Genomic DNA, 198,026 nt, shown 5'->3' with positions numbered 1-198,026 from the left:
GAATTCAGAAATAGCTACTGAGTAGTTACCAGTAACGCCTGCTAATGCCGCTGCTACTTGCTCTTCTACTACTAGTTTTGCTGTAGAATCTGTAGTTACTGTGTCAGCTAACTCTGTTAAAGTGAATCCAACTAATGCTTCTTGTTGCTTCTCTGTAGCTGTTTTTTCTTCTTCTCCTGCTTCGTATGCTTTCGCTGCGATTGATCCTGTTACTACTACTGTTGTCGTATTGTCATCTAAAGTAATTGTTACTTTAAATGATCCCTTTGTACCCGCTGGAGTAGTTTCAGTACCATCTACTGCTGCTTCGAATTCAGAAATAGCTACTGAGTAGTTACCAGTAACGCCTGCTAATGCCGCTGCTACTTGCTCTTCTACTACTAGTTTTGCTGTAGAATCTGTAGTTACTGTGTCAGCTAACTCTGTTAAAGTAAATCCAGCTAATGCTTCTTGTTGCTTCTCTGTAGCTGTTGGCGTAGTTTGGTTACCTGAAAGTACAGTCACGAAAGAAGAAACATTTGATTTACCATCAACTGTAACTTTTACTTGATATGTTCCAGCTGGTAATTCTTTAGTCCAGAAATCAACTTTACCGTCTTTAATATCTGCCTGACGAGTGTATTCAGTTAACGGAGTACTAGCTACTACATTATTTTCTACTTGATAAAATTCAATTGTTGCTTTTGTTGCTTTTGAATTTTTTACTTTAGCAGTTACTGTGATTGTCTTACCGTCAGAACCAATAATTGCAGTTACGTCAGAAACTGTTACTGGAGTCTCTACTCCTGAGCCACCACTTCCTGAACCTGAACCACCATTACTTGATCCTGCACCACCGCTTCCTGGTGTTGAAGGTGTATCACCAATCACTACATTACCAATATTTCCTTTAATTGATTCATAGTTTTTAATAATACCTGCAGCTGTAGAATTCGCTGGTAAAATTACATCACCAATTTTAATAGATGCTGCTATTTCTACTCTTGCATCTGCATTGTTAACTACCAATTTAGCAATATTTCCAATAATATTTAAAGCTACTTCTACTGCATTTTGTAATGTTACTTCATCAAATGATCCTGCACCTGAAATTGCAATATTTACTGTCACGTCAACTTTTAACTTTGCCACATCTGCATCTATTTGGATTGCAGATACTTTTGCAGACACTGTTACCTCAGGAAGTTTAACATTTGAAGCTAAGGCTACATTGTCACGTTTTACATGTACGCTATTCAAATCACTATTTTTAAAGTCAATTTTCAGACCATTAGTTGTGTTTGCAAAAATTGGTGTAATAGATGCAACTGGACCATTAGCATCTTCAACAAGGAATTCACCAGTGTTAATTAATGCATCTGCTGAAAACTCGCTCATAACACTATTAGTAAGTGATACATTACCTTGAACTGTAACATTTTTCACTTCTACAAAATCCGCATTAACAACTAAATCTCCTGCAATTGTCGAATTACCGCCATCTAATGTAACAAGCGCACCTTCTGTACCTGCCGCATTTAATTGTAGTGAGTTAATTCCTACAATTTCATCCCCTACTAATTTTGCATTTACAACTGCCCCTTCTAGAGCAGCATTATTCGCTTCAGTTAATAAGCCTTTAAGTGTAGTAGAAATTGTATAACCATTAACTTTATCACCATCTACTTTAGAGATTGTGAATGTTACGTCTTTTGCCACAGCATCAGTTGCTTTTTCTGCACGAACTACAAATGAAGCTAACTGCCCACGTGTTACGTTTGAAGACCCTTCATATGTAGTAGCTGTTTTACCAGTTGTTACGCCAGCCGAATAAAGCGCTGTTACATATGGCGCATAGTCTGCACGAACATCTGTTAGTGGTGTTTTAAAATCAGCTGGTGCATTCAAGTTAAATGCGCCCGCAATAATTTTTGCCATATGGTTACGTTGTACAGCAGTACCTGGGCGGAATGTGCCGTCTTCATAGCCATTAATTATTCCAGCGTTCGCTAGCGCAGCGATTGCTCCGTAATATTGGTGTGATGTTGGAACATCTTTAAAACCAGGGTTCGAAACATTTGTTGTGTCTAATCCTAAAACCCCTGCGATAATTTTTGCTGCTTGTCCACGTGTCACGTCTTGTTTAGGTTTGAATGTACCATCGCTAAAGCCGCTAACGACACCACGTTCTGCTAATTGTAATACGTCCTCATAGTAATAATCAGTTACCTTTACATCTGAGAATTGAGTACTTGCTTGAGTGGCCATTGGTGCTACAGCCACGATACTACCTACAGCTATAGCGGCTGCCATAGTAGTTTGGGCATGTTTTTTCGTTTTTTTCTTCACGTTTCTTTCCCCCTTTTAAAAAATAAAAAAAATAATACATTTTGTATTATTCAAACAATAAAAATATACACTATTTAACCATACTATTCCACATTTTTTCCATTTTAATAGATTTTATTGAAATTATATAGATAAATTGCACTTATTGACTGTTGACAAAATAGACTATGTACTTATTTCAGATATGTGCGATTTGCACTAAAACTATAATTCGTCTAACAGCTATAACAATTTCAGGGATATTTCATTATTTAACCGACATTAGCCACCGTTAAAAATTAAAAGATCCCTTACTCTTAAATTCAGAAGTAAAGGATCTTACATTACTTTATATATTAAAGCTTATATTTTTTGCGCCTTTGGTTTCCTTATGGTAATAATGGAAATCTAACGTCCTACATAATTTTAAATCTATTTACTATTAGCTTGTAAAATACTTCATTAATATATTAATTGCTTCTTTCGCTTGCTCTGCTGATTCCTTCACAACTCCGAAATAAAACTTGCATTTCGGCTCTGTGCCAGAAGGACGAATAGCAATCCATGAACAGTCTTCTAATACAAGCTTTAGCACATTTTCTTTCGGTAACAAAATAGATTCTGTACTGCCGTCTTGAAGTGTTACTACGCCTGTTAAGTAATCTTCCACGTGTGTAACGGCAATACCCGCAATTTTTGTTGGGATATTTTCATGGTAGTGGTTTAAAATAGCTTTCATTTGCTCTTGACCGTCTTTACCTTCAAACGTTTTCGAAATCAATGCTTCCTCATAATAGCCAAACTGTTCATTTAGTTCATTTAATGCATGCAATAAAGTTTTTCCTTCTGTTGCATAGTGCGCAGCCATTTCAGCTACCTTTAATGCAACTTGTACCGCGTCTTTATCTCGTGCAAATGTTTCGATTAAATAACCGTAGCTTTCCTCATAGCCAAAAACATATGAATGTGATTTCGTCGCCTCAAATTCGGCAATTTTCTCAGCAATGTATTTAAATCCTGTTAACGTATTGATAGTTGTTACACCGAACTGCTCGGCAATCGCTGCCCCTAGCTCTGATGTGACAATCGTTTTTATCATCACACCATTATCAGGCAATGTACCGTTCGCTTGTTTTGTTTGTAAAATATAGTGCAAAAGCAATGCACCAAGTTCGTTGCCTGTTAATAACTCATATCCATTCCCGCTACGCACTGCTACCCCTAACCGGTCAGCATCTGGGTCAGTCGCTAATAAGAGGTCGGCCCCTACTTGCTGTCCTAACTCAATCGCTAGAGAAAATGCCGCAGCTTCTTCTGGATTAGGATAAGTTACAGTTGGAAACGCTCCGTCCTGTACCACTTGCTGCTCCACTAAATGTACATGCTTAAATCCAAATTGCTTTAGCCCGTCAGTTACTGGTACTAGTCCTGCACCATGTAGCGGCGTATAGACAATTTTCATATTTAGATCAATATTAGTATTCTCTTTTAGCGTTAATAGATTTTTCATATACTTCTCATCTAAATCAATTGATAGCCAGTTTAATAAACCTTGTTGTTCAAGAATGTCCGTATTTATCGTCGCTATTGCAAAAATATCTTCAATTTCATCCATATGTTGAATGATCGCATTAGCTCCAGTAGGAACAAGCTGTGCCCCGTCCTCACCGTACACTTTAAAACCGTTGTATTGCTTTGGATTGTGGCTAGCTGTAATGACAACTCCGGCAAATGTATTAAGCTCGCGAATTGTAAAGGATAGCTGTGGTGTTGGGCGAGATTCTTTATAAACATACGAAGTGATTCCGTGTGCGCCTAAAACACGCGCTGTCTCAACCGCAAACTCGAACGAAAAATGTCGTGTATCATACGCAATTGCTACCCCGCGTTTTTTTGCATCTTCGCCATTTGATGTGATGAAGCGTGCTAGTCCCTCGGCTCCCCTACGAATAGTAAATACGTTCATGCGGTTTGTACCAGCACCAAGTAAACCGCGCATGCCCCCTGTACCGAATGAGACATATTGGTAGAAACGATCTTCGATGGCTTTTTCATCTGTGCCGATTGCCGTTAACTCCTTTTCTAAGAGTGGAGGTAAGTCTTGTTGGAGCCATTTATTATATAAATCTATTAATGTACTCATAGACAGTTATATCTCCTTTTTACGCTTTAATTATGTTACATGTATTATGGCATAAGAGGGTAATAAAACCAAATTGCAGAGGTAGTGGGAGTGTTACAAATGAAATTTACTGTATATTGCGGTGTGTATCACTATTACCCCAAGGATCTTACTACTATATTCGAAAAAGGCTATATTTTAATTAGAGTTAGAGTAATCACTCCGCAACATAGAATTCCACTGCTCCGAAAGTCCTTGTTCGCTCGTGGGAACATGTTTTTCGCCCGTGGCAGCACCTTTTTTCGAAAAATAAACTTACAATGTTTCCTAAAGTTAATTAGTAAAATAAAATAGCGCCTTACGAAGGCGCTATTTTAATATGCATAATTATTTCCAAAACAATAATTCATCTCAAACTAATCTACATTAGCAAACTTCTATTTCCATTACATTATTCAAATATTAAAGTTAATTCAACGTCACCCATTGCATTCCCGAGTTCATCATAAAATGAATCACCATTAAATGTAATAGTATATACACCTGTTAATGTGTGTTCACTAAAATCAAACGATAAAGTTGTTCGATCTTCACTTAATGCAACATTAACATTCGTTAATGAATATGGATTACCATTGCTATCTGTCATTTTCATTAAATCACTTGCTATACTCAATTCTGTGTCAGGCAAAATAAAACGGTCGCCATCTATCACATGTAACGATTCCGTGAATGTAAATGAAACTGTATCGCCAGAAGTTGCCACTTTTACAACATCATCACTTTGTAATTTTGGACCGACTACATCTTTAAAATAGCTATTGTCCACAAGTATTGTTTTCATATCATTGCCTAAAGATATAGAGATTTCTACTAACCCGTCTGAATTAATCTTAGCACTATAATTATAACCTTGTAGTACACCTAATTCTAAATTTCTTAAGAAATCTTGAATAGATGCTATCTTTTGGTCTTCTGTAATAGCTGAAACAGGAATTGGTTTAATTTGATCTAACCAATGTTGAACATTATTTTTAACGTATTCAACTGTAGATACTTTTTCAACTTTATTAATCGCTAATTCTCCAGATACATCTTTTAAAGAAAACTTATACGAAGCATTGCCTAAATTTACATAGTAAGTGAAGATTGGTAAATTCCCTTCTCCAGAAGCAAAACTATAAGTTACTGTGTCACCTGTCGTTACCCTCAAATGCATTTTTCCATAAGAGCCGTCTTTACGAACAATATCAACACCATTTAAATTAGGTTGTTCCTCTTCAAATACTAAATTTACTTGTTTTGCAGGCATATTTCCAAATGCATATGCATCAAAATACATTGTGAAATTAGCTCCAGCTTCAGCAAGCTTTAGATTTCCTACTTTTTCAAGGAACGCTAGTAACAATTTCTTTTGTGCCGCCACTTCCTGCAGTTGTTCTTCTGTAAATGAATCTAAAACTGAAAATGCACCTTCAATATCACTTTCATCAGCAAGGGAAATTTCATTTACACTTTTTGATAACAATTCATCGTAGTACTTCAGGAACTTCTCTATAGGTGTTTCAGGATTTTGTTGTGACGAATTCGATATGATAATTAAATTCGATGCATTGCCAACTTTTTTACCGTTTGCTGTCACACCTACTAAGCTAATGGATAGAGATCCTAAATCTTCTGCAGAAAAATTTGCAAATGCCTGAATTAAATATGGATAAGAGTTAATCGGTATGACTAGCTTCTTGTTATATAACGCGCTTTGCGCTAGTGGAATAGAAGCGAGCTCTGATTGACCTTTCTTGATAATCAATTTTGCATCATTCGCTATGACAAAACCAGGTTTAGTGAATATTAATTCAATAGTTTCCTTTCCAGCTACCATTGAGTTTTTAATGAATTTGACTAATTTCACTTGTTCAGATACATCATTATCGGGTGAAGATCCACCTGAAGACGATCCGCCCGATGAACTATCACCAGATGAGGATCCTCCACCTACAGCTCCATTACTAGAATCATTGTTTGGTCCTTTAATTATAATCCCTACTACATTTTTGATGATTTGAATATTATCTTTTATAAGTGAAAAGTTTTTTATAATCTTAATTACTTCTACACCATCGGGTAAAGTAATTAGTTCAATTTTAATCGTTTTGCTTATTTCAATTTGGGCATTGCTATTTTTTACTTGAAGCTCATTTATTTTACCTTCTATATTTAGAGCTAGTTGCACTGATTCTTCAATAACAACTGTTTTGATTACACTAGTACCACTGATTTCGAGTGTGTTAGTTGATTCGACTGACAATGTATCGACATTTGCATTTATTTGTATATTTTTCACGTTAGCAGCAATAGTTACTGTAGAAATATTCGTATCTGCGTGAAGTTTAACATCATCACGATTCGCTACTACTCTATTCAATACGGATTTTACTATCGAAACTTTTGAACCATTTGTAGTACTCGCCAAAATTGGTGTTAATGATGCAACTTTCGTATCTGTAGCACCTATCACAAATTCTCCAACAACCGATACTTCTTCAACAGTAAATTCTGTAGTAGCATTATTTGTTAGTTGTAAATCGCCTGTCACATATGTATTGATCACTTTTACATAATCGGCATCCACAATGAAATCACCGCTTACTTGTGCACTTGCTCCATCAAATACGATTGGCTGCTGTTCAGTACCAGAAGTTTTTAACTTTAAAGACTTCACTTCAGTAATTACGCCAGCTTGTACCGTAACTAGTATCTCTGCACTTTTTAACGCTTCGTTATTTGTTTCAGCAAATAATCCTTTTAAGCTTTCTTCAACTGTAAATTCACCAGTAGTTGTTTTCACCGTATCTGCAACAGATTCAATTGTAAGCTCTTTTGTCTCACTCACATTTTGTTGAATATTTTCCGCACGATAAATAAATGAGGCTAGTTGACCTCGTTTAACAATCGTATTTCCGGCGAAAGTAGTTGCTGATGTACCAGTAGTTATACCATTTTCATACAATGCCGCAACATATTTTTCATAAGATGCTGCTACATCAGTAAATGGCGTTTTGTCTGCAGTTGCTTCCAAACCAAAAGCTAGTGCAATAACCTTTGCCATTTGATGCCGTGTCATCGGTTCGTTAGGATTGTAGTTTTTTGTAGAAGCGTCCCCATTAATAATGCCATGATTCGCTAAAGCTGCTATCGCTCCATAATACTGATGTGTTGTCGGTACATCAATAAAATTAGGATTCATAACATTTGTCGTATCATAACCAAGAGCTCCTGCAATCATCTTTGCTGCTTGTCCTCTTGTTACCTCATTATTGGGACGGAATGTTTGGTCTGATGTATATCCTTTAATAATTCCACGCTCCGTTAATGATTGAATCGCTTCATAATGCGAATTGTCTACACTCACATCTTTAAAACTAGTGCTTGCAGACGCAACCGGTGCAACAACCGTAGTTATTAATGCTGATGCCACCAAAATTTTATAACCTTTATTCATAGTTAAAACCTCCTATAAAATCGTTTGCTATACCATTATATAGGAGGTTTATATATTACTGTTGGATAATCGTTGAGAAAACTTGTAAAAATTTAATAACTGTATTTCTCACAACAATTTTGAACTACTTGATTTGCTTTAAAAGGGTAATCTCTACATTTCTAATAGTCTCAAAACTTTTTCATTTATCATTTACTTCTTGTATTTACCAAAAATGCGTTCTAAATACTCAACAATGTGTAACGATTATTTATTATAAATTCAAGGACACTCTTAGATCTCTTAATAAAATAGACAATTTTTCTCTAATACTAGAATCAGAATAATTTGTAGTTAATCCATACAGATCAAAGAATTTGTCTGTAACATTTGATACTACCCCTATAATATATGATGGGTCATTGACCTCAAATTCCGGGAAGACCTTAACAGCTTCTTCATTTGCTATTTCTATAATTCTCAACTTAGACATAATCTCCCTCTTTCCCATAAATAGTTCATAATTAATATATTCAAATTAAGATTTTTTATACCGAATATTAATTTCTGCATTGATTAAGATATAAAAAGAATGTAGATTCTTTGTGTAAGTGTTCAATACGTCCCCTGTAACGCAGTCACAAGTAATATAATTGCTAAATAGTCCATGAATATGGATTGTTAGCCACTTTTTCTGCTATACCTGCCCCTGTTACTACTGCTAAAACCTATGCCCTCACCTCTGCCTATTAAAATAGCACTGCTCGGTACAGTGCGTTACTGATGATTTGATGTAATATAAAAAGCACATCTAAGAAGATGTGCTCATGCCAAAATTCATTAACCTCATTTACCTTTAGTAAAACCAATTACAGCGTCTAAGAATAAAGTGAACTCCGCCAAATTGATTGTATTACCATTAGGACTTGTAACAACAACGTTTTCAAGATGTAATACAAGCTCTTTATCCATAATATAAAATCATGTCACTTTAAGATTATTACTTTCTAAAGCTTCCTTTTTGCCATTCATACTTTTAATTTTTTTGTAACCGTAAACTATTACTGAACAAATTATTACTATATTTATTGCATTAAAAATAAAGAACGAAATTAAACCAAAGTTACCGAAATATCTTTCTAGGGGCAAATATGAATAAGTTACAATTACTAGCGAATGAATCCCAAACAACTCTAAGCTGTTTCTTCCCAACCAAACTAGAATATTCTTTTCTGAAATACTTTTAACACAATGATAATAAACCATAATACTTAATAAAGCTGATGTAAAATAGTTAATTGGATTTTTTATATTCGCAATATGTGCTCCTAGATTATTATACATAATTAAAATAGAGGATACTAAAGCTGTTACAACAAATATTAAAGGAACGTTTATTTTAGAATATTTTTTAAATAAATACCCAATCCCCATAAAAACTAAAGCTGCTGGTATTACATTAAAATGAAACGGTGGTCTACCTAAAAAATACATTTGGAATGGTAAGGTGATTGCGGCAATTAAAAGAATCGTGCCTAAGAAAAACATATCTCTTTTAATTTTACTTAGCATCCAAAATAAAATTTCTACCAAGAATAGACAAGGTAAAAACCATAGAGGAAAATTATACAAATTAATAGTAGTTAATTCTCCACCCGAAAAAATAAAAGCCTTAATTATTTGTAAGATATCTATTTCTGGAATTGCACTTCGATCTAGTAAAAGAGGCTTTATTAAATAGCCGAATAACAATGATATGACAAATAAAACGGTATACGGAATTAGTATAGATTTAGCTTTTTTTGATATAAATTTATCAAAGCCCGCATTTGTTCTTTTAAATAAGTAACCTGATACAAAGAAAAATAATGGCATATGAAAACTATAAATATAAGACCACATTGAATAATCAATTTTAGAAATTTGCAAGTGCCCTATAATGACATATACTATGCCAATCCCTTTCAAAGCATCTATCTGATTATCTCTCATATAAAAACCTACTCCTTTAGGAATTTAGCCCTTCCAATTCTAACATTAATACCCATTGAGTACAATTGATATTTCGATATTATTGTTTAGTTAATAACGCTGTAAATTCTTGATACTGGTCTGTTGTGATACGCTCACCAATAGCTAAAACATCTAACATTTCTTGCATACCCTCTTTTGAAGTGTACTGCTTTTTATCAACTTTGCTTTTGAATAATTTGTATGCCATAAAGTTATACCTCCAATTCTTTCATAATCATTCGAAATTCCATTTCTAGAATATTATCACGTAAAATTTCTAATTCACTCTCTTCTTGTGGGATTGGTGCTGGGTCACGTGCGTTGATAATCCACTGCTCTATACCTATATCCGTTCCGTCTACAAAAGTAAATACATCACCATCTACATCCTCAATTGCACTTATAACATTGTTATTTGCATCTAAAAGATCTTGAAATAATTTGTCACTATTACAATTTTTGATAAGCACTAGATCTCACCAACTTTCGTGATTTGCACATTTGTACTAACCGATAATGCCGCCCCACTTGTCTGAAATGCTAGTAAAAATAAATCAGTCGCTGTCGTTAGAGTCAATTTTGCAGCGGCTTGAACACGAGTTGTTGTGTCTGTCGCTGATATCGATTGTGTATTGACTGTGTGAGCAGTGATATGTGGCGTAATTGCTCTACTACCGACTACATTGAATGCAAAAACAGATGTCATAAGTAAATCGTATTTCCCCGCCTCCAAGCGCACTTTACCCTTATTTAAGGTAGCCCATTTTGCTCCTGTAACAGAAACAAAGGTTAAATCTGTATTTACCGCATTTGGAATACTATGATTATTTGCAATTACTGCCGCAATATTAGTTGTTTCAGCCAAATGTTGAGTAATAACTTTTATTTAATTGGAAAATATATCAAATAACTTAGTTAAAAGTTAATATAAAATAAGAGGAAATCATGAGTACAGGTATCATGATTTCCTCTCTTTTTTGAGAACTATTAATCTCATATAAAAAATTATTAAACTCTTATATAAAAATCACTAATTTTTATAACCGAAATGGAGTATTTTTAAATTTACAAATCCATCCATACATTCCTATTTAATACTCATTTCAACTTCACTCCATCAGCATTAATCACACTGAAAAATGTCATCCGAATTATTTTCATGTCAAATAATAGTGTCATATTTTCTAGATAATATTTGTCATAATCTACTTTTTTCTCATCTGATATAAGGTCTCTTCCCATTACTTGTGCATAACCAGTTAATCCTGGTCGCACATTATTTACACCCAATTTATCGCGCATTTCTATTAATTCATATTGATTATATAAAGCCGGTCTAGGTCCAACAATTGACATGTCACCTTTTAATATATTAATAAGCTGTGGCAACTCATCTAAACTCGTCTTTCTAATAAATTTACCCACAGGAGTAATATAGCTTGTTGGGTCACCTAAAGCTTCTGTTGATACATTTGGTGTTTCTACATACATTGATCGAAATTTATATATTTCAAAATGTACCCCGTCTTTACCAATTCGCTGTTGTTTAAATAATATCGGACCTTTAGAATTCAATTTAATGGCAGTACTAATAACAAGCATCGGTACGGAAAAAATAATAATAGCTATAAAACTTAAAATAATATCAAATAATCGTTTCATACTATAATGTTTCCTTTTCTGAAATTAAAATCGCTTCTTCCAATCTATACTTCTGATAAGAGTTATTATTGTAAGATGATAAACTAGGACTATAATATAGATCCCCAAATAACTTATTATAAATAGTTGTTCGGTCAAAAAACATTTTTAACAAAAGCGCACCTAACTTTGTATGATAAACTTTTTTATTATGTACTTTTGCAATTTCAGTTACCATATTTGTAGTATTAATAAATTGCGGATCTTGTGGATGAAAAATCCCACAATCCTCATTATCAATAATTTCCCTAATTAAAGAAATTAAGTTTCCTATATAAATCATACTTCTTTTGTTTTCTACCTTGGGGAAAACTAGTGTAGACTTACTAAATTTACTCAACAAAGCATAATTTCCCGGACTGTTTGGTCCATAAACCATCGGCGGTCTAATAATCACTACTTTAAATTGATCATCAATCAGTTGTAATAATGCTATCTCAGCTGCAAGTTTACTTTTTCCATAAAACGTATTTGGCGTTAAATTTGATTGTTCCGTAATTTCACCAGTTAATTTCCCATACACTGCCATTGTACTAAAAAAGATAAACTGTTTAACACCCAATTCTTTTGCTTTTTGAGCAAGTTGAATTGTAAGTTCAGTATTTACTTTAGCATACTGTTGTTCACTATTTGGTGTTTCTTTCTTATGAACAAGTGCAGCTGTATGAATCACGACATCAACATTATGCAAAAACGAAAAATTATCAAGATTTTTCACACTTACAGTATCTGCTTGTGGAAGGATATTTTTTAGTGCATTTGCAATGTAACCATTTTTTCCAGTTATCATTATTTTCATACTCACACCATCATTCTAATAACTTTTCATAAATAGTTATATATTCTGGTAATACATTTTTTAATATATACGGTTCAACAAGTTGCTTGGATTTAGCACCCATTTGTATTCTTAATGACTTTGAACTGATTAAACGTACAAATGTATTCACCAATTCCAAATCATCTTCAAAAGGAATAATAAAGCCATTTTCTCCTTGAATAATTAAATCTCTCAATCCACGGGTATTCGTTACGATACAGGGCACCCCCATATACATAGATTCCATCGTACTTTTTGGCAGCCCTTCACGATAAGAAAGAAGTGAACTAATATCCGAAATGTGTAACAATTCATCAATATCTTTACAGTAGCCTAAAAACTGAACATCTTGTAAATGATTGTCCTTCACGTAATTTTTCAAATGGAATTCTAAATCACCTGTTCCAATTATCAACAATACAACCTCTGGGCATTGCTCTTTAATTGCTAACCAATTTTCTAACAAATATTGCTGATTCTTATTTTTATTTAGTTCTGCAATAATTGAAATGACAACAGCATTTTCTGCTATATTTAAACTTTTCCTTAAATCAGATATTTCGTTAGACTGTTGAGAAAATTCGACACCAACTCCATGAACTAATGATACTCTCTCATTCGAAAGAAACTTGCGGGCATTATTATAATCTTCATCATTAATTGTAATCAGGTGGTCTGTCCAACGTGCAGCTATTTTTTCTAATGGATAATAAATAACCCAATTTATAGCTGGTGCACCATTATAAAAATGAAAGCCATGTGCTGTATAAACGATAGGACCTGTTTTAAATTTTCTAAAAGCAAATCTTGTTAAAAATGCTGCAACCGGTGTATGGACATGAACTAAGTTAAAATGATGTTGTTTAAACAAAGTTTTCAACTGTTTATATGCATGTAGATTATTAGAACTAAACGGGTTTCTAGAAAATGGGATATCTATACATTTAATACCCATGGCACTTAAAATTTGTTTATCTTCATCACCATTACCAACTGCATAAACTGTATAGCCTTTATTCTGAAAGTATTGCATATATGGTAAATGGAACGATACTAAATGACGATAAACCGATGCTACAAATAACACTTTCACTTACTAGCCTCACTCACTTTCCAATTCCACGCATCTCTACACATATCTTCTAGAGTAAACTTAGCTGTCCACCCTAATCTTTCCTTTGCTTTATCAATACAAGCATAGCTTTTTGCAATATCCCCTTGCCTTGATTCTACAATAATATACGGTATATCAACTTTAGTGATTTCCATAAACGTATGTACTAAATCTAAAACCGATACCCCTTGTCCTGTCCCCAAGTTTATAACATCGAATCCACAGCCCTGTTCAATATATTGTAATGCCTTAACATGTCCTTCTGCCAAATCCATAATATGAATATAATCTCTAATACAAGTCCCATCATGAGTATCATAATTATCCCCAAATATAGACAAACAATCTTGTTCCCTTGCCGCAACCCTCATAATATGAGGCATTAAATTGCTACTGTCCTTTGTTATTTTCTCACCTATTAAGCCACTTGAATGGGCACCAGTTGGATTAAAATAACGTAACGCTAAAATACTCCATTCAGGATCGGAAATAGAAATATCTGTTAACATTTGCTCAACCATTAACTTAGTTTGAGCATAAGGGTTATTTACTGAAAGCGGTTCATTTTCTGTTAACGGTACATTTGAATTATTACCATAAACAATTGCTGAGGAACTAAAAACTAATTTTTTCACATTGGACATTTGCATTACTTCTAATAGATTTAATGTTCCGGTTATATTATTTGTGTAATATTCTAGCGGGAATTTATAAGATTGCGACAATGACTTTAACGCAGCAAAATGAATGACCATTGAAATATTATGTGTTTGGAAGACATTTTGAACAGACATTTTATCCAATAAATCAACTTGCTTAAAAGGGATTTTTCTATTGCACAAAATCTCTAATTTAGATAGTAGACTTGGATTACTGTGCCGATCAATAATTAATATATCATCATACTGTTTTAAAACACTTACTACAGTATGACTTCCTATAAAACCAAGACCACCTGTGACTAAAATTGTCATTCGTGTTGTTCACTCCTTTTGCTACGCGTCACATTATACCATTGTATTGCAGTAATAATTTTAATAGTTAAACTAATCTCATTTCCACTTATCTATTGTTCCTTTTTGTATTTCATTTTAATTTTGTTATATAATTCAACATTCTCCACACATATTTTTGTTGTACTAGATCCTAAAGAAAATGGGTTCTCACAAGATAATTTTTTTCTTTCAGTGTACCTTACTCCATTAGACTCTAGACGGACACGATTTGATCTAAAAGTATCAAAAGTAACATACACTTCATTATTTTGACTATACTCACTTAAGGTTTTTAATTGTTCCTTCAGCTCTACATTTCTATGTACCGTGTTTTCAATATATGATTTTTCGATAGCAATGATATTGCCCATTATAAGCAACGCAAGAATGCTAGCAAATATCACTCTTCCTTTGCTTTGATAACCCTTGATTAATATAATCATTATCAAAATAGGAATTAGCCATAGTTGCGGAACATATCTAGCCCACCAAGGCTCTGGATTAATAACAATAGATAAAATAATTATTGATAAAATTATTAATTCTACCCTATTCGTTCTTTCTTTAATAGCCTTATTCCAAATTAACGCACCAGCCAAAGCTAAAATAAGGATGGCACCAAATAATGGTCCTAATCCTCCTACCCTTGTGTCGACTTGCCATATATATTTCATTTCTTCTTCAGTTATTTTGAATGGAAATTTTATTTGTGCTTCTTCTTGTCTGTTATTACTTGATTCAGAAAAAATAGATATATAAAATCGCTCAATTGTAGTTTTATCTTGAAGGCTAATTGGGGTATTATAACTCATAATATCAACTTTTCCTTCGCCCGATAAAGGATAAAATGGATGTCCATGATCTAACGTATTACTGACATAAGAGCTGGCACCTACAATAATAACACCCATGAAAACCCCTAAAATACATATAGAGAATTCTTTCTTTTTAATAAGCATAACAATTATTTTTTTTATGTTATACTCTCTTTGATCAAATATATATTTATTCAGTTTAATTACGAATGGCAACATACAGATAATTATTGCGTAGCCCAATGCTGTAAATTTAATGTTAATCATTAAAATTAATGTTAGCACTATCGCAAAATCTATTGTATAAGAATTCTTAATATAGCTCTTAATAAACAACACAATTAAAATTAGTATTAAAGAGGCTAATTGCCCATCAATATAAAAACTAAGCATTTGATTTGTTGCCACAGGATTAAGGGCTGCCAAAAGTGCTATTAGAAAAGACCAAAACTTAGTTATTTTAATTTCCTGTAACAATGCAAATGATAATAAAAACGAAGCCATCAAAAGCAGTAAATTACTTACTTTTCCATACTCTATATCACCAAATAAATCATACACACTTGCACCAAAAAACCATGTGCCCTTAGCATAATGATTTATCCAAAAATTGGATTTGAAAGACTCATCTAAATCTTCATCGTAAATCGGATTCCATCCTTGTTGAAGATTGATAATCGCTTCTTGATGGTAGGATTGTCCATCCCAGGAAATATCATAATATTTTCCACTGACAAAAGTAGCAGCACTAACAACTGAAATAAATATTATATTTAATAATAAGGCATAAATTAGCTTATTGTTCCCCTCTGTTTTATACGTCCTATAAAAGCCAAGAGCTAAGCTAACTATTAACCCGAATAAAAAATACACTCCCATAATTTTGATATTAAATAATAATGATACAGCACTCACAAAGACTGTTATACCTACTAAAAATAGTAATTGTAAACCCAAAGTTTCAGCATGTTTTACTAGTTTCATAATTGCTCCTTAAAAGAATATTCTAATGAAATTATTTAAACGTAAAAATCTTAAGTATAAGAAATGTAACTGGAACACCTATAATAGCTGAAATTCCATAAACAATCACTTGGTGCACACCTATATAATGTAATAGAAAGATAACCATCACGAACTGAACTAAAAAGTTAGGGATATAAGATACAATAAATTTTAGCAACTTAAATATACTAAAAGTATTTTTAAACACATAAATTGTATTTAAAGTATAAGAAATCAATAAACTAATGCTATATCCTAATATAAAAGCTAGTGTATTATCTAAAACTATTGAAAAAAGAAAAGAAAAAAGCACGCCATTGATTGTATTTATAATACCGACAAAAATGAATAAAATGAATTCCTTATTAAAAAACAAGCTTTTCCTTTTTAACTGTTCATAATCTTTCCACTCAACAATTTGATCTTTATGCACAAAAAAACTGTTATTTGCAAGAATTGCCATAGGTGTATCTGTTAAAGAATCTGAAAAAAATTCTTGTATTTTAGCATCGGGATATTCTTTGTAAAATCTATTCACTTTTTCTTCCCCATAACAATTTTCACTTAAACAGTGGCCAGTATTAATATCCACAATGGAGGCTATTAAATTGTTAATATTTAATTGATCGCAAATAGGTTTTAATAAAAACTCTGGAGATGCTGATATAATCAAATCATTTGTTTGTTGCCTTATTAAATACCACGGTTTAATTTTCTTTTTATTTATCTCCCAAAACAAACAAACTTTTTCTTCTCTATCTTTCACCAGTTTAAGAAAGCCATAAAAATCTTGTTTAAATTCTATTTTCTTTTTCTTTTTTAATAGGTATAAAAAGAAAGAAAATATTTGAATAGGCATGTAAAAAATTAAAATTGGCTGTTTCTTTAGACAAAATATGTAGAAATCTAGTGTACTATCTCCATCATAGATTGTTTTATCAAAATCATATATATTCATAAACTCTCCTTAATCTATAAGTAGATAATTCCAAAAGTTATACCTAAAAATAATAAAATTAAACTCAAAAGAATCTTATCGTTTAAAATTACCTCTACTGGATCACCATCAGATTCTTTTTCTACATTTAGACTATATTTCATACAAATTAAAATAACTAAAGGCACTGTCCATACTAAATAAGGATTTGATAAACGTTCACTAGTAACTGGATCTACCGTCCATAATGAATAAAAAGTTATAGTTAATGCTAAACTGATATACATATTCTTATCTAAGAAGCTATGATTATAATGTTTTAAAACTTTCCTAGAAGTATCTTTTTGCTTAGCAAGTTCGTTTCTCCTTTTTCCTAAGCCTAAATAAAATGACATGGAGATTACGGTTAAATAGAGCCAATCGGATATGTAAATTCCTGTAACAGCCGAGCCATATAGTACACGTAAAACAAATCCTGAAACTAAAATGGCTATATCAATAATAGGGAAATTTTTCAATCCATTACTGTATGCAATATTCAGTATTAAATATGCACCTAGCCAAATCCAAGATACTAAGTTTTCTCCACTTGCATAAAAATTTAAAAGGGTTGATATAAAAACTAAAACTAATACTAAAATCCTTGCACTGCCTAATGAAATTAAATTTGCTGCTAATGGACGTTTACATTTAGTTGGATGTAAGCGATCTAACTCTACATCTTGAATATCATTAATGATATATATAGCTGATGCCATAAAACTAAATGCTAGGAAGCCTAATAAAGAAGCAAACAATAAATCTTTCTCAAAAAGATTAGCACTAAATACCAAAGGCGCAAATATTAATCCATTTTTTATATAATGATGAACTCTCATTAATTTTATATATTTCAACATGATTTACTCCTAATTATCGATTCAAATTTTTGCAGCTTATTTTCAATATGTATGTTAAGTGTCCCTCTAAATCAGCATTTTAAAATAAGAATTTTTCATAATTAATATAAATTACAAAAACCATTAAAGTTCGTTTTTTACTTAATTAAGTTGGTGCCTTCTTTTTAAACAAAACGTATGTGATGTGTAGAACTCCTCTGCCTGGATACGGATACCTTTTAAATAAGAATATAGAATACAATTTGTATTCAATGCACCATCGTAGGTAAGTAGTGTTATTATAATGATCCAGTTTTATCAGTACCAACTATCACAAAGTAAGCAAAAGTAAGTTTACGAATTGGTCAAAGGTTAGCACTGCAAATGATAGTATCTAAGTTTGTTTGAAACCCTATCTCAATTTGATGCTGATGTGATAGGCTAGTCATCAGACAGATACGCTCAACCTTGATTATTTTTTACATTCTTTATATAAGTTTAAATGCTTAGTAACTGTATCTTTAATATCATATCGTGAAATATTCGGGTTATGTTTGACGGTGTTAATAGACGTTTCTATTTTTTTAGTCAGGTCATATACATTAGATGGTTCAAAAAGTTGTCCACCTACCGATTTTACAACATCACGTAAACCTGAAACATTAGAAGTAACAATAGGTACTCCTGCAACGGCTGCTTCTACTACAACTAACCCAAAACCTTCCCATTTAGAAGATAATACAAATACATCAGCTGCTTTCATGAGCGAGGGAATGTCTTGTCGTTTTCCTAAAAAATCAACATTACTGATATTTTGAGAATGAGCAAATCTTTTTGCCTCATGTAACAATTCCCCATCACCTGCAAAAACAACTCGATATTCCGTTCCTAAAACTTTAGCTGCTTTAATTAACGTAAACGGATCTTTTTGATGACGCAAACTAGCTACCATTAGAACAATCTTTTCTCCATCATAATGTTCCAACTCATTTTCCCAATCAACTGGACATGCATTTACAAACGGTTCTATTTCAATTCCATTTTCAATTGTTAATGTTTTAGAAGACAATGTAGGTATATATTTTTCAAGCTCTAGTTGTACAGCATTACTAATACAAATAATTTTATCGTAATTATTGTACATTTTTCGATCTAACATTTTAAAAGGTAGAATATTTCTTCTTCTATTACTAGTACTGTGTTCAGTGGTTACAAGCAATGGTCGATGTCTACAAAACTTAAGTGCAATAGGTGTGAATAATTGCGCTGCATATAAGTGACAGTGAATCACATCATATTGTTTATTTTGGATCACTTTTTTGATAAAAAGAATATTCCTCAAATGATATACCGAATTTTCGGTCGAGATAAACAACGCATTACCTTGTTGTCTTATATTTTCTTCAAAAATATTATCATGATTTGATAAAACAGCTACATCACAAATCACCCCACTTTGTCTATAATACTTTAAACTATCCACTAATAGCTTTTCAGCTCCACCCACCCCTAAGGTTGGGATTATATGTAAAATGTTCATTATTCATTTCCCCTATGTTTATAATTTTCATTAAAACTTATAAACCTTGGATTATGTGTTTTTCGTTCATTTACTGGAGGAAGTTCCATATATTCCTCTCCATAAATCTCTGATAAAAACAATTCAATTTCTTCTGGAACACTACATTTCACATTTTCGAATTCCAATATTTTTCCTTCTCCAAAAATCTTTGCGTGAATACATTCTTTCTCGTAAATATATGCACCTACAACGTTTCCGATATGTGTAGTCTTTTTATATTGAGAGATTTGCATAAAATACGAATATAGAGTAGGTAAATATTTATATGGAAATAAATATTTCAGAAAAAATAGTATAGTATTTTTTAATGTAGAAGGGCTTTTTAAATTAAGCTTTGCCATTCGAATTGCATTACATAATTTCAATCCGTTTTTTTGAAAAAACTTACCGAATTTGCTGTTAGGAATATTATCTAAGGGGAATATGTCGATGTATATACCGTGATGCATATCAATATGAGCCAAATCATTATCTACATACGCAGTATTATTTAATCTTATTTTCGCAAAAGGAAATATAAATTGTTCATTTACATAATAATCCTGCAAATAAAATTGTTGTCCCAAATTATTTAGACAAGCTTCTAAAAACATTTGATATTGAGATCTCGGAATGGCAATATCAATATCATCATCCCACGGTATAAATCCTTGATGTCTATAAGCACCTAATGCCGAACCACCTACTAAATAATATTGAATATTTTTTAATTCACAAATTCTAATAACCTCTTTTAAAATTAGTAAACAATGTTTTTGTACGTTTCGAACTTGATTATCCATATGTTCACTTCTCTTTTCTATACTCACCTATTTGCCATTATTTAATTTATCCTTTAAATCAAATATTCTCCAAAACAAAAAAACGGAATAAGCTTTTTTATATTTCATAAAACTTATTAGTATTTTTTGGTTCTTAGATAACAACAACTCACTATGAATAAAATTATTTAAATAGGTATCTTTAAAAATACTCCGCAGCTGATTTATTTTTAACTTCACTGAAATATTTTGACTTACTATTTGCCTAGTAGTATATATCAAAACTTTTGCTGCGTATGTATTTTGATGTACCTTTAAATGAGAATAATTGTCAAATTGTTCTAATAGATAACTCAACTTTTGATAAACAATTTTTCTTGCTTTCCAAAATTTCATACTAAAATTACTACTTAAAGAATTTTCATTACGATATTTATTATATATATATGAGTTTATATTACTAACCCAAATTCGCTTCACGCATTTTAAATAATCTAAATTAAATACCAAATCTTCTGCAAAGCTAAGGCTTTCATCAAATATCAAATTATTATCATCTATAATTGATTTTAAAAATACTTTATTTACAGGATAGCTAATTAAATTCACTTTTAAATTCTCAAAAAATATACTAGCAAAATCATTTATATTATAAAAACCTTTTCCTATGGCTTCTATTTCTTTAATAGAATTATTTTTATAATTTTTCTCTATGTAGCCAGTAATATAATAATCTGCCTCATTTTTCATAACTTCCTCAATTAGTAATTTAAAACGTTCGATATCTATTTCATCATCCGCATCACAGAAAACTATATATTTCCCATTTGAGTAACTTATGCCTGTATTTCTTGCATTCGATACACCTTGATTTTCTTGATATACATATATTAAATTATTGTGCGAAGAAAACATCTTACAAACTTCTTTAGTCCCATCTATAGAACCATCATCTACAATTATTATCTCATAAATTGACTCGGGCAATATTAGGAGTTTGTTTAATAAACTTTCTATATATGTTGCACCATTGTATACTGGAATAATTATACTAATCCTTCTTTTCATAGCCTACCTTTCTAAATTCAAAAATAGTTCTAAGGTTAAACCTTAGAACTATTTTATCATTTAACTAGACGATTATTTAATAATTCTTGTCTATATGTTTCTTTTTGCTGTTCAGACCAAGTTTTATATTCTTTAATGAATGCTTCATATTGATTTAATATTTCATTTACTTCCCCAAATGCCTTTAGCTGCCCACCTTCAATCCATGCAGCTTTCGTACAAAAGTTTCGAACTTGTCCTAAATTATGACTTACGAAAAAAATTGTTTTTCCTTGCTCTTTAAACTCTTCCATTTTCCGTAGTGATTTATTGGTAAATGTTTGATCTCCAACTGATAATGCTTCATCAATTACAATGATATCTGGATTTATCGTTACACTTATTGCAAAACCTAGTTTTGACTTCATACCACTAGAATATTTTTTTACTGGTTGATATATAAAATCACCTAGTTCTGAAAATTTCACAATATCGGGTGTAATCTCTTTAATTTTCTTTTTAGAGTAACCCATTAACAAACATTTAAATTCTATATTTTCTAAGCCAGTTAATTCATTGTTTAATCCTGCATTAATTGCAATTACGCTCACTTCACCATTACGAATAATTTCACCTGAAGATGGTTTTGTAATGTTTCCAATTAAATTACTCAAAGTTGATTTACCAGAGCCATTTATACCTACTAGCGCAACTATATCACCCTCAAAAACAGTCATACTAATAGTATTTAAAGCTTTAAAAGTAGGGACCTTTGGTTTTAAATAAAGCAACTCAAGTAATTGCTCCTTCTTGGAAGAGAACATTTTATAGTTTTTAGAAACATTTTTAATAATAACAGATTCTTTCATTTTGTTGCTCCTTATACATAATCTGCAAACCGATCACGCATTTTAAAATGAATTGATGAGCCGATTATTAATAATACTAATACTAATGCTATATTATATAATGTTAACTGCCAATGTGTCACTATATACCAATCATTATAAAGTAAAGAAGCTCGATAGCCACTTGCTATATAGTAGAATGGATTTAGTTGTATAAGTTTTTGTATTGATTCAGGTAATAAATTAGGCAACCATAAAATCGGTGAAACAAAGAAAAGTACACGTAATGCAGATTGCACTAATAAATGAACATCTCGAACAATCGCAGCTAATGTTGATGCCAGAAGAGCTACAGCAAAAGAAAATAAATACGTAAAAGCAATGAAATAAACTAATTGAATATAGTATATTGATGGCAAATATCCACCAAACCAAAAAATAATTAAAATTACACTTAACATAACAATATGAATATAAAGTTTACTCATGACAATATATCCAGGTAACACACTTAAAGGAAAATTCATTTTTGAAACGGTATGATATCTTTGATAAATGGACCGAGTACCTTCTAAAATGGCTGCATTAACAAAAAACCACATGACTATTCCAGCTAACATCCAATAAACAAAAGGAACACCTTCTATACTTGCATTCCCTCTCACACCTAATCCAAATACAAACCAATACATCATAATTTGGATTAAGGGATTTAGGAATTCCCATACTACACCTAAAAGATTATTTTTATTGTCACTTTTTATTTGGAATAATGCTAATTTAAGTAGCAAGTATTTGTTTTTATATTGCTCTTTTACCAATCCGTAAATATACATTGTAGTCCTTTCCAAAATTAAAAGTTTAGTTACTTAACTTCAATTAACTTTTTATATAACGCTTCTTTTGGATTTTCAATTTTATTAAAAAAATTATTATAATTGTTTTTATATTTGTCAGCTATAGAAAACTCACTGTAAGACAAACTTTTCAGCGCATTTACTAACTCTGTCTGTTCCATTATAACAGGTCCGAATGTTTCATTTAAATCTAATTCTAACCTATTATAAATATGATTTCCTGATAAGAATTCTTTATAATCAGGAATAAAAAATAATACAGGTATATTTAACTTTACAAAATCGAAAACAAAAGATGAGAAATCAGTTATAAATGCCCTATATTTCGATATTTCTTCTGTATCTTTAACCATCTTAACCCTAGTTGAATTAATCTGAAAGCAATGACTATAACCTTTAAATATTGGGTGCAAATTAAAATCAAGAATTAAATTATTTTCTTCTAAATAATTCACCAATTCTTTACTGTTAATAAAATTATTTATTTCTTTAAAGTATTTCGATTGCATGAATTTTTCTTCGTCTAGTTGCCATGCTAAATTCTTTATCCCATTTGTTAATGAAATCCGCCATGATGGTGCAAATAAAATTTTATTTTCTTTTGTTGTAGCACTTATATTATCAAAGCGTGGCATTAAAAGGTTTATTATATTTTCCGATAAATAATTATAATTATTTATTAGCATTTCTTTTTCATAATTACTAGATGTTAAAAAATAGTCTATTTTAGTTTTATCTTTTGAATATATCCATGGTGTATGAGCATGTAATATACCATGTTGTAAGTACACAACTTTATAATTCATTTTTTCATATAATAAATTTATAGCAATATTACTAAATGGACAATATTCATATACATTTTGGAAAGATGTCAAGATCATAGACGCTTTATAAACTAAAGCTTTGTGTTTTAACGAATTATATTTTACTAAATATTTTTTTTCTTCATTTGTAAATTTGTCTTCAAAATCTTCATTTTCGTAAGTTATGTAATATCTATCAATACCATCTTTTTTATAAAAATCATGTTTAAATTGTAAGTACGCATTATCGAATACATTTATTCTATCATTATAAAGCCAAATTTCTTTTTCGGGCAAAAGTTCCATTATTGTTTTAAATAAAGCAATACTTTTAAACCCTTTGTATATTAGATTTTTTTGACTCATTAAATAGTTTTTGGCATATGAAAGTTTAGAAATTGGAACAATATTTATACAAAAAGAATTTGAATAATAAGATATATATTTATTATTAATAACTATATATTGTTGATTCAAATACTTCTTAAATATTACAGAATCCATAAAGTAATGATTTGTTAAATATTCTAAACCATTATATGCAATTGCAAATTTATATTGTCCTTCATCATCTATAGGAATAGAAACATTAAAACTATAGAAAATATTTGTTATTTGTTTTGATTTGTAACGACTATCAGCTGCAAGTGAAAATTCGGTAATTTTTATAAATTCTTTGTCATTCTTATAAATTATTAATGCTAGGTTTTTTAAATAATTTAATAACGGCGCTTTTATATATCCAAATATTTCTATTCCGTTTTTTCCAATATCCATTCTTTCGAAAACTAGCGTAAATTTATCATATCTTATTATTTCTATATCATTATTTTTAATATAAATATTTTTCGAATCATTATTTACACTCAAACTATCTTTATATTTTTGCTCAATAAAATATATTTTATGATAATAATCCATAAAATTTTGTTTTAAAATTACTTCATCAGAAATCTTTCCTAATATATAATTAAACCGTTTTTCCCATTCTTTCCACCCTTTTTGATTTAAATGAAAAGGATATAGACTATTAGCTTTAAATCTCCAGTTTATTTCGTATAGTATTGAACTTTGTATATATGGAAACAACACTCCATTTTCCATAAAATTATCGCAATATTTTTCGAAAAGCTCCAACAGTTTATCCCCGATTGCTACAGGATTTGTATACTTTTGAACTGTTGAATATCTATTTGTTCTATATAAGTAAGCACCCTTGTTACAAATAATCAATTTCTTAGTTCGAAAAATCATATTCGCATTAAAATATGCATCTTCTGATTGGAATAGTGTCTCATCAAAATACACTTTCTCTTCCAAATTTTTAATTACTATATTCATTGTTACTTGATTTAAAAAGGCAAATCCATCAACATCGTAAAGTGCTTCTGATTTATAATTGTTTGTTCTAGGATGTTCAAGTATCTCACCATCTATCAAGGAATAAATAGGATACGCCAATACATCTGAATATTCGTAGTATTTCTCGAATGTTTCATAAACACTACTCAATGTATCTTCTGCAATTAAATCATCTGCATCTAAGAATAGTATATATTTACCTGTAGCTAAATCTAATCCCCTGTTTCTTGTGTAAGATACACCTTTATTCTCATGTTCAAAATATTTAATTTTATTTCCGTCTTCATATTGTTTACAAATTACATCAGTATTATCTACTGAACCATCATTTAACAATAATATTTCGAATGTTATACCATTAAAATTCTGTGAGAGTACACTTTCTATCGTTTCTTTTATTGTGTTTTCTGCATTATACAATGGCACTATTATAGAAAAATTATAATTATATTTCATAAATCTATCAAACCCTTTCAAGATATTACTTTATATTCCCCATTTCATAACTGTCTTCCCCCATGAACTTGATAAATCTAAATCAAAAGCTGCTGTCACTTCTTCAATTGATTTTACTTTCAATACATTACCTACTAAAATACTTAAATAATCAATTACTTCAGGATACTGCTTATAAATTTCAACAGTTTTTTCAAAATCAGCAACACCACTTCTGCTACTTCCGATTATTATTAATCCCTTTTCTAATACCATTCTCGTATTTATCTCAACAGGAAATTCACTAACACCCAAAATACTCATTGATCCTTCAGGTTTAATATGATCTATCATTTGATTGATTGCCATTGAACTACCTCGACCCCCAACACACTCAAAACCATGATCGATTTGAACATTCGCTTGTACGTCATAAATATCATACACTTCATCTACAAATGAAAAATTCGACATTTTATAATCCGTTTTGCCAAATAATAGAACTTTACATTTTGGATATATTTTTTTTAATAGTAATGATGTAATAAAGCCTAAATTACCGTCACCCCATACACCAAATGTTCCTCTACGCTTAATAGATATGTGCTCAAATCTTGAAATCGCATGTGTAGCAATCGTTACTAGCTCTGTAAATGCAGCAATATTCATATCTATGTTATCTGGTAAAACTACAAGTCTGTTTCTATTTAATAAAACATAGTCTTGCATAAAACCATCATATCCACTAGATGCAAATTGACTTGATCTCAAATAATTTTCTGCAACAAATTTATCTTCTTCAATCGGATTATTAGGTACCATAACCACTTTTGTTCCTGAAAGTAATTCACCTGAAGGATCATACGCTACAACACCAACACCTTCATGAATTAATGCCATTGGAAGCTTCTTTTTCATAGCTTCTTCGCCACGAGTTCCCGTATAATACCTCTGATCAGCAGCACAAATCGATAAGTGTGTAGGTCTTACTACAACTAAATTACTCGTAATATTTACATCTTTATATGTAACTTCAAATTGTCTAGGAGAAACTAAACGATAGATTTGATTAATCATTTATCCAAACTTCCTTTTAAAATGGAATTAGCTACATTTAAATCGAAAGGTGTTGTAACTTTTATATTAAAATTTTCTCCCCGAACAATCTTCACTTTATCGCCTTTTAACATAAATATTTTACACGCATCTGTTAAAATTTCTTTCTCATTTTCTGTCAGTGAGTTGTAATAGCCCTTTAGTTGAATAATATTAAAGGTTTGTGGAGTTTGTCCCTGATACATTTCACTGCGAACAGGGATGTTTGATAAATAATTTCCATCCTGGGATACGACAATTGTATCTACCGCTTCAATAACTGTATCAACTGCGCCATTCTTTAAACCGTATTGTATATTTTCATCAATTATACGATGTGTTAAAAAAGGACGAACTGCATCATGTGTGACAATAATATCATCTCCACTTAGCCCTACTGTTTGCTCAATATATGAAATAATATTCATTATTGAACCGTTTCGGTCCGTTCCACCCTCTGTAATAACAATTCTTTCACTTTCTAATTGATATTTCTTAACTAAGTCCTTTGTATGTTGAATCCATTCTTTTGGACTTGCAATAATAATTTTATGGAACTTACTATTTAAAATAAACTTTTCAAGAGTATGAATAATTATTGGTTTTTCATTTAATAATAAAAATTGCTTTGGCATCGGTACATTTCCCATACGAGTACCTTTGCCACCTGCTAAAATACCTGCATATATCAATTTGCTACCTCCATTATTCTACTAGCACTTTATTATTTGCTATATTTATTAATTCTTCTTTAAAAGATTCATCATCATAAATTCCCAATAAATCCCTAAGGCTACTTTCAAAATCCTCCACAATAAAACTATTCTTCACTAATGTAATTTTATCAAAAACTTTTTCCCCTGATTCTGTTGCACTATATATTTCTTCATGCATTTTCTCTCCAGGTCGTAATCCTATAAACTCGATAGCAATTTCATCATTTTTATAGCCTGAAAGCTGGATTAAGTTTTTGGCCAAGTCTACAATCTTCACTGGCTCCCCCATATCTAAAGCAAATATGTCACCAGAATTTCCAAGAGCACCTGCTTGTATGACTAATCTTGAAGCCTCAGGAATTGTCATGAAATATCGTGTTACTTCTGGGTGGGTTACTTTTACTGGTCCACCTTCTTCTATTTGCTTTTTGAATAGTGGAACGACGGATCCTCTTGAGCCTAAAACGTTACCAAATCGTACAGCTACAAATTTTGTCGTACTTTGTTTCGCTAAGTTTTGAATACACATTTCAGCTAAACGTTTTGTCGCCCCCATTATATTAGGGGGATTAACAGCTTTATCTGTTGAAACAAGTACAAAATGCTTTATTCCGTATACATGTGCTTGGTAAGCCACATTACGAGTACCTAGTACATTGTTATCAACTGCTTCCCTAAAATTGAGTTCCATTAAAGGAACATGTTTATGCGCAGCTGCATGGTATACAACATGTGGACGATATTTCTGCATAACTTTAGCTATTTTTTCTGCATCTTTAACATCCGCAATGATTGGAATACAATCTACCTTTAAATCTTTGATTGATAGCAATTCCATATAAATATTGTAAATAGAATTTTCACCATGTCCAAGCAATAGAAGTTTCTTAGGCCCAAATCGACATAATTGGCGGCAAATTTCTGAACCGATAGAACCCCCTGCCCCAGTTACTAATATTACTTGATCTGTAATTTTACTTGAAATAGATATCATATCTAACGTTACTTCATCTCGACCTAATAAATCTTCGAAGCTGATTTCTTTCATTTCTTTTACTGAAATCGTTCCCGTCATGACATCTTCAATGCGTGGCATTACACGTACTTTTAAATTAGTAGACAGGCATAAATGATGAATATCCTTCATTTCACTTTTAGACAAAGATGGTAAAGCTATGATGATCTCTTCAATGCCGAAATTTTTCACTACTTTATGAATGTCTTTTATTTTCCCTGCTACTTTTACATTCATTATCGTTAAGTTTAATTTATTTGGATCATCATCAATAAAAGCAACCGGATTTAGCTTTTGTTGCTTATCTTGTTGCAAATTTTTTGTCAACATTGTTCCCGCTTTTCCAGCTCCGACTATTAATATCCGCTTTAAATTATCCGTATTTTTAAATGATTCTTCGTCATTAAATAAACGAATAATAAAGCGTGATCCACCGATAAAAATAATATGTAACATCCAAGTTACTGTCATAATTCTTTCGTATACGTCATGCTTAATTAAATATTGCAGTAAGCATGCCACTAAAACGGAAGCAGTAACTGAGTAAAAAATAGCTAATAACTCTCTTACAGAGGCTACACTCCAAATACGGCTATACATTTTAAAGAAATACGCTACTATATGATGACTCAATAGTAGCGTAAACGCACTAATATAAATTGTAGACTCCATCTTCAACTCTAGTGAAGGCTGAAACAACCAAAAACTAAAGAAAATAGCGGAAATGACGATTAAAGAGTCTAATATAAAAAACGCTATATACCTCATCTTATAATTCATTCCGCATACCTACTTTCAAATACTTTCCTGCATTTTTTTATTTTCTATTAAGCTAATTAATATGCCCATGAAGACAAATACAATCGGTGTTACACCTGGAAGTGAATCATTAAATAACGCTTGTACACCAAATGCAAATACCCCTATGAACAATACTGTCATCTGTAGCTTTTTCTTATCAACAAAAGCCTTTGCACCTGTAAATGCTGTACTTAAAAGTATTAATAATAATGCAAGTGCACCGATAACTCCTGTACCATATAATATCCCTATATATAAGTTGTGGGGCTTGTCTACAATAGTATTTTCTGAATTGTTACCAGATCTCGCATCAATATTGTAGTGCGGGAAATTGTAAACAATAGAATCTAAGCCATAACCTAATATAGGTCGGTCAGCCACTAAATCCAAGGTCTTGTCCCAAATATACATACGCCCAGAACCAAGTGACCATCCTTTTTCAGGTAGAACCGGTAATTCAAATGTTTGATCTGCTGCATAAGCCTGCTTTAGACCAAAATTTCCAAAGTGATTCAACGTAGTTTGTGATGATGTTTCCTCATATGGATTACTATCGAACATAAAGCCAAATGATTCTTTCCAAACAAGGTCGTTTTTTGAAGCTAAAATATGGAATATCGGCACAGTAGTTACTAAAAATAACATAATAGCAACAAATGCATTTTTCTTCATAGGTGCTTTTATAAAAATAATTAGTACTACGATTAATGATATAACGACTGTTAAAAAACCACTCGTCGAAATCGACATAAACATAATAGCAACAGATGCACTTGCCGTTATCGCACCAACAATGGTTTCACCCCAGTTTTTCGATATAATTGCCCACGCCAAATACATCACAGTCATAATGGCAAACATTCCACTCATATAGTTCCATTGGTTCAATGTACCAACTAAGTGTGATCCTTGAGAAATACTTGCTCCTTCTGGTAATAGCATTGAAACAAATTTTTGCACCGCTGCATTTTGAAGCAAATCTTTTCCATAAAAGTTCATCGTAATTATGTATAAATTTATAAATACAAACGGCATCATCGCATACATAATGTAACGTATAGTATTTTTAGGGTAGCTTATATTCATTGCGATAAACATTAAAGCAACATAACATAACCAACTGATTGCGCCATCAGCACGATTATATTGACCACTTAATGCAATAGAAATATTCGGCGAAAAAATAGTGGATAATACAATTGCAATGACAAACAGTCCTAAAAAATAATTTAGAGCAGTTTTACGAATTGTTCCACCCATAAAAAATACTTTTGCCAACAGCATACCACCAGTAATAACGGTAATCCCCAAAACAAACAGTGCCTTAAAATGAGTGAATAGGTCCCCTTTTGTACCTGATGATAGTGCATCTATATTAGAAATGAGAGGGCTAACTACTTGCTCTACATTCGCTACTACAATGAGTGGCATAAAACCAATTAATATTAACAGTAAACGGAATATCCATTTATCTATACTTGCACGTGACTGAGCATTTTCTTTTTCATCACTAAATGCATCAGATTTATGAAGTTCTTCGTAAAATGAAGCCATTATGTATACCTTCCTTTATTACTTATTTTCAATTTGAGTTAACAATTCAGTAACGCGATTCTGGTAATCGGGATATTCTTCTGGCGCCCAAACTGATTCTTGACAACGTGTGAGCACAGTTTTAGCATTCTCAAATAGCTCTGCCATAACTAAAACCTCTGCAAATTGAAGCATAAACATTGGATCTTCAACTTTATATGGGTTAATATCTAATGTTTTTTGTAAAAGAATAGCAGATCGTGCAGCTTCATCATTATTTGCAGCTATTAATCCACCTAAATAATTTACAACTTCTGAATTCGGCTGTGATTTTATTAATTCGTTAATGTAAATAGCCGCTTCTGTATAATTCCCTTCATTATACATTTGTGCAGCTTGTTGATATAGCACATCTTCAGTAGTAAATTTATTATCCTGATTGCTAGCCATTACTTTAGCTGCAATTAAGCCTATAACAATAAAAGCTATCATGCTTAATAAGATATATTTTTTTTTCGTATCAGTAAATGTCATTCAACTCTACCTTTCTAATTATCCTTCTTTTTACACATAAAGCAATTATACTATAAAACAGACGGTCTATGTTATTTGAGTTGTAGATTGTGTGCGAAAACATACATAATTTTCTTTTTCTACCTGGCTAATGATTCTTTGTAACTTACTGTACAGCTATAAAATTACATATAAAAAAGCTTTGCGATAAAATCGCAAAGCTTTTTATAATCACTTCAATATCTGTTTAAAACAAATATTTATTAGAAGTTATTTGTAATAGTAATTACATCTGCGCCAGTAGGTACTTTAATATCGTTGTTAGTACCAATTACTAAAGCAGTTACTGTAGTACCTGAAGTAACAGTTACTCCTGAGTTAAGCTCAATAACAATTGTTGAACCACTTACAGAAGCTACAGTACCATTTACAGCTACACCATTGAATTTAACATCGTCACCCGCAGTTGCATTTAAGCTACTTGAGAATGTTAAAGTAATTTGTTGTCCATTTCCTACTACTCCTGGTACACCATTAATAGTTGTAACTGCAGTACGAGCATTTACTTTATAAGTAAATTGAGAACCATCCGCTTTACCAGTTAAAACAACATTCGCACCAACTACTGTAGCTGTTACATCTTTATTAGCTGCAGTAATTTTTGTAGCTAAATCTACAGCTGATTGGTAATATAGTTCTTCTGTTGCCGCAGCTCCTGGAGCATATTGGTAAACCAGACCATTAACTTCAATCTTGCTACCAACAGTAGCTATGTCAACAAATGCAACATCTGCAGACGCAACAGTAATTGGAGTTCCAGCAGCTGGTTGTTTAGTAATTGCTGCAGTTTTTAATGTAGACGATTTTTCGTCAAATTTCACAACTGGTGTACCAGAATGTGTACGTACAATTTTAACTGTTACTTTACCTTCAGAATCTTTTAGGTAAGTAGCGATAACACCTTCACTAGCCAGAGCAGCTGCTTTTAACTCATTAACAAAAGCATTGAAATCAGCAAGTTCTGCCCCATTGCTACCAAAGAATTTAGCGTCTTTAATTGAAACAGCTTTTTTGTTTGCAAATTTTAATGTTTGGCTTGAAGTGTTGATTGCTTCAATAACACCTGTATAGTTGTTTGGTACTTCTGTAGTTGAAGTGAATGTAGCAGTTGCTTCTTTAGAAGTAAATGCATAGTCTTTGCCATCTGTATTAATTGCAATACCAGTTGCAATTACTTTAACATCTGTAGTTTTCCCATCAACTGAAGTAACTTCTAAGTTTTTAGCAGGTACAACAACAGTTCCTGTAGAAGATAAAGTTGCTTCATAAGTTACTGTATAGCTACGATTTGGTGAAATAACTTGATTTTCTACTACAATATCATTAGCACCAGTATTGTAAATTGTATAAGTTGCTTTCTTAACGTCAGTATTAGCCATTTTCTTTCCGCTTTGGTTTACTAATTCTGCTTTGAATACTGCCGTATCAGTACCATCAAACTTAGTTACAGCTTTTGAAAGATCAGTTGATTTGTACGATTTAATTGCAGAACCATCAAGGTATGCAGCTTGGAAGTAAGAAATTGGTGCAACAGCTTTTGGTTCACCTTCATCAAGTGTTCCTTGTTTAGCGTTTGCAGTGTTAATATCGATCCATGCAACTGGTGTAGCGTAGTCATTTAATTTATCTGAACCGATAACAAATGTTGCTTCACCTTTATCATTTGTTTTTACAGAAATTTGTTTATCTGACATTCCATTTACTGGAGTAGTTGAATAGAATACTTCATCATCTTCATTTACAAATTTCGATTGAGTATTAGTTGAAATCACGCGGTCTAAATCTTCGTTAAACGCTACGTTTACGATTTCATTTTTAGCTACTTTACCGTCTTTATCTTTTACGATAACTTTGTATTCGCGACCATTAGTTGCGCCAGTAGCAGCAACTTCGCCACCTTCACGAGTTAACTCGATTTTGTACTCAGCTTGAACAGCACCAAATGTCACTTTAGAAGCTGATGTTTGTAAGGCACTAGCTTTATAAGTTTTATTAGATTCACCAGTAACGTTGTTTAATGCATAAACTACTGGAGTTACAGCAGCATTAGTTCCTGAAACTGTAAATGTTGCTTCACCTTTAGAATCTGTAGTAATTGTAGCTGCTTCTAAAGAAGTACCATTGCTTAATTGTAATGCTTGAACACCGTTTACTGTAGCGTTCGCAACTTTATCAGAAGTTACATTCATGTTTTCAACAAAACCAACGTTGAATGTTTGGTTCGATACTGGAAGACCAGTTTCTGGGTGTTTGTAAGTTACTTTATAAGTTTTGTTAGCACCGTTGTTGATTGTAGCGCCTTCTGTTACTTCTTTAATATCAAGGATTGTATCAACACCCCAGAATACGTAACCGATAGCAAATTTAGAGCGATCCCCAGTTGCATAAGCAGTTACTGTATCAGGGCCTGCACCGTAACGAGTATAAGTGAATGTTGCGATACCTTCATCATTTGTTAAAGCTTCACCAGTAACTGTTGGGCGAACACCATCATTGTTGTTACCTGGGATTGAGAAAGTAACAGGGATGCCAGCTTTAGATTGACCTTCAGCTACAGTTACTTTTGCTTGTACCGCTACTTGTTGACCTAGTTTACCTTGTACTGATGATGAAACTAATTCAACTTTAGTTGGTAATACAGCAGATACACCTTTAAACTTGCCAATTTCTTTACCGTTTAAAGATACAACGTATTCTTTGTCGCCTGTTTGTGCAGCAGTAGTTAATACTACAGTTTTGCTGCTAGCTTGTTTTTTCGCAACGTTTGTAACGTCAAGACCTTCAATTTTAAATTTGTAGTCTTCGATGTTGCCGATTTCTTCATCTAAAGTTACTTCAACAGTTGTGTTATTAATTACTTTAATAGAACCTGTAGTAGCAGCAGCACCTGTGAAGTCAGCGTTGATTGTATTATTTAAAAATGTTGCGAATTGACCGCGAGTTGTTGAACCTTTAGGGTTGAACACTTTAGCACTTGTAATATCGAAGAAGTCTAATACATCGATAGCAGTACGAGCTTCAGCTTTTGCAGCGTTTAAGTCAGTTACTTCACGAGAGAAGCTTTGAGAAGCTACATACTCTTCAAGACTAGTGCCGTGTAAAGTGTTAACCATACGTACAAGTACTACAGCCATGTTTTCACGAGTGATGTTATCACCAGCTAATAATTTGCCGTTAGATCCAGAGAATACTCCGTTGTCAGCAACTACTGCAGCGTATTTTAATAATTCTTCGTTTGAAGAAGAAGATAAATCGCTGAAGCGTGGGTTTGTTTTGTAGTCTGTTGGTACTTCATAACCTTCAGAAACTAAGTACTTACCTAATAATTTAACTACGTCAGAACGAGTTAAAGTTTTGTTAGGTTTGAATGTGCCGTCAGCATATCCATTGATTACGCCAGCATCAACTAATGCGTTGATTGCTGCTTCATGTGTGTTGCCTGCAACGTCTGATAAAGATGCTGCTGAAGCAACTGGTACGATAGCAGATGCTACTAATGTAGCTGTCGCAGCTGTTGCTACGAATTTTTTGTATTTCTTTGGTTGGTTAGCCATTGAAAAATTTCCTCCTCATAAGTCAAAATAATATTTTAGTTATCCACTACGAAAATAGCGTAGAAAAACTAACTACACATAAATTCTAGTAGTATACAATTACAATGTCAATCATTTTTTAGCAATTAATCCATAATTAACCTGAATTATCGCATTTAAACTATGAACATATTGTATTTTCGGATAACTTAAAATTTCTTCCATTATGACACAGTATCACTCTATAAAACAACATTTTCTTTAAGGTTATTACGCGGTTAGTATATCAATATATTTACTAACGATGGAATATCGTGGGTTTTAGGTTTTTAGTTGGGTATAGAATACCTAAATAAAGGTTATTATACCAACGTTTTCTTCGGTTTTTTTAACTATTTTAAATTACTATATATTTACTTTTAAAATATAATGATTTTAAATTATATTTTTTCATTTTGATAGTTTTTGACGTCAAAGTTAGTCTATTTCATTACTTTTCTTTTTATGCATAGAAAAATTTGTCTATGATCGACTTTTTCATATCCCTTTCAGATATTTGAAAAATTCATAGCTTTTTAACCTCCTATACAAAAAAGCAGGATATGGCCAGTTCCCATATCCTGCTTCATTAAAGGCAGCTTAAATATTCTATTCTTGTTATGTGTTCAATCGTGAAGTACACACTACGCGGTGATCTTAGCTTGCTTTCCTTTACTTGATCAATATCGTCTTTATTGCGTACAATGACTATCCGTAGTAAACGCAACATCAAGTGGATTTAATAATCCTTTATAGTTCTTTGTCAGAAACCATCTAATACATCACCAATCTTTTTCAAAGGTTGCATTGTGGTATCTTTCCTGTTTGAATTTTGCATACTGGTGATAACCGGATAAAAAGAAGAAGACTTAAGCATATGCTGCTTAAGTCTTCTTCTCGGGCTACCAACCGTTTTTCCTTGCAGGGAAAAATTTTAAAGTCTCTGTATAATCATAGAGGAAATCTTACTTCTGAATTCAGTGTAACACTTACATTACAATTTAACAATCAAATATTACAAAAATTACATAAGATTTTTTTTGATTTCAAGTTACTTCTGCTTCGAACTCCGCGCCACTTCTAATAGGAAGAGTGGTAGCGCAATTTGTCGTTTTATGCGGTGAGGTTCTTTCATTAAACGATAAAACCATTCCATCCCTACTTTTTGGAATGCTTCTGGTGCACGCTTCACAGTGCCCGCAAGTACATCAAATGATCCTCCTACCCCTTGATAAATTGTTGGGTGTAATTGATCACGATTAGCGTTAATCCAGTTCTCCTGCTTTGGCGAACCCATTGCAACAAATAGTACATCCGGTTTTGCCTCATTAATTTTTTCAATGACTTTATCGTTATCCTTTTCATAGCCATCTTGTGTACCAGCAATTTGGATGCTTGGGTATAATTGTCGAAGTTTGTCGGCAGCTTTATCCGCTACCCCTGGCTTCCCGCCGTATAGAAAAATCGGTTTCTGACGTTTTGCTGCTTCCTCACAAAGACGCATCATCATATCGACACCTGTAACACGCGATGTAATTTGCCCCTTTTGAATTTTAGACGCAAGGATGACACCAATCCCATCTGGAATTTGAAACTCCGCATTATTGAGTAGTGTTTTAAGTGACGGATCTTCCTTCGCTTTAATAATCTTCTCAGGATTAATGGCAACAATTAGTGATTTTTGTTTTGTTTCGATACGTTCAAACACTTTAGGCAATAACTCATCGTAGTTTTCCGTATTTACTTTAATACCGAGTACAGTTTCTTTCATATATTGTCCGCCTTTCTTATTAGTTATGGGTGGTGGATGATTTGTTTACTTTACTTGTTCTTGCGTTTAGTTTTATTAAGTATGTGCGCATCCCGCAAAATAAACTCTCTATGTACATTAAAAACAGATGGCAGTGCGCTAAGCACGCACTGCCTTCATTTCATAACTATACGTTTTTCGCGTCGCCTAGTAAGTGGAACTGGAAGCCTGCTTGTTCCCAAATATCACGATTTAGGCAGTTCTTCGTATCAAAGACGATTTTGTTTTTCGTTACGATTTTTTGCGGATCTAATGCTTTAAATTCATTGTGGTCCGTTAAGAATAATAAAATATCTGCCGCAGCTGTCACTTCTTCAAAGTTCTGAGTTTGCGTTGCATGTTTATTTTCTTTAATATGCGGATCGTATGACATAACATTTAAACCTAATTTTTGCAGCTCATCTATAACAATTGTAGACGGGCTTTCACGCATATCGTCAACATTCCCTTTGAAAGCTAGACCAAATACACCAACTGTTGCGCCCGCAATACCATTTTTATTAAGGATTGCCTGTGTTTTTTGTGCTGTATAGCTTGGCATTGAATCATTCGTATTACGAGATAGGTGAATAATTTGCGCCTGATCGCCACCAAGTTCAACTAAAAACCACGGATCGACTGCGATACAGTGTCCACCAACACCTGGTCCTGGGAAGTGAACGTTGACACGTGGGTGATAGTTCGCAAATTTAATTGCCTCCCAAATGTTCACATGTAGCTTTTCTGCCATTTTCGCTAATTCATTCGCAAATGCAATATTAACATCACGATATGTGTTTTCCATAACTTTTACTAACTCAGCAGTAGTTGCATCTGTTAAATGGATTTCCCCTTCAACAAATGTTTTGTATAGTTCTTTTGTTAGCTCAGAAGATTTTTGATTAATGCCGCCAACAATACGGTCATTATTTGTTAATTCCTCAAAAATGCGCCCCGGAATTACACGTTCTGGTGAGTGTGCTACATAAAGCTGCGTACCAATTTCTAACCCAGACTTCACTAATTCAGGTAGCATAATATTTTCTACTGTTTTCGGAGGTACAGTTGATTCTAAAATTACTAAATCGCCCTCTTTAATGAATGGTACGATTGAAGCAGTTGCTTCCCGTACGTATTCTAAGTTTGCTGTATTATCTGGATTGATCGGTGACGGCACCGCTATAATAAACACATCTGCTTGCTGCGGTGTCGTTGAGGCTGTTAAAAATCCTTCATCGACCGCTTTATTTAAACGTTCTTGTAACCCGTTTTCTTCAATGTGTAGTTGCTTTTCTTGAATACTTTTCACAGCAGCTGGATTTAAGTCAACACCGTGTACCTTTACACCGTTATTTGCAAACATTACTGCCGTTGGTAAACCAATATATCCTAAGCCTACGACACAAATTGATTTTTTCATTTTCGTTACTTCCTTTCACGCTTGAGAACTAATGTGTATAGTAGTTAAAATAATTATTTATAATTCGCTTCTAACCTGGCGTCCACGAAATTGAGGTCGAGCTCGGGTGTATCACCGTGTTCAGTGTCGAATTCGAGTTCAGCAAGTTGCTCCACATTTTTATTAACGTTTCTTATATGTAAGTTGTTCCATTTAATAAGAAAGTATGCAAAAAGCGAAATTATCCTGCTTTACAGTATACAACTTTCCGCGCGCCGTGTGAATTGATTTTGTAGATTTCGGGTGATTGGTTGTGAATTTGTTCTAAGGTCACCAAAATATTGGGCGCCATCCTTTAACTGTGCGGTTTGTAGCTGGTTGAGTTCGCTTTCGGCCAGGCCGTGTGCGCTTTTTATCAGGTTATGTGCGCTTTCCCTAGGCTTGCGTTCACTTTTCACTTGGTTGTGTTCACTTTCCACTTGCTTGCGTTCGCTTTCTATCTGGTTGTGTGCACTTTCCCCAGACTTGCGTGCACTTTCTACTCGGCTGCGTTCACTTTCCACTTGGTTGTGTTCGCTTTTCAAACAGTACAATAATTTAAACTTTCCTAATCCTCACTAACAAAAACTAACTTATTTTATTCAACATTAGCTGGTTCCTCAACAATGAACGTTTTATAATTTTAGTTTGTATTTTGTACTGCGATTCATACCTATCTTTTCAAGAGAATGTTTATTTAACATTCGAATTGCTTCATATCGGTTTCGTAACCCTAAATATTCCTTCGCTTCCCTAACAGTAATCGTTTCACTAATTAACATACGATAATCGATTAGCGCTTGAATATGCGCAGATTGATTCGTTATGCCACACTGATTACACTTCCATGTATAGCGCACACGTTTCATTGGAATCGTGTGGCAGCTTGGACATTCCGGACCGCACAATATATCTCGTACATCGATTTTATAATAATCACAAAGTGGAAAACGATGCCACGGGTTGGAATCACGACGCAGTAAATTTCCTACTAACGTTACATTAATTTGCGCAGGATATGTCCCTATATTCCGTACAAAATTCAAAACTTCGCGGCCGATTACGATTGGTGTCTTACCAACTTCTATAAAACTAACATTATGAAAGGGAAATGCTATTGCATAAAAAATGGGGATTGGTATATGGTGTTGCTCGAAAAAAGTTTGTACTGCGGCAATATTTTGCTCTAATTGACTTTCTGGGCTTTGAAATATATCCTCACTACCGTCATTATTTGTACGAATGAGCTGACGAGGATTTTGCATAAATCGAAGCTTTCCTTTTATATTTTTAACTTCAAACACGACACAAAAGCTTGGCAAAAGTAGAAGTAGATCAATTTGCTGACCGTTAACATAAACATTTTGCAAAATCGTAGTTTCTTTTTGTAAATTTTTCAGGATTGAATAAACATGTAGTTCTCCATGCTCCCCGCTTAGAGAGCGATTGAGTTCTTCTTGGATTTGCTTACATTTATCGTGCTGAACATGTAAGCGTTTAGTAAGTGCAGATAAACCTTGGATAAATAACGAGGGGTACAAAAAAATCCTCCTTCAAAAAACGCAAAGAAAGGATAAGCAATGCTGATAAAATAAGTTACAAAATATTACAAAGTACTGACACATAGCATTCAACTTAAGTGCAATTTTAGTGAAAAGGATATACTCCTGGTTTGCGTTCACTTTCCTTGGGCCTGCGTTCACTTTCCGGCTGACTGTGCGCTTTTCACCCGCTTGTGTTCGCTTTCCTTGGGCTTGCGTTCGCTTTCCGACTGACTGTGCGCTTTTCATCTGCTTGCGTGCGCTTTCCTCGGGCTTGCGTTCGCTTCCCCCTGCTTGCGTTCGCTTTCTACCCGACTGCGTGCGCTTTCCACGGGTTTAAGTTCACTTTCCACTCCATTAAACAAAAAAATCCTCCTTTACAAGACGCAAAGTGAGGAACAATCAAGAAGAATGACATCAGTTATTTCTATTTAAATATACGCGCGCTAAACAAAGAAATCCTACCTTTTCCGTCCCGTATCAAGCAACATCAACACAGACTGGGCTTGCTGCATGTGGAGGCGTAAGACGTATTGACTCGCTTGTAGTAAAATATTCGCCTTGACATAGTTCATCATTTCCTCTGCAATATCGGCATCGCGAATTCGTGATTCGGCCGCTGTTAAGTTTTCTGCTGTATTCATCACATTATTATACGCGTGCTCCATTCGATTTTGATATGCACCGAGGCGAGAACGTTCTTTCGAGACTTGATGAAGGGCATCATCTAATCCAGCGATTGCTTTATCTGCGTTTTCTCTTGTGGAAATGTCTAGGTCGTCAATACCGAGCTGTGCAGAATTGACACCACCGATGTAAATGTCAATCGATTGCCCCGCATTCGCACCTGCTGGAATTTTTATTGGGTTATTTTCGTATTCGCCCGTTAATAACCCTTTCGTATTAAATTCCGTTTGTTGTGCAGAGCGTGTAATCTCCTCTTTCAACTGCTGGAATTCGATGTTGATCAACTCGCGGTCGCGATCGGTTAATGTATCATTCGCAGCTTGAATAGCGAGTTCACGCATACGCTGAATCATTGCATGTGTCTCGTTTAGTGCGCCTTCAGCAGTTTGCACAAGCGAAATACCGTCTTGAATATTTTTACCCGCCATATTGAGACCACGAATTTGTGCGCGCATTTTTTCAGAAATCGCCAAACCTGCTGGATCATCCGCAGCACTATTAATGCGGTAGCCTGTTGAAATACGCAGCAGTGCCTTACTTGCAGCACCATAGTGACGATTCATACTATTTAATATCGAATAACCTGTTGCACTCCACTTTCCTAGCATCAATACTCCCCTCCTCCCATTTTATAGTAATATCGGATTATTTCCTGAATGTTTAAACAAAAAAAGCACCCCTCAAATGAATCATAAGGTGCTTTGTTAAATGCTATTTAGTTTCAAGTTGCGTAACCTCCGTGAAATTTGGCCCTTTCTATCATTAAGTCATGGAATAACGCTTCATTGCGATCCGCAAGTGCTTCATCAATAAGACGTGCCAAATTTTGTTCTTCCATCAAAAAAATCAATTCAGCAGTTTCACTATCTATTTCATGTGCTACATCTTCAACTGGCTGTGCTTGCTGCGTTGCATTTTCCAATATTGGCATTAAATGCTCATGTACGTTTGATACGAGTAATAGCTGATAAAGTGGTAAACGAATAAAACGATTGCCACGCTGGAATACAAATACTTCCGATAAATTTTCAACTTGCATCGTATTTAAATTCACAACCATTTCCTTCCCTTCAATTGGAATGAAGTGGAATGTTTCATCGTCTTTCGTAATTGAGAAATATTGATATGCAAAAACGAGGCGTATTGTTGTACCTGACAATTTCGTATAAAATGGCTTCAAATACTGTACATGAATCATAAATGCTCCCTCCTCACTTTATAATATTCTGATTTTTCCAATAATAACACATATTAACTGATGGGTAAATAGTTACAATAAACAACAAGGCTATAGTGGAAATTAAGTAAACACCGTACTTTTATAGGTAATAAAGCTTAATCTAAGGATAATTATCCAATATTTCTTGTGTAAACAGTATCGAAATTGCTTATTACTACTTTCCCCACCAATAAGTCATTTCAATCATCTCCATTTAAAAAAATTCTTAAAAAAGCTCTTCCATTTACGTGAATTCCATTTTCACAGTATAATGAAAGGAACGACTTTTTTAGGAGAGATACTATGGCTTTATCTATTTCAGATGTTGCAAGGCGTCATTCGGCGTTTATTCAAGCGCAATTAGATATTATGGAACGTACTCTACAGCCAGCATCACAAGAAGATGAAGAGCTTGTGCGCCGCGCTGTTTTTTCAGTACGCAATAAATCCGTCATATTTGAACGCTTTATCCCTTATAAGGAGATATTATTTGCAGCTGTACAAGATGTGCGCCCCGCTGAAGTAACAATTGACTTTGATAAAGGGAATATAACGTGTACATGCTCACAAACACAACAATGCCGCCATCAACTCGGTGTGCTACTCGGCCTTTATCAATATATTGGCTCCGTTCAAGATTGGGCAAGTAAATGGCGAGCGAAGAAAAATGTCCAGCTAGATTTATTAGCAACCGAAAGAAGTCCGGAAAGCTGGCAGTATATGGTCGATGAAGTGTTGGCTCATATTTTACATGGTAATGAACGGATTGAAAGCTATTTATTCTCATCCACAATAGAAACTGCTCATGCTAAGCTACGTCGCTATATGCCTTTCGAACGGGAATGGCAGCCGCTCTTTAAATTATTTATGGAGCTCGCTGTTTTAAATAAAATATGGGCACATTTAAATAAAACAAACTCACCTGTACAAAACGATTATTTTGAATATGCGATTGATAAACGATTCGATATTATTTGCGGACTCGTAGAAGAGCTCGGTGCAAAATCGCGATTATTTGCGACCGATCCATTTTACGATGCTATCCAAGAAAGCGTTCGAGAGCTATTATGTCAGCAGAAAGGTATTCCGACTAAGCGCCTTAATTTTTATCTTCTTTTATGGGATAAAGTGTTTACAGAAAAAAATCGCTATAAGCAAGAGCTCGCCATTATAGAAAACATTCGTGTGGAAACTGATTTCCCACTTCAAGCTGCACCGACGATTTTTTACATCTTATTAAAAAATGATGACATGCTACAATTACACCTTAAAGACATCCAACCTGAACAACTGAGCAGTTATTTGTCGATTGTACAATTTTCAGTAAATCAACATCGTGAGGCAACACCGATTTTGTTAAAAGCTATTTTGCCTCATTTAGCACCATTCATACACGAAATTCTCGCACCACAACAACGCCAGCTATTTGTTAAAGGAATAAATAAATTTTATGCCGAAATTGACTTAAATGAACAGGAAGAGCTAATGCTTTATGCTGCATTTGGTCGATATGGCATTCAACCCTATTCTGATTATTTACTAAAAAAAGAACGATTTGAAGAATGGGCTGCACTGCATCAGCTATATCCTTCTTCAATTCCTTATTTAGAGGCATGTGGATTAAAAACCGTAGTAACTGCCGCGCCTAGTGTGACGCTCCCGCTCTATCATTACTATGCGCTTGAAGAAGTCCGTCAAAAATCGCGTATGAACTATAAGCAAGCGGTTCGGATTTGGAAAGCGATGAAATCTGCAGCGAAAAAAGCTGGTAAAACAACTTACTGGACGAACTATATTGAAACGGTACGCATGCAATATAAACGACTACGCGCATTGCAAGAAGAGCTAGATAAAGGCAATCTCACATAAGGAGGATTTTTTATAATGGATTTACAGTTAACGCCCCCTTTTGTGAAATCACTTCGTTTGAAAATTGAGCCGCTACAAAATGGCTTTTATTCAGTGATGGCATTGCATGAGGATGGGCTTATTTCACCACCTGAAAGCTGGGTGCAACAACTTTTTTATAAATACGAAGCAAATTATTTCGGTCTTACCATTCCTTTAGCTGAGCGAGATATTACATTATCAGCAATGGAGTTACTCGATGTGTTATCGCCTGTTTATAAGCACCCCTTTTTAGCCATTACAGGAGCAGATGCACAATCCGAAAAGCTCATTGCATCTTTTGAATTATTAATTCCGCAATGGACAAGTGAACATCTTTGGCAAACAGCAAGTATAGTAGATGGCACTCTTAGCTTTTCGGGACACGAAAACAATATTTTATCGACCGCCGTTACACAGAAGCTAACTAGTGCAGGTCTTGAAATGGGCCAAATCGAAGTACTGCTCCCGTTCTTTGAAAACGGAGGCTGGCCATTACAAACAGAACGTCAAACAGGAGGCGTTAAAGTTGCACTGCGTTTAAGCGAGCCTGAGGAAATGAGCGAGCTTTGGTTATTAGAAACGATTTTAATACCGCTTACTGGCAAGCACTGGACACCAGCAGTACGAAAACGTGCCCTACAAGTGGAGCATGCATTACCGGAAAAATGGGTAACACTTGCAGATGATATTGTACAAATGCAGCAGCAAATGAGCGAATTGCTCACTGTAGAAGATGTATATGTAGATCCTGCGTATTTTATTTATTTGCCGTTAACAGACCCACAAGTGAAGCTATTTTTGCGAGATGATTTGGCAAAATTACAGGCGCTCGGCTTTGAAATTATTTTGCCTGCTTGGTTGAAGGAATTAAAACAATCGAAAATGCGTGTTCGTGTTAGTGCAGGTAACACATCTACACGAAAAGTAGCAGGTCTTGATGATATTTTAACGTTTAAATGGCAATTCTCGATGAATGGCGAGGAAATATCAGCAGAGCAATTTAGGAAGCTAGTGGAAGAAAAACGTGAATTTGTGCGCATTGGTACAGAATGGTTCCGCATTGATGCTAACTGGATGACGGAAATGCGTGAATTAATGGCGCAAGCAGATGAAGAAAACTGGACGGTACGTGAATTATTATTCCGCGAGTTACCGGAATCATTCTCTGCCCCACTAGAGGATGATGAGGATGATGCCGAACGAGACGATCCTTTCTTTGCTTTTGAAATGCAAAAATCGCTACAAAATTATTTACAGCAGCTTCAGGAAAAACAAGGCTTACCTGCTGTAGAAACGCCAAATCACTTACAAGCAACATTGCGTCCGTATCAGCAACAAGGATTTGAATGGCTTGTTTTTATGCGCGAGCAAAAATTTGGTGCTTGCCTAGCAGATGATATGGGTCTCGGGAAAACGGTCCAAACGATTAGTTATTTATTATATACATTCTACGAGCTAAACGTGACAAATCCTGCGATTATTATTTGCCCTACTTCTGTTTTAGGCAACTGGCAAAAAGAGCTTGCCCGCTTTGCCCCGTCACTTAAAGTGCATACGCATTACAGTGCCAATCGCTTAAAAGAAGAGGCGTTCACACAGTTTGTTCAAGCGGAGCAACCACATATTATTTTATCGACGTACGGGACAATATCGCAAGATGCAGACTTTTTGCAACACGTAAATTGGTCAACTGTTATTTTAGATGAAGCACAGAATATAAAAAATATGCAAACATTGCAATCACGCTCTATTCGCAAACTGCATGGTGAACACCATATCGCACTAACAGGTACACCAGTAGAAAATCGCTTATCTGAGCTATGGGCAATTTTTGATTTCATTCATAAAGGCTATTTAGGTAGCTTTGGTAAATTCCAAGAGCAGTTTATTTTGCCTATTGAACGTGATGATTCTGAACAACATAAAACTGAATTACGTGCAAAAATTCGTCCGTTTTTACTGCGTCGTACGAAACGTGATCCTGATTTAATGCTAAATTTACCTGATAAACAGGAAACGAAGGAATTTTGTCCATTAACGAGTGAGCAAGCCGCGCTCTATGAGGGGTATATTGAAGATACAACCGCTCAACTTGAAAATTTAACAGGCTTTGAGAAAAAAGGCCGTATTTTAAAAATGCTGAATAAATTAAAGCAGCTATGTAATCATCCCGCGCTCTATTTAAAAGAGCCTTATGATGACGCCGAAACAATGTTAAAGCGTTCTGTTAAAGTCAAACGGATTGTTGAGTTATCCGCAGAAATTGTAGCAAATGGCGAACAATGTCTGATCTTTACACAGTATATCGGAATGGGCAAAATACTGCAGCATTGCTTCTCGGAATTATATAATATTGATGTGCCATTTTTAACAGGTAGTATGCCAAAGCAGCAACGTGATAATTTAGTTGAAGCATTCCAAGCAGGCGAATTCCCGATATTCTTGCTGTCATTAAAAGCAGGTGGTACAGGTCTAAATTTAACTGCAGCGAATCATGTTTTACACGCAGATCGCTGGTGGAACCCAGCTGTCGAAAATCAAGCGACGGACCGTGCATATCGTATTGGTCAAACACAATTTGTGCAAGTGCATAAGTTTATGACAATAGGGACCATCGAGGAAAAAATTGATAAAATGCTGACAATGAAATCTGCACTTTCCGAGGAGTTAATTCAATCAAGCCAATGGTTAACTGAATTGCAAGACGAGGAATTACTCGAACTTATGACACTTGACTAAGAAAAGCGTTTTCACGAATGCCTAGACGGTGTTTCAGCTCAAAAAAATTTTTACTCTTTACTAATAAAGAAGCGTCCTATCTTCGCGCCTAAAGATGGGACGCTTTTTCGGTTCTCTACAATATTTAGTTGTTAGATAGCAAATTTTAAGTAATAGGAGAATAAGATATTCTGCTGTGCGGTCTCAGCAGCTTGTTGAACCACCCCTTTACACATTTTTTGATAGCAAAACTGGTTCTTAATAATTTTTTTCTTACGTCGTAATTGGTAAAGCTTCTTCTGTTTCCGGTAAAATAAAATGTTCTTCTCCGTGTGGCTCCTCCCCCGCGGACTCCATTGGCGGGATAAGACTCTCATCACGAGATTTTAATGCGTAAAATCGGACATCCTCAGCAACAACTTCCATCGTAAATATACGAATATTGTCTTTGTTCAAATAAGAACGAGACTGTAAACGTCCATTAATACCGATTAATGAGCCTTTGCCGCAATATTTTGCTATGCGTTGTGCTAATTTTCCCCATGCCACACACAATACATAATCTGCATCAACACTGCCTTGGCTATTTCGAAAGTTCCGATTAATCGCTAATACAAAGCTTGTCTGTATTCTCGTTTCAGATAGTTGCCTGAGAAGAGGATCTTTTGTTAAGCGTCCAACAAGCCCGATCTGATTCATTTATTCACCTCCGTTTCTTTGCACTAGCATACTTGATGTAACGCATTTTTGGCAAAGGCGCAAACGTCATATTTGGTGAATTATCTGCTGTCTAAAATCGAAATTTCGACATGAAATAATAAATTATTCAACTTTTTATGTACCTCATTCCCTTGTCCTGATGACACTTTTGTGAATTATACTAATTAAGAAGTTTCGCATTTTTCGTATGTTATAATGAAATATATGCTACAAAAGGGAGGGAACTGCTTGAAAACGTTTAAAATGATGTCTTTTGATCTATTATCTGAAGATGGCGAACAAACGATTCCGATTACTGACGGATTAATTATTAATCAGGAAAATAGTCATCAATCGTGGGTGCTGGAGCTATTTATTCCTTCACAACATCGCACCATTTTTGAAAAGCTACAAGCAACTGGAGATGTTTTTGATGCACGCGCAGTTATTTCTTTTCCTGATAATGAACCAGCGCCATTTTCACTCGTAGTTTCCTCAATGAAAAACATTGGCGATCATGTTTCGGTGTTACTAAAGGGTAAAATTAAAGCACGCCGAAATCGATATGCTGAGCTTTTACTACAGCAGTTACTTGCTGAAGGATTATCGAATAAGGAACTTCTCATTCGCTTTGAGCAAGGTATGCTAAAACGTCCGAAAATTATTTCACCCAATTAAAAAACCAGAAACGTCCCCTAGACGCTTCTGGTTTTTTTATGTAGAAATTACGCCGAGTGGAATTTATTCGATATAGAAAAAATAAAAACAGCTGCAATTTACTTCAGCATTTCTTGATTTTTCAAAAATGATATAGGGCTTATTTTTAAATAAGTGTCACTGGCGCTTATTTAAAAATATATTGTATCTCAATTCCGCCAAATGGTCTTTTTAGCTTTTATTTTATTTTCTTTATAAAAAATTAGTTTTAGTGTTTTTTCGTTAAGGTGTGATGGCAGGCAGCCCCGTAGAGAATTGTTGTACACCTCATGCACTTACCGTAATCATTAATGTTCATAAAATTAGGAAGATCCACTCGTAAATCCGCATAAAAACTGTCCCAAAAGGAGTATATTGCTCACTTTCGGAACAGCTTCTTTTTTCGATTACTTATTATTTACATTATTACGCTCATGAACGTCAACTTCAACGCCGTTGCCATTTTTTTCTATAACTCGTTCTTCTACTGTGCCATTTGGCGCAACATATTTATCAGTCGTAGTTCCGTTGACGCCATTGTTAATCGTGCCGTTATTTACCCCATTACCTGTTCCAGGCACTGTAGGGTTAACAGGATTGGTGGTATTTGGATTTACCGTTTCATTTCTGGGCGCGGTATTATAATCCCTAACATTGTTATGATCAATGACATCATTCACCCCATTACGAACATCTTGCATAGGTGTTTCGTGATTTAGCGCTTCATTATTTGTATTACACCCCGCTAATAACACTGTACCTAGCATAGACGCGATGAACAAACCTTTCCACATAAAAAATTCCCTCCTTTCATTGGACTCATGTGATCAATACTTGATCGTTCATTAGAGTACCCGAGAAGGGAAGGAACTATCCGAAAATTTTATCGTACTAATTTAATTTTTCTTTTAATAATTGCTCAACATAAGCTGCTTCTGCTTTGCAACCATATGTGTAATTTGTACCAAGCTGCTTTTGCATTTCTTCGATTGACTCGATCTGCTTTTCAGTTGGTTCTTCGTTCAATATTTTTGCAATCACTTCATCAATTTTTTTAGCAATTTCTTCATGAAATTCTGTGCTTTCTAAAACTTCTTGAGGCACTTTATCGAACCAAGCAGCACTCTCTGTAAAATATTTTTGCCAGCTTGCGACGAAATCTTCTATTGAAAATTGCTCTTCATCCCAACCAATGCTCGCTAAATATGATTCAAATGACGTTGAAATCGATCTAGTAATGCTTATTTTGACGCCTGAAGACAGTTGTTTATACATCTAATATTAAACCTCCTACGTTTAAAGCCAACCTTTCGTACATACATGTATGAAACATTTTAACCTTTATATTCTATAACCATTAGCGGATAAAAGCAAATTAGTTGTTATTTTGGTTGAACTGGACCTAGGGCGAATAAAATATCTGCTTCACAAACTAATTCGCCATCTACAGTAGCAACACCGTGACCTTTACCCATTTGTCCACGAAGCTTCACAAATTCTACTTCTAATTTTAATTGGTCACCTGGTACAACTTGACGTTTGAAACGGCAATTGTCAATTCCGGTTAAAAAGGCTAGCCTACCTTTGTTTTGTTCTGCATTAAGCAGTGCGACACCACCAACTTGCGCCAGTGCCTCTACAATTAATACTCCCGGCATTACTGGATAGCCAGGAAAATGTCCATTGAAAAAATCTTCATTAATTGAGACATTTTTAATTCCTACTGCGCGTTTTCCATCTTCTACTTCAATGATTCGATCAACAAATAAAAATGGATAGCGATGTGGTAAAATTGCTTGGATTTGTTCTGCGTTTAACATAGATTTCCCCCATTAGTCCCCGATTATGTATAATTTTATCTTTGCCGAATTTTATAAATAAAAAACAGCGAATTAAAAGTAAGAAAAGAATTTGGCAAGCGTGGAAATACGCGTTGCCTTACTCTTTACCTTCAATAATATCAAGTATATGCTGCCATGTACTCCATTTTAAAGCATCTGCTGGCTCCCCACTGCCAATATAGCCATAGCCAATTATGACACCAGCTATAGCTGCGACGATTATTAAAATGAGCACAAGAAGAATACGGATCCAAATCGGAATTAATCGAATCTGCACCCAGCGCGTTCCTTTTGTTTCCACCAGTTGCTCTGCTGCGTTTTGTTTTTTGCTTCTTCTTTTTTTCGGCTCTACTTCTCTCTGCTCTTTTAATTCGTTAGTCATTATTTGTTCTCCCTTGTGCTTATCGAATGCCGTTTATTAGACCTAACATTTGATCTGCAATTGTTACTGCACGTGTATTGAACTGATATGAACGCTGCGTAGCAATTAAGTCTGTCATTTCTTTTGAAAGATCGACATTTGACATTTCAAGTGTTCTTATTTGTAATCCGATTTCAGAACGAGCAGTTCCTTGTAAATCTGTTAAAATATCTGCCTGTGTAAGCCCTAGCTCAACTAAATTAGCAGGTAGCCCTATATATGTACCAGATACATGCTCCATTGCTTGAGGCTTTTGAAGCTCTGACACCGCTAAATTGAATGGTAATACTTGTCCGTTAGCATAGTGTACGCTTAATTGCCCTTCTGGCGAAAGAGTAAAGTCTGTAGCAAAGTCAGGGAAGTAAATTTCATTACCATTACTATCCGCTACAGGATAACCGTCACCATTGACAAGCATTACTTGTCCATTGGCAATTGGCGACACATAGAAATCACCTTGACGTGTATAAACTGTACGTTGCCCTTCTCCCTCAGGCATTAAAATATTGAAGTATTGATTTTCTTTTGTAAATGCAAAATCTAAGTCACGATCTGTCGTTTGCAATGAGCCTTGCTTTTGATTTGCTTGAATTTGAGAGATGTGTGCACCGACTCCATAACGAATACCAACAGGTGATTGACGTAAAGTCTTGTCCAACTTATCGTTATTAAACTGTTGATATAAAAGCTCTGAGAATTGCGCTTCTTTTGCTTTATAACCATGCGTGCTGCTGTTTGCTATGTTATTACTAATATTGTCTAACTGCGATTGTAGTTGTGTTAATGTATTTGTTGCTGTGAGCATTGTGCGTAGCATGCATTATTCCTCCGTTACTATTATACTTTACCGATTTCATTTGCTGCTTTTTCCATACTTCTGTCGTAAGCTTGCAGTACTTTTTGATTGGCTTCAAATGCGCGGTATGCTGTCATTAATTCTGTCATAGAACGTGATGCATCTACGTTTGAGCTTTCTAAGAAATTTTGCTTCGTCGCAAATACGACACCATCTTGACCGTAAGCGGATGGCAATACACCATTATCTAACATGCGGAACAGACCATTATCTTGTTTCATTAATATGTCTGGATTTGCTGCAAAGGAAACTCCTAAAGTCGCTACTTGTACACCATTTTCATCTAGGATAGCCCCTGTTTCCGTTATTGAAATATTATCATTTGCTAACTGGATGCGTTGCCCAGTATTTGATAATACGTATAAGCCTTGTCCGTTTACTAAGTTGCCTTGTCCATCTAATGTGAAGTTTCCGTTACGAGTGTATGCTTCACCGCCTGATGGATGCTCTAATCGAAAATAAATGGCACCTTTATTGCCTGATGCCTCATCTACTGGTAACTGACCGTCAACTAATGCCACGTCTGTTTTCAAATCTGACGCACGCAAAGAGCCTTGCGTATAGTCTGCAATAGTTTCTTGTAAATATACACCAGTATTTAAAGCACCGATTGGATTTGCCGTTTTAATGCCTAAACCTTTTTCAGTTGGAATATTTGTAGATTTAATAGCTGACATCATCATATCTGGAAACGAGCGAATCGTTGACTGATCTGCTTTAAAGCCAGGTGTATTGGCGTTTGCCATGTTATTTGTTAGTATTTCTGTGCGACGTTGCTGTGCTAACATTCCTGATGCAACTGTATAAAATCCTTTAAACAAAAAGCTCACCTCATTTTAAAATTATATACTACTTGCTGCACGATCGATGTTATCAAGCATGATGCCTGTTCCAATTGCAACACAGTCCATTGGGTTTTCGGCTACAAATACAGGTACTTTCAATTCTTCGATTAAAAGTTGATCCATCCCGTGAAGTAAAGCGCCGCCACCTGTTAAAATAACACCTCGATCAATAATGTCTGCTGACAGTTCAGGCGGTGTTTTTTCCAATACGTTTTTCGCTGATTGAACAATCATAGATACCGATTCATGTAAGGCTTGTTCAATTTCAGAAGAGTGAATGGAAATTGTACGTGGTAATCCTGTTACCATATCACGACCACGAATTTCCATCGATTCGTCACGACTATTTGGGAATACTGTACCTATTGTCATTTTGATAGCTTCTGAAGTACGTTCTCCGATTAGTAACTTGTATTCTTTCTTTATGTATTGCAAAATGTCATTGTCGAATACATCGCCAGCTACTTTAATTGATTCACTTGTTACGATGTCACCCATTGATAATACAGCGACATCCGTTGTACCACCACCGATATCAACAACCATATTGCCACTTGGTTGGAAAATATCCATACCAGCGCCAATTGCGGCCACTTTCGGCTCTTCTTCTAAATATACTTTCTTACCGCCTGATTTTTCAGCCGCTTCACGAATTGCTTTTTGCTCTACACTCGTAATATTAGTTGGACAGCATATTAAAATACGTGGCTTTGATAAAAAACCTTTAACGTTTAACTTATTAATAAAGTGTTTTAACATTGCTTCTGTTACATCAAAATCTGCAATAACCCCATCTTTTAATGGTCGAATTGCGACAATATTGCCTGGTGTACGCCCCACCATTTTTCTTGCTTCCTCACCTACTGCTAATACTCGCCCTGTTTTTTTGTCGATTGCAACTACAGATGGTTCATTCAACACAATTCCTTTACCTTTAACGTGAATAAGGACATTTGCTGTACCTAAATCAATACCAATATCTTTTGAAAACATGCGTCTATCTCCTTCCCTCAATTCCAACATATATACGTACGCTATTTTATATCATTATCTAGAATATTTTATCATATTCACAATGTAATTACACCTTATATTATGGAAGTATTTTCCCTTTAAATGTTATACCTGTAGTTTTTTTTTTACGTGAAAAAGCATTTAGATGACAAATAATTATCATCTAAATGCTTTTTTCACGTTGCTTCGTTTGCCATTTCTTCTTTGTTGCTTCTCCTCCTCGCAAATGACGAATTGATTTATGGTACGCTAAAATTTCTTTAACTTCATTTGCTAATGGCTCATTTACTAAAATAAGCCGTTCCGTTAAATCTTTGTGTACCGTACTTTTTGAAAAACCCGTCATTTGTGCAAGGGCGCGGACCGTTTCACCGGTTTCAATGAGCAGCTCTCCTAATCGAACACATCGTTGTCGAATATGATCGTGCACGTTCTCTCCCTTTCTACTCCGGATGTAAGAATGTGCCGTAAATTACTTTGTACGTTTAGTAGTGCGTTTCTTCACCTTATGAGTAGTCCGCTTATGTTTAGAACTTAGAAAGCAAGCTTTTTACGAGGATTTATTGCTTCACCATTTTCCAACACTTCAAAATGCAAGTGATTCCCTACTGTTGGGTTCGACTCATTATCCGTTGTCATAGCGAGCGGCTGTCCTTGCATAACTAGATCGCCTTCTTTTACTACAATGTCAACTACTGAGCTATAACGAGTTTCTAAGCCATTTCCGTGATTCACTGTAATGCTATTACCTGTAAAAGCATCCATTTTCACTTTTGTGACTTCTCCACTCATTGCCGAAATTACCTCAAATGGCTCACCATTAATTGCAATTGACACACCAGTTGATGTGGAGAACGTTTGATTAAAAACGAACAGAGCATTTTCACGCGTTGCAGCATCAGCTGTGATATCATAAAAATCCTGCAATACTTTCACATCACCTAAAAGCTTTTCATTAAAAGGAAATTTCATTGTTTCCAGTACTGTATTCGTTTGAATAACTGGATCTGGCAGTGCTACTACAGGTTCCGTAAGCTGTTCTTCCTCTTTTGATACGATGGCATTATAACTAAATATAAGCGCAATAATCGCGAGTGCAATACCCGCATAAACAGCCGGCCAAAACCATGGCTTCTTTTGCCAATTTTTTCGAGAAGGTTTTAATTGTTTTTCCTCTCCCATGTTCATCACCTCTAGAGGCAGTGTGAACAGAATATTCCACTTTTAAACATAGTTGATTAATTTTTGTTTTTTTTAGGAGTCCTAAAGATATTTTATTATGAAGTTTTACTATTAATACGATAAAAATAGGAACTCAATTTCGCGAGCAAGTAGCGAGACTCACTGCCCTTAAGTAAGCTAGCATTCTGTTCCCACAGGAGTCTCACACATTCTTTTTCTATTGATAGTCAGCAAAAATGGCTGAATCGCTACTTTCTATATTTAAGGGAAGCCTCATGTTCATGAGAGGGTCACTTAATACAAGCAGCAGAGGCAAGTGTTGTATTCGGATAATAGTGTAACAGTATTTGCTCCATACTACGCCCTAATTTCGCAAACTCGTTCGCTCCGTATTGACTCATACCAACCCCGTGCCCATACCCCCTTGTTGTAATATCAATAGCAGAGCCATTTTTAACTAGCGTAAAATCTGTCGAGCGTAAGCCAAGCAACTGGCGAAAATCTCTACCACTAAATGTGCGTTTACCACTAATTTTTTGAACTCGACCTGTGTCATTTCTTTCAAGCTTGAGCGCTAAATAATCCACTTGTGTCCATTTTGTACCTAGCGCTGCATTTAAGGAAGCAACAGATAATGTCATAGTCTGAATATCTTGCTCTGGCGTAGTTGTTGTTTGTAAATATGGGATTTCGTTGCCGCTATAATTATAAGAGGATTCTGTTAAGCCATTAGAAGAGGCGTGAAACATTGCTGAAATCGGTTCATCATTATAAGTAAGTATTTGTGATGCAGTTGCTTCTACTGCAGAACTAATTTTTTGTTCGTACTGTGAAAAAGTGGTTAACCATTTTTCCTGGCGCGCTTCTTTACTCGCAAATACTTGATGTGCAGTTGTCGGCTTTATCGGTTTGCTCCCAAAATTAGTCGTGCGGATTACATATGTTCGGGCTGCGATTGCCTGCGCTTTTAATGCTTCGGGATGAAAGCTTGCAGGCATTTCTGCTGCAACGACTCCTATAATGTATTGTTCTAACGGAATCGGTTCAGCCGTCCCCTCAATAGTAATCATAATTTCGCATTGCTTTTCTATCTGTTTTGGAGAGAGTTGCTCCTTGTAAAAAAGAAGAGGCAAAAAAAATAATAAACATACAATTAAAAGAAAGATTAGTTTTTTCATACGCCAATGTATGAATATTGCCGGGGCAATATTTGTCGAATTGACAATTATGAGAACAGAATAAAAATTTAGTTTCTACTACATATATCGGCGTAAGTTCGAAACATCTATTATATTCGTCCCGATGCCTCTAACTAAGGATTTTTTGCTGCCAGTTTTTCGGTTGAAATGTTGCGGCAGGTACCTCCACTTTTTTTATCTCATCTATTATGTATTTTTATATAACATGACCTAATAAAATTCCCACTCAACTAAAATGTCTTTACTTCTAAAAAGTAAAAAAGACCGTCCACAAAAGTCATGTTTTAATCACTTTTCGGACAGTCTCTTTATCATATTATTGCAAACTAAATCATATATTATGCCGTAGCTTGCTTATTTTTATTTTTTTCGTTTTCAATTACTTCTTCTGTTTCAACGCGCTCAATATTAGCACCTAATGCGGCTAATTTTTCGTGGAAATTAACATACCCACGATCTAAATGGTGTAGCTTTGTAACGCGTGTCACACCTTCTGATACTAAACCTGCTAAAATAAGTGAGGCAGCAGCACGTAAATCTGTTGCAGTAACTTCTGCACCTTGCAGTTTATTGTTGCCTTCAATAAAGACAGAACGACCTTCAATTTTAGCTACAGCGTTCATACGTCGGAATTCTTCCACATGCATAAAACGATTTTCGAATACAGTTTCTGTAATAATGCTTGTGCCATCTGCTGTTAACATAAGCGCCATTAGTTGCGACTGCATATCTGTAGGGAAGCCTGGATGAGGCATTGTTTTAATGTCGACTGCTTTTAGTGCACCATTCGCACGTACACGTAAGCCGTCTCCTTCTTCCGTAATTTCGACACCCATTTCACGCATTTTAGCGATTAACGCTGTCATATGTTCTGGTACAGCATTTTCGATAAATACGTCACCACGTGTAATCGCAGCAGCTACCATAAATGTACCCGCTTCAATACGGTCTGGTATAACATAATGTGTTGCACCTTTTAGTTTTTTCACACCTTCAATGCGAATAGTATCTGTTCCAGCTCCAATAACACGTCCGCCCATTGCATTAATAAAGTTAGCTAAATCAACAATTTCAGGCTCTTTTGCTGCATTTTCAATTATCGTCGTCCCTTTCGCTAAGGAAGCGGCAGTCATAATATTTTCTGTAGCACCTACGCTTGGGAAATCCAAATAAATTTCGGCACCTACTAATTCTTCCGCTTTTGCCTCTACATAGCCATGACCGAATGAAATTTTAGCACCCATTGCTTCAAAACCTTTTAAGTGCAATTCAATCGGACGTGAGCCAATTGCACAACCACCTGGCAACGCTACACGGGCAAAGCCATTACGTGCAAGTAAAGATCCCATTACTAGAATAGATGCACGCATTTTACTGACAAATTCAAATTGTGCTTCGCTTGATAAATCACACGAAGCATCTATGATCATTTCATTTTGTTGTTCATTATAAATAACATTTGCATTTAGGCTTCTCAACACTTCACCTATAGTGTATACGTCGGCTAAATTAGGAACGTCTTTAATAATATTTTGACTTTCAGAAGCTAATAATGATGCTGCCAAAATAGGTAATACTGCATTTTTTGCACCTTCAACCTTTACGCTACCTTTTAACGTTTGGCCTCCCGTAACAATAATTTTCTCCACAATGCGTCCCTCCGGATTCAATTCTTACAAAACTGTAAATTTACGATTTATTTTAAAAGTTCAATAGTCTCATTTATTCAAACACTGTTAATGTTACATTTATAAACACTCTTAATCAAGCGCCCAAATCACTATTTTACGTCATTTCACTCATTTTAGCTACATTTTTATAATACGCACATTACATATAAATTGTGAATTTTGTCGAATCTAAAAAAATTGTCAAATTATCCATTACCTATAATCCCGAATGTTGGAAAATTTTTTTCGGAATTGCCCAGGAAATATATATTTTGTAGCGAAAAGCAATTATTTACTTTTCCCTACAATCCATATAGATGCAATAAATTTAACAGTTATTTGTAAATATATGGCAGATGTTGCGACCACTGTGAAAATGTAATGAAGAAATTCGACACAGTAGAGCCAATCGCGATGCTAAATAATATATATACGAGCTGAATTTGAAACGTTTTCCCTTTTTTAAATAACTGTTCGAATCGAAATGCTTGCAGTGCATAAAAAGTTATTCCAATAAAAAAAATATGTGATGCTAGTCCAAAAAGAGCCTGCTGTCCAATTTGAGTATAAATATCTATAACTACTCCCTCCTCCTATTAAAAATTCATGTTCAGAAAAAATTTATCTATATTTTTATTGCTTAAACACAGTAAGCGAAAAAATCGTTACTCACTAATTGCTTTGACTTATTGTACAATTTCACATATCTTTGCCGTTCATAGTTTAAAAAAGCGGACAGATCGCTCTGCCCGCTTGAAAATTTGAATTAGATATTACCCTCACGAACGTTGATACGATTCAACGCACGTTTTAGAGCTAGCTCAGCACGTTGGAAATCAATGTTATCTTGTTGGCTTTGGCTCTTTTGTAGACGGCCTTCAGCACGTGCTAAAGCTTCCTTAGCACGAGCAACATCGATTGAAGAAGCTTCTTCAGCAGAAGGAGCTAAAATCGAAATTTCTTCAGGACGTACTTCAATGAAACCACCGCTCACAGCTACAACTTCAGTTGAACCGTCTTCTTTTTTCAGCTTCACTGCACCAATTGCAAGTGGAGCAACCATAGGAATATGGCCTGCAAGAACACCAATTTCACCTGAAGTTGTTTTAGCGATAACCATTGTTACTTCAGAATCGTATACCGGGCCGTCGGGAGTGACAATATTGACTTTTACTGTCTTCATATTTTTTCCTCCTCGTCCCTAGTATTAAACCTCAACGCCCATGCTTTTCGCTTTTTCAACTACTTCATCAATGCTACCAACTAAACGGAAAGCATCTTCTGGTAAGTGATCCCATTTGCCATCAAGGATTTCCTTGAATGAACGAACAGTTTCTTTAACAGGAACATAAGAACCTGCTTGACCAGTAAATTGCTCCGCTACGTGGAAGTTTTGTGATAAGAAGAATTGAATACGACGAGCACGTTCAACTGTTTGTTTATCTTCATCAGATAACTCATCCATACCTAAGATAGCGATGATATCTTGTAATTCACGGTAACGTTGGATTGTACGTTGAACACCAGTAGCTATTGCGTAATGTTCAGGTCCTACGATTTCTGGTGATAATGCACGAGAAGTCGAAGCTAATGGGTCAACCGCTGGGTAGATACCCATTTCTGATAATTTACGCTCTAAGTTAGTTGTAGCATCTAAGTGGGCGAAAGTTGTAGCTGGTGCCGGGTCAGTATAGTCATCGGCTGGTACGTAAATCGCTTGGATAGAAGTTACAGAACCTTTAGTTGTAGATGTGATACGCTCTTGTAATTTACCCATTTCAGTTGCAAGTGTTGGTTGGTAACCTACCGCAGAAGGCATACGACCTAATAGGGCAGAAACCTCAGAACCTGCTTGAGTGAAACGGAAGATGTTGTCGATGAATAAAAGTACGTCTGCACCTTGCTCATCACGGAAGTATTCTGCCATTGTTAAACCAGTTAAAGCTACGCGCATACGTGCTCCAGGTGGCTCATTCATTTGACCGAATACCATCGCAGTTTGCTTAATAACGCCTGAATCGCTCATCTCGAAGAATAAGTCGTTCCCTTCACGAGTACGCTCACCTACACCAGCGAATACAGAGATACCAGAGTGCTCTTGTGCGATGTTGTTAATTAATTCTTGGATTAATACAGTTTTACCTACTCCGGCACCACCGAATAGACCGATTTTACCACCTTTGATGTAAGGTGCTAGTAAGTCTACTACTTTGATACCTGTTTCAAGGATTTCAACTGTAGTTGATAAGTTTTCGAAAGTTGGAGCTTCGCGGTGGATTGAATCACGGCGAACATCCGCTGGAATCTCTTCACCTAAGTCGATTACTTCTCCTAGTACGTTAAATACGCGACCTAGAGTAACTTCACCAACTGGTACTGAGATTGCTTTTCCTGAGTCTGTAACTTCTGCTCCACGTTGTAAGCCATCAGTAGATGACATTGCAATTGTACGAACAGTGTCGTCACCTAAATGAAGTGCAACTTCTAATGCAAGAGTTGTCGCTTCTTCATTTGGACGTTCAATCTTAACAGTTAAAGCGTTATAGATTGCTGGTAATTGGCCGTTGCTGAATTTCACGTCAACAACTGGACCCATTACTTGAAGAACGTGTCCTTTATTCATTACTGTGTACCCTCCTATCGTATTCTTATACGACATTGGGAAGCTTGAGGCCTATTCTAAGGCTGCAGCTCCACCAACGATTTCTGTAATTTCTTGTGTAATAGCCGCTTGACGAGCACGGTTGTATTGAAGAGATAGGTCTGAAATAAGATCAGAAGCGTTATCTGTTGCATTTTTCATGGCCGTCATACGAGAAGCATGTTCACTCGCTTTTCCGTCTAATAATGCACCGTAAATTAAGCTTTCCGCATATTGTGGAAGTAATACTTCTAGAATCGCTTCACCAGATGGCTCGAATTCATAAGCAGCTTTGCTTGATGTAGGCGCAAGATCAGTTAATGGAAGAACTTTTTTCTCTGTCACTTCGCTAGCGATAGCGCTGACAAAGTGATTGTAGTACATATAAAGTTCATCATATGTACCATCAGTGAACATACCAACAGCTTTACGAGCGATTTCTTTAATATCAGCGAATGTTGGTTGGTCAGGAAGAGCAACAACACTACTGATAACGTTGTAATCACGTTTTACAAAGAAGTCACGTGCAACACGACCTACCGCTAAAATAACGTACTCGTCTTTTGATTTATGACGCTCGTTTGCTGTACGAACTATTTGACGTAGAATACTTGAGTTGTAAGCACCTGCTAGACCACGGTCAGAAGTGATTACTAAGTAAGCCGTTTTCTTTACAGGGCGAGAAGTTAACATAGGATGTCCACTGTCTTTAGTACCTGATGCGATAGCGCCTACTACGTCTTGGATTTTCTCCATGTAAGGAACGTAAGCTTTAGCGTTTTGCTCTGCACGACGAAGTTTTGAAGAAGAAACCATCTGCATCGCTTTCGTAATTTGCATTGTGCTCTTTGTAGAGTTAATACGACCTTTAATTTCGCGTAAGTTTACCACTGGTATTTCACCACCTTTTTGTTTTTAATCAAAAATACTAAATGCTAATCGAAAAATTATTCAGATTTAGCGAAGATCTTTTTGAATGCATTAATTGCTTCAGCCATGTCAGCATCTTGTGGAAGATCTTTAGTAGTACGGATATGATCTAAAACGTTTGTGTGGTTTGAATCTAACCAGCTTAAGAACTCTGATTCAAAACGAACGATATCTTGTACTGGAATATCATCTAAGAATCCACGAGTTAACGCATATAGAGACATAACTTGTTTTTCAACTTTAAGTGGTTTGTTAAGATCTTGTTTTAAGATTTCAACAGTACGTTTACCACGCTCTAATTTAGAAAGCGTAATAGCATCTAAGTCAGAACCGAATTGAGCGAATGATTCAAGCTCACGGAATGCAGCTAAGTCAAGACGTAGTGTACCCGCAACTTTTTTCATCGCTTTAATTTGTGCAGAACCACCTACACGAGATACTGATAGACCCGCGTTGATCGCTGGACGTACACCTGAGTTGAATAAGTCAGATTGTAAGAAAATTTGACCATCAGTAATTGAGATTACGTTTGTTGGGATATAAGCAGAGATATCACCAGCTTGAGTCTCAACGAATGGTAGAGCTGTAATCGAACCATTTTTATAAGTTTCGTTTAACTTCGCAGCACGCTCTAATAGACGGCTGTGTAAGTAGAATACGTCACCAGGATAAGCTTCACGACCTGGAGGACGGCGTAGAAGAAGTGAAAGTTCACGGTAAGCTGATGCTTGTTTAGATAGGTCATCATACACGATTAAAACGTGTTTACCATCTAACATGAATTCTTCTGCCATAGATACACCAGCAAATGGAGCTAAGTATAGTAATGGAGCTGGTTGTGATGCAGATGCAGTCACTACAATTGTGTAATCTAATGCGCCATGTTTACGGAAAGTTTCAACTACACCACGTACAGTTGATTCTTTTTGACCGATAGCAACATAGATACAAATCATGTTTTCGCCAGCTTGGTTTAAAATAGTATCGATCGCTACAGAAGTTTTACCAACTTGGCGGTCACCGATGATTAACTCACGTTGACCACGACCGATTGGCACAAGAGCGTCAATCGCTTTAATACCTGTTTGTAATGGTTCGTGTACTGATTTACGAGCCATTACACCGAAAGCTGGGCTTTCGATTGGACGAGTTTTTGTTGTGTTGATTGGACCTAGACCGTCAACTGGTTGACCTAGTGGGTTTACAACACGACCAATTAGCGCTTCACCAACTGGTACTTCCATAATACGACCTGTACGACGAACTTCATCGCCTTCTTTGATGTCTGTGTATGGACCTAAGATTACGATACCAACGTTACCTTCTTCTAGGTTTTGCGCCATACCCATAACACCGTTAGAGAACTCTAAAAGCTCCCCAGCCATGGCGTTGTCGAGGCCATGAGCTAGAGCGATACCGTCACCAACACGGATTACAGTACCTACTTCGCTTACTTTAAGTTCAGATTGGTAATTTTCAATCTGTTGTTTAATCAGACTGCTGATTTCTTCAGCTTTGATGCCCATGTATGTTCACCTCTCACATTTCTTAAGATTTAACCTACTAACGTACGTTTAAGACCTTCTAGCTTAGAAGCTACAGTGCTGTCATAAATGTAGTTACCGATTTGAACACGAACTCCACCAAGTAATGATGGGTCGATTTCATTTGTAATGTTTAATTGCTCTGTACCAACTAATTTGCCGAATGCTACAGAAATTTCTGCGCGTTCTGCATCAGTTAATGCTCGAGTTGAATAAACTGTTGCATCTGCAACACCTAGTGCTGACGATGCTAATGTTTGGAACTCTTTCGCTACGATAACTGCTTCGTTAACACGCTTTTTATCAATTAATAATTGAAGTGTTTTGACTACAGCTGGATGTGCGTTAGAGAAAATTTCTGCAACAATTGCTTTCTTACGGTCAGCTGATATTTTAGGAGCACCTAGTAAATCAAGTAACTCAGTGTTACTTTCTAATACTGTTACTAATTCCTTTAAATCAGCGCCTACTTCTGCAAGTACTTGCTTTTCTTGTGCTAATTGGAATAAAGCTTGTGCATAACGCTTAGCTACAGTCGTTTGACTCATTTCGCTTCGCCTGCCTTCGCAATCGTTTCTTTAATTAATGCGCTGTTGTCCTCTTCAGAAATTTCTTTACCAAGAACTTTAGATGCAGCAAGTACTGATAGTGAAACCACTTCTTCACGTACAGCAAGGATTGCTTTCTCTTTTTCTGTTTCGATTTCACGTACAGCAGAATCTTTAAGACGGTTTGCTTCCGCACGAGCTGCTGAAATAATTTCATCACGTTGAGCATCGCCTTGTTTTTTAGCGCCTTCAATAATTGCTTGCGCTTCAGTACGAGCTTCTTTAAGAAGGCTCTTCTGTTCTTCTAATAATTGGTGAGTTTCTTTGCGAGCTTTTTCAGCTGCTTCGATTTCACTAGCAACTAATTCTTCACGTTGTTGCATAATGCCCATTAACGGACCCCAAGCGAACTTTTTAAGAAGAAGCATTAAAACAGCGAAGATCACTAATGTTGCAAGTGCATCTCCTAAGTTTAATTTGCTAGCTCCAGCACCTAGTACAAGATAATCTAATACCACGATTGTTTCACTCCCTTCAAGAGCTTATGTTCAATATCTATAATGTTAAAATCTTTAGTTTCACGTTAAAAAATACTTCATTATATAAAAAGTAATGATACTTTTTCATACAAAAGGAATGGCGAAGTTTCTCTGGGAATTGCCTTCGCCATTATTATCCGTTAATCCGTAGATTATTTGTTCATTACGATGAATGCTACTACTACTGCGATGATTGGAAGTGCTTCAACTAATGCAACCCCGATGAACATTACAGTTTGAAGTGCGCCACGTGCTTCTGGTTGACGAGCGATCCCTTCAACTGTTTTAGAAACGATAAGACCGTTACCGATACCTGCGCCTAATGCACCTAAACCGATTGCGATTGCTGCTGCTAATAAACCTACTGAACCTACCATTGTAAATTTCCTCCTTGGAATTGTGTTTTGTTTTGGTTCAAATTACCGTAATGTATACGGGAATTTATAATTAATGGTCGTGACTCACTTTGTGTGCCATATAAACCATCGTTAACATAGTGAAAATGAAAGCTTGGATAAACCCGATGAATATCGAGAACCCTTGCCATGCCATCATTGGAATAATTGCTCCAACGAAGCCGAATACCGTGCCTGATGCTGCTAAACTTGCGATTAAACCAAGTAAAATCTCACCCGCGTAAATGTTACCGTAAAGACGTAGTCCAAGAGTTAACGTATTAGCGAACTCCTCTACAATTTTTAATGGGAACATGAATGACATAGGTTGGAAGAATGTTCCAACGTACTGTTTTGTTCCGTTTAGTTTTACACCGTAATAATGTGTTAAAACAAGAATCATTGCAGCTAATGTCATTGTTACTGTCGGGTCAGCTGTTGGTGATTTCCACCATAATTCGTGGTCATATACAATTGAGAACGGAAGTCCTAGTAAGTTCGAAACTGCAATAAACATAATTAAAGTAATTCCGAGTACATGGAATCGACCACCTGTTTTCCAGTCCATATTACTTTTAATGATGTTTTTCACGAAGTCCATAATCCACTCCATGAAGTTTTGCATACCAGTCGGTTTTAATTTTAAGTTTCGAGTTGCAATAAAAGCGATTAAGAACACGACAATAGCAGCAACTAATAACATCATTACTGTAGATAAGTTGAACGTTAAGGTAATAAATTCTAAATCTAAATGGTATTCTGGACTTGTATGATCCATTTTTGCATTCACCTCTCTTTCCTAATGCACCTTAATGGTTTTTAACATGATGTACAATTCGCTCAACAACGAGAAATATGTACGGAATCATTAGCCCAATGACCGTGCTAATTAAGTGAAAATATTGTGGCAACGAAATTGCAATTGCGACTGCTGCAACACCTGATCCGAACCGTAAAGCCGTACCTATTGATGGTGCTTTCGTCCCTTCACCAATGGCGTGGTCAAACTTTTCCATTCGTCGAACTAAAATCCAAAAGTTATAAGTACCAAATAACGCACCAAGACCTATTCCGGTGAAGATTGAATCATAAGGTGTAAATCCCCAGCCTAAAGCACAGAGAGCGAGCAAAAAAAATAACGCTTTCTTTTGCTTAGCGAAAATGTGATGCAAATCTAGCATTGGCAATTAATCTCCTGAACCATTTTTTCGAGTAAAGAAATCATTCTGTTGACCATTAAGTGAAATCAAAGCGCAGTGAATGCACTACAGGTGAGGTTAGAACGCAGCAAAAAGACTGATACATTTGGAGCAAATTTCTACTTCAAAAAAATTCACAGTCTAACACTACATAAAAGCCCTAGCCTATATGGACATGTATCCAGACGCATAAAAAACGTTGCAAATTGACAATTTTTGTTTCAACTGCCAATCTAGTAGAAACTTGATATAACAAGTGTTTCAACGCCTTTTGACTATACGAAACCCTCATCATTCTTACCCTTTGTAAGCATACAATAGGGGTTATTTGATGTCAATTAGTAATGGTGAAATTCTTCACAAGACATCAGTCCTTGTCAAATTGTTGACAAATTTGTGTATTATAATTCATTTTTCATAACAATTTCTTCGCGAATATACTTTTTTTCGCTTTTTTTTGTTATTCAGCCCGCCAAAAGTAAAAAAATCGTTTATTTCAAAGTTTTTCTACAATTATTTACGTGTTTGCAAAAAATTAATGAGTGCATCCACAATTCGCTCGGAGGCGTTCCCATCTCCATATGGATTTGAAGCATGTGCCATAACTTCATAGGCGCTTGCATCAGTTAATAGCTCTTTTGCCATCGCATAAATTGCATCCTCTTCAGTTCCTGCTAGCTTTAATGTACCTGCAGCAATCCCTTCTGGACGTTCTGTTGTATCACGTAACACTAGGACTGGCTTACCAAGTGAAGGGGCCTCTTCTTGTACACCACCCGAATCCGTTAAAATTAAATATGAACGCGCAGCGATATTATGGAAATCAAATACTTCTAGAGGTTCAATTAAATGAATGCGCTCGTCATCCCCTAATATTTCGTTGGCAATTTCACGAACGGCTGGATTCATGTGTACTGGGTAAACAACTTGGACATCATCATGCTCTGCTAGAAGACGTTTAATAGCACGGAACATATTGCGCATCGGCTCTCCTAAGTTTTCGCGACGGTGTGCTGTTAGTAAGATCATACGGTCCGTACCGATTTTTTCTAAAACCGGATGATTATATTGTTTACTAACAGTAGTTTTTAATGCATCAATTGCTGTATTACCTGTTACAAAAATTGCATCCGCGTGTTTATTTTCTTTTAAAAGGTTTTCTTTTGATTGTTCTGTCGGGGCAAAATGCAAATCTGCCATTACTCCCGTTAGCTGGCGATTCATTTCCTCTGGGTAAGGTGAATATTTTTGCCCTGTACGTAAGCCTGCTTCTACATGTCCAATGGCAATTTGATTATAAAAGGCAGCAAGACTACCGATAAATGTCGTTGCTGTATCTCCATGTACTAAGACGATATCGGGCTTTGCTTCTTTCATAACTCGATCTAAACCTTGTAATGCATTCGTAGCTACATCAACTAATGTTTGGCGATCCTTCATTATATTTAAATCATAATCCGGCTCGATTTTAAATGTCTCAAGCACTTGGTCAAGCATTTGACGATGCTGTGCAGTTACAGTTACGATTGATTCGATTTGTTGTTGTTTTTCTAATTCGAGAACAAGAGGTGCCATTTTAATCGCTTCCGGTCGAGTACCGAAAATCGTCATCACTTTAAATTTAGTCATTGCTACGTCTCCATTCTATTTATAATGAAAACGCCCTCCATACTTGAAGGACGTTACCGATCACTATATTACAATAGCTTTAATTTTAAATATGCAATTATTTTGTGCCGAATAAACGGTCTCCTGCATCGCCTAAGCCTGGTACGATATAGCCGTGGTCGTTTAATTTTTCATCTAATGCTGCAATATAAATATCTACATCATCATGCTCATCTTGAATTGCTTTTACGCCTTCTGGAGCTGCAATTAAACACATAAATTTAATACTTTTTGCTCCGCGCTTTTTAAGTGAGTTAATCGCTTCAACTGCTGAGCCACCTGTAGCAAGCATCGGGTCTACAATGATGAAATCGCGCTCTTCTACATCTGCAGGAAGTTTCGCGTAGTATTCAACTGGTTTCAACGTTTCTGGATCGCGATATAAACCAATGTGACCAACTTTAGCAGCTGGGATCAATTTTAATACGCCATCAACCATACCGATACCCGCACGTAAAATAGGTACGATTGCAAGTTTTTTACCCGATAATACTTTTGTTTTTGCTGTTGTTACTGGTGTTTCAATTTCGATTTCCTCTACAGGCATATCGCGTGTTATTTCAAATGCCATTAATGTAGCTACTTCATCTACAAGTTCACGGAATTCTTTTGTTCCTGTATTTTTGTCACGAATATAAGTTAACTTATGTTGAATTAATGGGTGATCAAATACATATACTTTGCTCAATGTAGATCTCTCCTAACTGTTATTTATCTCAGTTAGTATAACAAAAAAAATCATACATGTCCTAAACATGTATGATTTTTTTCTGTATCGATAGCGCAGCGGCAGATACAAAATTTCTATACACAACGCGGACCAGGCTATTTTATTACTATTCAATAGCTTTTACCGGCATTTGCTCATTTTTCATACATGTCCTAAACATGTATGATTTTTTTCTGTATCGATAGCGCAGCGACAGATACAAAATTTCTATATACAACGCGGAGCAGGCTATTTTATTACTATTCAATAGCTTTTACCGGCATTTGCTCATTTTTCATACATGTCCTAAACATGTATGATTTTTTTCTGTATCGATAGCGCAGCGGCAGATACAAAATTTCTATACACAACGCGGACCGGCTATTTTATTACTATTCAATAGCTTTTACCGGCATTTGCTCACTTTTCATACATGTCCTAAACATGTATGATTTTTTTCTGTATTTACGCGCACGGAAACTCCTACGACTCTAAAATGCTTCTGAAACTGTTCGAAAGTCCCTTTTTTATTATGCGTATAGCGGGAATTTATCTGTTAATTTTTTTACTCGTTCAACTGCTTGTTGTTTCACTGCTTCATCTTCTGGGTTTTTCAGAACTAACGCCATGATTTTACCTACTTCAATCGCATCTTCTTCTTTGAATCCACGAGTTGTAATAGCTGCAGTACCTACACGAATACCAGAAGTTACGAATGGTGACTCAGTATCGTATGGGATTGTGTTTTTATTTGTTGTAATACCTACTTCATCAAGGACATGCTCTGCTACTTTACCAGTTAAGCCTAGAGATTTTACGTTTAATAATAGTAAGTGGTTGTCAGTACCACCTGATACGATTTCCACACCCTCAGCGATTAAAGCTTCTGCTAAAACATGCGCATTTGCTTTAATTTGCTTCGCGTAATCTTTGAATTCAGGTTGTAATACTTCACCAAATGCTACAGCTTTTGCTGCGATTACGTGCATTAACGGGCCACCTTGAATACCTGGGAATACTGATTTGTTTAATTTTTGCTCCCATTCTTTTGAAGCAAGGATTAAACCACCACGTGGACCACGTAATGTTTTATGCGTAGTCGATGTTACAAAATCAGCGTAAGGTACTGGAGATTGGTGTTCACCAGCAGCGACTAAACCTGCTATGTGTGCCATATCTACCATAAAGTATGCGCCTACTTCATCAGCGATTTCACGGAATTTAGCGAAGTCGATTGCACGTGGGTAGGCAGATGCACCCGCAACAATTAATTTTGGTTTATGTTCTAATGCTTTTTGACGAACATCTTCATAGTCAATTACGTGTGTATCTTCTGTCACGCCGTATTCAACGAAGTTATAAAGAATACCTGAGAAGTTAACAGGTGAACCGTGTGTTAAGTGACCACCGTGTGATAAGTTCATCCCTAAAACTGTGTCACCTGGTTGTAAAATTGTGTGGTAAACAGCCATGTTCGCTTGTGCGCCTGAGTGAGGTTGCACGTTTGCATATTCTGCACCGAAAATTTCTTTTACACGATCACGAGCAATGTTTTCTACTACGTCTACATGTTCACAGCCACCATAATAACGTTTGCCAGGGTAACCTTCAGCATATTTGTTTGTAAGATGGGATCCTTGAGCTTCCATAACTGCTTCTGATACGAAGTTTTCTGAAGCGATTAGCTCAATATTTTCGTTTTGACGCTTTTTCTCTGCTAAAATTCCTTCTAGTACTGCTTTGTCTTGTGCTGCTAATTTTTCAAATGCCATGTCAATTAATCCCCCTAAATATTAGTTAGTTTCATATTTTGCTCGCACGCCACCAATTAGCTTTGGACGCGTTATTGCCACAGTGACAACTGCTTGACCTAGCATTTTGATGGACGTACGAATTGGAACTGCTACTACTTTTAAATGCATACCGATTAACGTTTGACCAATATCTAGTCCTGCGTGCGCTTGAACGCTCTCGACAACGACTGGATTTTCTAGCTGTGTATATGCATATGCGGACATCGAGCCCCCTGCCGTATTTACTGGAACGACATGAACTGGCTCTAAATGGTACTTTTCAGCTGCGGCAGCTTCCATCGTTAATGCACGATTAATATGCTCGCATCCTTGAAAAACTAAATATAGCTCGTTTCGTGCGGCAAAATTTTTTAATTCATCATATATAACTTGTGCAACTTCTAATGTTCCCGACGTGCCAATCTTTTCGCCGATTACTTCAGAAGTTGAGCAACCAACGACGAATAATTGTTGCTTGCGAAACGTGACTTGCTGTTCTACATCACTTAACAATTGCGAAAGCGTCTTTTGCAAATCGTTTAAGTTTGTCATGTTATTACCCTTCAAGCTCCGTTATTTTTTCAACACGACGCGTATGACGGCCGCCTTCAAAATCAGTGCTTAACCATGTTGATACGATTTCACGTGCAAGGCCAGGCCCAATAACACGTTCCCCCATCGCTAACACATTCGAGTCATTATGGCAACGTGTTGCTTTTGCAGAAAATACGTCATGTACTAATGCACAACGAATGCCTTTAAATTTATTTGCAGCAATAGATATGCCAATACCAGTTCCACAAATTAAAATACCGCGATCAAACTCACCTGCAGCTACACGTTCTGCAACCGGTCTAGCATAGTCTGGGTAGTCAACTGAATCATTCGTTTGTGGACCAAAATCTTCATAGCTAATACCTAGCTCATCTAAAAGCTCCATAATTTCTTTTCGTAAATTATTTCCGCCATGATCCGAAGAAATTGCAATTTTCAATGAGGTTCCCTCTTTTCAATATATAGTCAACAATAGTGTACCATTTCTGCAAATAGAAAAACATGCTTTTTCACCTGTAACAATGAAACATTTTCCGTTAAATACGAATGATTTATCTCACGAGCATTAAAATGTTCACTTTTTAGTTAAAATTACTGTGTAATACGTACATAATCTGTTAGTAAATTCGGAATTAACCTATATAACTCTATTATGTAAGGCATTAAAAATTGGGACCGTCGAGGAGACAGTTGCTACTTTATAATTGGAACCGTCGAGGAGAAGGATGCATAAAATTTTCTTGCGTGTGTATCAGTGGACAGGGCACGTCAATAGTTGCATTTTCAAATGCCACTGATGAGTTATCAGTGGCTCTTCGGATTTAATACTAGCGCTCTTCGGCGGGTTACTCGCTTTTCACAGGTGTTTACTCGCTCTTGCCTTGGCTTTACTAGCTCTTTCACTCGATTTACTCGCTTTTCCGCGGTTTACTAGCACTATCCCCCGGGTTACTCGCTATTCGCAGGTGTTTACTCGCTCTTGCCTTGGCTTTACTAGCTCTTTCACTCGATTTACTCGCTCTTCCCAGGGTTACTCGCGCTATCCCCCGGGTTACTCGCTTTTCACGGGTGTTTACTCGCTCTTGCCTTGGCTTTACTAGCTCTTTCACTCGATTTACTCGCTCTTCAGCGGGTTACTAGCACTATCCCCCGGGTTACTCGCTTTACATAGGTGTTTACTCGCTCTTGCCTAGACTTTACTAGCTCTTTCACTCGAGTTACTTGCCTTTAACAAATGCGTCACTTATGGGAAAAGCGCCTTAAATGAAAACGCAAGAATGTTGATAAACCAACATTCTTGCGTTTCGGATAAAATACATTACTTCGATAAATCGAACTTTGAAATGACTTTATATAGTTCATCTGATTTGCTTTGTAAATCTTGCGACAGTTTTTGTACTTGATCAATTGAATATGCTTGTTCTTCCGCTGCGCTGCGAACTTCCTGTGCCCCTGCGGAAGTTTCTTCAGCAATAGCTGCTACTTCCTGCGATTGGCGAGCTGTATGTTCAATATTGTGTAATTGCTTATCTGCAAGACTTGAAATATCAATTACTGCCTGTGCCATTTCTTCTACACTTTGGGCCATTCCTTCAACCGCAGCTGTCGTTTCAGATACACGCGCCGACTCTTGTACGGCAAATGCAACTTGTCCATTCATTTGCTTCACTACGATTTCTACATTCGTTTGCATCGTTTTAATAAGTGTTGAAATACCTTGTACTGCTTTTGCACTCTCGTCTGCTAAGCTACGCACTTCCTCAGCGACTACAGCAAACCCTTTACCATGATCCCCTGCCCGTGCCGCTTCAATGGAGGCGTTTAAAGCTAATAAATTTGTTTGTGCGGCAATATCGCCAACAAGCGCAATAATTTGTTCAATTTGTTCCGCATTTTTTTCAAGTGCTTGAATATTTGTTAACGCTTCCTCATTGCCTTGCGCTATAGTACGAATACTATTTACAAGCCCTTGGATTGAAGCTGTTGTATTAGATAAATTGCTTAATATTTGCTTTGATTCTGTTGCAGATTTAACTGCACGTGAATTGACTTCTAAAGCTAACTCGCGAACATCCGAAAGTGCTTCCGCTGTTTCTTGCACTGCGACCGCTGAAGCATCGGCACCGTTAGAAATATGCCCAACTGTCTGTGCGATATTATCTGCTTTATAGGAAGCTGCCGTTGTTTGCTGTGACAACTCTCCAATAGTTGAATTAGTTATTTTAAAGTTACCTTCAATGCCCTCTACCATATTACGTAAATTGACTAGCATATGCTGAAACGCCTCTGCTACTGAGCGAATTTCGTCAGATGTTTTTGGCATGTCAACATCTTGGCCAATTTTCCCTTCAGCTACTCGCGTTGCCGTTTCTTCTAAGCGCTGTAATGGGCGGACAAGTATCACGCCGAAAACTCCAGCTAATATACAAGACCACGTTATACCTAAAGCGTATGTAATAATTTCAAAAAGTTTACGATCAACATTAGAGAAAAATGTTGGTTGAATATACTCAATGAAAACAAAACTTGTCGAATACGTTATTAACGCTAAAATACCTACAAATAAAATTAACTTTTTGCGTAAATTAAAGCTGTTTCGTTTACCGTTCATTATATTTACAAGCCCCTTTCATATTTTTCTAGCAACACATCAATTAAACTCTGCAATTCATTAAAAGTTTGTTGATATGTATTTAAATCACCACCGTATGGGTCAGAAACATTTGGAGCAGTATACGGCGTTACGTATTCTTTTAATGTGTATGTCTTATCCGCAGCTACTTCATAACTATGGAGCAGCATCTCTTTATGTGCAGATGTCATCGTCAAAATTAAATCCGCCCACTCAATATCATCGGCATTTACTTGACGAGAAAGATGGGAATGTGGAATATTTCCTAAATTTAACACGATTTTTGCATTTTCCGACATTTCGCCACCTTCAAGCGCATAAATGCCAGCCGAACGAACTTCTAAATTTGGTATTTGTTTTGCTTTTAAAATCGCCTCTGCCATTGGACTTCTGCAAGTATTTCCAGTACATACAAAATAAATATTCATTATACTCACTCTTTCTTGATGATTGTCATGTAACCCTCTTGTCTAATATTGTCGCCATAACGCGAGTACACTCATGCATAACAACAAAATTCCTGCTACTACTTTAAATACATTCCCATTAAAGAAGGTCCTTTTTGCAATGACTAAAGCTGCATAAGATAGTAAAAAAGTCGCTATCCCTGCACTTAAAATAAATAAATACATCTGTAAATTTAGCATACCAAAAGAAACGCTAACTGAAAAGGTATCCAAACTAGACATAATCGCTAAAATTGGTAATGGAATGTATGAGAAATGTTGATTTTTAGTAGATAATAGCAATTGAAGTCCTATACCAAATAATAATATTGCGGAAATATATCCTGCCCACTCAGTTATAATCATACCTATCCAACTACCGAATTGGAATCCAATTAAAGGAAACAACATATGTAAAATTGCTGTCCATAATGATAATAAAAAGCGTTGCGATACGTTCGGCAGCAATAAATACAACGCCACTACATCAAATGACATTACAATCCCCATTATTATTTCTTGCAAATTACTACCCTCATTCCTCATATACATGTCTTTCATATTATGTATATAATCTCGAAAATATCCGAGTTACAAAGGGGAAGTCCTAATAGTCTATTTAAATAAAATACAACTATTGAATGCAATAGCAATCCTCTCTAGCCGTGAATTATCCTTGCACGTGAAATTGTTACAGCCGTCTTGCCTTTCTTGTAGTTCCTACCGGCGTGCCACAGTTCTATTTCTATAAATAAAAAGCAAAAAAGTAGCATTCAAAAATTATGAATCGCTACTTTCTATACTGTAGGGAAGCCCCTTTTACTACATAAAACAAGAGCTAATCAAAAAAGCGATAAAAACGTTTTTTTGACAGCTCTGAAAACTGTAAATATTGTCTAGTCATTATTTGAATACCATTTACCGCCTGCTGCTTTTTCTAAACGGTTCATAATGGCTACGCCGACACCTTGTGCTTCGGTTACGGTTGCTAAAATAATCGTTGCATCAGTTTTATCACACGCACGTAACGCATCATAAAGTCCTGCGCTCATTGCATTTGTATCTCCATCCTTACCATATGTAAAGAAATACTCCGCACCGCTATTTGCAAAACTTTGTGGTGCGATTAAAGCTACACGATGTCCTTCTGCTTGCAACTGCTTAATCGCTTCAATTACTTTTTGATTCGGTTCTATTAAATACACAGGTGCTTCTGGAGCATAATGTGTATACTTCATCCCTGGGGCTTTTGGGGTTGTATCTTGCTTGTGCTCTGTATGCATTGACTGTAGTACAGGACGACCTATTACCGCTTCAAGCATTTCTTTTGTCACACCACCCGGACGTAAAATGACGGGCTTGTCTGTTGTTACATCCAACACAGTCGACTCTAATCCGATTCCTGTTGACCCGCCGTCCAAAATGCACGGAATAATGCCGTCTAAATCTTCTGCAACATGCGACGCTTTCGTAGGTGATGGTTTTCCACTACGATTTGCACTAGGCGCAGCAAGTGGTTTTTTTAATTCACGCAATAGTTCAAGTGCTACAGGATGATTTGGCATACGTAAGCCGACTGTTCCAAGTCCAGCTGTAACACTTTCAGCGAGGATATTCGGTTTCGCTTGCATAACGATCGTTAATGGTCCTGGCCAAAAAGCTTCCATACATTGTTGCGCCACTTCAGGTACTTCTTCTATATAAAGAGCGACCTCTTCTATTGAGCCAATGTGAACGATTAATGGATTATCTGATGGACGTTCTTTAGCAGCGAAAATTTTTTTTACCGCTTCTTCATCTGTCGCCACAGCTCCAAGCCCGTATACTGTTTCAGTGGGGAAAGCTACAACTTCACTGTTATTTAAGAAATCCACAGCTTGTGCATAACTTTTTTCACTACTCACACAATTATCCACAAGTACATGAATTGTATTCATTTTCCAGCCCTCTTTCTTCTAGTTACTTTCAACTTTATACACATATTGTTAATAATTACTAACCGATTGTGTATAAGTTTTCTGAAAATGTGCATAACTTTTATGCCATTTTCTTCTTTATCCACTCATATATTAAGAATGTTTTTTTCTGTTTTTCTTTTTCCTTTGGTTGCTCACAAACCGTTGGAAATGCTGAGCAAAACCAATTATCGCCTCGTCCACTACCAACCGTTAAAATGACAGAATAATATAAATTTTGAGGATAAAATGTATTGAAATCGTACTTCGGTGGAATTAAGTTATCCCCAATTTTAACGCCAATATCGTACTGTGAATAATTTTTGTTAATAAAATCATTTATTTCATCGAACAGTAATTCTTTTTCTATTGAATTTGGATTTTCCATAGCTATTTGTGCAAAAACTGGCTGTAAATTTTCCACTATTTCATTTTTTAGCTGTTGATCGTTTTTCATATTACTATTCGCAATAACACGTAGCATTATCGGCTGTTCTTTTTGTGTGTGCCACTCCTCACCAAATTGCAAAAAATGTGGGACGGCTAGCAACATACTATAACATAGCAACCCGTAGCAAACGAATCGAATAATCGCAAAAATATTAACTTGTTTTCTAGCAATTTTATAATCTTCTAACATATAAATCCCTCCTTGCCTCTTATCGTTGGCAAGAAAGGGAGATTTTATTCATGTATTGTGCAAAAAACAATTCGATCTTTACTATTAATATCTTTTACTATTTCGACATCCGCTTCTGGGAAATGTTTTGAAAAGAAGTTTGCAATTGCCCGGCCTTGTTTATAACCAATTTCAACTCCAATGAGTGCAGGTCCGCTCATCAAGCTCGGCAAGTTTTCCGCAAGCTTACGATATAAAATAAGTCCATCTTCTTCTGCGAATAACGCTGTATGTGGTTCATGTTGTAGGACTACATCCGACATTTCATCCGCTTCATGATAGGCAATATATGGAGGATTCGATAAGATAACATCCCATTTTTCATTTGTCAGTGGTGCCGCTAAATCTCCTAAACGAAAATCGACGTCCGCATGCAGATTAGTTGCATTTTTTTGTGCAGTCACAAGTGCTTCGGATGAAATATCTGTAGCTGTTACAGTTGCTTCTGGCCATTCAAGCTTCATTGTCACAGCAATTGCACCGCTACCAGTTCCGATATCCGCAAGCTTTACTGCCGTCCCTTTACTAAATAGCTTTGTCATCCGCTCGATTGCTCCAACAATTAACTCTTCTGTTTCTGGTCTAGGTATTAGGACAGATTCATCGACTTGAAATGTTCGTCCGTAAAATTCCTCCACACCCGTAATATACTGCACCGGTTTCCCTTGTACATGTGCTTGTAGCATTTCATTAAAACGGTCCAGTTCAGCAGGCAGTATCTCGTCTTGCATTCGCATCATCAACCCGGAGTAATTCGTCCTTAAAACATGCTGCAATAATAAACGCGCCGCTGTTTCCTCTCGCCCATGCTCTACTAAAAAAGAAGAAGCCCGGCGAAGGACTTCAAAAGTTGTATTATGCATCTTCATTTAATCTCGCTAATTTTGATGCTTGCTCCTCTAAAATAAGCGCGTCGATAATTTCATCTAATTTACCTTCAATGATTTGATCGAGCTTTTGGATTGTTAAACCAATTCGGTGATCTGTTACACGGTTTTGAGGATAGTTATAAGTACGAATACGTTCAGAACGGTCACCTGTACCAACTGCAGATTTACGTGTGGCATCGACTTCCGCTTGTGCTTCACGCATATACATATCCGCTACACGCGCACGAAGAATTTTCATCGCCTTTTCACGGTTTTTAATTTGAGAACGTTCATCTTGCATCGATACAACAACACCTGTTGGTAAATGGGTCATACGAACAGCTGACATCGTTGTATTAACCGATTGTCCCCCCGCTCCAGATGACGCGAATGTATCAACACGGATATCTTTTTCGTGAATGTCTACATCTACTTCCTCTACTTCAGGTAAGCATGCAACTGTAGCAGTAGATGTGTGGATACGCCCTTGTGATTCAGTTGCAGGAACACGTTGAACACGGTGCGCACCGTTTTCATATTTGAATTTTGAGTAAGCTCCTTGACCGTTAATCATAAAGATTACTTCTTTGTAGCCACCCATTGCGTTCGGCGTTGCTTCCATAATATCGATTTTCCAGCCCTGTGTTTCTGCATAGCGAGAATACATACGGAATAAGTCCCCTGCGAAAATATTCGCTTCGTCACCGCCTGCAGCACCTCGAATTTCCATAATAACGTTTTTATTATCATTCGGGTCTTTTGGAATTAATAATATACGAAGACGTTCTTCAAGTGCAGGAATTTGTGCGTTCAATTCATTAAACTCTTCCTTTACCATTTCGTACATGTCTGGATCTTTTTCCATGTCCAGCATTTCACGTGTATCCGCAAGTTGTTCCTTTACGTTTTTATATTCACGATAAGCATCAACCATCTCCTGAATATCCGATTGTTCTTTTGAATATTCACGTAATTTTTTACTATCGCTTACGACATCTGGATCACTTAGTAGCTCGTTTAGCCTTTCATAACGATCCTCAACCGCTTGTAGACGATCAAACATATTATTCACCTCTATATAAAGTTTACTTATTTATTAGAAAAGCGGAAGCGCCCTGTTTAGCTCCGACAGCTGCTTGCAGACCCGAATCGAAAGCATCTTTCCCGCTTTCGACCAACGGAAGACCGCGGCCTTGGGGAGGCTGGCGCTGTTCAAACCCCAAATATTTTACTTTCCTATTTTCTTATATACACCTATATCAGTATAAAGAAATTCCCGCTCGCTTGCTACTTTTTTTGTTACAACAATTATAGCGGTGGGTTTCTATGGCATTTTCGGCATACAGGGTAATATGTATCATTACCCCCAATTTGAATTTGGTCACCCGTGTAAACAGGCTTGCGATTTTCATCTACACGCAAATTCATTGTCGCTTTTTTATGACAGAACCAACAAATAGTTTTCATTTCCTCAATTTTATCGGCATGTATTAGCATGTAGCGACTACCTTCAAATAATTCATTTTGGAAATCGTTTTTTAATCCGAAGCCCATTACTGGTATATTTAGTTCATCAACAATTTGCGTTAATTGCAGTACATGTTCCTTTGCTAAGAATTGTACCTCATCAACTAAAATACAGTATGGTTTTTCAGAATGATTTTTTACATATTCAAAAATATTCGTATCTTTAAACACGGCAATGGCTGGGCGACGAAGACCGATACGACTCGACACGATACCGACTTCATCGCGTGTATCAATACCAGATGTAAAAATAAGTACAGGTTTATTTTGCTCTTCATAATTATGTGCTACTTTTAATATTTCGATCGATTTTCCACTGTTCATCGCACCGTGCTTGAAAAATAATTGCGCCATTAAAATGCCTCCTAATTCTAGATTACTGAAAAAAATGCCTGCCAGACGAGACCGTTTGGCAGGCATTTTAAAGGTATTAGTTGTTAAGACCGTATTTTTTGTTGAAACGATCAACACGTCCGTCAGCAGACGCGAATTTTTGACGACCTGTGTAGAATGGGTGACATTCGTTACAGAACTCGACAACGATTGATTCTTTTACAGAACCAGTTTGGAATGAGTTACCGCAAGAGCATGTTACTGTTGCAGTTTTGTAATCTGGGTGAATTCCTTGTTTCATATTCGTTTTCTCCTCTCGCCCTGAACCATCTGGAACAGAGTATTATCGAACTGTACCTTACATAGCCCGAATATGTCGGCTATATATGCACACGTTTCATACGTTAAAAATTATAGCAAGGAATATTTTTAAATGCAAGTGCAAAATAATTACTGTAAATATTCTAAATACTCGCCAATCGTTGAATCAATAATAAATGATGCAACAATCACCATTAACACAATTGTAACTATGATATAAAAAATAAATGCATAAAAACTATCAATACCTTTAGATTTGCTACTTAATAACTTAACCATAATATATATAGGAATAACTCCAATTACTATAGCTAGTCCAATATAAATACTAATACTTGCAAAACTATATGATTTAAATAATGCTAATAATATCCCTAGAATAGATAGCATTATTGGTAACATATAATAACCACCGAATTTACTTATAACTTCTTTAAAAGTTATATCTTCAGAAAACAGTTTAGTTGTTACAAATACAGCTACTAAACTAATTGTGATTAATAATATAAAGAATACAGACATGTATAGGAATATTTTAAAAAATGATGGTCCGTAGTAATCATAAAACCCACCACCGAATAATCCTTTTATTAGCACATATACTGATAATGCAGTTAGAATTACATATAAAACTATACTAATAGCGCTATTTTTCAAACTCAGTTCTGTTGCATTAAAATGAGTCGATGGTACTTTTAATTGTTGCATATAATAGTTGAAGTACATTTTCGACTGCTCTTTTATTTTTTCTATTTGTTCACTACTTTCTTGCGTTACTTGAGGTTGTTGCGGTATTTGTTTAAAATTTGTGTTAGCAGTTGCAGCTACCTCATCTTGTACTGAAAGTTCTATTTCCGCACCACATTTCCCACAAAACCTGCCATCTTCTTGCTCATGGCTACATTTTAAGCATTTCTTCATCTTTACACCCCATTATTTTTATTCGATTTTTTGTTTTTTTGTATCTAAATCAATGATTTCATTTATATAATACTTGCCATCTTCATATGAGATAGAATATGATTTCTTGCGTTCATAATTTATCGTACCTTCACTATCAGAAGAATAATTAAAAGTTTCTAATGTTTGCAACTCAAATTGTGTGTCCGAAATTGCATGAAAAGATGTAACATCATTTAATAAAAAATCATAATAATACCCTGGTATATTTTCGTGATCATTTACAAATTTCGCATAATCTTTTTTTATAGTACTTCCGCTTTTGAAGTACTCATCAATATAATTAAAGTTAATATAGGTAATAGCTGCAGCATAGTCAGAACGGAAATTTCTATAAATATTCATAACTTCTTGTTCATGTGCAGCGATTTCTTGTTCTTTACGAATATGTTCAAACTCTAAAAAAATGAACATATCCTCTAAAGGCCATACTTCTGACTTAAATACATTGCCATCATTATCGGTAGTTTGTGCATATACCTCGACATTACTATTAAGTTGAACAGGATATAGAATGTTCAATTCACTTACTGTTTTCTCGGTTGATTTTCCATTGATAAATACAATAGCATCCTCTAAGTCTGATTGAATAGTTACTTCTGTCCAATCATATTCCAAATCTACTTCAACTTCATTTACTACATTTCCTAAAACCGATAGATAACCTTCGTTCGATAAAAGCATATGATTGCTTTCAAAAGTATATGACCATGGGTACTCTCCTTCAATGAATTTACCAAGGCTGACCCTTTCGTTTGCAGTTTCTGTAATAATTTCTTTGTCACCAACAGTTATTGTCATGTTTTTATATGGTGCGTATATAAACAATTCAATTGGAATAATAGAAAACTCTACTTCTTTGTATAATCCAAATAAAACCGGTTTACTATTGACAGATATAAACTCTCCATTGTTATACACTATATTAGAAATATTACTATTTTTTAATTGCTCCACTTCATACGTAAGATTTTCTCTTAATGATGGCCACCCATAGTTTTTAACTGTTGCATAAAAATTTTCCGCTGTAGCAGTAGTACCTTCTTTTACATGAAATTGATTGAAAAACAATTCTTTTTCTTGATTATTATACGCTGTATTCATCTCTTGAATTTTCTTCATCGGATCATAAATATTACTTAAAATGAGATGAGTAACTACAATAAACAAAATAACTACACTAGCAATCGAAAACATAATCTTTTGATTCTTAGTCATTTTCTTTGGCGATTTTTCTTTTATAGCTGATTTGGTAGGCGGACTGTATTCAACTGCAGCAGTAGAAGTTGTCGGAATTTCTTTTAAACTATTCCCACAATTCGTACAGTATATAGCTTCTGAACTATTTTTCTCACCGCAACCCGTACAATATTTCATATATTTCCTCCATCTAATTTACAATAATACTAAAATTATACATCAATCCCTCTGTATTTAACAGTTGTTATTTTGTTTTCAAAATAAATAAAAAAACTGTCCTAAAGCAAGTTAATCACTCACTTTTAGGACAGTTATTTAATAAAATTTATAGCAACCCTTTGCCTTTAGTTGCTTTTTTCATATCTTCATTTAATTTTTCGAAAAATTCTTCATTCGATTCCGTCGTGCGCAGCTTGCGTAAAAACTTCTCTGCAAAATCCGATGAATCACTGAATGTTTTACGAATTGCCCATAATTTATCTAGATGTTCTTTTGGGATAAGCAGCTCTTCCTTACGCGTACCTGAACGGCGAATATCAAGCGCAGGGAAAATACGACGCTCCGCTAAGCTACGATCTAAATGTAATTCTAAGTTCCCCGTACCTTTGAATTCTTCATAAATCACTTCATCCATACGGCTACCTGTATCAACTAAAGCTGTCGCTAAAATTGTTAAACTGCCGCCTTCTTCAATATTACGTGCTGAACCGAAGAAACGTTTTGGACGGTGGAATGCAGCTGGATCAATACCACCGGATAATGTACGACCACTTGGAGGGATAACTAAATTGTATGCACGTGCAAGACGAGTAATCGAATCCATTAAAATAATTACATCACGTTTATGTTCTACTAAGCGACGAGCACGCTCAAGTACAATTTCTGCTACTTTAACGTGGTTTTCTGGCACTTCGTCGAATGTTGAAGATACAACATCTGCTTTGACAGAGCGCTCAATATCCGTTACTTCTTCAGGGCGTTCATCAATTAGCAAGACAATTAATTCTGCCTCAGGATAATTTGTCGTAATTGCATTTGCAATTTCTTTTAATAGCGATGTTTTACCTGCTTTTGGCGGAGCAACGATTAATCCACGCTGACCGAAACCAACAGGTGCAACTAAATCCATAATACGTGTTGATAGTCTATTCGATGTTGTTTCTAGTTTAATATGACGATCTGGATAAAGTGGTGTTAAAGCAGGGAAATGCACACGCTCTTTTGCTACTTCTGGATCTTCCCCGTTTACTGCATCAACTTGTAATAATCCGTAATAACGTTCATTTTCTTTTGGCGGACGCACCTTCCCAGAAACTTTATCCCCATTACGAAGATCGAAACGACGAATTTGTGATGCCGAAATATAAATATCTTCTTTGGATGGAGAATAGTTAATTGGGCGTAAGAAGCCAAACCCTTCTTGTGAAACGATCTCAAGTACACCTTCCATGAAGAAGAAGCCTTCTTGTTCAGAGCGCGTTTTTAAAATCGCAAAAATTAATTCTTTTTTTGTCAGTTTACTATAATAAGAAATTTTGTAATCACGTGCTAGAGAATATAACTCTTTAAGCGTCATATTTTCTAATTGAGAAATTGTAAGAGCTGCCATAGTAGGACCCCAGTCTTTTTAAATTTTACTTTGTTGGAAAAAATCTTTGAAGTGGAAGAAGATGCCCGGAGCTATGCCGGGCATAGTTAAGTTAAATAGAAGTTATTTCGTGTAAGTTGGTTTTTTTTCGATGCTGTGACGACCTTCTACAAAGCGTACAGTACCTGATTTGGCACGCATTACGACTGAATGTGTTAATGCGTATGCCCCTTTATATTGAACACCTTTTAGAAGCTCGCAATCTGTAACTGCTGTTGCAGCAAAAATTGCATCATCGCCTTTTACTAAGTCTTCCATATAAAGTACTTTATTTACATCGATACCCATTTTTTTACAGCGTTCTAACTGTGTTTCATCTTCAGGAACAAGTTTAGCTTGGAAGTCTCCGCCTAAACATTTTAACGCTACTGCTGAAATAACGCCTTCTGGAGCTCCCCCCATACCAAACATTATGTCAATCCCCGTTTCATCGAATGCTGTGTTGATGGCTGCACCTACATCGCCATCTTGGATAAATTTAATACGTGCACCCGCCTCACGAATTTCATCGACAATCGCTTGGTGACGAGGACGGTCTAAAAGCGTTGCCACAACGTCAGAAATGTCTTTGTTTTTCGCTTTCGCTACTTGTAATAGATTATATGTTACCGAAGCATTAATATCTACTTTTCCAGCTGCTTCTGGACCTACAGCAATTTTTTCCATATACATATCTGGAGCGTTTAATAAATTACCGCGGTCAGCAATAGCAAGCACTGTCATTGCACCATTCGTTCCTTTAGCAACAATGTTCGTTCCTTCTAATGGATCGACTGCGATATCTACTTCTGGACCGCCGTTGCGCAAGCCTAATTCCTCACCAATATATAACATTGGTGCTTCGTCCATTTCTCCCTCTCCAATAACTACTGTTGCATGCATTGGGATTGTATCGAACATTGCGCGCATTGCTGTTGTTGCTGCATCGTCTGCTTCGATTTTTTGTCCACGTCCTAGCCATTTAGCAGATGCTATTGCTGCTGCCTCCGTTACGCGAACTACTTCCATTGATAAACTACGTTCCATTATTCATTTGCCTCCTGGTTATCGGCACTATCACCGAAACTTTGCCTCTTATTGTAACATAATAGGTTGAAAAACTAAGTATTAATAAGCTATTTATTATTCCAAAAGTGCTTTAACAGACTGTCTCGAAAACGCTTGTCAGACGGGTTTTCTCCGTACTAAAAACTGTAGGCACATTCAAGATGGGTGAGCCGAGACGAGTTTTTGTCAACAGTCTAAAAACACCTGGGTCGATGTTTAATAATCCGCTTGCTGCTTTGCTTGTGTTATTGTTTCACGTCGAATATTTGCACCTAGCGCACAAAGCTTTTCAATAAGTGAACTGTATCCTCGTTCAATATGATAAATATCGTGAATTTCAGTTTCACCTTTTGCAAGTAGCCCTGCTAATACTAGAGCTGCACCTGCACGTAAATCTGATGCTGTAACAGTTGAACCTTCTAATTTAGTTGGCCCTTTAATGATGGCTGTGTTACCTTCAACACGGGCATTGGCATTCATTCGGCGAAGTTCATCAATATGCTTAAACCGCGCTGAATAAATTGTATCCGTCACTTTTGATGAGCCTATTGCTTGCGTCATTAGTACCGATAATGGTTGCTGCACATCTGTCGGTATTCCTGGGTAGACAAGCGTTTTCACATCAACTGCTTGCAAGCTTTCTTGTTTAGGAACGAAAATACTTTCTTCATCTTCTACTACTTTTACTCCCATTTCACGTAGCTTAGCTGTGACAGCCTCTAAGTGGAGCGGAATGACATTATCAATCGTTACCCCGTCTCCTATTGCTGCTGCCATAATCATAAATGTCGCAGCTTCGATACGATCTGGAATAATCGTATGCTTCGTACCATGAAGTTCTTCTACGCCTTCAATACGAATGACACTAGTTCCTGCACCTTTAATGTTGGCGCCCATATTTGTAAGAAGTGTTGCTACATCAATAATTTCAGGCTCTTTTGCTGCGTTTTCAATGACTGTACGTCCTTTTGCACGTACTGCTGCAAGCATAATATTAATAGTTGCACCTACACTAGCGACATCTAAGTATATTTTAGCACCAATTAATTCATCTGCGCGTAAATATATCGCACCGTGTTCATTTGTGACTTTTGCGCCAAGTGCTTCAAAACCTTTAATATGCTGATCAATTGGACGTGGCCCTAAGAAACATCCTCCAGGTAATCCAATAACCGCCTTTTTGAAACGTCCTAGCATGGCACCCATCATATAATAAGATGCGCGTAATTTTTTTACGTTGCCATTCGGTAGTGGCATCGCGGTCATATTACTAGGATCTATTGTCATTTGGCCATCGTTAAAAGAAACTTGACCGCCAATTTCCTCGAGCAACGCTTTTAATGTCCATGCATCTGAAATTTCCGGAATCCCTCCAATAGTGACGGAAGAATTCGCCAGGATTGAAGCTGGAATTAAAGCGACTGCACTATTTTTTGCACCACTAACTTTTACTGTACCTTGTAGACGTCGTTCGCCTATAATTTTATAAACATCCATAACGGTTCTCCCTCATTATCTTGGAAAGTATTCATCAGAATCTACTGTTATTATTGCCCTTCGCGTTTAGACCAATCCGCTAAAAAGCCTTCGATTCCTTTGTCTGTTAATGGATGATTAAATAATTGCTTTAAAACTTTAAATGGTGTTGTTGAAATATGCGCGCCAGCTAAAGCTGCATCCGTAATATGCTGTGGATGACGGATTGAAGCGGCAATGATTTCTGTTTTAATATCATGAATTGTGAAAATGTCTGCAATCGTTGAAATTAAATCTACTCCGTTATGGCCAATATCGTCTAAACGACCTAAGAATGGTGATACATAAGATGCACCTGCACGAGCTGCCATTAATGCTTGGTTTGCACTAAAGATAAGCGTTACGTTTGTTTTGATGCCTTTTTCAGAGAAATGCTTACATGCTTTTAAACCTTCTGGTGTCATCGGTAATTTCACAGTAATATTTGGGTGAATCGCCGCTAATTCTTCACCTTCTTTAATCATGCCTTCAGCATCTAAAGAAATAACTTCTCCACTTACCGAACCATTAACAAGCTCTGCGATTTCTTTTAATCGGCCGTGAAATGATACGCCTTCTTCTTTCGCAACTAAAGATGGGTTCGTTGTTACTCCTGAAAGAATTCCCCATGAGTAAGCTTCTTTTATTTCTTCAAAATTTGCTGTATCGATAAAAAATTTCATATTCAAAATTCCTCCTACAATCTCATTAATTGTTAAAGTCGCAATATCAAAAATCAAGAGAAGGCCGATTGAACGCAATCAGACACTTCTCCTGCAATAGTTTACTCACACAAAGGCTAGATGCCTTTGTTTTTTATTATGCTTTTTGAGAGCTGCCGAATTCGCGCATTTTACCCATTACAGTTGTTTTAATAGCGTCACGAGCAGGTGTTAAATATTTACGTGGATCGTATACTTTTGTATCGTTTGCTAACACTTCACGAACTGCTTTTGTTGCAGCAATTTGGTTTTCAGTGTTAACATTGATTTTCGCTGTTCCTAAAGAGATTGAACGTTGAATATCTTTTGTTGGGATACCAGTTCCACCGTGTAATACTAAAGGTACATCTGTTAAATTAGAGATTTCCTCCATTTCAGCGAAGCCAAGGTTTGGTTCGCCTTTGTAAGGTCCGTGAACAGAACCTAAAGCAGGCGCTAAACAATCAATGCCTGTTGCTACTACAAGATTTTTACATTCAGTAGGATTTGCATACATAATGCCACCGATTACGCCATCTTCCTCGCCACCAACAGTCCCAAGCTCTGCTTCAACTGAAACATTGTGAGTATGTGCATATTCTACAACTTCTTTCGTAATGCTTACGTTTTCCTCATAAGGATGGTGAGAAGCGTCAATCATAACAGAAGTGAATCCAGCATCAATAGCTTCTTTACATTTATCAAAGCTTGAACCGTGATCTAAGTGAATTGCAACTGGAACTGTAATATTGTAAGAAGCGATTAATCCTTTTACCATGTGAACAACCGCAACAAATCCACCCATGTATTTTCCGGCACCTTCAGATACACCTAAAATAACTGGAGAATTCTCCTCTTGAGCAGCTAATAAGATCGCTTGTGTAAATTCTAAATTGTTAATATTGAATTGTCCTACCGCGTATCCTTCTGCTTTTGCTTTGATTAACATTTCTTTCATTGAAACTAATGCCATTATGAAAATCCTCCTCGGATATTAAATAAAAATTTTTATGAAAACTTCCTCCTCATCATATCAAAAATAGGGAGTATTCGCCACTGCCTATAGAAAGCATTTTCCATTAGGCTGTTAAAATTTTATTTATTTCATCTCTTATTTCAAAAATATTGAATGGCTTTGTAAAATATTTGACGACACCTAACTCAATTGCTTCTTCAATCGCCTCTTGTTCGCCATATGCAGTCATCATAATTACAGGAATGTGCATATTTTTTTCTTTTAAATGTTTTAGTATTTCAATACCATTCATACCCGGAATTTTCATATCCAGCAGTACACAATCTATTTTCTCTTTATCAAAAGTATGTAATGCTTCAATGCCATTTGCAGCTAAATATGTTTCATAACCTTCTTTTTTAAACACTTCATTCAGTAATAACCGAATCCCTTTTTGATCATCGACGATTAATATTCCCTTCATATAAATAATCCCCTTAATTCGTAATATTAATAAGTAGTAAATACTATCATTTATTCTCTTTTCATTCAAATTATTACAATTAATATTCCCATTTTGCATTTTATTTCGTACAAAACTATAATGTAGAAGAGGTGGAGATATGTCAAAAATCTTAACTACTCAGATGAGTGGGCTATTACAACGGATAAATCAAAGTGAAGCGGAGTCAATCGAAGATACAGCTCGTCTATTGGCACAAGCAGCAATTGGACAAGGTACTATTTACTTTGCATGCTTCGGTGAAATGGAAGGTGTTGCATTGAATGCTATTTCCTCTGCAGACCCTATGAGCAAAGTCGTAAGATGGACATCTGAATCCATCATAACAGATGTAGACCGTGTCTGTATTTTCACACGCAATGCGAATGATTTGCAAGCACTTGCACTCGCCCAAAAACTTTACGATGATTTTATACCATTTGCGGCTATAGCAAGCGAAACAGCAAACGAGGATAATCCACTTAGTGAGCTAGCTTATACGTATATATCTTTGAAAATACGCAGTGGAATTTTACCCCATCCTACAAAGTTAGGTGAACGTATCGTTATGCCACATTTAATCGCTGCATTATTTGTTTATGAGGCTATCAAGCTTGAATATGATGAAATGATTGCTGGAGACGATGAAATAGAAGAATAAATAAAACGATGTGCTCTACAATTTACGCACATCGTTTCAGATTGTCGACAAAAGGTCTTCAGAACGGTCTCGTTCTGAAGGCCTTTTGTATTTTTAAAAGTTTTTTTGGTATTTTACAGTCTTGTTTAATCAAAAGAGCTCTTCAAAAGTGCGGCACTTCTGAATGAAATCAAAATCCTAAAAACCAACGATAAGCCATGTTCGTTTCAATTTCTTTTATAGTTTGACACATAGAATGAATACCCAATGTATATTGAATAAATGTCATATTGAATAGCACAACGGTGCCAATACAAGTTGATTGGAGTGGAAGGCGCGACACTCCTGCAGGAACAGCAATGTTTTCTGCGGCGAAAGCAGAGCGACAGTCGCACGGGCGGAAAATCCATTTTTGCGGAGACCCGCCGCAAAAATTAGTTGAAGCCGTGCCTGCGGAAAGGGAGCGCCTGGAAAGGAAATCAACGGTTTCTTACTATTATTGTAAAAAGATAAAAGACCGTAGGAAAACTCAAATTTCTATGAGTTTGCCTACGGTCTGAAACGATGTGCGCTACAATTTGCGCACATCGTTTTTTTTAGCGTTGATTATTGAATGCTGCACCAACAAACTCACGGAATAGTGGTTGTGGACGTTGTGGACGAGAGATTAATTCTGGATGGAATTGTGCTGCCACATAGAATTTTTTCTCAGGTAATTCGATAATTTCGACAAGCTTATTATCAGGAGATACGCCCGAGAAAACTAGGCCTGCCGCTTCCATTGCTTCACGGAATTCGTTGTTAAATTCATAACGATGGCGATGACGCTCGTACACTAATTCTTCACCTTCATAAGCAGCCATTGCGCGAGAGCCTTCTTTTAATTTACACGGATATAAACCAAGACGTAACGTACCGCCAAGATCAATATTATCCGATTGATCAGGTAAGAAGTCGATAATTGGGTACTGTGTATTTTTATCTAATTCTGTTGAATGTGCACCTTGTAAACCAAGTACATTACGAGCAAATTCAACAGTTGCTAGCTGCATACCTAAGCAAATACCTAGGAATGGTACATCGTTTTCACGCGCAAATTGTGTTGCAAGAATTTTCCCTTCAACACCGCGATCACCGAAACCACCTGGTACTAAAATTCCGTCTGCATCTTTTAATAATTCATGTACATTTTCAGCTGTAATATGTTCTGAATTTACCCAGTCAATTTCGATATCTGAATCATATACATAACCCGCATGTTTTAACGCTTCCGCAACTGAAATATATGCATCTTGTAATTCAACATATTTTCCTACTAATGCAATGCGTGTTTTATTTTTTAAGTTTTTAACTTTATTCACAAGCTCTTTCCAGTCCGCCATATCTGCTTCAGGAGCTTCGATACCGAAATGGTCTAATACAATATCATCGAAATCTTGCGCATGTAAGTTTAACGGCACTTCATATAAATACTCTGCATCGCGAGATTCAATAATTTCGTGTGGTTGAACATCACAAAATAGCGCTAATTTTTCTTTCATTTCTTGTGACACCGCTTGTTCAGTACGCACAACGATAATATTTGGCTGAATACCTAGAGAACGTAATTCTTTTACAGAATGTTGAGTAGGTTTTGTCTTTAATTCACCCGCTGCTTTAATGTATGGAATTAACGTACAGTGAATATATAAAACATTGTCATGTCCTAAATTTGTTTTCATTTGGCGAATTGCTTCAAGGAATGGTAATGATTCAATATCCCCTACTGTTCCACCTACTTCAGTAATTACAACGTCCGCGCTTGTTTCACGTCCTGCACGTTGAATTCGATCTTTAATTTCATTTGTAATGTGAGGGATTACTTGTACAGTTCCGCCGTTATAATCACCACGACGTTCTTTGTTTAATACGGATTGATACACACGACCAGATGTAACTGTTGAGTGTTTTCCTAAGTTAATATCAATGAAACGCTCATAGTGACCTAAATCTAAGTCCGCTTCAGCACCGTCATCTGTTACGAATACTTCACCATGCTGATAAGGGCTCATCGTACCCGGATCGATATTTAAATATGGGTCAAATTTTTGAATTGTTACTTGCAGACCACGGTTTTTTAGCAAGCGGCCTAATGATGCTGCGACAATCCCTTTACCAAGTGAAGAAACTACCCCACCTGTTACGAAAATATACTTTGTCATAATAAATTCCTCCTTAAAATAAGAAAAGCTTGAAGTCCAATTAAGGCTTTCGAAGCGATTGAAAAAAATATTTACTTAAGGTTGTAAAACCATTTATAAAAAAACAAAAAACGCTCCCTCCTGCATATTGTGCAGGGGGAGCGTATAACTTATACGGTCAATCTCCTTTTTTAAGGAGCCCAAGTAAAAGATTATTCGGAACAAGAAAAGAAGTCAAGCACTTTTGTTCGTAACAAACATATGTTTATTATATAAAAATTGCTTATGCAACGAAATAGTTAAATCTCTTCTTCCTCTTCTAGGTCTTCCTCTTCTACATCTTCTAAAAGGAATTCGTCTTCTTCATCGATTAACTCTTCGTCGATTTCGGCATCAAGGTCTTCGATTTCTTCTTCGTCGAATTCAATTACTTCTTCGTCTTCGATTTCTTCTTCTTCGTCCACGAACTCATCGAAGTCTTCTTCAAATACTACATCTTCTTCATCAAGATCTTCTAAATCATCGTCTTCATCAACAGCAGCCTTCGATTTTTTCTTGCGAATTTTAACTGTTGGTGCAGTTTCTTCTTCAATTGTTTCAATTTTATACCAAGTACGTAAGCCCCAGCCGTTTTCATGGTTTAACAAGAATCGACCGTCAATATTCATATCTGTATAAAATTGCAATAAACGATCTTTTAATTCTGCCTCAGAAAATCCATTTAATTTTTGGATTTCTTTTAATAAATCTGCAAATGCAATGGCAGATTTTCTTTCTTCTAATATTGCGTATGCTAAGTCGATTAACGACTCTTCTGCTAGTTGTTCTTTTGTCATTTCACGAAAGTTCAAATCGTGCACGCCCTTTCTTTTATCATACCTATTATAGAGATAGATCCGTTCTATTAAATAAAAACGAAAGCATAATACCCATTATATACAAACATCCTATCACTATGCTAGTTTCATTTATTGTTTTTTATTTTCACTACTTCTTTAATACCTAAATAAAAGAAAAACGCTGACAAAAGGAGCAATGGCACTGATGCCATTTGTTTATTATACAAAATGAAAGTTGCGAACAAACCAGTAAGTATAACCATATATGTTAGAAAACTTTTCATCCGCTTGCCCCTCCTTTCGATTTTGTAAAATTAGTATACCTAAATATTTAGGATACGTATCGCTTTAAATACCGATATTTTACCCTATTTTATAAAAAAGGTTCGAAAGTCAGTGGAAATTTTATATAAAGTAGTTTATTTTTGAATATTTTAGCATATTACATATTGCGACGATATTGCCCACCTACTTCGTATAGTGCATTTGTAATTTGACCTAGACTTGCAACCTGCACTGTCTCCATTAGCTCTTCAAAAATATTGCCTCCTGTTACGGCTGTTTGCTTCAATCGAGCAATTGCCGCTTCAGACTCATTACTATGACGTACTTTAAACGCTTCAAGATTTGCGATTTGTAAGTCTTTTTCTTCTGTCGTAGCACGTGCGATTTCCATACTATCAATCGCTTCATCTGTAGGTGGATTTGGATTCAAGTACGTATTGACACCGATAATTGGCAGCTCTCCTGAATGCTTTAAGTGCTCATAATACATCGATTCCTCTTGAATTTTACCGCGCTGATATTGAGTTTCCATCGCGCCAAGTACACCGCCACGATCATTCATTCGGTCAAATTCTTCTAACACTGCTCGTTCTAATATATCCGTTAGTTCTTCGACAATAAATGCGCCTTGTAGTGGATTTTCATTTTTTGATAAGCCATGTTCTTTCGTAATAATCATTTGAATAGCCATTGCCCGACGTACAGATTCTTCAGTCGGTGTTGTGATGGCCTCGTCATATGCATTCGTGTGCAACGAGTTACAATTATCCTGTAACGCCATTAACGCCTGCAATGTAGTACGAATATCATTGAAATCAATTTCCTGTGCGTGTAAGCTACGACCTGATGTCTGAATATGATATTTTAGCTTTTGTGACCTATCATTGGCACCGTATTTATCTCGCATTACAATCGCCCAAATACGACGCGCTACTCGACCAATTACGGTATATTCAGGATCTAAGCCGTTCGAAAAGAAGAAGCTTAAGTTCGGCGCAAAGTCATCAATTTGCATACCTCGACTTAAATAATACTCTACATACGTAAAACCGTTCGCAAGTGTAAACGCTAACTGCGAAATCGGATTTGCCCCAGCCTCAGCAATATGATACCCAGAAATCGATACGGAGTAATAGTTACGCACTTTCTGGTCGATAAAATACTGCTGGATATCTCCCATCATGCGCAGTGCAAATTCCGTAGAAAATATACATGTATTTTGACCTTGATCTTCTTTTAAAATATCTGCTTGTACTGTACCACGTACGACTTGTAATGTTTTGGCACGCACTTCCGTAAATTCTTCAACCGTTAACGTCCGACCAAGTTGTTCCTCTCGAATTTTCACTTGCTGGTCAATCGCCGTATTCATAAACATCGCTAAAATAATTGGTGCCGGACCGTTAATCGTCATCGACACAGATGTAGATGGTGCACATAAATCAAAGCCAGCATAAAGCTTTTTCATATCATCTAGCGTACAAATGCTGACACCCGATTCCCCAACTTTCCCGTAAATATCAGGACGTGTATGTGGATCCTCGCCGTATAATGTTACCGAATCGAACGCTGTAGATAAACGTTTCGCATCATCGTCTTTCGATAAATAGTGGAAGCGTTTATTCGTGCGCTCCGGTGTTCCTTCTCCTGCAAATTGGCGCTTTGGATCTTCCCCTTCACGCTTGAACGGGAATACGCCTGCAGTGTACGGGAATTCCCCTGGTACATTTTCTGCATACACCCAGCGCAAAATTTCCCCGTAGTCTTCATATTTAGGTAATGCGACTTTTGGAATTTTCGTCCCTGATAATGACGATGTACGGAGAATCGTGCGAATTTCTTTATCCCGTACTTTCGTTACAAATTCTTCGCCTGCATACGCTTCTTTTAATGCAGACCAATTCCCTAAAATACGTTTCGATTCAGCAGTAAGCTCATTCGTTACTCCTTCAATTAATAAATCAATAGATGCAATCAGTGTCGTTTCAGTTGTTGGGAGTTGCTTTTTCGCCCCTTCTAATTGATACAACTTACGAGCAAAGTCGACTTGCTGTGCTGATTTTTTATGATAGCCGCGCACCGTGTCCGTAATTTCACGTAAGTAATAGCGACGGTCATTCGGAATAATGACATTTTGCTTTTGAGTTTTAATGAATTGCTCATAAGAAGTTTCCCAATTCAACTCGAATTTTTCATTAATTTTGCTAACGAGTGCTGCAAATAACGAATTCGTACCTTTATCATTAAACTGACTTGCAATAGTACCATAAACAGGCATCGTATTTAAATCAGCATTCCATAATTCATGTGAGCGCTGGTACTGCTTTTGTACTTGTCGAAGCGCATCTTCTGAACCCTTTCTCTCGAATTTATTAATGACAATAAGGTCCGCGTAATCAATCATATCAATTTTTTCGAGCTGCGTTGGCGCACCGAATTCGCTTGTCATCACATACATCGATAAGTCTGTATATTTCGTTATCTCTGCATCGCCTTGCCCAATTCCGCTCGTTTCAATAATGATTAAGTCATAGCCTGCTACCTTTACAACATCTAATACATCGCCAATCGAGGCCGATAATTCTGTACGAGAGCCACGAGTTGCTAAACTGCGCATATATATTCGATTGTTGAAGATTGCGTTCATACGAATTCGGTCACCAAGTAGTGCACCGCCCGTTTTTTGCTTCGTTGGATCCACTGAAATAATGGCCATTTTTTTATCCGGAAATTCTTGCAGGAAACGTCGGATTAGTTCATCAGTTAATGATGATTTACCGGCGCCACCCGTTCCTGTAATACCTAGTACTGGTGTTTTTTTTGAACGTGCTCTTGCTGCTTGTAAAAAAGAGCTCACTTCATCTCCACCATTTTCAGCAGCAGTAATTAAATTAGCTAATATTTCAGGCGTATCCGTTGAAAGCTGATCTAGCAATTCATCGTAATTTCCATGTAAAGTTGAAAAATCAGAGCCTTCGATATTGCGATTAATCATGCCTTGTAAGCCCAATTCGCGTCCGTCTTCTGGTGAAAAAATACCCGCAATGCCATAAGCGTGTAGCTCTTTAATTTCACGGGGTAAAATAACGCCCCCACCACCGCCATAAATTTTAATATGCGGAGCCCCTTTTTCACGTAGCAGGTCATACATATATTTGAAATATTCCATATGTCCGCCTTGATAACTCGAAATAGCAATGCCTTGCGCATCTTCTTGAATGGCTGCATTGACTACTTCCTCAACCGAGCGATTATGTCCTAAATGGATGACTTCCACACCGCTAGATTGCAAAATACGGCGCATAATATTGATTGAAGCATCGTGCCCATCAAAAAGACTCGATGCTGTAACAAAACGCACATGATTTTTTGGACGATATACTTCCACCTTTACCATAAAAAATTCCTCCCCATTTCGAAATAATATTCGTATGCCCTTCCCTCCGAATGGTACGAATACGCAGTCGATTATTTAACCCTCATTGTGATAGTTATAAAAACCGCAACCTGCATCACGATTACGTATGCAATTTGCGGTTTAGATTTTTTCTACATGCGTAATACACCAAATAAAAACATATTCGTTTGATATTCAATGTATTCATCAATTGTAAATTGCTTATGGAGCGCCCATTTGCGGAAAGCCCAGCTCTGTCCTTGAACTACTAAATGATTAGCAGCTAAAAACAATTCACGTTCCGACAGTGTAATTTCCCCCGAGATTACACAGCTTTTCAATATTTGCTCGAATATCGCTACCATTTCCATCTCTTTGTTCAGCACATACTGCATTGCCTCTTTCGGTAGCGACTTCGTTTCCTGGTACATGATTGTAAAGGCGTCATTCATACTGTGAATGAGCGAGAAGTATTGTTTAATTGCTTCCTTCAATTCATCAACCGTACCAGAGTGTGCCGGAAAACTAGATAGGCGCTGTGTTACTTCATGATATATATTGTCACAAACTAAATATAGTACGTCCTCTTTTATACGAATATATTCATATAATGTACCGATACTAAAGCCCGCCGCCTTGGCAATTTCACGCGTTGTCGCACGGTGAAAGCCTTTTTCTTTAAATAATCCAATAGCTGCATCGACAATTTGCTGACGGCGAATTTCGATTAACTGTTCATCTTTAACAGATGTTTCGACTTGCAGCTTTTCGCTATTTTTCACCATACATTATTTTGTAACCATACGCGAAATTACAAGTCGCTGAATTTCTTGCGTACCTTCGTATATTTGCGTAATTTTCGCATCACGCATAAAACGCTCAACTGGATAATCTTTCGTATAACCGTAGCCTCCAAAAATTTGAACCGCTTCCGTCGTTACGTCCATCGCTGTATCGCCAGCCATTAATTTCGCCATTGCCGATGCTTTACCGTATGGTAGTTCATTTGTTTCTAACCAAGCTGCTTGATAAGTGAGTAAACGGGATGCCTCAATTGCTGTAGCCATATCTGCTAATTTGAACGATACACCTTGATTTGCAACAATTGGTTTGCCGAATTGTACACGCTCTTTCGAATATTCAATAGCAGCGTCTAATGCTCCTTGTGCAATTCCTACTGCTTGTGCAGCAATGCCGTTACGACCGCCATCTAATGTTTTCATTGCAATGACAAAGCCTTGACCTAATTCACCAAGTATATTTTCTTTCGGTACTCGACAATTTTCGAAAATGATTTCTGTCGTTGGAGATGAACGAATACCTAATTTTTTCTCTTTTTTCCCTACTGAGAAGCCTGGTGTGTCAGCTTCCACGATAAATGCAGTCGTACCATGTTTTGCTTCAGGATCAGTTACTGCAAAAACTACATAAATATCAGCAACTCCCCCGTTTGTAATGAAAATTTTTGAGCCATTTAATACGTAATGATCCCCATCTAATGTTGCGTACGTTTTCATACCGCCTGCATCAGACCCTGAACCTGGCTCCGTTAAGCCGTAAGCGCCTATTTTTTTACCTTCTGCCATTGGACGAAGATATTTTTGCTTTTGCTCTTCTGATCCAAATTTATAAATCGGCCAGCCTGCAAGCGATGTATGTGCTGATAATGTTACCCCTGTTGAAGCACATACACGTGATAGCTCTTCTACTGCGATACAGTACGCTAAGTAGTCAAAGCCTGCACCGCCGTACTCTTCCGGCCATGGAATACCTGTTAAACCAAGCTCCGCCATTTTATCAAAAATCGCACGGTCAAACTCTTCGTTTTCGTCTCGCTCTGCTGCAGTTGGTGCTACTTCGTTTAAAGCAAAATCACGAATCATTTCGCGTAATTGTTCATGTTCTTCTGATAGTTGAAAATTCATATTAATCAATCCCCTTTGTTTGAATTAGTCCATTAAATGTATTAATTTACCTTTTATTGTTACATTGCACAATAGGTTACGTTGATTTCCGCTACGGCTGAGGCCAACATGATGTTGGTCACGAATACGTTGTCACATGATGTGACGCTTTTAGTATTCGTTCAAATACTCCCGCAGGCACGGCTTCAACTAATTTCTATCGGCTAGAGCCGATAGAAATGGATTTTCAGCTCGCTCTTTTCCTGCAGGAGTCGAGTCGCCTTCACTCCAATCAACTAGTAAATGTTTTTTATCAGTTATTCTATTAGAGAAATTACGCCATTTATCGATATTTGAATAATCAATATATCTGTTAATCGATTTATTAATAAGCTACGGGCCAGTGTCGAGTCCCGCCCACTCATTTCAATAAATTCTTACTTATAACCATGCGTTGAATTTCACTTGTACCTTCGTAAATTTCCGTCACTTTTGCATCACGGAAATAACGCTCTACAGGATAATCCTCTGTGTAGCCGTATCCGCCGAAAATCTGTACCGCTTCAATCGCTACTTGAACTGCTGTTTTCGATGCAAATAATTTCGCCATCGATGCCTCTGCTCCACAAGGTAAGCCTTTTGAGCGTAAATCAGCTGCTCTGTATACTAATAGTCTTGCTGCTTCAATCGCCGTTGCCATATCCGCTAGTTTAAATCCTACTCCTTGCTGAGCGGCAATTGGTTTCCCGAATTGCACGCGTTCTTTTGCGTAAGCACTCGCAGCTTCAAAGGCCGCTTCCGCAATACCGAGTGCTTGAGCTGCGATGCCGATACGTCCAACATCTAAGTTAGCCATTGCAATTTTAAATCCTTCACCTTTAGCACCGAGTAAGTTTTCTGCCGGCACGACCATATTGTCAAATGTTAACTGCACTGTCCGCGAGCCGTGTAAGCCCATTTTTTGCTCATCTTTTCCGATGATAAGCCCTGGTGTATCCTTTTCGACGATGAAAGCTGAAATACCGCGCGTGCCTTGTTGTGGCTCTGTAGACGCAAAGACGATATACACATCGGCCTCGCCACCGTTCGTAATAAACACTTTTGAACCGTTAATGATGTAATTGTCGCCGTCTTTCACAGCGCGAGACTTTAATGAACCTGCATCACTACCAGCACTTGGCTCTGTTAAGCAAAATGCCCCTAAATAGTCACCGCTCGCTAAACGTGGTACATACTTTTGCTTTTGCTCTTCATTGCCAAAGTACAAAATCGGATTTGTACCGACTGAAGTATGTACCGATAAAATAACCCCAACGACTGCGCTTACTTTTGATAATTCATTAATTGCTAAAATATATGAAGTAAAGTCCATCTCCGAACCACCGTACTGTTCAGGTGCAGTAATTCCCATTAACCCAAGCTCGCCCATTTTCTTTAAAATATCCCGCGGAAATTCTCCCGCCTCCATGCGTTCAATAAATGGTGCAATTTCGCTCTGTGCAAAATCGCGTACCATATCGCGCATCATGAGCTGCACTTCCGTAAAACGTAATTCCAACTTAAATCCCTCCTATTCGTAAACGTAGAACCCGCGACCTGATTTTTTCCCTAACCAGCCAGCTGCTACATATTTACGAAGTAGTGGGCAAGGACGATATTTACTATCACCTAAGCCGTCATGCATAATTTCCATAATGTATAGACACGTATCTAAGCCGATAAAGTCTGCTAACGTAAGCGGGCCCATTGGATGATTCATACCGAGCTTCATTACATCATCAATTGCTTTTTTCGTTGCAACCCCTTCATATAATGCATAAATCGCTTCATTAATCATCGGTAGTAAAATACGGTTGGAAATAAATCCCGGGAAGTCGTTCACTTCAACCGGTGTTTTGGCAAGCTTTAATGTCATTTCTTCCACTGCTTTATATACATCATCCGCAGTTGCTAGCCCGCGAATAATTTCAACTAGCTTCATTACTGGAACCGGATTCATAAAATGCATGCCGATTACTTTTTCCGGACGGCTAGTGACAGCTGCAATTTCGGTAATCGGTAAGCTCGATGTATTAGTCGCTAAAATCGTATGCTCTGGTGCTATAGTATCTAGCTGTTTAAAAATAGATTGCTTGATTTCCATATTTTCAACTGCCGCTTCGATGACGATATCTACATCTTTTGCGTCTTGTAAATCGAGCGACATCGAAATGCGAGACAATATTGCTTGCTTTTCGTCTTCTGTTTTACGTCCTTTATCCACATCGCGCGCTAAATTTTTGGTAATCACACCTAAACCGCGCTCGAAAAATTCTTGCTTCATATCATTTAACACGACTTCGTAGCCTGCTTGTGCACAAACTTGCGCAATACCTGACCCCATTTGCCCTGCGCCAATGACCATTACTTTTTGAATCATTTCTCCGCCCCCACTTCAATCATAATGGCATCCCCTTGACCGCCACCTGAACAAATTGCTGCAATTCCAATGCCGCCACCGCGACGACGTAATTCATATGCTAATGTTAAAATAATACGTGCACCACTCGCTCCGATTGGGTGTCCAAGCGCTACTGCCCCGCCGTTGACATTGACTTTTGTTTCGTCTAATCCAGCGATTTGATTACTTACTAAAGCAACCGCCGCAAACGCCTCATTAATTTCGAATAAATCAATATCGGCAATTGTTTTCCCTGTTTTTTCAAGCAATGTATTAATGACAAGTCCCGGTGTTTGAGGAAAATCTTGTGGTGCAACGCCAATTTCTGCATGCCCGATAATTGTTGCTAGCGGCTGTCTGTTTTCTCGCTTCGCACGTTCCTCACTCATACAAACGAGCGCACATGCCCCATCATTAACACCCGGTGCATTGCCTGCAGTAATTGTGCCGTCTTTACTAAAAGCTGATTTCAATGCTGTGAGCGCTTCCAAAGTTGTGCCTTGGCGCGGTGCTTCATCTGTGTCGACAATGATTGCTTCCCCTTTACGTTGTGGAATTTCCACTGCGGTAATTTCCTCTGCAAATTTGCCTGATTCAATTGCTTGTAGCGCTAATTTATGACTGCGCACTGCCCACACATCTTGCTCTTCGCGAGTACATTTAAATTGCTCTGCTGTTTGATTGCCGTAAGTGCCCATATGAACATGCTTTGGATCAAATGAGCAAGAAAGCCCGTCATAGACCATGCCATCTACCATTTGTGCGTCACCCATACGTAAACCGAAGCGACCTTTAGGTAAATAATACGGCGCGTTTGACATCGATTCCATACCTCCAGCAACGATTACTTCTTCGTCCCCTAAACGAATAAGCTGATCTGCTAGCGTCACACTGCGCATTCCTGATGCACATACTTTATTAATTGTTTCTGTTTTCACATGCCACGGAATGTTTGCTTTTGTAGCCGCTTGTCGAGAAGGAATTTGTCCTTGCCCTGCTTGCAGGACTGTTCCGATAATAACTTCTCCTACTTCTTGTGGTGCAATATTGGCTTTTTGTAATGCTGCTTCAATGGCAATTCCGCCTAAATCACTCGCTTGTAAGCTCGCTAGACTACCACCAAATTTGCCGAATGCTGTACGCGCACCATCTAAAATAACCGTTCTATTCAATCCACACACCCCTTTGTTTGATTGATCAATTCGCTTACTGACTGAACGCTCGCTCAGTTTCGGTAGAAAAAAATAACAAAATATATTTGTTATTTCAAATTTTACTAAAAGATATGTGACTTTTCAAATATATTTTCAGATTTTTTTAATTATATAGATAGTCGTTAATATTCACAATGGTTAAGTTGCAAGCACTATGGATTCTTCGTCAAATGTTGTCTTATTAGAAAAAGCTATACTACATAGATGTAGCATAGCTTTACGCTTTTAAGATTAGTTTTTATCTTCTGCAGAATTTTCTTCCTCAGCAATTGACTCTTCTTTAGTGGCTTCAATAGTTGCAGCTTCTTCTGCCTCTAGTTGATGTGGACTTTCATCAACAACTGTTATTTCTTCCATGACAACGATTTCCTCATGAGACGGTTCTTCTGCTTCGTTGACAGCAAGAACTTCCTCTGTAGGTGACTCTTCCTCCACAATCGTTGCCTCTTCAGTCACAGCTGTTAATCCCGGAGCTTCTTCCACTAGCTCAACTTCCTCTGTAGCAATTACTACAGGATCAGCTTCAATAGTTTCTTCTACCATTTCCTCGACTACTTCCTCTTCTGCAGCTTGCTTTTGATGATCGCCAAATACAGCACGCTCTAATAATTCTGCAATATCGAAAGTACCAACTGATTCTTCTACTTCCTTCGCTTTTGTGCCGTCAGATAACATCGTTAAGCAGTATGGACAGCCTGATGAAATGACTGATGCATTCGTCGCTAGTGCTTGTTCTGTACGTGCCACGTTAATGCGGTTGCCGACATGTTCTTCCATCCACATTAAACCACCACCAGCACCACAGCACATACCAGTTTCACGGTTACGTTCCATTTCAACTAACTTAACACCTGGAATGCCTTTTAATATTTCTCTTGGCGGATCATACACATCATTGTAGCGACCTAAATAACATGAATCATGGAATACAATGGTCTCTTCTACTTTATAGTTCATTGTTAAACGACCTTGTTGTATTAAGTCATATAATAACTCTGTATGGTGAAGTACTTCACCATTCCACCCGAAATCTTTGTACTCATTTTTGAATATATTGTAGGCATGCGGATCGATTGTGACGATTTTCTTCACGTCGTTTTTCTCAAACTCGTCAATATTAGCAGTTGCTAACTCTTGGAATAAAAACTCATTCCCTAAACGACGCGGCGTATCTCCAGAGTTTTTCTCTTTATTTCCTAAAATCGCAAACTTCACACCGGCTTCATTCATTAATCGTGCAAATGCTAATGCAATTTTTTGCGAACGGTTGTCAAATGAGCCCATCGAACCAACCCAGAATAAATATTCCATTTCTTCACCGGATTTTTTAAGCTCTTTAACTGTCGGAATATGAATGGATTCATCTAGTTCACGCCAGTTTTCTTTTTCTTTACGGTTTAGTCCCCAAGGATTTCCTTGACGCTCGATATTTGTCATCGCACGTTGGGCATCTGGGTTCACTTTCCCTTCTGTCATTGTTAAGTAACGACGGAGGTCAATAATTTTATCAACGTGCTCGTTCATAACCGGACATTGATCTTCACAGTTACGGCAAGTTGTACAAGCCCAAATTTCTTCTTCTGTAATGACGTCCCCAATTAATGACGGGTTATAAATGTTTTCTATAACAGCACCTTCAGCACCAGCAGCCAAAGCAAGCTGGTTTCCTTGTGTGTTTTTAAACATTTGATATGGCACCCAAGGCTTTTGTTTTGTTACAACAGCACCTGTAAATGTTAAATGGTCACGCAATTTGACGATTAAGTCCATTGGCGACAGCATTTTCCCTGTACCTGTTGCTGGACACATATTCGTACAGCGACCGCATTCTACACAAGCATACAAGTCGATAAGCTGTTTTTGTGTAAAGTCTTGAATTTTTCCTACCCCAAGTGCTGGCATATCCGCCTCATCTTCTGCTTCCTCAAGCGCCGTAAAGTCGATTGGACGCAGTGTCCCCATACGCTCTTGACGGTTTAAGAAAACATTGAAAATACTCGTAATTAAGTGGAAGTGCTTTGATTGCGGTACATATACTAGGAATGTTAATAGGATTAGTAAATGCACCCACCACATTACATAAAAAATAGCCGCTGCAACTGTTGGTGATAGGAAGCTAAATACATACGCAATGGCTGATGCAACGGGCTCTGCACCTGTTAAACCATGTTCATGCCAAATTAGCCCCATACCGTTTGCGAATAATGTTGAAACCATTAATCCACCGATAAAAATCAACACTAAACCATTCTTAAACCCTCGCTTTAGTCGTACGAGCTTTTCCACATAACGGCGATAAAACGCGATTAATACTGCTACTAAAATCGTTAGTGCTACGATTTCTTGGAAAAATGTAAAGAATGGGTACAGTGGTCCAAATGGTAAATGTGCTCCAGGTACTAATCCTTTCAAAATTAAATCAATCGCGCCTAATTGTACGAGTAAAAATCCGTAGAAAAATAGCACATGTACTACACCCATTTTTTTATCTTTTAATAATTTGGATTGCCCGAATACTTTTTCAATAATATCGCCAATTCGGTCGGACATTTTTTGATTGAACTCTTCTTTTCTTCCTAACTGAATGAATTCATAGCGTGTTTTAAGTAGATACGCAAATAAGCCGACTCCATATAATAACACAACAGCAAATGCTACCCAGTTAACAATTAGTAATGTACTCATTGTCTTTCCCCCTTGTTGAAATATTATTGTTTTGCATCCCCTTTATTGCAAAACAATCATTTCAATAAATAGCCAATCTTTCTATAAATATTTATTTCTATTTTAGTTATGAATGAGCATTCAGTCAACAGAATTTATGTTAATTTCTGAAAATTAAAATGATAAAGGATGGAATACCAATTATTTTGGACAGCTTTCTGTATCAATATCGATAAACTGATTTTCATTGCGGCGAAAACGTTTTGCGAGTACTATGTGGTGCCGCGCTCTGCAAACTGCTACCCTAAATAAAAATAAATACAAAAAACGTCCAATCTTTTTAAAATAGAATGGACGATTTATTATGGACATTGAAGTTACTACAAGTTGATTTGCTTTATTGATCAAAATTTACAAATATCAACAATAAGGAATAATAGCCTTTATTAAATACACCTTTTCATAGTTATTTGTTTATAGAGTAAATAGATTGTTCGTTATTTTTATAAATAGCTTACACCATAAAATCACAAACAACTTGTAGGAATCCATCCTACTTCTCCATTGTTTTTCTTAATTAACGTATAACCTTCGCATGTATCATTGACAATATGCACTGAGTCACCTTTATTTACCGATAAAAACGTTGTACTAAGGTCATCCTTGCAGCGTGCATCATTGTCATTAACAATTAGATATTCATTTTTTATCCATTGTTGAATACCTAGATTATTATTTTCACAAAGTGTAAAAAATTCTTCTTTCTTAATAATCGTCATTTGGTAATTCGGATATGTAACCGTTCCAACTCTTCCTGTTGAGTCTACATGTTCATGTTGAACGAACATCTCGCATGTCAACTCATCCACGTATGTAAATGAAAATGTGTCATTCTTAATTATCAAGGCATTCAGTTGACCGTCTGCTTTGATTTGGTTTCCGCCATCCAATGCAATCACACGCTTTTCCAGATCAATCAACGGATTATGTGAGCTAATTTGTTCTGCCCTATAATTAACGACTGGCCAATGTCCTACTATGACTGTCTTATCAGCTTGATGATTTTTCTCATAAAATGAGGGTGTAGATATACCAAAATGTTCACTTGTTTGCTTCCAATCTACATTATTTTCAATACCTGCATGAATAATAATAAAATCATCTGTTTCAAATGCAGTCGGTAATGCTTCAAGCCATTCTAGTTCTTCTGAAAAATACGAACGGTAATAATGTGCTAGCTCTTTTAAGTCCGCAAAATCATCCAGTGATTTACCATTTTTCAATAGCATCTCATTTAATACAGAATACTGTTGTCTGTTCATATATGAAATGATGCTCTCATTTCCACTGATTACTGAACGAAATACTACATCACAATTTCCTTTTGTAATAAAAACATTCGTCGATTCTTCGGACATACAGCGCACATAGTTAATTACCTCTAAACTTGCAGGTCCTTTCTCACACAAATCACCATTAATGAATAGATAGTCTTCTGCAGTAAACTGTAATTTATCTAACAATCTCTTGAAAAGGTGTAAATTTGCATGAATATCTGAAATGACAATTGTGCGTTTTGTTTTATCTAACTTCAAATATTTTACTTCAATCACAATCCAACCTCCGAAGAATATTAATGATTTCTGAATTTAATAGTTAATATGAGATTTGAAATAACACATAACATTTACTGTAACTTAACTAATAATTGTTGATTGTAGTGAAGGCTGGGCGACTCCTTGAGGATTAGCTTGAGGCCACTGAAAAAATAGATACACGCATTTTTTATAATAAGAATTTGCGACAACGATACAATTTTCAAATGATTTAGCACGGTGCGACAGTGTAGCTGACGGCTGCGCCTTTCGCTACAGAGCAAAGCTTCCTGCGGGATCAGCATGAGCCTTGAGACCCTGCAACGCAGTGAGGAGGCTCAAGCCATGCCCGCGGAAAGGGAGTATCAGAGCGCTAAATCATAAAGGCAAATAATTATTCGAATATTTTTATGAAAATCACTTTTTCAGTAGCTTTTTTAGCGTCCCAGCCGTAACGGAAATCAACCTAGCAAATGCTAATATCATTTGTATTTATAGGATTATTTTTGCTCATTATGAGTAATTATTATTGATCAAACTTCACAACAATTTATCTAAATACGTTTGCGCTACGTACGTATTCTACATCTTGGATATTTAATCTGAAGTTGACTACACGAGCAGCTGCAAATAAATAATCAGATAGGCGATTTAAATATTTTTGTACTATTGGTGATACGTCTGACTCGGCTTTCATTAATGATACCGTTTGTCTCTCAGCTCGACGTGCAACTGTTCTCGCAATATGAAGCGTCGCAGCAGCAGGAGAACCACCTGGTAAAATGAATTTTTGTAACGGTGGTGCTTCTTCTGAAAGTACATCAATGCGCGCTTCAAGTGTATCAATTGGCGCTTCCGTTAACTTGTAATGACGTTCCTTCATCACATTCGCTAAATCACCGCCGCCATCAAATAGCTCGTGCTGAATCGCTTCTAAATCCGCTAAAATATCTTTAAATAATTCACGGTTATCAAGCTCTGTCATCGCCTTGCCTATAAATGAATTCAATTCATCTATAGTGCCGTAAGCCTCAACGCGTAAATGGTCCTTATCGACACGACCTCCAATAATACTCGTTTTCCCTTTATCCCCTGTTTTTGTATACAATTTCATCATGTATCACCCTTTCCTTCCTAATTTGTTTGTCTTCTATTATATTTCACAATAGCCTTTACAGTTGTTTCAAAAACCCCACGACCAATCCATTTTCCTATTTCAGTAATTGGACCGGCATATGGCATTTCTTCCCCTTTTTGTGTGGCTGCTATAAGTAAACTATCTGTACCTGTGCCCGTTGCAATCGTACCTGTTCTTGAATCTACAACATTTTCTTGCGCAAGGGCCTTCGTTTTTGCTTCTGTAGCAGTAATCATCGCCTGGTAAAATGCTTCATCTGACAGTTTCCCGTTAATAATGACCCAAGTATTAATCGTTCCGGCATGAAAAACATCGTCTCTTTCATATGTTCTTGTTGCGTCAACTGCATTTCCAATGCCAGCTGTTACCGCAACAATTACTCGGCCGTCCAGAAAGGATTCAATTACAACATTTTCTGGTGGAACCGCCGTTAACATCACTACTGTATTCGTAGGGGATAGCTTTTCATTGCTTAAAAATTGCTGCGTCTCTTGTTTTACATCATTACAAAAATAATCGACATCAATGCAGCGATTTACGAATGTCCCATACCAGCCCATCCCTGCATTATGAACTGCAGAAGAGATTACTTTTAATGGGGCATCTGCTTGTAGCTTAACAAAATGAGGAGCTATAACAAAATGCTCTTTTGTCACTTCTCCAAAAAATGACTCCTCTACCGCTTCTGGTAGCATTGTAATTTGCGGCTTCGGTATTTCTGGATGAGCATATGTTGCAACACGCGCGGCATATACTTCCTCAATTTGCGATTCAAGTAATACTTCATGTGGTACACCTATCGCTTTAACACTGCCTGATTCCATTAATAAAAGTTCATCACAATAAAGTGAGGCTAAGTTAATATCATGGAACACTGATACGACCGTCAAATCGGATTCTTTAGCTTCTTTGCGGATCATATCTAAAATTTGCTTTTGATGTGCTATATCAAGATGATTTGTTGGTTCATCTAACAGTAATACATTCGAACATTGCGCCAATGCTTGAGCAATAAATACTCGCTGTTGCTCTCCACCTGATAAATTTTCTAAAAAGGTGTTTTCATATTTTGTAACACCTGTTTGCGCCATCGCTTTTTGAACGGCTTCTTCGTCTTTACTTGACCATGTTGAGAAAAAACCCGTTTGATGTGGATAACGCCCTAGCGATACTGCATCTCGAACAGAATTAGAAAAGGCATTCGCGTGAAGCTGTGGTAGCACTGCCATTTTTTTCGCCAATTCTTTTGTAGAATACTGATGGACATCTTTATCTTCAATAAACACTTGACCCGCTGTTGATGGAATGACCCCACTAATCACTTTTAATAAAGTCGATTTACCACTTCCATTTGGACCGAGAATTCCGAGAATTTTTCCTTTCCCAACAGTAAATGAAACATCTTTTACGATAGGGGTTGCACCGTAGCCACCTGATATATGTTCTACCCGTAACATATGATTATGCCCCCTTCTTGCGCTGTTTATAAAAAATGTAGGCGAATACCGGCGCACCGATAAATGCAGTAATAACACCAATCGGCAACTCTGTTGGTGCAATAATAGTCCGTGATACTAAATCACAAATGACTAATAAACTAGCACCATTAAGAAATGAAAGGATGAGTAAATGTCGATGATCCGCCCCAATAACGAGACGCATCATATGTGGTACTACTAAACCGACAAATCCTATTGTCCCAGATACTGCGACAGCAGCACCAGTTAACATCGAGCCACCTACTAAAATAGCGTATTTACTCTTCTTTACATCGACACCTAAATACTTTGCTCGATCTTCACCGTATATCATCGCATTTAATTCACGACGGTTTAGCCAGATGAGTAATGTACCTATTATGACAAACGGGATAATCATTTGTACATATGGCCAGCCCCTCATGGACACACTGCCTAAAAGCCAACCCATTATGACGCGAAGCTGCTCACCCGTTAGAGCTATCATTAGTGAAATACAAGAACCTAAAAATGAGCTAAAAATAACACCCGTTAAAATGAGCGTTTCCATTTTCATAGAACGGTCTACAAGTTTTGCAAAGCCCATTACGAAAATCATCGTAATGGCAGCTCCAATAATACTAAATACTGGCAACGTGAAAGTACCTAAAAACGGAATAGACATACTAAAGTATAGCGTAGCAACAGCCCCTACCGAAGCACCTGATGAAATTCCTAACGTATACGGATCAGCAAGTGGATTTTTCAGTAATCCTTGGAATGCAGCACCGGCTATTGCTAGGGATGCTCCAACTAATGCCGCTAAAATAACACGTGGCAACCTTATGTTCCATAAAATACTGTATGCTGTAGGATTTGTTTCTTTATCCCATAATGTTGAGATTGGTATATCGGCTGATCCAATTGCAATTCCAAGCCACATACTCACTAACAGCAACGTAATGGATAGTATGTAAGCGAGTACACTTTTTTTACTCACTGTAAATTCCTCCGATAATAAAAATTAAAAAAGTCCCCCGACGAATGCGAGAGACTAACAAAAGAATAGACTAGACTACATACAAATGCAGAAATAGTACCACCCTCCTATCCTCGTAGGTTGTCGTAGGTGTAATGTAGAGGCAGGTCTCCTGGCTTATGCATCAAGCATGTTTAACATCCTTCCCGATTGCTCAGTGGTTGTTGTTAAACATTCGCATTTACAGTGGCGGGACCGCACCGGATTTAAACCGGTTTCCCTTTTAACTTTACAATAAGTAAAGAACCTCATACAAAATACAAATGAACTTTTCCATTACTCTTATTATAGCGAAAAAAAGTTAGTTGTGTATGTTTTGTTATCTGAATATTCAAATGTGGTAATTATAATCTTCGGGTAATACACGATGTAGAAATTGTTTCGTACGCTCTTCTTTCGGGTTCACAAATAGTTGATGAGCAGATCCTTCTTCAACAATTCGCCCACCGTCCATAAAAATAACATGGCTCGCTACATCACGCGCAAAAGACATTTCATGTGTGACAACGACCATTGTCGTACCGGATTTGGCAATGGATTTCATTACTTCTAGTACTTCTCCGACTAGCTCCGGGTCGAGTGCTGAAGTTGGTTCATCGAATAAAATAACGTCTGGATTTAACACAATCGCTCGCGCTATGCCAACTCGTTGCTGTTGTCCTCCAGATAATTGGCTTGGATAAGCATCATATTTATGTGACAGCCCTACTTGATTCAATGCTTCTTTTGCGATCCGGTGTGCCTCCTCTTTTTTCATTCCACGCCCAATGACAAGCCCTTCTGCTACATTTTCTAACGCTGTCTTATTATGAAATAAATTGTAGTTTTGAAAGACAAACGCGGTTTTTTTACGAACCTCAAGAATTTCTTTCTTTGATGCATTTTTTAAATCGACTGCAATTGTGCCAAAATTAGCTGTCCCTGCGTCTGCTCGCTCTAAAAAATTGATACAACGGAGAAGCGTCGTTTTCCCTGATCCACTTGGCCCTAAAATAACGACTACATCCCCTTTATCAATAGTTAAGTCTACACCTTGTAAAATCTCATGTTGCCCAAATGATTTACGGACATTTTTAATTTCTAACATAGCGCGCTCCTCCTTATGCTACGACAGATTTATAGCGACTTAATCGACGCTCCGATAGCTTAAATAAATATTCAACCGTCATACATAAAATTAAATAAACGAAGAAAATATCCATATACGCCTCTAAATAGTTGTAGCCAACATTTGCCGCAACTTTCGCTCTCAACGTAATTTCCTGTAATGAAATAGCGTAACCGAGTGAGGTTGCTTTAATTAAATTAATTGTCGCTGTACATACGTTTGGTAAGGCAGCGACTAATGCTTGAGGAATTATAATACGTCGATACGCTTGTGCTGTCGTTAGCCCTACTGCCTGTGCTGCTTCTAGCTGCCCTTTTGGAACTGTTTGCAAAGCTGAGCGAAATACTTCAGAAAGCACCGCAGCTGTATTAAATGAAAATATAATATAGGCATACCAAAGTGGATTCACATCGTATATGGCGTAGTCAATATTGTAATTTTTTAAAATACCATCCAGTATTAACGGAATACTGCTATATAAAACGAAAATTTGAATAATTACAGGTGTACCACGGACGAATGATACATATGTTTTCGTAATATTTTTCAGGACAGGGATTTCATTGATACGCGTTAACGCGAGAAAAAAACCTAATGGTACAGCAATGAGCAGCGACACACAAGTAACAAGAAGCGCAACCGGAACACCGCTTAATGCGACGAAAAACGTATCAATTAAAAACTTTACATTTATTAATTCCATTATTGTCACTCCTCCTTACGTTGTTTTTAACGGTTGCTTCCCTTTGCTAAATGCCTTTTCTAATAAACTAAAGCTCTTTTCAATCGCAATAGATATGACCCAATAAATAACTGCCAACGCAATATAAATTTCTAGTGCATGTGTATTATAGTTGTTCGCAATGATTAAATTTGCCTTGCCTACTATGTCAATGAAACCAATCGTATAAGCTAGCGCCCCTTCTTGTAATACAGCAATGAGGCCATTCCCAAAGTTAGGTAAAGCAATGACTAGTGCTTGTGGAAAAATAATACGACGATATGCCTGAAGCGGTGTTAAACCAACACTAACAGCAGCTTCAAACTGCCCCCGATCAATAGCTAAATAAGCAGAACGGATTACTTCCGACATCATCGCCGCAAACTGTAAGCTAAAGGTAATGACAACAAATATCCCAGTATGAACATTTTGCAAATTAATACCGAATAAATTTTCCGAAAACGCCGGAATGCCATAATAGACAAGAAATAATAGGACGATGGATGGCGTACATCGCATAACAGTCGTATATACATTTGCCAACCATTGTAACAGCTTGTTATTACTTAGCTTAGCAGCGGCAAGGAGTAACCCTAGTAGGCTACCGACAATTACAGCTGCACTAGCGATATAGATTGTCACCCATAAATAAGGCAATAGTTGCGGTAGTGCCGACCATAAATACGCGATATCAAAATATTTCTCCATCCATCACACCACTTTCTTTGATTAGAAAAGCGCAAGCGCCTTGGTCAGCCCCGACAGCTGCTTGCAGGCCTGTATTGAAAGCATCTTTTACGCTTTCGATAAAGGGGCAGACCGCGACCTCGAGGGGCTAGGCGCTGGAGCTAGACACATTAGAAATGCTTAAGTGCCCCGTTTAGCCCCGACAAGCGCTGGATGGCTCTCAAACGAAAGCATCTTTTACGCTTTCGATTGAGGGACAAAAGCGACCTCGAGGGGCTGGGCACTGGAGCTAGACAATGTTAAATCTCCAGAAATTTATCCTTTCTTATATTGATTAGAAAGGCTGATGATTTGCATCAGCTCCCATCAACGCTCCACTGAATCTAGAACTTCGAATAAATCTTTGCCATAAAACTCTACACTCAGTTTATTTAACGCATCTGTCTTTTTAATTTCTGCAATTGCCTTGTCATAGGCATCAGCAAATTCTTGTTCTTTTTTATTGAACAATGGCCACGTTTTAATTACCGCAAATTCGTTATACACAACTTGATCCTTCAAATGATAATATGGACCACCTTCTGTTAACACTTGCCCTGTGAAGCTCCCTTCAATTTGCACTCCACCGTCAACACGTCCCTCATTTACCCATTGCACAACGTCTACTGAAAACTCTTCACCTGCTTTTAGTTGCACTTGATTGTCTGGATTTGCTTCGTTATATTCTGCGATAACTGTGTATTGAGCGTTATTTGCTGCGATTGGTGCCAATGTCATACCTGCCGCTGCAAAATCACTTAAATTTTTAATATGTTCATTTTCTTTTTTCAATACTAGACCGGCACTACTCAGCCCTAAAAATTCTTGCGGGAATATATACTTTGCTGTACGCTCTTCTGTCCAGAAAGCATTTTTTACCCCTACTTGGTATTTACCTTGCTCTACACCGAGTAATAAATCATCATTGGATGTTCCGATGTATTCAAATTCATATTCTTCTAACGCTTCATCAATAAGTTTCATTACTTCCACATCATAGCCAGTCGGATTTCCCTTTTCATCAATATATGACATCGGCTTACCTGCTTGATCATAAGCGACTTTCACTTTTTTCACTTGTACACCGTCTGCTGAAGCTGCACCAGAATTTTCTTTCTCTCCTCCGCAAGCTGCCAAAATCGAAATGGATGCAATACTAATCAACGCTAACTTTAAAATTTTTTTAAATGACATTTACACTCTCTCCTTTTGTTCGTTAAATTGACTAATAGCCGTCTCAGCTAACTTTTTGATTGTCATATCATCCATCGGTGGATTATGAAGTCCTGCACGCACATCTCGGTAATAACGCTGTAATGGATTATTGCGTTGAAGACTTTTTGCTCCAACAATACGCATTGCCTTATCGACAATCGATAGTGCGCTATTTGTCACGAAATGCTTTGCGATATTAATTTCATGTACTACATGTTCTTTACGAACTGGATCAGCAAATGCTTCCGCAGCTCCGTATAAAGTAAAACGTGCCGTTGCTAACTCTAAGTCGATTTCACCAATTAGCGACTGCACATTAGGCAACTCACTTATTGGACCGTTCAAGCTATTCGGTGTATGTGTTGTCGCAAAATGCACGGCATAATCGCGCGCTGCCTGTGCAATACCTAAATAAGTAGCCGGAATTAATAGTAACCAGCCATTTAACTTAAAACCTGTAGAATAACTCGGAATTTCAACCAAACTAGAGGACTCCAAATGAACATTTTCTAGTACGAGGTCATGACTACCTGTACCGCGCATCGAAATCACGTCCCACGTTTCATCAATCGAAACGCCCTCTGCCTCTCGAGGAATTAAGAAGAATCCAATTTTACCCTGTTCTTCAATCCAAGCTGATGTTAAAAAATAGTCCAGCTCAGGTGCACCGGTTGTATAATTTTTCCGCCCGTTTATTAACCAACCACTCGCTGTTTTTCTTGCAGATGTGGCAGGACGACCTCCACGTGCTGGGCTTCCCATTGCAAATTCACTAACTGCTCGATTAATAATAGCGCCGCGTTCAACTTCTTTTGCGAATTCATCTAGCGTTTTCTTTTCCCACTGCTCATTATCGAATAAATCGCCGACTGTTAGTAATGTCCAGCCAATGGATAGTGCCGTACTAGCATCATAGCTCGCTAATGTTTCATGTAATAGTACCGCATCATAAATGCTAAAACCTTCTCCCCCTAACTGCTTCGGTAAAGTGATTTTTGTATAGCCAATGTCACGGAGTGCTTGAATATTTTCTTTAGGGAAACGCGCTAGCTCATCAACTAGCTGTGCACGCCCTTTAAATGAATCCTCGAGCTCCTCAAGCTTTTGTAACCAAGCTCTTTGGTCTTCAGTTTTAATAAAAAGCTGTTTACTCAATTTCAACGCCACCTTTATAAAATCTGTATTTTCTAAACTTTATTGTTGGAATTGATTGTAAAGCCTGCAATTTTGTAAGTCAACAGCTTATTCCTAGTTTTTTTATAGGTTTTGTATATTATAGCGTTTTCATTACTGATGTTACTTCATTTTGATGTGATAAAAAATTTTTCAATTAATTTCGGGAAACAAAAAAAGTTGTTTCGAAGGACTCGCCTTCAAAACAACTTTTTGTTTTTAAAATTACATTTTTTCTGGAGCAGATACTCCGATTAATTTTAATGCGTTCGCTATTGTTATACGCACTGCTGTAATTAATGCAATACGTGCTTCTGTTAGCTCTTTGTTGTCGGCATTAATTACTTTTTCAGCATTGTAGAAGCTGTGGAAAGTTGCAGCTAATTCTTGAATGTAGTTAGCAATACGATGCGGTGTGCGGTGTTTCGCTGCATCCGCAACCACTTGTGGGAATGCACCTACTTTTTTCAATACATCCGCTTCTTTTTCTGCTGTTAGCAATTGTAAATTTTCTAATGAAGCTTTGTAGCCTTGCTCATCTGCTTGACGTAAAATTGAGCAAATACGTGCGTGAGCATATTGAGCATAGTACACTGGGTTTTCATTCGATTGTGAAACAGCTAAATCAAGATCGAAATCCATATGAGAATCGCCCGCTGTTTTTACAAAGAAGTAACGCACTGCATCAAGTCCTACTTCTTCAACTAGCTCACGCATCGTTACAGCGTTACCAGTACGCTTCGACATTTTGAATTTCTCACCGTTTTTATACAGTTGCACCATTTGAATAATTTCCACTTCTAGTGTATCGCGCTCATAACCTAATGCCTCGATTGCGGCTTTCATACGTGGAATATAGCCGTGGTGGTCAGCTCCCCAAATATTAATTAATTTATCGAAGCCACGCAAAATTTTGTCTTGATGGTAAGCAATATCCGGTGTTAAGTATGTGAAAGAGCCGTCATTTTTAATAAGTACGCGGTTTTTATCATCACCAAATGTTGTTGAGCGGAACCATGTAGCACCGTCTTCTTCATACACATGACCATTCGCTCTTAATTTATCTAAAGCTACTTCAATTTTTCCGTTGTTGTATAAAGATGTTTCAGAATACCAAACGTCAAATTCAACACGGAAGTTTTTCAAATCATTTTGTAATTTATCAAGCTCAAGCTTTAAGCCATGTTCACGGAAGAAATTGAAACGTTCTTCATCAGATTTATCTAAAACGCTTGCGCCAAATTGTTCAACAATTTTTCCAGCGATATCTATAATATCTTGACCGTGGTAACCATCCTCTGGCATTTCTGCATCCATACCTAGAGCTTGTTTATAACGTGCTTCAAGTGAATAAGCTAAATTATTAATTTGGTTCCCCGCATCATTAATATAATATTCACGTGATACATTGTAGCCAGCAAAATCTAATACGTTACATAACGAATCACCTACTGATGCTCCGCGTGCATGTCCTAAATGAAGGTCACCAGTTGGGTTGGCAGATACGAACTCTACTTGAATATTTTCGCCATTACCTGCATTTGAACGTCCGTAAGCTTCTCCTTGCTCATTAGCAGCTTTTACTACTCCTGCTAAGAAATCTTTTCGCACTGTAATATTAATAAAACCAGGACCAGCGATGTCGATTTTTTCGATATCAGTATCCGCTGTTTCAAGATTTTCTAAAATAGCTTCTGCAATAGCGCGTGGTGGTTTTTTCGCCAACTTTGTTAATTGCATAGCGATATTTGTTGCAAAGTCACCATTTGCTTTATCTTTCGGTGTTTCTAAATGGATATTTATCTCTGTACCAGCTTCAATTAGCTGTGCTTTTTCAATAGCGGCAACTAGTGCAGCTTTAATAGATTGTTGTAATTGTTCTACAGCGTTCATTATTGTACCTCCGAGTATTGAATTTCTAATGTATAATTGCCGACAGTTGTACCGTCAATGATTAAATCATACTGCGTGTAAAAGCGCCCTTGAGAATTTTCATGTATTGGTTCATATGATAATTGATGTGTTTTCGTGACAAGTGGTAATGAGCCGTACATACTATCATAGTGGCCATTTTCTTTTTGCTTTACATTAAGAGGCAAACGCATGCTTACACTACCACTACGCATAATAAACGCTTGGTCATTTGTCAACTTTACCGTTGTGCGAATCGTATTGTCTTCTTGCACTTCTTCATATCGCAAATAATAACTACCTGATTTATTAATAAAGGATCCTTGCAGCCACATTTCATATGTTTCAAGCTCTCCATCAGTCGGAATAATTTTAGACACAAGCTTGATTTTTACTTTTGTTCCTATATCATTCATCATGTGGTTAGCTCCTTTTTTCATCTATTGCTATGACTTTTTTATTATAGGATGAATTCATCTATATAAGCAAGAGTCAACTATATAATGATAGAATATATTAAAAAGCAAAAAAGTAGCATTTTTAATTTATGTTTTAAAAGGAGTTACCTATGATTATTGATTTACTAGTAGATTTTTGTATTCTATTCACTTTTACAGTGCTAATTTATTGGCTTTATCTTTATTATTTTAATAAAAACGATCGATTTCCTATATTGAAACCCATTTTAATTGGTATCGCATTCGGCGTTAACGGGATTATTTTAATGACCATTTCTTTTCCTATCGCATACGGAATTATAATCAATGCGCGCATTATTCCGCTGCTTTTTAGTGGTTTACTTGGTGGTCCTATTGCCGTATTAGTAAGTGGCTTAATTATGTTCATAAGTCGTTTTTTTCTACCCGATATATACAACTTTACGCTGGCACTTAATATAAATTTCCTATTAATTGTAATAATCATTGCGTATATTGGGTATTTTTTCGAATTTACATATAATAATATTTTTAAATATTTTTGGGTCATTACTCTTGAAATCGTGCTGTTAATTTTTCACCACTTCTCGCTTACCTTTGATATAACAGCACATGCAGTCGTTACAATTTACATCATGTTCTCATGTACGGCATTTTATATAATTTTTATTGCTATAAATCATATTAAATATTCAAGCGAACAACTGCATTCAACAAATTATTTAATGTATAGGGATTTCATGACACAGCTACCGAATAATATTGCAATCGAAAAACAGATTAATTACCTATTATCGAAAAAAAAATCTTTTCACATTTTATATATCGATATTAATCAGTTTAAACATATTAATTTAAATTATGGCAGCACGATTGGTGATGAAGTACTTGTTCAAATGGGACAATTATTAACAAAGTACGCCCAGAAAAATGGCGCTTTTGCCGGGCGTTCAGGTGGAGAGGAATTCATTGTCATTATTCATGAATTAGCTCCTGCCTACGCAATCTATGAAGCACATAATATTAATAAATTAATTGCAACTCATACGTTTACTACTTCCAGAGAGACAACTTTACATATTACAACGTCTATTAGTATTGTTTCTGCGCCCGATAATGGCACAGATATCAAAACACTAATTCAAAAAGGGACGGAAACCCATTGTCATATGGAAATGGGTCGTAATAATGTACTGCATGCAAATAATTTATCGATGGATTAAGTTTGTGAGTAAGGATGGAGTTTACTTTAAGTAGGGTGTTCGCTTTCACTCGACTTGCGTGCGCTTTTTCTACCGTTGCGTGCACTCTCCCTTATTCGCGCTTACTTACACACAAAAAAACCGTCATCTCACATACTTTGTGAGACGACGGTTTATATTATTTTACTTAGCTAAGTATTATTCGCGATTGTTATAGCTGCTTTATTGCAAACACTTTCCCCGCGACAACCCTCTCAATAAAGTATTTCTATTTCACCCAGCCTAATATCATCTCACGAATTAGCTTACTTGCTGTATTCGCTGTCATTTCGGATGTATCGTAAATTGGTGCAACTTCTACCAAATCAAAACCTACAACATTCACTCCACTACCTGCAATCGCATGAATTGATGCAAGTAGCTCTTTCGTTGTTATACCACCGCAATCAACCGTTCCTGTGCCTGGCGCATGAGACGGATCTAGCACATCAATATCAATTGTGACATACACATTGCGGCCAGTAAGTATTGGCAAAATTTCTTTTAAAGGCTCCAACACTTCAAATTTTGAAATGTGCATACCATTTTCCTTTGCCCAAATGAATTCTTCCTTAAGCCCTGAACGGATACCAAATGAATAGACATTATGCGGCCCAATATGTTCAGCAATTTTCCGGATTGGTGTTGCATGTGAATACGGCTCGCCTTCATAATCTGTGCGCAAATCTGTATGCGCATCAAAGTGAATAATCGCAAGGTCATTATATTTTTCGTACATAGCTTCCATTACAGGGAGTGACACTAAATGCTCTCCGCCCATGCCAATGGGTACTTTGCCATCAGCAAGCACTTTTCGAACGAACGTTTTGATTTCTTCTAAAGATTTTTTCGGATTTCCGAATGGCAATGGAATATCACCCGCATCAAAAAACTTCACTTCATCTAATTCACGATCTAAATACGGGCTGTATTCTTCAAGTCCAATCGATACTTCGCGAATACGCGTAGGACCAAATCTTGAACCAGGACGATAACTTACTGTCCAATCCATCGGCATGCCATATAAAACGGCTTTTGATTCGCCATAATTCGGATGACTTTTAATAAATACATTCCCTGAATACGTTTCATCAAATCTCACTGGATACTCACCTACTAAAATTATTTTGTCGAAATTAATACTTTCGTAACACAGCTATAGCGCCAAATGAAACTTTTATGAACAATTGTTCGTATAATTATGGCAATACAAAAAAGTATAGATGTTTTTGCATAAAGTGCAATAGTTTTTATACGAACTTAGTATGAAAAATCAATTCTCAGACACATACTATGATTAATTATAGAAACCGAGGTGATTGTAAATGAAAAGACAATACTATATTCGTAAGCAAAAACGTAAGCGAAGGACAAAAAAAGTAGCATTATTTACAGTCGCTTTACTATGCGCTATCGCGGTTTCATTTGCTTCGCTTAGAATTTATGCACAAATTGCTGGTGCACCACCAATAACAGTGCCGAAAGCTTCTGTATTTTTAGATAGCCAGAACCACCAAATAGGCGATTATTATACTTCTGAACGTCGCTACTGGGTAGGACTTGATGAAATATCTCCATATTTAATCGATGCAACGATTGCCGTAGAGGACAAAGATTTTTATGAGCATAGCGGTTTTGATTTTTCACGAATTGCAGGGGCTATTCTAGCAGATATTAAAGCAGGTAGTAAAGTTCAAGGAGCGAGTACACTTACGCAGCAATATGCACGAAATTTATATTTAACACATGAAAAAACATGGACGAGGAAAATTAACGAGGCACTCTATGCATACCGTCTCGAAATCTTTTATTCGAAGGATGAGATTTTAGAAGGTTATTTAAATACTGTTTATTACGGTCATGGCATGTACGGAGCTGAAGCAGCGAGCCGCTACTATTTCGGTAAATCAGCTAGTGAATTGACACTCGCTGAAGCGGCTATGCTTGCGGGGATCCCGAAAGGACCTAGTATTTATTCACCAATTGCTAATATCGAAAAAGCAACAAACCGTCAGAAGCTTATTCTTAATTTAATGGAAGAGCAGCAAAAAATTACGATGGAAGAAAAAAACCGTGCTACAAGTGAACAATTAGTGTATAAAAACAGTGATTGGGTAACAGGCAAATCCATTGCACCATATTTCTTAGATGTTGTTTGGAAAGAAGCAAGTGAGATTTTAGAAACAAAAAATTTAAATGTTAGTGAAGGCGGCTGGACAATTAAAACAACATTGAATCAAGCACATCAAAAAGCCGCTGAACAGGCAGTACAAAAAAATATGCCGCAAAATGATCTGCAAGCTGCCTTTGTTAGTATGGATGTAGATACAGGGTATGTAACAGCACTTGTTGGGGGACGTGATTATAGTACAAGTTCATTTAACCGGGTAACACTTGGTAAAAGACAGCCTGGCTCAGCAATCAAACCCATTTTATATGCGGCAGCACTTGAAAACGGGTTTACACCAATGACGTTTATGGATGTTAGCGAAACCACTTTTACGTACGATAACGGACGCGCCACATATAAGCCACAAAACGTTAACGGCCAGTTTGCTGATCATGAAATGTCACTCGCACAAGCAATCGCGATTTCTGATAATATTTATGCGGTAAAAACACTCGAGCAAATCGGCTATAAACCGTTTCGCGAAATGCTAAAGCGCTTTAATTTAGAATATACAAATGAGGAGAATCCATCAATTGCGCTTGGTACAATCGAAACAACGTTATATAACTTAACTAGTGCCTATAATACAGTTGCTGCAGGCGGTGAAGAACGTAAAGCAACAACGATCCTATCAATCGAAAACGCAAAAGGGGAAGTCGTATATAAATATAAAAAACCGACAGCAAAACGCATTTTATCTGAACAAGATGCTTATCTTTTAACAGATATGATGACAGGAATATTTGATCCTGTTTATAGCGATTATTCACCTGCTACTGGTGTTTCGCTTCGTGGCCGAATGACGCATACTTATGCAGCGAAATCGGGAACAACTATTAGTGACCAATGGCTAATCGGCTACACACCAAGTATTACAGCTGGCGTTTGGAACGGCTACGACCAAGGCAAAACACTGTCCGTTCAAGAAGATATGGCAGCATCCAAACAAGTATGGATTGATTTTATGGAAACGGTGAACGCTGGCAAAGCAAATGAATTATTTAAAGTACCAGCTGGAGTTGAGGGTGTTGTTATCGACATTGAGACAGGCAAGCTTGCTACAAATGCCTGTCCAAAACAACGGCTTGTGTATTTGAAAAAGGAAGATGTTCCAACTGATAATTGCACGATGTTTCAATTTTTCGAGCCCGATTCGTGGGGAGATTTCAGAGATTTATTTGACTTCGAAGCATTTCGCAACCTTTGGGGGAATTAATACGTTTTATGATATAGAACATAGAGCCCTCCTCAAAAAAAGACGCTTTATGTAAAAACGTATTTCGGAAATTCAAAAAAGCTCTTTCTTCCCCGGAATAACAGTTTCCGTGGAAAGAAAGAGCTTTCTTTTATGGCAAGCGAAAGCATGAGAATCATGGGGCATTCGGCTTGGGATTGTTCAAATGCCGCATAGCTCTCATCGCTTTTCGTTTCGCCAAGTGTCCTAGCCCACTAATTGTAAGCTATAGGTCAAGTTTACTTTTTTTCCTATGCACTTTCAACTACCTTCTAGTAGAGTAAAGTAATTGTCACAGTTTGTTCACGTATTATTACTTATTTTACTTGAAATGATTGACGCAGAATATTTTTCTACTATAGCACTTTCAAATCATTGTGTAATTTTTCTTCACTACGCTCCCACATTTCCTTATTATGTTGTTGTAGGAAGTTTGCTAGTACTTGCTTCGACTCATCGTCCATAAAATCAACAAGAATGCGACGTTTCATCGATTTATCCATACGATTTACATGATCAGCCAAAACTTTATAACCACGGCGTTTCTCACGATTCACGACCATTTCACAAGCGGCAACACCAGCAAAATAAGCTCCATCCTCTTTATGATCAATCGTTACCCATACAAGCCAGTAGTCTTTGCCGCCTTCTGAATCAGCGCGGTTTGTTGTAAATTTAATGCCTCTTTCGACATCGCTTTTCGCATGCATGGCACCGATATCAACAATAGCTGTTTTTTCTGCTACATCAATAATAACTGGTGATACGTTTTCGAGTGTTAGCGAGCCAATTCCGAAGCCTTTATGTCCATCAGTTGGATCGTTTTTTATTATAGTAAATCCCATTTTTTGTTTTGGTTTTTCTTCATTCGCCATTGTAAATCCCTCCGTATAAGCTATTATGTATAATATACACTAAATTATATATGGGGGGGCAATCATATGCCAATCGTAACAGTGAAAATGCTAGAAGGTCGAACAGACGAGCAAAAACGAGCACTAGTACAAGAAGTAACAGAAGCTGTATCCAAAACAGTAAATGCACCAAAAGAAAACGTATCAATTATCATTGAAGAAATGCCTAAAAATCATTACGCAACTGCAGGCGTTCTGCAAATGGATAAATAAGCATTATAAGGTAAAATAAGAACAGGGCTGTGCCGTAAGTAAAAACTTAGGAGCAGCCCTTGTTTTTATGTTGGCTGAAGCTGTGGATTTTTGTGTGTTATTGGACTTTTCGTTGAGGCTTTTGAATTTTTGGGGATGCTATTGATTAATTGTGAGGTACTATTGGACTTTTCGGAGTGCGAGGCAATTTCGGATACTATTGACCTTATTTTGAATTCTATTGACCTTATTGTGGATTCTATTGACCTTATTTTGAATTCTATTGACCAAATTTCAATTTTTATTGACCTTATTTCTTTTCGATGTTCTATTTTTTTGAGGTGATGACATGAAAAAATTCCGTTCGATTATTAGTATAGTCGCTATACTCGCATTGCTCGTTGTGGGGCTTGCGTTAATTTTTATCAATCCAATTCAGGCATTTCTCGTCAACCGATTGAGTACTAATTTAACACCAACAACCCTCGCTGCAATGGACCATAACGACGCACTTGACGTGGATTTTACATTTGAAGCCGTGCAATCATTGTCGATTGTAGATGTACTAAAGGCACAGGCGAATAGTAAAAACTTGCCTGTGATTGGTAGTATCGTCATCCCCGATGTCGAGCTTGAGCTACCTATTTTAAAAGGCGTTGGCAATGATGTATTGGCAGTCGGAGCAGGAACGATGAAGCCGGAGCAAGTAATGGGACAAGGTAATTACGCACTCGCTGGGCATTTTTTCGAGGAAAAGGATATTCTTTTTAGTCCTCTTTATCATGCACAAATCGGCGACAAAATTTATTTAACGGACTTACATACCATTTTTGAATACGAAATAAGCATGATCGAAGTAATCGAAGCAACGGACGTCCATGTTATTGATGACGCGGCAGACAAAACGCAACTGACACTCATCACATGTGCAGAGGAAGGGACACGCCGCCTCCTCGTCCAAGCGAACTTCACAAACACATATGATCTCGACAGCCCCCCAGAAAACCTTACCAACTATTGAAATATGAGATATTGGATAGATATCGTGAATTGTCCCCGACTTATCGTAAAATATTTGCTGGATATCGTGAAATATCCCCAACTTATCGTAAAATATTTGCTGGATATCGTGAAATATCCAAAGCATACCGCATTCAAAGAAAAACCCTTAAGCAGTCGGAATTTCCGCTACTTAAGGGTTTTTGCATTATTTTGCTGAAGAAGCCCATTTGCGACGTAATAACACAAGACTCATACCTACTAATAATAATCCAACAAGCATCATACCTGTTTGGTTTGCATTATCAGTTTGTGGTAGTTTTTCTTGGTCTTTATTTGCAGCTAGTAATTTTGCAGCTTCTTTATCCAGTTGAGCTTGAAGATTTTTTAAAGCATCCATATCAATTAATTTATCGATTTCAGCTTGTTGTTCTGGCGATAAATTATTGTACATGTCGATAAACTCTTTCAGCTCTTCATTTGTTTGAATTAACTTTGTTGGGTCTTTCTTTAATTCCTCAACAATTTGTGGAATATTTGGTACTTCATATTTCGGTGTATCAGTTGATTCTCCCGGTACCGGTTTTGATGGAACAACGCCTGGTAGTGATGGTATTTTTTCAATTACCTTATCTAGGTCAGGTGAAGTTGGTTTTTCCGGTTTTGGTGTTTCTTCGCCTGGCTTACCTGGCTTGTCAGGTTTTGGGTTCTCTTCTCCTGGTTTACCTGGTGTTTCAGGTTTTGGATTCTCCTCGCCTGGTTTACCTGGTGTTTCAGGTTTTGGATTCTCCTCGCCTGGTTTACCTGGTGTTTCAGGTTTTGGATTCTCCTCGCCTGGTGTATCTGGTGTTTCCGTTGGTGGTGGTGTTGAACCGCCGCCTCCTGGACCTGGTGGAGTAACTGGTGGCTCAGGTTTCACTGTTGCTTTACAATCAGTAACAGTAATTTCACCTAGCTCCGTTTCACCTTCATATACTTTGTAAGTACCTGGTTCCACAGTGTATGGAATTGTTGCTTTACCAGCTGTACCTGTTATGCCAGTTGCTATTGATATTGTGCCCGTAACATCTTTGATTTCGAATGATACATTTTCACGACCTATACCATTTACATCTTGGATTGTTAGGGTGAAGTCTGGGCAGGCGTTTGCAGGCACGTTTACACTACCAGCACACTTACCTTCTTCATATGTTACATCGATGCTACCTAGCTTTACTTCAGCACTATTGTAAACATCATATTTTGTACCTTCTACTAGCTGTGTTTTATCTTTAAAAATAATTTGCCCGCTAGCATCCGTTTCACCTTCTGTAACATAATCTCCGTTAGTTGTTTTAATTACAACTTTAACACCTTCACCAACTTGGTTAACGCCATCACTTTGATTAACTGTTAGTGTAAATTGAGAACAAGCTTTAATAGTATTCACCGTTCCATTACAGCCCTCTTGAGAGTTTACAGTAACTTTACCGAATAGTTCTTCACCATCAATAAAGACTGTATATACACCTCCAGGAACTGCCGATGTTGAGAATGTCATAGTACCTGTTGAACTAATAGTCCCTATAGTAATCTCAGACTCATTGTTTTCTGGAACTAATTTTACTGCTTTGCCGTTATCTTCAGCTGTTAAATTATTAATTGTTAATGTGAATGTTGGACATCCTTTTACGAATGTAATTACTGCCGCACAGTTTTCGTCTATAGTAACTGTTTTAGCCATTGCTTGACCATCTACATATACAGTGTATGTGCCACTTGGTAAAGCAGTTGTCGTTACTTTGCCATTATCATCTAAATTCCCTAAACTTATAGGATTGCCTGTGCCATCCTTTTTAATCGTTACTTCTTTTCTAGATAGTTCTGTTGGAAGTTCATTAATTGTTAAAGCGAATGTTGGACATCCTTTTACGAAAGTAATTTCTGCAGCACATTTTTCGTCTACAGTAATTGTTTCTGTCACTGCTTGTCCATCTACATATACAGTATATGTCCCACTTGGCAATGCAGTTGTAGTTACTTTGCTACTACCATCTATATTACCTAAGCTTATAGGAGTGCCTGTACCGTCCTTTTTAATCGTTACTTCTTTTCCTACTAACTCTGTTGGTAGACTATTAATTGTTAATGTGAATGTAGGACACCCTTTAACGAATGTAATTTCTGCCTCACAGTTTTTGTCTACAGTAATTGTTTGAGTCATTTTTTCATCATCTACATATACAGTGTATGTGCCTTGTGGAACTGGCGCTGAAGCTGTTACTGTACCATTAGTTAAATTACCTAATACGACTTCAGCATCCGTACCATTGTGTGTAATTTTCACTTCTTTTCCAGTTAAGTCTGTTGGAAGATGGTTAATTGTTAAAGTGAATGTTGGACAGGCCTTTATTGTTTCACCATTACACTCGCCTTTTGCATATTTCACTACTACATTTCCAAGTTCATCGTCAGTAGTTTTATTTATAACCTCATATTCTCCAGCTTGAACTTCTGTACCACTACCACTAGCACCAGGGCGTTTAATATTAGTTACTTGACCTGAGGGGCCTGTTTCACCTTCATACACCACATTACCCTTGCTATCTTTTAATAGAATGTCGGTGTCATTAACAGTTGCACCATTAATGTCTTTAACTGTTAATGTAAAGAAGTCACATACGTTGCCTGGCGAAACTTCTTTTACATTTACTAATTCCTCCGATTTTTCAGGAACTTTATTAGTGTCTGTGTTTTTATTCAGATCAATATCATCCCGCACAGCCATTAATCCGTACCCTACTGGTGCTTCAATTTCTTTAAGTTTATAAGAACCATAATTAATGTTTTTAAACTCAACAACACCTTCTGAATTCGATTCTTGAGTTGTAATGATATATTCAGTGCCTCGAATTGTTTTAATTAACTGGAATTTTGCACCTGGTAATGTTGATTTTTTAGCTGTTGCTGGATCTAAACCAACTTTGTAGAATTTTAAATTCCCCTTCGTCATATCTATCGAAGCATTTGATGTACTAAAACTTAAATTTTCTTTTACTGGCTTATCAGTTTCTTGGTTTCCAGCTAATTTATCTGAGTTATCAAACAAAATCACTGCATTATTTTCAAATGCTTGCCCTGTATCACCTAAAGCTATTGTTTTATAACGTACTTGGTATCCCTCTTTAGCTAAATTACCAAAGTCAATTGTGAAACCACCATTTTCAAAACTGTGGACAAAACTTGAATCACTTAATTTTTTCCAGCTCTCCGAAGCATTTGCGCCACTTGTATTTACATCATATTGACTAATTTCAATTGAGCTTTGAATAAGCATTAAACTTTCTGAAGGATTATCCTTTACAACTACATTTTTTAAATCCGAAAGCGATTTATTCACGTCAATTGTCCACGTTAGGATGTCCGTATTATTATTATTAACATTACCACTAACCGTTTTACCAATTAAGTTATTGGCATTATTAACTGGTACTGGCGTTGACTCTAAAGTATGCGTAGTTGTCGTCGTAAAAGTAGCACTATTTGTATAGGTATCACCAGAATTAGCGTACTTTGGTTCATCACTACCAATACCAACGATATTATCAATATCTTTTGTTTTATACTCAATTAAGTATACCTCGTTATTTTTACCCGACGCCAAAGGATTACTGAATGTTAACATATAACCTGTTTTACGAGCTTTATCCTTAATTGATTCTTCTGTATACGATAAGGTATAATCTGTTAATTCTTCAAGTCGATCTCCTTTTGAGTCACTTGTGTCTCCACTGCCAAGAGTTGTTTTATAAACACCCAAAGTCCCAGCTATAATTTCATGGCCTGCCCCTAAAGTATCTGCTAAAACCGCACCTTGAATATCACGCTTATTCGTATTGACTTGTACTAACCAAGTAAATTCTTGTGTTGCATAGTCGTATGAGCCAGTTTTACGACCGTTATTAGCAGTTGCTGGTGCTGGAGTATAATCAGCTATTTTCGTTAATTTATATTCTTTACTCGTATCAACTGGATCTTTCCATGTTGCGACAGCTGTATTACCATATCCATTATTTGTAACTGATCCATCATCTGAAATAGCATAAGAGGTTTTATACGTAACTGTAACACTACTATTCGGATTGATTGTCATGTTTTCAATAGTAAAACCATTCGAATCCAGTTTTTTAGTACCTGTACTTACACTTACACTGATGTCGTCTGGATCCACAATACCATTATTACTCGTATCGACAAGTGTATGCACTCCTGTTTTATTAACTGTATCAAATGTATCTGTAAGTGTTAATCCTGTAATAGCCTCTGTAGGATGATCATTATTAATCGTTACTGTCCACAGAATTTCCTTTTTGTTAAAATCTACTGAAGTTCTTTCTTTCTTTAAAATTCCCTCAGTAAGTGTATGGCCAGCTGTTTTACCACTGGATACAGTGCCACTTGTTACCGTATTCGTAATAGCTTCTTTTGCATCAGTAAAGAATTTTTGACCGTTATCTTTTTTGTATTCTGCATCATATGTGATACGGTAGGCATCTGTAATATCCTTTTTAAACTGAAGTTTAAATCCTACTACCTTGCCATTCTCAACAACATCACTTATATCATAATCAATACCCTTTTTTTGTGGTTCTAATACTTTATCAAAAGTACCATCTTCTTTAACGCTAACTTTATCCACTTTAATCGACTCTTGTTTAATTACATGTGAACCAGGAAGTTTATCTTCAATCCATGCATCAGCTTCGTCTATGTTCAATTGATTATAATTGTAGCGAACTTCCCATTTTGAACTGTAGTTTGTTCCAGATAATTTACTTTTATCGAGTGCCTTACCATAAGTTGTTGTTACCGCACCTGAAGTGGTATTTTCATTATTCGCAGTGTCTGTATCTGTTAAAGCAATCGTATTAGAAAATGATTGCTTTCCATCACGCTCTTCATCAGTAAGGGTAATTTTTGTTCGGTACGTGATTTTATATGCATCAGTACCTGATAGTGTAATTTCAGTAAAATCTTTATAGGTATTTGAATCAGATGGAGTATCTGCTACTTTCTTTAATCCTACTTCATAAGATTCTACCGTTATGAGACTATTTAAAACATGACCACCATTAGTATTTCCAACTTTAGGTGTATCTGTTAATTTAGCTGATGATAGGTTTTTACCTGCTTCATTCACCCATACTTCCCAGTCAATATAGCGCTCACCTAATTCAGTACCGTTCGTGCCATCACCTGTATAAACACCTAACGTAGAAGATTTTTTCATTTTTTCATTTGCAGTGCCAGGCTTGAAAGTAACTTTAACAGTATCAGATCCTTTTATTGCATCAGGAACTTCAAAATCTTGATCTAATTTCTCATCTCTATCAGACAAATTAAACTTAGATGTAAAGTCAAAGCTAATTGGAACATCAGCACCCGTATGTTTAAGTAAATCTACATCTGTTAAAGTAACTTTTACTTTCCCAGATTCTGCTTCATAACTAAAACCAGGTGCAATTTCTGATTTCCCTACCCCTCCATTAAATGCATCACTAAAGTCAATCAAAAAATTGGGAGGCAATTCAAATTCAAAATAATCTCCTACTTGGGGACCATAATCTAAATCAGCATTAAATGAAAATGTCATTTTTGCTTCTTGATCATGCTCCAATGGTTGGTCGTAGGTATTAATGGGCTCACCATTGATTGTCATAGTGAAATTAGTTAATGAAGCATTTATTACACAAGCTTCAGAGACTAATGTCGCTGAATCACCAGATGTAGTCGGTGTATTACATGTAGTATTAGTACTATAAGGGGTGCTAGATTGAGTTTCTTCAGTATTTGGTAAAGTCACACCCTCACCAACATCAACCCCATCCGCAAACACTGATATCGGGCTTAAGATCGTTTGGAAGACGAGTAGCACAATGAGTATTGCGATATTTAGTTTTTTCATATTTCTCTCCTTTTTCAGAAATAGAGAGGTGCCATTTGACGTTTGTTGACGACGTGCTGTCTATTCTGCTTAGAATGGACTGCGGCAAACAAAAGGGCAGTCTCTCTTTCTTCATTTATTAGTCGCCATGCGTAAATACATAGTTAGCTCGAAGAAATGTTAGAGGCAAGCTATCTTGCTGTTTAAATAAATTCTACTTAAATAGCTGCATGTATTTAGTTTTTGGTGTAATGCGCTAACGATAATTTGCCTCACCTCCCTTCGATGCTATTTTCTACTATTATACAAAATAAAGTAATTAAATTTAGTAAAAATAACAATATTAACTATAATTCAAGCATTATTTATGAAAGAGTACAATACTCCCAACATAGCTGCGCATCTTTACTTAAAGTATATTATCGGTAAATAATAAGACCTATTAATAGTCAAAAAAACTTATATTATGCGAATTTAATAGTACTTTTAAGTTACCCTCACTTTGCTTATTAGAAAATAAAAAAACCAATATACCACGTTTTCACTACGGGTATATTGGTAATTAAGAAAGTATTTATTTATAGCAAAAAAACATCATTTTAATTTATTGATTAATGCAATAATCTCCTGTTTTAGATGCTCATCTACTGTATTGTCTTTAAGTATCTCTGGCGGATAGAAAACTTTATGATCTGTTTTTAAACGCCCCGCAATCGAATCGACTAAAAAGCTTTCTTGTGATAATTCACGTAACTCCCCATTTTGCATTTGTAAAACGATCGGTAACTTGCCTGTTGTATTGCCCGGTTGATATAAATCATATGGCAAGTCTGAAGTCGAGTCGTGTACCACATAATATGTTGGGTCTAATCCAGCTTGTTTAATTAATCGTTTTAGTCGTTCAAAATTTTCAGGTTCCTCTTCTGGGTTCATATCAATGTATTTAAACAGTTTCCGATTTACAAATCGACGGCATAAGTCACTTAATATAACATCCTCTTCCTGCATCCAAAATTGAAAATATGTTAGCATAATACTTTCATCTAAAGAGATATAGTCTTCTAACATTATTTTATTTTTGAAAAATGGTTTAAAATGAACCGGCTCATGCTTGAACCAGTAACCTTCTTCACTTAATAATTTTACACGTTTTAAAATATTATTTAATATGACTTCCGCGCTACGAGATAGAGGATGGAAGTATATTTGCAAGTACATTTGATATCGAGACATAATGTAATCCTCTACCGCATGCATTCCGCTCGATTTAATGACGACTTTATTATCACGCGGGCGCATAACGCGAAGGATGCGCTCCATATCAAAATGACCGTAACTTACTCCAGTATAATACGCATCTCGTTGCAAATAGTCCATGCGATCTGCATCAATTTGACTGGAAATTAAACTGACAACGAGCTGGTTCGGATATGTTTTTTCTATTACTTGCGCTACTTTTTCAGGGAAATCGTCAGCTACCCGACGTAAAACCGCATTTACTTCTGTCTCCCCTAATAAAATCTTGCGGGTAAATTCCTCATGATCTGTTCCAAATACATTTTCAAATGCATGAGAAAATGGCCCATGCCCTAAATCATGTAGAAGAGCCGCGCACAATACGAGCAGCCGCTCACTATTATCCCATTCCGGTCTCCCCGCAAACACATCATCAATAATACGTCGCACAATTTCATACACACCAAGGGAATGGTTAAAACGGCTATGCTCGGCACCATGAAATACTAAATACGTCGTACCTAGCTGACGAATTCTGCGTAAACGTTGAAATTCACGTGTACCTATTAAATCCCAAATCGCTTGATCACGCACATGAACATAACGGTGCACCGGATCTTTAAACACTTTTTCCTCCGCTAGTTTCGCTGTTGCATAGTTATTCATAGATCCACCTCATTTCATTAATTGTATCGTTATTTTTATTGTACATGATTTTCTCCTAAAACAAAGCAGTCGGATACAGATTAATGAATTGTTAGTAGATTTTTCGTTTTACAAGGGACTTTAAGGGGAACACTAGCAATTCACGGGGAAATACTAGCTCTTTGCTGCAATACTTGCCCTTTCGTGGGTTTTACTAGCTGTTTCAGCCTCTTTACTAGCACTCAAGTCGAAAATACTAGCCACTCACGGCGAAATACTAGCTCTTTGCTGCAATACTAGCGCTTTCGTAGGGTTTACTAGCAATTTCAGGCTCTTTACTAGCGTTCCAGTCGAAAATACTAGCCATTCGCAGGGAAATACTAGCACTTAGCTGCATTACTAGCTCTTCCGTTGGTTTTACTAGCTGTTTCAGGTTCTTTACTAGCTCTCAAGTCGGAAATACTAGCCACTCACGTGGAAATACTAGCACTTAGCTGCAATACTTGCCCTTTAGTGGTTTTACTAGCTGTTTCAGGCTCTTTACTAGCACTCAACTCGAAAATACTAGCTACTCACGGGGAAATACTAGCTCTTTGCTGCAATACTTGCCCTTTCGTGGGTTTTACTAGCTGTTTCAGGCTCTTTACTAGCACTCAACTCGAAAATACTAGCCTTTCACGGGGAAATACTAGCTCTTTGCTGCAATACTTGCCCTTTAGTGGGTTTTACTAGCTGTTTCAGGCTCTTTACTAGCTCTCAAGTCGAAAATACTAGCCATTCACGGGGTAATACTAGCACTTAGCTGCAATACTAGCGCTTTCGTCGGGTTTACTAGCTGTTTCAGGTTCTTTACTAGCACTCCAATAGGAAATACTAGCCATTCACAGGGAAATACTAGCACTTAGCCAGATTACTAGCGCTCTCCAATGAAATACTAACACTAAGTCCAGATCATATCGCCGGAGACTAAATTTCAAAGATTGATTTAACCGTACACTTTTCTTCAAATAGGCGCTTTAACTATCCGGCATATTAATAAATACTCTTATGTAAAAATAGCAAAAAGGAAAACCGACGCTACTTCTTATCCACAATATTTCCCCTTTCACTTACAATGCCTACTGTAAGACCTATAGTGGACTTTCGTTATAGTTATCAGCCACAATAAGTCGCACGCATACATAAAAAAAGAGCCACCAAATTTGGGCTTTGGCGGCTTTTTAATCTTTTTTTAATTTGGCCAGTACTTTTTCCATTAACTCATCTTCAGTTAATGCAGCTACTGGTCTACTATTTACGAATGTAAATGTCTTTTTACGGCCAGGACCGCAGTATGAATGACAGCCAATTTCAATCGTTGCTTCTGGATCAATCTCTTTTAATTTCGGAATTAACGTTTTTAAATTAACGGCCTGACATTCATCGCAAACTCGGAATTCGTTTGCCATTTTGTCAACACCCTTTCTAATTGAAGTAATAATCATTGCACTTTTAACTACAAGATATTGTAGCCTATGAAAGCATCTTCATACAAGAGAAAATACATTATCTCCGTCAAAGGTATGAACAATAATAGAATAATTTCTCAAAAAATCTTATTTCATTGCATAAACACCTTCTCTATTGGTCATGCTTAGTTTTGAACAATAAAACTATGAACATGGCAGGAGGAGTAAAATGAAAGTAAGACAAGATGCTTGGTTAAAAGAAAATGATGAATTACTCGCAGAAGCAGTTTTGCGACATGTAAAGGAAGGTAGCACTCAGCTTAATGCATTTGATGAGGCTGGCGATGCACTTAATCGTACAGCAGCGGCTTGTGGCTTTCGCTGGAATGCAGTTGTCCGTAGATTATACGAACAAGACTTAGCTTCAGCGAAAAAAGAAAGAAAAGAAAGATTGCGAGTATTAGGAAATCCAGCACGCAGACGTTCACAAAGTGTCTTTTTACTACAACAAGACGAGAATACTCAGCAGGCGTCCATTCCATTATCAGCCCTATCACTCGATGTGATCATTACGTATTTAATGCGCCTACAGCAAACAGGAACAGATGTAGAAAACACAAAATGGCGTCATATCGCAAATGCATCAACGGAAAAAATACGTCAGCTAGAACAGCAGTTAGCCAATTTACAAGAAGAAAATACGGCAATTCGTGAAGATTACGAGCAGTTCGTACAAATTATGAACCGCGCACGTAGACTCGTAACATTAGAAGGTGACGAAGACCGTGTTGCACCTGTCTTTAAAATGGAACGCAACGGCAATCTCGTAACATCACCAAGGAATTTAGAAAGTGACGAAGTTCAATAAACTTCGCCACTTTTTTTCATTCACCTAGCATACTTTTATTGCGATCAAATACACGCTGTAAATAATAGGCATATAAATCACTTTCACTCGCCGTTAGAGGTGCAATTTCCCAGTCAAATCGTCGTTGTTCTAGTAATTGCTGAATACGCACATTCGTTTCGGCAACGGTAATATCCGTTCGTAGTAATTCTTGCAACGAAGCCATTACGTGTGGTGTCACATTCGGATAAACAAATTTCGTTTCGGCGTTTTGCAGGCCGATTTCATAAAATTGTTTGATCAATTTCGCGCGCGCACTGCCATTTCCTTCAATACATAAATATATTTGTACTGCAATACCGCCTTTCATTCGACGCTGTGAAATGCCGGCGAATTTCTTGCCTTCGATACTTAAATCATATGTACCTGGACAATAAGAGCCGATAATTTCATATGCTTCGATTTTATTAGCAGCTTCAGGGAACAACGCTTTTATAAAGTTTACCATTAAATCGAACGCTGTATTTATACTAATAGTTTGCTCATGTTCACTTAATACAAGCGAAATATTTAGTACGCCACGATCTAATACTACTGCGAGACCGCCTGAATTGCGGACAATTGGTTGATAATTTTGTGCTATTAAATACGCCATTCCTTGCTGAATATAAGGTAGGCGATGATCTTGAATTCCTAGCACTACGGACTCTTTATGTACCCATGTTCGAATTGTAGGCGAACTTAGCTGTTGACCTACTAAATGGCAAAGCGTATCATCCATCGCAAATGATTCAAGGGGCGAGCGGTTTTGCATATTTGATTCATCTATTAAACGCCATTTTTGGGGCATCATTATATTGTTCATATTGTTTCTCCTCGCAAAGATATCTACTTAAGCATACCGCAACATGTAAACCTTGAAAAGTCGTGGCAAATTCGTGACATAGTGCATTAAGCGTTATGAGGCAACGTATTTCCAGGCAAATTATGCTACACTGATTGTGAATCATTTTCAATTATAAGGAGTGTTTATATATGAATGAAGCAGCAATTACATTAGATGGCTGGTACGTACTACATGATTTCCGTTCAATTGACTGGGCTTCTTGGAAATTAGTTTCTGCCAAGGAACGTGAAGAAGCTGTAAATGAATTCATTGCATACTTAGAAAAATTAAATGAAGCAGATGTAGCTAAAACAGGTGCTCATGCTTTTTATTCGATTGTTGGTCAAAAGGCTGATTTTATGCTTATGACTTTACGTGAAACAATGGACGAATTACAAGAGCTTGAAGCTGAGTTCAATAAACTTGCGATTGCTGATTTCACCATTCCAGCATACTCTTACGTATCTGTAGTGGAACTTTCCAACTATTTAGCTGGCGAATCGAATGAAGATCCATATCAAAATCCACATGTGCGTGCGCGACTATATCCAGAATTGCCGCGTTCTCAATATGTGTGCTTCTATCCAATGGACAAGCGCCGTCAAGGCAACGACAACTGGTATATGCTTTCTATGGATGATCGCAAAAGTTTAATGCGTTCTCACGGGATGATTGGTCGCGGTTATGCAGGTAAAGTAAAGCAAATCATTACTGGTTCTGTAGGCTTCGACGATCACGAGTGGGGCGTAACATTATTTGCAGACGACGTATTACAATTCAAAAAATTAGTATATGAAATGCGTTTTGATGAGGTTTCAGCTCGATACGGTGAATTCGGAGCCTTCTTCGTAGGTAACCTTCTTACTCAAGAAAAATTAGAAAAGTTTTTAGCAGTATAAAAAAAGGCGACGGAACCCCGTCGCCTTTTTATTCACGCGTTTTTAATATTAAAATGATTGTATTAATGAAAACGCCGATAAATACAAGGAGAATAAATAAATACCAGTGTAGCGGTTGTCCGTAATAATCACCTACGATAAACGAAACAATTGCACTTAGTAAAATACCTACCCATACGCCGACTTGCATAAAACAGTCACCTCTTTAGTATTCGATTAAACTAGGCAACTACCTCATTTTTTATACTCTAGCTTTCCCCATATTTAAATAACGATTTGAAATGTACTGGCGCACTTGTACATATTTTTCACATTTACTCGTCATATTTATTGTATGCATTTTTAATATTTATATACAGGATACACTGTACATTTTTTAATACCCTTTGCATACATTAATGAAAAAGGAGGGGGTTCTAATCGGCGTCATACAAACAAACGATAGTCAAAGCGCTCTTCTCGCAAAACTTATGCGAGCCAAGGCTGAAGGTGAATTAGGGATGTTGATAGTGGGCAATGTCGGTGTGAACCGTATACGTGCCGATTGTTTAGATTTTAGGAATACTCTCACTATAGAAGAAAAAATTTTAGGGGTCCTAGCGGTTTATAAGCAACAACGAAACGCTATTTTACGAACGCGCACACTAACAAAATACCCGACTAGCAGAGCGCGTTATTAACGCAAGAACGTTATTTATGACAAGTTGAAATAGCCCGGCGCAATGGGATGGACAGTGGAATAGTGCGCGTTTCAAATCACACTGTTTCTTTTCCCCTACCGAATTAGATTGTCCTCAAATTTAAAAATGAATTAAGAAGGGATGTTTTTTTGACTTATTATTGGACACCATCTTGGCCACAAAATCCTACGACAACACAAATGCCACAAACTCCTACGTTTTCGAATCCACCGAATCCGTTTCCAATGCGGGAGGAGTCTTATATTGAGAATATTTTACGATTAAATCGTGGGAAACCAGGTACATTTTATTTTTCATTTAACAATTCCATAAATGGTAAATATAATAAAGTTGTTCGTGGTGCTGTTGAGGCAGCTGGACGTGACCATGTGATTTTACGTGATTTAAATACAGATCACCGTTTCCTATTCCCGATGATTTATTTTGATTATGCAGAATATGATGAAGAAATGAATTACTTCAATCAAACACCTAGATAGGAACATAAAAACGCTGTCTCTTTAAAAGAGACAGCGTCATCTTATTATACACGGAATTTTTGAATTTCTGTTTGTAAATCTTGCGCGCTATCGCTTAAACCGAGTGCAACATGATTCACTTGTTCCATCGTCGCAGATTGTTCTTCCATAGCGGCTGCAATCATTTCAATATTACTTGCCGCTGAAGAAGAACCCTCTGCAATTTCGTTCACCGATGCCAAAACTTCCACCGCACTTGCAGAAAGTTGTTCAGATGTAGCCGATATTTCTTGAATTTGTGTCGTCATTAGTTCCACTGCGTTTTCAATGGCGTAAAATGCATCGCCCGCATCTCCAATAATTTTTACACCGTCTTTTACAGAAACGAGTGAGTTATTTACAGCATTTTCTACATTTTTTGTATCAGCTTTAATTTCCATCGTTAAAGCGACAATAGAGTTCGCTGAGTTTTTCGATTCCTCAGCTAATTTACGAACTTCGTCTGCAACTACAGCGAATCCTTTACCGTGCTCACCTGCTCGAGCTGCTTCAATTGCCGCATTTAACGCAAGTAAGTTTGTTTGATCCGTAATATCAGTAATGACCTTCGTAATATGACCGATTTCCTCTGTTTGCTTCGATAATTTTTGCACAAGGTCATTTACTTGTATTGTCGAAGTATTGATCACTTCCATTTGTTGCTTCGCATGACCGATAATCGTTCCACCGTGATTTGCTGTTTCACTTGCATCAATCGAGCTTGCGTGCAATGTTTGCGTGGATTCTGCAATTCGTTGTACACCTGTTGCTGTTTCTTCCATTGCAAATGCGCTTTCTAATGCAATACTTGATAATGTTTGTGCAACCTCAGCTGTATTTGCTACACGTCCAGTTACGTCCTCAGATGTAGCTGTAATTTCCTCTGTACTTGCAGATAATTGTTCTGCCGAGGCACTAAGCTGTTCCGTATTAAACTGCGTACTACGAATTAAGTTTTGTAAATTACCTTTCATCAGATTAAACGCTTGCGCTAGCTGACCAATTTCATCTTTCGAACGCACTACAATATCCTCTTGTATTAAATCTCCCTCTGCAATAACATTCGTTGATTTAACTATTTTCACAAGTGGGTCAGAAACTGTACGTTTGACAAAAATAATTAACCCTAACCCAATTAATAATGAAATGATGAAAACAATTGCTGATGATTGCTTTGAAATAGTAATTGCTTTATTCGAATCTGCAACGATTTCGTCTAGTTGAGCATTCTGAAATGCTAAAATTTCTTCTGAAATATTTAAGATTTCTGCGCTTGCAGTTTGTATTTCATTTTTCACTAACGATTCCGATTTCTCATAATCCATTTTATCTACAGCTGCTAAATAATCCGTAGCGATAGCATTGAATCGCTCGTTAGCAGCAGCAATGTCTGCTTGAAAGTTTTTCATCGTTTTTGTAAAGGATAAATCACCTAGAGCAATTACTTTATCATCTAAATACGATTGATATTTAATAAAATTCCCTTCATTTTCAGTGGTAGGATCGATAAGTATCTCACGTGCATATAACCCTTGCATCGCTATTCCAAAGCGTATGTCATCAATAGTTTGAATTGTGACCACTCTTACTTCAAGCGCTTCATCCATCTTTTTATCAATATTATTTAAATTGACAAAACTGATCCCTACTGTAATTGTAAGTAATAAAATAATTGATAAGAATATTAAATTCAACTTTTTCCCGATGCTCATTCTTGTCCCTCTTTTACAATAATATACTTTTTAAGTATGACAAGATTCGCTATTTTTTTCTACGGGCAATACTCCCATAAAAATACTTGTTTTAGAATTTCTACTATAAAAGATAGACACAACACATTTCAATAGATATAGTAAAATTACTAATTTTGTAAATATCGTAGTGTTGCTTCCCCAAGAATTTTCGCAGCAATAAGCATTGCACGTTCATCAAAATCAAATCGTGCATGGTGATGTGGATATACAGTATCCCATGTTGGACCTTTCGCACCTGTCATGAAAAATGTGCCAGGGACATGCTGCAAATAATAAGCAAAATCTTCACCTATCATAAACGGTGGACATTCAATTACATTCTCGACTCCTGGAATTTCAGCTGCAATTTGGGCAACAAATTCTGTTTCGTCTTTATGAGTAATAACTGCTGGATAACCTCTGAAATACGTATATTCATAAGTTGCTCCGACTCCGCGACAAGTAGCATTTAATAGCTTTTCAATTTCAGCCTCTAGTAAATCTCTTACGCCATCATCGAAAGTTCGTACAGTTCCTTTTAAATTGACCGTATCAGCAATAACATTAAATGGATTGATCGCTTCAAAATGTCCTACTGATACGACTGCTGATTTGAGAGGGTCCACACGTCTAGCTACAAGCGTTTGTAAATTTGTTACGAATTGCGCTGCAGTGACAATGGCATCAATAGTTTGATGTGGTTCCGCACCGTGTCCGCCTCTGCCCTGAATCTTAACTTCAAAACGATCAGCAGCTGCCATAAGTTCTCCACTGCGCACTAAAATATCGCCAAGTGGTGTTGGTGCCCATAAATGAGTCCCCAAAATAACATCTACCCCATCTAAACAACCGTCTTCAATCATCGCTTTTGCCCCACCTGGAGCGATTTCTTCGGCGTGCTGATGAATGAAAACAATATTACCTGCCAGCCCTTCACGCATTGGCACTAGTACTTTAGCAAGAATTAATAATATTGCGGTATGTCCGTCATGACCACAAGCATGCATGACACCATCATTTTTTGATTTATATGGCACATCATTTAGTTCTTGAATAGCGAGTGCATCAAAATCCGCACGCAACGCTACTGTTTTCCCAGGTTTTCCACCGCGTAGTGTCGCCACAACACCGCGCTCTCCAACATGCTCCCGTACTTCAAGCCCTAGTTCACGGTGAAACTTCGCAATCGTCGCAGGTGTATATACTTCTTCAAAAGAAAGCTCTGGACGTTCATGAAAATAACGGCGTAGCGCTACCATTTCCTCGAAACTCGCTTCTAATTTCGTAAATAAGTTGTGCATAAATACCACCCTTTCATCATGTTCATTCTATAAATATAGCACTAATTATATGATTTTTCTGACTTATTTTATTGTAATCTTTCTGCAAGGAAAGCAAAATAACAAAGACAGAACTTATTACATACAAAAAGACTTTCGGCGCTATACCGAAAGCCTCTAATTTACTTTGCGTATTTCATAGCCGATGCTATAATCATGGCCCATCCAATTAAAAATAGTACGCCTCCAATTGGGGTAATAGCACCTAAAACACCGATTCCTGTCACTGCTAAAATAAATAAGCTACCCGAGAAAAATACGATACCTAGATTCATACAAATCATCGCTATCTTTAATTGCTTCACTTCGCCAAATAATTTAGCACTCATTAAAATTCCGATTAATACGAGTGCTGCTGCATGAAACATTTGATATTGAACCGCAGTATTCCAAATTCCTGTACTGTAATCATCTAATATATCTTTTAATGCATGTGCACCAAAAGCACCGAGTGACACCGCTAAAAAGCCATGAATAGCACCTGAAATAATAGAACCTTTCATTTTAAAGCCCTCTTTTCTATATACTAAAAATCAAATATCGAATCCCCATTAGCATCATTTTCTTGTAAAGGGGCTTGTTGAACTTGTAGTTGTTGAACGTTAGAGTACACTGGTTTACTGGTACCCAAATGTTGTTCACTATTTAACACGACATCACATAAAGCGCGCACAGCTGTTAACTGCTCACGCATTATTTGGTCATTTGCTGCACTTTTCGCACTCATGACATGCTTTTCTATTTGACTAAGCAGTACTTCATAAGAAATCATCTTTGGCCCTCCTGCTTCTGACTAAATTTCAAACACTCCATACCAGAAGATTGTCTCACAACAGCTGAGGGAATTTGCTTCGTTTTAAACCCATAGGCACTACATGCACGGGGATTTGCAGGCTCCCATGTGACACGGAAATATTGGCATTGAAAACAATTCACCTTCATGTACTCCCCCTCACCTTCACTATCACTTTACCATGATTTTCATATTGAGAAAAGCGTGTTTGACGACTACAAACACCAATCAATTGGCTCTTTCCCCCACGCTACAAGCTGCTCATTAATTTTAGAATACGGCTTGCTACCGAAAAAACCGCGATATGAGCTTAATGGACTTGGGTGTGGTGCTTGTAAAACAATATGTGGTACATCGCTCTTGTTAATGATTTTTGCCTTCTGCTGCGCAGGACGACCCCAAAGCACGAAAATTATAGGGTCTTTACGCATCGCTAATTTTTCGATGACCGCATCCGTAAATTGCTCCCAGCCTTTCCCTTTATGTGAATTCGCCTCACCTGCACGGACAGTTAATACGGTATTCAGTAGAAATACACCTTGATTCGCCCACTTCATTAAATAACCGTGATTTGGTATTGGACATCCTACATCATCTTGCAATTCTTGTAACATATTGCGCAGACTGGGTGGCTGCGGTATACCTGGCTGTACGGAAAAACTCATTCCGTGTGCTTGATTCGGTCCATGATACGGGTCTTGTCCTAAAATCACTACTTTCACATCTTGAAAGCTCGTTGTTCGGAACGCATTCATGATATCCTCTTTTTTAGGATACACTGTATATGTACTATATTCTTGTGCTATAAAAGTTAGTAGTTCCTTATAATATTGTTTATCAAATTCTTCACCGATAATATTTTCCCAGTCATTTGCAAAAACATTGTTCATCCGCTGTCACCTCTCGTTTATTATACTATAATAGTAGAATAAATCTGACCTTATAGAAATTTTGAATTCTGACTATTTTTACAAAGTCAGTTTCACTGTATAGTATCAAGTATTCACAGTATTCAAAAGGAGTGTTTTCAATATGACACTGAAAAAAACATTAACAATTGCAGGTTCAGATACATCAGCTGGAGCGGGTATGCAGGCGGATTTAAAAGCATTCCAGGAGCACGGCACTTACGGAATGGTCGCTTTAACGGTTGTCGTAACTATGGATCCAAACGGCTGGAGCCACAACGTTACACCATTACCAACTGAGCTACTTCAAAAACAAATTGACACAGCGCTTTCTACAAAAGTAGATGCGATTAAAACAGGGATGCTTTCAACAGAAGAAATTATCAAAATCGCGAGTGATGCCATTCAAAAATCAGGGACAAATATTGTTGTAATCGACCCTGTAATGGTTTGTAAAGGCGATGACGAAGTATTAAACCCTGGCAATACAACAGCGATGATTGACTATTTACTACCTTATGCAACAGTTGTAACTCCAAACCTTTTTGAAGCAGGTCAACTTGCAGGGACAGGTACACCAAAAACAATCGACGAAATGAAAATTGCAGCAGCAAAAATTCATGAGCTTGGTGCTAAAAACGTTGTTATTAAAGGCGGAAAAGCATTAGAATCAGAAAAAGCTGTCGATTTATTCTTTGACGGAACGACTTATAAATTGCTAGAAACAGACAAAATTGAGTCTACTTATAATCACGGTGCTGGCTGTACATTTGCAGCAAGCGTTTGTGCGAATCTTGCTAATGGTTTGTCAGTTGAAGAGTCTGTTATCGAAGCGAAAGAATTTGTTTCAGCTGCTATTGCACACGGCTGGGCATTAAATGAATATGTTGGACCAGTTATGCACGGTGCTAAACCACGTTTCGGTGCACCAGAAGTAACTGTTACAGAAATTTAAGAAAAAATTACCGATAGAGAATTCCGGAGTTATTCGGAAATTTAGGCAGCCCACTCTAGCTAGTAGGAAGCGCCTTTTAGCAGTCTAAAGCCACACAATCACATAGAAAAATACGTACAAAAAAGTAGATGTCTCAAAAAACTTGAGACGTCTTCTTTTCATTCCTTGAAACTTTTTACTATACTTAATATTAGATAGATTCGAAAGGAGAGTTAAGATGAAGGAAGTTCAAGTTGATGCGCTCCAAGAGTTACTTAATTCTTTTGCGAACAAAGACGTTTACATTCATTTAGAAACGACAAATGGTGCCTATGCAACTCACTATGATGCAAATTTTTTTAATGCCGGAGCTTTTATTCGCAATGTGAAAATTCGTTATGAACTTGGTAAAGTAATAGCAGATAATCCAAACCGTGTTGGCTTAAAGATGGAGCATGGTTGGGTTTACGCACAAGGCATTACACATTATGAGCTTGATGAGCATGGCCGCCTATTGATGGCTGGTTTAGACTATTCAGGAAAGCTTGCGATTGCACTTGAAATTAGTGAAACGCCATTTACTTATTAAGGAGTGAAGAACAATGACATTACCGACTGAGCGTCACGTATTAATTGTCTTCCCGCACCCTGATGATGAAGCGTTTTCTATCGCAGGTGCAGCAAGACTTTATCACAATATGGGAGTTCCAGTAACATACGCTTGCCTAACACTAGGTGAAATGGGCCGTAATTTAGGAAACCCACCATTCGCAACGCGCGAATCTCTACCTGAAATCCGCCGTAAAGAACTTCAAGCAGCGTGTGAAGCTATGGGCATTAAAGACCTACGAATGATGGGACTACGTGATAAAACAATTGAATTTGAAGATGATGAAAAAATGGTGCAGCTCGTTACCAAATTAATAGACGAGTTAAACCCTTCGATTATTTATACATTCTTCCCAGGCTTTGCTGTACACCCTGATCATGAGGCAACTGCAAAAGCTGTTGTCGAAGCAGTTCGCCGTATGCCAAAAGCTGAACGCCCTCGTCTGCTTGGCTGTGCTTTTGCCAACGATACAGTTGAGAAAAACGGAGAAGCACATGTGTGGATTGACATATCGAGCGTAAAAAATGATAAAGTGAAGGCACTTCAAGCACATGCCTCACAAACAGCATGGATGATGGCTGAAACGACGAAACGCATTGAAGATGGGGAACCAATGAGCGACAGCTGGCTAAATGTCGAGAAGTTTTATGTCATTCAGCACCCAGATGAAATCGGAGAACCGATAAAGCGTCAACATTTATAATTTTTAGGAGTGAGTCTACTAGCTCACTCTTTTTTTCTATATTAACGTTAGTTTTATGCAACATATTGTTCCTCCAAAACATGCAGAACTAAACTTCGATAGTGACTATAATGCTTCCTAACTGCCCTCAATATATGTACAACAAATACGTTTACTAAATGCAGAAAATTAAATCTTTACAAAAAACTATAGACAATTGTATATAAATATAATATCCTTGTATAAATATTCATTAATATTAATATTTAGTATTGAGGGCGAAAAAATGAAAAAACATTCTTTATATACTTGGTTCCTTTTCATTGTCCTGTCTGGCTTAGGTGTTTTTCTATTTATTACACCGATTAGTACAGCAGATGGCATGAAAGTTCCAATTGCAATTTTAGCAAATATGCTAGCAGGTAATCTCGAACAATATATTCTTTGGTTTACGTTCATCGTATTCACTATTGCTGCATTAGGCTCCGTCATTATCAAAGCGTTCCCAAAACGTGATGGATCGCATACACTTGCAGATTCATTATTCCGTGTAAACTGGTTCTGGACAATAATGCGAGTATTAGCCGTCATTTTTGCGGCGATGTATATATTCGATTTTGGACCATTACAAGTGAATAGCGATGTGACAGCTGGTATTTTACTTGATCCTGCTGGTGGTTTAGTAACGTATATGTTCGTACTATTTTTCTTTGCCGGACTGCTTCTGCCATTATTAACGGATTTCGGATTGCTCGATTTCTTCGGTTCAATGATGGTAAAAGTAATGCGCCCGCTTTTTAAAATTCCTGGACGATCTTCAATTGACTGCTTAGCTTCTTGGGTTGGAGACGGTACGATTGGCGTATTGTTAACAAGCAAGCAATATGAAGAAGGCAATTATACTGCTCGTGAAGCAGCAACTATTGCAACAACATTTTCTGTCGTATCGATTACGTTCTGCTTAGTCGTTGTTGAAACGATCGGTATCCAAGATTACTTCTTAGAGTTTTACGGTACAGTCATTTTGGCAGGCATTATATTAGCCGTAATTATGCCGCGTATTTATCCTTTAAAGAACAAGCCAGATTCATTTATTGATGGTACAGCTCCAAAAGGCAATCGCGAAGAAGTTCCAGAAGGTTTTAACGTCTTCACTTACGGCTTGAAAAATGCTTTAGCAAAAGCAGAAAGTAATAAAAATCTTGGCAAAGTACTTGGTTCTGGTTTAAAAAACGTCTTGGAAATGTGGTTCGCTGTTGCGCCAGTTATTATGGCTTTCGGTACAATCGCTTTAGTACTTGCTGAATTTACTAGCTTCTTCCGCATTTTAGGAATGCCGTTCGAGCCAATTTTAGCTTTATTACAAATCCCTGAAGCTGGTGAAGCTGCACAAACAATGATCGTCGGTTTTGCTGACATGCTTCTGCCTTCTGTTTTAGGCGCAGGTATCGAGTCAGACATGACACGCTTTTTTATCGCAACAGTTTCTGTTACACAATTAATTTACTTGTCGGAAGTCGGCGGCTTAATTTTAGGGACAAAACTGCCACTGAAATTATGGGATTTATTTATCATTTTCTTAATCCGTACAATTATTGCAATTCCAATTGTAGCGTTAGTTGCGCATTTACTATTTTAATTAGCAAAGGAGTTCGAGCAAAAAATGCCCGAACTCCTTTTTATATTGCTGCTGCTTTTTTCGCAAAGTGTTCTGCTTCTTCATTTTCACCAATTGCGTGATAATACAAAGCGTAATTTTCATAAATGGCCTTCGTCTTCTTTTGTGCGTACGCATATTTTGGAGCACGATTAACTGTTTCTCCATTCCACTTTAAAGCCTCATCTAACAGCACTTTTGCGCTACTTAATTTATCGTTTTTCAAATACACTTTCGCCATTTCTAAATGAGCACTACTTAAGCGATTAAGCGAACTCCCTTGCTTCGGCGCTACCTCTAGTACAGTTTCAAACGCTTTTACCGCTTTACTATATATCATTTCAAGTTCATCGAATTGTTGCTTTTCTATGCATTCAATTAATAACTCTACTGCTGCATGCCCTAGCTTTTCTTGTACATCAACATAGAATGGTGCAGACTGTATAACAAGTTCATACGTACCAATCGCTTCTTTAAAAGTACCAATGACATCTCCTTGATGGTGTCGGTACGCCTCAGCTAATCGTTTTACTGAAAAGCCCTTTAATGTTAAGTGCGTTAAATACGAAGGATGCTCCTTATCCATTAGCGTCCGGTCTAAATGGAATATAGATTGCTTATATAAACGCAACTGTTCCTTACGCTTATCATAATAATCCCCCATTAACTCCCCTAGTTTCTCATAACATTGCCCAGCTAAGCTGTTTAGCATTACATCATTCGGTAATGTTTGTAAAAACTGATTCGTTAATTGAGAGGCCTTCAAATAGCTTTGCCTCGCCAGTTCCAAATCGCCTATAGTAATCGAGATTTTCCCAATCTTCACATATGCTTCAATTGTTTGCTCTGTTTGACCTGCATACTCAATCGACATTTGAAAATGCTTTATCGCTTGTTCATACTCACTAAGGGCATAATACGCAGAAGCCATTGTAAAATAAAAACGCGCAATACTTTGTTTGTCAGCTACTTCATTTGCACATACAATCGCTGCATTTAACTTTTCTTTTATCGAGTCGTATAGCCCTAAATGCAAGTAACATTTAAATAGCTCTTCATACATAGACACCACAAAGTGAGGAGAAAACCTTCCGAGAGTTAAATTCGATTCGATAATAGCAATTGTTTCTTGCCATTGTCCTAAAACGCTCATTTTACTAATCATTTGTTGTAACCAAGTTTCAAATTCCTTCTGTTCAAGCGTAATCTGCCCATGGTAAGTTGCTTCTAATAACGCCTCTTTCGAAAAGCTGTTGTCTAAGATATTCGTATAATAAGTGAATAATGTATAGTGTACATCATTATAATAATGAATAGATTTCTGCTCAGCATCAGACTGCAACCATTGACGCATCATTTTATTCATTGTCGAATGCCCTTCTGTGGACTCTTCAATAATCGATAAATAATCAAATTTATGTAAATCTGATAATGGTACACCTGCATAAAAATCGCGTAATAATAATTTTGCAACCTCGTAATTCCAGTAGTTTGGAAACGATAGTAGTTTTAATGTAGCTAAATCTTCAGCATTAAAATTTTGTAATAACCGTTGCAATACAAAATCTATATTGTCTGAAAAATGCGCTGGTGTAGGCATTTCTATTAATTTCACTTGCAAATAAGTGTCCACCATTAAATCTAAATAAAATGGGATACCGTTCGTTGTTTTCGCAATTTTTTCACGAATGAGCTGATGATTATGCTCACATTCGGAAACATCCATCCCACTTTTGACGCAATCACAATCCTCACCCAAACACTTAATTCCGCAAGATTGTAAGAAATTATCTACGTCATTACTAGAGAGCTCTCCTACTAAGTGCTCCTCTACTTCATAGGCAGAAGTTGACTCCCAAGCTAATTTATCACGACTCCCAATAACGAATAACGTTGGAAAATCCTGATGATTTTGAGCGAAAGCCTTTAATCGTTGCACCATATATGAATCTAACACTTCATAACAATCAAAGAACATAATTAACGATTTACGTTGTTCTTTAAAATGACGTGAAACATCATCTACCCAAAGTGTAATGAGGGCATCTCTTAGTTGCTGTACATCTAGCGTATTTAGTTGTTGTACTAGCTCTTGACCTGTTTTCATCCACCAAATAGATTTTTTTGTATGGCTAGGAATTTTACTCATTAAATTAATTGCTTTTGGTACCCAGCTAGAAAAAGTAACTTGTTCTAAATCTGCAACGATATCGTATAATATATGTCCTTCATGCACAAAGCTCTTACTCATTTGCACTGGTTGATTTGTAGACTGTGTTTTTGCCCAATACATTGCAAATGCCATATCAAATGCAAAAAAATCTATCTTTTCTGTTTTTAATAATTGGAATTTCAACGTATTCATCATTTCAACAACAGTACGAAATGCACTTTCTTGAAAATCTACAAATAACGTAACAAAGTTCGTGTTTGGTTGTGTTTGGTCTTCCAAATATTTCAATAAACGCGTTTTCCCTATCCCCCCCAAACCGTAATAAGTTAAGATCTTTGTTTTACTTACATCATTAATGGCAGCAGCAAATGCAGCTCTAGGTGTTTGTCGATCTGTAAATTGACGAGATGCCGCTTCTACATATTGAGAAATATTTTGTTTTGCAGGCATAATAGACTCCTTTTTATTTCTTTTCATATATTGTACCGCTTTCATTGTGAACATTTCAGTAACTATTTTAATTAACTAAATATTTCTAACATTTAGTTATTACTTTGTGATAAAATTAGTAAATGTTTTAGTGGAAAATGGAGGTCACATATTGATGGAAGTTGCACAAACAAAGACTGTTGCTGTCGAGAATATTTTAATCGCCCATCATTTTTTAAAAGATGTCGTCGTGCATACGCCACTTCAAAAAAATGATTACTTATCCGAAAAGTACGGTGCAAGCATTTATTTCAAACGTGAAGATTTACAGCATGTTCGCTCATTCAAGCTGCGAGGTGCTTATTATAAAATCAAAAAAATTGAAGAACAGGCTCGTGCTATTGGCGTCGTATGTGCAAGTGCCGGTAACCATGCACAAGGAGTTGCGTACGCCTGTGCACAGCTGAAAATTCAAGCAAATATTTTCATGCCTAAAACGACACCAAAGCAAAAAATTAACCAAGTGCGTATGTTCGGTCGAGATTATGTACAAATCACTTTAGCTGGTGATACTTTCGACGATTCTGCTGAAAGTGCACTTGCCTACTGCGAAGAGCAGGGGAAAATTTTCATTCATCCTTTTGATGATTTCGATGTAATCGCGGGGCAAGGGACAGTTGCTGTCGAAGTTATGCATGACATCGAAGAGCCGATTGATTATATCTTTGGTAGTATCGGCGGCGGCGGTTTAATGTCTGGTGTTTCAACTTATGTGAAAAACTTATCGCCAACGAGTAAGATTATTGGTGTCGAACCAGCAGGCGCCGGCAGTATGAAAGAAGCCTTTACAAACGGAGGCCCCGTTGCACTTGAGTGGATCGATAAATTCGTTGACGGCGCTGCAGTAAAATGCGCCGGCCACGAGACATATGAGGTATGCAAAAAGCATTTAGATGACATCGTATTAGTTCCAGAAGGTAAAGTTTGTACGACGATTTTAGATTTATATAATAAACACGCTATCATTGCAGAGCCAGCAGGAGCTCTTCCTGTTGCCGCACTGGATTTTTACGCAGATGAGATTAAAGGAAAATCGGTTGTTATCATTATTAGTGGCGGTAATAATGACATCGGTCGTATGCAGGAAATTAAGGAAAAATCATTAATATATGAAGGATTGCTATATTACTTTATCGTTAATTTCCCTCAACGTTCAGGTGCTCTTCGTCAATTCCTTTCAGAAGTACTTGGACCGAATGATGATATTACAACATTCGAGTATACGAAGAAAAACAATAAGGAAAGCGGCCCTGCTCTCGTAGGTATTGAAGTAACGAACCGCGAAGATTACCCAGGATTACTAGCTCGCATGCGTGAAAACGGCTTTGAATATAAAGAAGTGAATAATGATAGTACTCTATTTGCATTATTAGTGTAAGAGATGACGAACGAAGAAACCTTCGCGCATATAGTGGCGCGGGGGTTTTATTGCGTGTGGGTGTGGGGCGTAGGATGTTTTCGGTTGGTGAGGTTAGGTGGTTTTCGGGAGATATTTATCTAATCTTACAGCATATTTATCCAATTACCGGGGTTATTTACCTAATGCTTCAAGTTATTTATCTTTCAAAAATATTTGTGACAGTATGCGATATTTCCTTCCCCTTTTCTCTCCTTGACTTTCTAAATTGAAGCGATTTAGTATTTTGTTAGCCGTTTGAATACTTTTAACTCTAAAAAATCCTATTTAACCATTCTCGGTAATCAAGATTAGACGGATCAATGTGTTCTAATAAAGGTATTAAATCTATTAAAGTTTTTAAGTGTTCACCTACTTTCTCACGCAACTTATATTTCAACTTCTCTCTAAAAACACTATTTCATGCATCTAGTAAATTAAAAAAATATCGAGTAATATATTTCCTTTTTATGTTATTGATGGTATAATTTTTATAAAGTCACGAGGAATGAGGTGAAATCCGTGCCAGAAATTAAGTGGGGTTCTCCGCTGAGTTTAGCTTGTTTAGGTATATTTATTGGTGGACTAGCAATTTTATTCAATTCTATATGGAGTAACTTTTTGTAAACAGACTATTTTAGTCTGTTTTTTTCTTTAAATAACTATGAAACAAAATTCAAAATGTGATTACTATTCCCCGCTAAATTCTTTCGGATTTATTCCTGCATATATATTCGAACCATTTACCACGATTTTATCAATCAATTTCTTCGCAATTTCAAAGGCTAAGTCCCCACATCTTCAAATCCTTTACCTTCAAAAAAATTGATATGTTTCGGTGTCGTTAAACCTTCTTCACGTCGTTAATCCAAGCACTAGTTTTATAGCTTTACCCGCATTTCCAATCTTTCGATTTAGATTCTACATTCGCGGACTCCCCCTGCACTTCAAATTATAGTCTAGCTTTGTCTATACCACGTTCATTTCAGGCGTACTGACCCGAATTCAGACCTTACAAATCGAAAAACTGTAAACCCTATTTTTTAAAACGAAATCGCACCAAGGGAGAAGTCTGCATAAAAACGAAAAAATAAATGAAATTTCAATCGATCCATTACGCCCATACACATGTCGAAAATAATACTGTAAACATTTCAACGAATTTATGATTTTACACATATTTTACACATTACCATTTACAAATGCTTATGTTTATTGCTATTATTGAACTCGCTTCACGTGGTTCGCAACCATCCCACGATAAAAAACTAGGAGGAATTGCATATGAAAGTTAAATTTTTAGCAACAAGTGCGATTATTGCGGCATTATATATCGCGATTACAATGCTTGTTGCACCTATCAGTTTTGGGCAAGTCCAATTTAGGATTGCCGAGATTTTTAATCATTTGATTGCCTTCAATCCACGCTATATGGTTGGCGTTGTACTAGGGGTTTTCATTTCAAACTTTTTATTTTCTTCAGTCGGTCCGCTAGATTTACTATTTGGTGTTGGACATACGGTAATTACATTAGGAATTTTTATTCTTATTTGCAAGTTTGTAAAAAATATTTGGGCTCGTTTAATTATTAATACGTTCCTTTTTACATTTACAATGTTTATTATCGCGTTCCAATTACATTTAGTTTTAGAATTTCCGTTCTGGGAAACATGGTTGTTTGTCGCACTTGGTGAGTTCGCCGTATTAGCGGTTGGTGCACCAATTATGTATTTACTAAACAGCCGACTAAATTTCAAAAATTTAATTTAAAATTTTTCAACCGAATGCATGTCGCATTCGGTTTTTTTATTTGTTGAGACAATCGCCTTTACGTCTGAAAACATTTTATTATTTTTCTCTCCAGCGCAGATTTCTTGGCTACAAGTAATCGCTGGAACACTTTGTCGGATGTATAATTGCACTTTCCTCCATAACTTATTTTCTGAATATATTGACATATCATTCCGTACCTTATACAATGGCACTACATCTTTGTTCGGGAACGGAAGTTGGTTGCGGGAGCGTGGCCACCGTATGAGTAAAGTGAGACGAGACTAGTTTGAGCTGAGAAAAATTGATGAATAAGAATAGTAGCGATTGCTAAATGTTTAGAGAGCGTGTGGTTGGTGCAAACGCGTCATTTTCAATTCGTGAATGGGCCTTATGAGAGCTGCTAGCAAAAGTTAGCGGACGGATTCCCCCCGTTACAAGGGATTTGAGTGGGAGCATATATGCTTCAATTTGAGGTGGCAACGCGGTCTTGATCGTCCTCTGCGAAAGGATTTTTCCTTTTGCAGGGGGCTTTTTTTTGTTTGAAAATGACACAGTTACAGGAGGAGCAAGTATGCAAAAAACTTCACGTACTACAATGCGAAAAGTAAATGGCGATTGTTTAACACCAGTTTTAATTTTCAACCGCCTGCAAGGTAAGCAAAAATTTTTACTTGAAAGCTCGGCTAAGCATGAAACAGCAGGCCGCTATTCATTTATCGGTGTTAACCCACGCAAAACGTATTCCGGTAGTGGCACAACACTAACAGAAATCTCTCATCCAACTGGCACAACATACTCCTATGAAGGAGATTTAATACAGTCATTAAAGCGAGCAATGCCCCGTATTTCACAGCATACTGAATACCCTTTTACAGGTGGTGCAATTGGGTTTATAAAGGACGGAAATGTACTGTTTCAAGTGTATAATACAGTCGTAATTTTTGATCATGTAAAAGATGAGCTAATTCTTGTGCATACAAATATTGAAGCAGAGCAGCAATCACCTGATTTGGACGCGCTTATTCGACAAATTACGCAGGGCGAAGTGGCACAACACAGCACCTATACAATAGGTGATTTTGTACAACGGCAAGCAGAGTTTTTTGGGGACCCATTCGCCTTTTATCGTGATTTCCGCGTACAACAGCCAGCTGCCTATTTATACTATATTGAGCTCGCAGAAGAAACACTAATTGGTGCATCTGCGGAAAGCCTTCTAAACGTGAAGGACGAAATTGTTACAACAACGATTGAAACGGTTATTGAAGGAACACTCTTACCGACATTACACGCCATCGACACAGTAATGCAAGCAGCGACTGCCGTACCAAACTTGCTCGGCTACATTGGCTTTAACGGACAAATCGATTTTACAAATGCCCAAAATACGATGACACTGACTGCTACTACAGCGAAGAAAGGTGGAGCACTATGACATTACAGCATTATACCGCTCGTGTAAAAAGTAGAGAACATCTCGTTTTTGTTGAAATGGTTGAAGCGGCAAATCTCATTTTTAATGACGATACACCGAAAGAAGATATTGCTGACTTTTTAGTTGCACTTAGTGAAAAAGGAGAAACAGCCCATGAAGTAGCTGGACTAGCGAGTGTTATGCGTAATAATGCCGTACGGGTTGATGTCCCAGATGGTATTTATATCGACAACTGCGGGACAGGGGGCGACGGATTGCAGAGTTTCAATATTAGTACGACAGCCGCTTTTGTATTAGCTGGTGGTGGACTGCTTGTTGCTAAGCACGGCAATCGTAAAGTATCGAGTGCATCCGGTAGCTCAGATGTATTAGAAGCATTAGGAATCGGTTTACTTTCCTCGCTTGAAGAAACGACGGAGCTACTTGCAACAGAAGGGATTGCCTTTTTGCATGCACCTAATATGCATCCAAAATTAAAACGTATCGGTGAAATGCGACAAGCAATTGGCCAACCGACAATTTTTAATTTGGCAGGACCACTAACAAATCCAGTTCCACTGAAAACACAATTTGTCGGCATTAACCGTCCTAATTTTACGACTGATTATGCGGAAGTACTGCACATGCTCGGTCGAGAGAGGGCTATCGTTGTTTCTGGTGCACAAGGGATGGACGAAGCATCTTTAGAAGGTGAAAACACATTTGTCTTACTCGATGATGGTGATATTATACCGTTCAAGTTACGCGCAGAGGATGTTGGTTTAGCTCCTGCTCCCCTCTCTGCTATTCGAGGTGGTAACGCAGTCGAAAATGCTCACATTATGCGTGATTTATTGAACGGTAAACAAAGTGCGTATTTCGACACGGTTCTATTAAATGCAGGCATCGGCTTTTTTGCGTATGGCTTAGCTAAGACGATAAAAGACGGTATTGATATGGCACGCGATAGCATTTTCTCAGGTCGTGCCCTTCAAAAACTAAATGCGGTTGTGGACTATTCACAGCAGAAGACAGGTGCAAAATGACAATTTTAAATACAATACTTGAACATAAAAAAACGGAATTACAAAGCTTACTTCAAGCGAAACCGCAATTTGCTGAAACGACAACACGCCCTTCCCTTTACGATCACCTAATATGTACAGACCGCCTACAAGTCATAGCGGAAATGAAACGCGCTTCCCCTTCTAAAGGTGATATTGCGACACATATCGACCCAGTCGCACAAGCGCAAACGTATGAAGCAGCAGGTGCGGCATGTATATCGGTATTAACAGATAGCAAGTATTTTAAAGGCTCTTTTACAGATTTACATGCAGTCGCACAGGCGGTCACTATTCCAGTACTGTGCAAAGATTTCATTATCCACAAAGTACAAATTGATTATGCGAAAGCAGCTGGATCTTCTGTTGTACTATTAATTGTAGCGGCATTAACTGATGAGGAGCTCGCTGACTTACACGCTTATGCGAGTGGGCTTGGGCTAGATGTATTAGTCGAAGTGCATGATGTGTTAGAACTGCAGCGCGCATTACAAATTAATGCAAAAATAATCGGCGTCAACAATCGGAATTTAAAAACATTCGAAGTTGATTTAGCGCATACTGAGGAAATTGCTTGTCATCTAAATCGCAGTGATGTTGCCTTTATAAGTGAAAGTGGTATTTGGAATGCAGATGATGCCCTTCGTGTCGCAAAAGCAGGGGCAAAAGCTGTGCTAGTCGGCGAATCACTTATGCGTAGTAGAGACGTTACCGCTGATTTACAAGCACTCCAAATTTCATTTGTGAAAGTTGGCGAAATATAGTGACAAAAGTAAAAATTTGCGGTTTGAAAACACCGGAGCATGTCGAAACAGCTGTGAAGTGCGGTGCGGATTTTGTCGGATTCGTCTTTGCGCCAAGTAAACGTGAAATTTCGATTGAGGAGGCAAACCTTTTAGCGCAGTACATTCCAGAGGTTGTAAAAACTGTCGGCGTATTTGTAAATGAAGAGCCCGAACGCATACAGGAAATTGCGAGTAAGGTACCACTTGATTATATCCAATATCACGGTGATGAAACGAATGAGCTAATTCAAAAAATCGGACTTCCTTCTATTAAAGCATTTTCTATTCGAAAGGTTGAAGATGTGAAACGTGCGGCAACATTCGATGTGGACTATTACTTATTTGATTCACCTGGCACAGATTTCCGCGGTGGTAGCGGTCAGACATTTGATTGGAATCTACTAGAAGAAGTAAATATCCCTCGGAAAAAAGTGATGATAGCAGGTGGACTACGTGCAGATAATGTTGCAGCAGCTGTTACACTCATATCCCCTGCTGCTGTTGATGTATCTAGCGGTGTAGAAGTAAACAGTAAGAAAGATCATACATTAATTGAGGCATTCATAAAAGCAGCAAAAGGAGCGATTTCATGATAACAGCAAAAGGACGTTTCGGTACATACGGCGGTCAATTTGTACCTGAAACTTTAATGACTCCCCTAATGGAACTGGAGCAAGCATATGAGGAAGCAAAAAATGACCCTGCTTTCATAGTGGAATTAAACTACTATTTAAAACAATATGTTGGCCGCGAAACACCTCTTTATTTTGCAGAACGTTTAACAGCAAAATGTGGTGGTGCAAAAATTTATTTAAAACGCGAAGATTTAAACCATACAGGTGCCCATAAAATTAATAATGCGCTCGGCCAAGCGTTACTTGCAAAGCGTATGGGTAAGAAAAAAATTGTTGCCGAAACAGGGGCCGGTCAGCACGGTGTCGCAACAGCAACAGCATGCGCCCTTCTCGATCTAGAGTGCATCGTTTATATGGGGGCAGAGGATGTAAAACGCCAAGCACTGAATGTCTTTCGAATGGAGCTACTCGGCACAAAGGTAATCGGTGTAGAAAAAGGCTCTGCGACATTAAAAGATGCCGTAAACGAAGCACTTCGCCACTGGGTAACGCATATTGAAGATACACATTATATATTAGGCTCGGCACTAGGTCCTCACCCGTTCCCGACAATTGTACGTGATTTCCAGCGTGTCATTGGTGATGAAACACGCGCACAAATTGTACAACAGGAAAATCGCCTACCGGATACCGTTATTGCTTGTATCGGTGGAGGTAGTAATGCAATAGGCATGTTCTACCCTTTCGTTGAGGATGCAAATGTTTCGTTATTCGGCGTAGAAGCGGCTGGTGCTGGTGTTGCAACAGGTAAACACGCGGCAGCCATCCACGGCGGTCAAACGGGCGTCCTGCATGGTGCGTATATGTATTTATTACAAGATAAAAATGGCTTTATACAAGAGGCTCATTCAATTTCAGCAGGACTCGACTACCCTGGTGTCGGACCAGAACATTGCTATTTAAATGATATAAAGCGTGCTGTTTATGAATCAGTTACAGATGCAGAAGCATTGCTCGGTGTAAAACTATTATGTGAAACGGAAGGCATTTTACCTGCATTAGAAAGTGCACATGCGATTTATTTTGCTTCTCAGTTAGCGACAAAAATGGCTAGTGATAAAGTAATCGTTGTTTGCCTCTCAGGACGTGGAGATAAAGATGTGCACACATTAATCGATGCAATGGGAGGTGTAAGTAAATGCTAGTAACGGCTATTCAAAAGGTAGTAGCGCTTGGGGATAAAGCATTTATTCCTTATATTATGGCTGGTGATGGGGGGCTCGACACATTAAAACCAACTATTCTTCGCCTTCAACAAATAGGTGTAACTGCTATTGAAGTCGGTATTCCTTTTACTGATCCGGTAGCAGATGGACCGACGATTGAGCTTGCTGGGAAACGTGCGTTACAAAACGGTACGACATTAAAATCAGTACTCGCTACTTTAACAAGCTTTGCGGATGAAATTACAGTGCCGCTTATTGCCATGACGTATTTAAATCCTATTCTTGCGTATGGTGCAGAAGCATTTGCACATGATGCTGCTAAAGCTCATATTCACGGCGTGATTGTACCGGATATGCCGCTTGAGGAGCGCAATATTATCTATCCTGCGCTACAGCGTGAAAAAATCGCCCTTGTGCAGCTCATTTCTTTAACGAGCCCCGCTGAACGAATTGCAAAACTGGCCGCTGCCAGTGAAGGCTTTATTTATGCAATCACAGTAAACGGCATAACGGGTGCACGCACGGACTTTGCAGGCGAACTCGAAAAGCATTTTGCAAAACTAAAAATAGCGAGTTCAATTCCTGTATTGGCAGGCTTCGGTATATCTACGCAAGAGCATATTGAAAAATTCTCCGCATTTAGTGATGGTGTCATCGTAGGCAGTAAAATTGTCGATGCATTAACAAGCAATAATTGGGCTACGATTGAATCACTCGTTGCTGCTACGAAAAATGTGAAGTCTTAACAGTAAGCAGGACTGCTTTCGCAAGTAAATACTGACGGAACAGTCCTTTTATGCACAAGAGCAAGGATGGTCTAGAAATTAGAACATCCCCTCTTCTTCTGATGAAGTCATTATTTATCTATTTTCTTTTCAATTTTTCAAGCATATCTTTTGTCATTTTTTCTAAATCGTACTCTGCTTTAAAACCCCACTCAGCAATAGCCGCAGAAGAATCAATAGCATTTGGCCAGCTATCTGCAATCGTTTGACGCACAGGATCAACATCATACTTTAGAGTAAAGTTTGAAATGTGCTTTTTAATTTCCGCTGCAATTTGTGAAGGCTCGAAGCTCATAGCCGAAATATTAAATGCATTACGATGAATTAACTTGTCTCCATCTGCTTCCATTAAATCCACAATAGCTTGTAGTGCATCTGGCATATACATCATATCCATATACGTACCCTCTGCAATATAAGATGTATACTCGCCCTGTTCAATTGCTTTGTAATAAATATCCACAGCATAATCTGTCGTACCTCCACCCGGCGCTGTCACGTATGAAATAAGACCAGGGAATCGTACTCCGCGCGTATCTACACCAAAACGAGTGAAATAATAATCGCATAGTAATTCACCCGCTACTTTATTTACACCGTACATCGTTGTTGGACGTTGTAAAGTGTCTTGCGGGGTGTTGTCCTTAGGCGTTGACGGACCGAAAGCACCAATCGAACTTGGCGTAAAAAATTGCAAGTTTTGCTCGCGTGCTACTTCAAGTGCGTTCATTAAACCACCCATATTTAAATTCCATGCAAATACCGGATTTTTTTCGGCTGTCGCTGAAAGTAGCGCCGCCATATGAATCATTGTATCTGCACCGAAATCTTTTGCTAATTCGTACATACGTTTACCATCTGTTACATCCAGTACTTCAAACGGCCCCGTTGCATGCTCAATTTTTCGAATATCAGTTGCTAACACCGCATCATGCCCATAAATTTCTCGTAGCTTCACAACTAATTCTGAACCAATTTGGCCTAACGCTCCCGTTACCATAATTTTTTTCATTCCCAGTACCCTCCTCTGTCACAACACAAATGTACACCCCAAAAATACAACGAAACGTCGTTAAACCCTTTATTTAAAGGGTTTTTATCGAACTTATTATATGATGTTCTTTTTAAAAAGACAACAATAAATTTCGGATTTATCAAAATATACGTAAATCCTCTATTTGTTTATTATATTATGCGAAAAAATAAGCCGTCTCATGTAATAGAGACGGCTCAAAATCATTCACTTACAACTTCTTCATATAAATTTGGTCTTCGATCCTCATAGACAGGTATTCGCGTGCGTATTTCATCGACAATCGAAAAATCAACGTCGATAATAGCTAATTCTTCATCTTCTGCGCCTGTCCATAACACTTCACCCCAAGGCTGGATAATCATTGACTGCCCGTTGAAATTTTCAACCTTATTGGCAATACGATTGACAGCAATTACGAAGCACTGATTTTCAATAGCGCGGGCTTGTAGTAACGTTTTCCAGTGGTCGATGCGCAGCGTTGGCCATTGCGCAGGTATAAATAATACTTTCGCGCCTTGTAGTGCGTGCGCCCGTAGCCATTCAGGAAAACGAATATCGTAGCAAATAACACCAGCTGCCTCGATATCCCCTAATGCAAAACGATTCATATCATCACCCGCTTGCAAATATAAATGCTCATCCATTAAACGGAATAAATGTGCTTTGCTATATTCACTAACAAGCTGCCCTTCTTTATTGTATGTGTACATCGTATTGTAAAACTTTTCGTCGCGGCGAACTGCAACAGAACCGCCAACGATATGTATTGAAAGTTCTTTTGCTAGTTTGCTTAAAAATGTTTTTGTTCGCTCACCATCGACATCTGCGAGCTCTGTTAATTTTTGTAGTGCATAACCTGTATTCCACATTTCAGGTAGCACGATGATTTCTGCTCCGCTTTCTGCTGCTTTACGAATAAAGCTTTCTGCTCGCTCAAAGTTTTCATCCACTTTGCCGAATCGTACGTTTAATTGAATGCATCCGATTTTCATGTTCCCACATCCTATAGACATTTTATTGAAAAGATTTCTTTTATTATACTGTTGATGTTTGACTATTTCGAACTTTCTCTTCCCTTTTCTCATTAGCTGGTTACAAAATATTTATTGATCGAGAGTTGTGGCAAAATTACCACCTATAAAAAAAATCAATCATACGGAGGCTGTCTCATAACGACAGCCCCGTTTTTGCATTTTAAATACTAATAAAAATAGTTTTTACAAAAAGTTCATCACTAAAAGTCTGGGATGACCAATTATTTAATATAGTGCGTGTAGATTGGAGTGGAAGTTGGGCGACTCCTGGGGGATTAGCGTCAAAAAGGAACGAAGGCTAGAAACGTCACGTCCTGTGACAACGCCTTCGTGACCAACATCATGTTGGCCCGAGATCCTGGACTGAGCTTGCGAGGGAAGCGGCTCATCGGACGCCCCCCGGAAAGCGCCCAACTGGAACGGAAATCAACCCAAATTACGGTGATAAACCAAAAAACTTTTTACTGTTAATTTTTTTGAATCTAATGCTCAACTTGTTCCGTCTAATGAGTAAAGGTGGTGTTATGGGTGTCCAATTCTGGTGAACATGCCCTTCTGAATTTTGAAAAATTAATGGAACGCTACGGTGAATCACTTATGCGGCTCGCATTTACATATGTGAAAAATCATCAAGTAGCTGAAGATATTGTGCAAGATGTATTTATTAAGGCTTTTGAGAAAAAAGAGGAATTTCGCGGGGATGCGTCTTATCAAACGTATTTGTATCGAATGACGGTAAATCGATGCCACGACTACTTTAGAAGTTGGTCCTTTAAGAATCTATTCTTTACAAATAAACAACAGCATCTCCGACTAGAAAAATCTGCGGAATCAGAAGTAATAGAAAAAACAGAGCAATATCTACTCGGCGAACAAATACTGTCCCTTCCTTTAAAATACCGAGAAGTCATTGTTTTCTATTATTACAAAGAATATAGAATTGAAGAAATTGCGAAGATTTTAGAAATCTCCCCTAGCACTGTCAAAACGCGCTTAAAACGCGCAAAAGAACGATTAAAAATTAAAATATCTAGTAAAGTCGGTGAAGAATATGGATGAAAAGAAAATCAAAGATAGTATCTCTGAATTCATTGGGGAAGAAAAACTATTTAATGATCATTTAAAAAACCGAATTATGTATGGCGTGAAGAAAAAACACAAGGGAGTGTTTAGTATCTTCAAAAAACTAACACCTGCATTCGTTTTATTGTTAATGATTATTGGATTCACCGCCTTATATTTACTATCAAATACAGACGATAAACAGCAGCTTTCTTCAACTGATGGAGAAATCATCAAAACACAAAGTCCGAATAGTGAAGCAACCGCGCAAGGAGTCGAGCAAGGTATTAATGTGTGGTCAGATGAACAATTACAGTTCCATGATCAATTCCGTGAAGCATTAAATCTTACATTCAAAATAATAAACGCCATGATAGAGCTAGATTATACGTACCTTACCGAGATTAGCGATACCTCGGTTGAAATAAATACTACCGGTAACACACTATACTATAACTCAATTGGTGCAGATGGCTATGAGGACGCTTTAATAAAAGATTTTGATTATAAAAACTTCGACTATAGAGGTTACAGCGTAGAAGGCGATTCAATAATTATTATTTTAGGCATTCATAGTGCAAGCTATGAGTTTACATTTATTAAAGGGGAATCCATTCACGGCAACTATTTACTTAAATCTATTTTCACGAATTAACCCCAAAAAACGTTACATGTTATTTTATGACGCTACTGAAAAAGTGAATTTATACAAAATTCTATAATAGAAATTTGCATTCTAACTAAATATTTCTAAAGGCAATTGCGCTAGCGCACGAGACGCATAAGCTGCGTGGTACTGTCTTATACGACTCGCTTTTGCGCTTCATGTAAGGCGCGATCGATAATGTATTTCCCTTCTGAACCTACTGTTATAGAGTTTCTATTAAGTAGGAACCATATTTTCCAAAGTGATAAGACCTTTTATTTGGCGGGCTTTACGTGCGGTATGAACGTGAAGAATGAGACTACGCACATTTTGTAGGCTCATTCTGCACGTACCGCCCCCGCCAAATGATAGCCATCTATATAACAAAAATTTACTAAGAAATATGACGACTAGCTATTTTACAGTTCAAATTATTTCGAGTTATTTCAAGTTACGTTCTTTTTCCAATAATTCAAAGAATGTCGGTATCTCATGAAAGTCTTTTGTTTTGAGAACTTCTAGAATCTTCAAGAATATTTCCTGTTCTAAATCTGCCCTATTTTGCTGATCAGTTTGCAATAACTCTTTTTGTATTTTGGGCTTCAGTAACTCAAACAGCTCTAATGGTGATAAATTATTCATCCATTACATCACTCCTTGCTTTTAGATTTATAGGGTTCAATGACCTGTATTAATCCTTTTATAGCTTGCTCGAGCTCTCCTATCTTTCGTTCAAAACGATGCAATAGATAGAGGGAAACAACAATCGGGAATCCTAAATTATTAACAAAATTAAACAAATGCTCATACGCAGGCACTTATGAATCGCCTCACTTTCTTTAAAGCGCTATTTTTAGATTTTGTAATAGCTTGCTGTGTCACTTTTAGCCGTTTGCTAATTTCTGTGTCTGTCATATTGTGAACAAATATTAAATACAAAATCTGTTGTTGCCGCGGACTAAGTAAAAGAAGTGCTTGGAACAATTGCGGGTTTTGAATATAGTCCTTTAACTCGACATACAAACGCTCGTCAAAACGACTTGCTGCAGTATCATCTTCTATTTGTTCTTTCATAGATGTAGAGTAATTACTTGTACTTGAGTTGTTCTCATTACTAGGGTGATCTAATAAACATGCGTTTCGATGACTATATAACCGCTTCTTTCTATCAAAATGCTGAGCCGTAAAATGAATGGTTTTAGAAAAATAAGAAACAGCTCGAGCTTTAGTATAATAAATTTCAAATTTTTCATTGATTTGTTCTTTGATGTGCTCTTGAGGTGTCAAATAATACTGCTTGTACAAAGAAAAGTGATCATTATCCGCTAAAAAAGATTTTAAGATAGGATTTTTTATTTCCATTCGTTTTATCATGACATTACCTCCATAAAAAGAGAACTTATGTTCGGTTAAATATTATTATAAACCTACCTCATGAAATATCCATGAGCAAATATACCAAAATTTAGTTAATTTCGAATTCATTCGGAATATGCTTATGATTTAAGTCAGAAGTAAATTAGCGACAAAAGAGAAGTTGGAACAAGAAGAATATAATAATTGGCGTTTTTAGTAAATTACGCATAATACTTCAATTAACCATGCATGATTGAGGTATATTAATAAATTCACTTTTTATTTTATAAAGGTAGCAATATCACTGAAATCACAACCAATTAAAAAAATTTTAGAAAAGGAGAAATTAAGAATGAAAAAATTTAGCCTTATTCTACTACTAGTAGTAATTATTAGTGGTTGTCAAGCACCGGCGGAACCTGTTGAACAAGAAACTACTCAACAAGCGAATACGTCGAGTGGTGTAGCCGACAAGGTGTCGAACAATATTAAACGATCCATTGCAGATCTATTAGGCAAAAGTTCAAGTAATGCTGTAAATGATGAAGATTTCCAAAAAGTAACTGCGTTTTATGTACAGGCAGAAGATCCTACAATTGAAATAGCGTTAAAAGCAATGCCAAATTTAGAGATATTATCTATTGACGTACCATTGAATAGCCTTTCATTTCTTAATACATTGAACCAATTGCAGTATTTAACTATTGTTGAAAATTCTCTTGATGATGTTGATTTTTCATCATTGACGAATTTAAAAGAATTATCACTAATAAATAGCCAGCTAGAAAATACAGATTCTCTCCGTTCACTGAAAAATGTAACGAGTCTGTCCATCATTAATAGCAATTTGCAAGATGTTTCCGCACTAAATGAACTTACAAATTTAACGTCATTAGACATTTCAGAGAACAATGTATCTTCCCTCGCAGCTATTCAAGACTTACAAACACTAAGCACCTTAAATGTGTCAAATAACAATATAGAAAATACAGAGCAGTTTGAAGCATTTAGTCAGCTTGAAAACTTATATGTAAATAGTAATCCAATTAATTCCGTTGAATTTATTAAGGCGTTACCAAATTTAGAAGTGCTACGAATGGCTTATACAAATGTATCGGACCTATCACTTCTAGAGATGGCAGAAAAACTAAGTTCGTTAGATATTCGTGAAACTAATGTAGTCTCTATTCAGCCTTTAAGCCAATTGCCGCATTTATCTTTCCTATTTTTAAATAAGGAGAAAGTAAAAGATTGGACATTGCTTGAAAACAAAGAAGGACTAACTATTTCAGAAAGCTTAATGGCAGAATAGGTATGACCTAAAGTAGGCAATATGTAGCCAAATTTAACAAATTAATGGCTTTGTGTTAAGCATTATTAAATAAATAAAAAAAAGGTGTAACTGAACCGGACCCGTTCAGCTACACCGTTTATTATTTTGCAGATATTTCGTCTTCAGTAACCCATCTATGATTTTTTACTTCTTCACCAGTTGTAGATTTGTAATCAACCATATATACTGTCGTTGGTTTTGCCTCTTCGATTTTTGCAGTTGCACCTTTCATACCTTCCAAATGGTCGGTCTCTATTACTACTTCTTCTCCAACTGCATACGGCTTTTTGTTTACATCTTTTAGTTCTTCATGGATGACCCATTTATGGTTTTTCACTTCAGGTTGACCTGATGCAGGCTTGTACGTGACTGCATAAGCTGTTGTATCATAAGCTGCGACAACTGTTGCCTCTGCACCTTCCATACCTGGCTTATGTTTGGCCTTTAAAACCACCTTTGTACCAACCGGATATTTAGGATTTGTCGCAGCCTTTAGCCCCGTTGGTAAATTAGGCCCCTCTGTTAAATTATTGACATCATTGTGGTTTTGATTCGGTTCTGTCATTGTGTTTGTGTCTGTGTTTGTATCTGGGTTTGTGTTTGTGTTTGTGTTTGTCTTTTCTTTATTGCCACAAGCAACTAAAAATACCGCGAGTAGTACGAAAAGAGCCATTGCCATTTTTTTTCTCATTATGATAGCCTCCTACAAAAGGAATGCCTAATATGACAAGCTCCTTTTGTTTATTATTGGATAACCCCCAGCTCACGGCCAACTTTTGCGTAAATCTTTAAAGCATCGTCCAGCATTTCTTTCGTGTGTGCCGCAGTTGGCATATTGCGCACGCGACCCGTTCCTTTAGGTACCGTTGGGAATACGATCGATTTTGCATAAACGCCTTCTTCAAATAAACGCTTCGAAAATTGTTGTGTTAATTTTTCGTCGCCGATAATACATGGGGTAATCGGTGTTTCAGATTTACCGATATTAAAACCTAGTTTAGCCAAACCTGCTTTTAAATAATCACCGTTATCCCATAATTTATCGTGTAGCTCTGTCGAATCAATAATCATTTGTACAGCACGTGTAATCGCAGCAACATCTGCTGGTGGAAGCGCCGTAGAAAATAAGAATGGACGAGAACTTACTCGTAACCAATCAATTAAATTTTTCTTACCTGCTACATAACCACCGACAACACCGATTGCTTTTGATAATGTCCCGATTTGGAAATCAATTTCATTTTCCAAGCCGAAATGCTTCACTGTGCCCTTCCCTTTACCTGTAACACCTGAACCGTGCGCATCATCGACATAAGTAATTAAATCGAATTCTTTTGCGATTTCTACGATTTCAGGTAGCTTAGCAATATCTCCGTCCATTGAGAATACGCCATCTGTAATAACCATAATTTTATTGTATAAACCTGATTCTGAAGCTTCTTTCGCCTTTTCACGTAAATCATTCATATCAGAGTGATTGTAGGCAATAATTTTCGCTTTTGATAAACGGCAGCCATCAATAATAGAAGCATGGTTTAGCTGATCCGATAAAATAGCATCGTTTTTATCCATTACTGCTGAAATGGCAGCCATATTACAGTTGAAGCCCGATTGATATGATATAGCTGCTTCTGTTCCTTTAAATTCTGCTAATTTTTCTTCTAATTTCACGTGAAGGTCGAGCGTTCCATTTATCGTACGAACTGCACCGGCACCGACACCATATTTTTCAAGCGCTTTTTTTGCTACTTCCTTTAATTCTTCATTTGTTGCTAAGCCTAAATAGTTATTTGATGATAAATTAATTAAATTTTCGCCACGCACTCGTATAATTGGTCCGTTTGCGCCTTCAACTGGGTCAATTTCATTATATAAACCTTGCTCACGTAAAGCTTCTAAGTTTTCATCTAAAAACGTTTGTAATTTTTTTGACATGTATATCTTCCTCTCCCATTAATTAAGTTCATATTAGCATATTATGGTTGTACAGGCTCACCCACGAGTTGCTCAAGACGCTTTTTGAATAGTGGTAGTGCCATTTGAATAATCTGCCCTGAACCTAATGCAAGTATAATTGTTCCAACACCGACTGGACCGCCGAGCAACCAACCACCTGAAACGGCGAACACTTCCATTATCGTACGCGCCATACGTACCGAGCCGCCGAATTTTTCCACGATAATCATCATAATCGTATCACGCGGACCTGCTCCAACACTTGCCGAAATATAAAATGCACACCCTATACTAAGTACGAAAAAGCCTAAAACAAAATATGTAATTTCAATAGCTAGCACATTTGATACAGGCAATAGCCAGTTAAAAAAGTCGATAAACAAACCGACTAACATCATATTCAACCATGTAGCAAACTTTGGCCATTGCCGTAAATAAAGCGACGAACAAATAATAATGAATAGTCCCGTTAAAATGGACCATGTACCGATAGTAAGTCCAAGCTGCTGAAATAACCCTATATGCAGCACATCCCATGGGCTAACGCCAAAAATCCTTCCTTTAATCGTCATTGAAATACCTAAACTCATGACGATTAGTCCGGCAAAGAAGAACGTCCACTGCCAAGCTAATTTCTTTCTCATATAATTGCCTTCTTTCTTTTAGTTAGCCGTTAATAGTCCGTATTTTGCTTTTGTCATTTGAATGAGTGATTCAGGTGCTAGCTGAATTTGCATCCCAATTTTCCCTGCACTAACAATGATGTATTCTAAACTTTGTGCTGACTCGTCTATAAATGTCGGGAATAATTTTTTCATACCGACTGGTGAACAGCCACCACGCACATAGCCCGTTAAGCCAAGAAGATCCTTTACTGCAATCATGTCAATCTTTTTCGCACCTGCTAGTTTTGCCGCAGCCTTTAAATCGAGCTCCTTTGCAACCGGGATAACAAACACATAGTAAATCCCTTTTCCAGCTGTTGCGATTAAAGTTTTATACACATGCTCTATTGGCTGACCTATTTTTGCGGCAACCGTCACACCATCTACTGCACTTCCATCCTCTGACGTATATTCATATACTTCATATGGAATTTTTTGTTGTTCAACTAAACGAATTGCATTTGTTTTTGCAGCCTTTTTTGCCACGTTGTTTCCCACTTTCTTTCATTTAATTAAAAAAGTCGCTTTAGTATGTTTATCATACTAAAACAACTTTTAACATTACGCAATTTTAGAAAAAGTCGGTTCTTCAATAGACCGATAGCCGTTTTTCACCATAGCGATATGATGTATATATTTCGCTGTAGCTTTCATATACGTACGCTGAAATAATAAACTTTCTAACTCTTTCCCAAAAACAGTTGGAGCTTCAGCATCACGTTTGAAATCATTCATAAAGCGTTCAGGAACGTCTATGTTTAACTCTTCGCCGATAAACGGCTCTTGCTCTTCTACTTCTTCTTTTGATTCGCCATACAATATTGCCTCTGTCTGTTGGATTTGCGCTGTTGCAATAGCAGCAATACGCAAATCTTGTGGTGATGGCTGAGCTGGTGCAAGTGCTGCCATCTTCACCTGTTCTAATATGTTGATTGTTTCCTCTCGCGTTGTTCCAGTTGAAGTGTTCATTGTCACTTCACCACTATTTAAATAGTGTTTATTGCCATTTGTATACGACATCGGTTCTGTCGCTTTATAAGGTGAAAGTAGTTCTGATATTAACTGTGGCGATTCAATCTGCTGTTCCTTTTGTTCAACATACGTTAACTGCGTATCCGGTGTTTCTTCCTTTGTTGCTACATCTGCTGCATGTAAATCCTTATCTGTTTTACCCGACAGTAAATTATCCAATGCAACGAGCACTGGATTTTTACTTGCTTCAACGAACTTAGCTGTCTTTTTGTAAGCCTCGCCCATTTCTCTACGGTGCAATGCACGTTTACGTTCCTCTAATTCCGATATCCGACCTTGAATTAAGCTACCAACCTTCATAAATATCACCTCTATTTCCAATATTTTTCCGCATTTTATTAATGAGATTATATCAAATAGCTTCTTCACATTTCATTAATATTGCTCGTAATTCGTTCACATTTACTACTAATCAAAAACAACAGCAGATTATTATTATTTTTTTCAAAATTTATATTTTTTAATAGATTCACCAATTTATATTTCATCAATTATTGTTTTACTACGAGCGACGAATTTCTCATCACTAAGTGTTGAATTAAATAATTGCGAGCTAGTTCCCACGAAAAAACCTTAGTCCATCCTACGTGAACTAAGGCTTTTCTTTATGTTCCTCTATGCTTCGTAACTTCTTGCGGAGGATTATTATGAATCACTTGATTGAACTCTTTTGAATATTCTTCACGATTATTAGTATCTTTAGTCTTCTTTTTATCCTTCTTGAAGCTAGTTTTATTTTTCTTTGCCATCGTATTTCACCTCCGACTTACAAAGTAAAAAAATCGACTATAAAGTCTAATCTAATGTGTGCAAAAATGTTGAATTTATTCCCGACACAGATCTTAATTACGCACTAGAATTAAAGGCATGTCACAAAACGTAACAAAAATCGGTTCTAAAAAACGACCAAACAAAATAAATGGGCTAATAAAATCTTATTAGTTTTCCATTTCCCCAAATAGGAAACATTTTTGTCTGCTATAAATAGAACTACCATTTGATTTTTAAGATTGTTCATTACTAGCAAAATGAATAAACCCATCCACTATGCTATATTTAGAATTAGGATTTACGAAAGGATGTTATGTATGGCAAAAAGCTTAGTATTAGCCGAAAAACCTTCAGTGGCACGCGATATCGCCAACGTATTGAAGTGTAATAAAAAAGGAAATGGCTATTTAGAGGGAGACAAATACATCGTGACTTGGGCGCTAGGGCATCTTGTGACACTTGCTGACCCAGAAAGCTACGATGTGAAATATAAAACGTGGAATTTAGAAGATTTACCGATGCTACCACAGCAATTAAAGCTAACAGTAATCAAGCAATCTGGGAAACAATACAATGCTGTAAAATCTCAATTAACACGTGGTGATGTTAATGAAATCATTATTGCGACAGATGCAGGACGTGAAGGTGAGCTTGTAGCGCGTTGGATTATCGAAAAAGCTAAAGTGAATAAACCGATTAAACGTCTTTGGATTTCATCTGTAACAGACAAAGCGATTAAAGACGGGTTCAATAATTTAAAGCCAGGCAAAGCGTATGAAAACCTTTACCACGCAGCAGTTGCACGTTCGGAGGCTGATTGGTATTTAGGCTTAAATGCTACGCGAGCGCTTAGTACAAAATATAATTCTCAGCTAAATACTGGACGTGTTCAAACACCTGTTGTCGCGATCATTGCAAAACGTGAAGATGAAATTAAACATTTCAAGCCGCAAACGTATTATGGTATCGAAGCGCAAACAACTGATAAATTAAAACTAACTTGGCAAGATAAAAATGGGAATAGCCGTAGTTTTGATAAAGAAAAAATCGATGCCATCGTAAAAAAACTTGGTAACAAAGATGCAGTTGTAACGGACATTGATCGTAAGCCAAAAAAGACGTTTGCTCCAGGTCTTTACGATTTAACAGAGCTACAACGTGATGCTAACAAAATCTTTGGCTACTCAGCAAAAGAGACGCTTAACATTATGCAAAAGCTATATGAGCAGCATAAAGTGTTAACGTACCCTCGTACTGATTCACGCTTTATTTCTCAAGATATTGTGGCAACATTACCTGAACGTCTGAAAGCTTGCGCTGTTGCCGAATATCGTCCATTAGCGAACAAAGTATTAGCAAAACCAATTAAAACGTCAAAATCATTTGTAGATGATAGCAAAGTATCCGATCACCACGCCATCATTCCAACTGAAGGCTATGTAAATTTCTCAGCTATGACAGACAAAGAACGAAAAATTTATGACCTTGTTGTAAAACGTTTCTTAGCCGTTCTTTTCCCTGCCTTTGAATACGAGCAACTTACGTTGAACGCAACAATTGGAGATGAAAAATTCGTTGCGCGTGGAAAAACAATTATTAACACTGGTTGGAAAGAAGTATATGAAAACCGTTTTGATGACGAGGACCAAAATGATGATGTAAAAGAACAAATCCTCCCTCGTATGGAAAAAGGACATACATTAAAAACAAAATTAATAGCGCAAACATCAGGCCAAACAAAGCCGCCTGCACGATTTAATGAAGCAACATTACTTTCTGCTATGGAAAACCCTGCGAAATATATGGAATCAAGCGATAAACAGCTTGCAGACACATTAAAATCTACCGGTGGATTAGGTACAGTTGCTACGCGTGCAGATATTATTGAAAAACTATTCAACTCATTTATGATCGAAAAACGTGGTGGAAAAGAAATCTATATTACCTCTAAAGGTCGCCAACTGCTAGATCTAGTACCAGAGGAATTAAAGTCTCCTGCTACAACAGCCCAGTGGGAACAAAAGCTCGAGCAAATCGCCAACGGTAAGCTGAAAAAAGAAGTTTTCATTAATGAAATGAAAAACCATACGAAAGAAATTGTTTCTACAATTAAAGCAAGCGACAAAAAATATAAGCACGAAAACATTTCAACAAAATCTTGCCCAGACTGCGGTAAGCCTATGCTTGAAGTGAACGGCAAAAAAGGCAAAATGCTCGTATGCCAGGACCGTGAATGTGGTCACCGTAAAAACGTAGCACGTATAACAAACGCCCGCTGCCCACAATGTAAGAAAAAGCTAGAACTACGTGGTGAAGGCGATGGTCAAATTTTCGTATGTAAATGTGGTTACCGCGAGAAGTTATCTGCATTCGAAGCACGCCGTAAAAAAGAAGGCGGCGGTAAAGTGGATAAACGCGCTGTACAGCAATATATGAAGCAGCAACAAAAAGAGGAAGAACCGATTAATAATGCCTTTGCCGATTTATTAAAAGGGATGAAGTTTGATTAAATTATTTTATAATAACAAAATCCTTAAATAAAGATGAGCTCAAAAAATGGTGGTGTAATATAGCTAATGGCCTTGCTATGAAAACAAATATATTTATTTAAGAAGAATTACCGTACTCCTTCCGCCGACTGACATCAACTATAATTTTCAGCAGGAGTGGTACGGTTTCTTCTATTCGGCAGGTTCAAGTGCAATATCAACAGCCAAAAAGGTATGTGAAACAACTCTGTTCACATACCTTTTCATTTATTCTATTAATGCGATTCGGCTTGATGTATTTAAATGAGATTAAGTTTAATAATTGTCGTCAATTAATGATCACCATTGTCTTTCATTACTCTCGATGATATTGACTTTATCCCCAATTTTTTATCTTAACAATCCAATTAAATTAAACTTGAATGAGATTTTCCTGCAAAGCGTTGCGCAAAAACGGGGTCGGTTCTCCCACGCTGTATAGCTGCAAATCATGCATCGCTCTAGTGCAGGCAGTGTAGAAAACTCTGCGTAAGCTATCATCACCGTATACTTGCTCCGATGCATCATAGATGACGACTGCTTCAAATTCGATGCCTTTGGATAAATACGATGGTATGATGACAACTCCTTGTTCATACTCAGATGAGCCATTTTTTATGAGCTTAATAGCTTCAATGTTGGACAAGGCTTCATATGCACGCATGCTTTCTTCGGCAGATTTGCATATTATGGCGATACTATTATAACCATGACTTCGCAAAGCTTCGACTTTAGACGCAATGCAGTTGTGCAATTCTACGTAATCACTCAATTGCGTCAGCATAGGCAACCCGCCATTACGTTCGAAAGGAATGATCTGATCACCGTTAGGAACTAATTTGCGTGTAAATTCAATAATCGGTTTTGTGGAACGATAGCTACGCGTCATGTTGATTACTTCCGTTTCATCCTGTCCGTACAAGCTGCTAAGGATGTTGAAATCCACTATTTCACTGGCATGCGCGAATATCGCCTGATTAAAGTCACCTAGCACAGTCATCCTCGCAGAAGGAAACAAGCGCTTTAAAAACTCGAATTGAAATGGCGAATAGTCCTGTGCCTCATCAACAAGTATGTGCTTTATCGAGCCATTTGTCTGAAAACCTTGAATCAACTCTTTCAAAAGTAAAAACGGTGTAGCATCTTCGTAAAATAATTTGCCTTCGTCTAGCATTTCTACCGTCGCTTGACAAATATCCTCCCACTCTGCTGGTATTTCCCCCTGTAACCACTGTTTGATCTGCACTGTATTCGCAAAAAGCTGTTTATATATCTCCTTAATGTCGATAAAGTGTAATGCCCAGATTCGTTTACGCAACGGCTTCAATTTCTGGCGAACAATCAATTGTGCAAGTGCTTCAGGTTCCATCTCATAATCAGCAATGGCTTCTCTTTCATAGCCTTTCTTTTTCGCTAAGTAAGTATTTGCCTTGTGGTAATCCTCGTTGCTAAGCAGCTCTATTTCTTCCTGTACCCACGGCTTCGTCCTTTCGGCTTTTTCGACTTCTTTAATTTGCTTCATGAGCCATTCCTTTAGCTTTTCAAGTCTATTGTGGAAGTTAATTGAGGTGTGGCTGCTATAAAATCTATCTGAGATTTGCTGAGCAGTCACAATCGGTTTTCCTCTGAAGTTAATGTCCTTGAATAACATTCCCGATAACTCCAAAAATTTTCTGTATGACTTGATGATCTCAAAAAAATAAGTAGATGCTTTGAATTGGATGGCAGACACTCTTGATCTGTATGAAGGAGTATGTGCTGCAGTTAAAACGTATTCTAATTGCTCGTAGGGATTTTCAACTTGAAACTCTTTACTAAGCCGATGATTCAAGTATTCCTGAAATGTAACTTGCTGCATATTCTCTTCGCCAAGTTCCGGCAACACATTGGACACATAACTGTTAAACATTGAATTAGGTGAAAATAAAATAATTTGATCAGCTTTCAGACTACCTCGATATTTGTAGAGCAAATAAGCAATTCGCTGTAAAGCCGCAGATGTCTTACCACTACCCGCTGCACCGTGAACAATGAGCAGCCTCCCTTGATCATGACGAATAATCCGGTTTTGCTCCTGTTGAATGGTAGCTACTATACTCTGCATATGTTTGTTCGTACCTTGACCTAGAACTTGCTGCAAAATCTCGTCTCCAATAGTGAGACTTGTATCAAACATTGATCGAAGAACACCTTCGCGGATAAGATATTGCCACTTTTTCTCCAATTCCCCTTGGATTATGCCTCCTGGTGTTGCATACTGGGCGGGACCAGGTTGGTAATCGTAGTAGACACTCGAGATTGGTGCTCTCCAGTCGTAGATAAGAAAATCCTCTTCATTTTTATCCATAAGCGAGGAGATTCCAATATAGATTTGTTCATGAGTTGACATTCCTTCTTCTATGAAATCAATTCGGCCGAAGTAGGGAACCTTTTGCATACGGCGCAGCGTAGACAATCTGTTAGATGCATGTTTGTGGGTGCTTTGGCTTACGGACAATGCTTGTGCTTCTTGTCTTAAGCCGATGATAGTCTCAAGAAAATCGTCAAAGGTATCCGTATTCACTTTAATTTCATCCCAGAAGTGTTTGCGAATTTTTACCACTTCGTTCTTGCGCTGCGAAGTTTCTTCTTCCAATCTGCTAATTTGCTCCGCAATGGTCTCCATTACATTTTCCACTCGTTTTTGCTCCTGCTGAAATTCCGAATTCATAGCATTCACTCCTTAAAAATATAAATACAGGGGTTGACTAATGAAAACCAATGATTTATAATTAAAATAGGGAAATTATACTCTGTTGAATATAAAGTGCCCATCTATATAAATTTACCATGCGTTCACATTTTTTTCAATGCATTGACACGATTTTGATTTCTATAAATAAAATATTGTAGTAAAGTGAAAACTTTAGTTTAAAAAAGCACTGTTCTAGACTCTAGAACAGTGCTTTCTCTATTTTTCGAATAAGCCGCACTTACTTATGGTACAGTTCACCTTAACTAGTATAAGTGCGATTCTATTTTAATATTGGCGCTACATTCGAACTTGTATTCGGCAATACCTATTTAAATTTCCCTAGTTTCTTCCTTTAGCCATACTCTCTCTTCTTCATTTAAATAAGGAGCTAGCTTTGTGTATACGTCTTGATGATAATTATTTAACCATTGCTTTTCACTCTCTGTTAACATCTCTAAATTGATACCGGCTAAATCAATCGGGCAATACGTGATTGCTTCAAACTTCATAAATTGACCAAACTCTGTTTTCTCGTCTTCAGCTACTAACATCATATTTTCAATTCTAATTCCATGTTTACCTTCAAGGTATATTCCTGGCTCATTCGTAATAATCATGCCTTTTTCTAATGTAACATTATTATTATCATTCCTTATGCTATGTGGTCCTTCATGAACATTCAAGAAGAAACCAACCCCATGTCCAGTCCCGCATTTATAGTCTAAACCATACTGCCAAATTGGTTGTCTTGCTAAAACATCTAAATTAGAGCCTGTTGTTCCGTATAAATATTTAACTGCGCTTAATGCAATAAATCCTTTTAACACTAAAGTAAAATCTCTTTTTTGTTCATCGGTAAGTTTTCCTAAAACAATCGTTCTTGTAATATCTGTTGTTCCATCATAATACTGTCCGCCTGAATCAATTAAAAATAGACCTTCATTTTTAAGAGTATATTGCGTTTCTTTATTAGCTTTATAATGCATCATGGCAGCATGTTCTTTATAACCTGCTATCGTATCAAAGCTAGGTCCAACAAATCCTTCCTGCTCTCTTCTGAAATCTTCTAATCTTTCTTCTGCAGTAATCTCTGTAATTTCTTCTTTATCAACAGAATTTTTTAGCCATTTTATAAATTTCACCATAGCTAAACCATCTTTTATTTCACACCATTTTAAATTTTTTATCTCAATTTCATTTTTAATAGCTTTTAAATTAGTCGTGATGTTAAGACTTTCAATTTTCTTCGTATTACTGTTAATGGCATTATATAATCTGATATTTGTTTTATTCGTATCGAAAATAACAGCATCTCCGACTGAAAGATTTTCTAAGAATGTTAGTATTTCATGACTCTCTTTTAACTCAATTCCTTCAGCCTCCAGTTCTAATTTAACTGAAGAAGGAACCTTGCAAGAATCAATAAATAAATAACATTGATGTTCTGCAACAATTACATTAGCTATTACAATTGGATTGTTAGGCACATCTGCTCCTCTTATATTCAATAGCCATGCAATGTCATCAAGGGAAGTTAAAATATAATAATTTGCCCCTTTATTTTTCATTTCTTCTCTTACTTCATTTAATTTTTCTACTCGTGATTTGCCTGCATATTTTACGTCATGAGTAAACATTTGCCCTTGAGGAATCTCCGGTCTATCTTCCCATAGATCACCAATTAAATCTTGATTCATTTTTAATACGATATTCTTTGCTTGTAAATCTTTTTCCAACCTTTTAACCAAACTAGTTGAGAAAACATTGCCATCAAAGCCAATCGCGCTTCCTTCTTTAAGAACATCCGCTAGCCATTCTGAATAAAATGGCACCCCTGGATCCATCATTCTAAATAATCTGATTCCTGAGCCTTCAAGCTGTTTTTCCGCTTGAATATAGTATCTACCATCTGTCCATAACCCAGCATCCTCTAATGTAATAACTACAGTACCTGCAGACCCTGTAAATCCTGATATCCATTGTCTACATTTCCAATGCTCCGCTACATATTCACTCTGATGTGCATCAAAACTAGGAATTATATAAGCATCCATTCGGTTTTCTTTCATTAGCTGTCTTAACTTTTCAACTCTATCCTTAATATTCATTACTAATACCTCCATTTTTCTTAACACTAAATTCTTATTTTAGCTCAATTGTGGGCAATATTCGGGCCCATATGAACACTGTCATTAGGATATACTTCTTGCCTCTTAACATTTATGTAATTTGTTAATATACCCTCTTTGAACTCACCTTTAGGAATTTCCCATTCTTCATAAACTCTCCTTATTTATAAAGTTACAATTCATAATAATGGAAAAACAAAAGAAATGATAGCATTGAAATTTCTTATACAACTAAAATAATAAATAATATACTTCTAGTAAAAAAGAGACTCCAAAACCCCTTAAATTAGGTTTTAGAATCTCTTTGCATTATCCGCACTTACTTATGATACGATTCACCACGACGATGATTTGTTCCCTCTATCTCTGCCAAATTAATGTCATCTCTTGCAAAAGTTCGTCCCATGTTTGCTCTTTTGTAATTATTACTTTTTCAAGATCAAATTGCCCATAATATACTTGATCAACAGTTTTGCTATCCGGTAACTCAAATCGCTCAGGACCTATTCTTTCATCCTCTCGCAGGAAATTGCTCGTAGGCGAATTAGCGATTGTTTCAACATAATAGATTAAGCTAATATTTTTCATTTCTCCATCTATTTCAACCTTCATTGGATGCGTCATACCAGTCCCTGCATGACTTTTGCCAAAATAATTTGAAACGAGCGTCCCATCACTCTGCTGTTCAATCTCAAATAAATCACTTGAATAAGGAATCATTTTTTCATAATGAAATACATACGAAAATACAGCAAAACACAGGAACAATGTCGTTAAAATAGATCCAGCAATAAGTATCATTTTTTTGCGATTCCATTTTTTATTAACCTTTTCGAACAATGTCACTTTATTTTCAATTGGTACATACAATGTTTGCGTCATTTGTTCGTATTCTTTTTGACATACTTGGCATGTTTGTAAATGTTGTTCTACCAGCTCTTTTGTATCTTCACTTACGACATCGTCTACATAAAGCGGTAACAAATCTTGAATAATTGTACATTTAATTTCCTTCATCTTGTTTCGCCTCCATATACGCTAATATTTTCTTTTTCGCACGGTAAAACGTCACTCTAGCCCAACCATCACTTTTGCCAAATAACTGACCGATTTTCTCAAATGACAGCTCACCAAATGTACGAAGGGAAAAGACTTCTTTATATGGCTCTTCCATTGTGTGTAAATAACGATGAATTGCAAAAGCTTGTTCTTCATTCATTAAATGCTCCACGAGTTGAACATCTAGTACGGATTGTTCCATCTGATCGATTTGACGTTGCTGCTTTTTGTAATGTGTAAAGTATGTATTTTTCGCGATTGTAAACAGCCATGCTCGTATATCTTTTTTGCCGTCAAATTGGTGCATGGACTTTAGTGCCTTAAAAAATGTTTCTTGTGTAATTTCTTCTGCAATATTTTCATCTGACGCCAGTGATCTCATATAAAAATAGACATCATGAAAATATGCTTGATAAATTTCCTCAAAGTCCATGTCTTCCCCCCTTTACCTAAATAACTAGCGAAACGTTAAAGCGTTACAAGATTCACAAAAAAAATAGACATATTCATTTTATCTGAATATGCCTAGATAATGATTAAAAACATTTGTGATTGCTTATGAACATACCATTTATACCGCGCTTACTTATGGTACGGTTTACCTTGATATGTCTAAATGCGTTGGAGTTCCTGTTTTATTTTTTCCTTCGAAAGATAATCATCTTTATAATGTGAGACCTGTAATTCATTTTGTATTTTTATGAGTTAATCTCTCAAATACTTCTTCTGAATATTGAAGTTTGTAGTAGAACACTTAGTGACCCATGTAAATACATTGTAATTAAGTCTTGAATCATAAAATTTTTAATTTCCCAATGATTTCTAGATGGTAGTAATAATATAAATAAATGGACAATATTGTCATCGTTTAACTTCAATAAATGAATTATATACAACAAACCTCTTATTATCTGGGTCCAAATCTTAATGAATCTCCCTTTTTATCGTAAAGAATATAGATTTACTCTAGATGACAATATCAAACTAAAGGAAAACAAAAATATTATGGAGGTAATACAGGTGAGAGCTGCTATTTATTGTTCCTATGGTCCCCCTGAAGTCATGGAGCTAAAGGATGTCGAACAGCCATCCATTATGGATGACGATAGAGTTTTAATTAGAGTGCATAGCGCTTCGGTCAATGCATTAGACTATTTATATCGAAAGGGTTATTTGCCTACTAGGTTAGAGAATGGATTAATAAAACCAAAAAAATCCATACTGGGCATTGATGTAGCGGGTACAATTGAAGCAATCGGAAACAATGTACACAAATTCAAGGTAGGTGATCATGTTTTCGGAAGTTGTTTCGGATCTCATGCAGAATATGTCACTCCTCGTGAGAATACCTTAAGTCATATACCGAAAAACGTTTCCTTCGAGGAGGCTGCGGCTATACCATGTGCTGCTCAGACGGCGTTACAAGCTCTGCGAGATGTAGCACAAATAAAGCAGGGTCAAAGGGTATTGATATATGGTGCATCAGGCGGGGTCGGCCATTTTGCGGTGCAACTTGCCAAATACTTTGGGACTGAGGTAACCGCTGTTTGTAGTACCTCGAATCTTCAATGGGTTAAAGACATTGGGGCAGATTATGTTCTTGATTATACTAAGGAAGATTTTGAAAATAACGGGAAAAAGTACGATATCATTCTAGACGCTGTTGGTAAGCGTACATTTTTCAGATGTTTACCCTCTCTAACCGAGGCTGGTGTTTATATTACAGAACACCTATTTTATCCTAAGTACCACCCGATTCAATTAATGGTAAGTTCTTTGATAAGTCGCAAAAAAGCGAAAATTCATCTTGCAAAACCCAATGACAAGGATTTGGATTTTTTAAGTAGTCTTGTAGAGGAAGAGAAAATAAGACCTGTTATTGAGAAATGTTTCCCTTTGAATCAGATTGTAGAGGCTCACCGCCACGTTGAAAGTGGACGTACAAAGGGGAAGATTGTAATTAATATTATAACGGAGTAAATGTAAATCTTACTTTGAAATATTTTCAGTAGAAATATTAGCTACAATCTCCTAGGAACATTAATTAAAGTTACATTAACTGAGAAGCCAAAAATATGTATGTTTTTATTAAAACTTGTCGAATACAAAAACCTCATTTACTTATGATACGGTTCACTTTAACTAATATTAAACTTTAAAAACTTCTGGCATATATTAACCAATTACACTATCGCTGAACAGTGAAAATCTCCCCTTTTGTCTAACTTGCTTCGTTTACTCAAATTAGAAAAAACTCTACTTCTTATTGAAGTAAAGCCCAAGTTAGGTAAATATAATATTCCAAAATCTTATTTCATCGGAATCTCTAGCTCTACACGGTTGATATATGTAAAGGAACACCTTTTAAACAAGGTGTTCCCAATAAGTTTGTGAGATAAAAGTACACTAAAACAATATTTAGTAAAAGGGAGAATTCTTTGGAGTTTCGTGCTTTCTTACGGGAAAGTGTTACATCAAATGAGTACTGTTGGCCGCCAGTACCTACGACTAAAAATATTCTTAGCACAAAAAAGCACAATACCTCCTATCCCATATAAACACCATCACATGTATTGGCTTTTGGTTCATAAAAACAATGGTTTTTAAATTGACCTGCAAATGGTTGATCGTACCATGTTGGAGGGCAAGGAGCATATGGATTAAAATACCATAGAGCATATTTAGCTGGGTGCTCTCTCCAATAATCCAAAGTCTGTTTCGCTAATCTTTTTTCATTATCTCGAGCTCTTTGATAAAATAAATTCCCTTTTTGAACAGCCTCGAAAGAATAATTCCCGCCTTGTACTTGATATATGGCATCTTCAATTGATCTTATATCTACAAAGTCTAAACAATTGGCTACAACGCGATTCACAATTACATTCCCAACATATAACATTCCTTGATTTCCTTCACCTTCAGCTTCCGCCCGCATCATCCTAGCCACTAAGTCAATGTCTGAATCTCGGTATTTTACTCTTGGCAATTTTTTCACCTCTAAAATATCATATGAAAAAAATACATTTATGCCATTGTGAAAAAAGAAGATTGCTTAGTTTTTTACGCTTCCAGTTTTATTCATATGATTACAATAATCAAGTATGTAGTTCATACATTGTACCGTGTCGTCAATTCGTTGTTTTTTAGAATTGCAGTAACGTATGTTTGAGCCCTCTCGAATACTGATCGCTTCTTTAATAATGTTATGCCATCTTTCAGGTATATAATCAATTGCATATTTGCACGCATCTAGTTTTGAAATGATGTCATGTTCTCGAAGCGTATAAAATTGGCGTAACATTCCTGTAATAGACCATTCTACTTCCTGGTCCACAAGTTTGTTTGGTAATAGAAAAGCTTTTCTTTTATATTTTTCGATTGTATTCATTCGATTCAACCAATAGGAGTTCATATTATTTAGTACGTATTCAGCTAAAGCACTTTCATCAACCTCAAAGTGGAATGAAGTGATCTCAGGACCGATAATGCTAATTCCTTTTGCTCTCAAAATCCACCAAGTAATCGGATTAATAACATGATTACTCCAGCTTAGCTTCCCTTCGTTTACGTATAAACATTTTGTTTCGGTCTGTTTCTTACCTATGTCCTCCCAAAGAAAATAGCATCCATCCAACACTGGTTTTTTAAACTTATTATTTAGTTCTTGATGGGTATCGGATACTATTTTTACCTCTTCTTCAGTTAAGTGACGGTTTATTATGGCGATAAAATCAATGTCACTAGAGCCATCGATATACGCGTTAAGAGCAATAGACCCGTATAAATATAATCCTTCAAGTGTACCTGGAATTCTTTCGTGAAATAAGGAAGTGTACGTATTTAATATATTTTGGACTGGTATCGGGATTTTTGCATCCATAAAATCGCCCCTGTTCTTAAAATCTATCCAATCAATAGGATTATTGATTTACTATAACATATAATTCCATTTTACGGATTTTATACAATATTCTCACGACATTAAACTGCCTCGATAGCTTAAGAAGCGAAGTTAGTTGGTCCTCTAAATTGGGGATATGGGTGCTTTTAAGATTATTGGATATACAGTTATTCCTTCCATCCTACTGCTATATCATTGGAGGGGAATTCAATAACCAATTTAATTTGAGGTGAATAAATATATCTGTCCCAATTTCTAACTTCTTCAACTCTGTGAATAATTGTAATCAGTTTTGTTTTAATAACATGTTGAAAGTTAAGGTCAATAATGTAACATATTTCATTATTTACTTTATGATTATTAATTACTAGTTCTGCTAATGCACTTTCATAGTCAATAAAATTAGAAAAAATAGTTTTGTAAAACATAAGTCCCCACTCTATTCCACTATTACAAAACGGAAATACTTCAAATAATTCATCTTTAATTTTGTTAGATTCTTCTTTAGATAAGATTTCTACTTCTTCTTTATTATCCTTATGATTCGGAAATAACTCATTAACTTCCTCTAAAACAGTTTCGTATTCCCTTTTTTCCTCTTCTTCTAATCTTTTTTGATTTTGCTTGTCTAGCAACTCTTTTAAACGTTCCTTTTTATCCTTCACCATATTCATCCTAACTATTTATTTGATTGATATATCAATTCCATCTTTCAGTAACCGCGACGTAAGTTGAATTATACTATTTCACAATATTACATTATATAAAATCTCTCTGAGAGGTTATAGTACAAATCTCGTCACTTAAGTAAAAAAATAGTGTTGGTAACAAACATACTTTGTACTAATGCTTGGAACACCTTTCCCCCTTTACCGTTTTTATATGTTAGCTACCTAATTTGTTCCGCAATATGTCCGAATTAACTATCAATTCCTACTTTCAATCGACAAGATATTGATTGCTTTTAATCTATCCATATTAACCATATAATTAAGAAACTAATTAAAAAAGAGGTTAAAAAAATGAAACATAATCCTTTGCACCAATGGCAAAAAGAACATAATAAACGGGTAAAAGATTTCCATAAAAATCACGTGTTAAAAATAGAACGTAGTGAAAATGGAAACGGGTTGTTAGCTAAATGGGAAAGATTTGTCTACAATAAAGGAAAAGCTCTTGCCAAAGGTTTTAGACAAAATTTTATTAATTAACTGTTCCTTTTTAGGACAGTTTTTTTTGATTATTAATGACTTGTCCTTCTTATTTAAAGTTTTTTACTCGTTGGTTACTGTGTTCAACAAAAAAAGGCATCAATCCACTTTGGATCAACACCCTTGATAATTGAATCTTATTCGTGATTCGAGACTATTGTTTAACACCTTACATATTTGCGTTTGAAGCCAATTCTACCTTTTGCTACTTGATTTTGAATACTTTCGTAAGCATGTAGGAAACTACTTTTTTTATTGTCCTTTTTGAGTTCTACTGGACCTACTTCTTTCGCAGTTTCGAGTGCCTTTTCGTGCAGCGGTAAATAGGAAACGCCAACCGTATATAGGAAGTTATTCATTGCTGATTTCGTACGTTCAGGTGAATCATGAATCGTATTTTTCACAATTTCAAGCATATTGGCAATCTTGCTTTCGGAAAACTCGACATCTTTGCGATTTCCTAAAAGCCAACAGTAGCAGCTCCAGCCCGCTGACATTCTCAGCTCCTCACCGCTAGCAATCCATTTATCGGCAACTTCCTGCGCAATATCCGCTTCCGCTAAAGTTACTGCAACCACATAATCTGACAGCATATAAAAATATGCGGAATCCATCCAACGATCAAAATCCGACTCAGTCATTGCTTTTGGATCGGCAATAATGCCCGCAAAGTACATTGCGTCATAGTTTCCAGTAGCATAAAGCTCTTCAGCTAAAGGTTGATTGATTTTTATTTTCTTAGCTATTGGCTTCATCGCTCCTGTAGCCACGCCAAAAAGCGGTTCTTGGGCACCATTGGAGATGTATATTTTTTTAGTTCGTTCCTTGCCAAGTGCTTCAAGCTCCTGCATCACCATCTCAAAATCCATCGTTTGCACTTCGTTCATTTCGCAGCTTCCCCCCACTATTTTGTCCATCTAATATATCATCATTATCCTATAACAACCTATACTTTGTCAGCAAAATCAACTCTACGCGCAGAGGTGTTAGAAACTCTTAGACCTTTAGAAGAGAATGGATTATCGTTAAAAAAAAAATATTTAGTTCAAAAAAAGCAATAATCTCGATCTCCATTAGTTTAATCAGGAATAGCTATGATTAGAAAGTATCCATTCAGCAGCAGCAAGTAGATTATCAGCAATATAATCGGGTTCGACATCAGACCAAGTATGTCTGTATTCGTTATATGAACTTTTTCCCCAACCAGTCATTACTAATATCTTTGTTGCACCAACTATGTGGGCTGCCAACATATCTGTTGAACCAACATCGCCAATAACCACGCATTTCGTTAAATCTAAATTATATTTTTGCGATGCTTCAATTAACATACCTGGCTTTGGCTTATGACAAATACACCCTTCCTTAGGGCTATGGGGACAAATAAAAGCATCATCGAATCCATATGACAGAAACTCTTCTTGAAAATCACTAATAGAAGCTTCAGCTGAACTAATTCTATGCTGATTAGTAATCGCAAACAGTTTAAGACCTTTATCTTTTAACATTTTTAAAGCATGTTGACTAAAAGGATATGGCGTGAAGTTTCTAGGATGAACAAAGTGCCCATTTCCACCAATTGTTCCATCTCTATCAATGAATATAGCTTGTATAGTATTTGCCAAAATCATTTTCCCTCCTGAGTTAGTAAGACCCTTTATATTCAATTACCCTTTTCTTATTGTAGAAACGCCCTATTAGCTTAATAAAATGTATTATCCAAAAATCATAAAAGGATAGAATATATAATAATCATCTACATTACGAACTAAAAAATCCCATGTAGAATATGTTATACCGCATATCACGATTGAAGTGATGATAGGCACCACATAAGCCTTATCCTTTTTATATAACCCAAGATTTACTGCTATTCCAATTAACAATACAAATATCGTAGGTAACATTACATATAAACCTACTGAAAAACTTCCAAGAAAACTGATAAAGTAAAGTAAAAAAGCAAAAATATAAAATCTAATTGCCAACTTCGTCATTGGTTTCATAGCCTCTTTTTCCTCCTTAACCATTTACCTATTTCTTGAACTAAATTTGTAAAAAAACTTCCCCACTGTTGTGGAAACGCCCCTTCAGTTTAAGTACTTTTATTCTAAAACTTAGCTGATTTTGATTGAAAAAGATTATTCATTACAGGAATGCTATTAGTTACATATAAAACAGCAAAGTATACGAACAGAACTAAAAAAATCATTCTCCCAATGAAGAATAACTCCCTTTAATTTTTATACCAAACTAATTTTACTTCATCAGTTTGATTCCCCTGTAAATAAACCTTTTCTACTCTATCTAGTTTTGTCCCAAGATATATCCCGAATTGTTCAGCAGGACGGCCACTTACTATACCATATTGTAATTTAATATATAATGATTCATTTTTTATTTTAATGTCAACGCCACTAAACCCTACCTTATTACTTAAAAAACCGGTGTAAGGTTCCGTTATTTGCCCTTTAATAACCCATTCACCATTTTCTAACTCAACTTTATCAACTACTATATATTCTGGATTAATATATTGTTGTTGAATATAGTTAAGAAACCTCATTAAAGAAAGAAAAGCAATGATAGTAACAATACTAGCCATTATGATAAATTTTTTCATCGGATACTCCTTTAATATTTAACGAATACCCAGATTATAACATTAACAAATAATGACATCTACGAAAGGATATTTCCCTATTCCATTAGAGTCGGTTCCTTAAAGAAAGAACTGCCTATGCAACTCTTTGATCTTTAATTAACGCACTTATTAGCTTCGCAAACAAATAGCTGACTTTGTCACATTTTTTTAAAATTTTTTTTACTACACCTTATTGAAAATACTTTTGAGTAATGTTATTTTATAAGAAAGTTATTTTTGACTTTACAAAGTTGCGAATCTGTGATTTCGTCTTATGTATTGAGCAAGAATAGTAATTAAATGCGGATTACGCAACGGAGGTTTTTTCTCATGGAAAAAGGTACAGTAAAATGGTTTAACTCAGAAAAAGGTTTTGGATTTATCGAACGTGAAGGTGGCGAAGATGTATTCGTACATTTCTCAGCTATCCAAGGCGAAGGATTCAAATCTTTAGAAGAAGGTCAACCAGTAACGTTTGACGTTGAAGCAGGCCAACGCGGTCCTCAAGCAACTAACGTTCAAAAAGGATAATTAACCTTTTCCTAGAAAGAGGATGTAATTCTGTATTTACAGAGTTGCATCCTTTTCTCTTTTTCGAAAGCTCGAAATTATGCACAACTAAGTGTAAAACTTAAAAAGAATTTTATAAGAAGTACTTTTAGTTCATAAAGAACCGTGAAACACTTTAATAAACGTTTCCTTGTTCAATTACTGCACCCAAGTGTTAAAAGTATAGACGCACACAAAAAGGGCAAAAGCAGCGGAAAGGAAAGATATTATTGCCATTGTCATTCGTTTTTCTTTTAATTCAGAAATTCCCGTAAGCAACATCATTGCACCTAAAGAAAACAACATTAAAGGCATTACTTGAAATTTATCAGTTATCAATGCGTATACACCTAAGCCGGCTCCAATCACCGTAAAAATAATCCTCATTACTTTTAACATACAATCCAACTCCCTCAATTAAAGATAGATATATAAATCACAGTAAGACAAGGTTCACCTTTCAATCTATAAATCTTGAGATAAACGAATCATGTCCCTGCATTGTATACCGTTCTCAAAAATTTCATCTGGATAATGCTTAATAAAAAAGTCCATATCTACACCAACAATTCTAAAACCACATTTTTGATAAAGTGCTAATTGTCCAATACTAGAATTCCCAGTACCTATTTCAATTGTTTTATAGCCCTTTTCCTTAGCTACTTGTATGGCATCCATTACTAACCGCTTCCCTATACCTTTACCGTGTTGGAAGTAGTACATAAACACCAACGATTCGCTGTTCACTTTCAGCTACAAAACATTCTCCCCTACTGGCATATTCTGCAACAAGATCTATAGAGGGGTCAGCCAATAACAGCAAATGTAGTGGAAGTTTTTCATCTTGGTTCAGTTTCCTAATATCCATTATTAATCTCCTTTACCTAGATTGTATTTTCTTCCATTTTAGCATTTTTAATAGCAATTTAAAATAACTCTAACAATGCAACTGAAATGCTAGGAAAAAAAGAACGAACTTAAGAAATTCTTCAGAAAGTTCCTTACTAAACCTTAACCTCCTTTGGCTATGCTTAGAAGTATGAAAGTAAACCGGTTTCCGTGTGCTATAGGAGGTATATATAAATGAAGAAATTGATGATGTTGATAGCCATAATTGCGCTCGGCTATTTTGGAAAAGATCAAGTCATTTCAACTGATACATTTGATGAGGATATAGCGTTTTCGCCAATTACCGTGCAAGAAGATGCAACTTATTTTGGCGATTTAATACTTGTGGATAGTGAACATCCTGTGGACAACAGTGCTCTACCGAATGATGTTGTGGCGTTATCCACACTGAAAGCAACGAGTTTTTCATTTGATCCGACGATAGAATTATCAGGACAAATACTACAACCTTTTTATAAAATGATTGATGCGGCAAATGCAGATGGTGTCTCTAATTTCATCATCAATAGTAGCTATCGTAGTCAAACAGCACAGCAGCAGCTTTTTGAGACAATGGGGACGGATTTGGCACTCCCCCCAGGTTATAGTGAACATAACGCCGGGCTTTCTGTTGATATTGGTTCAACAACTGGAATAATGGAAGGATCCAAAGAGGCAGCTTGGTTAGAAAAAAACGCTGCTCGATACGGCTTTATTTTACGTTATCCACCGAATAAATCACATATTACCGGCATCCAACACGAGCCTTGGCATTTCCGCTATGTCGGCTTACCGCATAGCGATATTATCGCAAAAAATAATTGGACATTAGAGGAATATTTAGCGCATTTACAGCAGGAAAAATCTATCACTACCCATATTGATGGCCATCAGTATGAAGTAATATATTATGATTTAACCGATTCTTTAAACATCCCTGTTCCTACTACACATTCATATAAGTTATCTGGGGATAATATGGGGGGAATGATTGTGACGATTAAGTCATAATAAAATACATTTTGGAAGCCGATACTTTTAATTCTTGTATCGGCTTTTGTTCATTTTCCCACTACTCTTAAAATGATTAGCTACACTTCTTTATTCCACTACTTCAAAAATGATTGATGCTTCTAAATGATATTTTTCACCCTGTTGGCCCTCAATTACAAAATCTGTTCGACCATTGATTTGATATTGTCCAGGCGGAAACTTCATAGCTACCATTTGTTTAAGCATATCTTCTGTATAATTGTTGCCATCCATCCCTTTATAATACGAACCACCTGAGAAATGGTATGGCTCCACTAATGCTTCACCTTTTTTCACCGTTGTCACAATATATGGCTCATTCATTGCTGCGCCAAATTGATAGTTTTCCGTCAAATTAGTCGTCGAGAGCCAAATCCAAGAACCAGCATGACCAATCTGAATCGCTTCCTCATTTCCTTCGTACATCAATTCAGCTCGAATAGCTAACGGTTCACCAACGTTATACTGCGCCTTTTCACTTACTAATCGCAACGTAAATGGTGCCTGCTCAGTTTTCTGTTCGGGCACATTTTCGAATTGCGCATTATTTGTATATTCTGTTCCGCATGCAGCGAGTAACACTACTAATAATAAAATGTTAAACCATTTCACTCACAACATCCCCTTTTTTACAATTAGACGGATGGCTAGATAGTTTGTTACATAATGCTATTCATGCTAATGAAATGAGTACCTCTAAACGACCTTACTGGGAATATTTTTCGGATATCGAAATGAAACTAACGACTTTTATTCCAAAATATGTTACGATACATGTTGTTTTTCTATAGATAAAAGAAATGAGGCATGTTATGGCAAGGAAAAATGAAGAGTTAAGTTTGTTTCGATTAACTTGGCCACTCTTTTTAGAACTATTTTTATTTATGCTAATGGGGCTTGCAGATACGTTTATGCTTAGTGCAGTTTCGGATAATGCAGTAGCAGGCGTTGGAGCAGCCAATCAATATATCCAAATTGCTATTTTAATATTAGGTGTTATCGGTTCAGGGGCATCCATTGTAGTATCGCAATACTTAGGTTCTAAGCGTGTAGAGGAAGCGTCAAAAATTTCTGCTCTTTCTGTTTCGCTGAACTTTTTTGTCGGCATCGGGATGAGTTTACTGTTTATCTTATTCTCGAATAAGATTATGACGATTATGAACTTACATGGTGAAGTGCTTCAGTTTGCGCAAAGCTATCTTGCTATTGTTGGTGGATTCATCTTCTTACAAGCACTTATTAATTCATTGTCTGCCATTATTCGTGTGAACGGCTGGACGAAGCAAACGATGTACGTGTCGCTCGGAATGAACGTAATACACTTAATCTTGAACTATATTTTGATTTTCGGAAAATTTGGCGCACCTGCTTTAGGTGTAGAAGGTGCTGCGATTTCTTCCATTATAAGCCGCGCATTGGCAGCGGCTGTGTTCTTCTGGTTGCTGTATCAAGTGCTTGAAGTTCGTGTGAAATTAGAATACTACTATACTTTCACAAAAGACTATATTCGTAAAATTTTACAAATTGGTATTCCGTCTGCTTTAGAGCAAGTACTATATCAAACTTGCCAAATAGTATTTTTATATTATGTAACCTATATAGGTGCCGAATCACTAGCAGCAAGACAATACGCTGTGAATGTGTCGATGTTTACGTATTTGTTTGCGATGGCGATCGGGATGGGAACGGCGATATTAATTGGCCGTCATGTTGGTGCAGGTGAGCAGGATATTGCTTACAAGCGCGTTTGGTTTAGCGTCAAAGCAGCACTCGTGTTTACATTAGTGATGGTTGTGCTTGTGACAATATTCCGTGAGTCTTTAATTGGCTTGTTTACTGATAATCCTGATATTATCCGTATTGGTTCATCTGTGCTGTTATTAAGTATTTTACTAGAAACAGGCCGCACGATTAATATTACGATTATTAATGCGTTACGTGCTTCCGGTGATGCGCGTTTTCCTGTAAAAATCGGCTTCATCTCGATGATTTGTATGAGTTTACCACTCGGTTATTTATTCGTCTTTGTGCTGGACCTCGGGCTTATCGGTATTTGGCTCGCAATTTCAGCTGACGAATGGCTACGCGCTATACTCGTACTTAGTCGTTGGAAAAGTCGCAAATGGGAACGCTATGCTATTGTTACAGCGGCGAAATAAAATTTCTAATTGTAGCGACGGCAACCGTTTAGCCACATCGGATATATTATTTTTCCCCAAGTGCGAGATGATGTTCTCCAATAATTTAAGCCCGTCTTTCCTCAAGCAGGAAAACGGGCTTTTTTTGCGACCAACGCATTATTCTTTTATATGTCTTCGTTTATAAGCAAGCTGTGCCGTTGCCCAAAGTACGTTACTTTGTGGATAGGCAGTACTTTTTTTACGCTCCCTGTTATTGTCACGTTCAAGCTCGAAGTTCAACTTTTCTTTATAATCGTCTGTTTTTTCGTACTCCGTCTTTGCGTCCTGCAAATGACTCATCTGCGCTTGTTGATCCTGAACATTTTCGCTTGATTTTTCAATGGTGTTCGCCGCTTGCATCGCAATGAACTGAACACCCGTTTTCGTTTTCGAAGCGCGCATCATCATTTCTGTTTGCTCGCGCTCCGCCGTAATGCGCAAAACGCGCTCCACACTGGCCGGCGCATATTTAATAAGATAACTCAATTCCTCACTCGACAGTTTCTTCCCAGAGTTAAACTTATTTAGTATCCGCTCAGCTTTTGGATTGCCTTCACCCGTTTTCATTTGCGCCTCCTGCATTTCAGATAGTTGACTCAGCACAATGTCTCTAGCTTGTTTTGCTTGCTCATCTTTTGTAGGTAGTTGCATTGTGTTCGATTCCTTTTGTTCCGTTAGCTTGTTCTCATCTTTCGGCAGCACGTTATTTGGCAACTTAAACGATTGTTGAATTTTCACTACTCTCCCCCATTTTTAATTTACTATTATTTACATCGGGGTATATCTGATTATTTGAAGTGAAACGGAAATTACGAACGAATAATTTATTAATCAGCGATTTGGTACAGCACTAGCAAAACAACTTTATATGCCGACTATTATGCTTGAATAATTTGATACATATAAAACATCTCGTCTTTGTTCATTATTTTCGGTACAGGGTAAAGCGGATTTGCTTCTTTTAGTGCGCGCTTTACCATTAATGGTACGTCACGGTTTACAATGCCGCTCACTTTATCTGGAATATCCATATCCTTATTCAATTTTTTAATTGCTTCAATAAATAGCTTTGCCTTTTGTTCCTCACCATCACTTAGCTCGCCAATACCGACTAAATCTGCTAATTCAGCAAGCTGCTTATAAACAGAGTCGCCATAAAATTCAAGTACGTACGGCAAAATAATTGCATTGGCTAATCCATGCGGGACGCCGTAAAACCCACCAAGCGTATGGGCAATCGCGTGTACATAGCCTACGTAGGCACGTGTAAAAGCGATGCCAGCTAAATAGGAAGCCTTTTGCATATTTGTGCGGGCCTCCATATTCGTACCATCTTGGTAAGCCTTGTATAAATTATTAAATATTAAAGTCACTGCCTCGCGACTGCACACCCTTGTTTCCTCAGTATTGCTATTGCCGATGTACGCTTCAACCGCATGTGTCAGCGCATCCATCCCTGTCGTCGCAGTAATATGTGGGGGCAGCTTAACTGTCAACACCGGATCGAGTATCGCATAATGTGGGATAAGAACGGGATCATTGACAGCATATTTTTCGTGCGTAGCATTATTCGACACAACTGCGACTACGGTTGTCTCACTTCCTGTACCAGCAGTAGTTGGAATCGCAAAAAACGGAGGCATTTCCCTGCGAATTTTTAGCTGCCCTTTCATTTGTGGGATATGCATGCTTGGTTTTGCTACGCGAGCCCCTACCCCTTTTGCACAATCCATCGGGGAACCCCCACCAAATGCAATGATCCCTTGGCAATGGTTTGCGCGATACATGGCATATGCTTCTTCGATATTTTCTATCGTTGGATTTGGTACAGTTTTATCATAAATAGCATATTGCACCCCCTCTGCCACGAGACCACTAAGCAAAGGGTCCATTAAACCAAGTGCAGCTATACCTTGATCTGTCACAATTAAAACACGTTGTATATTTTTACTTTTCACTAATGAAGGTAGCTGTAATAAGCTATTTTCCCCTTCTAATAAATCCGGCTTTCGCCAAGACAAAAAATTCGAAACAACTTTATACGTTTGTTGATAAGCTCGGCAATACACTTTATACATAATACGACCCCTTTCGTTATTATCTATTTTCTCTTACTATAAACTTCTATATGAACTCACATTTCCCTACTATTCTTTAATTACAATTTTAGCAATTTATTTCTTATTGATAGTTTGTAATACTGCAACTTTGGGACCTCCACCCTTCTTGCGTGCGCTTTCCACCCGCTTGCGTTCGCTTTACACCGGCTTGCGTTCGCTTTCCGGTTTATCTTCTATGGTCTCTCTCGTATGCTTATTAAAAATTTATTTTGGTTTTGTACCTAATAAATACGGTTTTTTCGTACAAATTAATATCCTAATTAGACTACACCCGATATATTAACAAGCAATATTAATAAATATCGAGAATATTTCATTATTTCAACAGATAAACTTTAACAATTTGTTTACATTTAAGGACTATGAATTTCAAAAAAAGCGGTTATGATATTTTTGTAATCATAATTCGAAAGGAGTAGATACCATGAGTAATAAAGTTGTATTTTTCGAAGTGCGAGGCGGAAGCGATAAAGGGCTAAACGGCTACCGTGAAGACACAATGCCAATGGTCGATGCGTTAAAACAACGAGGACAGGATGCAGAAGTTATCTTTTTTGAACTAGAAAAGCGCGATGAAATTTTCGATTATGTAAAAAATAATGCAGTTGCATACGTTTCTCGAATTAACCCAGGTAACCTTAAGCATGAAGCCGAGTATTTCGAAATGCTGCGCGAGCTATGCGCAGTAGGTATTATTGGTATGCCTCATCCAGATGCGATGATTGGCTACGGTGCAAAAGATGCACTGGTGAAACTACGCCACACAACACTCGTTCCTGAAAATACGTTTGCTTACTATACAATCGAAGAATTTAAAGTAAATTTCCCTTCTTCTTTAGCACAAAGTGTTCGAGTATTAAAGCAAAATCGCGGCTCTACAGGGGAAGGTATTTGGCGCGTTGAACTATTAGATGAATTAGCTGATAGCAAAACAGTACCTTTAACAGCAAAAATTAAATGCACAGAGGCAAAAGACAACCATGTAGAATACCACGACCTCGGTACATTTATGACGTTTTGTGAACAATATATCGTCGGGGCGAATGGCATGCTCGTTGATATGCCCTTTTTACCACGCATTAAAGAAGGCGAAATTCGTTTACTCATGCTACGTGATAAACCGGTAAATATTGTACATAAAAAACCTGCAGATGCAGCAGATGCATTTAGTGCGACATTATTCTCAGGCGCACAATATCGATATGACCAACCAGAAGAATGGGAAACACTTGTAACGAGTTTCCTAAGTCAGTTACCTGAAATTACGGAGCTACTTGGCGGCTATGATTTACCATTAATTTGGACAGCGGATTTCATTTTAGATACGGATACAACCGGTGCGGATGCCTATATTTTAGGAGAAATGAACTGTTCATGTGTCGGCTTTACTTCACAACTAGAGCTTGCTCATAATGTGGCAGAAGAGATTCTCGATTGTATCTGTGGGACCACTGAAGTAGTGGCTTAAAAAAAGCGCAAGCGCCCTGCTTAGCTCCGACAAGCGCTGGAAGGCTACAAACGGAAGCATCTTTTCCGCTTTCGATTGCTTGCCTGAAGCGAACTCGAGGGGCTGGGCGCTGAAGCTAGACACTGCTTAAACTCCAGGAATTCACAATTTACAGCGATCCTAAAGAGAGTTATTTACTCCTTTTAGACCGCTGTTTTTATTTAGCTCCTGCAGAAACGATAATTCTGAATAACAAAAACTAATTAAGTATTTATCCAGTTTTCCCTAATATAGCTTCAAGATCTCTTTGTATGATTCTAAAATGATGTGCTTCATGTATAGCTATAAGTTGAATCGCTTGAATAAGATTAGGATAGTTTGCAACAGGGTCCAAAAAAATGATATGTCCTGCGATATCTTCATCAATATTCTCCACTATTTTCGATAGTTTTAAAGTTTCATCGACTAGAAGCTGATTCAATTGTACAAAGTTCATAGTTTTATAAATTTTTTTGGATGGATTCAAAATAAATGGTGCTTTCATATTTTTCCCATGTTTTTCTTTATAGTCCTTATAAATATCATTAATACTATGCTCAAATGATTTATTTCTCATCATTTGAGCATAAAATTTTGTACATGGAATGGTAATGATTGCTGCAACTCGTAGCATTTTCGTTATTAAAAATAAGTGATAAACCGACTCTCCAATAGACCATTTATTCTCCTCAGGTTTTCCCCATAATTTCGTCATCGATAATGATTCAAGTGTCGGAAAAAGACTTTTTCTCTGTTCTTCTATTGTTATGAAATGATTTTTCATACTTTTAGATTTCATAGTGAACCTCCTTTTTATACATTTGACGTATATATATTTTAGAATGCAGCGCGTTTAATTATGTAAAATTATACCAGTATTATAAAAAAGCCTGCAAGCTCACATCAGCTTACAGGCACAGTTTAATGACTATTTATTAATACAAGTTGCTTTTTGAATAGCTTGGTATACTAACCCTTTATATTTAATATCTAATAAACCAGCTACTAAAAGGCCAACACCACCTACTACCATCAGCTGTTTCTTCGCATTTTTACAAGTCTTTTGCATTGAAGATTCCTCCTACTTAAAAGCTTTTGTACTATCATTTTCATTTTACTAAAGAAAAATAGTTTGTATAGTTATCGGCACTTAACCTAGTAAACTAACACAATATTAGCCTCTATTATCCTTTTGCCACACGATTTCAACTAGATATGTATCATAAATAAAGTGGAGCATTGCAACAAATCACCCCTCTTCGACTTGTCGATCCGTTAATACTTTGTTGTTCCTTTAAACTTATTTGGCTTTGTAACATAGCTTTCTAATACGTACCCACAGTCTGTACAAATAACAAACATCATAGGGCTGCCAAGATTCAGCTTTCCATTGGCATTAACAGTTGCATAGCCACCTTGCTTGCCATATCCGAATTCTGTACAGCCACATTTCGGACATTGTACATTTTCATTTGTCATGTTAACCCCTCCTACCAAAAATGTCTTTTATTCATTTACGACTAATTATTGGAAAAGGTTTCAAATGAAATTACGCTAAAAAATGACCCTTTTCATTTATTTTCTCCGTTCTTTAAATAGTCACTGTGATAAAAAGAAGGGAATTTTACTATAAGAGTACTTAAATAAAGAGTTAGAAAATCGTCATTTTAGATGAAAAAACAAAAAAATAGATCTTTTTCGATTCAAATGTCGTTATTCCTGCTCTCCTAATTATGTGATCCACAATAACTCCATTACGATAAAACCAGTGCTAGTATTTGATCTTTCAACTTCAAAAAATCTAGCATACACTTTTAAAACGCCAAAACTCCCATTTGTCGATTTTGACATACAACATATTTTGAAATATGTGACATTCAGGAAAAAAGATTTATTTTGACACTTATTTATTAATAAGTTGTATATTGATTTCACTATTTGTTACTTTTATGGTTGCAAAAATTAGCTGTATTTTATTTAAATTGAAAAATTCCTCTCTCCCCATTCAACATCCTGAATGAATACACTATATGATTTTCAACATCTCCTTTGTAATGCTCTTTAAACAAACTCAATTTGACCACCACTTTTTGGTCCTCGAAAATCACTCCTTTTTGAACACAATATAGAGAACTTTTCCGACCGTAAAGAAATTAGCAATATTTTACTTAGTGCTGCACGCTTCAAGAGAGTTGGTTATAATACTTTCATATAGGAAGGATGATTTATTATGAAAAAAACAGTACACGTCGTAGGAGCAATTATTGAAAATGATAAGAAGGAAATTTTCTGTGCTTTACGAAGTCCTAATATGACTTTGGCAAATTATTGGGAATTTCCTGGTGGTAAAATTGAAGAAAATGAAACACCTCAGCAAGCACTTGCACGTGAAATTGAAGAAGAATTTAACTGTGAAATTGCAGTTGGAGAAAAAGTTGAAGATACAACGTATGAATATGAAAAATTCATAGTACGACTTGAAACATATATGTCTATTATTTTAAATGGCGTCCCTACTGCTTTAGAGCATGCTGATACAAAATGGGTACCGCGTGATCAATTACTCTCACTTGATTTCGCCCCTGCGGATATTCCTGCAATTGAAAAATTAGTTGCAGAAAAATAACAATCGAAAGTCGGTGGTATAGAGATGGAACAATTAAGAAAAAAGCTTGAAGATTCCTTACATAAAGGCTTTATCGATCAATACAAACCAGTTTCTACACAATTTAAACCGAAGTTACTTACAAATAGAAAACATGAAAATGTATTAGCAACACTTTTACAAGAACTCAAAACGTGTAAAACGTTTATTTTCTCTGTCGCTTTTATTACAGAAGGTGGACTCGCTACATTAAAAACGATGCTCTACGAACTAGAGAAAAAAGGAATTCAAGGTCGAATCCTTACTTCTACGTTTTTAAGCTTTAATCAGCCAAAAATGTTTAAAGAACTATTGAAGCTAACAAATGTTGAAGTACGTTTATCGGACGCAAAAGGTTTCCATTCAAAAGGCTATATTTTCGAAAACGAAAACTACTATTCGTTAATAGTAGGAAGCTCTAATTTAACCGACAGTGCACTAAAAGCTAATTTTGAATGGAATGTTTTTTTAACTTCATTAGAAGATGGAGAAGTCATTCATCATTTTAAAAATCAATTTGAGGAAGCATGGCAAATAGCTACACCCCTTACTGAAGAATGGATTTTGAATTACCAGCAACAGTATAATTTTGAATTCTCAAAGCAGCTTTCATCACAAATTGTTAAGGCGCCACCCTTATATACAACAAACAAATTACGTGAAGCCTTAGAAGTTACACCTAATAAAATGCAAGAAGCGGCATTAACACAACTAAAAGAATTACGCGCATCCGGGGCTCAAAAAGGATTAATCATTTCAGCGACTGGCACAGGTAAAACTTATTTATCTGCCTTTGATGTTCGAAATGCTAGCCCAAAGCGAATGCTTTTCATTGTACACCGCGAGCAAATTCTAAAAAAAGCGATGGCTGATTACAGAAAAATTTTAGGTGGTAATGAAGAAGATTTCGGCATTTTATCTGGTAATTCTAAGGATTTACATGCCCGATATTTATTCGCAACGATTCAAACGATCTCTCGTGATGCTTATTTGCAGCAATTTGCAAAAGACCATTTTGATTATGTATTAATTGACGAAGTTCACCGAGCAGGAGCGGATACATATACAAAAGTTATTCACTACTTTGAACCTCAATTTTTTCTTGGTATGACTGCGACACCTGAACGTACAGACAACTTTAATATATTCGAGCTATTTGATTATAATATCGCCTACGAAATTCGCTTACAAGAAGCACTTGAGGAAGATATGCTTTGCCCGTTCCATTATTTTGGAGTTACCGATTATGAAGTTAATGGTGAAGTAATTTCAGAAACTGCAGAGCTTCAACATTTGATTGCGAAAGAACGAGTAGACCATATTATCGAAAAGATTTCTTACTATGGATTTTCAGGAGAAAAAGTTCGTGGTCTAATGTTCTGTAGCTCTAAGGATGAGGCACATAAACTATCTTCCATTCTAAATATGTACGGTTATAACACCATTGCACTAACAGGAGATCATTCGCAAGATGAACGTGAGGAAGCTATTTCGCTCCTTGAAAAAGGTGAACTACAATATATACTAACTGTTGATATTTTTAATGAAGGTATCGACATCCCATTTATTAACCAAATCGTAATGCTACGTCAAACACAGTCTAGTATTATTTTTATTCAACAGCTTGGCCGCGGTCTAAGAAAGCATAACGAAAAAGAATTTGTCACAATTATAGATTTTATCGGAAATTATAAAAACAATTTCTTGATTCCGATTGCACTTTCGGGTGACCGCTCCATGAATAAGGACAATGTACGCCGCAATACAGTAAACACGGATTATATTCAAGGTGTTTCAACTATTAACTTTGAAGAAGTAGCGAAGAAACGAATTTTTGAAGCAATTAATAATACAAATCTATCGAAATTAAAAACGCTACGTGATTCCTATATTGAAGTTAAAAACCGAATTAATCGAATTCCAATGCTAATGGATTTCATAGAACAAAACTCACTTGATCCGGAAGTGTTAATCGATTATGCAGATAACTATTATCAGTTTTTATTGAAAATGAAGGAAGAAGTATTTTCATTTACGGCTTATGAATCTGCTATATTAACATTTATTTCAAAAGAGTTTATAAACGGCAAACGTATACATGAACTGATATTAATAAAGTTCTTGCTTACCCAACATTCTGTAACAAAAGATCAATACATCGAAGCATTAAAAAAAACTGGGACATTTTATGATTCGGAAACATTAAAATCGGTGGAAGTTATATTTGCACTAACTTTCCATGTACAAAATGATTTTAAAAAATTTGGCGAAAAACCGATTGTGTTTTTCGATGGTAATTCATATCAATTTAACGCAGACATTCGACAAAGTCTAAAAAATGAAAAATTCAAGTTTTTCATAGAAGATATATTAAAATGTGCCTTTGAAAAATGTAAAGAGTATGATGGTTCAAAACCATTAACTTTGTACAAAAAATATTCTCGTCGGGATGTGTGCCGACTTTTAAATTGGGAAAAGGATGCCTCTTCTACGATTTATGGATACCGTACAAAATATAATACAACCCCACTCTTTGTTACGTATCATAAAAAAGATGAAATAGAAACAAGTCAAGCTTACGGTGACGAATTTTTATCTCCTGATTTATTTAGATGGTTTACTCGAAATCGTTTAACAATTGATTCGAACGAAGTAAAAGCAGTTTTAAACCATAAAGAAATCGGGAATAGTATTCATCTTTTTGTAAAAAAAGACGATGGTGAGGGCACAGACTTTTATTACTTAGGAAAAACAGAAGTTCTAGTTGAAACTGCAGCAAATGAAACTATGCCAGATAAAAACGGAAAACGACTACCTGTTGTGACTATGAATATGGTTTTAGAACAGCCAGTGCAATATGATATTTATCATTACTTAGTCGAGGAATAATTTCTTCTTTTTACTATTCAAAATAGTAGTACAGACCTTCTACAAACACCAACTCACCATTTCCAATTTATACAAAATAAGTTAAACTATATTTTGGTTTAAAAAGTCTTAAATGGACACAAAGAGGAGGCTGGATATTATATGAAACCTACTAATAAATTCACAGGAAAAGCGCAGCACTATGAGGCTGGTCGTCCTTCGTATGCCCAGGCATTATTGGATAGTGTTTATACTAACTACGGGTTAACATCACAGTCAGTAATTGCTGATATTGGCTCTGGAACTGGGAAGCTAACGAAGCAATTATTGCAAAGAGGAAGTCGCGTGATTGCAGTAGAGCCGAATGATGATATGCGCAACACGGCACAGCAGGAGCTTCAGCAGTATACAACACTACAAATCGTAAAAGGGTCGGATGCGGCTACGACACTACCTAATGAGTCTGTTGATGCGATTACGGTTGCACAAGCTTTTCATTGGTTTGATCCAACTGCTTTTCAAAAAGAGTGTGCGCGCATTTTAAAGCCAAAAGGTCGCGTCTTTTTAATTTGGAATATGCGAGATGAAAAAGCAGCGATTAACAAAGAGACATATGCGATTTTCAAGAAATATTGTCCTGACTTTTACGGCTTTAGCGGCGGTATACAACAAGAAGACGCTAGTATTGCTACTTTTTTCAATAACAATTTTGTCGTTGAAAAGTATCCGAATCCACTTTACTTTACAAAAGAAACATTTTTGCAGCGCTGTTTATCCGGTTCCTATTCACTGAAAAAAGGTGATCCGCAGTTTGAAGCTTATATAAATGAGTTAACCGGATTGTTTGAAAAATTTGCGATTAATGATGTAGTTGAAGTATCAAATGATAGCGTAGCCTATATCGGCACTCCTTTTTAAATAGACAGCAAAACGAATACTTACCTTAATGTGATTTAAGCCTTAATAATCGAAAATAGAAAAACTCCATTTTGAAAAAAGATTGATCAAAATGGAGTTTCTTTTTAGTTAGGTACGATTTTTTTATAAAAAAGTTCGATTATTTTAATGCCGCTAGTTCCACTAAGGCACCTGTTAGTTTCAAACCAGAAAGTAACAAAGAGTCGTACTTTCATTTTAATTAACATTACTTATTTGATTTCCTCAGCTAACTCCAAAATAATTCCCTCTGGACCACGAACGTAACATAATTTATAACTTTTTTCATATTGCTGTATCTCACTAAAGATTTCCGTACCCTTCTTTTTCAATTTGGCAACAACAGCTGCAATATCTTCAACAGTAAATGCAATATGTCGGATACCCAGTGTATTTGCAAAAGTTTGCTGAATACCTTTTTCATCTGACGGCGTATAAAACTTGATTAGCTCTATCCATGTCTGACCGTCTGGCGTTCCCAATCCTACACACGCTACTTTAGCGTCATTAAGACCAATTGCATATCCCATCAACTCTCCTTCCATTTCCCATTCCCCTTTCACCTCAAGTCCAAAATCGAGAAAAAACTCTTTAGCGGCGGAGAGATCGTTTACGATTACACCCACATGATCTATTCTTTTGATCTTCAAATTTCATACCTCCTATGTTTCTGTTATTTTGCAATATCCTATTTCAAATTCTAGTATTAACAAAGGGTCGATTAATATAATAATAACAGTGAAGAAAAGAATCATTTAACTAATTTTGTATTAAATTATTTATTAATTCCTTCCGATTTCCCGTTCGTAGAAGAAGAAAAACCGAAACAATAACATTTAGGCTCAACTTTTTTATCAACGGTACGACTTTATTTCAAATTCAAACTAAAACCCACTCATTTTTTTAAAACGAGTGGGTTTCATGTTCTTACTTTTATTTTCACCTTAAATACATACTTCCATCAAGGTGTATCAATCGGTTGCTTGCACAGCGTTTTGCTCATTTCGCAATACTGGACGAATACGCGCGCTAGCTCTTGTAAGCGTTCGTGCACATCTTTGTCGATAATTTTGTTATCGGCATCGAAATGATCCGCGTGTGTGTACACATAGTTTGGCGTCACCAGGCAGCGGAAGTAATCTAAAATTGGTTTTAATTGATTTTCAATGACTAAATGGTGCTGATACGTACCACCATTGGCAACCATAGCAACTGGTTTGTAGCGCATTGCTTTCGGGCTAATCATATCGAAAGCGTTTTTTAGAAC

The 198,026-nt window shown here is 36.7% G+C and carries 179 protein-coding genes, 2 pseudogenes, 2 riboswitches and 1 other annotated feature (1 of these 184 only partly in view); of the genes and pseudogenes, 36 read left to right on the top strand and 145 right to left on the bottom strand.

The genetic code is table 11. The features are described from left to right. The 33 genes from AAFN87_RS11800 to AAFN87_RS11640 all read right to left on the bottom strand — a co-directional run. Window positions 1–2,328: S-layer homology domain-containing protein (locus tag AAFN87_RS11800; protein WP_347791264.1), on the bottom strand; the 2,328-nt coding region annotated here is incomplete at its 3' end. A gap of 421 nt (window positions 2,329–2,749) precedes the next feature. Beyond that, window positions 2,750–4,450, bottom strand: coding sequence for a phospho-sugar mutase (locus AAFN87_RS11795; protein ID WP_347791263.1), 1,701 nt, complete (start codon window positions 4,448–4,450; stop codon window positions 2,750–2,752). Window positions 4,451–4,880: 430 nt separating this feature from the next. Next, the gene (locus AAFN87_RS11790; protein WP_347791262.1) at window positions 4,881–7,931 is read right to left on the bottom strand and encodes an S-layer homology domain-containing protein; all 3,051 of its coding nucleotides are present in this window, start codon (window positions 7,929–7,931) and stop codon (window positions 4,881–4,883) included. A gap of 253 nt (window positions 7,932–8,184) precedes the next feature. Beyond that, window positions 8,185–8,403: a hypothetical protein gene (locus AAFN87_RS11785; RefSeq protein WP_347791261.1), complete on the bottom strand. Its 219-nt coding sequence runs from the start codon at window positions 8,401–8,403 to the stop codon at window positions 8,185–8,187. 488 nt (window positions 8,404–8,891) lie between these two features. Then, a complete protein-coding gene (locus AAFN87_RS11780) occupies window positions 8,892–9,902 on the bottom strand; it encodes an acyltransferase family protein (protein ID WP_347791260.1) in 1,011 nt (336 codons plus the stop codon). Between the two features lie 79 nt (window positions 9,903–9,981). Beyond that, window positions 9,982–10,131, bottom strand: a complete 150-nt coding sequence (locus tag AAFN87_RS11775) for a hypothetical protein (RefSeq protein WP_347791259.1) — start codon at window positions 10,129–10,131, stop codon at window positions 9,982–9,984. Window positions 10,132–10,135: 4 nt separating this feature from the next. Then, on the bottom strand, window positions 10,136–10,393 hold the full coding sequence (locus AAFN87_RS11770) for a hypothetical protein (protein WP_347791258.1): 258 nt from the start codon (window positions 10,391–10,393) through the stop codon (window positions 10,136–10,138). Further along, complete coding sequence (locus tag AAFN87_RS11765) at window positions 10,393–10,788, bottom strand: hypothetical protein (protein ID WP_347791257.1); 396 nt, start codon at window positions 10,786–10,788, stop codon at window positions 10,393–10,395. Before AAFN87_RS11765 ends, AAFN87_RS11770 begins: the two co-directional genes overlap by 1 nt. Before the next feature lie 233 nt (window positions 10,789–11,021). Next, the gene (locus tag AAFN87_RS11760) at window positions 11,022–11,585 is read right to left on the bottom strand and encodes a sugar transferase (protein WP_347791256.1); all 564 of its coding nucleotides are present in this window, start codon (window positions 11,583–11,585) and stop codon (window positions 11,022–11,024) included. 1 nt (window position 11,586) lies between these two features. Next, entirely contained in the window at window positions 11,587–12,423 is an 837-nt protein-coding gene (locus AAFN87_RS11755) for an NAD-dependent epimerase/dehydratase family protein (protein ID WP_347791255.1), read from the bottom strand. Between the two features lie 10 nt (window positions 12,424–12,433). Further along, window positions 12,434–13,537: a glycosyltransferase family 4 protein gene (locus tag AAFN87_RS11750; RefSeq protein WP_347791254.1), complete on the bottom strand. Its 1,104-nt coding sequence runs from the start codon at window positions 13,535–13,537 to the stop codon at window positions 12,434–12,436. Continuing rightward, entirely contained in the window at window positions 13,534–14,532 is a 999-nt protein-coding gene (gene galE / locus AAFN87_RS11745; RefSeq protein WP_347791253.1) for a UDP-glucose 4-epimerase GalE, read from the bottom strand. The genes AAFN87_RS11750 and galE overlap by 4 nt, the downstream gene beginning before the upstream one ends. Before the next feature lie 92 nt (window positions 14,533–14,624). Next, window positions 14,625–16,352 (bottom strand): hypothetical protein, encoded by a 1,728-nt coding sequence (locus AAFN87_RS11740; RefSeq protein WP_347791252.1) that lies wholly within the window; start codon window positions 16,350–16,352, stop codon window positions 14,625–14,627. A 31-nt stretch (window positions 16,353–16,383) separates the two neighbouring features. Next, the gene (locus AAFN87_RS11735) at window positions 16,384–17,331 is read right to left on the bottom strand and encodes a haloacid dehalogenase-like hydrolase (RefSeq protein WP_347791251.1); all 948 of its coding nucleotides are present in this window, start codon (window positions 17,329–17,331) and stop codon (window positions 16,384–16,386) included. Between the two features lie 14 nt (window positions 17,332–17,345). After that, window positions 17,346–18,209 (bottom strand): decaprenyl-phosphate phosphoribosyltransferase, encoded by an 864-nt coding sequence (locus AAFN87_RS11730; protein ID WP_347791250.1) that lies wholly within the window; start codon window positions 18,207–18,209, stop codon window positions 17,346–17,348. A 451-nt stretch (window positions 18,210–18,660) separates the two neighbouring features. After that, on the bottom strand, window positions 18,661–19,728 hold the full coding sequence (locus tag AAFN87_RS11725; protein ID WP_347791249.1) for a glycosyltransferase: 1,068 nt from the start codon (window positions 19,726–19,728) through the stop codon (window positions 18,661–18,663). Then, the gene (locus AAFN87_RS11720) at window positions 19,728–20,552 is read right to left on the bottom strand and encodes a LicD family protein (protein WP_347791248.1); all 825 of its coding nucleotides are present in this window, start codon (window positions 20,550–20,552) and stop codon (window positions 19,728–19,730) included. Before AAFN87_RS11720 ends, AAFN87_RS11725 begins: the two co-directional genes overlap by 1 nt. Window positions 20,553–20,579: 27 nt before the next feature. Continuing rightward, window positions 20,580–21,599, bottom strand: a complete 1,020-nt coding sequence (locus AAFN87_RS11715) for a glycosyltransferase family 2 protein (RefSeq protein WP_347791247.1) — start codon at window positions 21,597–21,599, stop codon at window positions 20,580–20,582. 56 nt (window positions 21,600–21,655) lie between these two features. Next, a complete protein-coding gene (tagH, locus tag AAFN87_RS11710; RefSeq protein WP_347791246.1) occupies window positions 21,656–22,447 on the bottom strand; it encodes a teichoic acids export ABC transporter ATP-binding subunit TagH in 792 nt (263 codons plus the stop codon). A gap of 11 nt (window positions 22,448–22,458) precedes the next feature. After that, window positions 22,459–23,262, bottom strand: a complete 804-nt coding sequence (locus tag AAFN87_RS11705) for an ABC transporter permease (RefSeq protein WP_347791245.1) — start codon at window positions 23,260–23,262, stop codon at window positions 22,459–22,461. Between the two features lie 29 nt (window positions 23,263–23,291). Further along, complete coding sequence (locus AAFN87_RS11700) at window positions 23,292–25,907, bottom strand: glycosyltransferase (protein WP_347791244.1); 2,616 nt, start codon at window positions 25,905–25,907, stop codon at window positions 23,292–23,294. Window positions 25,908–25,937: 30 nt separating this feature from the next. Next, window positions 25,938–26,963, bottom strand: a complete 1,026-nt coding sequence (locus tag AAFN87_RS11695) for a ribitol-5-phosphate dehydrogenase (RefSeq protein ID WP_347791243.1) — start codon at window positions 26,961–26,963, stop codon at window positions 25,938–25,940. Continuing rightward, window positions 26,960–27,673: an IspD/TarI family cytidylyltransferase gene (locus AAFN87_RS11690; protein WP_347791242.1), complete on the bottom strand. Its 714-nt coding sequence runs from the start codon at window positions 27,671–27,673 to the stop codon at window positions 26,960–26,962. The genes AAFN87_RS11695 and AAFN87_RS11690 overlap by 4 nt, the downstream gene beginning before the upstream one ends. Before the next feature lie 13 nt (window positions 27,674–27,686). Further along, complete coding sequence (locus AAFN87_RS11685; RefSeq protein ID WP_347791241.1) at window positions 27,687–29,492, bottom strand: polysaccharide biosynthesis protein; 1,806 nt, start codon at window positions 29,490–29,492, stop codon at window positions 27,687–27,689. Between the two features lie 15 nt (window positions 29,493–29,507). Then, window positions 29,508–31,067, bottom strand: coding sequence for an O-antigen ligase family protein (locus tag AAFN87_RS11680; protein WP_347791240.1), 1,560 nt, complete (start codon window positions 31,065–31,067; stop codon window positions 29,508–29,510). An 18-nt stretch (window positions 31,068–31,085) separates the two neighbouring features. Further along, window positions 31,086–31,580 carry a tetratricopeptide repeat protein gene (locus AAFN87_RS11675; RefSeq protein ID WP_347791239.1) on the bottom strand — a complete coding sequence of 165 codons (495 nt, stop codon included), beginning with the start codon at window positions 31,578–31,580 and terminating at the stop codon, window positions 31,086–31,088. A 242-nt stretch (window positions 31,581–31,822) separates the two neighbouring features. Next, window positions 31,823–35,173 carry an S-layer homology domain-containing protein gene (locus tag AAFN87_RS11670; RefSeq protein ID WP_347791238.1) on the bottom strand — a complete coding sequence of 1,117 codons (3,351 nt, stop codon included), beginning with the start codon at window positions 35,171–35,173 and terminating at the stop codon, window positions 31,823–31,825. 1,069 nt (window positions 35,174–36,242) lie between these two features. Continuing rightward, a complete protein-coding gene (locus tag AAFN87_RS11665; RefSeq protein WP_347791237.1) occupies window positions 36,243–36,962 on the bottom strand; it encodes a WecB/TagA/CpsF family glycosyltransferase in 720 nt (239 codons plus the stop codon). Between the two features lie 166 nt (window positions 36,963–37,128). Further along, a complete protein-coding gene (locus AAFN87_RS11660) occupies window positions 37,129–38,400 on the bottom strand; it encodes a nucleotide sugar dehydrogenase (protein ID WP_347791236.1) in 1,272 nt (423 codons plus the stop codon). 230 nt (window positions 38,401–38,630) lie between these two features. Then, a complete protein-coding gene (locus tag AAFN87_RS11655; protein ID WP_347791235.1) occupies window positions 38,631–38,942 on the bottom strand; it encodes a hypothetical protein in 312 nt (103 codons plus the stop codon). A 111-nt stretch (window positions 38,943–39,053) separates the two neighbouring features. Continuing rightward, entirely contained in the window at window positions 39,054–39,959 is a 906-nt protein-coding gene (locus AAFN87_RS11650; RefSeq protein WP_347791234.1) for a nuclease-related domain-containing protein, read from the bottom strand. Window positions 39,960–40,420: 461 nt separating this feature from the next. Further along, window positions 40,421–41,254, bottom strand: a complete 834-nt coding sequence (locus AAFN87_RS11645; protein ID WP_347791233.1) for a flagellin N-terminal helical domain-containing protein — start codon at window positions 41,252–41,254, stop codon at window positions 40,421–40,423. A 113-nt stretch (window positions 41,255–41,367) separates the two neighbouring features. Next, window positions 41,368–41,844 carry an IDEAL domain-containing protein gene (locus AAFN87_RS11640; RefSeq protein ID WP_347791232.1) on the bottom strand — a complete coding sequence of 159 codons (477 nt, stop codon included), beginning with the start codon at window positions 41,842–41,844 and terminating at the stop codon, window positions 41,368–41,370. A gap of 324 nt (window positions 41,845–42,168) precedes the next feature. Between AAFN87_RS11640 and AAFN87_RS11635 the strand changes: the two genes are divergently transcribed. Then, the gene (locus AAFN87_RS11635) at window positions 42,169–43,734 is read left to right on the top strand and encodes a hypothetical protein (RefSeq protein WP_347791231.1); all 1,566 of its coding nucleotides are present in this window, start codon (window positions 42,169–42,171) and stop codon (window positions 43,732–43,734) included. 15 nt (window positions 43,735–43,749) lie between these two features. After that, on the top strand, window positions 43,750–46,494 hold the full coding sequence (locus AAFN87_RS11630; protein WP_347791230.1) for a DEAD/DEAH box helicase: 2,745 nt from the start codon (window positions 43,750–43,752) through the stop codon (window positions 46,492–46,494). Window positions 46,495–46,746: 252 nt separating this feature from the next. Here the strand turns inward: AAFN87_RS11630 and AAFN87_RS11625 are convergent, their stop codons facing one another. Continuing rightward, the gene (locus tag AAFN87_RS11625; RefSeq protein WP_347791229.1) at window positions 46,747–47,172 is read right to left on the bottom strand and encodes a single-stranded DNA-binding protein; all 426 of its coding nucleotides are present in this window, start codon (window positions 47,170–47,172) and stop codon (window positions 46,747–46,749) included. 249 nt (window positions 47,173–47,421) lie between these two features. Between AAFN87_RS11625 and AAFN87_RS11620 the strand changes: the two genes are divergently transcribed. Further along, on the top strand, window positions 47,422–47,850 hold the full coding sequence (locus tag AAFN87_RS11620; RefSeq protein WP_347791228.1) for a YwpF family protein: 429 nt from the start codon (window positions 47,422–47,424) through the stop codon (window positions 47,848–47,850). Between the two features lie 425 nt (window positions 47,851–48,275). Here the strand turns inward: AAFN87_RS11620 and AAFN87_RS11615 are convergent, their stop codons facing one another. The 43 genes from AAFN87_RS11615 to AAFN87_RS11405 form a co-directional block, all read right to left on the bottom strand. Next, a complete protein-coding gene (locus tag AAFN87_RS11615) occupies window positions 48,276–48,662 on the bottom strand; it encodes a hypothetical protein (protein ID WP_347791227.1) in 387 nt (128 codons plus the stop codon). Window positions 48,663–48,759: 97 nt separating this feature from the next. Beyond that, a complete protein-coding gene (locus tag AAFN87_RS11610; protein WP_347791226.1) occupies window positions 48,760–49,143 on the bottom strand; it encodes a hypothetical protein in 384 nt (127 codons plus the stop codon). A 107-nt stretch (window positions 49,144–49,250) separates the two neighbouring features. Continuing rightward, window positions 49,251–49,688: a 3-hydroxyacyl-ACP dehydratase FabZ gene (fabZ, locus tag AAFN87_RS11605; RefSeq protein ID WP_347791225.1), complete on the bottom strand. Its 438-nt coding sequence runs from the start codon at window positions 49,686–49,688 to the stop codon at window positions 49,251–49,253. Window positions 49,689–49,806: 118 nt separating this feature from the next. Beyond that, window positions 49,807–50,091, bottom strand: coding sequence for a DNA-directed RNA polymerase subunit beta (locus AAFN87_RS11600; RefSeq protein ID WP_347791224.1), 285 nt, complete (start codon window positions 50,089–50,091; stop codon window positions 49,807–49,809). Between the two features lie 19 nt (window positions 50,092–50,110). Continuing rightward, window positions 50,111–50,947 carry a flagellar hook-basal body protein gene (locus AAFN87_RS11595; protein WP_347791223.1) on the bottom strand — a complete coding sequence of 279 codons (837 nt, stop codon included), beginning with the start codon at window positions 50,945–50,947 and terminating at the stop codon, window positions 50,111–50,113. 20 nt (window positions 50,948–50,967) lie between these two features. Further along, a complete protein-coding gene (locus AAFN87_RS11590) occupies window positions 50,968–51,807 on the bottom strand; it encodes a flagellar hook-basal body protein (RefSeq protein WP_347791222.1) in 840 nt (279 codons plus the stop codon). Between the two features lie 21 nt (window positions 51,808–51,828). Further along, a complete protein-coding gene (gene mreB, locus AAFN87_RS11585; RefSeq protein ID WP_347791221.1) occupies window positions 51,829–52,824 on the bottom strand; it encodes a rod shape-determining protein in 996 nt (331 codons plus the stop codon). Window positions 52,825–53,008: 184 nt separating this feature from the next. Continuing rightward, window positions 53,009–53,275, bottom strand: coding sequence for a sporulation transcriptional regulator SpoIIID (locus AAFN87_RS11580; protein WP_347791220.1), 267 nt, complete (start codon window positions 53,273–53,275; stop codon window positions 53,009–53,011). A gap of 104 nt (window positions 53,276–53,379) precedes the next feature. Continuing rightward, entirely contained in the window at window positions 53,380–54,027 is a 648-nt protein-coding gene (locus tag AAFN87_RS11575) for a peptidoglycan DD-metalloendopeptidase family protein (RefSeq protein WP_347791219.1), read from the bottom strand. Between the two features lie 290 nt (window positions 54,028–54,317). Beyond that, window positions 54,318–55,205 carry a stage II sporulation protein D gene (gene spoIID, locus AAFN87_RS11570; RefSeq protein WP_347791218.1) on the bottom strand — a complete coding sequence of 296 codons (888 nt, stop codon included), beginning with the start codon at window positions 55,203–55,205 and terminating at the stop codon, window positions 54,318–54,320. Window positions 55,206–55,564: 359 nt separating this feature from the next. Next, the gene (murA, locus tag AAFN87_RS11565) at window positions 55,565–56,875 is read right to left on the bottom strand and encodes a UDP-N-acetylglucosamine 1-carboxyvinyltransferase (RefSeq protein WP_347791217.1); all 1,311 of its coding nucleotides are present in this window, start codon (window positions 56,873–56,875) and stop codon (window positions 55,565–55,567) included. A gap of 356 nt (window positions 56,876–57,231) precedes the next feature. Next, entirely contained in the window at window positions 57,232–57,474 is a 243-nt protein-coding gene (locus AAFN87_RS11560) for a DUF1146 family protein (RefSeq protein WP_347791460.1), read from the bottom strand. 188 nt (window positions 57,475–57,662) lie between these two features. After that, window positions 57,663–58,079 (bottom strand): F0F1 ATP synthase subunit epsilon, encoded by a 417-nt coding sequence (locus tag AAFN87_RS11555; protein WP_347791216.1) that lies wholly within the window; start codon window positions 58,077–58,079, stop codon window positions 57,663–57,665. A 24-nt stretch (window positions 58,080–58,103) separates the two neighbouring features. Continuing rightward, window positions 58,104–59,519 (bottom strand): F0F1 ATP synthase subunit beta, encoded by a 1,416-nt coding sequence (gene atpD, locus AAFN87_RS11550; RefSeq protein WP_347791215.1) that lies wholly within the window; start codon window positions 59,517–59,519, stop codon window positions 58,104–58,106. Between the two features lie 51 nt (window positions 59,520–59,570). Further along, window positions 59,571–60,428: an ATP synthase F1 subunit gamma gene (gene atpG, locus AAFN87_RS11545; RefSeq protein WP_347791214.1), complete on the bottom strand. Its 858-nt coding sequence runs from the start codon at window positions 60,426–60,428 to the stop codon at window positions 59,571–59,573. 56 nt (window positions 60,429–60,484) lie between these two features. Continuing rightward, window positions 60,485–61,993, bottom strand: coding sequence for a F0F1 ATP synthase subunit alpha (gene atpA, locus AAFN87_RS11540; RefSeq protein ID WP_347791213.1), 1,509 nt, complete (start codon window positions 61,991–61,993; stop codon window positions 60,485–60,487). A 29-nt stretch (window positions 61,994–62,022) separates the two neighbouring features. Then, window positions 62,023–62,559 (bottom strand): F0F1 ATP synthase subunit delta, encoded by a 537-nt coding sequence (locus AAFN87_RS11535; protein ID WP_347791212.1) that lies wholly within the window; start codon window positions 62,557–62,559, stop codon window positions 62,023–62,025. After that, the gene (gene atpF / locus AAFN87_RS11530) at window positions 62,556–63,077 is read right to left on the bottom strand and encodes a F0F1 ATP synthase subunit B (protein ID WP_347791211.1); all 522 of its coding nucleotides are present in this window, start codon (window positions 63,075–63,077) and stop codon (window positions 62,556–62,558) included. Before atpF ends, AAFN87_RS11535 begins: the two co-directional genes overlap by 4 nt. A 173-nt stretch (window positions 63,078–63,250) precedes the next feature. Further along, window positions 63,251–63,475: a F0F1 ATP synthase subunit C gene (atpE, locus tag AAFN87_RS11525; RefSeq protein ID WP_347791210.1), complete on the bottom strand. Its 225-nt coding sequence runs from the start codon at window positions 63,473–63,475 to the stop codon at window positions 63,251–63,253. Between the two features lie 70 nt (window positions 63,476–63,545). After that, on the bottom strand, window positions 63,546–64,271 hold the full coding sequence (gene atpB / locus AAFN87_RS11520) for a F0F1 ATP synthase subunit A (protein WP_347791209.1): 726 nt from the start codon (window positions 64,269–64,271) through the stop codon (window positions 63,546–63,548). A gap of 31 nt (window positions 64,272–64,302) precedes the next feature. After that, window positions 64,303–64,674: an ATP synthase subunit I gene (locus AAFN87_RS11515; protein ID WP_347791208.1), complete on the bottom strand. Its 372-nt coding sequence runs from the start codon at window positions 64,672–64,674 to the stop codon at window positions 64,303–64,305. Window positions 64,675–65,205: 531 nt separating this feature from the next. Beyond that, complete coding sequence (gene wecB, locus AAFN87_RS11510) at window positions 65,206–66,321, bottom strand: non-hydrolyzing UDP-N-acetylglucosamine 2-epimerase (protein ID WP_347791207.1); 1,116 nt, start codon at window positions 66,319–66,321, stop codon at window positions 65,206–65,208. A gap of 97 nt (window positions 66,322–66,418) precedes the next feature. Next, window positions 66,419–67,048, bottom strand: a complete 630-nt coding sequence (upp, locus tag AAFN87_RS11505) for a uracil phosphoribosyltransferase (RefSeq protein WP_347791206.1) — start codon at window positions 67,046–67,048, stop codon at window positions 66,419–66,421. A gap of 551 nt (window positions 67,049–67,599) precedes the next feature. Then, complete coding sequence (glyA, locus tag AAFN87_RS11500; protein WP_347791205.1) at window positions 67,600–68,841, bottom strand: serine hydroxymethyltransferase; 1,242 nt, start codon at window positions 68,839–68,841, stop codon at window positions 67,600–67,602. Between the two features lie 21 nt (window positions 68,842–68,862). Next, window positions 68,863–69,414, bottom strand: a complete 552-nt coding sequence (locus tag AAFN87_RS11495) for a TIGR01440 family protein (protein WP_347791204.1) — start codon at window positions 69,412–69,414, stop codon at window positions 68,863–68,865. Window positions 69,415–69,418: 4 nt separating this feature from the next. Next, entirely contained in the window at window positions 69,419–69,856 is a 438-nt protein-coding gene (gene rpiB / locus AAFN87_RS11490) for a ribose 5-phosphate isomerase B (RefSeq protein WP_347791203.1), read from the bottom strand. A gap of 879 nt (window positions 69,857–70,735) precedes the next feature. Then, a complete protein-coding gene (locus tag AAFN87_RS11485) occupies window positions 70,736–72,028 on the bottom strand; it encodes a methyl-accepting chemotaxis protein (RefSeq protein WP_347791202.1) in 1,293 nt (430 codons plus the stop codon). 5 nt (window positions 72,029–72,033) lie between these two features. Next, entirely contained in the window at window positions 72,034–72,477 is a 444-nt protein-coding gene (locus tag AAFN87_RS11480) for a low molecular weight protein arginine phosphatase (protein WP_347791201.1), read from the bottom strand. A 42-nt stretch (window positions 72,478–72,519) separates the two neighbouring features. After that, window positions 72,520–73,020, bottom strand: coding sequence for a manganese efflux pump MntP (locus tag AAFN87_RS11475; RefSeq protein WP_347791200.1), 501 nt, complete (start codon window positions 73,018–73,020; stop codon window positions 72,520–72,522). A gap of 371 nt (window positions 73,021–73,391) precedes the next feature. Next, on the bottom strand, window positions 73,392–74,432 hold the full coding sequence (locus AAFN87_RS11470; RefSeq protein WP_347791199.1) for an L-threonylcarbamoyladenylate synthase: 1,041 nt from the start codon (window positions 74,430–74,432) through the stop codon (window positions 73,392–73,394). Between the two features lie 100 nt (window positions 74,433–74,532). Beyond that, the gene (locus tag AAFN87_RS11465) at window positions 74,533–75,090 is read right to left on the bottom strand and encodes a stage II sporulation protein R (protein WP_347791198.1); all 558 of its coding nucleotides are present in this window, start codon (window positions 75,088–75,090) and stop codon (window positions 74,533–74,535) included. A gap of 44 nt (window positions 75,091–75,134) precedes the next feature. Beyond that, window positions 75,135–75,998, bottom strand: coding sequence for a peptide chain release factor N(5)-glutamine methyltransferase (prmC, locus tag AAFN87_RS11460; RefSeq protein ID WP_347791197.1), 864 nt, complete (start codon window positions 75,996–75,998; stop codon window positions 75,135–75,137). After that, window positions 75,985–77,061, bottom strand: coding sequence for a peptide chain release factor 1 (gene prfA / locus AAFN87_RS11455; protein WP_347791196.1), 1,077 nt, complete (start codon window positions 77,059–77,061; stop codon window positions 75,985–75,987). The genes prmC and prfA overlap by 14 nt, the downstream gene beginning before the upstream one ends. A gap of 245 nt (window positions 77,062–77,306) precedes the next feature. After that, window positions 77,307–77,879 carry a thymidine kinase gene (locus AAFN87_RS11450; protein ID WP_347791195.1) on the bottom strand — a complete coding sequence of 191 codons (573 nt, stop codon included), beginning with the start codon at window positions 77,877–77,879 and terminating at the stop codon, window positions 77,307–77,309. 76 nt (window positions 77,880–77,955) lie between these two features. Beyond that, window positions 77,956–78,159 (bottom strand): 50S ribosomal protein L31, encoded by a 204-nt coding sequence (rpmE, locus tag AAFN87_RS11445; protein ID WP_347791194.1) that lies wholly within the window; start codon window positions 78,157–78,159, stop codon window positions 77,956–77,958. Window positions 78,160–78,308: 149 nt separating this feature from the next. Then, on the bottom strand, window positions 78,309–79,100 hold the full coding sequence (locus AAFN87_RS11440) for a zinc ribbon domain-containing protein (RefSeq protein ID WP_347791193.1): 792 nt from the start codon (window positions 79,098–79,100) through the stop codon (window positions 78,309–78,311). Window positions 79,101–79,118: 18 nt separating this feature from the next. Then, a complete protein-coding gene (locus AAFN87_RS11435; RefSeq protein ID WP_347791192.1) occupies window positions 79,119–80,516 on the bottom strand; it encodes a TcaA NTF2-like domain-containing protein in 1,398 nt (465 codons plus the stop codon). Between the two features lie 148 nt (window positions 80,517–80,664). Next, on the bottom strand, window positions 80,665–81,948 hold the full coding sequence (gene rho / locus AAFN87_RS11430; protein WP_347791191.1) for a transcription termination factor Rho: 1,284 nt from the start codon (window positions 81,946–81,948) through the stop codon (window positions 80,665–80,667). A gap of 102 nt (window positions 81,949–82,050) precedes the next feature. Beyond that, window positions 82,051–83,013 (bottom strand): class II fructose-bisphosphatase, encoded by a 963-nt coding sequence (glpX, locus tag AAFN87_RS11425; RefSeq protein ID WP_347791190.1) that lies wholly within the window; start codon window positions 83,011–83,013, stop codon window positions 82,051–82,053. Window positions 83,014–83,250: 237 nt separating this feature from the next. Further along, complete coding sequence (locus AAFN87_RS11420; protein ID WP_347791189.1) at window positions 83,251–84,531, bottom strand: UDP-N-acetylglucosamine 1-carboxyvinyltransferase; 1,281 nt, start codon at window positions 84,529–84,531, stop codon at window positions 83,251–83,253. Window positions 84,532–84,581: 50 nt separating this feature from the next. Next, window positions 84,582–85,232 carry a fructose-6-phosphate aldolase gene (gene fsa, locus AAFN87_RS11415; RefSeq protein ID WP_347791188.1) on the bottom strand — a complete coding sequence of 217 codons (651 nt, stop codon included), beginning with the start codon at window positions 85,230–85,232 and terminating at the stop codon, window positions 84,582–84,584. Between the two features lie 136 nt (window positions 85,233–85,368). Next, complete coding sequence (locus AAFN87_RS11410; protein ID WP_347791187.1) at window positions 85,369–86,223, bottom strand: class II fructose-bisphosphate aldolase; 855 nt, start codon at window positions 86,221–86,223, stop codon at window positions 85,369–85,371. Window positions 86,224–86,329: 106 nt separating this feature from the next. Beyond that, a complete protein-coding gene (locus AAFN87_RS11405) occupies window positions 86,330–86,689 on the bottom strand; it encodes a response regulator (RefSeq protein WP_347791186.1) in 360 nt (119 codons plus the stop codon). Window positions 86,690–86,828: 139 nt separating this feature from the next. Between AAFN87_RS11405 and AAFN87_RS11400 the strand changes: the two genes are divergently transcribed. After that, on the top strand, window positions 86,829–87,368 hold the full coding sequence (locus tag AAFN87_RS11400; RefSeq protein WP_347791185.1) for a DUF2529 family protein: 540 nt from the start codon (window positions 86,829–86,831) through the stop codon (window positions 87,366–87,368). Window positions 87,369–87,540: 172 nt separating this feature from the next. On the opposite strand, the pseudogene AAFN87_RS11395 reads toward AAFN87_RS11400, so the two are convergent. The 22 genes and pseudogenes from AAFN87_RS11395 to AAFN87_RS11290 all read right to left on the bottom strand — a co-directional run. After that, window positions 87,541–87,660: pseudogene (locus tag AAFN87_RS11395) on the bottom strand (transposase); the annotation flags it as partial. Between the two features lie 283 nt (window positions 87,661–87,943). Then, the gene (locus AAFN87_RS11390; RefSeq protein ID WP_347791184.1) at window positions 87,944–89,548 is read right to left on the bottom strand and encodes a CTP synthase; all 1,605 of its coding nucleotides are present in this window, start codon (window positions 89,546–89,548) and stop codon (window positions 87,944–87,946) included. A gap of 278 nt (window positions 89,549–89,826) precedes the next feature. After that, a complete protein-coding gene (rpoE, locus tag AAFN87_RS11385) occupies window positions 89,827–90,378 on the bottom strand; it encodes a DNA-directed RNA polymerase subunit delta (RefSeq protein ID WP_347791183.1) in 552 nt (183 codons plus the stop codon). A 113-nt stretch (window positions 90,379–90,491) separates the two neighbouring features. Then, the gene (locus AAFN87_RS11380) at window positions 90,492–90,650 is read right to left on the bottom strand and encodes a hypothetical protein (RefSeq protein ID WP_347791182.1); all 159 of its coding nucleotides are present in this window, start codon (window positions 90,648–90,650) and stop codon (window positions 90,492–90,494) included. A gap of 158 nt (window positions 90,651–90,808) precedes the next feature. Continuing rightward, entirely contained in the window at window positions 90,809–94,048 is a 3,240-nt protein-coding gene (gene icmF, locus AAFN87_RS11375) for a fused isobutyryl-CoA mutase/GTPase IcmF (protein ID WP_347791181.1), read from the bottom strand. 152 nt (window positions 94,049–94,200) lie between these two features. Further along, window positions 94,201–94,833, bottom strand: a complete 633-nt coding sequence (locus AAFN87_RS11370) for a TetR/AcrR family transcriptional regulator (RefSeq protein ID WP_347791180.1) — start codon at window positions 94,831–94,833, stop codon at window positions 94,201–94,203. A 3-nt stretch (window positions 94,834–94,836) separates the two neighbouring features. After that, window positions 94,837–95,973, bottom strand: coding sequence for an acyl-CoA dehydrogenase (locus AAFN87_RS11365; RefSeq protein WP_347791179.1), 1,137 nt, complete (start codon window positions 95,971–95,973; stop codon window positions 94,837–94,839). 400 nt (window positions 95,974–96,373) lie between these two features. Beyond that, on the bottom strand, window positions 96,374–97,510 hold the full coding sequence (locus AAFN87_RS11360) for an acyl-CoA dehydrogenase (protein ID WP_347791178.1): 1,137 nt from the start codon (window positions 97,508–97,510) through the stop codon (window positions 96,374–96,376). Window positions 97,511–97,522: 12 nt separating this feature from the next. Then, window positions 97,523–98,371: a 3-hydroxybutyryl-CoA dehydrogenase gene (locus AAFN87_RS11355; RefSeq protein WP_347791177.1), complete on the bottom strand. Its 849-nt coding sequence runs from the start codon at window positions 98,369–98,371 to the stop codon at window positions 97,523–97,525. Beyond that, window positions 98,368–99,564 (bottom strand): acetyl-CoA C-acetyltransferase, encoded by a 1,197-nt coding sequence (locus tag AAFN87_RS11350; RefSeq protein WP_347791176.1) that lies wholly within the window; start codon window positions 99,562–99,564, stop codon window positions 98,368–98,370. The genes AAFN87_RS11355 and AAFN87_RS11350 overlap by 4 nt, the downstream gene beginning before the upstream one ends. A 273-nt stretch (window positions 99,565–99,837) precedes the next feature. Further along, the gene (locus AAFN87_RS11345; RefSeq protein ID WP_347791175.1) at window positions 99,838–102,291 is read right to left on the bottom strand and encodes a heterodisulfide reductase-related iron-sulfur binding cluster; all 2,454 of its coding nucleotides are present in this window, start codon (window positions 102,289–102,291) and stop codon (window positions 99,838–99,840) included. A gap of 506 nt (window positions 102,292–102,797) precedes the next feature. After that, on the bottom strand, window positions 102,798–103,883 hold the full coding sequence (locus AAFN87_RS11340) for a metallophosphoesterase (protein ID WP_347791174.1): 1,086 nt from the start codon (window positions 103,881–103,883) through the stop codon (window positions 102,798–102,800). Between the two features lie 532 nt (window positions 103,884–104,415). Continuing rightward, window positions 104,416–104,979 carry a cob(I)yrinic acid a,c-diamide adenosyltransferase gene (locus AAFN87_RS11335; protein WP_347791459.1) on the bottom strand — a complete coding sequence of 188 codons (564 nt, stop codon included), beginning with the start codon at window positions 104,977–104,979 and terminating at the stop codon, window positions 104,416–104,418. A 20-nt stretch (window positions 104,980–104,999) separates the two neighbouring features. Further along, the gene (locus tag AAFN87_RS11330) at window positions 105,000–106,460 is read right to left on the bottom strand and encodes an adenosylcobinamide amidohydrolase (protein ID WP_347791173.1); all 1,461 of its coding nucleotides are present in this window, start codon (window positions 106,458–106,460) and stop codon (window positions 105,000–105,002) included. A 4-nt stretch (window positions 106,461–106,464) separates the two neighbouring features. Continuing rightward, window positions 106,465–107,460, bottom strand: a complete 996-nt coding sequence (locus AAFN87_RS11325) for a FecCD family ABC transporter permease (protein ID WP_347791172.1) — start codon at window positions 107,458–107,460, stop codon at window positions 106,465–106,467. 125 nt (window positions 107,461–107,585) lie between these two features. Then, window positions 107,586–107,765: riboswitch (cobalamin riboswitch) on the bottom strand. A 65-nt stretch (window positions 107,766–107,830) separates the two neighbouring features. After that, window positions 107,831–108,586: an amino acid ABC transporter ATP-binding protein gene (locus tag AAFN87_RS11320; protein WP_347791171.1), complete on the bottom strand. Its 756-nt coding sequence runs from the start codon at window positions 108,584–108,586 to the stop codon at window positions 107,831–107,833. Window positions 108,587–108,599: 13 nt separating this feature from the next. Further along, entirely contained in the window at window positions 108,600–109,310 is a 711-nt protein-coding gene (locus tag AAFN87_RS11315) for an amino acid ABC transporter permease (RefSeq protein ID WP_347791170.1), read from the bottom strand. A gap of 15 nt (window positions 109,311–109,325) precedes the next feature. Then, window positions 109,326–110,036 carry an amino acid ABC transporter permease gene (locus tag AAFN87_RS11310; protein WP_347791169.1) on the bottom strand — a complete coding sequence of 237 codons (711 nt, stop codon included), beginning with the start codon at window positions 110,034–110,036 and terminating at the stop codon, window positions 109,326–109,328. Between the two features lie 345 nt (window positions 110,037–110,381). Next, window positions 110,382–111,248, bottom strand: a complete 867-nt coding sequence (locus AAFN87_RS11305) for a transporter substrate-binding domain-containing protein (protein ID WP_347791168.1) — start codon at window positions 111,246–111,248, stop codon at window positions 110,382–110,384. Continuing rightward, window positions 111,249–112,424 carry an acyl-CoA dehydrogenase family protein gene (locus tag AAFN87_RS11300; RefSeq protein WP_347791167.1) on the bottom strand — a complete coding sequence of 392 codons (1,176 nt, stop codon included), beginning with the start codon at window positions 112,422–112,424 and terminating at the stop codon, window positions 111,249–111,251. A gap of 243 nt (window positions 112,425–112,667) precedes the next feature. After that, window positions 112,668–114,335 (bottom strand): arginine--tRNA ligase, encoded by a 1,668-nt coding sequence (argS, locus tag AAFN87_RS11295; protein ID WP_347791166.1) that lies wholly within the window; start codon window positions 114,333–114,335, stop codon window positions 112,668–112,670. Beyond that, the gene (locus tag AAFN87_RS11290; protein WP_347791165.1) at window positions 114,335–114,772 is read right to left on the bottom strand and encodes a YwiB family protein; all 438 of its coding nucleotides are present in this window, start codon (window positions 114,770–114,772) and stop codon (window positions 114,335–114,337) included. The genes argS and AAFN87_RS11290 overlap by 1 nt, the downstream gene beginning before the upstream one ends. A 149-nt stretch (window positions 114,773–114,921) precedes the next feature. On the opposite strand from AAFN87_RS11290, the gene AAFN87_RS11285 reads away from it, so the two are divergent. Beyond that, entirely contained in the window at window positions 114,922–116,013 is a 1,092-nt protein-coding gene (locus AAFN87_RS11285; protein ID WP_347791164.1) for a diguanylate cyclase, read from the top strand. Between the two features lie 247 nt (window positions 116,014–116,260). Here AAFN87_RS11285 and speB read toward each other — a convergent pair whose 3' ends face one another. Next, window positions 116,261–117,133: an agmatinase gene (speB, locus tag AAFN87_RS11280; protein WP_347791163.1), complete on the bottom strand. Its 873-nt coding sequence runs from the start codon at window positions 117,131–117,133 to the stop codon at window positions 116,261–116,263. Window positions 117,134–117,356: 223 nt separating this feature from the next. Here speB and AAFN87_RS11275 point away from each other — a divergent pair, with 223 nt between their 5' ends. Continuing rightward, window positions 117,357–119,417 (top strand): transglycosylase domain-containing protein, encoded by a 2,061-nt coding sequence (locus AAFN87_RS11275; RefSeq protein ID WP_347791162.1) that lies wholly within the window; start codon window positions 117,357–117,359, stop codon window positions 119,415–119,417. Between the two features lie 374 nt (window positions 119,418–119,791). Here the strand turns inward: AAFN87_RS11275 and AAFN87_RS11270 are convergent, their stop codons facing one another. Next, window positions 119,792–120,310, bottom strand: coding sequence for a YwhD family protein (locus tag AAFN87_RS11270; protein WP_347791161.1), 519 nt, complete (start codon window positions 120,308–120,310; stop codon window positions 119,792–119,794). A gap of 66 nt (window positions 120,311–120,376) precedes the next feature. Between AAFN87_RS11270 and AAFN87_RS11265 the strand changes: the two genes are divergently transcribed. Both AAFN87_RS11265 and AAFN87_RS11260 read left to right on the top strand, forming a co-directional pair. Beyond that, the gene (locus tag AAFN87_RS11265) at window positions 120,377–120,562 is read left to right on the top strand and encodes a 2-hydroxymuconate tautomerase (RefSeq protein ID WP_347791160.1); all 186 of its coding nucleotides are present in this window, start codon (window positions 120,377–120,379) and stop codon (window positions 120,560–120,562) included. Window positions 120,563–120,890: 328 nt separating this feature from the next. Further along, window positions 120,891–121,562 (top strand): class A sortase, encoded by a 672-nt coding sequence (locus AAFN87_RS11260; RefSeq protein WP_347791159.1) that lies wholly within the window; start codon window positions 120,891–120,893, stop codon window positions 121,560–121,562. 186 nt (window positions 121,563–121,748) lie between these two features. Here the strand turns inward: AAFN87_RS11260 and AAFN87_RS11255 are convergent, their stop codons facing one another. The 3 genes from AAFN87_RS11255 to AAFN87_RS11245 all read right to left on the bottom strand — a co-directional run bounded on the left by AAFN87_RS11255 (window position 121,749) and on the right by AAFN87_RS11245 (window position 130,792). Next, window positions 121,749–127,484 (bottom strand): collagen binding domain-containing protein, encoded by a 5,736-nt coding sequence (locus AAFN87_RS11255; protein WP_347791158.1) that lies wholly within the window; start codon window positions 127,482–127,484, stop codon window positions 121,749–121,751. A 573-nt stretch (window positions 127,485–128,057) separates the two neighbouring features. Beyond that, the gene (locus AAFN87_RS11250; RefSeq protein ID WP_347791157.1) at window positions 128,058–129,365 is read right to left on the bottom strand and encodes an HD domain-containing protein; all 1,308 of its coding nucleotides are present in this window, start codon (window positions 129,363–129,365) and stop codon (window positions 128,058–128,060) included. A 1,199-nt stretch (window positions 129,366–130,564) separates the two neighbouring features. Next, on the bottom strand, window positions 130,565–130,792 hold the full coding sequence (locus AAFN87_RS11245; RefSeq protein WP_347791156.1) for a YuzB family protein: 228 nt from the start codon (window positions 130,790–130,792) through the stop codon (window positions 130,565–130,567). 229 nt (window positions 130,793–131,021) lie between these two features. Here AAFN87_RS11245 and AAFN87_RS11240 point away from each other — a divergent pair, with 229 nt between their 5' ends. Continuing rightward, window positions 131,022–131,660, top strand: a complete 639-nt coding sequence (locus AAFN87_RS11240; RefSeq protein WP_347791155.1) for an RsfA family transcriptional regulator — start codon at window positions 131,022–131,024, stop codon at window positions 131,658–131,660. A gap of 16 nt (window positions 131,661–131,676) precedes the next feature. Here AAFN87_RS11240 and AAFN87_RS11235 read toward each other — a convergent pair whose 3' ends face one another. Then, window positions 131,677–132,504 carry a lipoate--protein ligase family protein gene (locus tag AAFN87_RS11235; protein WP_347791154.1) on the bottom strand — a complete coding sequence of 276 codons (828 nt, stop codon included), beginning with the start codon at window positions 132,502–132,504 and terminating at the stop codon, window positions 131,677–131,679. 170 nt (window positions 132,505–132,674) lie between these two features. Between AAFN87_RS11235 and hemQ the strand changes: the two genes are divergently transcribed. Further along, window positions 132,675–133,424 carry a hydrogen peroxide-dependent heme synthase gene (gene hemQ / locus AAFN87_RS11230; RefSeq protein ID WP_347791153.1) on the top strand — a complete coding sequence of 250 codons (750 nt, stop codon included), beginning with the start codon at window positions 132,675–132,677 and terminating at the stop codon, window positions 133,422–133,424. Between the two features lie 28 nt (window positions 133,425–133,452). Here the strand turns inward: hemQ and AAFN87_RS11225 are convergent, their stop codons facing one another. Continuing rightward, window positions 133,453–133,614: a hypothetical protein gene (locus AAFN87_RS11225; RefSeq protein WP_347791152.1), complete on the bottom strand. Its 162-nt coding sequence runs from the start codon at window positions 133,612–133,614 to the stop codon at window positions 133,453–133,455. A 690-nt stretch (window positions 133,615–134,304) separates the two neighbouring features. Between AAFN87_RS11225 and gerQ the strand changes: the two genes are divergently transcribed. Then, window positions 134,305–134,604: a spore coat protein GerQ gene (gerQ, locus tag AAFN87_RS11215; RefSeq protein WP_347791458.1), complete on the top strand. Its 300-nt coding sequence runs from the start codon at window positions 134,305–134,307 to the stop codon at window positions 134,602–134,604. Window positions 134,605–134,648: 44 nt separating this feature from the next. On the opposite strand, the gene AAFN87_RS11210 is transcribed toward gerQ, so the two are convergent. The 6 genes from AAFN87_RS11210 to AAFN87_RS11185 form a co-directional block, all read right to left on the bottom strand. Beyond that, window positions 134,649–136,334: a methyl-accepting chemotaxis protein gene (locus tag AAFN87_RS11210; protein ID WP_347791151.1), complete on the bottom strand. Its 1,686-nt coding sequence runs from the start codon at window positions 136,332–136,334 to the stop codon at window positions 134,649–134,651. Window positions 136,335–136,483: 149 nt separating this feature from the next. Then, a complete protein-coding gene (locus AAFN87_RS11205) occupies window positions 136,484–137,656 on the bottom strand; it encodes a M20 family metallopeptidase (RefSeq protein WP_347791150.1) in 1,173 nt (390 codons plus the stop codon). Window positions 137,657–137,817: 161 nt separating this feature from the next. Further along, complete coding sequence (locus AAFN87_RS11200) at window positions 137,818–138,198, bottom strand: DUF423 domain-containing protein (protein ID WP_347791149.1); 381 nt, start codon at window positions 138,196–138,198, stop codon at window positions 137,818–137,820. A 23-nt stretch (window positions 138,199–138,221) separates the two neighbouring features. Further along, on the bottom strand, window positions 138,222–138,467 hold the full coding sequence (locus AAFN87_RS11195; RefSeq protein ID WP_347791148.1) for a YwdI family protein: 246 nt from the start codon (window positions 138,465–138,467) through the stop codon (window positions 138,222–138,224). Further along, window positions 138,464–138,637 (bottom strand): uracil-DNA glycosylase, encoded by a 174-nt coding sequence (locus tag AAFN87_RS11190; protein WP_347791147.1) that lies wholly within the window; start codon window positions 138,635–138,637, stop codon window positions 138,464–138,466. Before AAFN87_RS11190 ends, AAFN87_RS11195 begins: the two co-directional genes overlap by 4 nt. 66 nt (window positions 138,638–138,703) lie before the next feature. Continuing rightward, on the bottom strand, window positions 138,704–139,378 hold the full coding sequence (locus AAFN87_RS11185) for a uracil-DNA glycosylase (protein WP_347791146.1): 675 nt from the start codon (window positions 139,376–139,378) through the stop codon (window positions 138,704–138,706). Window positions 139,379–139,520: 142 nt separating this feature from the next. Between AAFN87_RS11185 and thiD the strand changes: the two genes are divergently transcribed. From thiD to AAFN87_RS11165, 4 genes are all read left to right on the top strand, one after another. Next, window positions 139,521–140,351 carry a bifunctional hydroxymethylpyrimidine kinase/phosphomethylpyrimidine kinase gene (thiD, locus tag AAFN87_RS11180; protein ID WP_347791145.1) on the top strand — a complete coding sequence of 277 codons (831 nt, stop codon included), beginning with the start codon at window positions 139,521–139,523 and terminating at the stop codon, window positions 140,349–140,351. 217 nt (window positions 140,352–140,568) lie between these two features. Next, complete coding sequence (locus AAFN87_RS11175; RefSeq protein ID WP_347791144.1) at window positions 140,569–140,919, top strand: YojF family protein; 351 nt, start codon at window positions 140,569–140,571, stop codon at window positions 140,917–140,919. A gap of 13 nt (window positions 140,920–140,932) precedes the next feature. Beyond that, entirely contained in the window at window positions 140,933–141,643 is a 711-nt protein-coding gene (bshB2, locus tag AAFN87_RS11170) for a bacillithiol biosynthesis deacetylase BshB2 (RefSeq protein WP_347791143.1), read from the top strand. A 265-nt stretch (window positions 141,644–141,908) separates the two neighbouring features. Next, window positions 141,909–143,261 (top strand): YjiH family protein, encoded by a 1,353-nt coding sequence (locus AAFN87_RS11165; protein WP_347791142.1) that lies wholly within the window; start codon window positions 141,909–141,911, stop codon window positions 143,259–143,261. Window positions 143,262–143,301: 40 nt separating this feature from the next. Here AAFN87_RS11165 and AAFN87_RS11160 read toward each other — a convergent pair whose 3' ends face one another. Then, a complete protein-coding gene (locus AAFN87_RS11160) occupies window positions 143,302–145,902 on the bottom strand; it encodes a tetratricopeptide repeat protein (protein ID WP_347791141.1) in 2,601 nt (866 codons plus the stop codon). A gap of 154 nt (window positions 145,903–146,056) precedes the next feature. Between AAFN87_RS11160 and ilvA the strand changes: the two genes are divergently transcribed. From ilvA to trpA, 8 genes are all read left to right on the top strand, one after another. Beyond that, entirely contained in the window at window positions 146,057–147,319 is a 1,263-nt protein-coding gene (ilvA, locus tag AAFN87_RS11155) for a threonine ammonia-lyase IlvA (protein ID WP_347791457.1), read from the top strand. A gap of 1,251 nt (window positions 147,320–148,570) precedes the next feature. Next, window positions 148,571–148,615, top strand: a riboswitch (PreQ1 riboswitch). A 6-nt stretch (window positions 148,616–148,621) separates the two neighbouring features. After that, on the top strand, window positions 148,622–149,107 hold the full coding sequence (locus tag AAFN87_RS11150; protein ID WP_347791140.1) for a QueT transporter family protein: 486 nt from the start codon (window positions 148,622–148,624) through the stop codon (window positions 149,105–149,107). Between the two features lie 298 nt (window positions 149,108–149,405). Next, window positions 149,406–149,612 (top strand) — a binding site (T-box leader). Window positions 149,613–149,681: 69 nt separating this feature from the next. Then, window positions 149,682–150,545 (top strand): chorismate-binding protein, encoded by an 864-nt coding sequence (locus tag AAFN87_RS11145; RefSeq protein WP_347791139.1) that lies wholly within the window; start codon window positions 149,682–149,684, stop codon window positions 150,543–150,545. Continuing rightward, window positions 150,542–151,570: an anthranilate phosphoribosyltransferase gene (gene trpD / locus AAFN87_RS11140; protein ID WP_347791138.1), complete on the top strand. Its 1,029-nt coding sequence runs from the start codon at window positions 150,542–150,544 to the stop codon at window positions 151,568–151,570. Before AAFN87_RS11145 ends, trpD begins: the two co-directional genes overlap by 4 nt. Continuing rightward, window positions 151,567–152,352: an indole-3-glycerol phosphate synthase TrpC gene (gene trpC, locus AAFN87_RS11135; protein WP_347791137.1), complete on the top strand. Its 786-nt coding sequence runs from the start codon at window positions 151,567–151,569 to the stop codon at window positions 152,350–152,352. The genes trpD and trpC overlap by 4 nt, the downstream gene beginning before the upstream one ends. Then, a complete protein-coding gene (locus AAFN87_RS11130; RefSeq protein WP_347791136.1) occupies window positions 152,352–152,966 on the top strand; it encodes a phosphoribosylanthranilate isomerase in 615 nt (204 codons plus the stop codon). Before trpC ends, AAFN87_RS11130 begins: the two co-directional genes overlap by 1 nt. Continuing rightward, a complete protein-coding gene (trpB, locus tag AAFN87_RS11125) occupies window positions 152,963–154,153 on the top strand; it encodes a tryptophan synthase subunit beta (RefSeq protein ID WP_347791135.1) in 1,191 nt (396 codons plus the stop codon). The genes AAFN87_RS11130 and trpB overlap by 4 nt, the downstream gene beginning before the upstream one ends. After that, on the top strand, window positions 154,147–154,920 hold the full coding sequence (gene trpA, locus AAFN87_RS11120) for a tryptophan synthase subunit alpha (protein ID WP_347791134.1): 774 nt from the start codon (window positions 154,147–154,149) through the stop codon (window positions 154,918–154,920). Before trpB ends, trpA begins: the two co-directional genes overlap by 7 nt. Before the next feature lie 118 nt (window positions 154,921–155,038). Here the strand turns inward: trpA and AAFN87_RS11115 are convergent, their stop codons facing one another. Further along, complete coding sequence (locus AAFN87_RS11115; protein ID WP_347791133.1) at window positions 155,039–155,971, bottom strand: L-threonine 3-dehydrogenase; 933 nt, start codon at window positions 155,969–155,971, stop codon at window positions 155,039–155,041. 224 nt (window positions 155,972–156,195) lie between these two features. After that, window positions 156,196–156,987 (bottom strand): carbon-nitrogen family hydrolase, encoded by a 792-nt coding sequence (locus tag AAFN87_RS11110; RefSeq protein ID WP_347791132.1) that lies wholly within the window; start codon window positions 156,985–156,987, stop codon window positions 156,196–156,198. Window positions 156,988–157,557: 570 nt separating this feature from the next. Between AAFN87_RS11110 and AAFN87_RS11105 the strand changes: the two genes are divergently transcribed. Next, window positions 157,558–158,088, top strand: a complete 531-nt coding sequence (locus AAFN87_RS11105; RefSeq protein WP_347791131.1) for a sigma-70 family RNA polymerase sigma factor — start codon at window positions 157,558–157,560, stop codon at window positions 158,086–158,088. Continuing rightward, on the top strand, window positions 158,081–158,746 hold the full coding sequence (locus tag AAFN87_RS11100) for a hypothetical protein (RefSeq protein ID WP_347791130.1): 666 nt from the start codon (window positions 158,081–158,083) through the stop codon (window positions 158,744–158,746). The genes AAFN87_RS11105 and AAFN87_RS11100 overlap by 8 nt, the downstream gene beginning before the upstream one ends. A 432-nt stretch (window positions 158,747–159,178) precedes the next feature. Here AAFN87_RS11100 and AAFN87_RS11095 read toward each other — a convergent pair whose 3' ends face one another. From AAFN87_RS11095 to AAFN87_RS11085, 3 genes are read right to left on the bottom strand one after another with little or no spacing between them, the layout of a single operon-like run. Then, the gene (locus AAFN87_RS11095) at window positions 159,179–159,379 is read right to left on the bottom strand and encodes a hypothetical protein (RefSeq protein WP_347791129.1); all 201 of its coding nucleotides are present in this window, start codon (window positions 159,377–159,379) and stop codon (window positions 159,179–159,181) included. An 8-nt stretch (window positions 159,380–159,387) separates the two neighbouring features. Continuing rightward, window positions 159,388–159,555, bottom strand: a complete 168-nt coding sequence (locus AAFN87_RS11090; protein WP_347791128.1) for a YvrJ family protein — start codon at window positions 159,553–159,555, stop codon at window positions 159,388–159,390. Next, a complete protein-coding gene (locus AAFN87_RS11085; protein ID WP_347791127.1) occupies window positions 159,542–160,111 on the bottom strand; it encodes a sigma factor-like helix-turn-helix DNA-binding protein in 570 nt (189 codons plus the stop codon). Before AAFN87_RS11085 ends, AAFN87_RS11090 begins: the two co-directional genes overlap by 14 nt. A gap of 334 nt (window positions 160,112–160,445) precedes the next feature. Between AAFN87_RS11085 and AAFN87_RS11080 the strand changes: the two genes are divergently transcribed. Beyond that, the gene (locus tag AAFN87_RS11080) at window positions 160,446–161,405 is read left to right on the top strand and encodes a leucine-rich repeat domain-containing protein (RefSeq protein ID WP_347791126.1); all 960 of its coding nucleotides are present in this window, start codon (window positions 160,446–160,448) and stop codon (window positions 161,403–161,405) included. 121 nt (window positions 161,406–161,526) lie between these two features. Here the strand turns inward: AAFN87_RS11080 and AAFN87_RS11075 are convergent, their stop codons facing one another. The 6 genes from AAFN87_RS11075 to AAFN87_RS11050 all read right to left on the bottom strand — a co-directional run bounded on the left by AAFN87_RS11075 (window position 161,527) and on the right by AAFN87_RS11050 (window position 165,828). Continuing rightward, complete coding sequence (locus AAFN87_RS11075) at window positions 161,527–162,117, bottom strand: DUF1541 domain-containing protein (RefSeq protein ID WP_347791125.1); 591 nt, start codon at window positions 162,115–162,117, stop codon at window positions 161,527–161,529. 53 nt (window positions 162,118–162,170) lie between these two features. Further along, window positions 162,171–163,361 (bottom strand): glycine C-acetyltransferase, encoded by a 1,191-nt coding sequence (locus AAFN87_RS11070; RefSeq protein WP_347791124.1) that lies wholly within the window; start codon window positions 163,359–163,361, stop codon window positions 162,171–162,173. A 41-nt stretch (window positions 163,362–163,402) separates the two neighbouring features. After that, window positions 163,403–164,026 (bottom strand): YczE/YyaS/YitT family protein, encoded by a 624-nt coding sequence (locus tag AAFN87_RS11065; protein ID WP_347791123.1) that lies wholly within the window; start codon window positions 164,024–164,026, stop codon window positions 163,403–163,405. A gap of 18 nt (window positions 164,027–164,044) precedes the next feature. Beyond that, entirely contained in the window at window positions 164,045–164,533 is a 489-nt protein-coding gene (ybaK, locus tag AAFN87_RS11060) for a Cys-tRNA(Pro) deacylase (RefSeq protein WP_347791122.1), read from the bottom strand. Window positions 164,534–164,608: 75 nt separating this feature from the next. Next, a complete protein-coding gene (locus AAFN87_RS11055; RefSeq protein ID WP_347791121.1) occupies window positions 164,609–165,379 on the bottom strand; it encodes a putative metalloprotease CJM1_0395 family protein in 771 nt (256 codons plus the stop codon). Window positions 165,380–165,684: 305 nt separating this feature from the next. Beyond that, the gene (locus AAFN87_RS11050) at window positions 165,685–165,828 is read right to left on the bottom strand and encodes a hypothetical protein (protein WP_347791120.1); all 144 of its coding nucleotides are present in this window, start codon (window positions 165,826–165,828) and stop codon (window positions 165,685–165,687) included. A gap of 339 nt (window positions 165,829–166,167) precedes the next feature. Here AAFN87_RS11050 and AAFN87_RS11045 point away from each other — a divergent pair, with 339 nt between their 5' ends. Beyond that, entirely contained in the window at window positions 166,168–168,360 is a 2,193-nt protein-coding gene (locus tag AAFN87_RS11045) for a DNA topoisomerase III (RefSeq protein ID WP_347791119.1), read from the top strand. A 391-nt stretch (window positions 168,361–168,751) separates the two neighbouring features. Here AAFN87_RS11045 and helD read toward each other — a convergent pair whose 3' ends face one another. The 4 genes from helD to AAFN87_RS11025 all read right to left on the bottom strand — a co-directional run bounded on the left by helD (window position 168,752) and on the right by AAFN87_RS11025 (window position 174,733). Next, window positions 168,752–171,088, bottom strand: coding sequence for an RNA polymerase recycling motor HelD (gene helD / locus AAFN87_RS11040; RefSeq protein WP_347791118.1), 2,337 nt, complete (start codon window positions 171,086–171,088; stop codon window positions 168,752–168,754). A gap of 353 nt (window positions 171,089–171,441) precedes the next feature. Next, on the bottom strand, window positions 171,442–173,220 hold the full coding sequence (locus AAFN87_RS11035; protein ID WP_347791117.1) for an aminopeptidase P family protein: 1,779 nt from the start codon (window positions 173,218–173,220) through the stop codon (window positions 171,442–171,444). Window positions 173,221–173,601: 381 nt separating this feature from the next. Beyond that, entirely contained in the window at window positions 173,602–174,258 is a 657-nt protein-coding gene (locus tag AAFN87_RS11030) for a zf-HC2 domain-containing protein (RefSeq protein ID WP_347791116.1), read from the bottom strand. Next, on the bottom strand, window positions 174,245–174,733 hold the full coding sequence (locus tag AAFN87_RS11025) for an RNA polymerase sigma factor (protein WP_347791115.1): 489 nt from the start codon (window positions 174,731–174,733) through the stop codon (window positions 174,245–174,247). The genes AAFN87_RS11030 and AAFN87_RS11025 overlap by 14 nt, the downstream gene beginning before the upstream one ends. A 587-nt stretch (window positions 174,734–175,320) precedes the next feature. Here AAFN87_RS11025 and AAFN87_RS11020 point away from each other — a divergent pair. Beyond that, complete coding sequence (locus AAFN87_RS11020; RefSeq protein ID WP_347791114.1) at window positions 175,321–176,280, top strand: NAD(P)-dependent alcohol dehydrogenase; 960 nt, start codon at window positions 175,321–175,323, stop codon at window positions 176,278–176,280. Between the two features lie 565 nt (window positions 176,281–176,845). Here the strand turns inward: AAFN87_RS11020 and AAFN87_RS11015 are convergent. The 3 genes from AAFN87_RS11015 to AAFN87_RS11005 form a co-directional block, all read right to left on the bottom strand. Then, a complete protein-coding gene (locus AAFN87_RS11015) occupies window positions 176,846–177,286 on the bottom strand; it encodes a cell wall hydrolase (RefSeq protein WP_347791113.1) in 441 nt (146 codons plus the stop codon). A gap of 66 nt (window positions 177,287–177,352) precedes the next feature. After that, window positions 177,353–178,180 (bottom strand): aminoglycoside adenylyltransferase domain-containing protein, encoded by an 828-nt coding sequence (locus tag AAFN87_RS11010; protein ID WP_347791112.1) that lies wholly within the window; start codon window positions 178,178–178,180, stop codon window positions 177,353–177,355. 188 nt (window positions 178,181–178,368) lie between these two features. Beyond that, window positions 178,369–178,869 (bottom strand): CDI toxin immunity protein, encoded by a 501-nt coding sequence (locus AAFN87_RS11005; protein WP_347791111.1) that lies wholly within the window; start codon window positions 178,867–178,869, stop codon window positions 178,369–178,371. Between the two features lie 354 nt (window positions 178,870–179,223). Here AAFN87_RS11005 and AAFN87_RS11000 point away from each other — a divergent pair, with 354 nt between their 5' ends. Beyond that, a complete protein-coding gene (locus AAFN87_RS11000; RefSeq protein ID WP_347791110.1) occupies window positions 179,224–179,412 on the top strand; it encodes a hypothetical protein in 189 nt (62 codons plus the stop codon). 161 nt (window positions 179,413–179,573) lie between these two features. Here the strand turns inward: AAFN87_RS11000 and AAFN87_RS10995 are convergent, their stop codons facing one another. The 4 genes from AAFN87_RS10995 to AAFN87_RS10980 form a co-directional block, all read right to left on the bottom strand. After that, on the bottom strand, window positions 179,574–180,281 hold the full coding sequence (locus tag AAFN87_RS10995) for a DNA alkylation repair protein (protein WP_347791456.1): 708 nt from the start codon (window positions 180,279–180,281) through the stop codon (window positions 179,574–179,576). 213 nt (window positions 180,282–180,494) lie between these two features. Beyond that, window positions 180,495–181,037 carry an HAD-IIIA family hydrolase gene (locus AAFN87_RS10990; RefSeq protein ID WP_347791109.1) on the bottom strand — a complete coding sequence of 181 codons (543 nt, stop codon included), beginning with the start codon at window positions 181,035–181,037 and terminating at the stop codon, window positions 180,495–180,497. A 90-nt stretch (window positions 181,038–181,127) separates the two neighbouring features. After that, window positions 181,128–181,418 carry a hypothetical protein gene (locus AAFN87_RS10985; RefSeq protein ID WP_347791108.1) on the bottom strand — a complete coding sequence of 97 codons (291 nt, stop codon included), beginning with the start codon at window positions 181,416–181,418 and terminating at the stop codon, window positions 181,128–181,130. A gap of 230 nt (window positions 181,419–181,648) precedes the next feature. Beyond that, window positions 181,649–182,035: a hypothetical protein gene (locus AAFN87_RS10980; protein WP_347791107.1), complete on the bottom strand. Its 387-nt coding sequence runs from the start codon at window positions 182,033–182,035 to the stop codon at window positions 181,649–181,651. Window positions 182,036–182,386: 351 nt separating this feature from the next. Here AAFN87_RS10980 and AAFN87_RS10975 point away from each other — a divergent pair, with 351 nt between their 5' ends. Next, window positions 182,387–182,587, top strand: a complete 201-nt coding sequence (locus AAFN87_RS10975; RefSeq protein ID WP_347791106.1) for a cold-shock protein — start codon at window positions 182,387–182,389, stop codon at window positions 182,585–182,587. 177 nt (window positions 182,588–182,764) lie between these two features. Here AAFN87_RS10975 and AAFN87_RS10970 read toward each other — a convergent pair whose 3' ends face one another. After that, entirely contained in the window at window positions 182,765–183,004 is a 240-nt protein-coding gene (locus AAFN87_RS10970; protein WP_347791105.1) for a YczI family protein, read from the bottom strand. A 66-nt stretch (window positions 183,005–183,070) separates the two neighbouring features. Further along, window positions 183,071–183,473: pseudogene (locus AAFN87_RS10965) on the bottom strand (N-acetyltransferase family protein). A gap of 215 nt (window positions 183,474–183,688) precedes the next feature. Between AAFN87_RS10965 and AAFN87_RS10960 the strand changes: the two are divergent. Next, window positions 183,689–184,504 carry a M15 family metallopeptidase gene (locus tag AAFN87_RS10960; protein WP_347791104.1) on the top strand — a complete coding sequence of 272 codons (816 nt, stop codon included), beginning with the start codon at window positions 183,689–183,691 and terminating at the stop codon, window positions 184,502–184,504. 90 nt (window positions 184,505–184,594) lie between these two features. Here the strand turns inward: AAFN87_RS10960 and AAFN87_RS10955 are convergent, their stop codons facing one another. After that, a complete protein-coding gene (locus AAFN87_RS10955; RefSeq protein WP_347791103.1) occupies window positions 184,595–185,137 on the bottom strand; it encodes a hypothetical protein in 543 nt (180 codons plus the stop codon). Window positions 185,138–185,337: 200 nt separating this feature from the next. Between AAFN87_RS10955 and AAFN87_RS10950 the strand changes: the two genes are divergently transcribed. Then, window positions 185,338–186,684 (top strand): MATE family efflux transporter, encoded by a 1,347-nt coding sequence (locus AAFN87_RS10950; RefSeq protein WP_347791102.1) that lies wholly within the window; start codon window positions 185,338–185,340, stop codon window positions 186,682–186,684. 138 nt (window positions 186,685–186,822) lie between these two features. Here AAFN87_RS10950 and AAFN87_RS10945 read toward each other — a convergent pair whose 3' ends face one another. Continuing rightward, a complete protein-coding gene (locus AAFN87_RS10945; protein WP_347791101.1) occupies window positions 186,823–187,443 on the bottom strand; it encodes a hypothetical protein in 621 nt (206 codons plus the stop codon). A 140-nt stretch (window positions 187,444–187,583) separates the two neighbouring features. Further along, window positions 187,584–188,783 carry an iron-containing alcohol dehydrogenase gene (locus tag AAFN87_RS10940; RefSeq protein WP_347791100.1) on the bottom strand — a complete coding sequence of 400 codons (1,200 nt, stop codon included), beginning with the start codon at window positions 188,781–188,783 and terminating at the stop codon, window positions 187,584–187,586. Between the two features lie 466 nt (window positions 188,784–189,249). Between AAFN87_RS10940 and AAFN87_RS10935 the strand changes: the two genes are divergently transcribed. Continuing rightward, window positions 189,250–190,293, top strand: a complete 1,044-nt coding sequence (locus AAFN87_RS10935) for a Cj0069 family protein (RefSeq protein WP_347791099.1) — start codon at window positions 189,250–189,252, stop codon at window positions 190,291–190,293. A gap of 250 nt (window positions 190,294–190,543) precedes the next feature. On the opposite strand, the gene AAFN87_RS10930 is transcribed toward AAFN87_RS10935, so the two are convergent. The 3 genes from AAFN87_RS10930 to AAFN87_RS10920 all read right to left on the bottom strand — a co-directional run bounded on the left by AAFN87_RS10930 (window position 190,544) and on the right by AAFN87_RS10920 (window position 191,790). Continuing rightward, complete coding sequence (locus AAFN87_RS10930; protein ID WP_347791098.1) at window positions 190,544–191,110, bottom strand: DinB family protein; 567 nt, start codon at window positions 191,108–191,110, stop codon at window positions 190,544–190,546. A gap of 129 nt (window positions 191,111–191,239) precedes the next feature. Further along, a complete protein-coding gene (locus AAFN87_RS10925; RefSeq protein WP_347791097.1) occupies window positions 191,240–191,380 on the bottom strand; it encodes a hypothetical protein in 141 nt (46 codons plus the stop codon). Window positions 191,381–191,586: 206 nt separating this feature from the next. Continuing rightward, entirely contained in the window at window positions 191,587–191,790 is a 204-nt protein-coding gene (locus AAFN87_RS10920) for a transcription initiation factor TFIIIB (protein WP_347791096.1), read from the bottom strand. 751 nt (window positions 191,791–192,541) lie between these two features. Between AAFN87_RS10920 and AAFN87_RS10915 the strand changes: the two genes are divergently transcribed. The 3 genes from AAFN87_RS10915 to AAFN87_RS10905 all read left to right on the top strand — a co-directional run bounded on the left by AAFN87_RS10915 (window position 192,542) and on the right by AAFN87_RS10905 (window position 196,741). Continuing rightward, window positions 192,542–192,937, top strand: coding sequence for a (deoxy)nucleoside triphosphate pyrophosphohydrolase (locus tag AAFN87_RS10915; protein WP_347791095.1), 396 nt, complete (start codon window positions 192,542–192,544; stop codon window positions 192,935–192,937). 24 nt (window positions 192,938–192,961) lie between these two features. Next, window positions 192,962–195,844, top strand: coding sequence for a DEAD/DEAH box helicase (locus AAFN87_RS10910; RefSeq protein ID WP_347791094.1), 2,883 nt, complete (start codon window positions 192,962–192,964; stop codon window positions 195,842–195,844). Window positions 195,845–195,985: 141 nt separating this feature from the next. After that, window positions 195,986–196,741: a class I SAM-dependent methyltransferase gene (locus tag AAFN87_RS10905; RefSeq protein ID WP_347791093.1), complete on the top strand. Its 756-nt coding sequence runs from the start codon at window positions 195,986–195,988 to the stop codon at window positions 196,739–196,741. A 230-nt stretch (window positions 196,742–196,971) separates the two neighbouring features. Here the strand turns inward: AAFN87_RS10905 and AAFN87_RS10900 are convergent, their stop codons facing one another. Next, window positions 196,972–197,409 (bottom strand): VOC family protein, encoded by a 438-nt coding sequence (locus AAFN87_RS10900; RefSeq protein WP_347791092.1) that lies wholly within the window; start codon window positions 197,407–197,409, stop codon window positions 196,972–196,974. 311 nt (window positions 197,410–197,720) lie between these two features. Next, window positions 197,721–198,026: the 3' portion of an NADPH-dependent FMN reductase gene (locus AAFN87_RS10895; protein ID WP_347791091.1), read on the bottom strand. Its footprint extends 249 nt past the window's final position; the window shows 306 of its 555 coding nt (coding positions 250–555); the start codon falls outside the window, past its right edge; its stop codon occupies window positions 197,721–197,723.

This window comes from Solibacillus sp. CAU 1738, assembly GCF_039888725.1.
Taxonomy (GTDB): Bacteria; Bacillota; Bacilli; order Bacillales_A; family Planococcaceae; genus Metasolibacillus.
Note: the sequence above shows the minus strand (reverse complement) of the source record. Positions and strands in the feature narration are given on the sequence as shown.

What these genes read in the sequence shown, in the direction of transcription:
- AAFN87_RS11405 (WP_347791186.1), bottom strand. Translation starts at nt 86,689, where the DNA reads ATGAAGGGAATATTAATCGTCGATGATCAAAAAGGGATTCGGTTATTA.
- AAFN87_RS11660 (WP_347791236.1), bottom strand. Translation starts at nt 38,400, where the DNA reads ATGAAAAAATCAATTTGTGTCGTAGGCTTAGGATATATTGGTTTACCA.
- AAFN87_RS11085 (WP_347791127.1), bottom strand. Translation starts at nt 160,111, where the DNA reads ATGATAAAACGAATGGAAATAAAAAATCCTATCTTAAAATCTTTTTTA.
- rho (WP_347791191.1), bottom strand. Translation starts at nt 81,948, where the DNA reads ATGGCAGCTCTTACAATTTCTCAATTAGAAAATATGACGCTTAAAGAG.
- AAFN87_RS11600 (WP_347791224.1), bottom strand. Translation starts at nt 50,091, where the DNA reads ATGACTAACGAATTAAAAGAGCAGAGAGAAGTAGAGCCGAAAAAAAGA.
- AAFN87_RS11515 (WP_347791208.1), bottom strand. Translation starts at nt 64,674, where the DNA reads ATGCTAGATTTGCATCACATTTTCGCTAAGCAAAAGAAAGCGTTATTT.
- AAFN87_RS11345 (WP_347791175.1), bottom strand. Translation starts at nt 102,291, where the DNA reads ATGAGTACATTACTAATTGTTAACTGGGTAGCATTTGCTGTTGTGTTA.
- AAFN87_RS11775 (WP_347791259.1), bottom strand. Translation starts at nt 10,131, where the DNA reads ATGGCATACAAATTATTCAAAAGCAAAGTTGATAAAAAGCAGTACACT.
- AAFN87_RS11095 (WP_347791129.1), bottom strand. Translation starts at nt 159,379, where the DNA reads ATGAATAATTTATCACCATTAGAGCTGTTTGAGTTACTGAAGCCCAAA.
- AAFN87_RS11000 (WP_347791110.1), top strand. Translation starts at nt 179,224, where the DNA reads ATGAAACATAATCCTTTGCACCAATGGCAAAAAGAACATAATAAACGG.
- AAFN87_RS11175 (WP_347791144.1), top strand. Translation starts at nt 140,569, where the DNA reads ATGAAGGAAGTTCAAGTTGATGCGCTCCAAGAGTTACTTAATTCTTTT.
- AAFN87_RS11150 (WP_347791140.1), top strand. Translation starts at nt 148,622, where the DNA reads ATGAAAGTTAAATTTTTAGCAACAAGTGCGATTATTGCGGCATTATAT.
- AAFN87_RS11185 (WP_347791146.1), bottom strand. Translation starts at nt 139,378, where the DNA reads ATGAACAATGTTTTTGCAAATGACTGGGAAAATATTATCGGTGAAGAA.
- AAFN87_RS11315 (WP_347791170.1), bottom strand. Translation starts at nt 109,310, where the DNA reads ATGGAATTAATAAATGTAAAGTTTTTAATTGATACGTTTTTCGTCGCA.
- trpD (WP_347791138.1), top strand. Translation starts at nt 150,542, where the DNA reads ATGACATTACAGCATTATACCGCTCGTGTAAAAAGTAGAGAACATCTC.
- AAFN87_RS11225 (WP_347791152.1), bottom strand. Translation starts at nt 133,614, where the DNA reads ATGCAAGTCGGCGTATGGGTAGGTATTTTACTAAGTGCAATTGTTTCG.
- AAFN87_RS10930 (WP_347791098.1), bottom strand. Translation starts at nt 191,110, where the DNA reads ATGAAATCTAAAAGTATGAAAAATCATTTCATAACAATAGAAGAACAG.
- AAFN87_RS10975 (WP_347791106.1), top strand. Translation starts at nt 182,387, where the DNA reads ATGGAAAAAGGTACAGTAAAATGGTTTAACTCAGAAAAAGGTTTTGGA.
- AAFN87_RS11195 (WP_347791148.1), bottom strand. Translation starts at nt 138,467, where the DNA reads ATGATTTCTTATGAAGTACTGCTTAGTCAAATAGAAAAGCATGTCATG.
- AAFN87_RS11535 (WP_347791212.1), bottom strand. Translation starts at nt 62,559, where the DNA reads ATGAGTCAAACGACTGTAGCTAAGCGTTATGCACAAGCTTTATTCCAA.
- AAFN87_RS11075 (WP_347791125.1), bottom strand. Translation starts at nt 162,117, where the DNA reads ATGAGAAAAAAAATGGCAATGGCTCTTTTCGTACTACTCGCGGTATTT.
- AAFN87_RS11740 (WP_347791252.1), bottom strand. Translation starts at nt 16,352, where the DNA reads ATGAAACTAGTAAAACATGCTGAAACTTTGGGTTTACAATTACTATTT.
- AAFN87_RS11680 (WP_347791240.1), bottom strand. Translation starts at nt 31,067, where the DNA reads ATGGCTTCATTTTACGAAGAACTTCATAAATCTGATGCATTTAGTGAT.
- AAFN87_RS11320 (WP_347791171.1), bottom strand. Translation starts at nt 108,586, where the DNA reads ATGTTAGAAATTAAAAATGTCCGTAAATCATTTGGGCAACATGAGATT.
- fsa (WP_347791188.1), bottom strand. Translation starts at nt 85,232, where the DNA reads ATGAAATTTTTTATCGATACAGCAAATTTTGAAGAAATAAAAGAAGCT.
- argS (WP_347791166.1), bottom strand. Translation starts at nt 114,335, where the DNA reads ATGAACGCTGTAGAACAATTACAACAATCTATTAAAGCTGCACTAGTT.
- AAFN87_RS11030 (WP_347791116.1), bottom strand. Translation starts at nt 174,258, where the DNA reads ATGAAGGAAATTAAATGTACAATTATTCAAGATTTGTTACCGCTTTAT.
- AAFN87_RS10925 (WP_347791097.1), bottom strand. Translation starts at nt 191,380, where the DNA reads ATGCAAAAGACTTGTAAAAATGCGAAGAAACAGCTGATGGTAGTAGGT.
- tagH (WP_347791246.1), bottom strand. Translation starts at nt 22,447, where the DNA reads ATGAAAGAATCTGTTATTATTAAAAATGTTTCTAAAAACTATAAAATG.
- AAFN87_RS11205 (WP_347791150.1), bottom strand. Translation starts at nt 137,656, where the DNA reads ATGCACAACTTATTTACGAAATTAGAAGCGAGTTTCGAGGAAATGGTA.
- AAFN87_RS11480 (WP_347791201.1), bottom strand. Translation starts at nt 72,477, where the DNA reads ATGAATATTTATTTTGTATGTACTGGAAATACTTGCAGAAGTCCAATG.
- AAFN87_RS10985 (WP_347791108.1), bottom strand. Translation starts at nt 181,418, where the DNA reads ATGAAACCAATGACGAAGTTGGCAATTAGATTTTATATTTTTGCTTTT.
- AAFN87_RS11270 (WP_347791161.1), bottom strand. Translation starts at nt 120,310, where the DNA reads ATGGCGAATGAAGAAAAACCAAAACAAAAAATGGGATTTACTATAATA.
- AAFN87_RS11615 (WP_347791227.1), bottom strand. Translation starts at nt 48,662, where the DNA reads ATGTGGAAAGGTTTGTTCATCGCGTCTATGCTAGGTACAGTGTTATTA.
- galE (WP_347791253.1), bottom strand. Translation starts at nt 14,532, where the DNA reads ATGACAATTTTAGTCACAGGTGGTCTTGGTTTTATAGGAAGTCATACT.
- AAFN87_RS11675 (WP_347791239.1), bottom strand. Translation starts at nt 31,580, where the DNA reads ATGACATTTACTGATACGAAAAAAAAATATATCTTATTAAGCATGATA.
- prmC (WP_347791197.1), bottom strand. Translation starts at nt 75,998, where the DNA reads ATGAAGATGCATAATACAACTTTTGAAGTCCTTCGCCGGGCTTCTTCT.
- AAFN87_RS11495 (WP_347791204.1), bottom strand. Translation starts at nt 69,414, where the DNA reads ATGACAAACTTAAACGATTTGCAAAAGACGCTTTCGCAATTGTTAAGT.
- ilvA (WP_347791457.1), top strand. Translation starts at nt 146,057, where the DNA reads ATGGAAGTTGCACAAACAAAGACTGTTGCTGTCGAGAATATTTTAATC.
- AAFN87_RS10995 (WP_347791456.1), bottom strand. Translation starts at nt 180,281, where the DNA reads ATGGATTTTGAGATGGTGATGCAGGAGCTTGAAGCACTTGGCAAGGAA.
- AAFN87_RS11210 (WP_347791151.1), bottom strand. Translation starts at nt 136,334, where the DNA reads ATGAGCATCGGGAAAAAGTTGAATTTAATATTCTTATCAATTATTTTA.
- AAFN87_RS11400 (WP_347791185.1), top strand. Translation starts at nt 86,829, where the DNA reads ATGTCAAAAATCTTAACTACTCAGATGAGTGGGCTATTACAACGGATA.
- AAFN87_RS11305 (WP_347791168.1), bottom strand. Translation starts at nt 111,248, where the DNA reads ATGTCATTTAAAAAAATTTTAAAGTTAGCGTTGATTAGTATTGCATCC.
- AAFN87_RS11160 (WP_347791141.1), bottom strand. Translation starts at nt 145,902, where the DNA reads ATGCCTGCAAAACAAAATATTTCTCAATATGTAGAAGCGGCATCTCGT.
- AAFN87_RS11575 (WP_347791219.1), bottom strand. Translation starts at nt 54,027, where the DNA reads ATGGGAGAGGAAAAACAATTAAAACCTTCTCGAAAAAATTGGCAAAAG.
- AAFN87_RS11355 (WP_347791177.1), bottom strand. Translation starts at nt 98,371, where the DNA reads ATGATTCAAAAAGTAATGGTCATTGGCGCAGGGCAAATGGGGTCAGGT.
- AAFN87_RS11645 (WP_347791233.1), bottom strand. Translation starts at nt 41,254, where the DNA reads ATGCTAGGAAAGTGGAGTGCAACAGGTTATTCGATATTAAATAGTATG.
- AAFN87_RS11365 (WP_347791179.1), bottom strand. Translation starts at nt 95,973, where the DNA reads ATGAATTTTCAACTATCAGAAGAACATGAACAATTACGCGAAATGATT.
- AAFN87_RS11330 (WP_347791173.1), bottom strand. Translation starts at nt 106,460, where the DNA reads ATGTTACGGGTAGAACATATATCAGGTGGCTACGGTGCAACCCCTATC.
- AAFN87_RS10910 (WP_347791094.1), top strand. Translation starts at nt 192,962, where the DNA reads ATGGAACAATTAAGAAAAAAGCTTGAAGATTCCTTACATAAAGGCTTT.
- AAFN87_RS11005 (WP_347791111.1), bottom strand. Translation starts at nt 178,869, where the DNA reads ATGGTGAAGGATAAAAAGGAACGTTTAAAAGAGTTGCTAGACAAGCAA.
- wecB (WP_347791207.1), bottom strand. Translation starts at nt 66,321, where the DNA reads ATGACTAAATTTAAAGTGATGACGATTTTCGGTACTCGACCGGAAGCG.
- fabZ (WP_347791225.1), bottom strand. Translation starts at nt 49,688, where the DNA reads ATGTTAAACGCAGAACAAATCCAAGCAATTTTACCACATCGCTATCCA.
- AAFN87_RS11610 (WP_347791226.1), bottom strand. Translation starts at nt 49,143, where the DNA reads ATGTATAAACAACTGTCTTCAGGCGTCAAAATAAGCATTACTAGATCG.
- rpmE (WP_347791194.1), bottom strand. Translation starts at nt 78,159, where the DNA reads ATGAAACAAGGAATTCACCCAGATTACAAAACTGCAACAGTAACATGC.
- AAFN87_RS11625 (WP_347791229.1), bottom strand. Translation starts at nt 47,172, where the DNA reads ATGAATCAGATCGGGCTTGTTGGACGCTTAACAAAAGATCCTCTTCTC.
- AAFN87_RS11635 (WP_347791231.1), top strand. Translation starts at nt 42,169, where the DNA reads ATGGCTTTATCTATTTCAGATGTTGCAAGGCGTCATTCGGCGTTTATT.
- AAFN87_RS10915 (WP_347791095.1), top strand. Translation starts at nt 192,542, where the DNA reads ATGAAAAAAACAGTACACGTCGTAGGAGCAATTATTGAAAATGATAAG.
- AAFN87_RS11685 (WP_347791241.1), bottom strand. Translation starts at nt 29,492, where the DNA reads ATGAATTATAAGATGAGGTATATAGCGTTTTTTATATTAGACTCTTTA.
- AAFN87_RS11795 (WP_347791263.1), bottom strand. Translation starts at nt 4,450, where the DNA reads ATGAGTACATTAATAGATTTATATAATAAATGGCTCCAACAAGACTTA.
- AAFN87_RS10920 (WP_347791096.1), bottom strand. Translation starts at nt 191,790, where the DNA reads ATGACAAATGAAAATGTACAATGTCCGAAATGTGGCTGTACAGAATTC.
- AAFN87_RS11665 (WP_347791237.1), bottom strand. Translation starts at nt 36,962, where the DNA reads ATGAAAGAAACTGTACTCGGTATTAAAGTAAATACGGAAAACTACGAT.
- AAFN87_RS11785 (WP_347791261.1), bottom strand. Translation starts at nt 8,403, where the DNA reads ATGTCTAAGTTGAGAATTATAGAAATAGCAAATGAAGAAGCTGTTAAG.
- AAFN87_RS11700 (WP_347791244.1), bottom strand. Translation starts at nt 25,907, where the DNA reads ATGAAATATAATTATAATTTTTCTATAATAGTGCCATTGTATAATGCA.
- AAFN87_RS10940 (WP_347791100.1), bottom strand. Translation starts at nt 188,783, where the DNA reads ATGTATAAAGTGTATTGCCGAGCTTATCAACAAACGTATAAAGTTGTT.
- AAFN87_RS11705 (WP_347791245.1), bottom strand. Translation starts at nt 23,262, where the DNA reads ATGTATATTTACGGATTGGTAAAAGAGCAATATAAAAACAAATACTTG.
- AAFN87_RS11760 (WP_347791256.1), bottom strand. Translation starts at nt 11,585, where the DNA reads ATGAAACGATTATTTGATATTATTTTAAGTTTTATAGCTATTATTATT.
- AAFN87_RS11245 (WP_347791156.1), bottom strand. Translation starts at nt 130,792, where the DNA reads ATGGCAAACGAATTCCGAGTTTGCGATGAATGTCAGGCCGTTAATTTA.
- AAFN87_RS11755 (WP_347791255.1), bottom strand. Translation starts at nt 12,423, where the DNA reads ATGAAAATAATGATAACTGGAAAAAATGGTTACATTGCAAATGCACTA.
- AAFN87_RS11640 (WP_347791232.1), bottom strand. Translation starts at nt 41,844, where the DNA reads ATGATTCATGTACAGTATTTGAAGCCATTTTATACGAAATTGTCAGGT.
- trpC (WP_347791137.1), top strand. Translation starts at nt 151,567, where the DNA reads ATGACAATTTTAAATACAATACTTGAACATAAAAAAACGGAATTACAA.
- atpA (WP_347791213.1), bottom strand. Translation starts at nt 61,993, where the DNA reads ATGGGCATCAAAGCTGAAGAAATCAGCAGTCTGATTAAACAACAGATT.
- AAFN87_RS11065 (WP_347791123.1), bottom strand. Translation starts at nt 164,026, where the DNA reads ATGAGAAAGAAATTAGCTTGGCAGTGGACGTTCTTCTTTGCCGGACTA.
- AAFN87_RS11080 (WP_347791126.1), top strand. Translation starts at nt 160,446, where the DNA reads ATGAAAAAATTTAGCCTTATTCTACTACTAGTAGTAATTATTAGTGGT.
- AAFN87_RS10970 (WP_347791105.1), bottom strand. Translation starts at nt 183,004, where the DNA reads ATGTTAAAAGTAATGAGGATTATTTTTACGGTGATTGGAGCCGGCTTA.
- AAFN87_RS11045 (WP_347791119.1), top strand. Translation starts at nt 166,168, where the DNA reads ATGGCAAAAAGCTTAGTATTAGCCGAAAAACCTTCAGTGGCACGCGAT.
- AAFN87_RS11260 (WP_347791159.1), top strand. Translation starts at nt 120,891, where the DNA reads ATGAAAAAATTCCGTTCGATTATTAGTATAGTCGCTATACTCGCATTG.
- AAFN87_RS11670 (WP_347791238.1), bottom strand. Translation starts at nt 35,173, where the DNA reads ATGGCTAACCAACCAAAGAAATACAAAAAATTCGTAGCAACAGCTGCG.
- AAFN87_RS11730 (WP_347791250.1), bottom strand. Translation starts at nt 18,209, where the DNA reads ATGTTGAAATATATAAAATTAATGAGAGTTCATCATTATATAAAAAAT.
- AAFN87_RS10905 (WP_347791093.1), top strand. Translation starts at nt 195,986, where the DNA reads ATGAAACCTACTAATAAATTCACAGGAAAAGCGCAGCACTATGAGGCT.
- hemQ (WP_347791153.1), top strand. Translation starts at nt 132,675, where the DNA reads ATGAATGAAGCAGCAATTACATTAGATGGCTGGTACGTACTACATGAT.
- AAFN87_RS11390 (WP_347791184.1), bottom strand. Translation starts at nt 89,548, where the DNA reads ATGACAAAGTATATTTTCGTAACAGGTGGGGTAGTTTCTTCACTTGGT.
- AAFN87_RS10960 (WP_347791104.1), top strand. Translation starts at nt 183,689, where the DNA reads ATGAAGAAATTGATGATGTTGATAGCCATAATTGCGCTCGGCTATTTT.
- AAFN87_RS11780 (WP_347791260.1), bottom strand. Translation starts at nt 9,902, where the DNA reads ATGAGAGATAATCAGATAGATGCTTTGAAAGGGATTGGCATAGTATAT.
- AAFN87_RS11255 (WP_347791158.1), bottom strand. Translation starts at nt 127,484, where the DNA reads ATGAAAAAACTAAATATCGCAATACTCATTGTGCTACTCGTCTTCCAA.
- AAFN87_RS11285 (WP_347791164.1), top strand. Translation starts at nt 114,922, where the DNA reads ATGATTATTGATTTACTAGTAGATTTTTGTATTCTATTCACTTTTACA.
- AAFN87_RS11790 (WP_347791262.1), bottom strand. Translation starts at nt 7,931, where the DNA reads ATGAATAAAGGTTATAAAATTTTGGTGGCATCAGCATTAATAACTACG.
- AAFN87_RS11025 (WP_347791115.1), bottom strand. Translation starts at nt 174,733, where the DNA reads ATGGACTTTGAGGAAATTTATCAAGCATATTTTCATGATGTCTATTTT.
- AAFN87_RS11310 (WP_347791169.1), bottom strand. Translation starts at nt 110,036, where the DNA reads ATGGAGAAATATTTTGATATCGCGTATTTATGGTCGGCACTACCGCAA.
- helD (WP_347791118.1), bottom strand. Translation starts at nt 171,088, where the DNA reads ATGAATTCGGAATTTCAGCAGGAGCAAAAACGAGTGGAAAATGTAATG.
- AAFN87_RS11630 (WP_347791230.1), top strand. Translation starts at nt 43,750, where the DNA reads ATGGATTTACAGTTAACGCCCCCTTTTGTGAAATCACTTCGTTTGAAA.
- AAFN87_RS11485 (WP_347791202.1), bottom strand. Translation starts at nt 72,028, where the DNA reads ATGAACGGTAAACGAAACAGCTTTAATTTACGCAAAAAGTTAATTTTA.
- AAFN87_RS11370 (WP_347791180.1), bottom strand. Translation starts at nt 94,833, where the DNA reads ATGGTGAAAAATAGCGAAAAGCTGCAAGTCGAAACATCTGTTAAAGAT.
- AAFN87_RS11235 (WP_347791154.1), bottom strand. Translation starts at nt 132,504, where the DNA reads ATGAACAATATAATGATGCCCCAAAAATGGCGTTTAATAGATGAATCA.
- AAFN87_RS11200 (WP_347791149.1), bottom strand. Translation starts at nt 138,198, where the DNA reads ATGAAAGGTTCTATTATTTCAGGTGCTATTCATGGCTTTTTAGCGGTG.
- AAFN87_RS11470 (WP_347791199.1), bottom strand. Translation starts at nt 74,432, where the DNA reads ATGAATACAATTCATGTACTTGTGGATAATTGTGTGAGTAGTGAAAAA.
- AAFN87_RS11145 (WP_347791139.1), top strand. Translation starts at nt 149,682, where the DNA reads ATGCAAAAAACTTCACGTACTACAATGCGAAAAGTAAATGGCGATTGT.
- AAFN87_RS11435 (WP_347791192.1), bottom strand. Translation starts at nt 80,516, where the DNA reads ATGAAATATTGTACGGGTTGCGGTGAGAAAAATAGTTCAGAAGCTATA.
- AAFN87_RS11275 (WP_347791162.1), top strand. Translation starts at nt 117,357, where the DNA reads ATGAAAAGACAATACTATATTCGTAAGCAAAAACGTAAGCGAAGGACA.
- thiD (WP_347791145.1), top strand. Translation starts at nt 139,521, where the DNA reads ATGACACTGAAAAAAACATTAACAATTGCAGGTTCAGATACATCAGCT.
- AAFN87_RS11115 (WP_347791133.1), bottom strand. Translation starts at nt 155,971, where the DNA reads ATGAAAAAAATTATGGTAACGGGAGCGTTAGGCCAAATTGGTTCAGAA.
- AAFN87_RS11035 (WP_347791117.1), bottom strand. Translation starts at nt 173,220, where the DNA reads ATGAATATTAAGGATAGAGTTGAAAAGTTAAGACAGCTAATGAAAGAA.
- mreB (WP_347791221.1), bottom strand. Translation starts at nt 52,824, where the DNA reads ATGTTTTCAAAAGATATTGGTATTGATTTAGGTACAGCAAATGTCCTT.
- AAFN87_RS11715 (WP_347791247.1), bottom strand. Translation starts at nt 21,599, where the DNA reads ATGAAAAGAAGGATTAGTATAATTATTCCAGTATACAATGGTGCAACA.
- AAFN87_RS11450 (WP_347791195.1), bottom strand. Translation starts at nt 77,879, where the DNA reads ATGGCGCAATTATTTTTCAAGCACGGTGCGATGAACAGTGGAAAATCG.
- AAFN87_RS11050 (WP_347791120.1), bottom strand. Translation starts at nt 165,828, where the DNA reads ATGGCAAAGAAAAATAAAACTAGCTTCAAGAAGGATAAAAAGAAGACT.
- prfA (WP_347791196.1), bottom strand. Translation starts at nt 77,061, where the DNA reads ATGTTTGATCGTCTACAAGCGGTTGAGGATCGTTATGAAAGGCTAAAC.
- AAFN87_RS11380 (WP_347791182.1), bottom strand. Translation starts at nt 90,650, where the DNA reads ATGAAAAGTTTTCTAACATATATGGTTATACTTACTGGTTTGTTCGCA.
- glyA (WP_347791205.1), bottom strand. Translation starts at nt 68,841, where the DNA reads ATGGCATTTGAAAAATTAGCAGCACAAGACAAAGCAGTACTAGAAGGA.
- AAFN87_RS11165 (WP_347791142.1), top strand. Translation starts at nt 141,909, where the DNA reads ATGAAAAAACATTCTTTATATACTTGGTTCCTTTTCATTGTCCTGTCT.
- AAFN87_RS11100 (WP_347791130.1), top strand. Translation starts at nt 158,081, where the DNA reads ATGGATGAAAAGAAAATCAAAGATAGTATCTCTGAATTCATTGGGGAA.
- AAFN87_RS11290 (WP_347791165.1), bottom strand. Translation starts at nt 114,772, where the DNA reads ATGATGAATGATATAGGAACAAAAGTAAAAATCAAGCTTGTGTCTAAA.
- AAFN87_RS10980 (WP_347791107.1), bottom strand. Translation starts at nt 182,035, where the DNA reads ATGAAAAAATTTATCATAATGGCTAGTATTGTTACTATCATTGCTTTT.
- trpB (WP_347791135.1), top strand. Translation starts at nt 152,963, where the DNA reads ATGATAACAGCAAAAGGACGTTTCGGTACATACGGCGGTCAATTTGTA.
- atpB (WP_347791209.1), bottom strand. Translation starts at nt 64,271, where the DNA reads ATGGATCATACAAGTCCAGAATACCATTTAGATTTAGAATTTATTACC.
- AAFN87_RS11725 (WP_347791249.1), bottom strand. Translation starts at nt 19,728, where the DNA reads ATGAACATTTTACATATAATCCCAACCTTAGGGGTGGGTGGAGCTGAA.
- AAFN87_RS11695 (WP_347791243.1), bottom strand. Translation starts at nt 26,963, where the DNA reads ATGATTAATCAAATCTATCGTTTAGTTTCTCCTAGACAATTTGAAGTT.
- spoIID (WP_347791218.1), bottom strand. Translation starts at nt 55,205, where the DNA reads ATGAAAAAACTAATCTTTCTTTTAATTGTATGTTTATTATTTTTTTTG.
- AAFN87_RS11055 (WP_347791121.1), bottom strand. Translation starts at nt 165,379, where the DNA reads ATGAAGGTTGGTAGCTTAATTCAAGGTCGGATATCGGAATTAGAGGAA.
- AAFN87_RS11735 (WP_347791251.1), bottom strand. Translation starts at nt 17,331, where the DNA reads ATGAATATATATGATTTTGATAAAACAATCTATGATGGAGATAGTACA.
- AAFN87_RS11335 (WP_347791459.1), bottom strand. Translation starts at nt 104,979, where the DNA reads ATGAAATTGTATACAAAAACAGGGGATAAAGGGAAAACGAGTATTATT.
- trpA (WP_347791134.1), top strand. Translation starts at nt 154,147, where the DNA reads ATGCTAGTAACGGCTATTCAAAAGGTAGTAGCGCTTGGGGATAAAGCA.
- AAFN87_RS11420 (WP_347791189.1), bottom strand. Translation starts at nt 84,531, where the DNA reads ATGGATGTTTATAAAATTATAGGCGAACGACGTCTACAAGGTACAGTA.
- AAFN87_RS11110 (WP_347791132.1), bottom strand. Translation starts at nt 156,987, where the DNA reads ATGAAAATCGGATGCATTCAATTAAACGTACGATTCGGCAAAGTGGAT.
- glpX (WP_347791190.1), bottom strand. Translation starts at nt 83,013, where the DNA reads ATGGAACGTAGTTTATCAATGGAAGTAGTTCGCGTAACGGAGGCAGCA.
- AAFN87_RS11720 (WP_347791248.1), bottom strand. Translation starts at nt 20,552, where the DNA reads ATGGATAATCAAGTTCGAAACGTACAAAAACATTGTTTACTAATTTTA.
- atpD (WP_347791215.1), bottom strand. Translation starts at nt 59,519, where the DNA reads ATGAATAAAGGACACGTTCTTCAAGTAATGGGTCCAGTTGTTGACGTG.
- AAFN87_RS11010 (WP_347791112.1), bottom strand. Translation starts at nt 178,180, where the DNA reads ATGGATGCAAAAATCCCGATACCAGTCCAAAATATATTAAATACGTAC.
- AAFN87_RS11250 (WP_347791157.1), bottom strand. Translation starts at nt 129,365, where the DNA reads ATGAATAACTATGCAACAGCGAAACTAGCGGAGGAAAAAGTGTTTAAA.
- AAFN87_RS11555 (WP_347791216.1), bottom strand. Translation starts at nt 58,079, where the DNA reads ATGAAGACAGTAAAAGTCAATATTGTCACTCCCGACGGCCCGGTATAC.
- AAFN87_RS11410 (WP_347791187.1), bottom strand. Translation starts at nt 86,223, where the DNA reads ATGGCATTAGTTTCAATGAAAGAAATGTTAATCAAAGCAAAAGCAGAA.
- bshB2 (WP_347791143.1), top strand. Translation starts at nt 140,933, where the DNA reads ATGACATTACCGACTGAGCGTCACGTATTAATTGTCTTCCCGCACCCT.
- AAFN87_RS11595 (WP_347791223.1), bottom strand. Translation starts at nt 50,947, where the DNA reads ATGCTACGCACAATGCTCACAGCAACAAATACATTAACACAACTACAA.
- AAFN87_RS11070 (WP_347791124.1), bottom strand. Translation starts at nt 163,361, where the DNA reads ATGTCAAAAAAATTACAAACGTTTTTAGATGAAAACTTAGAAGCTTTA.
- AAFN87_RS11265 (WP_347791160.1), top strand. Translation starts at nt 120,377, where the DNA reads ATGCCAATCGTAACAGTGAAAATGCTAGAAGGTCGAACAGACGAGCAA.
- AAFN87_RS11440 (WP_347791193.1), bottom strand. Translation starts at nt 79,100, where the DNA reads ATGAAGAAATGCTTAAAATGTAGCCATGAGCAAGAAGATGGCAGGTTT.
- AAFN87_RS10935 (WP_347791099.1), top strand. Translation starts at nt 189,250, where the DNA reads ATGAGTAATAAAGTTGTATTTTTCGAAGTGCGAGGCGGAAGCGATAAA.
- AAFN87_RS11465 (WP_347791198.1), bottom strand. Translation starts at nt 75,090, where the DNA reads ATGTTAGAAGATTATAAAATTGCTAGAAAACAAGTTAATATTTTTGCG.
- AAFN87_RS11190 (WP_347791147.1), bottom strand. Translation starts at nt 138,637, where the DNA reads ATGAAGGTGAATTGTTTTCAATGCCAATATTTCCGTGTCACATGGGAG.
- AAFN87_RS11240 (WP_347791155.1), top strand. Translation starts at nt 131,022, where the DNA reads ATGAAAGTAAGACAAGATGCTTGGTTAAAAGAAAATGATGAATTACTC.
- icmF (WP_347791181.1), bottom strand. Translation starts at nt 94,048, where the DNA reads ATGGTAAAGGTGGAAGTATATCGTCCAAAAAATCATGTGCGTTTTGTT.
- AAFN87_RS10950 (WP_347791102.1), top strand. Translation starts at nt 185,338, where the DNA reads ATGGCAAGGAAAAATGAAGAGTTAAGTTTGTTTCGATTAACTTGGCCA.
- atpE (WP_347791210.1), bottom strand. Translation starts at nt 63,475, where the DNA reads ATGGTAGGTTCAGTAGGTTTATTAGCAGCAGCAATCGCAATCGGTTTA.
- gerQ (WP_347791458.1), top strand. Translation starts at nt 134,305, where the DNA reads ATGCCACAAACTCCTACGTTTTCGAATCCACCGAATCCGTTTCCAATG.